This window comes from Vicinamibacterales bacterium, from assembly GCA_041659285.1.
GTDB lineage: Bacteria > Acidobacteriota > Vicinamibacteria > Vicinamibacterales > UBA2999 > 12-FULL-67-14b.
Genome location: JBAZYO010000001.1, coordinates 57,318 through 288,003 on the forward strand (window position 1 = coordinate 57,318; position 230,686 = coordinate 288,003).

General features: G+C 66.9%; 204 protein-coding genes, 4 tRNA genes and 1 pseudogene (2 of these 209 only partly in view). 111 read left to right on the forward strand and 98 right to left on the reverse strand.

Annotation, left to right across the window (positions count from 1 at the left end; translation table 11 throughout):
• The 5 genes from WC815_00270 to WC815_00290 form a co-directional block, all read right to left on the reverse strand.
• Window positions 1–292, reverse strand: the 5' portion of a protein-coding gene (locus WC815_00270; protein ID MFA5907189.1) for a DASS family sodium-coupled anion symporter. Its footprint begins 1,109 nt before the window's first position; 292 of the gene's 1,401 nt are visible here — the first part of the coding sequence; the start codon lies at window positions 290–292; its stop codon lies off the left edge, out of view.
• Window positions 293–370: 78 nt separating this feature from the next.
• A complete protein-coding gene (locus WC815_00275; protein MFA5907190.1) occupies window positions 371–1,735 on the reverse strand; it encodes an alkaline phosphatase PhoX in 1,365 nt (454 codons plus the stop codon).
• A gap of 311 nt (window positions 1,736–2,046) precedes the next feature.
• A complete protein-coding gene (locus WC815_00280) occupies window positions 2,047–2,361 on the reverse strand; it encodes an alkaline phosphatase D family protein (GenBank protein ID MFA5907191.1) in 315 nt (104 codons plus the stop codon).
• Between the two features lie 57 nt (window positions 2,362–2,418).
• Entirely contained in the window at window positions 2,419–2,817 is a 399-nt protein-coding gene (locus tag WC815_00285) for an arsenate reductase ArsC (GenBank protein ID MFA5907192.1), read from the reverse strand.
• On the reverse strand, window positions 2,814–3,197 hold the full coding sequence (locus WC815_00290) for a metalloregulator ArsR/SmtB family transcription factor (protein ID MFA5907193.1): 384 nt from the start codon (window positions 3,195–3,197) through the stop codon (window positions 2,814–2,816). Before WC815_00290 ends, WC815_00285 begins: the two co-directional genes overlap by 4 nt.
• Before the next feature lie 171 nt (window positions 3,198–3,368).
• On the opposite strand from WC815_00290, the gene WC815_00295 reads away from it, so the two are divergent.
• Together WC815_00295 and WC815_00300 are read left to right on the forward strand one after the other, a co-directional pair.
• Window positions 3,369–4,664 (forward strand): NAD(P)-binding domain-containing protein, encoded by a 1,296-nt coding sequence (locus WC815_00295; GenBank protein ID MFA5907194.1) that lies wholly within the window; start codon window positions 3,369–3,371, stop codon window positions 4,662–4,664.
• The gene (locus WC815_00300) at window positions 4,661–5,830 is read left to right on the forward strand and encodes an MFS transporter (GenBank protein ID MFA5907195.1); all 1,170 of its coding nucleotides are present in this window, start codon (window positions 4,661–4,663) and stop codon (window positions 5,828–5,830) included. Before WC815_00295 ends, WC815_00300 begins: the two co-directional genes overlap by 4 nt.
• A gap of 58 nt (window positions 5,831–5,888) precedes the next feature.
• Here WC815_00300 and WC815_00305 read toward each other — a convergent pair whose 3' ends face one another.
• Window positions 5,889–6,401 (reverse strand): superoxide dismutase family protein, encoded by a 513-nt coding sequence (locus WC815_00305; protein MFA5907196.1) that lies wholly within the window; start codon window positions 6,399–6,401, stop codon window positions 5,889–5,891.
• Window positions 6,402–6,668: 267 nt separating this feature from the next.
• On the opposite strand from WC815_00305, the gene WC815_00310 reads away from it, so the two are divergent.
• The 3 genes from WC815_00310 to WC815_00320 are packed head-to-tail and all read left to right on the forward strand — an operon-like array spanning window position 6,669 to window position 11,357.
• Window positions 6,669–9,464: a TonB-dependent receptor gene (locus WC815_00310; GenBank protein MFA5907197.1), complete on the forward strand. Its 2,796-nt coding sequence runs from the start codon at window positions 6,669–6,671 to the stop codon at window positions 9,462–9,464.
• 33 nt (window positions 9,465–9,497) lie between these two features.
• Window positions 9,498–10,820, forward strand: a complete 1,323-nt coding sequence (locus WC815_00315; GenBank protein MFA5907198.1) for a hypothetical protein — start codon at window positions 9,498–9,500, stop codon at window positions 10,818–10,820.
• A gap of 21 nt (window positions 10,821–10,841) precedes the next feature.
• Complete coding sequence (locus WC815_00320) at window positions 10,842–11,357, forward strand: hypothetical protein (protein MFA5907199.1); 516 nt, start codon at window positions 10,842–10,844, stop codon at window positions 11,355–11,357.
• 7 nt (window positions 11,358–11,364) lie between these two features.
• On the opposite strand, the gene arsB is transcribed toward WC815_00320, so the two are convergent.
• A complete protein-coding gene (gene arsB, locus WC815_00325; protein ID MFA5907200.1) occupies window positions 11,365–12,477 on the reverse strand; it encodes an ACR3 family arsenite efflux transporter in 1,113 nt (370 codons plus the stop codon).
• Between the two features lie 153 nt (window positions 12,478–12,630).
• Here arsB and WC815_00330 point away from each other — a divergent pair, with 153 nt between their 5' ends.
• Both WC815_00330 and WC815_00335 read left to right on the forward strand, forming a co-directional pair.
• A complete protein-coding gene (locus WC815_00330) occupies window positions 12,631–13,248 on the forward strand; it encodes a DUF47 family protein (GenBank protein MFA5907201.1) in 618 nt (205 codons plus the stop codon).
• Between the two features lie 6 nt (window positions 13,249–13,254).
• The gene (locus WC815_00335) at window positions 13,255–14,250 is read left to right on the forward strand and encodes an inorganic phosphate transporter (GenBank protein ID MFA5907202.1); all 996 of its coding nucleotides are present in this window, start codon (window positions 13,255–13,257) and stop codon (window positions 14,248–14,250) included.
• Window positions 14,251–14,260: 10 nt separating this feature from the next.
• Here the strand turns inward: WC815_00335 and WC815_00340 are convergent, their stop codons facing one another.
• From WC815_00340 to WC815_00355, 4 genes are all read right to left on the reverse strand, one after another.
• Window positions 14,261–15,799, reverse strand: coding sequence for a multicopper oxidase domain-containing protein (locus tag WC815_00340; GenBank protein MFA5907203.1), 1,539 nt, complete (start codon window positions 15,797–15,799; stop codon window positions 14,261–14,263).
• Window positions 15,800–15,803: 4 nt separating this feature from the next.
• Window positions 15,804–16,253: a hypothetical protein gene (locus tag WC815_00345; GenBank protein ID MFA5907204.1), complete on the reverse strand. Its 450-nt coding sequence runs from the start codon at window positions 16,251–16,253 to the stop codon at window positions 15,804–15,806.
• Between the two features lie 247 nt (window positions 16,254–16,500).
• Window positions 16,501–17,778 carry an ATP-binding protein gene (locus WC815_00350; GenBank protein ID MFA5907205.1) on the reverse strand — a complete coding sequence of 426 codons (1,278 nt, stop codon included), beginning with the start codon at window positions 17,776–17,778 and terminating at the stop codon, window positions 16,501–16,503.
• Window positions 17,778–18,482, reverse strand: a complete 705-nt coding sequence (locus WC815_00355; GenBank protein ID MFA5907206.1) for a response regulator transcription factor — start codon at window positions 18,480–18,482, stop codon at window positions 17,778–17,780. The genes WC815_00350 and WC815_00355 overlap by 1 nt, the downstream gene beginning before the upstream one ends.
• A 144-nt stretch (window positions 18,483–18,626) precedes the next feature.
• Between WC815_00355 and WC815_00360 the strand changes: the two genes are divergently transcribed.
• From WC815_00360 to WC815_00400, 9 genes are all read left to right on the forward strand, one after another.
• Complete coding sequence (locus WC815_00360; protein MFA5907207.1) at window positions 18,627–19,193, forward strand: protein-disulfide reductase DsbD domain-containing protein; 567 nt, start codon at window positions 18,627–18,629, stop codon at window positions 19,191–19,193.
• Window positions 19,194–19,253: 60 nt separating this feature from the next.
• Complete coding sequence (locus WC815_00365; protein ID MFA5907208.1) at window positions 19,254–20,144, forward strand: hypothetical protein; 891 nt, start codon at window positions 19,254–19,256, stop codon at window positions 20,142–20,144.
• Between the two features lie 76 nt (window positions 20,145–20,220).
• On the forward strand, window positions 20,221–21,402 hold the full coding sequence (locus tag WC815_00370) for a hypothetical protein (protein MFA5907209.1): 1,182 nt from the start codon (window positions 20,221–20,223) through the stop codon (window positions 21,400–21,402).
• Window positions 21,403–21,404: 2 nt separating this feature from the next.
• Window positions 21,405–21,779, forward strand: coding sequence for a hypothetical protein (locus WC815_00375; protein MFA5907210.1), 375 nt, complete (start codon window positions 21,405–21,407; stop codon window positions 21,777–21,779).
• The gene (locus WC815_00380; protein ID MFA5907211.1) at window positions 21,776–22,951 is read left to right on the forward strand and encodes a di-heme oxidoredictase family protein; all 1,176 of its coding nucleotides are present in this window, start codon (window positions 21,776–21,778) and stop codon (window positions 22,949–22,951) included. Before WC815_00375 ends, WC815_00380 begins: the two co-directional genes overlap by 4 nt.
• Before the next feature lie 115 nt (window positions 22,952–23,066).
• Window positions 23,067–25,673: a M14 metallopeptidase family protein gene (locus tag WC815_00385; GenBank protein ID MFA5907212.1), complete on the forward strand. Its 2,607-nt coding sequence runs from the start codon at window positions 23,067–23,069 to the stop codon at window positions 25,671–25,673.
• Between the two features lie 63 nt (window positions 25,674–25,736).
• Entirely contained in the window at window positions 25,737–26,267 is a 531-nt protein-coding gene (locus WC815_00390; protein MFA5907213.1) for a hypothetical protein, read from the forward strand.
• A gap of 139 nt (window positions 26,268–26,406) precedes the next feature.
• Window positions 26,407–26,736 carry a protein kinase gene (locus WC815_00395; GenBank protein ID MFA5907214.1) on the forward strand — a complete coding sequence of 110 codons (330 nt, stop codon included), beginning with the start codon at window positions 26,407–26,409 and terminating at the stop codon, window positions 26,734–26,736.
• Window positions 26,737–27,172: 436 nt separating this feature from the next.
• Window positions 27,173–28,843 carry a S8 family peptidase gene (locus WC815_00400; protein ID MFA5907215.1) on the forward strand — a complete coding sequence of 557 codons (1,671 nt, stop codon included), beginning with the start codon at window positions 27,173–27,175 and terminating at the stop codon, window positions 28,841–28,843.
• A 403-nt stretch (window positions 28,844–29,246) separates the two neighbouring features.
• Here the strand turns inward: WC815_00400 and WC815_00405 are convergent, their stop codons facing one another.
• Together WC815_00405 and WC815_00410 are read right to left on the reverse strand one after the other, a co-directional pair.
• Window positions 29,247–29,606: a DUF1330 domain-containing protein gene (locus tag WC815_00405; GenBank protein ID MFA5907216.1), complete on the reverse strand. Its 360-nt coding sequence runs from the start codon at window positions 29,604–29,606 to the stop codon at window positions 29,247–29,249.
• A gap of 108 nt (window positions 29,607–29,714) precedes the next feature.
• Entirely contained in the window at window positions 29,715–30,938 is a 1,224-nt protein-coding gene (locus WC815_00410) for an MFS transporter (GenBank protein MFA5907217.1), read from the reverse strand.
• A gap of 175 nt (window positions 30,939–31,113) precedes the next feature.
• Here WC815_00410 and WC815_00415 point away from each other — a divergent pair, with 175 nt between their 5' ends.
• Window positions 31,114–32,910 (forward strand): amidase, encoded by a 1,797-nt coding sequence (locus WC815_00415; GenBank protein ID MFA5907218.1) that lies wholly within the window; start codon window positions 31,114–31,116, stop codon window positions 32,908–32,910.
• 21 nt (window positions 32,911–32,931) lie between these two features.
• Here WC815_00415 and WC815_00420 read toward each other — a convergent pair whose 3' ends face one another.
• Window positions 32,932–33,774, reverse strand: a complete 843-nt coding sequence (locus tag WC815_00420) for an NmrA/HSCARG family protein (GenBank protein ID MFA5907219.1) — start codon at window positions 33,772–33,774, stop codon at window positions 32,932–32,934.
• A gap of 165 nt (window positions 33,775–33,939) precedes the next feature.
• Window positions 33,940–36,468, reverse strand: a complete 2,529-nt coding sequence (locus tag WC815_00425) for an ABC transporter permease (protein MFA5907220.1) — start codon at window positions 36,466–36,468, stop codon at window positions 33,940–33,942.
• A gap of 60 nt (window positions 36,469–36,528) precedes the next feature.
• On the opposite strand from WC815_00425, the gene WC815_00430 reads away from it, so the two are divergent.
• On the forward strand, window positions 36,529–38,229 hold the full coding sequence (locus WC815_00430) for an amidohydrolase (protein ID MFA5907221.1): 1,701 nt from the start codon (window positions 36,529–36,531) through the stop codon (window positions 38,227–38,229).
• 77 nt (window positions 38,230–38,306) lie between these two features.
• On the opposite strand, the gene WC815_00435 is transcribed toward WC815_00430, so the two are convergent.
• A complete protein-coding gene (locus WC815_00435; protein ID MFA5907222.1) occupies window positions 38,307–38,582 on the reverse strand; it encodes a hypothetical protein in 276 nt (91 codons plus the stop codon).
• Between the two features lie 88 nt (window positions 38,583–38,670).
• Between WC815_00435 and WC815_00440 the strand changes: the two genes are divergently transcribed.
• The 6 genes from WC815_00440 to WC815_00465 all read left to right on the forward strand — a co-directional run bounded on the left by WC815_00440 (window position 38,671) and on the right by WC815_00465 (window position 48,367).
• The gene (locus tag WC815_00440; GenBank protein ID MFA5907223.1) at window positions 38,671–39,504 is read left to right on the forward strand and encodes a hypothetical protein; all 834 of its coding nucleotides are present in this window, start codon (window positions 38,671–38,673) and stop codon (window positions 39,502–39,504) included.
• A 2-nt stretch (window positions 39,505–39,506) separates the two neighbouring features.
• Window positions 39,507–41,105, forward strand: a complete 1,599-nt coding sequence (locus tag WC815_00445) for a hypothetical protein (GenBank protein MFA5907224.1) — start codon at window positions 39,507–39,509, stop codon at window positions 41,103–41,105.
• Between the two features lie 61 nt (window positions 41,106–41,166).
• Entirely contained in the window at window positions 41,167–44,517 is a 3,351-nt protein-coding gene (locus WC815_00450; protein ID MFA5907225.1) for an error-prone DNA polymerase, read from the forward strand.
• Window positions 44,518–44,561: 44 nt separating this feature from the next.
• Window positions 44,562–44,897, forward strand: a complete 336-nt coding sequence (locus WC815_00455) for a hypothetical protein (GenBank protein MFA5907226.1) — start codon at window positions 44,562–44,564, stop codon at window positions 44,895–44,897.
• A 21-nt stretch (window positions 44,898–44,918) separates the two neighbouring features.
• The gene (locus tag WC815_00460; GenBank protein MFA5907227.1) at window positions 44,919–46,676 is read left to right on the forward strand and encodes a hypothetical protein; all 1,758 of its coding nucleotides are present in this window, start codon (window positions 44,919–44,921) and stop codon (window positions 46,674–46,676) included.
• Complete coding sequence (locus tag WC815_00465) at window positions 46,673–48,367, forward strand: SulP family inorganic anion transporter (GenBank protein MFA5907228.1); 1,695 nt, start codon at window positions 46,673–46,675, stop codon at window positions 48,365–48,367. Before WC815_00460 ends, WC815_00465 begins: the two co-directional genes overlap by 4 nt.
• A 36-nt stretch (window positions 48,368–48,403) precedes the next feature.
• Here the strand turns inward: WC815_00465 and WC815_00470 are convergent, their stop codons facing one another.
• Window positions 48,404–49,519: a RidA family protein gene (locus WC815_00470; GenBank protein MFA5907229.1), complete on the reverse strand. Its 1,116-nt coding sequence runs from the start codon at window positions 49,517–49,519 to the stop codon at window positions 48,404–48,406.
• 164 nt (window positions 49,520–49,683) lie between these two features.
• Here WC815_00470 and WC815_00475 point away from each other — a divergent pair, with 164 nt between their 5' ends.
• Window positions 49,684–50,106 (forward strand): SET domain-containing protein-lysine N-methyltransferase, encoded by a 423-nt coding sequence (locus WC815_00475; GenBank protein ID MFA5907230.1) that lies wholly within the window; start codon window positions 49,684–49,686, stop codon window positions 50,104–50,106.
• Window positions 50,103–52,487, forward strand: a complete 2,385-nt coding sequence (locus WC815_00480) for a SpoIID/LytB domain-containing protein (GenBank protein MFA5907231.1) — start codon at window positions 50,103–50,105, stop codon at window positions 52,485–52,487. Before WC815_00475 ends, WC815_00480 begins: the two co-directional genes overlap by 4 nt.
• A 49-nt stretch (window positions 52,488–52,536) precedes the next feature.
• Here WC815_00480 and WC815_00485 read toward each other — a convergent pair whose 3' ends face one another.
• From WC815_00485 to WC815_00515, 7 genes are read right to left on the reverse strand one after another with little or no spacing between them, the layout of a single operon-like run.
• Window positions 52,537–52,938 carry a type II toxin-antitoxin system VapC family toxin gene (locus WC815_00485; GenBank protein MFA5907232.1) on the reverse strand — a complete coding sequence of 134 codons (402 nt, stop codon included), beginning with the start codon at window positions 52,936–52,938 and terminating at the stop codon, window positions 52,537–52,539.
• The gene (locus WC815_00490) at window positions 52,935–53,168 is read right to left on the reverse strand and encodes a hypothetical protein (GenBank protein ID MFA5907233.1); all 234 of its coding nucleotides are present in this window, start codon (window positions 53,166–53,168) and stop codon (window positions 52,935–52,937) included. Before WC815_00490 ends, WC815_00485 begins: the two co-directional genes overlap by 4 nt.
• A 40-nt stretch (window positions 53,169–53,208) precedes the next feature.
• A complete protein-coding gene (locus WC815_00495; protein ID MFA5907234.1) occupies window positions 53,209–54,333 on the reverse strand; it encodes a PilT/PilU family type 4a pilus ATPase in 1,125 nt (374 codons plus the stop codon).
• Window positions 54,300–55,028, reverse strand: a complete 729-nt coding sequence (locus WC815_00500; GenBank protein ID MFA5907235.1) for a hypothetical protein — start codon at window positions 55,026–55,028, stop codon at window positions 54,300–54,302. The genes WC815_00495 and WC815_00500 overlap by 34 nt, the downstream gene beginning before the upstream one ends.
• Window positions 55,025–59,746 carry an MG2 domain-containing protein gene (locus WC815_00505; GenBank protein ID MFA5907236.1) on the reverse strand — a complete coding sequence of 1,574 codons (4,722 nt, stop codon included), beginning with the start codon at window positions 59,744–59,746 and terminating at the stop codon, window positions 55,025–55,027. The genes WC815_00500 and WC815_00505 overlap by 4 nt, the downstream gene beginning before the upstream one ends.
• Complete coding sequence (locus tag WC815_00510) at window positions 59,743–60,411, reverse strand: DUF1175 family protein (GenBank protein MFA5907237.1); 669 nt, start codon at window positions 60,409–60,411, stop codon at window positions 59,743–59,745. The genes WC815_00505 and WC815_00510 overlap by 4 nt, the downstream gene beginning before the upstream one ends.
• 15 nt (window positions 60,412–60,426) lie before the next feature.
• Window positions 60,427–61,065, reverse strand: a complete 639-nt coding sequence (locus WC815_00515) for a HAMP domain-containing sensor histidine kinase (protein ID MFA5907238.1) — start codon at window positions 61,063–61,065, stop codon at window positions 60,427–60,429.
• Window positions 61,066–61,189: 124 nt separating this feature from the next.
• Between WC815_00515 and msrP the strand changes: the two genes are divergently transcribed.
• The 4 genes from msrP to WC815_00535 all read left to right on the forward strand — a co-directional run bounded on the left by msrP (window position 61,190) and on the right by WC815_00535 (window position 64,479).
• The gene (msrP, locus tag WC815_00520) at window positions 61,190–62,161 is read left to right on the forward strand and encodes a protein-methionine-sulfoxide reductase catalytic subunit MsrP (GenBank protein MFA5907239.1); all 972 of its coding nucleotides are present in this window, start codon (window positions 61,190–61,192) and stop codon (window positions 62,159–62,161) included.
• Between the two features lie 43 nt (window positions 62,162–62,204).
• Window positions 62,205–62,810, forward strand: a complete 606-nt coding sequence (locus tag WC815_00525) for a protein-methionine-sulfoxide reductase heme-binding subunit MsrQ (GenBank protein MFA5907240.1) — start codon at window positions 62,205–62,207, stop codon at window positions 62,808–62,810.
• Window positions 62,811–63,116: 306 nt separating this feature from the next.
• A complete protein-coding gene (locus WC815_00530) occupies window positions 63,117–64,346 on the forward strand; it encodes a TlpA disulfide reductase family protein (protein ID MFA5907241.1) in 1,230 nt (409 codons plus the stop codon).
• A gap of 56 nt (window positions 64,347–64,402) precedes the next feature.
• Window positions 64,403–64,479, forward strand: a tRNA-Met gene (locus WC815_00535).
• A gap of 92 nt (window positions 64,480–64,571) precedes the next feature.
• On the opposite strand, the gene WC815_00540 is transcribed toward WC815_00535, so the two are convergent.
• A complete protein-coding gene (locus WC815_00540) occupies window positions 64,572–65,969 on the reverse strand; it encodes a permease prefix domain 1-containing protein (GenBank protein ID MFA5907242.1) in 1,398 nt (465 codons plus the stop codon).
• 242 nt (window positions 65,970–66,211) lie between these two features.
• On the opposite strand from WC815_00540, the gene WC815_00545 reads away from it, so the two are divergent.
• Both WC815_00545 and WC815_00550 read left to right on the forward strand, forming a co-directional pair.
• Window positions 66,212–67,774, forward strand: a complete 1,563-nt coding sequence (locus WC815_00545; GenBank protein ID MFA5907243.1) for a hypothetical protein — start codon at window positions 66,212–66,214, stop codon at window positions 67,772–67,774.
• Window positions 67,775–67,923: 149 nt separating this feature from the next.
• The gene (locus WC815_00550) at window positions 67,924–69,078 is read left to right on the forward strand and encodes a carboxypeptidase-like regulatory domain-containing protein (GenBank protein MFA5907244.1); all 1,155 of its coding nucleotides are present in this window, start codon (window positions 67,924–67,926) and stop codon (window positions 69,076–69,078) included.
• A 37-nt stretch (window positions 69,079–69,115) separates the two neighbouring features.
• Here the strand turns inward: WC815_00550 and WC815_00555 are convergent, their stop codons facing one another.
• Entirely contained in the window at window positions 69,116–69,253 is a 138-nt protein-coding gene (locus WC815_00555; protein ID MFA5907245.1) for a hypothetical protein, read from the reverse strand.
• 8 nt (window positions 69,254–69,261) lie between these two features.
• Window positions 69,262–69,393, reverse strand: a complete 132-nt coding sequence (locus WC815_00560) for a hypothetical protein (protein MFA5907246.1) — start codon at window positions 69,391–69,393, stop codon at window positions 69,262–69,264.
• Window positions 69,394–69,554: 161 nt separating this feature from the next.
• Here WC815_00560 and WC815_00565 point away from each other — a divergent pair, with 161 nt between their 5' ends.
• Window positions 69,555–69,992: a hypothetical protein gene (locus WC815_00565; protein MFA5907247.1), complete on the forward strand. Its 438-nt coding sequence runs from the start codon at window positions 69,555–69,557 to the stop codon at window positions 69,990–69,992.
• A complete protein-coding gene (locus WC815_00570) occupies window positions 69,977–70,351 on the forward strand; it encodes a DUF952 domain-containing protein (protein ID MFA5907248.1) in 375 nt (124 codons plus the stop codon). Before WC815_00565 ends, WC815_00570 begins: the two co-directional genes overlap by 16 nt.
• A 7-nt stretch (window positions 70,352–70,358) precedes the next feature.
• On the opposite strand, the gene WC815_00575 is transcribed toward WC815_00570, so the two are convergent.
• The 6 genes from WC815_00575 to speD all read right to left on the reverse strand — a co-directional run bounded on the left by WC815_00575 (window position 70,359) and on the right by speD (window position 76,467).
• Window positions 70,359–71,522, reverse strand: a complete 1,164-nt coding sequence (locus WC815_00575) for a hypothetical protein (GenBank protein ID MFA5907249.1) — start codon at window positions 71,520–71,522, stop codon at window positions 70,359–70,361.
• A gap of 145 nt (window positions 71,523–71,667) precedes the next feature.
• A complete protein-coding gene (locus tag WC815_00580; GenBank protein MFA5907250.1) occupies window positions 71,668–71,904 on the reverse strand; it encodes an SEC-C metal-binding domain-containing protein in 237 nt (78 codons plus the stop codon).
• Window positions 71,905–71,990: 86 nt separating this feature from the next.
• Entirely contained in the window at window positions 71,991–72,815 is an 825-nt protein-coding gene (locus tag WC815_00585; GenBank protein MFA5907251.1) for a class I SAM-dependent methyltransferase, read from the reverse strand.
• The gene (locus tag WC815_00590; protein MFA5907252.1) at window positions 72,812–74,779 is read right to left on the reverse strand and encodes a hypothetical protein; all 1,968 of its coding nucleotides are present in this window, start codon (window positions 74,777–74,779) and stop codon (window positions 72,812–72,814) included. Before WC815_00590 ends, WC815_00585 begins: the two co-directional genes overlap by 4 nt.
• A complete protein-coding gene (locus tag WC815_00595) occupies window positions 74,760–76,127 on the reverse strand; it encodes a hypothetical protein (GenBank protein ID MFA5907253.1) in 1,368 nt (455 codons plus the stop codon). The genes WC815_00590 and WC815_00595 overlap by 20 nt, the downstream gene beginning before the upstream one ends.
• Window positions 76,087–76,467, reverse strand: coding sequence for an adenosylmethionine decarboxylase (speD, locus tag WC815_00600; protein ID MFA5907254.1), 381 nt, complete (start codon window positions 76,465–76,467; stop codon window positions 76,087–76,089). Before speD ends, WC815_00595 begins: the two co-directional genes overlap by 41 nt.
• Before the next feature lie 110 nt (window positions 76,468–76,577).
• Between speD and WC815_00605 the strand changes: the two genes are divergently transcribed.
• Window positions 76,578–77,702 (forward strand): ice-binding family protein, encoded by a 1,125-nt coding sequence (locus WC815_00605; GenBank protein MFA5907255.1) that lies wholly within the window; start codon window positions 76,578–76,580, stop codon window positions 77,700–77,702.
• A 23-nt stretch (window positions 77,703–77,725) separates the two neighbouring features.
• On the opposite strand, the gene WC815_00610 is transcribed toward WC815_00605, so the two are convergent.
• Window positions 77,726–78,142 carry a PAS domain-containing protein gene (locus WC815_00610; protein ID MFA5907256.1) on the reverse strand — a complete coding sequence of 139 codons (417 nt, stop codon included), beginning with the start codon at window positions 78,140–78,142 and terminating at the stop codon, window positions 77,726–77,728.
• 290 nt (window positions 78,143–78,432) lie between these two features.
• On the opposite strand from WC815_00610, the gene WC815_00615 reads away from it, so the two are divergent.
• Complete coding sequence (locus WC815_00615; protein MFA5907257.1) at window positions 78,433–78,630, forward strand: cold shock domain-containing protein; 198 nt, start codon at window positions 78,433–78,435, stop codon at window positions 78,628–78,630.
• 153 nt (window positions 78,631–78,783) lie between these two features.
• Here the strand turns inward: WC815_00615 and WC815_00620 are convergent, their stop codons facing one another.
• From WC815_00620 to WC815_00635, 4 genes are read right to left on the reverse strand one after another with little or no spacing between them, the layout of a single operon-like run.
• The gene (locus WC815_00620; protein MFA5907258.1) at window positions 78,784–78,954 is read right to left on the reverse strand and encodes a hypothetical protein; all 171 of its coding nucleotides are present in this window, start codon (window positions 78,952–78,954) and stop codon (window positions 78,784–78,786) included.
• 19 nt (window positions 78,955–78,973) lie between these two features.
• Window positions 78,974–79,399 carry an OsmC family peroxiredoxin gene (locus WC815_00625; protein ID MFA5907259.1) on the reverse strand — a complete coding sequence of 142 codons (426 nt, stop codon included), beginning with the start codon at window positions 79,397–79,399 and terminating at the stop codon, window positions 78,974–78,976.
• A 46-nt stretch (window positions 79,400–79,445) separates the two neighbouring features.
• The gene (locus tag WC815_00630) at window positions 79,446–79,805 is read right to left on the reverse strand and encodes a septum formation initiator family protein (GenBank protein ID MFA5907260.1); all 360 of its coding nucleotides are present in this window, start codon (window positions 79,803–79,805) and stop codon (window positions 79,446–79,448) included.
• Window positions 79,802–79,966 carry a hypothetical protein gene (locus WC815_00635; GenBank protein ID MFA5907261.1) on the reverse strand — a complete coding sequence of 55 codons (165 nt, stop codon included), beginning with the start codon at window positions 79,964–79,966 and terminating at the stop codon, window positions 79,802–79,804. Before WC815_00635 ends, WC815_00630 begins: the two co-directional genes overlap by 4 nt.
• A gap of 327 nt (window positions 79,967–80,293) precedes the next feature.
• On the opposite strand from WC815_00635, the gene cutA reads away from it, so the two are divergent.
• On the forward strand, window positions 80,294–80,611 hold the full coding sequence (cutA, locus tag WC815_00640; protein ID MFA5907262.1) for a divalent-cation tolerance protein CutA: 318 nt from the start codon (window positions 80,294–80,296) through the stop codon (window positions 80,609–80,611).
• On the opposite strand, the gene WC815_00645 is transcribed toward cutA, so the two are convergent.
• Entirely contained in the window at window positions 80,603–81,757 is a 1,155-nt protein-coding gene (locus tag WC815_00645; protein MFA5907263.1) for a cystathionine gamma-synthase, read from the reverse strand. The two genes, cutA and WC815_00645, sit on opposite strands and share 9 nt — an antisense overlap.
• Window positions 81,758–81,925: 168 nt before the next feature.
• Between WC815_00645 and WC815_00650 the strand changes: the two genes are divergently transcribed.
• Genes WC815_00650 through WC815_00660 form a run of 3 tightly spaced genes read left to right on the forward strand, consistent with a single transcriptional unit; the run spans window position 81,926 to window position 85,413 of the window.
• A complete protein-coding gene (locus WC815_00650; protein ID MFA5907264.1) occupies window positions 81,926–84,154 on the forward strand; it encodes a SpoIIE family protein phosphatase in 2,229 nt (742 codons plus the stop codon).
• On the forward strand, window positions 84,154–85,113 hold the full coding sequence (gene rnc, locus WC815_00655) for a ribonuclease III (GenBank protein ID MFA5907265.1): 960 nt from the start codon (window positions 84,154–84,156) through the stop codon (window positions 85,111–85,113). Before WC815_00650 ends, rnc begins: the two co-directional genes overlap by 1 nt.
• 24 nt (window positions 85,114–85,137) lie before the next feature.
• Window positions 85,138–85,413, forward strand: coding sequence for a DUF2277 domain-containing protein (locus WC815_00660; GenBank protein ID MFA5907266.1), 276 nt, complete (start codon window positions 85,138–85,140; stop codon window positions 85,411–85,413).
• Between the two features lie 34 nt (window positions 85,414–85,447).
• Here the strand turns inward: WC815_00660 and WC815_00665 are convergent, their stop codons facing one another.
• From WC815_00665 to hutH, 3 genes are all read right to left on the reverse strand, one after another.
• The gene (locus tag WC815_00665) at window positions 85,448–86,593 is read right to left on the reverse strand and encodes a winged helix-turn-helix domain-containing protein (GenBank protein MFA5907267.1); all 1,146 of its coding nucleotides are present in this window, start codon (window positions 86,591–86,593) and stop codon (window positions 85,448–85,450) included.
• Window positions 86,590–88,257, reverse strand: coding sequence for a urocanate hydratase (gene hutU, locus WC815_00670; protein ID MFA5907268.1), 1,668 nt, complete (start codon window positions 88,255–88,257; stop codon window positions 86,590–86,592). Before hutU ends, WC815_00665 begins: the two co-directional genes overlap by 4 nt.
• A gap of 90 nt (window positions 88,258–88,347) precedes the next feature.
• Window positions 88,348–89,862 (reverse strand): histidine ammonia-lyase, encoded by a 1,515-nt coding sequence (gene hutH, locus WC815_00675; GenBank protein MFA5907269.1) that lies wholly within the window; start codon window positions 89,860–89,862, stop codon window positions 88,348–88,350.
• Between the two features lie 104 nt (window positions 89,863–89,966).
• Here hutH and WC815_00680 point away from each other — a divergent pair, with 104 nt between their 5' ends.
• Window positions 89,967–91,265 (forward strand): adenylosuccinate synthase, encoded by a 1,299-nt coding sequence (locus WC815_00680; protein ID MFA5907270.1) that lies wholly within the window; start codon window positions 89,967–89,969, stop codon window positions 91,263–91,265.
• 4 nt (window positions 91,266–91,269) lie between these two features.
• On the opposite strand, the gene WC815_00685 is transcribed toward WC815_00680, so the two are convergent.
• Window positions 91,270–91,932, reverse strand: coding sequence for a PilZ domain-containing protein (locus tag WC815_00685; GenBank protein MFA5907271.1), 663 nt, complete (start codon window positions 91,930–91,932; stop codon window positions 91,270–91,272).
• 34 nt (window positions 91,933–91,966) lie between these two features.
• On the opposite strand from WC815_00685, the gene WC815_00690 reads away from it, so the two are divergent.
• Together WC815_00690 and WC815_00695 are read left to right on the forward strand one after the other, a co-directional pair.
• Window positions 91,967–92,899 carry an ABC transporter ATP-binding protein gene (locus tag WC815_00690; GenBank protein ID MFA5907272.1) on the forward strand — a complete coding sequence of 311 codons (933 nt, stop codon included), beginning with the start codon at window positions 91,967–91,969 and terminating at the stop codon, window positions 92,897–92,899.
• Complete coding sequence (locus WC815_00695) at window positions 92,896–93,951, forward strand: ABC transporter permease (protein ID MFA5907273.1); 1,056 nt, start codon at window positions 92,896–92,898, stop codon at window positions 93,949–93,951. The genes WC815_00690 and WC815_00695 overlap by 4 nt, the downstream gene beginning before the upstream one ends.
• Window positions 93,952–93,994: 43 nt before the next feature.
• On the opposite strand, the gene WC815_00700 is transcribed toward WC815_00695, so the two are convergent.
• From WC815_00700 to WC815_00730, 7 genes are read right to left on the reverse strand one after another with little or no spacing between them, the layout of a single operon-like run.
• Window positions 93,995–96,568: a response regulator gene (locus WC815_00700; protein ID MFA5907274.1), complete on the reverse strand. Its 2,574-nt coding sequence runs from the start codon at window positions 96,566–96,568 to the stop codon at window positions 93,995–93,997.
• 44 nt (window positions 96,569–96,612) lie between these two features.
• Window positions 96,613–97,710 carry a chemotaxis-specific protein-glutamate methyltransferase CheB gene (gene cheB, locus WC815_00705; protein ID MFA5907275.1) on the reverse strand — a complete coding sequence of 366 codons (1,098 nt, stop codon included), beginning with the start codon at window positions 97,708–97,710 and terminating at the stop codon, window positions 96,613–96,615.
• 2 nt (window positions 97,711–97,712) lie between these two features.
• Window positions 97,713–99,959, reverse strand: coding sequence for a response regulator (locus WC815_00710; GenBank protein ID MFA5907276.1), 2,247 nt, complete (start codon window positions 99,957–99,959; stop codon window positions 97,713–97,715).
• Window positions 99,960–99,972: 13 nt separating this feature from the next.
• Window positions 99,973–101,706 (reverse strand): CHASE3 domain-containing protein, encoded by a 1,734-nt coding sequence (locus WC815_00715; GenBank protein MFA5907277.1) that lies wholly within the window; start codon window positions 101,704–101,706, stop codon window positions 99,973–99,975.
• A gap of 24 nt (window positions 101,707–101,730) precedes the next feature.
• On the reverse strand, window positions 101,731–102,279 hold the full coding sequence (locus tag WC815_00720; protein ID MFA5907278.1) for a chemotaxis protein CheW: 549 nt from the start codon (window positions 102,277–102,279) through the stop codon (window positions 101,731–101,733).
• On the reverse strand, window positions 102,276–103,742 hold the full coding sequence (locus WC815_00725; protein ID MFA5907279.1) for a CheR family methyltransferase: 1,467 nt from the start codon (window positions 103,740–103,742) through the stop codon (window positions 102,276–102,278). Before WC815_00725 ends, WC815_00720 begins: the two co-directional genes overlap by 4 nt.
• A gap of 3 nt (window positions 103,743–103,745) precedes the next feature.
• Entirely contained in the window at window positions 103,746–104,213 is a 468-nt protein-coding gene (locus WC815_00730) for a chemotaxis protein CheW (GenBank protein MFA5907280.1), read from the reverse strand.
• Window positions 104,214–104,411: 198 nt separating this feature from the next.
• On the opposite strand from WC815_00730, the gene WC815_00735 reads away from it, so the two are divergent.
• From WC815_00735 to WC815_00750, 4 genes are all read left to right on the forward strand, one after another.
• Entirely contained in the window at window positions 104,412–105,668 is a 1,257-nt protein-coding gene (locus WC815_00735) for a GGDEF domain-containing protein (GenBank protein ID MFA5907281.1), read from the forward strand.
• A 4-nt stretch (window positions 105,669–105,672) separates the two neighbouring features.
• Window positions 105,673–106,908, forward strand: coding sequence for a response regulator (locus WC815_00740; GenBank protein MFA5907282.1), 1,236 nt, complete (start codon window positions 105,673–105,675; stop codon window positions 106,906–106,908).
• A gap of 107 nt (window positions 106,909–107,015) precedes the next feature.
• On the forward strand, window positions 107,016–107,966 hold the full coding sequence (locus WC815_00745) for an HD domain-containing phosphohydrolase (protein MFA5907283.1): 951 nt from the start codon (window positions 107,016–107,018) through the stop codon (window positions 107,964–107,966).
• Window positions 107,963–108,226, forward strand: coding sequence for a hypothetical protein (locus WC815_00750; protein ID MFA5907284.1), 264 nt, complete (start codon window positions 107,963–107,965; stop codon window positions 108,224–108,226). The genes WC815_00745 and WC815_00750 overlap by 4 nt, the downstream gene beginning before the upstream one ends.
• Before the next feature lie 41 nt (window positions 108,227–108,267).
• Here the strand turns inward: WC815_00750 and WC815_00755 are convergent, their stop codons facing one another.
• The 4 genes from WC815_00755 to WC815_00770 all read right to left on the reverse strand — a co-directional run bounded on the left by WC815_00755 (window position 108,268) and on the right by WC815_00770 (window position 114,241).
• Window positions 108,268–110,085, reverse strand: a complete 1,818-nt coding sequence (locus WC815_00755) for an ATP-binding protein (protein ID MFA5907285.1) — start codon at window positions 110,083–110,085, stop codon at window positions 108,268–108,270.
• On the reverse strand, window positions 110,085–111,209 hold the full coding sequence (locus WC815_00760; GenBank protein MFA5907286.1) for an FIST N-terminal domain-containing protein: 1,125 nt from the start codon (window positions 111,207–111,209) through the stop codon (window positions 110,085–110,087). Before WC815_00760 ends, WC815_00755 begins: the two co-directional genes overlap by 1 nt.
• Before the next feature lie 69 nt (window positions 111,210–111,278).
• Complete coding sequence (gene ppk1 / locus WC815_00765) at window positions 111,279–113,447, reverse strand: polyphosphate kinase 1 (GenBank protein MFA5907287.1); 2,169 nt, start codon at window positions 113,445–113,447, stop codon at window positions 111,279–111,281.
• A 47-nt stretch (window positions 113,448–113,494) separates the two neighbouring features.
• On the reverse strand, window positions 113,495–114,241 hold the full coding sequence (locus tag WC815_00770; GenBank protein MFA5907288.1) for a sulfite exporter TauE/SafE family protein: 747 nt from the start codon (window positions 114,239–114,241) through the stop codon (window positions 113,495–113,497).
• Window positions 114,242–114,332: 91 nt separating this feature from the next.
• On the opposite strand from WC815_00770, the gene WC815_00775 reads away from it, so the two are divergent.
• From WC815_00775 to WC815_00785, 3 genes are all read left to right on the forward strand, one after another.
• On the forward strand, window positions 114,333–115,628 hold the full coding sequence (locus WC815_00775; protein ID MFA5907289.1) for an amino acid permease: 1,296 nt from the start codon (window positions 114,333–114,335) through the stop codon (window positions 115,626–115,628).
• Complete coding sequence (locus WC815_00780) at window positions 115,625–116,599, forward strand: amidohydrolase family protein (protein ID MFA5907290.1); 975 nt, start codon at window positions 115,625–115,627, stop codon at window positions 116,597–116,599. The genes WC815_00775 and WC815_00780 overlap by 4 nt, the downstream gene beginning before the upstream one ends.
• 73 nt (window positions 116,600–116,672) lie before the next feature.
• Window positions 116,673–117,059 (forward strand): hypothetical protein, encoded by a 387-nt coding sequence (locus tag WC815_00785; GenBank protein MFA5907291.1) that lies wholly within the window; start codon window positions 116,673–116,675, stop codon window positions 117,057–117,059.
• Here the strand turns inward: WC815_00785 and alr are convergent, their stop codons facing one another.
• On the reverse strand, window positions 117,060–118,256 hold the full coding sequence (alr, locus tag WC815_00790) for an alanine racemase (protein MFA5907292.1): 1,197 nt from the start codon (window positions 118,254–118,256) through the stop codon (window positions 117,060–117,062). It lies immediately after the preceding gene.
• 20 nt (window positions 118,257–118,276) lie between these two features.
• Here alr and WC815_00795 point away from each other — a divergent pair, with 20 nt between their 5' ends.
• Genes WC815_00795 through WC815_00805 form a run of 3 tightly spaced genes read left to right on the forward strand, consistent with a single transcriptional unit; the run spans window position 118,277 to window position 121,190 of the window.
• Window positions 118,277–119,185, forward strand: a complete 909-nt coding sequence (locus WC815_00795; GenBank protein MFA5907293.1) for a hypothetical protein — start codon at window positions 118,277–118,279, stop codon at window positions 119,183–119,185.
• A 5-nt stretch (window positions 119,186–119,190) separates the two neighbouring features.
• Window positions 119,191–119,661: a hypothetical protein gene (locus tag WC815_00800; GenBank protein MFA5907294.1), complete on the forward strand. Its 471-nt coding sequence runs from the start codon at window positions 119,191–119,193 to the stop codon at window positions 119,659–119,661.
• On the forward strand, window positions 119,661–121,190 hold the full coding sequence (locus tag WC815_00805; GenBank protein MFA5907295.1) for a type IV pilus twitching motility protein PilT: 1,530 nt from the start codon (window positions 119,661–119,663) through the stop codon (window positions 121,188–121,190). Before WC815_00800 ends, WC815_00805 begins: the two co-directional genes overlap by 1 nt.
• A gap of 21 nt (window positions 121,191–121,211) precedes the next feature.
• On the opposite strand, the gene greB is transcribed toward WC815_00805, so the two are convergent.
• From greB to WC815_00825, 4 genes are all read right to left on the reverse strand, one after another.
• The gene (gene greB, locus WC815_00810; GenBank protein ID MFA5907296.1) at window positions 121,212–121,817 is read right to left on the reverse strand and encodes a transcription elongation factor GreB; all 606 of its coding nucleotides are present in this window, start codon (window positions 121,815–121,817) and stop codon (window positions 121,212–121,214) included.
• A 1,489-nt stretch (window positions 121,818–123,306) separates the two neighbouring features.
• Entirely contained in the window at window positions 123,307–123,597 is a 291-nt protein-coding gene (locus WC815_00815; GenBank protein MFA5907297.1) for a hypothetical protein, read from the reverse strand.
• A gap of 87 nt (window positions 123,598–123,684) precedes the next feature.
• On the reverse strand, window positions 123,685–123,927 hold the full coding sequence (locus tag WC815_00820) for a DUF3656 domain-containing protein (protein ID MFA5907298.1): 243 nt from the start codon (window positions 123,925–123,927) through the stop codon (window positions 123,685–123,687).
• A 216-nt stretch (window positions 123,928–124,143) separates the two neighbouring features.
• A complete protein-coding gene (locus WC815_00825) occupies window positions 124,144–124,680 on the reverse strand; it encodes a hypothetical protein (protein MFA5907299.1) in 537 nt (178 codons plus the stop codon).
• 428 nt (window positions 124,681–125,108) lie between these two features.
• Between WC815_00825 and WC815_00830 the strand changes: the two genes are divergently transcribed.
• The 6 genes from WC815_00830 to WC815_00855 all read left to right on the forward strand — a co-directional run bounded on the left by WC815_00830 (window position 125,109) and on the right by WC815_00855 (window position 131,906).
• Window positions 125,109–125,333, forward strand: coding sequence for a hypothetical protein (locus WC815_00830; protein ID MFA5907300.1), 225 nt, complete (start codon window positions 125,109–125,111; stop codon window positions 125,331–125,333).
• Entirely contained in the window at window positions 125,324–127,726 is a 2,403-nt protein-coding gene (locus WC815_00835) for a hypothetical protein (GenBank protein MFA5907301.1), read from the forward strand. Before WC815_00830 ends, WC815_00835 begins: the two co-directional genes overlap by 10 nt.
• Before the next feature lie 1,125 nt (window positions 127,727–128,851).
• Window positions 128,852–129,127 (forward strand): hypothetical protein, encoded by a 276-nt coding sequence (locus WC815_00840; protein MFA5907302.1) that lies wholly within the window; start codon window positions 128,852–128,854, stop codon window positions 129,125–129,127.
• Entirely contained in the window at window positions 129,127–129,645 is a 519-nt protein-coding gene (locus WC815_00845) for a hypothetical protein (GenBank protein ID MFA5907303.1), read from the forward strand. The genes WC815_00840 and WC815_00845 overlap by 1 nt, the downstream gene beginning before the upstream one ends.
• 360 nt (window positions 129,646–130,005) lie before the next feature.
• A complete protein-coding gene (locus tag WC815_00850) occupies window positions 130,006–130,179 on the forward strand; it encodes a hypothetical protein (GenBank protein ID MFA5907304.1) in 174 nt (57 codons plus the stop codon).
• Window positions 130,176–131,906 (forward strand): recombinase family protein, encoded by a 1,731-nt coding sequence (locus WC815_00855; GenBank protein ID MFA5907305.1) that lies wholly within the window; start codon window positions 130,176–130,178, stop codon window positions 131,904–131,906. Before WC815_00850 ends, WC815_00855 begins: the two co-directional genes overlap by 4 nt.
• Here WC815_00855 and WC815_00860 read toward each other — a convergent pair.
• Window positions 131,872–131,947: transfer RNA gene (locus WC815_00860), tRNA-Glu, on the reverse strand. The two genes, WC815_00855 and WC815_00860, sit on opposite strands and share 35 nt — an antisense overlap.
• Before the next feature lie 242 nt (window positions 131,948–132,189).
• On the opposite strand from WC815_00860, the gene WC815_00865 reads away from it, so the two are divergent.
• Window positions 132,190–133,671: an ABC transporter substrate-binding protein/permease gene (locus WC815_00865; protein MFA5907306.1), complete on the forward strand. Its 1,482-nt coding sequence runs from the start codon at window positions 132,190–132,192 to the stop codon at window positions 133,669–133,671.
• Window positions 133,668–134,363 carry an ATP-binding cassette domain-containing protein gene (locus tag WC815_00870; protein MFA5907307.1) on the forward strand — a complete coding sequence of 232 codons (696 nt, stop codon included), beginning with the start codon at window positions 133,668–133,670 and terminating at the stop codon, window positions 134,361–134,363. Before WC815_00865 ends, WC815_00870 begins: the two co-directional genes overlap by 4 nt.
• A gap of 67 nt (window positions 134,364–134,430) precedes the next feature.
• On the opposite strand, the gene WC815_00875 is transcribed toward WC815_00870, so the two are convergent.
• Window positions 134,431–134,505 (reverse strand) — tRNA-Lys (locus WC815_00875).
• Between the two features lie 29 nt (window positions 134,506–134,534).
• Between WC815_00875 and WC815_00880 the strand changes: the two genes are divergently transcribed.
• Both WC815_00880 and WC815_00885 read left to right on the forward strand, forming a co-directional pair.
• A complete protein-coding gene (locus WC815_00880; protein MFA5907308.1) occupies window positions 134,535–135,029 on the forward strand; it encodes a DUF1569 domain-containing protein in 495 nt (164 codons plus the stop codon).
• 106 nt (window positions 135,030–135,135) lie between these two features.
• Window positions 135,136–135,540 (forward strand): response regulator, encoded by a 405-nt coding sequence (locus WC815_00885; GenBank protein ID MFA5907309.1) that lies wholly within the window; start codon window positions 135,136–135,138, stop codon window positions 135,538–135,540.
• Between the two features lie 55 nt (window positions 135,541–135,595).
• Here the strand turns inward: WC815_00885 and rocF are convergent.
• Together rocF and WC815_00895 are read right to left on the reverse strand one after the other, a co-directional pair.
• Window positions 135,596–136,504: pseudogene (gene rocF, locus WC815_00890) on the reverse strand (arginase).
• Window positions 136,505–136,525: 21 nt separating this feature from the next.
• Window positions 136,526–137,188, reverse strand: coding sequence for an O-methyltransferase (locus WC815_00895; protein ID MFA5907310.1), 663 nt, complete (start codon window positions 137,186–137,188; stop codon window positions 136,526–136,528).
• A 199-nt stretch (window positions 137,189–137,387) separates the two neighbouring features.
• Here WC815_00895 and WC815_00900 point away from each other — a divergent pair, with 199 nt between their 5' ends.
• A complete protein-coding gene (locus WC815_00900) occupies window positions 137,388–138,074 on the forward strand; it encodes a hypothetical protein (GenBank protein ID MFA5907311.1) in 687 nt (228 codons plus the stop codon).
• Window positions 138,075–138,083: 9 nt separating this feature from the next.
• Entirely contained in the window at window positions 138,084–138,803 is a 720-nt protein-coding gene (locus tag WC815_00905; protein MFA5907312.1) for a hypothetical protein, read from the forward strand.
• Here the strand turns inward: WC815_00905 and rpiB are convergent.
• Window positions 138,800–139,258: a ribose 5-phosphate isomerase B gene (rpiB, locus tag WC815_00910; GenBank protein ID MFA5907313.1), complete on the reverse strand. Its 459-nt coding sequence runs from the start codon at window positions 139,256–139,258 to the stop codon at window positions 138,800–138,802. The genes WC815_00905 and rpiB overlap by 4 nt on opposite strands.
• A gap of 78 nt (window positions 139,259–139,336) precedes the next feature.
• Here rpiB and WC815_00915 point away from each other — a divergent pair, with 78 nt between their 5' ends.
• Window positions 139,337–140,599, forward strand: a complete 1,263-nt coding sequence (locus WC815_00915) for a VWA domain-containing protein (GenBank protein MFA5907314.1) — start codon at window positions 139,337–139,339, stop codon at window positions 140,597–140,599.
• A gap of 229 nt (window positions 140,600–140,828) precedes the next feature.
• On the opposite strand, the gene WC815_00920 is transcribed toward WC815_00915, so the two are convergent.
• The 6 genes from WC815_00920 to WC815_00945 all read right to left on the reverse strand — a co-directional run bounded on the left by WC815_00920 (window position 140,829) and on the right by WC815_00945 (window position 151,633).
• Window positions 140,829–141,731 carry a LysR family transcriptional regulator gene (locus WC815_00920; protein MFA5907315.1) on the reverse strand — a complete coding sequence of 301 codons (903 nt, stop codon included), beginning with the start codon at window positions 141,729–141,731 and terminating at the stop codon, window positions 140,829–140,831.
• Window positions 141,732–141,790: 59 nt separating this feature from the next.
• Window positions 141,791–142,666, reverse strand: a complete 876-nt coding sequence (locus WC815_00925) for a site-specific DNA-methyltransferase (GenBank protein MFA5907316.1) — start codon at window positions 142,664–142,666, stop codon at window positions 141,791–141,793.
• Window positions 142,667–142,709: 43 nt separating this feature from the next.
• Window positions 142,710–142,925, reverse strand: a complete 216-nt coding sequence (locus WC815_00930; protein ID MFA5907317.1) for a hypothetical protein — start codon at window positions 142,923–142,925, stop codon at window positions 142,710–142,712.
• A gap of 217 nt (window positions 142,926–143,142) precedes the next feature.
• Window positions 143,143–146,316 carry a fused MFS/spermidine synthase gene (locus tag WC815_00935; GenBank protein MFA5907318.1) on the reverse strand — a complete coding sequence of 1,058 codons (3,174 nt, stop codon included), beginning with the start codon at window positions 146,314–146,316 and terminating at the stop codon, window positions 143,143–143,145.
• Window positions 146,317–146,495: 179 nt separating this feature from the next.
• Window positions 146,496–148,457: a DUF2079 domain-containing protein gene (locus WC815_00940; GenBank protein MFA5907319.1), complete on the reverse strand. Its 1,962-nt coding sequence runs from the start codon at window positions 148,455–148,457 to the stop codon at window positions 146,496–146,498.
• 245 nt (window positions 148,458–148,702) lie between these two features.
• The gene (locus tag WC815_00945) at window positions 148,703–151,633 is read right to left on the reverse strand and encodes a carboxypeptidase regulatory-like domain-containing protein (GenBank protein MFA5907320.1); all 2,931 of its coding nucleotides are present in this window, start codon (window positions 151,631–151,633) and stop codon (window positions 148,703–148,705) included.
• A gap of 211 nt (window positions 151,634–151,844) precedes the next feature.
• Here WC815_00945 and WC815_00950 point away from each other — a divergent pair, with 211 nt between their 5' ends.
• Window positions 151,845–153,116, forward strand: coding sequence for a M20/M25/M40 family metallo-hydrolase (locus WC815_00950; protein MFA5907321.1), 1,272 nt, complete (start codon window positions 151,845–151,847; stop codon window positions 153,114–153,116).
• Window positions 153,117–153,122: 6 nt separating this feature from the next.
• On the opposite strand, the gene WC815_00955 is transcribed toward WC815_00950, so the two are convergent.
• Window positions 153,123–153,671: a hypothetical protein gene (locus WC815_00955; GenBank protein MFA5907322.1), complete on the reverse strand. Its 549-nt coding sequence runs from the start codon at window positions 153,669–153,671 to the stop codon at window positions 153,123–153,125.
• 80 nt (window positions 153,672–153,751) lie between these two features.
• On the opposite strand from WC815_00955, the gene WC815_00960 reads away from it, so the two are divergent.
• The gene (locus WC815_00960) at window positions 153,752–154,837 is read left to right on the forward strand and encodes a serine hydrolase (GenBank protein ID MFA5907323.1); all 1,086 of its coding nucleotides are present in this window, start codon (window positions 153,752–153,754) and stop codon (window positions 154,835–154,837) included.
• A gap of 22 nt (window positions 154,838–154,859) precedes the next feature.
• Here the strand turns inward: WC815_00960 and WC815_00965 are convergent, their stop codons facing one another.
• A complete protein-coding gene (locus WC815_00965) occupies window positions 154,860–155,681 on the reverse strand; it encodes a formate dehydrogenase accessory protein FdhE (protein MFA5907324.1) in 822 nt (273 codons plus the stop codon).
• 96 nt (window positions 155,682–155,777) lie between these two features.
• On the opposite strand from WC815_00965, the gene glgA reads away from it, so the two are divergent.
• From glgA to WC815_00985, 4 genes are all read left to right on the forward strand, one after another.
• Window positions 155,778–157,292 carry a glycogen synthase GlgA gene (glgA, locus tag WC815_00970; GenBank protein ID MFA5907325.1) on the forward strand — a complete coding sequence of 505 codons (1,515 nt, stop codon included), beginning with the start codon at window positions 155,778–155,780 and terminating at the stop codon, window positions 157,290–157,292.
• An 11-nt stretch (window positions 157,293–157,303) separates the two neighbouring features.
• Window positions 157,304–157,627: a thioredoxin gene (trxA, locus tag WC815_00975; protein MFA5907326.1), complete on the forward strand. Its 324-nt coding sequence runs from the start codon at window positions 157,304–157,306 to the stop codon at window positions 157,625–157,627.
• Window positions 157,624–158,580: a thioredoxin-disulfide reductase gene (gene trxB, locus WC815_00980; GenBank protein MFA5907327.1), complete on the forward strand. Its 957-nt coding sequence runs from the start codon at window positions 157,624–157,626 to the stop codon at window positions 158,578–158,580. The genes trxA and trxB overlap by 4 nt, the downstream gene beginning before the upstream one ends.
• 147 nt (window positions 158,581–158,727) lie before the next feature.
• Window positions 158,728–161,874 carry a carboxypeptidase regulatory-like domain-containing protein gene (locus WC815_00985; GenBank protein MFA5907328.1) on the forward strand — a complete coding sequence of 1,049 codons (3,147 nt, stop codon included), beginning with the start codon at window positions 158,728–158,730 and terminating at the stop codon, window positions 161,872–161,874.
• Here WC815_00985 and mnmA read toward each other — a convergent pair.
• Window positions 161,871–162,968 (reverse strand): tRNA 2-thiouridine(34) synthase MnmA, encoded by a 1,098-nt coding sequence (gene mnmA / locus WC815_00990; GenBank protein MFA5907329.1) that lies wholly within the window; start codon window positions 162,966–162,968, stop codon window positions 161,871–161,873. The two genes, WC815_00985 and mnmA, sit on opposite strands and share 4 nt — an antisense overlap.
• A 148-nt stretch (window positions 162,969–163,116) precedes the next feature.
• Window positions 163,117–164,280, reverse strand: coding sequence for an IscS subfamily cysteine desulfurase (locus WC815_00995; protein ID MFA5907330.1), 1,164 nt, complete (start codon window positions 164,278–164,280; stop codon window positions 163,117–163,119).
• A 304-nt stretch (window positions 164,281–164,584) separates the two neighbouring features.
• On the opposite strand from WC815_00995, the gene WC815_01000 reads away from it, so the two are divergent.
• The 5 genes from WC815_01000 to WC815_01020 all read left to right on the forward strand — a co-directional run bounded on the left by WC815_01000 (window position 164,585) and on the right by WC815_01020 (window position 168,778).
• Window positions 164,585–164,974 carry a polymer-forming cytoskeletal protein gene (locus tag WC815_01000; protein ID MFA5907331.1) on the forward strand — a complete coding sequence of 130 codons (390 nt, stop codon included), beginning with the start codon at window positions 164,585–164,587 and terminating at the stop codon, window positions 164,972–164,974.
• Between the two features lie 144 nt (window positions 164,975–165,118).
• Entirely contained in the window at window positions 165,119–165,712 is a 594-nt protein-coding gene (locus WC815_01005; GenBank protein MFA5907332.1) for a class I SAM-dependent methyltransferase, read from the forward strand.
• 13 nt (window positions 165,713–165,725) lie between these two features.
• Complete coding sequence (locus WC815_01010; GenBank protein MFA5907333.1) at window positions 165,726–166,526, forward strand: SAM-dependent chlorinase/fluorinase; 801 nt, start codon at window positions 165,726–165,728, stop codon at window positions 166,524–166,526.
• A gap of 38 nt (window positions 166,527–166,564) precedes the next feature.
• Window positions 166,565–167,554, forward strand: a complete 990-nt coding sequence (gene glpX, locus WC815_01015) for a class II fructose-bisphosphatase (protein MFA5907334.1) — start codon at window positions 166,565–166,567, stop codon at window positions 167,552–167,554.
• On the forward strand, window positions 167,555–168,778 hold the full coding sequence (locus WC815_01020; protein MFA5907335.1) for an MFS transporter: 1,224 nt from the start codon (window positions 167,555–167,557) through the stop codon (window positions 168,776–168,778).
• Between the two features lie 4 nt (window positions 168,779–168,782).
• Here WC815_01020 and WC815_01025 read toward each other — a convergent pair whose 3' ends face one another.
• Complete coding sequence (locus WC815_01025) at window positions 168,783–170,015, reverse strand: hypothetical protein (protein ID MFA5907336.1); 1,233 nt, start codon at window positions 170,013–170,015, stop codon at window positions 168,783–168,785.
• Between the two features lie 63 nt (window positions 170,016–170,078).
• Between WC815_01025 and hflX the strand changes: the two genes are divergently transcribed.
• From hflX to WC815_01045, 4 genes are all read left to right on the forward strand, one after another.
• Window positions 170,079–171,380: a GTPase HflX gene (gene hflX / locus WC815_01030; GenBank protein ID MFA5907337.1), complete on the forward strand. Its 1,302-nt coding sequence runs from the start codon at window positions 170,079–170,081 to the stop codon at window positions 171,378–171,380.
• A gap of 79 nt (window positions 171,381–171,459) precedes the next feature.
• Window positions 171,460–172,782: a tetratricopeptide repeat protein gene (locus WC815_01035; GenBank protein MFA5907338.1), complete on the forward strand. Its 1,323-nt coding sequence runs from the start codon at window positions 171,460–171,462 to the stop codon at window positions 172,780–172,782.
• Entirely contained in the window at window positions 172,779–173,336 is a 558-nt protein-coding gene (locus WC815_01040; GenBank protein MFA5907339.1) for a CDP-alcohol phosphatidyltransferase family protein, read from the forward strand. Before WC815_01035 ends, WC815_01040 begins: the two co-directional genes overlap by 4 nt.
• Window positions 173,337–173,544: 208 nt before the next feature.
• On the forward strand, window positions 173,545–173,946 hold the full coding sequence (locus WC815_01045; protein ID MFA5907340.1) for a hypothetical protein: 402 nt from the start codon (window positions 173,545–173,547) through the stop codon (window positions 173,944–173,946).
• A gap of 110 nt (window positions 173,947–174,056) precedes the next feature.
• Here WC815_01045 and WC815_01050 read toward each other — a convergent pair whose 3' ends face one another.
• From WC815_01050 to WC815_01065, 4 genes are read right to left on the reverse strand one after another with little or no spacing between them, the layout of a single operon-like run.
• Entirely contained in the window at window positions 174,057–175,367 is a 1,311-nt protein-coding gene (locus WC815_01050) for a DEAD/DEAH box helicase (GenBank protein MFA5907341.1), read from the reverse strand.
• A complete protein-coding gene (locus WC815_01055) occupies window positions 175,368–176,306 on the reverse strand; it encodes a UDP-glucuronic acid decarboxylase family protein (GenBank protein ID MFA5907342.1) in 939 nt (312 codons plus the stop codon).
• Window position 176,307: 1 nt separating this feature from the next.
• The gene (locus tag WC815_01060; GenBank protein ID MFA5907343.1) at window positions 176,308–177,747 is read right to left on the reverse strand and encodes an undecaprenyl-phosphate glucose phosphotransferase; all 1,440 of its coding nucleotides are present in this window, start codon (window positions 177,745–177,747) and stop codon (window positions 176,308–176,310) included.
• Window positions 177,741–178,898: a glycosyltransferase gene (locus tag WC815_01065; protein ID MFA5907344.1), complete on the reverse strand. Its 1,158-nt coding sequence runs from the start codon at window positions 178,896–178,898 to the stop codon at window positions 177,741–177,743. The genes WC815_01060 and WC815_01065 overlap by 7 nt, the downstream gene beginning before the upstream one ends.
• A gap of 185 nt (window positions 178,899–179,083) precedes the next feature.
• On the opposite strand from WC815_01065, the gene WC815_01070 reads away from it, so the two are divergent.
• Together WC815_01070 and WC815_01075 are read left to right on the forward strand one after the other, a co-directional pair.
• Window positions 179,084–179,317: a hypothetical protein gene (locus tag WC815_01070; protein ID MFA5907345.1), complete on the forward strand. Its 234-nt coding sequence runs from the start codon at window positions 179,084–179,086 to the stop codon at window positions 179,315–179,317.
• Window positions 179,314–179,721 (forward strand): type II toxin-antitoxin system VapC family toxin, encoded by a 408-nt coding sequence (locus tag WC815_01075; GenBank protein ID MFA5907346.1) that lies wholly within the window; start codon window positions 179,314–179,316, stop codon window positions 179,719–179,721. Before WC815_01070 ends, WC815_01075 begins: the two co-directional genes overlap by 4 nt.
• Window positions 179,722–179,924: 203 nt before the next feature.
• Here the strand turns inward: WC815_01075 and WC815_01080 are convergent, their stop codons facing one another.
• From WC815_01080 to WC815_01095, 4 genes are read right to left on the reverse strand one after another with little or no spacing between them, the layout of a single operon-like run.
• Window positions 179,925–181,037: a glycosyltransferase family 1 protein gene (locus WC815_01080; GenBank protein ID MFA5907347.1), complete on the reverse strand. Its 1,113-nt coding sequence runs from the start codon at window positions 181,035–181,037 to the stop codon at window positions 179,925–179,927.
• A gap of 1 nt (window position 181,038) precedes the next feature.
• Window positions 181,039–181,869 carry a glycosyltransferase family 2 protein gene (locus WC815_01085; protein MFA5907348.1) on the reverse strand — a complete coding sequence of 277 codons (831 nt, stop codon included), beginning with the start codon at window positions 181,867–181,869 and terminating at the stop codon, window positions 181,039–181,041.
• Window positions 181,859–182,977 carry a glycosyltransferase family 1 protein gene (locus tag WC815_01090; protein ID MFA5907349.1) on the reverse strand — a complete coding sequence of 373 codons (1,119 nt, stop codon included), beginning with the start codon at window positions 182,975–182,977 and terminating at the stop codon, window positions 181,859–181,861. The genes WC815_01085 and WC815_01090 overlap by 11 nt, the downstream gene beginning before the upstream one ends.
• A complete protein-coding gene (locus tag WC815_01095) occupies window positions 182,961–184,088 on the reverse strand; it encodes a glycosyltransferase family 1 protein (GenBank protein MFA5907350.1) in 1,128 nt (375 codons plus the stop codon). Before WC815_01095 ends, WC815_01090 begins: the two co-directional genes overlap by 17 nt.
• Before the next feature lie 95 nt (window positions 184,089–184,183).
• Between WC815_01095 and WC815_01100 the strand changes: the two genes are divergently transcribed.
• The 9 genes from WC815_01100 to WC815_01140 all read left to right on the forward strand — a co-directional run bounded on the left by WC815_01100 (window position 184,184) and on the right by WC815_01140 (window position 196,388).
• Window positions 184,184–185,482: a UDP-glucose/GDP-mannose dehydrogenase family protein gene (locus WC815_01100; GenBank protein ID MFA5907351.1), complete on the forward strand. Its 1,299-nt coding sequence runs from the start codon at window positions 184,184–184,186 to the stop codon at window positions 185,480–185,482.
• Between the two features lie 2 nt (window positions 185,483–185,484).
• Entirely contained in the window at window positions 185,485–186,486 is a 1,002-nt protein-coding gene (gene galE / locus WC815_01105) for a UDP-glucose 4-epimerase GalE (protein ID MFA5907352.1), read from the forward strand.
• Complete coding sequence (gene msbA / locus WC815_01110) at window positions 186,486–188,267, forward strand: lipid A export permease/ATP-binding protein MsbA (GenBank protein ID MFA5907353.1); 1,782 nt, start codon at window positions 186,486–186,488, stop codon at window positions 188,265–188,267. The genes galE and msbA overlap by 1 nt, the downstream gene beginning before the upstream one ends.
• Before the next feature lie 8 nt (window positions 188,268–188,275).
• Window positions 188,276–189,154, forward strand: coding sequence for a YicC/YloC family endoribonuclease (locus tag WC815_01115; protein MFA5907354.1), 879 nt, complete (start codon window positions 188,276–188,278; stop codon window positions 189,152–189,154).
• Window positions 189,144–189,767, forward strand: coding sequence for a guanylate kinase (gene gmk / locus WC815_01120; GenBank protein ID MFA5907355.1), 624 nt, complete (start codon window positions 189,144–189,146; stop codon window positions 189,765–189,767). Before WC815_01115 ends, gmk begins: the two co-directional genes overlap by 11 nt.
• A gap of 9 nt (window positions 189,768–189,776) precedes the next feature.
• Window positions 189,777–191,042 carry a bifunctional phosphopantothenoylcysteine decarboxylase/phosphopantothenate--cysteine ligase CoaBC gene (gene coaBC / locus WC815_01125; GenBank protein MFA5907356.1) on the forward strand — a complete coding sequence of 422 codons (1,266 nt, stop codon included), beginning with the start codon at window positions 189,777–189,779 and terminating at the stop codon, window positions 191,040–191,042.
• 3 nt (window positions 191,043–191,045) lie between these two features.
• On the forward strand, window positions 191,046–191,765 hold the full coding sequence (locus WC815_01130) for a uracil-DNA glycosylase (protein ID MFA5907357.1): 720 nt from the start codon (window positions 191,046–191,048) through the stop codon (window positions 191,763–191,765).
• A gap of 7 nt (window positions 191,766–191,772) precedes the next feature.
• A complete protein-coding gene (gene priA / locus WC815_01135) occupies window positions 191,773–194,121 on the forward strand; it encodes a primosomal protein N' (protein ID MFA5907358.1) in 2,349 nt (782 codons plus the stop codon).
• A gap of 326 nt (window positions 194,122–194,447) precedes the next feature.
• Window positions 194,448–196,388, forward strand: a complete 1,941-nt coding sequence (locus tag WC815_01140; GenBank protein MFA5907359.1) for a response regulator — start codon at window positions 194,448–194,450, stop codon at window positions 196,386–196,388.
• Here WC815_01140 and WC815_01145 read toward each other — a convergent pair.
• A complete protein-coding gene (locus WC815_01145; protein ID MFA5907360.1) occupies window positions 196,385–197,311 on the reverse strand; it encodes a site-2 protease family protein in 927 nt (308 codons plus the stop codon). The genes WC815_01140 and WC815_01145 overlap by 4 nt on opposite strands.
• Before the next feature lie 103 nt (window positions 197,312–197,414).
• The gene (locus tag WC815_01150; protein MFA5907361.1) at window positions 197,415–197,684 is read right to left on the reverse strand and encodes an HU family DNA-binding protein; all 270 of its coding nucleotides are present in this window, start codon (window positions 197,682–197,684) and stop codon (window positions 197,415–197,417) included.
• A 164-nt stretch (window positions 197,685–197,848) separates the two neighbouring features.
• Here WC815_01150 and der point away from each other — a divergent pair, with 164 nt between their 5' ends.
• The 4 genes from der (at window position 197,849) to WC815_01170 (ending at window position 201,893) form a co-directional block, all read left to right on the forward strand.
• Complete coding sequence (gene der / locus WC815_01155; GenBank protein MFA5907362.1) at window positions 197,849–199,579, forward strand: ribosome biogenesis GTPase Der; 1,731 nt, start codon at window positions 197,849–197,851, stop codon at window positions 199,577–199,579.
• 37 nt (window positions 199,580–199,616) lie between these two features.
• A complete protein-coding gene (locus tag WC815_01160; GenBank protein MFA5907363.1) occupies window positions 199,617–200,063 on the forward strand; it encodes a MerR family transcriptional regulator in 447 nt (148 codons plus the stop codon).
• A gap of 79 nt (window positions 200,064–200,142) precedes the next feature.
• Window positions 200,143–200,219, forward strand: a tRNA-Pro gene (locus WC815_01165).
• 81 nt (window positions 200,220–200,300) lie between these two features.
• A complete protein-coding gene (locus WC815_01170) occupies window positions 200,301–201,893 on the forward strand; it encodes a hypothetical protein (protein MFA5907364.1) in 1,593 nt (530 codons plus the stop codon).
• A gap of 18 nt (window positions 201,894–201,911) precedes the next feature.
• Here WC815_01170 and WC815_01175 read toward each other — a convergent pair whose 3' ends face one another.
• Entirely contained in the window at window positions 201,912–202,655 is a 744-nt protein-coding gene (locus tag WC815_01175; GenBank protein ID MFA5907365.1) for a hypothetical protein, read from the reverse strand.
• A gap of 49 nt (window positions 202,656–202,704) precedes the next feature.
• Between WC815_01175 and WC815_01180 the strand changes: the two genes are divergently transcribed.
• The 11 genes from WC815_01180 (at window position 202,705) to WC815_01230 (ending at window position 212,838) form a co-directional block, all read left to right on the forward strand.
• A complete protein-coding gene (locus WC815_01180) occupies window positions 202,705–202,887 on the forward strand; it encodes a hypothetical protein (GenBank protein ID MFA5907366.1) in 183 nt (60 codons plus the stop codon).
• A gap of 363 nt (window positions 202,888–203,250) precedes the next feature.
• Complete coding sequence (locus tag WC815_01185) at window positions 203,251–203,799, forward strand: hypothetical protein (GenBank protein ID MFA5907367.1); 549 nt, start codon at window positions 203,251–203,253, stop codon at window positions 203,797–203,799.
• Between the two features lie 318 nt (window positions 203,800–204,117).
• The gene (locus tag WC815_01190) at window positions 204,118–204,780 is read left to right on the forward strand and encodes a hypothetical protein (GenBank protein ID MFA5907368.1); all 663 of its coding nucleotides are present in this window, start codon (window positions 204,118–204,120) and stop codon (window positions 204,778–204,780) included.
• A gap of 2 nt (window positions 204,781–204,782) precedes the next feature.
• The gene (locus tag WC815_01195; protein ID MFA5907369.1) at window positions 204,783–204,998 is read left to right on the forward strand and encodes a hypothetical protein; all 216 of its coding nucleotides are present in this window, start codon (window positions 204,783–204,785) and stop codon (window positions 204,996–204,998) included.
• Between the two features lie 39 nt (window positions 204,999–205,037).
• Entirely contained in the window at window positions 205,038–206,105 is a 1,068-nt protein-coding gene (locus WC815_01200) for a DUF3810 family protein (protein MFA5907370.1), read from the forward strand.
• On the forward strand, window positions 206,102–207,178 hold the full coding sequence (locus WC815_01205; protein MFA5907371.1) for an L-threonylcarbamoyladenylate synthase: 1,077 nt from the start codon (window positions 206,102–206,104) through the stop codon (window positions 207,176–207,178). The genes WC815_01200 and WC815_01205 overlap by 4 nt, the downstream gene beginning before the upstream one ends.
• 116 nt (window positions 207,179–207,294) lie before the next feature.
• The gene (locus WC815_01210; protein MFA5907372.1) at window positions 207,295–207,918 is read left to right on the forward strand and encodes a (2Fe-2S)-binding protein; all 624 of its coding nucleotides are present in this window, start codon (window positions 207,295–207,297) and stop codon (window positions 207,916–207,918) included.
• Window positions 207,919–207,921: 3 nt separating this feature from the next.
• Window positions 207,922–210,564: a xanthine dehydrogenase family protein gene (locus WC815_01215; GenBank protein ID MFA5907373.1), complete on the forward strand. Its 2,643-nt coding sequence runs from the start codon at window positions 207,922–207,924 to the stop codon at window positions 210,562–210,564.
• Window positions 210,565–210,578: 14 nt separating this feature from the next.
• Window positions 210,579–211,592 (forward strand): xanthine dehydrogenase family protein subunit M, encoded by a 1,014-nt coding sequence (locus WC815_01220; protein MFA5907374.1) that lies wholly within the window; start codon window positions 210,579–210,581, stop codon window positions 211,590–211,592.
• Entirely contained in the window at window positions 211,577–212,410 is an 834-nt protein-coding gene (locus tag WC815_01225; protein ID MFA5907375.1) for a cytochrome b/b6 domain-containing protein, read from the forward strand. The genes WC815_01220 and WC815_01225 overlap by 16 nt, the downstream gene beginning before the upstream one ends.
• On the forward strand, window positions 212,407–212,838 hold the full coding sequence (locus WC815_01230; GenBank protein MFA5907376.1) for a hypothetical protein: 432 nt from the start codon (window positions 212,407–212,409) through the stop codon (window positions 212,836–212,838). The genes WC815_01225 and WC815_01230 overlap by 4 nt, the downstream gene beginning before the upstream one ends.
• A gap of 77 nt (window positions 212,839–212,915) precedes the next feature.
• On the opposite strand, the gene WC815_01235 is transcribed toward WC815_01230, so the two are convergent.
• The 9 genes from WC815_01235 to WC815_01275 form a co-directional block, all read right to left on the reverse strand.
• On the reverse strand, window positions 212,916–213,581 hold the full coding sequence (locus WC815_01235) for a phosphonatase-like hydrolase (protein MFA5907377.1): 666 nt from the start codon (window positions 213,579–213,581) through the stop codon (window positions 212,916–212,918).
• Window positions 213,578–214,018: a hypothetical protein gene (locus WC815_01240; protein MFA5907378.1), complete on the reverse strand. Its 441-nt coding sequence runs from the start codon at window positions 214,016–214,018 to the stop codon at window positions 213,578–213,580. Before WC815_01240 ends, WC815_01235 begins: the two co-directional genes overlap by 4 nt.
• A gap of 28 nt (window positions 214,019–214,046) precedes the next feature.
• Window positions 214,047–215,372 (reverse strand): ATP-binding protein, encoded by a 1,326-nt coding sequence (locus WC815_01245; GenBank protein ID MFA5907379.1) that lies wholly within the window; start codon window positions 215,370–215,372, stop codon window positions 214,047–214,049.
• 52 nt (window positions 215,373–215,424) lie between these two features.
• Window positions 215,425–216,786: a sigma-54 dependent transcriptional regulator gene (locus tag WC815_01250; protein ID MFA5907380.1), complete on the reverse strand. Its 1,362-nt coding sequence runs from the start codon at window positions 216,784–216,786 to the stop codon at window positions 215,425–215,427.
• Window positions 216,776–217,444 carry an ABC transporter ATP-binding protein gene (locus tag WC815_01255; protein MFA5907381.1) on the reverse strand — a complete coding sequence of 223 codons (669 nt, stop codon included), beginning with the start codon at window positions 217,442–217,444 and terminating at the stop codon, window positions 216,776–216,778. Before WC815_01255 ends, WC815_01250 begins: the two co-directional genes overlap by 11 nt.
• 104 nt (window positions 217,445–217,548) lie before the next feature.
• A complete protein-coding gene (locus WC815_01260; GenBank protein ID MFA5907382.1) occupies window positions 217,549–219,957 on the reverse strand; it encodes an ABC transporter permease in 2,409 nt (802 codons plus the stop codon).
• A gap of 15 nt (window positions 219,958–219,972) precedes the next feature.
• Complete coding sequence (locus WC815_01265) at window positions 219,973–220,677, reverse strand: ABC transporter ATP-binding protein (GenBank protein MFA5907383.1); 705 nt, start codon at window positions 220,675–220,677, stop codon at window positions 219,973–219,975.
• Window positions 220,678–220,706: 29 nt separating this feature from the next.
• Window positions 220,707–221,969, reverse strand: coding sequence for an HlyD family efflux transporter periplasmic adaptor subunit (locus WC815_01270; GenBank protein MFA5907384.1), 1,263 nt, complete (start codon window positions 221,967–221,969; stop codon window positions 220,707–220,709).
• A gap of 273 nt (window positions 221,970–222,242) precedes the next feature.
• Complete coding sequence (locus WC815_01275) at window positions 222,243–223,295, reverse strand: diaminopropionate ammonia-lyase (GenBank protein ID MFA5907385.1); 1,053 nt, start codon at window positions 223,293–223,295, stop codon at window positions 222,243–222,245.
• Between the two features lie 184 nt (window positions 223,296–223,479).
• On the opposite strand from WC815_01275, the gene WC815_01280 reads away from it, so the two are divergent.
• Window positions 223,480–225,165, forward strand: coding sequence for a D-aminoacylase (locus WC815_01280; GenBank protein MFA5907386.1), 1,686 nt, complete (start codon window positions 223,480–223,482; stop codon window positions 225,163–225,165).
• Between the two features lie 159 nt (window positions 225,166–225,324).
• Here the strand turns inward: WC815_01280 and WC815_01285 are convergent, their stop codons facing one another.
• Window positions 225,325–226,608 carry an amidohydrolase family protein gene (locus tag WC815_01285; protein ID MFA5907387.1) on the reverse strand — a complete coding sequence of 428 codons (1,284 nt, stop codon included), beginning with the start codon at window positions 226,606–226,608 and terminating at the stop codon, window positions 225,325–225,327.
• A gap of 39 nt (window positions 226,609–226,647) precedes the next feature.
• Between WC815_01285 and WC815_01290 the strand changes: the two genes are divergently transcribed.
• The 3 genes from WC815_01290 (at window position 226,648) to WC815_01300 (ending at window position 228,224) form a co-directional block, all read left to right on the forward strand.
• Window positions 226,648–227,298, forward strand: coding sequence for a response regulator (locus WC815_01290; GenBank protein MFA5907388.1), 651 nt, complete (start codon window positions 226,648–226,650; stop codon window positions 227,296–227,298).
• A complete protein-coding gene (locus WC815_01295) occupies window positions 227,298–227,651 on the forward strand; it encodes an Hpt domain-containing protein (protein ID MFA5907389.1) in 354 nt (117 codons plus the stop codon). The genes WC815_01290 and WC815_01295 overlap by 1 nt, the downstream gene beginning before the upstream one ends.
• Before the next feature lie 150 nt (window positions 227,652–227,801).
• Window positions 227,802–228,224, forward strand: coding sequence for a BrxA/BrxB family bacilliredoxin (locus tag WC815_01300; protein MFA5907390.1), 423 nt, complete (start codon window positions 227,802–227,804; stop codon window positions 228,222–228,224).
• Between the two features lie 41 nt (window positions 228,225–228,265).
• Here WC815_01300 and moaA read toward each other — a convergent pair whose 3' ends face one another.
• Together moaA and WC815_01310 are read right to left on the reverse strand one after the other, a co-directional pair.
• The gene (gene moaA, locus WC815_01305) at window positions 228,266–229,282 is read right to left on the reverse strand and encodes a GTP 3',8-cyclase MoaA (protein MFA5907391.1); all 1,017 of its coding nucleotides are present in this window, start codon (window positions 229,280–229,282) and stop codon (window positions 228,266–228,268) included.
• 44 nt (window positions 229,283–229,326) lie between these two features.
• Window positions 229,327–230,686 carry the 3' portion of a UPF0182 family protein gene (locus tag WC815_01310; protein MFA5907392.1) on the reverse strand. It continues 1,355 nt past the right edge of the window, so the window shows 1,360 of its 2,715 coding nt (coding positions 1,356–2,715); its start codon lies off the right edge, out of view — the gene reads right to left on this strand; the stop codon is at window positions 229,327–229,329.

Genomic DNA, 230,686 nt, shown 5'->3' on the forward strand with positions numbered 1-230,686 from the left:
AGTCGAGCATCACCTTGGCGATCAGCATGGCGATGATGACCAGCCACACCGAGGGCGCGGCGAACCCGCCCAGCACCTGCGGCATCGGCGTGCCGTTGGCGACCATGGCCGTGAGGCCCATCAGCACCAGCGCCGACGCCGGCAGCGGCTCGGTCACCATCCCGGCGATCACGCAGATGAAGATCGCCGTCTGCCGCCACCCCTGTGGCGTGATGGTGGCGGGGGCCGGAATCAGGTGGGCGAGGACGAGATAGAGGACAACGAGCGCGGCCAGGCCGCGAGTGCGCGACATTTGGGCTGAATTCTATACGCAGATGCCATCACCAGGGCCGCAGATGACACTGATGACGCGGATCAGTTCAACGCCGAATCACAGGGAGCCACGCTCCCATGGACCGGTGATCGCGACCGTGAACCCGGGCGTCTGGATGTTGAGGAACAGCCACCGGCCATCGGGACTGAACGTGGCGCCGGCGAACTCGCCGCTTCGGAAGTCGCCCGCGATGCCGTTCCGCTCACCGCCGAGGACGATGTTGTTCCGCACAAAGCGGACGATCTTGCCGTCGCGCGTGAGGCCGTGCACGCACGGATTGGCCGTGCCGTCCTCGCACAGTACCAGCCCGCCGCGCGGACTGACCACGAGGTTGTCAGGCATGTTCAGCACCTCGGCACCGGGTGACTCGTAGACCAGGCGGATGGCCTGGTTGCGAATGTCGAGTTCCCACACCTGCCCCATCTTGGCGTCGCCGCCCTCGGTACTGGTCACGAACACGCGGCCGCTGCCGTACCACGCCCCCTCGAGGCGGCCGAAGATGGCGCCGCCCTTCTCCAGTCCCTGTGCGAACACGCCGCCCGTGTCGAAGGCGGCGGGGTCGACGTGCGCCTTGTCTGGCTGCTCGATCAGCACCCAGTGGATGCCTAGCGTCTGGCCGGCTCGCTGGCCTTGTCGGAGATCCGCGCGGGGCCGGCCATCGACGGCCAACATCTCCAGGCGCCCACCGTCGGCGAGGCGCCGCGGTGACCGCGGTGTGAAGCGATACAGGCCCGCACGCCGCCGGTCTTCCGTTTGGTAGACGATGCTGGTTTCCGGATCGACGGCGACGGCTTCGTGGAAGAAACGCCCCATTGCGACCAGCGGCTCCAAGGTCGGTGTGCCGTCGACGGGCACTTCGAAGACATAGCCGTGCGGTCGCCGCAGCGAGGGATCCTCGGCTGGCCCGAGCGTCGTCTCTTCGCAGCTCAGCCAGCTGTTCCACGGCGTCATGCCGCCGGCGCAGTTGCGCAAGGTGCCGGCGAGGCTGGTGCGCGAACTGGTCAAGAGGCCCGTGACGGGATTGAAGATGAGGGTGGTCGTGCCGCCGCCCGCCCGCTCGTCGTAGGCGATCGACGAATCGAACGCCGGGCCGGGGTCCAGTTCGTGATTGCGTATCAGGACGACGGTGCCGTTGGCGCCGGCAAACGCGGCCATGCCGTCGTGCCTGCCGGGCGTGCGCCTGCCGGAATCGAGCGGATCGCCGATCCAGCCCAACGAGCGGTAACGAAACCCGTCCGGCAACTGGAGCAGCGGGAGCCCGGTGGTCTCATCGTTCACCGGGCGCAGCGGCCCGTATCCGATGTCGTCGGGCGCGAGCCGGCCGGCCGCGGCGGGGCGCCACAGCGCCTCGAGCGGAACGGTGACGGCGGCGCCGCCGATGAGCGCCGCGTGCCTCAAGAATTCGCGTCGGGGCGTCGTCATGGCGCCCGAGTGTAGCCAGCGGGCGTTGCGACTGCAAGACGGTTCAGCGACGCGGTGTTGTCGAAAGCACCTGCGCGAACTCCTCGTAATGATCCGTGGCGATGAAGTCGACGCCGGCGCTGAAGGCCGCCGCCAGCGTGCGCGCGCCCACGTCCGGATCCTTCGTGTCGTGGGAGACGACGCTCCGCCCGACACCGATTCGTCAGCCGGCCGTCAACGAAACGTCAAGAGCGCCCGGTAGTCTTGACCCACCTCCGTTGTCCTGCTGCAGACCGGCGACGATCGGCAGCAGGACGTTTTTTCCATCAGGCTTACGACACCAGGCTGCCGGGCGTGCCGGCCTGCACGACGCGCGTCGCGGCCGTTCGCGCGGCGCCGCCGCGGATGGTCACCTTGTCAATCACGCGGAAGTCCGCCTGCATCGTCTTGGGCGTGGCCGTGCACGCGATGTAGCCGCGCTTGTTGCTGTGATAGGTGAGATGCGGATTGTCTCTTGCGCCGGCATTGCAGGCTTGTTTCGATCGGTATTGCCGCGTATCCAACACGTGCAGGTCGATCAGGTTCCCGAAGCGCAGGCGCCGATGCAGCGGCAAATGCGGTCCGTTCGGACGAATTCCGTTGGACATGCGCGCACGATAACGCTGTTCGATGACAAGTCCGCGACGTGGCGGACGGTGGCGGGGCTAGCGCCAGCCGTTGTCGGAGATCAACGCGCGAACGCGTCGATCGATGTCATCGACGATGCCGCGGACCACGGCTGCGGGTTGCCCCTTCGGATCGGCAAGCGGCCAGTCGTCTCGCCTGGCGCCGGGCACGACCGGACACTCGTCGCCGCAGCCCATCGTGATCAGCCACTGCGCCTGGTTCGCGAGGTCGTCGGTGAGCTTCTGTGGTTTCTGGCCGGACAGGTCGATGCCCATCTCACGCAACAGCGCGACAACTTCCGGGTGCACATGATCAGCGGGCTGGGTGCCGGCCGAGATGGCGCGCGCCTTGAGCGGATCCGCGAGGCGATTGAAGAGGGCAGCGGCGATCTGCGACCGGCCCGCGTTGTGCACGCAGGCGAACAGGACGGTGGTCACGACGCCTTGCGGGCGACCTGCAGCCGCCGTTCGTCCTTGGCGCTGACCTCGGCATGCGAGAGCGCGTGCAGGGCAGCGGCAACGACGGCGGCGATCACGGGGTTCTCGATGGGGGTCAGCCGATAGTGCATCCAGATGCCGGCGCGCCGTGCGTCCACCAGGCCCGCCTTGCGCAAGTAGGCGAGATGGCGTGACGCGGTGGGCTGCGGCACGTCGAGGCTGGCGTGAATGTCGCAGACGCAGACTTCACCGTCCCGCAGCAGCGCCAGAATCCGGAGGCGGGTCGCGTCCGCCAGCGCCGAGTACACCTGCGTGAGCGCGTCCAGGTTCTTCACCTTGGGCGCCGGTGTGGCGGAGCAGCACGAAGCCTTCTGTGTCATCTGCGGCCCTGGTGTAATTCCATCGGCGGAATCATATTCGTGTTGACAAATATATCACGGGTCAATATATTCGCTAAACCGTATATGACGGGACTGTGTTTCCGGACGGGAGGGCCCCGCCTTCTCATGAGAAAGCGAGCGTAAGGAATGTCGGCGAGCGATTCACGACCGGTGGCCATCATCGGGGGAGGCCCCGTGGGCCTCACCGCCGCGGCCCAGTTGGTGGCGCGGCGGCAGCCATTCATCGTGCTCGAGGCCGGCGCGGAAGTCGGTGCCGCCGTCCGCGAATGGGGCCACGTGACGATGTTCTCGCCGTGGCGATATACCGTGGACAAGACGGCGCGGCAGTTGCTCGAGGCCCATGGCTGGCAGGCCCCTCCAGACGAGGTGCTGCCCACCGGGAACGACTTGGTCGATCGCTACGTCGCGCCGCTGGGCGGGCTGCCCGGGATTGCGCCGCATGTCCGGCTGAACGCCCGTGTCACGGCCATTGGCCGCAAAGACTTCGACAAGGTGCGGACCAAGGGGCGTGACGCGCAGCCGTTCGAGGTCCACCTCGACACCGGCGAGGTCATCGAGGCCCGGGCGGTCATCGATGCCAGCGGCACGTGGAGCCGGCCGAACCCGGCCGGCTCGAGCGGCCTGGCGGTGCCAGGCGAGCGCGAGAATGCCGATCGCATCTCGTACGGCATCCCTGACGTGTCGGGGATTGCCCGGGCGCGGTTCGCGGGCAAGCGCGTCGTCGTCGTCGGCAGCGGCCATTCGGCCTTCAACGTGATCCTCGACCTGTTGAAACTCGCTGAGCAGGCCCCCGGGACCGGGATCGTGTGGGTGATGCGCCGCGAGAACCTCGACACGGTGTGGGGCGGCGGCTCGGCGGACGCGCTCGAGGCCCGCGGGGAACTGGGCGCGCGCGCGAAGCGGGCGGTGGAATCCGGCCGCCTCACCGTGTTGAGCCCTTACCGCATCCGGGCCATCGCGCGGTCCGGTGGCGGGCTCGAGATCACGGGCGCGCTGCGCGGTGTCGAATCCAGGGTGGCCGCCGACGAGATGATCGTCTGCGCCGGCTTCCGCCCGGATCTCCAGATGTTGAACGAAGTCCGCATCAACATGGACCCCTGGCTGGAGTGCACGTCGGCCCTCGGCCCGCTCATCGATCCCAACGAACACAGTTGCGGCACCGTCCGGCCTCACGGCGCAAAAGAGCTGGCGCACCCGGAAAAAGACTTCTTCGTGATCGGCATGAAGAGCTACGGCCGCGCGCCGACGTTCCTGCTGGCGACCGGCTATGAGCAGGCGCGGTCGGTGGTCGCGTACCTGTCCGGTGACCTGGCGGCCGCGGCGCGCGTCGAGCTGGAACTGCCCGAGACGGGTGTCTGCAACTCCACCACCACCGACGGCGCGTCCGGGTGCTGCACCACGGTGCCGCCACCGCTCCTGCAAATCGGGTCGCTCGCGCACAAATGACGCGCCGCGCGGTCTGGGTCGTTGGCCTCGGCCAGTGCGTGAGCTGGGGCGTGCTGTATTACGCCTTCAGCGTGCTCATCGTTCCCGTGGAGCGCCACCTCGGCGTCGCCCGCTGGGTCGTGGTCGGCGCGTTCTCCGTGGCGCTGCTGGTCTCGGCCGCGGTGGCGCCGCGAGTGGGCAGTCTCGTCGATCGCGGACATGGTCCGTCCGTGGTGCAGGCCGGTGGCCTGGCCGCGGCGGGCCTGCTCGCGTCGTGGGCGCTGGTGCCAAACGTCTACCTCACGTACCTGATCTGGGCCGCGCTCGGCCTGTGCATGTCGGCCGTTCTCTACGAACCGGTCTTCGCCATCGTCGGCAAGGCGGTGAGCCACGCCGGCGACCGCCTGCGGGCGATTGCGACCATCACCATCTTCGGCGGCGTCGCCAGCACAGTATTCCTTCCATTGACGGGCGCGCTGGTCGAGCGCCTGGGGTGGCGCGAGGCCGTCGGCGTGCTCGCCGCGGGACTGGCCGTGACGACGCTCGCCGTCCAGCGTTTTGCATTGGCGACATTGAGCCGGCCACGCGGTGTGCCGGCGGATCCAGATCTTGACGATGGCGTCCCATCCGGTGACGTCGGCAAGCGCCCGGGACTGGCCCAGATGATTGCCGTGTTCACCGGCTCGAGCTTCGTTGGTGCCGCCCTGGCCACCAACCTGGTTCCGGCGCTGATCGAGCGAGGGCTGTCACCGACGACCGCCGCCGCGTTCGGGGGATTGTTTGGCGTGATGCAGCTCCCGGGCCGGCTCCTCTTCATGCACCACAACCGCTCCGTGAACCCCATGATGCTGCTGGCCGGCAGTGTCGGCCTCCAGATCACCGGGCTGCTGGTGCTGATGGCATCGCGATCGTTCGCCGCCATTGCGGTGGGCGTGGCGTTGTTCGCGTTCGGTTCCGGGCTCGCCGTTCTCGCGCGGCCGTACTTCGTGCTGGTGTTCTACGGATCCGGCCGGGCCGGAGAAATGAACGGTGTGTTCGCGCGGCCGCAGCAACTGGCGCGCGCGGCCGGCCCGGTGTGCGCCGCGGCCCTGGCCGGTGCGACCGGTTACGGTGTGGTGTTCGGACTGCTGGCGGCGGGATTGTTGATGGTCGCGATGTCACTGACGACGACGCGGACTTCAGGGTGAGGGAGCCGGGAGAAGATCCCGACGAGGATCCTCTCCCGTCCGTCAGGGAGCGCAGCGACTACTTGATGATGACGGCGCACGCGATGCGGTCGCCGGCGGCGCCGCCCGGGTCGGTCTTCATGTCGTCGGCCGCGGCGTGAACCATCAGCGCCGTGCCGCCGTTGGCGTAAATCGAGTTGGCGCCTTCACCCATCGTCACGGCCTTGTTGGTGACGGTGGCCTTGGCGGTGCCGTCGGCGGCCACGGTGAAGTTCATCATGTCGCCGGCGTGCGGGCCTTCGGGGCTCTGCAGGCCGTGCTTCTTGCCGGCGGGGTTGAAGTGCGGACCGGCGCTGGTAAACGCGGGGCCTTCGCACTTGGCGACCGAGTGAATGTGAATCGCGTGTTCGCCGGGCGTGAGGCCCTTCAGGTCGAGGGCGATCGAGATACCGCCGCCGCTCGCGGCCGAAATCATGGCCATGCCGACCGATGCGCCCTTGGCGTCCTTCAGGTCAACGTGCTTCATGCCTTGCGCCGACAGGCCGAGCGTCACAACGAACGAGAGCGCGATAGTCGAAAGTATCCGGGTCATGGTGCTCCTCGAGAAACGTGTTCAGCTGGGTCGCGGATGCCCGGTCCGGGCGGGCGCCCATCCCGGTCATGATCGCACATTATCGGCCCAGGCTCGACCTCCGGGGCGCCGGGCGTATCGTTAACGCGGTTGTAACATCCCCGTCGCAGGCGATTCATACCGTCTCACTAACCTGAACACGTTGCTTCTGCGTCCCCGGGCGGGCCGGAAGCGTGTTCCTGTTTTCATGTTGAGGGGTGTATGAGCCTTCGAACGATAAGCGTGGCAATGCTCTCGAGCTGGCTGCTCCTGGGCACCGCTGAGCCGGTGCTGGCCGGGCAGGCCTCGCAAACCGCCGCGGTGCGCAAGGTCCGGGTGACCGGCGTCGTCCGCGACGATTCCAACAACATCACGCTCCCCGGCGTGCCGGTCGAGGTGATCGGCAACGGCACGGTCTATACGGACGTCGATGGCCGCTACGTGCTCGACCTGGCGCCGGGCAGCCATGACCTGCGCGTCACCCTCGAGGGCTACGAGCCGCGGACGATCCACGTCACCGTGCCGGCCGGTTCGCGCGCGATCGACGCCAATGTCGGCCTCGCGATGTCGCGCTTCGCCGAAACCGTCACGGTGCGGGGCGACGCGTCCGTGGACGCGGTGACCTCATCGGCTGAAGCGCAGATCGTCGAGCGCAAGAACTCGGCGGTCATCACCGACAACCTGGGCTCGCAGGAGATGAAGAAGAACGCCGACTCCGACGCCGCCGCGGCGATGCAGCGGGTGACGGGCCTCTCGGTGGTGGACAACCAGTATGTGTTCGTCCGCGGCCTCGGCGAGCGCTACAGCAACACCACGCTGGCCGGCTCGACGCTGCCGACGACCGAACCGGACAAGAAGGTCGTGCCGCTGGATCTGTTCCCGGCCGGGCTGCTGGACAGCGTCCAGGTCAGCAAGTCGTACTCGCCGGACCGCTCCGCGGAGTTCGCCGGCGGCCTGGTGCAGATCAACCCGCTGAAGTTCCCGAACCGTCCTGTCCTTGACTTCTCCTACGGCCTGAATTTCTACTCCAACGCCACGGGCAAGTCGCTGCCGCTCAGCCCGCTGGGCCGGCGCGACTGGCTGGGCTTTGACGATGGCGCGCGGGCGCTGCCGGCGGGCATGCCGTCGAACAAGATCGTCCGCCGCGGCGTCTATACGCCGGATGTCGGCTACTTACCCGAACAGACCGCGACCTTCGGCCGCCTGCTGGACAACCAGTGGCGTCCGGTGGCGGCCGATGGCGCGCCCGGCCAGAACTGGGGCGCGGTGTTCGGCAACCGCTTCGGCAAGTTCGGCCTGGTCGCGAGCGCCATGCATTCCTACAAGGAACAGTATGTCGAGGAGGATCGCGCGTTCTACCGCGTTGGCGACAGCGCCACCGAGCTCGAGGCGGTCAGCGACTACCACATGAAGACCGGCACCCAGCGCGCCCAGCTCGGTGCGGTGGCCAACCTGTCGTACCAGTTCAGCACCAACCACCGCGTCTCGCTCGAGAACTTCTACAGCCACAGCGGCCGCGACGAGGGCCGGACCTTCGAGGGGCCGAACACCGAGAACAACTTCTACTACTACAACAGCCGGCTGCAGTTCATCGAAGAGGGCCTGATGTCGAACGCCCTCACCGGCGAGCACTTCCTCCGCGGCCTCGGCGGCAGCCGCATCGACTGGCGCGTGAACTACGCCAACGCCAATCGCGACGAACCGGACCTGCGGGAAACGCTCTACCAGCAGCCGTTCCGCTCGGGCACGTCGCAGCCCAATCTCAGCATCGCGCCGGTGCTGGCCGACGAGTCGCAGAGCGGCTTCCGCCTGTTCAACAACCTCGACGACAAGACGCTCGACGTCGCCGCCAACTGGAGCGTGTTCAAGACCTCCGGCAACCGGCCGACGCAGTTCAAGTTCGGCGTGAATTACGTTGATCGCACCCGGGACTTCGAATCCCGCCGCTTCCGCTACATCCCGGTCGTCCTGTCGAAGTCGGATCCGCCCGCGCTGCTCTTCAACGCGACGCTGCAGCCCGAGGCGCTGTTCACGCAGCAGAACATCGGCACCGCCTTCCGCTTCAACGAGGAGACCCGTCCGGTGGACGCCTACAGCGGGGATCAGACCACCGCGGCGGCGTATGGCATGGTTGACATCGCGCTGACCGGGCAGACCCGGATCAACGGCGGCGTGCGCGTCGAGCAGTTCGACCAGACCGTCGAGACCTTCGACCCGTTCGGCCTGTTCGTCCGCACCATCTCCGCCAACCTCAAGAACACGGACGTGTTCCCGGCCATCAACCTGGTGCAGTCGTTCGGCGGCCGCCAGAACCTTCGCCTGAGCTACAGCTCGACGGTGAACCGGCCCGAGTTCCGCGAGCTGGCCGCCTTCGAGTTCACCGACGTCGTCGGCAGCCGGGCCACGCGCGGCAATCCCGACCTCCAGCGCGCGCTGATCCAGAACGTCGATGCCCGCTGGGAGTTCTTCCCCGGTGGCCGCAGCATCCTGTCGACCAGCGTGTTCTACAAGCGCTTCGACAAGCCAATCGAGCGCGTGGTGATCGCCGGCGCGCAGCCGATCGCGACGTTCCAGAACTCCGACAAGGCCAGCAACGTCGGCGTCGAGCTCGAAGGCGCGTATGACTTCGGCCACGGCCTGTTCTTGAACGCGAACTACACGTTCGTCAACTCGAAGATCACGCTGCTGCCTGAACAGCGCTCGGTGCAGACGTCGCTCGAGCGCCCGCTGGCGGGGCAGTCGAAGAACCTGTTCAACCTGACGGCGGAGTACGCCACCCGCGGCTTCTCGGCGCGCGTGCTGGTGAACTACTTCGGCGACCGCATTTCCGATGTCGGCTCCAACCAGGCGCCGGACATCCTCGAGCAGGGCCGCGAGACCGTCGACTTCGTGGTGCAGCAGCGGCTGGGGTCGCGCCTGAACCTGCGGCTCAGCGCCGAGAACCTGACCGACGCCGACTACCGGTTTACCCAGGGCTCCGAGAGCCAGCGCGCCTTCAAGCTGGGCCGCGTGTTCGGCTTCTCGCTCGGCCTCAACATGTTCTAGCAGCGGATTAATACAGGAGCGGATGAGGACATCATGAATCAGGTTTCACGCACTCTGGCCGCGGTCGTAGTGGGCGCGGCGCTCACGGTGGGCCAACTGGCCTCGCTGCGGGCCGACCAGGCGCCGCCGGTAACCGTCGCCGGCATCGACAAGCCGGTCATCGTGGTGACCGGCGAGATCGCCGGTACCGAGAACTGGACCAGCAACTACTACTACGTCTTGCGCGGCGCGGTCTTCGTCCGCTCCGGCGGCACGCTCAATATCGCCGCGGGCACCACGATTATCGGCGAGTCGGGCAGCGTCGGCACGTTGGTCGTGCTGAAGGGCGGCCGCATCAACGCCATCGGCACCCGCACGGCGCCGATCGTGTTCACCAGCGACCAGCCGGTCGGCAGCCGCGACCGCGGCGACTGGGGCGGCCTGATCATCAACGGCTCGGCCCCCCTCAACCTCGAGGGCGGCGAGGGCCAGGGCGAGGCCGACACCGGCATCTACGGCGGCACCAACCCGAACGACAACAGCGGCACGCTGCGCTACGTCCGCGTCGAGTTCGCCGGCGTCGAGTTCAGCCCCGACAACGAGCTGAACGGCATCGCCTTCCAGGGTGTCGGCAACGGCGGCTCGTTCGACTACATGCAGATTCACATGAACCGCGACGACGCCATCGAGTTCTTCGGCGGCACCGTGGACGTGAAGCACGTCGTCGCCTCGAACGCGGCCGACGACAGCTTCGACTGGACCTTCGGCTGGACCGGCCGGGCGCAGTTTGTCGCCATTCACCAGCGCGGCGACGACGCCGACAACGGCATCGAGGCCGACAACAACGAGTTCAACAACAACCTGCTGCCGCGGTCGAACCCGCAGATCTACAACATCACGCTGTGCGGCGATCCCGACCGCAACGAGGGCAGCGAGTCGGCTCGTGCCGCCAACCTCCGGCGCGGCACCGCGTTCACGATTCGCAACTTCCTGGTGACCGGATTCAAGTCGGTGGGCTTCCAGATTTCCGATGCGTCAACAGCGGCGCAAGTGGCGAACGGAACGTCGGAGATGGGCGCCGGCGTGGCGTGGGGCATGACCTCGAACATGCACTCCAGCGTGACGCCGTACATCACCAGCGGCCGCTTCCCGAGCGTCAGGCTGGGCACCGACCCGGGCCTGTCAACGACCGGCTGCGCGAACCACGAGAATCCCAACTTCCAGCCGAGCGGCGTCGCGACGCTGGCCGGTGGTCAGCTCGCGCCGATTCAGCCGCCCAACGACGGCTTCTTCGAGCCGGTCACCTTCATTGGCGCGGTGCCGCCGGCCCCGGCCGACAACTGGATGACTGGCTGGACGTCGTTTCCACAGCGATAGTCGGCGGAGTACCATAGTTTCGTGACAGTCATCAAGGGGCTGGGTGGGGTGGTCATCGCGCTGGCGATGACCGCCTGCACCCCGCCGACCTCTCCCTCCAACAAGACGCCGCTGTCCAACACGTTCGACACACCGGAGGCGCTGGCCCAGGCCGTGCTCAGCCGGCTGGCGAGCCGCGACGTGGCTGGCCTGAAAGCCCTGGCCTTGTCCGAATCGGAATTCAGGGACCACGTGTGGCCGGAGCTCCCGGCCAGCCGTCCCGAGCGAAATGTGCCGTTCGACTACGCGTGGCAGCAGATGAAGCAGCGGAGCGACGGCGCGCTCGAGGGGACCCTCGGGCGTTACGGCGGGCGTCCGCTCACCTTCGTCAGGACCCGATACACCGGCGAGACCACCAGCTACCAGTCGTTCGCGGTCATGCGTGAGAGCGAAGTGGTGGCCGTCGACGAAACCGGGCGTGAGCTGGTGCTCCAATTGTTCGGTTCGGCGATGGTGAAAGACGGCCGCTACAAGCTCTTCTCGTTCGTCGTTGATTAGCCCCGTCTCATTGCGCTGCCGGCACGGCGTCGTCGCTGACCCGGCCGCCGTAGATCCGTCGCAGGAAATACAGACTCACGTGGACCAGTCCGACCAGGACCGGCACCTCCACCAGCGGGCCAACCACGGTGGTGAACGCGATCGGGGAGGCGATGCCGAACACGCCAATCGCCACCGCGATCGCCAACTCGAAGTTGTTGCCCGCGGCGGTAAAGGCCAGGGTCGCGGCCCGCGAGTAGTCCGCCCCGAACCTCCAGGCCATGAAGAAGCTGACCAGGAACATGACGCCGAAGTAGGTACTGAGCGGCACCGCAATCCACAGCACATCCAGCGGCTGGGACACGATCCGCTGGCCCTGCATCGAGAACATCACCACGATGGTGAACAGGAGGGCGACCAGCGTGATCGGCGAGATGGCCGGCACGAACACGCGGTCGTACCAGCCATGACCTTTCAGCGGCACCAGGATTACGCGGCTGAGAATGCCCGCCGCGAACGGAATCCCGAGGTAGATCATCACGCTGCTGAAGATCTCGGTGATGCTGACCTCGACGGTCATGCCCTGCATCCCGAACAGCGGCGGCAGCACCGTGACGAACACCCACGCGTACAAGCCAAACGTGACGATCTGGAACACGCTATTGAGTGCCACCAGCCCGGCGGCGTACTCGCTGTTGCCCCGGGCCAGCTGGTTCCACACCAGCACCATGGCGATGCATCGGGCGATGCCCACCAGGATGAGTCCCACCATGTAGGAGCCCCAGCGGGGATCGGGCCCAAGCAGCGCCGGCGCGATCATTCCGAAGAACACGAGGGCCAGCGCGAACATGAGGATCGGGCCAACGATCCAGTTCTGGACGAGTGACAGCCCCAGGATCCGGAGGTCGGCAAAGACCTTGGGCATCAGCTCGTACTTCACCTTCGCCAGCGGCGGGTACATCATCAGGATCAGCCCGACGGCGATCAGGAGGTTGGTGTTCTCGCCGACGGTGAGGGCGCCGTTGAACCGCTCGACGGCCGTTTGAAACAGGTAGCCGGCCGTCACCCCCACGGCCATGGCGGCAAATATCCAGACCGTGAGGTAGCGGTCGAGGAATGACAGATCCTTGGCAATGCTCATGATTGGCCGGCCGCCGACCCTGCGAAAATGCGTGAGTAATCAGCCAAGCGGCCCGAATCTGGCGGGGGAATGGCAGCCATATCCGTAGTGTTGATTGACGATATCCATGCGCAATGTAACATCCGCGTAACATTCGCGTGCCATACTTCCGCCGTGCGATTCCGCCTCATCCCCAGAGAAGAGAAGTTTTTCGCTGATTTCATCGCCCTGGCCGACCGCATCGTGTCGGGTGCCACCCTGCTCGAGCGCATGCTCGCGTCGGACCCGCCCGCCTGGGACACCGCGCTGCAGATCAAGCAGGTCGAAAGCGAGTGCGACACCCTGACCCACGGCATCATCCAGCGGTTGAACTCCACGTTCGTCACGCCGATCGATCGCGAAGACATCCACGCGCTCGCCAAGTCGCTGGACGATGTGATGGATGCCATCGACGCGGCGGCCACCGTCACGCGCCGCTACCGCATGGCGTCGCTGCGCTACGGCGCGCGGGAACTGGCGTCGCTGACGTGGCAGTCGGCCATGCAGGTCAAGGTCGCCGTCGAAGCCCTCGAGCGCAAGGTCGGCGTGCACGACCTCGCCGTGGAAGTGAACCGGCTCGAGAACGCCGCCGACGACATTCATGACGAGGCCCTGCGCCGGCTGTTCGAGGAAGAGAAGGACGCGATCACGGTGATCAAGTGGAAGGAAGTGCTCGACCTGCTCGAAGAGGCGACCGACCGTTGCGAGGACTGCGCCAACGTCCTCGAGAGCGTTGTGGTCAAGCACGGGTAGCGGTCCGTGGAACTTGCCCTCGTCATCTTCGTCATCGCCGTTGCGCTGATCTTCGACTACATCAACGGCTTTCACGACGCCGCCAACTCCATTGCCACCGTGGTCTCGACCCGGGTCCTGAAGCCGGGCCAGGCCGTGGTGTGGGCCGCGTTCTTCAACTTCGTCGCCGCCTTCGTCTTCGGCACGGCCGTCGCCAAGACCGTCGGCTCCGGGATGGTGGACATCTCCATCGTCACACCCTCGGTGATCCTGGCGGGCCTGTTCGGCGCGATCGTCTGGGACCTGATTACCTGGTACTACGGCCTGCCGACGAGCTCGTCGCACGCGTTGATCGGCGGCTACGCCGGCGCGGCGGTCGCCAAGGTCGGGATGGTCGCGCTGATTCCTGGCGGCTGGACCAAGACGCTGATCTTCATTGTGCTCGCGCCCGGATTCGGGTTCATCCTGGGCTACGTGTTCATGGTCGCCATCTATTGGGCCTGCCGGAACATCGCGCCGTCGCGCGTGGATCGGTATTTCCGCAAGCTGCAATTGCTGTCGGCGGCGGCTTACAGCCTTGGCCACGGCGGCAACGACGCGCAGAAGACCATGGGCATCATCGCCGGTGTGCTGTATGCCGGCGGCTACCTGTCGGAGTTCAGGATTCCGTTCTGGGTCGTGATGGCGGCGCACGCGGCGATCTCGGCCGGCACGCTGGCCGGCGGCTGGCGCATCATCCACACCATGGGCTCGAAGATCACGCGGCTGCAACCGGTTAGCGGCTTTGCCGCCGAAACCGCGGGCGCGGTGTCGCTCTTCACCGCCACCGCGCTCGGCGTGCCCGTCAGCACCACGCACACGATTACCGGCGCGATCGTCGGCGTCGGCTCGACGCGACGGTTGTCGGCCGTGCGGTGGGGGATTGCGAGACAGATCGTGTGGGCCTGGATCCTGACGATTCCGATGTCGGCCGCCATCGCCGCGATCGCGTTCTACCTGCTCGCCGCCTTCGGCATGCGCTAGCGGCTCCTCGCTAGGTCACCTGGAAATTCCGCATCATCCCCATGTCTTCGTGTTCGAGGATGTGGCAGTGGTAGAGATACCGGCCGGGGTGGCTGGTAAACGTCAGCTGGATGCGGACCGTCTCGCCCGGTAAAACCAATACCGTATCCCTCCAGCCGGCATCGACGATGCCCTCGCGCAGGGCGTTGGCCGTCCGGCCGCCGGTGCGATCGAGCACGCGGAACTGTCGACCGTGGACGTGAATCGGGTGCGCCATCTCCATGCCCATTCCATTCGACTGGTTCACGATGTCCCACATCTGTGTGGAGGCGGCCGCCACCGTCTCGTCCGCCGTCACCTCGTTCATGGCGAACGTCCGGCCCGCGAGCATCCACTGCATCTGCTGGAAGAGCAGCGGCACGCGCCGGACTCTGGCGTCGGGGCGTGGCGACCATGACGGGTCGAACGTGGGCAGGCGATCCGGGAGCTGGAACGCCGGCCCCATGCGTGCCCGCGTGCGCAGCGTCATCATCCGCAGGGGCGCGCCGTTGGGGACGGGTGCGGTGTTTCCCGCCATCCCCATCATGCCGACCGCGCCCGCATCTGCCGCGGGAAATGCCAGGCTTTCGAGGTGGACCTCCGTGCCGGCGCCGAACCCGGTGAGGTCCAGCAGCAGATCGGCGCGCTGACCTGGCGCGAGCGTCAGCGTGCGCTGATGCAGCGGGCGCTCCAGCAGCCCGCCGTCGCCGCCGATCACCGTCATCGGCAAGTCGTGGCTCCACGCCAGTTTGTAGATGCGGGCGTTCGATCCGTTCAGCAGCCGCACGCGGTGCCACGCGGCGTCCACCTCGCGCGTTGGTTGCACCCGGCCGCTCACCAGTACGCGATCGCCAAGGAAGCCGTTCATCATGTCGGCCTGGCCGCCGCCCAGATAGACGAGCTGATTGCGCGCGTCGAAGCGACGATCCTGCAGCACGCACAGCCACTCGGCTTCGCCTGACGGCAGCGCGAGCGCATCCTCGTCATCGTCGCTCACCAACAGCAGCCCGGCCAGGCCCTGATACACCTGCGGGCCCGTCCGCATGTGCGGGTGAGGGTGGTACCAGTAGGTCCCCGCGCGATTGGTGACGGCGAAGTCGTAGACGTACTCCTGAGCGTGACCGATGGCCAGGCGTGGATGACCGTCGGCACTCGCGGGCACGTCGAGGCCGTGCCAATGGACGATCGAGTCCTCGCCGAGTTGGTTTACGAACCGGACGCGGACCTGCTGGCCGCGGCGCAGGCGGATCACCGGGCCCAGGTATGAATCGGGAAGTTCCTGGAGGGTGTCGGCCGGGCCTGTGACGAGCCGGCCCGTGAAGCGCCACACCCGCGTTGCCGCACCGGGAAGCAGCGGCACTTCGCCGGGGGCGGCGGTCAAGGTGAATTCGACATCGGGCGCGAACCCCGCGGTGGGTGTGATCTGTCGCGCAAACGCGGCCGGCCGGGCGGCCGCGGGCTGTCCGCCACAGCCGGCGCCGCCGGCGAGGGCTGACAAGCTCAACAGGCGCAGCAGGTCGCGGCGATGCATCTCGCTAGTTTCTCACCGGCGCGGGCTTCATGTCGCCCATGGGTTTCATCATCGGGCACATCGCCATCGAGTCTTTCCCGTCCTGCATGTGCTCCATCATGTGGGACATCATGCCCTGCTGCATCTTCATCATGCCCTCGTGCATCGTCCGGCTCTGCGCCACCATCTCGGTCACGACCGCTGCGGTCGCCGTGGTCTTCTCCATGCCCGACGCGGTGTTCATCCTGGTGACAAGCTCCGTGAGCCGCTGATCGGCGGCCTTCATGTCGGCCATCATCTTTTCGCGCTCGGCCATCATGGCGTGGTCCTTGGCCGCCATGCCCACGGCCGGCTTCGCCTTGTCGGCGGCGTGCTGGTGCTCCTGAGGCGTCTGCGCGGCGAACCCGGGAACTGCCGAAATCACGATCGCCGCACACCCTGTCACCATCGCCGCCACAATTGTCTTCATTCTCATGCTTGACCCCTTCCGAATGGTTTACCGGACTGTCGAGGCCCCCCGGGGGCACGTGACAGAGGGCGCCGGCCGAGACTGGACAAGACATTTCCCAAAACAGGCAAATGTCATGATGACAGGCGGCGCGCGGCGCTCTCGGAGCGTTCTTATGCAAACCGGCATCCACCGTGGCATGACGGTGTCGCTGGAGAACTGACGATGAAGAGCTGGCTCTGGCCCTACCGCCGCTCGCCGCCCAAGCCGTGCATCAACGGAGCGGAAGGCTGACCGTGAACAGCGCCCCGCCCGAGGACTGGTTCTCGACGACCACTTCGCCTTCCAGCACCTGCACCAGGTGTTTCACGATCGACAGGCCGAGTCCGGTTCCGCCGGGGCGCGCCCGCGACTTGTCGACCCGATAGAAGCGCTCGAACACGCGCCCGAGATCATCAGGGGCAATGCCATGGCCGGTGTCGGCCACGCTCAACTGCAAGCGTCCCCCCGCGATGGTGGCGCCGACGTCGATGGCGCCGCCCTCGGGCGTGTAGTTCACCGCGTTCTCCACCAGGTTGCGGATGATGTCGTGCAGCTTGGCGGCGTCGGTGCTCAGCATGGCCGCCTCGGGCGCGACGTGGACGCCGATGGCCTGCTGTTTGTCGGCCGCGAGGGGTTCGAAGTCGCTGACGATGCCGCGCACCAGCGACTCGATGTCGCACGGGGCGAGGTCCACTGCTTCCTGGCCGGCGTCGAGCCGGGCGAGCCGGAGCAGGTCCTGCACCAGCCGTTCCATGCGCGTCGCGTGGCGATGGATGATTTCCACGAACCGCTCGTGCGCATCCGCATCGTCCGGATCGTCCATCAGCGCTTCGGCGTAGCCCTTGATCGCGGTGAGCGGCGTGCGCAGCTCGTGCGAGACGTTGGCCACGAAATCGCGGCGGATGAGGTCGGCCTTTCGCAGGTCGGTGATGTCGTGCATCACCAGCACCGCGCCGCGGCCGGCGGCGACCACCGGCGCGACCTGGGCGACCAGCGTCCGCGTGGTGTCGCGCGTGACCGAGAGTTCCAGGGCGCTGGTCTCGGCGCCGGCCAGCGCGCGGCCGATGTGCTCGACGATGCCGGGGTGGCGAATGGCCTCGACGTAGGAATGATCGATCGAGCCCTTCTCGAGCTTCAGGATGCGCCGCGCCGCGTCGTTCACCAGTTGCAGCCGCCCCTGTTCATCGACGACCAGCACGCCTTCGATCATGCTCGAGAGGATCGCCTCCATGCGCGCGCGATCGCGCGCCAGGCTGTCGACGCGGCGGCCCAGTTCCTGGACGGCCTGGTCCATGGCCCGCGCCACGCTTCCCAGGTCATCGTCGCCATAATCCGGCGTCGGGCGGCTGAGGTCGCCGAGCGCGTATCGGCGGGCCACCGCGAGGATGGTGCCGACGCGCTGGCTTTCGATGGCCGCTCTTGAGGAGCGCCGGAGGGCGACGGCGGCGAGCGCCAGCGCCGCACCGGCGGCGACGCCCAGCAACAACAGGGTGGTGGTGGTCAGCGGCATCAGGCCGGCGCCGGGTCGAGCAGCTTGTAGCCGAACTGCTTGACGGTGACGATGGTGTCGGCCAGCATCGGCACCTTCTCGCGCAGGCGCCGCACGTGCACGTCCACGGTGCGGGTGCCGCCCGTGTACGAATAGCCCCACACATCCGACAGCAACAGGTCCCGCGACAGCACGCGGCCGCGGTGCAGCATCAGGTATTGCAGCAGCAGGAATTCCTTGGCGGTGAGCTTGACCTCGTCGCCGTCGATCTTCACGACATGGCGATCGACGTCCACCAACAGCCCGCCGTAGGTGAGACGGCTGTTGGCCGGCGCCGCGCGATTGGCGCGCCGCAACAGCGCCCGCACGCGCGCCACCACTTCGTTCGGGCTGAACGGCTTGGTGATGTAGTCGTCGGCGCCCAGCTCGAGGCCGACAATCCGATCGGACTCTTCGGCTTTCGCCGTCAGCATGATGATCGGGATGGCTGCGGTGTGGGCGTCGGCGCGGATGGCGCGGCAGAGCTGCAGGCCGTCGAGGCCGGGCAGCATCAGATCGAGCACCACCAGGTCCGGCGGCTCGCGCTTGAGTTGCGGCATGACGTCGCGCCCGGAGGCGACGAGGGTGGCGACAAAGCCGGCCTTGCGGAGGTAGTGCTCGAGCAGGCTGCCGATGTCGGGATCGTCCTCGGCGACGAGAATCCGGGTAGGGGGGCGGACGGACATGGGAACTACGGGATCTTAGCAGGTGCCTAAGGTGCCTAAGGTGTCTAAGGTGCCTAGGGTGCCTAAGGTGCGGTATCGTTGGGGCTGTTCGTGCATCCAACCGGAAAAACCATGCGCTATCAGCGTTTAACCGTATTCGCCGTCATGCTGGCGGCCGCCCTCCTCGGCGGGGCGCCCCTGGCCGGTCAACAGCCCGCGAAAGTGGACTTCACCAGGTTGCCGCAGTCGTCCGGGGCGCCGGCGGCGATGCGCGCCGACACCATGCACCTCACGGTGCTGACCTCGATCAGCGACGCCGAGGTCGCGCCCGGCCAGCGCGTGTCGATGGTGTTCGACATCACGCCGAAGAAGCTGATGCACGTCTACGCGCCGGGCAAGCACGACTACCAGGTGATTGCGGTGAAGCTCGACCCGCAGCCGTGGATGCGCGTGCAGCCCACGCGGTATCCGCCGTCGGAGATCTACCACTTCAAGGAACTGAACGAGAAGGTCGAGACCTACGGCAAGCCGTTCAAGCTCGTGCAGGACGTCACCCTTCTCTCGACGCCAGAGGCACGGAAGCTGCTGGCGGCGTCGCCCACGGTGAAGCTTTCGGGCCGCCTCGAATACCAGGCGTGCGACGACAAGGTCTGCTACGCGCCCACCCGAGTGCCAGTGAGCTTCACGCTCAACATCAAGGACCTCGACCGTAAGGGCCCCGCCGCGCGCTGACGCGGGCGCCGCGTTTTCAACTGCAGTTACGGCACGCGCGGCGGGTATAATTCCCCCCGCGTGGCTCTTCGTCCCAGCCCCACCGCGCTCGTGCTTCCCGCGCTGGTTCTGCTTGCCGGCTCGGTCACCGCTGGGCAGGCCGCCAACACCCCTGGACTCGCGGATGTCCTGCAGCGCGTCGGCGAGCGCGTCGAGCAGTACTTCACCCGCGCGCAAAGCATTGTCTGCCTCGAGATCGTCGGGCTCATGCCGATGGAGTCCGGTCTCACCGCGCGCGGCCGCACCGTCGAATCCGAATTGCGCCTGTCGTGGGAACCGTCCGACGAGAACCCGGTGCCGATTGAAGCGCGCACGCTGCGCCAGGTGCTCAAGGTCAACGGGCACGCGCCGCGCAAGAACGACCACGACAACTGCACCGCGCCGGAACAGAACACCTCCGAGGTCCAGCCGCTGTCGCTGCTGCTGCCGCAGCAGCGCCACGAGTACAGCTTCAAGCTGGCCGGTGCCGGCCGCGTCGATAATCGCGCCGCCATCCTCATGGACTACCGCATGGTGGACAAGCCATCGGTGAAAGCGGAGCTGGTCAACGGCAAGGAAGACTGTGTCAGCTTCGCGATCGACGGCGGCATGCGCGGGCGTATCTGGATTGATGCCGAGACCTTCGACGTGCTGCGCCTGGACCAGGGCCTGATTGGCCTCATCGACATCCCGTTGCCGCGTAAGGTCGCGTCTCGCGATCGGTGGAGCAGTTGGACGATGGAGCGGTGGGACACGTCGATCCGGTTCAAGCCGGTCACGTTCCTGGATCCCGAGGAAACGCTGGTCCTGCCGGCCTCCGCGACCTCGCTGCGCATTACCCGCGGCTCCGGCACTCCCCAGCTGCGCACCAGCACGCGGTATTCGAGTTATCGCCGCTTCATCACCGGCGCCCGCATCGTCCCTCCGCAATAGGCTGTCCGCCGTTCACTCTTGACAGCCCGCGCCTGTTTGAGTACTTTGATTACTCAAAATAATGATTTAGATGAATATGCTCAATAAGTTAGTCGGCTGGAAACTCCGCCTTCGCGCCGCGCGCGTTGGGGGTCGCTCGGCAGCCTTGGCGGCGTTGTTGTGGGCCGGTGGTCCCGCCGCCGCGTACGCGCAGCCGGCGGCCCCGCCGCGTGAAGGCATCCCCACGTTGTCCGGCTACATGGAGATGCACCTGAACAAGGTGGAAGACCAGCCGACGGCCGTGGACCTCCACCGCTTCGTGCTGATGGTCGGCCACAGCTTCTCGGACCGCCTGAAGTTCTGGTCGGAAGTGGAGGTCGAGCACGCCTTCGTCGAGGGTGGGGAAGAGACCGGCGAGGTCGCGGTCGAGCAGGCCTACATCGACCTGCTGATCAACCGCCGGCTGAACGTGCGCGCCGGCATGGTGCTGGTTCCAGTCGGCATACAGAACGAACGACACGAACCGCCGACCTTCAACGGCGTCGAACGGACCTTCGTCGACAGCGTGATCGTGCCAACGACCTGGCGCGACACCGGCGTCGGCCTGTTCGGGGATCTGGGCCGTGGGTTTTCATATCGAGCGTACGTGTTACCCGGATTGAACGCCGCGGAGTTCTCCGCGGACGAAGGCATTGCCGGTGGACGGCAGCAAGGGGCGCGGGCCGATGCCAGCGATCCGGCGGTCGCGGGACGGCTCGAGTTTCGCCGCGCCGGACTGACCGCGGGGGCGAGCATGTGGCGCGGGGGCAGCGGCTTCGGGTTGATCAGGCTCGACATCGAGCCCCCCACCGTCGGCGTGTCGTCCCTCGATGCGCGCTACCGGCACGGGCGCCACGAACTGCGCGGCCAGTGGTCGATGGTCAACATTGGCGGCGCCGCCGGCCTCAACCGCGCCTTGCAGTTGCAGTCCGGCAACAGTCCCAACATAGCGAGCCGGCTGATGGGCGCCTATGCCGAAGTGGCGACGCGAGTGAGCCCGGACGCGTGGGCGCACGAGGTGGTGGTGTTTGGCCGCTACGAGCTGTTCGACACGCAGAACCAGATGCCGGAAGGATATCTGCCGCTGCAGCAATTCCAGCGGTCGGCCTGGGTGGCTGGCGCGACCTACTACCCGGATCCGGATGTGGCGTTCAAGTTCGATGTGGTGCGCGAACGCAACAAGAGCACCGTCGTGCGCGCGCCGTGGCAGATTAATGTCGGTGTGGGTTGGTGGTTTTAGTCATGCGCGAAGCGAGCATTGCCGGCGTCATCTGTCTGTCATTGGCTTTGGCTCTGCCGGCAACGGCAGCAAATCGCCAAATCACCAAATCACCAAATCACAAGATCATCAAGGTGTCGGCTGAGCGGTTCGCTTTTACCCCCTCAGAGATCACGGTCGAGAGGGGCACCATCGTCGAGTTCCACCTGACGAGTGAAGACACCGACCACGGCTTTCGCATCATCGGCACGGAGGTGGACGTCCAGATTCCGAAGCGGCGTCGTGGTGAGACCGTGGTGCGGTACACCGCTGACCAGGCCGGCCGCTTCATCATCGAATGCTCGCGCCCGTGTGGCGCGGGCCACACCGCCATGCGCGCCACGCTGATCGTGAAATGAGGGGCACCCTTGCGCTCGCTGGCGCGGCGACGTTGCTGGTGCTCACGGCACTGCGCGTGTCGGCGCAGTTCCAGGCCGTCGCCGGCGATCCGCTCCCTGCCATCACACCGCGCGAGTTCCAGGAGTTCCGGCTCGGCCTCGAAGACTTCCGGGAGGTCGAGGAGGCCAGTGACGGTCTTGGCCCGCTCTTCAATGGCACCGGCTGCGCCGTGTGCCACAACGTGCCGTCGATTGGCGGCAGCAGCCCGATGACGGAGCTCCGCGGCGGGTTTCGCGATGCCGACGGCAAGTTCCACGTCGTCGGCGGGACCACGCTGTTTCAGATGTTTTCACTGCCAGATCATCGTTGCCAGGCAACGATTCCCGCCGAAGCCAATGTCGTGGCCAGGCGTGCCCCGATCCCGTTGTTCGGCGGCGGATTGGTCGAAGGGGTGCCGGACGAGACGCTGCTGGCGCTGGAAGACCCGTTCGACCGCGATCGCGATGGGATCAGCGGCCGGGCCGCCGTCATTGTCGACAAGGCCACTGGCCAGCGGCGCGTGGGCCGGTTCGGATGGAAGGCGCAGATCGCGACGCTGCTGACCTTCTCAGGCGACGCCTATACCAACGAGATGGGGATCACCAACGACGTGTTTCCCGGCGAGCCGCACGGCGGCATTTCCGAGGCGAAAATGCGCGAGTGCGATCGCGTGAAGGACCCGGAAGACCGCGTGGACCCGCGCACCGGCAAGCGCGCCATCGACAACTTCGAGGCGTTCATGAAGTTCCTGGCGCCTCCACCCAGGGGAACGATCACGGAAGCAGCGCGGATCGGCGAACAGGTGTTCGCCGAGGTCGGCTGCACGTCGTGTCACGTGCCGGCGCTGACGACCGGCGCGCATGCTTCGGCGGCCCTCAATCGCAGGACGCTGGCGGCCTTCTCCGACTTCCTGCTGCACGAGCTTGGCACCGGCGACGGCATTGAGCAGGGCGCCGCTGAACCGGATGAGATCCGGACGCCCGCGCTCTGGGGGCTTCGCCTGCGGCGGCCGCTCCTACACGACGGCAGCGCCGCCACGCCGGCCGAGGCGATTCGCCGGCACGGCGGAGAAGCGTCAGGGGTGATGGACCGCTACCGCGCGATGAGCGAGCCGATACGGCGCGCCCTGCTCGCGTTTCTCGATTCCCTGTAGGGTCTGACCCCGAGCCAGAAGTGCCGAGGGGTCTGACCCTCTCGCGGCCGCATCGACCTGCGTGTTAGCATCGCGTCGCCGAGGTGCCGTGATGATCCGCTTGCTGAAATTGTCTGTGGTTGTCGTCGCTACCATGTGCCTGGCGGGTGAAAGCCCGTTGTGGGCCCAGGCGCGTGCCGCCGCGCCGGCCGCTGCCGTCAACGTGCCATCACCGGAAGATGTGTTCGGTTTCCAGGTGGGTGCCGACTACAAGCTCGCCAGTCACGAACAGCTGGTCGAGTATTTCACCAGGCTCGACGCCGCCTCCGACCGCATTGTCGTCGAGAACATCGGCAAGAGCTCCGAAGGCCGCCCGATGATCATGGCGGTGATCTCGAGCGAGGCCAACATCAGGAACCGCGCCCGCTACCAGGAGATTGCCCGGCGGCTGGCGATCACGCGCGGCGTGGACGAGGCCCAGGCGCGGGCGCTCGCCAAGGAGGGCAAGGCCATCGTCTGGATCGATGGCGGCCTGCACGCCACCGAAGTGGCCGGCGCCCAGCACACGCCGGAGCTGGCGTGGTGGCTGGTGACGTCGGATTCGGATGAGGCGAAGCGTGTGCGGGAGAACACCATCCTGCTGCTGATGCCGTCGATGAACCCCGATGGCCTCGACATCGTCCGCGACTGGTACTACAAGAACCTCGGTACGCCCTTCGAGACGACCAGCCCGCCCGACATCTACCATCACTACGTCGGCCACGACAACAATCGCGACTGGACCATGTTCACGCAGGTGGAGACGCAGGCGGTGGCGCGTCAGTTGTACAAGGAGTGGTTCCCGCAGATCGTTTACAACCATCACCAGTCGGGCCCGTTTCCCAGCCGCATCTGGGGACCGCCGATGAAGGATCCGGTGAATCCGAACCTGGATCCGCTGATTGTCAGCACCATCAACCAGATCGGCGAGGCCATGCGCAAGCGCTTCGACGAGGAAGAGAAGCCCGGCTACAGCTCGCACATGCTCTACGACATCTGGTGGAACGGCAGCATGCGCGGCGGGCCGGACTTCCACAACATGGCGGGGTTTCTCACCGAGACCTCGCTCTACCGGCTGGCGACGCCGCACTGTTATGCGCCGGAGGAGATTCCCGAGACCTTCGGCGAGCGGCACAAGAACCTGCCGGCGAAGATTCCGAGCGTGAACTACACCCGGCCGTGGCTGGGAGGGTGCTGGCCGCTGCGCAAACCGGTCGAGTACATGATCACCGCGTCGCGCGCCACCCTTGATCTCGCGGCGAAGATGAAAGAGGACTACCTCTACAACATCTGGCGCATGGGCACGCGGCAGATCGCGAGAGGCGAGCGCGCCGAGGGCGGGCCGTTTGCGTACGTGATCGATCCGGCGGCTCAGCACGACCAGACGCGGATGGTCGAGTTCCTGCGCGCGTTCCGGATCGCCAACATCGAGGTGCGCCAGGCCGACGCGCCGTTCACGGCCGGCGGCAGGTCGTACCCCGCCGGCACCTATGTGCTCGGCCCGCAGGCCTTTCGTCCGTACGTGGTGGATCTGATCGACGAGAAGAAATTTCCGGAACGCCGCCTCTATCCCGGCGGCCCTCCCGATCCGCCGTACGACATGACCGGTTACGAACTCAGTTACCAGATGGGTGTGACGATCGATCGCGTGAAGGAACCATTCGCCTTGCCGGCGAAGATGGTGGACGCGATTCCGGCGCCCGCCGGTGGCGTCTCGGGAACCGCAACGACGGCGTTCACGCTCTCGCCGTCGCCGAACTGGGGCGTGAAGGCCGTCAACCGCTTGCTGAAGGCAGGCGCGAAGGTCTCGTGGGCGCCCGACAACACCATCGTGGTGCAGAACGTAGCGCGCGATGTCGTGGCGAGGATGGGCGTGGAGCTTGGCGTGTGGTTCGCGGGCGTCGATGCGGTCCCGGCCGGCGCCAAAGCGATTCGCGCCCCGCGCATCGGCCTCTATCGCAGCCATCGCGCCAACATGGACGAAGGCTGGACGCGGTGGATGCTCGAGCAGTACGAGTTCCCGTACCAGACGCTGAAGAACGCCGACATCCGGGGCGACCTGTCGCAATTTGATGTGCTGCTGTTCGCCGACGAGGCCGAGACGACGATCTTGAACGGCGCCGCCGTGGGGACGATGCCGGCGGACTTCGTCGGTGGTATCGGCTTCGAAGGCGCGGCCAACGTCCGGCGCTTCGTCGAGCGGGGCGGCTGGCTGGTCGCCTGGGATCGCGCGGCCGACTTCGCGATTCTCACGCTCGATCTGCCCCTTCGCAACACCGTGAAGGACACGCGCTCCGACGAGTTCTTCATCCCCGGATCGCTGCTGCGGATTACGACCAAACCCGCGAATCCTCTTGCCGCTGGCATGGAAGCGAGCGCGGTGGCGATGTTCGCCGACTCGCAGGCGTTCCAGATCGTGGCGCCCGCCGCCGAAGGCAAGATGCGGGCGGCGCGCGATGTCGACGTGTTTGCTGAGTATCCGCGGCAGAACTTCCTGGTCAGCGGCTGGGAACTGGGCGGGTCGCGTTACCTGGCCGGCCGCGTCGCTGCCGCCCGCGTCGCGGTGGGCAAGGGCCAGGCCGTGATCATGGGCTTCCGCCCGCACTGGCGCGGCCAGCCGCACAACACGTTCAAGATGCTGTTCAACCCGCTGTTTCTCTCCACTGTGGAGGGAGGCCTGCCGGTGGGAACTGCGGCGCAGTGATCCTCCAACAATGAGGAGACGAACGATGTCTGCGCCGGACCGTGTCGCGAAGGGCGGAAGAGCGTGACCGACGTCCCGTCCTGTGGCTGCGTGTGTCACGTCGACCCCGACTCACCGGGCTGCCCCGAGTGTTACCAGAGCCACGAGCCCGAGCCCGATACCGAGGTCGAGGCCGCCAAGCGGCAATCGCCGCTCGAAGAGTTGCGCGCGATGCCGCGGCCGCAGAAACTGATTCTCGCCGCCAAGGCCGATCGCGCGACGCGCGTCTTGCTGATTCGCGATGTCGACCCGCAGGTGTTGTTTTACGTGTGCAAGAACCCGAGGATCACGCTGGATGAAATCCTCGAGATCACCAAGCTCGGTACCCTGAGCGGTCCGGTCGCCGACCTGATTGCGACCTCAGCTCAGTGGGTGCAGAGCGAGCAGGTGCGGCTCAACCTCGTGCAAAACCCCAGGACGCCCACGCCCACGGCGCTCAAGCTGATTTGCGGACTCAACATCCGGCATCTCCAGACGATGGCCAAGAGCTGGACCATCAAGCCGCAGATCAAGCAGGCGGCGCTCAAGCTCGTGATCGAGCGCGGCGGCCGCTAGCTCCTGATTCTTGCCGGGAGGGCACTTCTCGTCGGGATGGTGCGTCGCGTCGGACTGGTGTCCCCGAGGGGATTCAACCAGATGGACAGGGTTGGCGGACGCTTGCGCCGGGCGGCCTAATCGACCGGGATTCGCCTCAGTGGGCCCCCGACCTCCTATAGTCACGCCGCTGACCCCCGGCACCCGGCTCGGCCCGTACGAAGTCCTGTCGCTCCTGGGCGCCGGTGGCATGGGCGAGGTCTATCGGGCCAAGGACTCGAAGCTGAAACGCGATGTCGCCCTCAAGGTCTTGCCCGTCGACGTGGCGAAGCAAATCGCGGAGGCGCTCGAAGCCGCCCACGACCATGGCATCATCCATCGCGACTTGAAGCCGGCGAACATCAAGCTGCGGCCGGATGGCACCGTGAAGGTGCTCGACTTTGGTCTGGCCAAGGCGCTGGCGCCATCCTCGGCACGGCGGCCTACATGAGTCCTGAACAGGCGCGCGGAAGTGCTGTGGACAAACGCGCTGACATCTGGGCGTTCGGCTGTGTGCTCTATGAGATGCTCTCCGGCGCCCGCGCCTTCGGTGGCGATCATGCGGCCGACACCAGGATCCCAGGTCGCGTCTTCGTGACATCGGAGATGCGCGAATTGAGATCGGCGAGGCGGTCAGCGCCGCAACACCCGACGATGCGGCGACCCCGACACCTTGGATGCTCCGCGCACAGGACGGCCGCGGCTTTCTTTGCCCGAGACGGCCAAGTACCGCTCCAGTTGCTGCTACGACGCCTCGTCGACGTCGCCGAAAGCTAGACTCTCTCCATTGGTGCCACCGCTCGCATCTGCCGTACCAGGGAATGCTCGACTTGACACAATCGTGCCCCCCAGCTACCCTTGAAAGACCTCCGGTCAGAGTTCCATTCATGACGATTCGGCCGTGGCGGCCGCTACGCCGCCTCGCTGTACTGCTGCTGGCTTTAACGGCCGCGGTGTCTTCCGACCTGTCGGGACAGGGCCGGCGCGCTCGCGCGTCGGTCATGGTCGACGGCCGCGAGGCCGTTGACGGCGAAGTACTCGTCCGCTTTCGCAGCGCCGCTGCCGCGTTCGAACAATCCCGCGCCGCCGAGGAGGTCGAGGCCGATGAAGTCGAGCCGGTCGGCCGCCGCGGCACGCGCCGCATGCGCGCCCGGCGCCTGGGCACGCACGAACTACTCGCTCGGCTCCGAGCCAATCCGGACGTCGAGTTCGTCGAGCCGAACTACATCATCCGACTGGTGGCGGCGCCGAACGATCCTTCCTTTGGCGATCTCTGGGGACTGTTCAACTTCGGGCAGAACTACGGAGGCGTCGGCATTGCCGGAGCCGACATCGACGCGACGCTTGCCTGGGACGTTACTACCGGCACGCGCGCCAACGTCGTCGGCATCGTCGACACCGGCATCGATTACAACCATCCGGACCTTGCGGCGAACATCTGGACGGCTCCCTCGGCGTTTTCCGTCACCATCGGTGGTGTTGTGATCAACTGTGCGGCCGGAACGCATGGCTTCAACGCGATCGCCAACACGTGCGATCCGATGGACGACAATAACCACGGCACGCACGTGGCCGGCACCATTGGCGCCGTCGGCAACAACGGCGTGGGCGTGGCCGGGGTGAACTGGACGGCCAGCATGATGGGGCTGAAGTTCCTGAGCGCCAGTGGCAGCGGCACCACGGCGAATGCCATCAAGGCCATCGAGTTTGCGGTGCAGGCCAAGGCGGTTCTCGGTACCGCCGCGGCCAACCTTCGCGTCCTTTCGAACAGTTGGGGCGGCGGCGGCTATTCGCAATCGCTCCTCGACGAAATCAATCGCGCCAACACGTACGACATGTTGTTTGTGGCGGCAGCCGGTAATTCCGGTTTGAACGCCGACGTGTCGCCGGTCTATCCCGCCGCGTATTCGGCGCCGAACATCATCTCGGTGGCGGCCACCGATAACCGCGACCAGCGCGCGTGGTTCTCGAACTACGGCGCGGCGACGGTGCACTTGGGGGCCCCCGGCGTCGCCGTGTTGTCGACGACTCGCAACAACAGCTACTCGTCGTTCAGCGGGACGTCGATGGCGACACCGCACGTGGCCGGCGCGGCTGCACTGCTTCTCGCGGCGTGCCCCATGACGACGGCGGCGCTCAAGGCGACGGTGCTCAACACGGTCGATCCGATCGCCGCAATGTCGGGTATCAGCATCACCGGCGGACGCCTGAATATCGATGCGGCGGTTCGGGCCTGCACGCCGCCGCCCCAACTGACGGTGAACGGGCAAGCCGGCCCCGTGACGGTGGCCGCTGGATCGACGATTACGGTGGGCGTGAGCAACGGACCGGGCAACCGCGCCGATTTCGTGATGCTCGTGCCGGCCGGCTCGGTGGCCGAATACTGGTCGGGCAACTACCAGTACTTGAGCGGCAGTACGACTCGGCCAGCGACAGGGCTCACGACCGCCACGCTGACATTTACCGCGCCCGCGGCCGGCGCTTTCGAGTTCCGGTTTTTTAGAGACGACAGGTGGGCGCGCCTCGCCACCAGTCGTGTCGTGACGGTCGCGCCGTAGCTGCCCGCCTCAATGAGGCAACCCGTTGATGAGGGACGGTACCATTGTTCTGACCTACCGAGGACACGGGGTAACGCTCCATACACAGACATGGCGTGTCTATCTTTTCGTTGCTCGATTAAGGTGAACGACCATGTCTGGCTCGTCACCTTCATGCATTGATCTCGGATACTTCGAGATGAGACCTGCCGACTCGAACCGATCGATAATCCTTCGGCCCGAAACTGTTACCCATGTCTCCGGAATGAACCCTACAAACTAAGGCGTCCCCGAGGGAATTCGAACCCGTGTTTCTGCGACGTTCCAACTCCCGACAAGAGTCATCCTCCCGTCAAGGAGTGCCGTCCCGACAAGAGGCGCCTTCCCGGCACGCCCCGCTGCACGCCCACACGAGCGGGGCCGATTAGAAGCCTTCAACCAGCACGAACTGCGCCGTCGCGGCCCCGGCGCGGATCTTCCTGGCGGCCACGTAGTCTGGCGAGTTGTAGAACTCCTGCGCGCGTTCGAAGCTCGGGAACTCGATAATCACAACGCGGCCTTTCGCCGCTGGGCCTTCGAGCGTCGCCATGCGACCACCGCGCGCGACGAAGCGCCCACCGGCCTTCTCGATCAGCCCTGGCGTCAGCTTCGTGTACTCCGCGTACTGCTGCGGATTGGTGACATCCACCTGGGCGATGATGTAACCCTTCTTGGCGGTTCCCTGGAAAGCGGCTGCGCTGGCGAAAGCCACGATGGCGAACACGACGGCAAGTGCGAACTTCATCTTCATCACAATCCTCCTGAGCTCGGGGTTCGTCCTGCTCCGTGTATCGCCCCTGATTCGACAAGGACTGCCCTCCCGACACGGGATGCCCTCCCGTCAGCGAAGCCGCTAGACCTCTTTGAAGCCGTGGCCGCGGACCAGGAAGAAGGTCGCGACCGCGATGAGCAGGATGCCATTGACCATCAGCACCGCGGGCGCTGAGCCGACCTGCGTCACCAGCCAGCCGCTCGCCAGCCCGCCCAGCGGCGAGCCGCCGCGAAACGCCACCATGTAGATGCTGACGACGCGGCCGCGCAGTTCGGGCGGGGCCAGCAGTTGCGCGAGCGACGTGGTAAGCGAGAAGCACATCACCAGCAGCGCGCCGGCCACGAACAGGATGCCGGCGCTCAGCAGCGGCGTCCGCGACAGCGAGAACGCCGCCATGGCGGCGCCGAACAGTCCCAGGAACACCAACAGCAGCTTGCCGATGTGGCGATGCTTGCCGATCCAGGCCACGATCAGCGCCCCGGTCACCGCGCCCGCGCCCGAACACGTCATCAGCTTCGTATAGAACCCGACGTCCTGCTGGAACACGTCCTTGGTGATCACCGGCAGGAACGTCAGCAGCGGCAGGCCCAGGAACGCGCCGAAGAACCCGAGCACGGTCACCGAGATCAGGTTGCGCGAGTGCCGCACGTAGCGCAGGCCGTCTTTCATCTGCTCGAACATGTTGGTGGTGGCGGCGGGCGGCACGTGGATGTTGCGCAGCGCCAGGATGGCCGCGATCACGAACAGGAACGAGATGCCGTTGACGCCGAAGCACGCGACCATGCCGAAGGAGGCGAGCGTGACGCCGGCGACGATCGGGCCGATCACGCGGGCGAGGTTGAACTGGATCGAGTTGAGCGCCACGGCGTTGGGCAGATGGTCCTTGCCGACCAGCGTGGGGATGAGGGACTGATACGCCGGTCCGCCGAAGGCCTGCGCGCAGCCCGAGAGGAACGACAGCGACAGGATCATCGAGATCTGGATGGCCTCGGTGTAGACCAGCGTGGCCAGCGTGATCGCCACGCCCATCTGGATGACGTTCGAGATCAGCATCATGTGCCGGCGATCCCGCCGGTCGGCCACCACGCCGCCGATCAGCGTGAACAGCAGGATGGGCACCTCGCCGACGAAGCTGTCGAGGCCGAGGTAGAACGCCGACGCCGAGCCGGTCATGGTCACGATCAGCCAGGCCTGCGCCACCTTCTGCATCCAGGTGCCGATGCTCGACGTGAGCGCGCCGAACCACAGGAGCCGGAAGTTGCGGTGGGTGAGGGCAACCGCGATGCGTACCGCAGCTAGATTCAATCTGCTTTGCAAGAGCTTCAATGTTATGCGATTTGGCTACACTAGGTCCGGCTAAAGCCGGACGCTACATCGGCTAGAGCCGGGACCAATCCGGCTGAAGCCGGGACCAATCCGGCTAAAGCCGGATGCTACATGTGGAATGTAGCGTCCGCCTTTAGGCGGACCAGGAGACCGAATGAAGAACATCGACCAGACGAGACGACGATTCATGGCGCATTTCGCCGGCGCCGGCCTCGGCGCGACCCTGGCCCCCGGCATCGTGTGGGCGCGCATGCAGGACGCCGGCACTCAGCGGGTGACGCTGGCCATGGTCACCGACGCCCTCAAGCTGTCGGGCATCGACCTCACGGAAGAGGAGCGCACGGCGCTCGTCGAGGGCGCCAACCGCAACCTCGCGGGCTACGACGAGATCCGCAAGCTCCACATTCCGCCCGACATCTCGCCGCCGTTCCACTTCAGCCCCGTGGTGCCGGGCCTCGCCGTCAACAAGGCGAAGCAGCCGTTCCGCCTGAGCGCGGCGCCCGCCGTCAAGCGGCCGGCGAACCTCGAAGACGCGGCGTTCTGGCCGGTTCGCCACCTGGCCGAACTGGTTCGCACGCGCCAGGTGACGTCGCTCGAGCTCACCGACATGTACCTCGCGCGGCTGCACCGCTACAACCCGCTGCTCAACAACGTGGTCACCTTCCTCGACGATCACGGCCGCGCCGAAGCGAAACGCGCCGACGCCGAGATTGCCGCCGGCAAGTACAAGGGCCCGCTGCACGGCATCCCGTGGGGCGCGAAAGACATCATCTCGCTCAAGGGCCACAAGACCACCTGGGGATCGGCGCCGTTCAAGGACCAGGTGCTCGACTACGACGCGAGCGTGATCGAAATGCTGCGCGATGCCGGTGCGGTGCTGATCGCGAAGGTGGCGACCGGAGAGCTGGCGGGCGGCGACAACTGGTTCGGCGGGCAGACCAAGAACCCGTGGGATCCGACGCAGGGCTCCAGCGGATCCTCGGCCGGTCCCTCGTCCGCCACGGCGGCCGGCTGCATCGCGTTCGGCATCGGCACCGAGACCAGCGGATCGATCCTCAGCCCCTCGGCCCGTTGCGGCCTGGCCGGGCTGCGCCCGACCTTCGGGCGCGTCAGCCGCTACGGCGTGATGGCGCTGTCGTGGACGCTCGATCGGCTGGGGCCGATCTGCCGCTACGCCGAAGACACCGCGATCGTGATGCAGGCCATTGCCAAACCCGATGGCCGCGACATGAGCGTGACCGACGTGCCGTTCAACTGGAACGCGCAGTTCGATGTCAGGAAGCTGAAGGTCGGCATCATCCAGGACTCGTTCGACGACATCAGCAACGCCTCGGCGAAGGCCAACGCGCAGAACACGCTCGAGACGTTGCGGTCGCTCGGCGTGACGCAGTTCATTCCGGTGGTCGTGCCGGAGTTTTCGGCCAACATCAGCGGCTTCAACGTCGAGCGCACGGCGTATTTCGACGAGCACATCCGCGCCGGCCGCATGAAGGGGACGCGGGGCGGGAATCAGGCTGGCGGGCGCCTGATCCCGGCGCCCGACTACCTGCAGCAGCAGCGCGCGCGCATGATGATGATGATCGAGCTGGCCAAGGCCACCTCCCACGTCGACGTCTACATCGTCGGGTCGAACAACACCGGTGTGGGCGGTCCCGGGCCGCGCCCGGCCGGCGCGCCCGATGCCGCGCCGCCACCGCCGCAGCAACAACAGCGCCCGCAGTCGCCGACCCAGCGCCACTTCACCATGGCGAACGCGGCGGGCTACCCGGCCATCAACCTGCCGAATGGGTTTGCCGACACCGGCAGCCCGACCAATGCGGTGATCTACGGGCAGCCGTACCGCGAGCTGGAGATTATCGCGCTGGCAAAGGCGTATCAGGATGCGGCCGGCTTCCACCTGCGGAAGCCCGCCAGGCTCGATGCGCCACCGACGCCGACGCAACAGCAGTAGTGGTGCCAGAAGGGCGGGACTTCAGTCCCGCCCTCTTGCCCACTCCTTGAGCGACGTGGGCTTCACGCCGTACTTCGCCGCGTTGCCCGCGATGTCGGCGTCGTAGCCGACCGCTTCGAACCATTCCAGCATCAGCGCGAAGTCTTCGCTGTTCTTGCGGACCGCGCTCATCGGGATTTGCATGTACTCGATCTTGCGCCCGAGCCCCGCGCTGAGTGCCGCGGCTGCCTGCGGCAGGGTGACCGCATCCCCAGCGATATCGAGCTCGAGGTTCTTGAACCGCGCCTGGTCGGTAAACGCCAAGGCGCCGTACTGCCCGATGTCGGCGACCGCAATCATCTGCAGCACCGTTGTCGGATCGAGCGCGCTCACCAGCTTGTCGCCGTTCAGGAACGACGGGCTCGCCAGGTTCTCCATGAAGAACACCGGGCGGATGATCGCGTACGACGGGAAGCCGAGGCCGCGGATGGTGCCTTCCACGCGCCACTTGTTCTCGAAGTGGGGAATGCCGGTCTGGCGATCGGCCGACGCCACCGACGCGTAAACGTAGTGTTGGACGCCGGCCGCGCGCGCGAGTTTCGCAAACCGGTGGCCCTGGGCCTCTTCGCCCTCGACACCGGCGGTCCAGGTGTTCTGCACGGCGTAGGCGCCCCAGGCGCCGGCCAGCGCCGCCTTCACCGACGCCTCATCGTCCAGGTCGCCCCTGACGAGCTCGGCGCCGATGGCGGCCAGCGCCTTGGCGGCGTCGCTGCTGGGATTGCGCGTCAGCGCGCGAAGCTTGAAGCCCTTGCCGGCAAGGGCCCGCGCCGTGGCGCCGCCCTGCTGTCCCGTGGCGCCTGAGATGAGAATGATTCGTTCGCTCATGGTTCCTACTCCTCGTTATTCAGACGCCGGCGGCGAGCCAAAGATTCAGCCGCAGAAGAACACAGCCGCAGATTTGACGCAGATCAGGCACAGATCCTGGGCTTGGGGACCCAAGAATGAATCTGTGGCGCCGCTGATTACCGACAGGGGTGGTAGGGTGCTTGTTCAGTCGTTTCGAAGCGCCGTCATCGGCAAGACGTGAGCCGCGCGCCGCGCGGGGATGACCGACGCGATGATCGACGCCACCGCCAGCAGGCCCGCGGCGCCGCCGAGCGTGACCGGATCCAACGGGCTCACCCGGTAGATCACGGCGCTCATGCCCCAGCCCAGCAGGATGCCGAGCAGCAGCCCAATCGCCACGCCGGCGGCCGTGGTCCACGCCGTCTCGCGGATCACCAGGCGCATCACGTCCATCGGCGAGGCGCCAATCGCCATCCGCACGCCGAATTCGCGCGTCCGCCGCGACACCAGGTAGCTGCGCACGCCGTAAAGGCCCACCACCGCCACGAAGGCCGCCGCCAGGCCCAGCGTGAGGAACAGGCGCGCCGCCGCGCGCAGGGCCCAGACTTGCGCGCTGCGCTCGTGCTGTGTCCGGAAGCTGGTGACGAACATCACCGGCATGTCGGCATCCACCGCTCGCAATTCCTCGCGGACCGAGCCGATCAGCGCCTCGGCGTTCTGCGGCGCCGCGGCCCGTGTGTAGACGAACATGCGCGTCGAGCCGCTGTTGCCGGTCGGCAGGTAGATGTGCGGCTCCGGCCTGGCGGCGAACAGATCGTGCTTCACCCCTGGGGCCACGCCGACGATGAGCATCGGCCGGGAGTCGGTATTGCCGGAATCGGCGCCGAACTGCAACAACTGCCCGACCGGGTCCTCATTGGCGAAGAGCCGTTCGGCCAGTGCCACATCGATGATCACCGACGGCGTGCCGCCGGCGCCGATTTCCTCGGCGGCGTTGAACTCGCGCCCGCGCAGCATCGGCAGGCCCAGCGTGCGGAAGTAGTCGGCCCCGACCACGTACTCGATCACCTGCACGATCTTGCCCTTGGCGTCGGGGTCTTCGTTCTTCAAGCGGCGGCCCTCGCGCTGCACCACGGCGCCCATCGTGTAGTCGCCGAAGGGCAGGACCGTGGCGACCGCGGCGCTGTCGACCCAGGGCGTGCCGCGCAGCCGCTCGAGCACCGCGCGCCGCACCTCCTTGCTCTTCACCTCGTCATAGCCGCCCAGCCGCGGATCGACCTGCGACACCACCAGCGGCTCGAGCGCGAAGCCGGGATCCGCCGACGCGCCGGCGGTGGCGCCGCGCACGAACAGGCCGCTCAGCACGAGCAGCGCCAGCGACAGCGCGAGCTGGGTGGTGACGAGGGCGCCGCGCACGGTGATGCGGCCGGCCAGGCGGCCGCTGATCTCGCCGGCCTGGTCCTTGAGCGACGACAGCAGGTCGGGGCGCGACAGCCGCAGCGCCGGCCACAGGCCGAAGCCCATCGTCGCCAGCGTGCAGAACACGAACGTGGCCATCACCACGCGCAGATCGGGCGTGACGTCGAGCGCGATGGCGATGGGCAGCACCGTCGAGAGCGATGACACCAGCAGCTGCGCCGCCCACGACGCCACGAGCAGGCCCAGCGCGCCGCCGGTCAGCGACAGCAGCAACCCTTGCACCAGCAGTTGGCGGACGATGCGCGCGCGCGAGCCGCCCACCGCGAGCCGGATCGCGATCTCCTTCTGGCGTGTCGACCCGAACGCCAGCATCATGTTGGCGAGGTTGAGGCACGAGATCAGCAGCACGGCCGCGGCGAGGCCCTGCAGCAATGCCACCGGCGCCCACAGCTCGGTGTCGTCCTGCGGGCTGGTGCTGATGCTCAAGCGGCTGAGTGGCCGCACGATCAGGTCGCGGTTCTTGTTGTCGTCCGGGAACGCCTGCTCGTGCGCGGCGGCGATCACCTTCAGCTGCTCGTCGGCCTGTGCGCGCGTGACGGCCGGTTTCAGGCGGCCGAGGACGATCAGCGAGTGATTGCGGCGATCCGCGAGCGGGAACTTGTCCCGCGAGTCGAAGTCGCTTTCGATCGCGTCGTGCACGCCGAGCGGCAGCCAGAACTCCGTGGCGATGAGCGCGGTGGTGCCGCCGAACCGCTCCGGCGCGACGCCGACGACGCCGTAGTCGTCGCCGTTGATGCGGACGGTGCGCTTCAGGATGTCGCGATCGAAGCCGGTCCGCTGCCAGTGCAGGTAGCTGACGATGACGGAGCGGGCGGGGGTGCCGGGGCGTTCTTCGTCGCGCGTGAAGTCGCGGCCGTAGGTCGGCTTCACGCCCAGAGCGTCGAAGTAGCCGGCGCTGATGATGTCGACGAACGACTGGCGGGTGGCGCCGCCTTCGGTGATGCCGGCCATGGCCACGTTGTGCGCGGCGAGGTGCGCGAACGGCCCGCCCGCCTCCCGCACATCGTCAAAGCCCGGATACGAGAAGGCGCGGTAGCCGCGAGTGGTGCCGCGCTCGTGGCTGAAGAGCCCGACCACCTCGCCCGGCGCCCCGGCGCCGGCCAGGGGGCGGAGCAGCAGGCCGTTGATGATGCCGAAAATGCCGGCGTTGACGCCGATGCCGAGCGTCAGGACGCCAATCGCGGTGAGGGTGAAGCCCGGGTGCTTCGCGAGAAGGCGCACGCTATAACGGAGGTCCTGCCAGAGTGTCCACATAGGCCTTGGAATGTAGACGGGCCGCAGGGGCGGATTGTTTCCGATATTATTCGGAGCGTCATGAGATATCTCTCCACGCTGCTTGTCCTGTTCACCGTCGCCTGCACCGCGACCACACCCATCGAACCCGCCACGATGGTGCTGCGCAACGGCAAGATCGTGACCGTGGACGAGGCGATGCCTGAGGCGCAGGCCATCGCTATCCGCGGCGATCGCATTGCCGCGGTCGGCACCAACGAGGCCATCCAGGCCTATGTCGGGCCGGCAACCCAAGTCATCGACCTCGCCGGCCAGACCGCCATTCCGGGGCTGATCGAGAGTCACGGCCACTTCATGGGGCTCGGGCAGTCGAAGATGAATCTCGACCTGATGGACGTGAAGGACTGGAACGAGATCGTCGCCATGGTCGCGGTGGCGGCGAAGCAGGCCAAGCCCGGCGAGTGGATCCTCGGCCGCGGGTGGCACCAGGAGAAGTGGAGCAGCGTGCCGCAGCCCAACGTCGAGGGTTTCCCGTTCCACGACGAGTTGAGCAAGGTCTCGCCCGACAACCCGGTGATGCTCACGCACGCGAGCGGCCACGCGAGCTTCGTCAACGCGAAGGCGATGGAGGCGGCCGGCCTGACCGCGAAGACGCCCGACCCGGCGGGTGGGGAGATTCTCAAGGACCGCGCGGGGCGGCCGATCGGCCTGCTGCGCGAAACCGCGTCCCGGATCGCCGGCGGCGCGCTCGACGAGTGGCGCTCGAAGAAGACGCCCGAAGAACGCCAGGCCGACTTGCGGCGGCAGATCGAGCTGGCGGTGAAGGCGAGCCTCGAGAAAGGCGTCACCAGCTTCCACGACGCCGGCGCGAATTTCGCGACGGTGGATCTCTACAAGCAGGTGGCCGCGGAAGGCGGCCTCGGCATCCGGCTGTGGGTGATGGTGCGTGACAGCAACGACAACCTGCGCGCGAAGCTGGCGCAATACAAGGCCGTCGGCCTCAACGACAATCACCTGACCATTGCCGCGATCAAGGTCACCGCCGACGGCGCGCTCGGCTCGCGCGGCGCGCTGATGCTCGAGCCGTATACCGATTCACCGTCGAGCACGGGCTTGCCGACGACGCCGCTCGAGAGCATCGCCGCCACCGCGAAGATCGCCATCGACAACGGCGTGCAGCTCTGCGTGCACTGCATCGGCGATCGCGCCAACCAGGAAGTGCTGAACGTCTACGAGCGCGCGTTCAAGTCGAATCCGGAGGCGAAGGACCTGCGGTGGCGCATCGAGCACGCGCAGCACCTCGCGGCCGCCGACATCCCGCGCTTCGGACAGCTCGGCGTGATCGCGTCGATGCAGGGGATCCACGCCACGTCGGATGCGCCGTACGTGCCGGCGCGCCTCGGCCCGGCGCGCGCCGAGACCGGCGCCTACGTGTGGCAGAAGCTGATGAAGACGGGCGCGATCATCGCCAACGGGACTGATGTGCCGGTGGAGCGCATCGACCCGATGGCGAATTTCTACGCCACCGTCACGCGCAAGACGAAGGACGGCTCGGTGTTCTACGGCGAGCAGAAGATGACGCGCGCCGAGGCGCTCAAGTCCTATACCTGGAACGGCGCCTTTGCGGCGAAAGAGGAATCGCTCAAGGGCTCGCTTGCCGCCGGCAAGCTCGCCGACATCACGGTGCTGTCGAAAGACATCATGACCGTGCCCGAGGACGAGATCGCGGCGACCACCGTCGTTTACACCATCGTCGGCGGCAAGGTGGCTTACACCCGATAGGCCGCAGATGAAGACAGCCGCAGATGAGACAGCCGCAGATGAAGACAGCCGCAGATTAATCCGCAGATTCTGGTTTTTTAATCTGTGCTTAATCTGTGGCTGATGAGCCGTTGCTCAATATCCGCGGCCCCGCGGCGCCAGAAGTACGCAGCGATTGGCACCAGGACGATTCCGACGCCGACTTGCCACCAGATCACCGACTCGGACCAAGCTGAGCCGGCGAAGAACCGTTCGCGTTTATCGAGGAAGTAACCGATGCTGCCGGCGATGAGGAATACGACCGACAGGGCGGTTGTCATGAACGCCAGCCAGGGCGGACTCCACCGACCATAGAGTCGTCCGTATTTGCTCATTGGGCCAATTCTACGCCCGCTCGACATTCGCTTGACTTTCGCTATGGTCGGATTACAATGGCGAAAGTTAAGCGAATAGAGGTGAAATATGGCCGTCCGCGCCACCGTAGAAGCCCTGCTCCGAGAGCGAAAACTCGACCGCACCCTCACCTCTGCCATTCCTGAACGTCTCGGCGAAGACGCGGTCTCGCCACTGGACGTCGCCGCCCTCGATCGCGGACTCGCCGGTGGCTTGCCGCGAGGGCAGGTGTCTGAAGTGGTGGGACCCGCTTCGTCGGGCCGCACGGCCCTGGTCTGGGCCGCGCTGGCCGCGGCCACGCGCCGGGGCGAATCGGTGGCGCTCATCGACACCTTCGATCGGTTCGATCCGCCCACGGCGGCAGCCTGCGGCTTCGTGCTGCCGCGCCTGCTCTGGGTGCGCGGCCAGGCGGTGTCGAAGACCGCGGTCGCCGTGGACCCGGCGTGGCTTCCGGGCGTGCGCGCGGTGAACGGGCCCGGCACGTTCGTGGAGCGCGTGATCGATCGCGCGCTCAAGTCGCTCAACCTGGTCGTGCAGTCGGGCGTGTGCACGCTGGTGGCCATCGATCTGATCGACGTGCCGGCCACGGCGCTGCGCCGGTTACCGGCGGCCACCTGGTTCCGCATCGAGCGCGCCATCGAGGGCAGCGATACGGCGGTCGTCATTCTGGCGGCCCAGCCGGTGGCTCGGAGCACCGGAGGGCGTTCGATCGTGATGGGCGCCGCGATCCCGACGAGCAGCCCCTCCCGACAAGAGGTGCCCTCCCGCCAGGTTCTGTGGAAAGGTGACCACGATCGCACGCGCCGCCTCGGCGGCGTGCGCACGGGCGCCGCGGTCACTGCCGCGCGTTGGTCGCACGCGCAGCACGTCGGCGTGGACACCCGCTTCGTTCACGCGGTGTAATCGTGTTTGCCGCGCTGTACGCCCCGTCGCTCCCGGCGGCGGCCCTTGTTGATGTGGCGCGCGCGTTCACGCCGCGTTTCGAGCAGGTCGGTCCGCTCGTGTTGCTCGATGCCGGTGGCCTGTCGCGCCTGTTCGGCAGCGCGCAGGAGCTGGGCGCGCACTTGCGGGAGGCATTGTCCTCCCGACCCGGAGTGTCCTCCCGACCCGAGGTGCCCTCCCGACCCGAGGTGCCCTCCCGACCCGAGGTGCCCTCCCGACCCGAGGTGCCCTCCCGTCAAGAGGTGTCCTCCCGTCCCGAAGTGTCGCCCCGTCAGTTTCCGCAGCCGCGGGTAGCAATCGCGTTTACGCAGACAGCCGCGGCTCTCCTCGCCCTGGGTCGCCCCGGCCTCACGGTAGTTGAGCCCGGGAATGAGGCGAAGGCACTCGCCCCGCTCAGCGTGAGCGTGCTGGAGCGATACGAGAAGCTCCAGGATGCGTCCGCCTCCGCTCGCGAACAATCGGGCGAGCTACGGCGAGACCCCGCCATAGCGGCCTCCGGCCGCGAAGGCGGGGGTTGGCATCACCCCCGCCACACGCACCAGGCAAGCCGCCCGAAGCGGCGCGCGGAAGAAGATCGCCACCTCGAAATCCTGTCCAAGTGGGGCATCCGCACGCTGGGTGCGTTTGCCGCCCTCGATGGACCTGACGTGTCCGCGCGTCTCGGCGATCGCGGCCTGCAGTGGCAGGCGCTGGCGCGCGGCGTGGATGCGCGGCCGCTGGTGCCGTGGGTGGACGAGGTGCCCTTCGAGGCGGCGCTGGAATTGGAATGGCCCATCGAAGGCCTCGAGCCGTTGTCGTTCGTGCTGGCGCGGCTGTTCGAGCCGTTGGCGGAGCGGTTGGAGCGCGCCGATCGCGGCGCCGCCGTGATCCACACCTCGCTCCGCCTCACCACCAGGACGGTGCATGCGCGGACCTTGCCGTTGCCGGCGCCCATGCGCGATGCCAAGACGCTGCGCACGCTGGTCCTGCTCGATCTGGAAACGCATCCGCCCGACGCGCCCATCGACACGGTGCGCGTGTGCATCGAGCCGACGCCGGGGCGCGTGCTGCAGTGGACGCTGCTCGAACGCGCGCAACCGGCGCCCGAGCAGGTGTCCACGCTGATTGCGCGCCTGAGCGCGCTGATGGGCGACACACATGTGGGGTCGCCGGCGCTGCTCGACACCTGGAAGCCGGGGGCGTTCGCAATGGCCCGCTTCGGGATTGCGGCGTCGGGTGCCCCGATCGCGTCGCCACCGCCGGCGCCTGATCCGTCAATCGGATCGGCGCTGCGCCGATTCAGGTTTCCGGTTCCCACGCGTGTTCACGTCCAGGAAGGGCGTCCCGTTCGGATCGTCACGGATCGGAATGGCTTCACCAGTGGAGCAGTCGTCCAGGCCGCGGGACCATGGCGGACCTCTGGAGAATGGTGGTCGACGCCGGGTCCTGAGCCTGCGTCTTCCGCGTCATCGGCGCCGTGGGATCGCGATGAGTGGGACGTGGCCATGGCCGATGGCACCATCTACCGCCTGGTCGTCGAACGCGGTGTCGGGCAGTGGTTCCTCGAGGGGATCGTGGATTAGCGCGTGTAAGAAGCCTTGAAGGAATTAGTTGTTCTGCGTCATCTGTGTCATCTGCGGCCCCGTGTATATCGAACTCCACACCTCATCGGCGTTCAGCTTCTTGCGCGCAGCGTCGGTGCCCGAAACGATCGTCGAGCGCGCGGCGACGCTCGGCTACCCGGCGGTCGCGTTACTCGACCGCGACGGTGTCTCGGGCGCGCCGCGCTTCCACAAGGCGGCGCTCGCCGCCGGCATTCGTCCGCTGATCGGCGCCGAACTCACGGTCGAAACCGTCGCCAGAAATCACCAGATAAATCACAAAATCACAAAATCCCGCACCCAAATCTCCAAATCACCAACTCACGAGATCACCAAATTTCATCTTCCGGTTTTGGTGTCATCGCAGGAAGGCTGGCGCAACCTCTGCCGCCTGCTGTCGCGCATGAAGTTGCGGGCGCCGAAGGGCGAGGGCGCGCTGGCGATTGATGAACTCGACGGCTTCACCACCGGGCTGATTGCGATGCCGGGCCGGGCGCTGTTGCGCGCCGAGCGCTACGGCGTGGGCGGGCTGCTCGACCGCATTGTCGGCGTGTTCGGGCGGGCCAACACCTACGTGGAACTGCAGCGGCATTTGCACCGCGACCAGGAAGACGACAACGACGCGCTGGTGTGCCTGGCCGAGGCGTTTCGCGTGCCGCTGGTGGCCACCGGCGGCGTGAGCTTTGCCACGCCGGAGGAACGGCCGCTGTTCGACGTGCTGACGTCGATTCGCGAACACCTGCCGCTGCATCGCGCCGGCCGGCGCCTGGCGGCGAATGCCGAGCGCTACTTGAAGCCCCCGGCGCAAATGGCGCGCCTGTTCGCGGATCGGCCCGATGCCGTTCACGCCACGCTCGACCTGGCGGATCGCCTGCAGTTCCGGATGACGGACCTGGGCTATCGCTTCCCGCGCTACCCGGTGCCCGCGGGCGAGACCGAGGCGTCGTTCCTGCGGAAGATCACCGAAGTCGGCGCGCGCGATCGCTACCGGCCCTACTACGACAAGGCCCGCGCGCAGGTGGCGCGCGAGCTGGATCTGATCGAGAAGCTGCAGCTGGCCGGCTACTTCCTGATCGTGTGGGACATCGTCAACTTCTGCCGGCAGCAGGACATCCTGGTGCAGGGCCGCGGCTCGGCGGCCAACAGCGCCGTGTGCTACAGCCTGGGCATCACCGCGGTCGATCCCGTGGCGATGGAGTTGCTGTTCGAGCGCTTCCTGTCGGAAGAACGCGGCGAGTGGCCCGACATCGATCTCGACCTGCCGAGCGGCGACCGCCGCGAGCGCGTGATCCAGCACGTTTACCAGAAGTACGGGCAGCACGGCGCCGCCATGACCGCCAACGTCATCACCTATCGCGGCAAGAGCGCGGCGCGCGAAGTGGGGAAGGCGCTGGACCTGGATGAGGGGCAGATCGATCGCCTGGCCAAGGTGATGCACCAGTTCGAGTTCATCGATCCCGCCGACACCTTGTCGAAACGCCTGGCCGAAGTCGGCATGGCCGGCGACGAGCCGCGCGTGCGTCACTTCGCGGAGCTGTGGCGGCAAATGCAGGACCTGCCGCGCCATCTGGGTCAGCACTCCGGCGGCATGGTGGTGTGCCAGGGCGACCTGTCGTCGGTGGTGCCGCTCGAAAACGCCAGCATGCCCGGCCGCGTGGTGGTGCAGTGGGACAAGGAAGACTGCGCCGACATGGGGATCGTCAAGGTGGATCTGCTGGGGCTCGGCATGATGGCGGTGCTGCAGGACACGATCCATCTGGTGAATCGCGAACACCCCGACACCATCAGCCTCGCCTCGATACCACCTGATGATCCCGAGGTCTACCGCATGCTGCGCGCCGCCGACACCATCGGCGTGTTCCAGGTCGAGTCGCGCGCGCAAATGGCGACGCTGCCGCGGCTCAAGCCCGAGAAGTTCTACGACCTGGTCGTCGAAGTCGCCATCATCCGCCCCGGCCCCATCGTCGGGCAGATGGTGCATCCCTACCTGAATCGCCGCGCTGGACGCGAAGCGGTGATTTACGATCACCCGCTGCTCGAGCCCATCCTCAAGCGCACGCTGGGCGTGCCGCTGTTCCAGGAGCAGTTGCTGCGGATGGCGATGGTGGTGGCGGGCTTCACCGGCGGGCAGGCCGAGGACCTGCGCCGCGCCATGGGCTTCAAGCGATCCGAGAAGCGCATGCTGCAGCTCGAAGGCCTGTTGCGCGACGGGATGGCGAAGCACGGCATCACCGGCGAGGCCGCCGACCGCATCGTGCTGGCCATCACCTCGTTTGCCCTGTATGGCTTTCCGGAATCGCACGCCGCCAGCTTCGCGCTGCTCGCGTATGCGAGCGCCTACTTCAAGGCGCATTACCCGGCGGCGTTCTACACCGCGCTGCTGAACAACCAGCCGATGGGCTTCTACCACCCGGCCACGCTGGTGAAAGATGCGCAGCGCAGGGGCGTGCGCTTCAATCCGATCGATGTCCAGGTCTCGGACTGGGATTGCACGGTCGAGGCCGATGGCTCGATCCGGCTGGGCCTGCGCTACGTCCGCGGATTGCGCGCGGAGGCGGGCAGGGCGGTTGCTAACGCGAAGTTGGAAGCGAGCAGTCAGAAGTTGGAAGGCAGGAGCGACGTCTGCCCGAAGTGCGGGTGTGATGATCCGACCATGCTGGAGGCGACGCCGCAGAGCTCGCGTTTCTGCAACGTCTGCTCGCATGAGTGGGCGGCCACACCGGTGCACACCGGCCGCTTCCGCAGCGTTGACGAACTGGTCCGCCGCACCGGCCTTCGCCGGGATGAAATGGTGGTGCTCGCGGAAGTCGGCGCGCTCAATTCACTGGGCCACGACCGCCGGTCGGCCTTGTGGCAAGTGGAGCGAGCGGTTCGCCCAGCCGGCGAGCTGTTCGAAGAAGGACGTTCGGAGGGACGTTCGGAGGGCGGGGACTTTAGTCCCCGCCACACTGTCGAATCACCGCTCCCCGACATGGACATCTCCGAGCGCCTCGTCGCCGACTACTCGGGCACCGGCCTGACCGTGGGGCCGCATCCGCTGACGTTCCGCCGGCATGAACTGTCGATGCGCGGCGTGCTGCCGGCCAGCGAGTTGCCGAAGGCACGGCCTGGCCGCCGCGTGCGCACCGCCGGCATGGTCATCACGCGCCAGCGCCCGGGCACCGCCAAGGGCTTCGTCTTCCTCACCCTCGAAGACGAAACCGGTATCTCGAACATCATCGTCCGGCCGGACCTCTACGCCACCGATCGCCTGACCATCGTCGAATCGTCGTTCCTGCTGGTGGACGGCGTGCTGCAGAACCAGGACGGCGTCACCTCGATCAAGGCCGAGCGCGTGTCGAAGCTCGATGGCCTGGCGGACGAGGCCGCGATCGACTCGCACGATTTCCATTGATGCTATAACTGGGAGGATCCTCGAAGTTCGCAAGGAGGCGTCCCATGTCTCTCACGGACCGCTGGCCGCACGCGCTGGTCGTCGTTGGATTCCTCGGCATGTTAGTCGGCGCCCTCGACCCCCTGGAGGGCTCACTCATCATCCTGCCCGGCATCGCCTTGGTCGCGCTCGGCGCCCGGCTGGGGCACAGCCGGCATCGCGTGCTCCTTTACTGGTCCCTCGCCCTGGTTGCCGCCGGCGTCGGCGCGTTGTGGGCGCTGAGCGCGGTCGGAGGGTTCGGCGGCCAGACGGGCCGGTCGAATTGGTGGGCCCTCGTGCTGCTGCCCTATCCCGCCGGCTGGATCATGGGCCTGCTGGGCGCGGCCAGGACGTTGCGCTGAACCGCCATAGAATAGGGGCGCATGCGCGCGCTTGTCCTGTTCGGTGTCGTCGTCGGCGCTCTGGTCGCCCTGTTGTGGGCCCGGCCGGCGCCGGTGGCCGGTGGGGAAGCGCCCCGGCTCGCTTACATCACCACCGCCAGGCAACTCGGCGTCGTCGGGTATCGGGATCCCGTCGGCGTGATCTCGCCCGATGCCACGCGCCTGGCCTACACCGAGGGCCGTCACGTCCGCGTGCTGCCCATTGGCGGCGGTGTGGCGCAGACGCTCCCTCCCGGAGAGGGGCAAGTTCGCCACCTGGCCTGGGCTGGCAACGACACCCTGATCGCCGAAGACACCGGCGCGGCCACCCGGTGGTGGCGCTACGACCTCGCCGCCGACGTCGTCTTGCGTAAGCCGCTCTGGGACGGCACCGACGTGGACCATCTGCGCCAACTTGCCTGGAGCGACGACGGCCAGTGGGTGGCGGCGCTGGCCACCGGCAAGGAAGGCCCGGAGTTGTGGCGCATTTCAGCGGACGGCTCGAAGCGGGCCCGCACGCCCCTGGGCGGCCGCCCCTCGTCGCCGGCGTGGACGCGGTCCGGTGAGATCGCGTGCGTGTCGAACGAAGGCGGCCGGCCGCGGTTGTCGATGCCCTGCGGCGCGCCGGCGCTGCGCCTCGATCCCGATCTCGACGTGATTGGCCCGCTCGCGTTTTCCGCCGACGGCACGGAGGTCTACTTCGCCTCGCCGAATCAGGAGGGCATGGCGGACCTGTGGGCGGCCGACCCCGCCAAGAGCCGGGCCCGGCGGCTGTCGTCCTTCACCCGCGATGCCTACGCGCCATCGGCCGCCGCCGACGGCACCACCATCTTCAAGGTCCAGTCGTACCGCACGTTCCTGGCCGACGCGCCCGCCTCGGGCGGCGCCACGCGACAGCTCACCACGTTCCAGTCGGAGACGCCTTCGTACCACCCGTCGCGCCGGCGCCTGGCCTTTACCTATGGCACCTGGCGTCGCCTCGTGGACGATGCCCGGTACCCCGACATCGCGCAGGAGATCGGCGTGATCGATCTGTCGCAGCCGGTCCCCGCCGACAAGCCGCTGGACGTGATCGCGAAGTCCGATTCCGAAGATCAGGCCATGACCTGGTCTCCCAACGGCAAGTGGATCGCGTTCCACACGCACCGCGAGATGTCAGACGACGTGTGGCTGCGTCCGGCGGATGGCAAGGCACCCGATCGCCGGATCACGTTCCTGGGCCGGGGCGCCGAAGTGGGCTGGCCGCGCTGGTCGCCCGATGGCCAGACCGTGTTGCTCGATGGCGCCCGCAAGGGCGACGGCCGGTCGGTCGTGTATGCCATCGGCGTGGACCAGAACAGCGGCACGGTCACGTCCGGCCTGCGCGAGGTCACGGCAGAGGGCTTCGCGGGTGAGATTACGCATGCCGAGTGGCTGCCGAGCGGCGCCACGGTGATTGCCATCGCGAAAGACGCGCCCGGCCGGCACGCCATCATCACGCTCCCGATCACCGGCGGCCGCCCGCGCGTGGTGCACCAGTTCGCCACCGAGCACGACTTCCCGGGCCTGGCGGCGTCGCCCGACGGGCGCTCGGTCGCTTTCGCGGCGCCCGCCGCCGACGGCTACTTCCAGATTTTCAGGATGCCGATTGTCGGCAGCGGGTCCCCGGTGCAGGTGACGAGCGACCCTTCGAACAAGACCCAGCCGGCATGGTCCCCCGATGGCGCCAGAGTGGCGTTCACGGTGTGGAGTTACGAAGCGGTATTCTTAAAGATGCAATGAAACGCCCGCTACCGGACTGGCTTCCACGGTTCGTCCTCACATTCTCCGAGGGCTACACCCGCACCGCACTCACCGCCGACCTCATCGCCGGCGTCACCGTCGGCCTGGTGGCCCTGCCGCTGGCCATGGCCTTCGCCATCGCCTCGGGCCTCACCCCGCAGGCCGGCATCTACTGCGCCATCGTCACCGGCTTCCTCATCTCCGCGTTGGGCGGGTCGCGCTTCCAGATTGGCGGCCCCACGGGCGCCTTCGTCGTGGTGGTGTCGGGGATTGTCGCCAAGTACGGCGTGGACGGCCTGTTCATGTGCACGCTCATGGCGGGCGTGATCCTGGTGGTGATGGGCCTCACCGGGACCGGCACGGCGGTGAAGTACATCCCCAAGCCGGTCATCATCGGCTTCACCAACGGCATTGCGCTCGTCATCGCCAGCACGCAGTTCAAGGACTTCCTGGGCCTGACGGTGGACGTGCCCGGCGAGTTCATCGCGCGGCTTCGCACGATCTCCGCCAACATCGCATCGGTGTCGCCCGACAGCCTGGCGCTCGGCGCCGGCACGCTGTTGCTGCTGATGCTGTGGAGCCGCTACATCAAGCGCATCCCCGCCTACATCGTCGCGCTGTTCGTGGGCACGGGCGCGGCGGTGGTCCTGCAACTGGACGTGGCCACGGTGGGATCGCGGTTCGGCGGCATCCCGTCGGGATTGCCGGAGTTCCATATTCCGGTGTTCCGGCCCGAGTTGGTCCTGACCCTGATCTCGCCGGCGTTGACCGTGGCAATGCTCGGCGCCATCGAGTCGCTGCTGTCGGCCGTGGTCGCCGACCGCATGGGCGGCGATCGTCACAACCCGAACACCGAGTTGTTTGCCCAGGGCGTGGCCAACATCTTCTCGCCCATGTTTGGCGGACTGCCCGCAACCGGCGCGCTGGCCCGCACCGCGACCAACATCCGATCGGGCGCCAAGTCGCCCGTATCGGGCATCGTGCACGCCTTCACGCTGCTCGCGGTGCTGCTCTACGGCGCCAGTCTCGCCGCCTACGTCCCCCTGCCGGTGCTGGCCGCCATCCTGTTCGTGGTGGCGTGGAACATGGGCGAGTGGCTGGAGATCGGCGAGGTCTTCAAACAGTCGTACGCCGACATCCTGGTGTGGACGGCGACGTTTTCGCTGACCGTGCTGGCCGACCTGACGGTGGCGGTGGAAGTGGGCATGGTGCTGGCCGCGCTGCTGTTCATTCGCCGGGTGTCGCGCACCACCACGGTGAGCCGCGTGACCGACGATTACATCGAAGCCGGGCGGGCCCACATCCTGCAGGACAAGATCATCCCGCACTACGTGGCGATCTTCCGCATCCACGGACCGTTCCTGTTCGGCGCCACCGACAAGCTGCACGAGATCGCGGAACACGCCGACCTGCCGCCGGTGGTCGTGCTGCGGTTGCGGAACATGACCGCCGTGGATGCGACCGGGTTGAGCGCCATCGAAGAACTGGCCGAGGAGCTGCGGGCGAAGGGCCACACGCTGGTGTTGTGCGGCGCGCCGTCGCAACCGTTGGCCGCCATGCGGAAGGCGGAATTTCACGAGCGGCTGGGCGAGGAGAACATTTGCGTCAGCGTGCAGGACGCGTTGGATCGCGCCACCGCCATCGTCGAGTCGCAAAAGAAAGAGGCCGAGGCAGTCAGCCTCGGCCCCTGATGCCGGTCCGCCTGTCTATCCGGCTAAAGCCGGATGCTACTTGGACGCGACGAACATGATCTCGACGAGGCCGTCGGCGCCGACCAGGCCGGTCTTCACCGTGGCCCGGGCCGGGAAGTCCTTCGCGATCACCGAGCGGTAGCCGGTGTTCATCGCGTTGAAGTTCGCGAGGTCGGTGAGATACACCACCGCATCGACCACGTCAGTCCAGCTGAATCCACCCGCCGTCAGCGTGCGTTCCACGCGCGCCAGCGCTTCCTTGGTCTGCGCTTCGGCATTGCCCTTGTTGTCGGCGTTGTTGCCGAGCAGGCCCGACAGGTAGAGGCGATTGCCGACTTTGATCGCGCTACTGAGCGTCGCGCTCGGCCGGCCGGGCGTGCCGTCGGCCGCCGGCGTGGTGATGGCCGTCTTGGCGCCGCGGACGGCGGTCATGGTGATCTCCACCTGGTACTGCGGTCCGGGCAGGCCGACGATCACGGTCGCGCGCGCGGGTGGGTCCTTGGGGAACATCGGCACGTAGGCCTTGTTCATCTCCTGGAACTTGGTGCCGTCGGTGATGTAGACGCGGTTGGCGACGACGTGCTCGAAGCCGAAGCCGGCGGCCTTGAGGAGCTCGCCGGCGTTGGCCCTGATCGTGCCCATCTGCGTGGTCATGTCGCCCTCGACGGGCTGGTTGTCTTTGACGCCGCGCGACACGAGCCCGGCCATGAACAGGGTGTCGCGAGAGCGGATCGCGTAGCTGTAGGGATTGGCGGTGGACCAGCCGGCCGGCGTGATCACCACGCGCTCGCCGCCGGTGGGCACGGCCACCATCGACATTTCGACCAGCGCGCCCGGCTGGACCAGGTCGGCGACCACCGTGGTGCGGGCCGGTGCGTCTTTCGGCCAGTAATGGCGCCACACTTCGGTCATGCCGGCCACGTCGGCGCCGTTCTTGACATAGACGTTGACGCTGGCCACCATCGCCAGGCTCGAGCCGGCCTTGGTCAGGGTCTGGCTGACGTTGTCGAGCACGGTCTTGGTCTGGGCCTTGATGTCGCCCTCGATGGCGAGCGTGCCGGCCACATAGATCAACCCGTCAGCCTTGGTGGCCGCGCTGAACGGCAGCTGCCCGGTTCCCGGGAACACTTGTCGCTGGCCTTGCACGGTCACCCCCAAACACAACACGGTCAGTAGGAATACGGTCGTTAAATAGCCTCGCACGGTGCACCTCTCGCGCGACAATGTATCATCCTCTTGCTACACTGTGCACTTACCTGCGGCCCAGCTTACGAGGCCGTTAAATCATCATGCCAGCGCGTTAATCACAGCTACAGATGCCCAAAGCGACGACCCTCCCGAAGATCCTCCGCAAACGTTCCAAGCTCCACGGCTACGGCGTGTTCGCGATGGAACCCATCAACAAGAACAAGCGCATCATCGATTACGCCGGTGAGCTGATCACCAACAAGCAGAGCGAGAACCGGGAAGATCGCTACCTGAAAAAGGGCTGCATCTGGGTGTTCCGGGTCAACCGCAACTGGAGCCGCGACGCGCACGTCGGCGGCAACAACGCCCGCTTCGTTAACCACTCCTGCAAGGGCAACTGCTGGATTGACGTGGACGGCAAGACCAAGACCATCTGGATTCGCGCCTCGAAGCCCATCGCCAAGGGCGAAGAGTTGACCTACGACTACAACACGGAAGGGGACAAGATCATCCCCTGCCTGTGCCGGCCGGGCTGCAAAACCAAGCTATGACCTGGCGGCGCGGCGCGATTGCCGTGGCCCTCGTCGCCCTGGTCGGCGCCACCCACGCGCCCGCCTTCGCCAAGGCTTCCGCCTCCGCTGAAGCTACGGCGGACAAGTCGGTGGACAGGCAGTCGCCCCGCCTCCGCGAAGACCAGCCGGCGGGCAAGCCGCCCGCCGGCGTCGCGTTTTTCGTCCGCAGCCTCGACAACCCCCGCGACCGGCGCGAAGCCCGCGCCGACATCCTCGACACGCCGGTCCTGCCCGGCTCGATCGTCAAGGCCGTGGCCCTGGTGGCGGCGCTCGAAGACGGCGTCATTCGCGCCGGCTCGAATCACCGGTGCCGCCGCACGGTCACTGCCGACGGGCAGACGTTCGTGTGCGCGCATCCCGACCTGAAGCGGCCGCTGTCTCCCGCGGAAGCGCTCGCCTATTCGTGCAACGACTTTTTCGTGTCGCTGGCGCCGCGGCTGTCACGCGACAGCCTGAACAAGGCGAGGCTGGCCGCCGGCCTGCCACCGATTGCGAGGGGCACGCCGATGGCGCCGGCGCTGGTCGGCCTGGCCGGCCCGCGCACCAGCCCGCGCGCGCTGATCGACGTGATGGCGCGATTGGCCGGCGCCGGCACTGACAAGCCGGTGCCGATGCGGGCGGAGACGCGCTCCGTGTTGCTCGAAGGGCTGCGCGGCGCCGCCGAGTACGGCACGGCGTCATCGCTGAAAGGCGCCGGCATTTCCGCGCTCGCCAAGACCGGCACCATCCTGATGCCGAGCGGCGCCGCGCTGGGCCTCGTGGTGGCGCTGACGCCGGCAGACCGCCCCACGCGCGGTATCGTGGTCGCGGCGCCTGGCGGCGCCGGCGTCGATGCCGCCGCAATCGCGTCGGATGTGCTCACCCAGCGCACCGCAGCATCCGCCTCCGCTCGCGTTCAATCAGGCGAGCTTCGGCGCGACCTCGCCGTAGCGGCCTCCGGCCGCGAAGGCGGGCCCCTGGCACCGATCAGGTTGGGCCGCACATTGGCCAGCGGCCGAACCCGCGTGGAGACCGTTCCCGTGGATGACTACATCGCCCAGGTGCTCGCGGGCGAAGGTCAGCCGCGCGCCGGTGATGCCGCGCAGCAGGCCCTGGCGATTACCGCGCGGACGTTCGCCATGGCGAATCGCAATCGCCATCGCCGAGAGGGCTTTGACCTGTGCGACACCACGCACTGCCAGGTCGTGCGGCCGGCCACCGCGACGACCCGCCGTGCCGCCGTGTCCACGTCAGGGCGGATGCTCCTCAACCAGGGCCTGCCGGCGTTCGTCTTCTACTCGGCGTGGTGCGGCGGGCGCTCGGAGCTGGCGTCGGCGGTGTGGCCCGGCGCGGTGGACTACCCGTACGAGCCGTCCGTGCATGACGACGCGTGCGAGGGCGAGCCCGGGTGGGCGAGCGACGTGCGGGTGGGCGACATCGAACGTGCGCTGCGGGTGGCGGGGCTGCGGGGCGATCGCCTGCGCGACATTCGCGTGCTGGCGCGCAACACGTCGAACCGGGTGTCGCGGGTCCGCGTCGAGGGCTTCACGCCGCCGGAGATGAGCGGCCACGAGTTCCGGATGGCGGTGGGCCGCGTCGCCGGCTGGCAGTCGATCAAGAGCACGGCCTTCGACATCAAGCGCACCGGCAGCGGCTATCACTTTCGCGGCCAGGGCTTCGGCCACGGCGTCGGCCTGTGCGTGATTGGCGCCGGCAACCGCGCCGCGAGAGGCGCGACGGCCGACGAGATTCTCCGATTCTATTTCCCGGGCTTGACCGTCGGCGCCGGCTCCGATCGGACCCTGACCACCGCGGCGGCACCCGCCGCCGCGGCCTCCGGCCGCGAAGGCGGACGGGCCTCGACCGACATCGCCCTTGCGCTGCCCGGCTCCGAGGAGGCCGATCGCAACACCGTGCTCGCGCTGATCCGCGAGAGCCGTGACGACGTCGCCCGTGCGACCGGCGCGATTCCGCCGGCGCGCTTGCGCGTGACCGTGCATCCGTCCGTAGACAGCTTCGGGCGCGCCACCGGCCAGCCGTGGTGGGTCTCCGGTGCGACCGACGGATCGTCGATCGACGTGCTGCCGCTGACGGTGCTCAGGCAGCAGGGGCAACTCGAGCGCACGCTGCGCCACGAGGTGGCGCACGCGCTGCTCGACGGCGCGCTGTCGAAACGGCCGATGTGGGTGAGGGAAGGGGCGGCGGCGTACTTCGCGAGCCCATCGGCATCGCGCGCAGCCGGGTCGCGCGTCACGTGCCCCAGCGACGCGGAATTGCTGCGGCCGATCTCAGCCGGCGCCCAACGTGACGCCTACGCGAGGGCCGAGACCTGCTTCGCCCGCGCGATTGCGGACGGCAAACGTTGGGACCAGGTGCGCTGACCGCGCACCCAGATGCCGCAGTGTTGGCGAACTCGAGCGCCTCACCAGGTCAATCGGCGACGACGAGCGCCACCCGGTTGGCGACCCTGGGCGCGCGTGCCAGCCGGCTATCGCACGTCAACACCACGGTGTCGAGCACCTCGGCCAGCGCCACGTAGACCGCGTCGTATGCACTCAGGTTCTGTCGGAGTTCCCACACCCGTTCGAGCAGCGGTTCGTGCGCATGGCGCTGCAGATCCAGGGCCCGCAAGTCTTCGATGGCGGTCGATGCCTCCGAGGCCTTCAGCTCACCCGTGCCGGCCAATCGTCGAAGCACCTGTGCGACCTCGATGTCCGCGAGGTGAGGCACATGCACGCCGAGGCCAGGGTCGGCAATCCGCCTGGCGACGGCCTGTCCAGAACGGGTATTGAGGAGCAGTTCTACCAACGCGGAGGCATCGAGCACGATCACCGCCCGTCGCGCTCCTCACGAATGATCTCCGCGGCGCTGATCCTGAGCTTGCGGACCGGGCGGGCGCGGAGCCGCTCGATCACTTCGAGGCGCGTGGGCCGATCCAGCGCTTTGCCCACTTCACGGAGGATGTAATCAGACATCGACATGCCCTCCATCGCCGCCCGGGCCTTGAGCCGGCGATGAAATACCGAGGGCACGTTACGGATCTGGACCATCGTGCGTGACATGTGACAACGATATGTTCATCGCTTTATCATGTCAACGGAGCTAGCGCAGCAGGCCTTCCAGTTCTTCGGGATGTCCCGAGCGGACCATGGCGTCGGCGCGCGTGATGGCGCCGGCCCTAACGAGACGCGCCAGCGATTCCTCGCGCGTCATCGACCCCGCCTTCCGGGTCATGGTGATCTCCTGATGCAGGTGCTGCAGCGCGTCCTTGCGGATGTGTTGGCGGGCGCCGTAGCTGACCATCAGCAGCTCCACCGCGGGGATGCGTCCGCCCGCGGTGCGCGGAATCAGCGTCTGGATCAACACCGCCGACAGCGCCAGCGACAACTCCTGGCGAATCGTGTTCTGGCGTTCGTTCGGGAACGAGTCGCAGATGCGGCCGATCGACGCCGCGACGTCGGTGGTGTGCAGGCTGCTGAACACCAGGTGGCCGGTTTCGGCGGCGCTGAGCGCAATCCGCATGGATTCGTGATCGCGCATCTCACCAATCACCAGGATGTCCGGCGCCTGGCGCACGGCCGCGCGCAGGGCGGTGGGAAAGTCCGGTGCATCGACGCCGACCTCGACCTGCTCAACCAGGCCCGCCTGATGCGCATGCTCGTACTCAATCGGGTCTTCGACCGTGATGATGTGCCTGGCCTCGCGCCGGTTGATGGCGTCCACCAACGCGGCCATCGTAGTGGTCTTGCCGGAGCCGGTGGCGCCGCCGATCAGCACCAAGCCGCGGCCGAGCCGCGAGAGCTGCTCGACCTCCGGTGGCAGGTTGAGCTCCGACAGTGACGGCACGCGCGACGGCAGCACGCGAATGGCGGCGGCGGGCCGGCCCCGCTCGTGATGCAGGTTGACGCGGAACCGTCCGAGCGACGGCAACCGAAGCGAGGCGTCGGCGATGCCGGTGTCGCGGAATTGCCTGGCGGCATGTGGCGGCAGCAGCGGCGTGATGGCGCCGGCGATGTCGTCGCCGTCGAGCATCACGTCGGCGACCGGCGACAGGAATCCGTCAACGCGGACGGACGGGGCACTGCCGGCCACGAGCAGGAGGTCGCTGCCTTTGCGCCGGACGACCTCGGCCAGCCAGTCTTCGACCCGGCTCGAGCTTTCGAGCAACGGGGCGGTTGCCGAGGCCGAGGCGTTCAGCTCGCCGATGAGGGCGTCGAGGTCGTCCATGTGGCTTGCCGGATGATAAGCGCGACGCCGATCGCCATCAACAACGCGGTGACCGACAGTTTCGCGGCGATGAACATCAACTCGACCGACGTCGCCGGCAACCCCTGCGGCCGCCATGGGGCCAGGTAGATCCACGGCGCCGCCACGAACAGTGCGAACCAGAGCGTCGCCAACGCGAGGCGGAGCGGCGACACCGCGTGCTTCAACCAGGTCGCACGCGCGAGGCTGGGCCAGCCGGCCAGCGTAATGGCGGCCATCAGCGAGAGCGCCAGCATCGGCGCGGCCACGCCTTTCATCCAGATTGCGGCCCAGTCAATCGCCCGGAACAGGCCGGACAGATCGCTCCATCCGAACCGGGCGATGAACCATGCGTTGATCTGACCGCTGTAGAGCGTCACCCGGTCGGTGACGCTCCCGACCAGCCACCACACCGCGGCGAACACCAGCACCGCCGGCACGATCGCGGCAGCACCGGTGATGGCGGACCGCAGCACCGGCACCGACAGGCCGCGCGCCCATCCCTGGATGGCGCCGTTGACGGTCACCGCCAGCAGGAAGAACGCGACGGCCAACAGCAGCGCCGAGACCGCGAGGCTGCCGACAGTGGATTCCGGCGTGATCAGGAACGTCCAGTAGGCGCCGCCGGTCAGGGCGGCGCCGGCCAGGATCCAGAGCGTGATGGCCGCGAGCTTCATCGCGCGCCTCCCGTGGGCGCGGTCACCACGAACGTCTGCGGTTCACTGGACGCATGCACGCCCGGCACATACATCGGCGACACCTGCGCGGGAATGGCGCGGAATTGTCCCGGCGCGATCACTTTCACCAGGTAACTGTATTCGTAACGGCCGCGCTCGAACGTCTCCTGGAAGAACACGGTCCGCGAATCGCGGTATTCGACGCGCGAGCCGAACCACCAGCCGTCCGCGGTCTCGCGTTCGAGCGGATACGCCGTGGTGTCCTGGATCGCCTCCACGCCGGCCGGCAGCGGATCGTCAATCGCCAGGTATCGCCACTCCGGCGAACCCGCCACGGTGAGGCGCACCGTGAGGACGTCGCCCGGCTTGGCCGTGCCGGTGAACGGCTGCTCGCGATAGACGATGCGGCCCTTGACGGTGACCGGGGCGAGGATCGCGTACTTCCGCGTGATCGCCAGTTCGCGCGACCCCTGACGCGCATCCGCCGTGGCCGTGTCGTAATACTCCGCTGCCGCGGACCAATACAGCGCCGCTTGTCCCGCCGAAGCCGACGGCGAAGGCGGATCGCGCTTGACCAGCCGCACCTGGTTGGCGCCGGCGTTGGCCGGCACCGACAGCACGAGCGGGTCAGGCGCGGTCATCGCCGCCGCGGTGAACGAGCGCCGGCCCACGTTGTTGCCGTTCACGAACACGTCCACCGAGAACGGCTGCGCCGATTCGTTGCGGGCCTGCATGAACGACAGCAGGCCGTAGATGGCCGTCGCGGTCTGCTTGGTCGTGGACCAGTAGCCGGCGGTGCGGTTCAGCATCATCCAGCGCACGGCGCGCTCGACGAGCGGATTCCTGGGGTCGCGGCGGGCGAGGGCCTGCACCGCGAAGGCGGTCGCCTCGATGCTGGTCTCCGCGGCGTCGAACAGGAGCGGATCGTTCGCCACCGCCCACCACGACACGTCGCCGCGCGTCTGCGCCTCGCCGGCCAGCGCCAGTGCCAGCTCGTTGCCGCGCGCGTCCTTGACCTCGTCCAGCAACAGCAGCAGCAGCGCGCGTCCGTACGCGCTCATGCGGCCGCGCCCGCTCCACGCTTCATCAAGCGCCGCCGCGTGCGAATACTTGTGTTCGACGCCGTCGGCGTACCACGAGATCACCGGCTCGCTGGCGGCGGTGCGCTGCAGCACGTAGGCCTCGTAGACCTTGAGGTCGGGTTCCACCCGCGGGTAGGTCTCGTAGAGCTGGGCCAGGGCGCGGGCGCCGTTGCCGATGCGGTGTTCGGCGACCTTGATTCCCGCGCGCCGCGCTTCATCCAATCCCCACAACGCATAGGCGGTCATGAAGGGATGGTTGCCGTCGGACTTCCACCATCCCCAGCCGCCATCGTCGTGTTGATAGTCGTAGAGCCGCTGGATGCCGGACGAGACCTGGCGGTCGAGCGCCGACAGCCGTTCGGTCGGCGCCAGCTTGAGCTCGGTCAGCGCGCGCGTGACCAGCAGGTTCGGCAGGAAGCTCGACAGCGTCTGCTCGGTGCAGCCGTAGGGATAGGTGGTGAGGAAGTCGAGAGCGCCGAGCATCGAGCCGGCCAGCGACGGCGCCAGCGCGATGGAGATGGTGCGCGCGGCGGGATTCGACGCGTCCGGCACCGTGACCACGGTGGTGGCTTCGCCGGCGCCGACAATCGACCCGGATGAGCCGAGTTCGCGCCGGATGCCAAACGGCAGCACCGGCAGGGGCAGTTCAACCGCGTCGCTGTCGTGCTCGGTCTTCGCGGTGGCGGTGATGGTCGCCGCGCCGACGGTGCGCGCGTTGAAGCGCCAGTCGTCGCGGCGCTCACCGCCGCTCGGCAACGCGGACGAGGTGGCCGCCGAGGAGGAGGCGGCCTCGAGTCCGGACGCCTGCACGGCGACGGAGGCGGTCTGCGTATCCGGCCGGTAGTTGTGGACCATCGTCGGTACCACGACCTCATCCCCTTCGGTGAGGAAGCGCGGCGTGATCACGCGAACGATCAGATCCTTGGTGGTGGTCGTGCGCGCCACCGCGACGCCGGCCCTGGTGTCGTCGGTGATGGCCCGCGCCGTCAGGCGCCACGTGGTGAGGGCGTCCGGGTAGTTCACGGCAATGCGGCCGCGGCCTTGCGCATCGGTGACGAGGTCGCCCACCCAGTAGATGGCGTCGGGGAAGTCCTTGCGCACCTCCGGCTGCACTTCCTTGTCGCCCTTGAAGTCGGCCAGCGTGAAGGGACGCCGGCCGCGCCGGGCCAGCTGCAGGCGGTCGCGGCCGGAGTAGCCGGTGAAGTAGTACTCGCGCGAGAACGTCGTGGCCACGCGTGAGTACTCGCGCCGGTAAAAGAAGCGAATCGGGTCGGGCGTGTCGTCGGCCTTCACGCCGTAGACCGCCTCGTCAATCACGGCGAGGCTCACCTGCGCGCGCACCGGCAGACCCGCCTGGTCGGTCACCAGCACGGAGAAGGCGCCCGGTTGGCGCGGCTTCGACACCGCCTGGTCGGCGGTCACCGACACCTGCAGCGTCCGCGCTGTCGCCGGCACGCCGATGCGGCGCTCGGCCCGGCTCAACCGCCCGTCGCGCAGGTAGGCGATGCTGACGAACACGTCGCCGACATCGCCCTCGTCGATCGGGATCTCGAGCGCTTCGGTGGCGGTGGGCCGCATCAGGCGGAACCACGACACGTGTTGCCCTTCCTTGGTCACCAGCACCGGGCCGGTGATGGTCTCGCCCCGCACGATCAGCCGCGCCGATTCACCCGGCTGATACGACTTGCGATCCGCGAGCAGTTCCAGATAACGGTCGCCCTCGTCGGTGCTCGTCTCGCTCGGCCCCGGCACCCACAGCCACACGTCGTCCTGGACGGTGCGATCCCCGCTGGGCGCGGTGGCACGGATGCGGAAACTGCCGGTCTGGTTCGGCAGCGTCAGGCGAGCCACGGCGCGGCCGTCGGCGTCGGTGGTGACGCCCGACTCGCTGATCTGATCCACTTCGGGCTGGTTGTAGTAGCCCTCCTTGTAGGTCAGGCGTTCCAGGGCCAGCATGACGGGCACGTTCGCCTGCGCCGCGCCGGTGTAGTCGACCGCGCGGACGGCCACGTCAACGGGACTGCCGGCGCGGAACACCGAGTTGGTGGTCTGCGCGGAAATCAGGAACGAGCCGAACGTGGCGTGCACGACCGTGTTGCCCGACACTTCCCGATTGGCGGCGTCGGTGACCTGCGCCTCGATGCGGGCGCTGAAGTCGCGGCCGTTCTCATCCACCGCGAGCGGGATGCGGACCTGCGCCTTGCCCTCGGCATCCAGCCGCGCCGTGCCCTGCGCCGCCTGGTTGTCGCCGTACCAGTAGCTGCTTTCTCCGCCGTCGAGGCCATCGTCCCACCGCAGGGGCGAGTAGTACGGCTGCTGATTCACGACCCACCGCAGCTGGCCGTTCGCCACCGGCTGGCCGAAGTAGTAGCGCGCCTGGATCGAGACGACCGCGTCGCGTCCCTGGCGCTCGAATCGTGATGCCGGTGTCACGATCACTTCGAATTCCGGCTTCCGGTATTCCTGCACTTCGAAGCCGCTCGTGGTCTGGAAGTCGCCGCTTTGGACGCGCAGCGTGTAATTGCCGAGGGCCGCGGTCGGCGGCACCGGGAAGCTCACCAGGACGGCGCCGAACGGATCCACCTTGACCTGGCGGCGGAACACCACCTTGTCGTTCGGGTCCGACGCCACCACCTCGACCTCGGCGCGATCGAACTTCGCCAATGCATCGAGATGCCGCCAGCGGAGCACGGCCTTGGTGTGCACGGTGTGACCGGGCCGATAGATCGGCTTGTCGGTGTAGATGTAGCCGGCCAGTTCCCGCGCCGGCTCCTGGAGCGACCACGCGCCGGGATCGGTGGCGGCCATTTGGTCGCCGCACTGGGCAACGCCGACCACGTCTTCCATCCGCTGTTCGGGAAGGGCCGCTTCAAAGAGCCCGTCGGGCGAGGTGCGTCCTTCGGCGACGGTCTTCTGCGACACGATCACGCGCACGGCGCAATCGGCCGACGGCTCGCCGGTGAAGCGGTTGGCGGCGAAGAACAGCATCTGGCCGGGCGAGGTTTTCGTGACCAGGCCGACGTCGGAGACGATCACGATCGTGTAGGCGCGCAGCAAATCGTTCACGGCCTCGACCAGGTAGATGCCGGGCTGGCGGAGGTCCACCGGCACGCGCCGGACTTCCGCGTCGCGCCGGTTGGGCAGCAGTTCGCGCCAGGTCGTCACCACCTGGTCGGGGTTGAGCAGCGGGACCTGGGCGAAGGTGTTCGCGTTGAGCACCACGCGCTGCGAGACCTCGGCCTGGTCGGTGGCGGCGCGCCGGGCCGCGCGGTAGGTGTGGCTGGCCTGCGCCCGCGCGAAGCGCCGCGCGTATTGCCGCTGGCCGCGCTTCCAGTCAGCCAGCCGTTCGAGCCAGGTTCGTTCCTGCTGCACGTCCACGTCGTCGCTGCCCAGTTGATGCGGATCGCGCAGGTTGGCGAAGAAGGTGAAAGGGTCGCGCACCTTGTAGATTCGGAAGTCCAGGTGCTGGATGCGGCGGAACGTCAGGTAGAAGTTCGGCGCGTCCCTGGTCGTGAAGACTTCGCTCGTGGACAGCGAGAACGCCGGCCGTTCCTCGGCGTCTGACTGCGCGAGCGCAGGCAGGGACGTGAACAGCAGAAGGAACGAGGTGAGAAGCAGCGAGGTGATTGTCTTCATAAGACCGCCAGGCGATACACGCCGACGAATCGCGGGTTTGAGGTCTGCGGCCGCCAGCGCGCGGCCGGATGCTGTTGCAGCGTGGTGAGCCGGACCTTGCGGACTTCGCCGGGGCCTTGGTCCGAGGGGCCCGTGTGGTACACGACCCAATCCTCGCCTTCGGCCTCGAACAGCGAACGCCCGACGAACACCATCAGGTGGTCGGGTTCGTTCTGTCCGGGCTGGCGGAAATACAGGAGGTCGCCGGCGCGCAGCGCCCTGGTGTCGCGGCCCAGGTGCCGGGCGTTGAGTCCGATCAGGGTGCGGGCGTCGGCGAACTCGGCGAACCGGGCCCGGGGACCGGCGCTGACCTGGAAGAGCGGCCACCCGTTGGCGCCGGCTTTCGGCGCCGATCGGACGTCGGCGAACTGCGGCGCGAACGGCAACGCGGCGCCGCGGACCCACTCGGGGGTGTGCGCGCGCATGGCTTCGCGGAACGCATGGCGAATGAGCGCCGCGCAGTCGGTCACGTCGGCCGTCGGGCGCTCGAACTGCGCGTCGGCCAGCAACACGAACCACGACCGGAAGGCCGCCCGGTCCGATTCGTCGGCCAGGCGCGTCTGCGCCACCGGCTGCGCAATGCTCGCCAGCACCATGAACAGCCCCGCACCCAAGCACTTCAGCACTTCAGCGCTCCAGGCTCACAGTTTAACGACGAACCCGGCCCAGCGTCCGGCCACCCAGCGCTCGCGCAGCCGGCCGCCGTGGGCCTGGACCACGGCATCCGCAATCGGCAGCAGCAAGCCGGTGCCGCCGCGCGAGAAGTCCACGGCTTGCTCGACCACCGTCCCGCGCCCGAGCGACCGTGGTTGCACGATCACCTTCGCCGCCGACCGGCCCTTGGTCAGCCGGAGATCGAAACTGGTGGAACCGGCCTGTGCCCTGGCCAGGGTGACGATCAAGGTGCAGAACACCCCGCGCAGCCGCGCCTCATCGACGCGCATCCGCACGTCCACCGGCGCCACCACGTCGAGGTTGACGTCCACATCCTCCGGCATCTCGACTGCCTGCACGGCCTGGTTGAGCACCGATCGCAACGACATGCTGCGCAGCGTCAACTTGAGGCGGCCGTCTTTCAGGTGCGCCAGCTCGCTCAGCTCGTTGAGCAGTGCCACGAGACGGTCGGTCGCCCGGGTGAGTTCGGTGATGACGTGGCGGGGCCGCTCGCCAAGCGTCGGGTCCTGCTCGAGCAGCCGAAGGTAGCCGCGGACGACGCCTGTGGGCCCCCTCAGCTCGTGCGACGCCAGCGACAGCAGGGTAGGGAGTGCGGTGTCGGGCATGTCATGGCTAATATCCCACATGACGCCGCTGCCCCCTGCGCGGCGTCTCAAGGGGGGACCGGTGCGGTATCATCGGCGGGGAGCAGGGGCGCTATGCAGTGCGTCCGGGGCCTGAGGGATTTCTATGCTGATCAAGAAAGCCGCCGACTTGCGCGAATCCGACGTCACGCCGAAAGAGACCTACCTGCGGCGACGGGAGTTCCTCGCGGTGGCCGGCAGCACCGCGGTGGCGGTGGCCACCAACGGCCTCGGCCCGGTGTTCACGGGCCCGCCGACGGCGGCGGCGCAGAATCCAGCGGCGCAGAAGCTCGCCAACCTCAAGCACAGCCCGTTCAGCACCGACGAGAAGCTGAACTCCTACAAGGACATCACCACTTACAACAACTTCTACGAGTTCGGCCTCGACAAGGCCGATCCGGGGAAGTACGCGCACACCCTCAAGCCACGCCCGTGGAGCGTCGTGGTGGAAGGGCAGTGCGCCAAGCCCGGTACCTACAACATCGAAGACATCATGAAGTACGCGCCGCTCGAAGAGCGCATCTATCGCCTGCGCTGCGTCGAGGCGTGGTCGATGGTGGTGCCGTGGGTGGGCTATCCGCTGAGTGAGTTCCTCAAGCGCTTCGAGCCCACGTCGAAGGCGAAGTACGTCGAGTTCAAGACGCTGGTTGACACGCGACAGATGCCCGGGCAGACCGAGCCGGCCCTGAACTGGCCCTACGTCGAGGGCCTGCGCATGGACGAGGCGATGCACCCGCTGACGTTGCTGGGGCTCGGCCTCTACGGCGAAGTGCTGCCGAACCAGAACGGCGCCCCCATTCGCCTGGTGGTGCCGTGGAAGTACGGCTTCAAGAGCATCAAGTCGATCGTCCGCGTGCGCTTCGTCGAGAGCGAGCCGGTCAACACGTGGAAGCAGCAGCAGTCGTCCGAGTACGGCTTCTTCGCCAACGTCAACCCGCAGGTGGATCACCCGCGCTGGACGCAGGGTAGCGAGCGGCGCCTCGGCGAGTTCTTCCGCCGCAAGACGCTGATGTTCAACGGCTACGGCGACCAGGTAGCGTCCCTCTATTCGGGGATGGACCTCCGCAAATTCTATTGATCCTCCCTGTAGGGCGCCCCTTTATGGGGCGCCGTGATCCCGCGTGACTCAAACACAATGGCGACGGCGGGTCTTCAAGCCCGTCGTCTATCTGGCCTGCCTGGCGCCGCTCTCGCTGCTGCTCTACGATTTCTATCGCGACGAGCTGGGCGCCAACCCGGTTGAGACCATCACCAACACCACCGGCATCTGGACCCTGCGGTTCATCGTGATCACCATCGCGATCACGCCGCTGCGATGGGCCACCGGCGTCAATCAACTGATCCACTACCGCCGCGCGCTCGGGTTGTTCGCGTTCTTCTACGGGTCGTTGCACTTCCTCACGTATTTCATCCTTGACCATCAACTGCAGTTCGAAGGCCTCTGGGACGATGTGGTGAAGCGGCCGTACATCACGGCGGGGTTTACGGCGTTCGTGTTGATGATCCCGCTGGCGATCACCTCCACCACGGGCTGGATCCGGCGGATGGGCGGGAAGCGGTGGAACCTGCTGCACCGGCTGGTCTACATCACCGCGCTCGCGGCCGTGTTGCACTACTTCTGGAAGGTGAAGCTGGACGCCACCTACCCCATCTACTACGGCATCGGCGTCGCGAGTCTGCTGGGAATCCGGCTATGGCGTAACTATGGCCCCAAGCCGGCATCCTAGATGTTGTAGTCGTAGGGCACCCCTTTACGGGGTGCCGGTGCCGAGGCCGGCCTTGACAGAACACGACCGTTTCAGGGATAACACTCAAGTCATGAAGAACGCGTGGGCATGCTCGTGTTGTTGCGTCGGGGGTTCCTCCGACGCCTGTCGCGCTGTGTCCACATAAGCCCTGGTCTTTCCTGAAGCCAGACGGCTTCAAAGTTCTCAGCCGATTCGAGGCCCGGAGGTGAAAACCTTCGGGCCTTTTTGCGTTTGCAGGTCGTGGTTTTGTAGGGCGCCCCTTTACGGGGCGCCGGGGAGAAGTAGATGAAGGTATTCCGTTCCGCTTTCGCCGCGTTGCTCATCGCGACAGCTTTCGCGGCCTCGCCCGCCGCGCAGGCGCCGTCGCCCTCCGGCCTCTGGGACGCCGCCGTCGTCGTCGGCGGCTTGGAGATCCCGTTCCGCTTCGAGATCAGCGGCACCGGGCCGTCGGTCAGCGGATGGTTCTTCAATGGCGACGAGAAGGTGGCCTCCACGGGAGGGAAGTTCGAGAACGGGTCGCTCGTCCTCAACTTCGATCACTACGCCACGTCGCTCGAGGCGACGCTGGTCAACGGCCGGTTCGCCGGGACCTACACCCGCACCAATGGCTTCTATCCGTTCTATGCCAAGCGCTTTGCGCCGTCGCCCGCGTTCCCGAATGAGGTGCCGGCCATCGACGGCGTCTGGCAAATCGGCGGCGTGAAGAGCAACAAGGGCGAGGCCGCGTGGCGCCTCATCGTGCGGCAGTCGGGCGCGGAAGTGACGGCGGCGATCCTGCGTGTGGATGGTGACACCGGCGCGCTGGCCGGGACGTTTCGCGACGGCAAGTTCGTGGTGAGCCACTTCTCGGGTGCGCGTCCGCTGGTGCTGGAGCTGACCCCGGCCAGGGACGGCAGCCTCGAGATCGTGCGGAACCGCCAGGAGCGCATGGTGGCGGTGCGTGCCAGCGAGGCCAGGCTGAAAGACGTGCCGGAGCCCACCGACCCCTCGCGCCACTCGAGCGTGAAGGACCCGACCGAGCCGTTCAAGTTCAGCTTCCCCGACGTGACCGGGAAGATGGTGTCGAGCACCGATGAGCGCTTCCGCGGCAAGGTCGTGATTGTGAGCATCAGCGGCAGCTGGTGCCCGAACTGCCATGACGAGGCGCCGTTCCTGGCGGCGCTCTATCGCAAGTACCAGTCGAAGGGACTGGAGATCGTGTCGCTGTCGTTTGAAGAGGACGCCCAGCGCGACAAGGGCTATCCGCGGCTGCTGGCGTTCAACAAGCGCTACGGCGTCGAGTACACGGTTGCGCTGGCAGGCGAGCAGGCGGACGTGGCGGAGAAGGTGCCGCAGATCCACAACCTCAACTCGTTCCCGACCACGATCTTCCTGGGCCGTGATGGCCTGGTCCGCGGCGTCCACGCCGGCTTTGCCGGCGCGGCCAGCGGGGCTTTCCACGAGAGTGCGAAGGAAGAGATCACCGCCACGGTGGAGCGGCTGCTCGCGGAAACCACCTCATCGCGCGCGAAATAACGTGGACGAGGTTTGGCGGATGAGGATTGGTGTGTTAGTATCAGTCTCTTCCGTGTCGCGGGGTGGAGCAGTCCGGTAGCTCGTTGGGCTCATAACCCAAAGGTCGGGGGTTCAAATCCCCCCCCCGCAACCAAACATTTCGAAGGGCTTACAGCAGGTCGCTGTAAGCCCTTTTTCGTTGCACCGGCAGTCATCCAACATCGCGCCCCTGCCCCGCGGGGGGCACTAACGGTAGCCGAACACGGGCGGGAACACGACCACCACCAGTGCCGCCCATACGGAGTACACGGGCAGATAGGCGATTTGCCATCGCTCCAGGGCGGCAAACGAGCCCCGGTGACGCAGAAAGCCCGCATAGAGCCACGCCGACCACGCCAGGTTGACGAGCAGAATGAGATTCTCGCCAAGTGCCGCGACCCGGTTGGGAGTGAAGCCAAACTCGGAGATACGGGCTGCAATCGCCCACAGCGCCACCCCATCGACCACGAGCGCGCTGACCACGAGCAGCAGTTGCAGGCCGTCGAAGAAGCCGGGCGGTGCCTCCGGGTCGCGCGCGGAGGCGGCGTAGAGCACCAGCCCAACGACCAGCGCCAGCAGCAGGTCGAAGCCGATCAGTACCTCCCGCTCCACGTTGATGGGGTTGCCGGTCCACGCCATCGTCGCCAGGAACATCAGCAACAGCACGGTGAACAGCGGCGTGAACAGCCTGGTCAGCACCGGTGCCATGTTCTCGATGACACTTTGCTTCGCCTCCACCAACCAGGATCCGATGATGACGGCCCCCGCCGCCCCGCACGGGATGAGCCAGCCGCCGACGAACCAGTCAGCCTTCATGTCGATGGCGGAGAACATCATGAAGGTAAAGCCGGTGAGGACGCCCCCACCGAGCGCGATCAGCACGTAGTAAATGGCCAGCTCGCCCGAGAACCGGACGAAGTTCATGCGCTCACCGCCGGCGAACCAGCGGCCTCGGACATAGGCGAAGCCGACGGCCAACCATAGGGCGATTGGCAGGTGCAGAATGGTCAGCACCTGGGTGTCGCTGCCCTTGGGTGCGTTGTCGACGACAACAGTCTCCCATGGGAAGGCGTTGGCGAAGACGGCCGCGGCCGCGAAGGGCAGCACGAGCCAGAGCCCGCTGAGCGCATTCCACCCACGTTTCCACATGAAGTAGACGGCAAGCAGAGGGAAGACGAACAGGCTGGCGTTGCGGAAGTAGAAAGGTGGCACTTCTTCGTCAGGGCTGAGCTGAAGCCCGAACAGCGCCGGCACCTTGACGGCCACCCCCGCAGCGACGGCAAGGCCCAGGGCGACGATCGTCTCGGTGTACGCGGCGTTCGCCGGCCGATCAGCGTCGGGGGCGATAACCAGCTGCTGCCACAGCCGCTCGGAATGCGCGCGCGCGAACTCACGTGACGGCGCATCGCGGCTGCCCATGCGCGTGACCGCGACCAGGAAAGCCTCATCCTCTGACAGGCCGGCCCCGGTGAGCGCCACCAGCTGGTCGCGGAGATGTCCCTCGAGCTCTTCCACGTCGGGACCGTGAAGGGCCTGCCGGCGGCGCAGGTGCGCCCGCCACTGCGCGATGTGCTTCTCGAGCGATCGATCGGCGAAGTTCGTCATGCCGCGCACGCCTCCAGGCTTCGACCCATTGTTCCCATCGAGAGCACGATAAAGGACTTTGTATTACGAAGTCAAGTGGTAGGCAGCCCGCGGAGGTGAACTATGGGGATATCGCGCCGGACTGCTGGGGACTTTCCCTCGACGACGCGAATTACCCCGCACCGCCAATCGCCCTTCCTCTGATGCACTGAAGGCGAAATTCCGGCCCGGAATATGCTGTCGAAGGCACTGGGGAGGTTCCCGTGCCTTTTGCATTCCTGTTGATCCTCACGTTGTTGACGGTTCCGCTGGCCATGCCGGCGGGCCACTTGGGCCGTTCCGAGGGGAAGACGACGCCGTATTCGCTGGCGCCCGCGCCGTTCTCCGGCCAGATGCCGGACGGGTGGGTCTCCAAGAAGCAATCAGCCCAGACCACGATTTTCAGCGCACCGGCCGGCACGGCCGAGGCGGAAGCGTCGATTTGGATTCGTCTCGCCCCGCTGGTGTCGCAACCCGACTGGGGCATCGACGACTACGTCGCCGACGTGCAGCGCGCCAACGCGAAGCTGGCCGGCATCGAATGGGGCGCCGTCGATCGGAAGCAGACCGATGACGGCCGCGCCATCCGGGTGCTGACCGGCGGTTGGTCGAGCACGACCACCGCCGGCGCGACCACGCGGGCACGGGCGTTGTTCATCTTCGCCGAGTTCCCCGACTACATGGCCGTTGGCCAGTACTCCGCGCCGCAGGCGTTCTTCGACAGACTGTCTTCCGGATTCGACGTCATCTGGAACAGCCTCACTTACGGCGGCACGTCGGTGGCTGCGGCCCCGCCTGCCTCGGGAAGGCGCACCGCGTTCACGATCGAGTCTCCAGCTTACGCAGGCGAGATGCCCGAAGGTTGGGTCACACGACGGTCCGACAACGTCACGGTCATCGAGGGGGCGAAGGGCACCGAGGCCTACGAGATGACCATCCGCCTGTCGTTCTTCGACAAGGCGCAGAACACGCTCGAGGGCATGGCGTCGAGTGTCCGCGCGACGCTGTTGGAACTCCCCGGCTCCACCGTTCACCCCGCCGATCTCAAGGCCACGTCGGAAGGGCGCCCGGCGCGGGCGCTGGTCGCGGACTATACAGGTAAAGACTCGTCGAACCGATCGGGCCCGTTCCGCCAGGTCCTCGCCATCGTCCAATACGACGACCACCTGGTCGTGCTCGGTTATTCGGGTCCTGCATCGCTGCACGATAAGTACGCCGCGGCGTACGAAATGGTGGGATCAACGCTTCAGGCGCGGCGGTCGTCCACTGCCTCTCGGACCGCGGGGCAGCCGAAGGCCCAGGCGCCTACGGTGACCGCGGGGACGACCAAGCAGTTCAGCGACGCTACATTCGGCATCGCCTTCGAACTCCCGGCGACCTGGACCTATCGCGTCAACGCGGCCAAGGACTACGTCATCGAAGGACCGAAGGGCACCGAGGCCTACGAACTGTCGGTCGTGCTCCAGTTCGTGACCAAGGCGGCGAATCCCAAGTCATCGGCGACGGCCCAGGCGCAAAAGCTCGTGGATCAGATCAAGGGCGCGCCCAACGGCGTAATCAAGACGAGCGAGATGCTCACCATCGGCGGGCAGGAGGCCCCGTACTTCGTCGCGACCTACACGGCCGCGGACTCCACCGGCGCCAAGACGCCGTTCGCCCACACCCAGATCGTGATCGACCACGGCGCCTACTACTATCTGGTGAGCTATTCCGGTCCCGCGAAGATCTACGAGAAGTACACGAGCGCATTTGAGGGGATGGTTGGCACGTTCCGGTTCACGCGGTGAGCGGCCCGGAAGCAAATATGAGCATCGCCGTGGTCTAAGCAGGTAACGCAGTCGCCGTTCCGGACCGATTCTTCGCCTGACGTCGCTTCCAGGGACGGTATCGGGCTTGCAGTTGTCGTGGCATGCGTTCCATGTGCTTGTCATTGACAATGGCCGTGCTGGTTATCGTCGCGGGGTGCGGCAAGGACACGCCCACCGCGCCAACGCCGACACCCGGAGCCGCGATCGGGCTGAGCGGGAATCTTGCCTTCGGCAATGTCACGGTCGGGACCACGGCGACGGCGGCCTTGACGATCACGAACACCGGCTCGGCTGAGCTCACCGTCACCAGCATCGGCTACCCGGCAGGGTTCAGCGGCAGCTGGGCCGGTGGCTCGATTGCCGCCGCGGCGTCGCAAATCGTCAACGTGACGTTTGCGCCAACGGCCGGCTCCGCCTACACGGGAACCATCACCGTGAATGCCAATCAGACGAGCGGGACCAATACCATTTCGGTATCAGGAACGGGGACGGTATCGCCCACGTTTACGCTTTCGGGTCTCGTCACCGAGTCGGCTCCGACGACCAGCACCGTATTGGCAGGCGTCACCGTGACTTTCGTTGACGGCGTCAACCAGGGCAAGTCGGCCGCCACGGGCGCCGATGGCCGTTACCAGATCACGGGCGTGTCGAACGGCGGCTACACCGTGAGCGCGACGCGGGCCGGGTATGTGAGCGCGGCGCTGCCGGTGGGCATCGACGGGAACACCACGCTGAACATCCGGCTCGATCCGGTCGGCCCGCGGACCAGTTTTGGCCCAGGGCAATACCGCGTCAACACCGACATCCCGGCCGGGCTCTATTACAGCGACCCCGGACACGGTTGTCGCTTCCAGCGTCTGCGCGGCTTTGGCGGCACGTCGAGCGAGGTGATCACCACCACGCAGGTCAACTTTGACGCCGGCCAGTGGATCGTGCAGTTGCTGACTGCCGACGCCGGCTTCGAAACCGAGTCCTCGTGCGGAGCCTGGTTCACGACGCCACGGCGCGGTCTTCAGACCGTCATCTCAGCCGGGTCGTGGGTCGTCGGGATTCAAGTCACGGCAGGCACCTATCGCGCCGAGAACAGCGGGCTGGGCTGCGAATGGCAGCGCCTCGGCAACTTCACCGGGAGCTTCGACGCCATCATTGCGAGTGGGTTCGCGAGCAGCGCCGGCCCGCAGTTGGTCACCATCGCGGCCACCGACACCGGGTTCAGCACCACGGCCGATTGCGGGTCGTGGCTGCGAACGACCGCCGCCACCGCGGCCGTGCCCGTGAAATGACCGGCCGGCCTGCCAGGGAGGCTTCGCGGCGCTCTTGTCAGGGATGCGACTGGTTGTATTCAGCCAGCCACTGCCGGCTCATGGTGCCCATGTCGCGGGTGTTGGACTCGACCCAGTACCGCCCGGTCATGATCATGATGACCACGCCGCCGAAGCCGATTGCCAGGAACAGCATCGCGTCTCCTACAGTCCGCTGAAGACCATCCGCCCGAGGCGGAGGGCAAGGGCGACCACGAGCGCGATGGGGACGCCGACAATCAGCACGCCCAGGGCGACGCCCCAGACGGCGGCAAACACGCCGAGCGCATCGGTCACGCCGGTGGTCCAGGACTCAAAACGACTGACAGAAGTGGTGTTGATCACAAGCCCTCCAATGACGTGCCTTGGTGAGGGCTGGGGGCCAGGCGCGGCCGCAGTGCTCAGGAAAGCGGAAGTAAGGTAATTAGTATACCCCGCCCCGGGAGTAAGCTGAAATCATGAGGTTGCTGCTGCTGACCGTTGCGGTCGCCCTGTGCGGCGGACTGGTGTCCGCGCAGGAGAAGCCGGTCCCGAAAGACTCCACGCGACTCTCGATCCCGGGCTGCGCCTACGACCGGCTGTTCATCGTCGACATCAGTCCCGACAACGAAATGCCGCGGACCGACATGAAGCCGGGCCGGCGCCTCCGCCTGTCGGGCCCGAAGAAGCTGCTCGAGGAAATCAAGGCGCGCGGGCGCGACATGGTCGAGATCACCGGGCTGGTGCGCAAGACAGATCTCATCGAGCAGGGTGTCGGCCTGGCCGGCGGCCGCATCCGCATCATGCCGGGCCGATCGCCGGTCGGCAGCACCGCCGGCCGCGACTCCGGTGTGAGCCAGGCCGTGATCGACGTGGAGTCGTGGCGCCTGCTGAACGCCACGTGTCCGTCGCGGTGATCGGCACCATCTACAAGATCGCGCCGGCGGGCCTGTGGCGCGAGGCGGTGGAGAAGGGCCGCTTCACCGGCTCGCCGGTGGATGTGAAGGACGGCTTCATCCATTTCTCGACGGCGGCGCAAGTCCGCGACACGGCCGCGAAGCATTTTGCCGGCGCCGCCGACCTGGTGCTGGTTGCGGTCGCAACGACCGGTCTCGACCTTCGGTGGGAGCCGTCGCGCGGCGGCGACCTGTTTCCTCACCTCTACGACGAACTGCCGTTGAGCGCGGTGCGGTGGGTGACGCCGCTGCCGCTCGACGCCGATGGGCACCATCGGTTTCCGGAGCCGCTCCCATCGACAGCGCCCGCTCGCGGGTGACTGCGGATCAGTGACGTGCGTGCCTCTCCGTGTCAGTGGCCATGTCCAGCGGACTCCACGGGATCCGCGCGGCGGCGGCGAGCAACGGCAACACCGAGATCAGGAAGCGCGCCTCTTCCGAGGCATCGCCGACGGCCATCACGATGATGGAGTACGCGGTGACGGCGATCAGGAGGTTGTACGGCGCCGCCAACAGCCGCAGCGCGGAGCCCGGCGCGCGAACCAGCGCCGTCCCGAGCGCGATCACGTTCGCCAGCAGCAATCCCGACAGGATCCAGACGGTGGGCCGATAGAAGCGAAAGACGGGGTGGTTTGGATCATGCGAGTAGATGCCGGTGCGGACCTGGATCACCAGCGCCTGCACGCGCCGGATCGCGTGCTTGATCGCGGTCACCGGATTGTGCCGCACGAACTGCACGACCGCGCGGGTCAGCCGCTGGCTGTTGTCGAAGTGTTCCCCGGTGTTGATGTTCGGATCCCGGCCCGGCGCGAGCGGGGCGTTGCCCGGTTCGGGCGCGAGGGGCACCGCGCCCACCATGGGCCAGGCCCGGATCAAGTTGAACCCGACGTGGTTGCTCCACGTGAGCTGTCCGAACCGCCACGCCTGGTGCACGTGCCAGCCACCGGTAAAGACCATCAACGGGATCAGGAACGCAATGACCTGGCGGCGCGACCGTGTCCACAACATCGCGCCGGCGCAGGCGGCCACGTAGATCACGATGGGGAAGAGAAACGGCCGGGTGAGCTCAGCCATCGTCAGGCACAATCCCGCGCCGGCGGCCAGCGGGACCCGGAGACCCGGCGAGCCCGTGCACAGGATGGTCCGCTGCAGGCACGCGACGAACAGCAGGATGAACAGCGGAAAGTAGGCGTCGGCCACCATCGGGTTGCCGGGATGGATGGCGGCGGCGCTGGTCAACAGGATCACGGCCGTGGCGAACGAGGCCAGCAGTGCGACCGGCGAGCGGCGGTTAAGCAGGATGGGAAGCAGGAAGGCGAGAGCCAGCGCGGCGGGATACGCGGTCTCGGTCATGAAGAGCGCGTCGCCGGTCCACCACACGTTCGCGATCTCGAGCAGCGAGATCACCGGGGGAATGGCCATGCGGAGGTCGCGCAGATACACCGCCACGCTCGACCACGTGGGGAAGTCCTCCGGCGCGAAGACGAACATCCACGTAGTGGCCGCGTCCGCCTGGGCATCGCGGAGGATCCACGCGGCGAAGGCCAGGTACGCAGCGATGACGGCCGCTGCCAGGTAGGGCTGCGAGGCCGGCGTCCACGGCCGCTGCCAGGACCACCGGCTCGTCAGGGGCCGCTCAGTGATAGTGTCCGTGCTCCGCCGACCAGACGCCGCCGGGCCTGGCCACGTCGGTGTCGCCGGTCAGCGACGAGATGCCGACCGCCAGGCCGGCCGCCATCAGCAGGCCCACCACCACGAGCATCACCATGTTGCCGCGGCTCTTCTGTTCCTTGAGCTCGCAGCATTTCTTGAACTTCTTGCCGCTGCCGCACGGGCACGCATCGTTTCGTCCTGCTTTGGTGGTCTGCGCCATGGTGGTCCCTTTCAACGGTCTCGGTGCCTATCCTGACCCTCCCGCGGGCCGCGGTCAAGCGGCGCGAATCGACCAGGACGACGGGGTTACGTGTGCGTGACCGAGGTCGAGGCCCGGGGCGCCGCCGGCTTTCGCACCACCGTGGCCAGCAGGTAGCCGTGCCTGCGCACCGCGGGCACGTGACGATCGAGGAACACGAATGGGGACACCAGCGCGCCGGTCACGCTGGCGAGCGGCCGGAACCAGGAGTGGCAGGCCAGGTCGAGCATCCGCAACCAGCCGGGGATGAAGAGAATGGCCGTCTCGGCGACCACTTCCAGTCCGGCCCGCTCGAGCATCTGCCGCAACGCCCGCCGCGTGTACGACTTCTCGTAGCCGTACCCGTAGATCCCCACGGCCTGCATCACCGTGGCCAGCAGCGGCCGCAGGAACGGGTCGAGACGATTGGGCACGCCGATGATGGCGCGCCCCCCGGGCTTGAGCACCCGCGTCATTTCCGCGACCGCGCGCTCCGTTTCGGCAAAGTGTTCGATCGTGCCCATCGAGTAGACGGCGTCGAAGCTGCCGTCCGCGAAGGGGAGATCGCGGACGTCGCCGACCGCGCTCGACAGGCCATCCGCAAACCCCGCCGCGGCGAACGCGTCCTGAGCCATCATCAGCGTGGGCCTGGAAATGTCCACGCCGAATGCGCGCGCCCCACGCGCATGCGCCCACACGAGGATGCGCGTGTTGCGGGCTTCGTCCCACAAGTCGGTCTTGAGGATCGAGAGTCCGTCGAGCGCGCCGAAGTGCTCGGTGAACAGGCGCTGTTCGTTGTCCGCGTAGTACCGGGTCGAGGCCGCGCCTGACAGGTCTGGAAATCGTTCACCCACGCCCGCCCAGAAACGGCGGTAGCTGGACGGCGTCATCATGGATCTTCACCTTCGACAGCCCAGGTCCACGTGCCGATGGCGATCGACAGCGGCCGGCGATCGCGGTTGTGGATCACCTCGTCGGCGACGGTAGGCGGTTCGTCGGGACGGAACTTCAGCTCGTGCGCGCCTCTGGGAAAGGTGAAGGGCGCGGTGACGTACGAGCGGCGCCCGGGCGCCACGACCAGGGTCTGCACCGGGCGACCGTCCACCAGAAGCGACACGCGCCGATCATAATGGAACGCCGCCGCTTCCAAATGAAGCGTCGCCACGATGGGGCGGGGCGTGGTGTTTTCGATGACCCATGCCGCCTCGGCGCCCATCCATCGCCACGACCACTCGACATCGTGCTCGCGCGGTGAGAATCCCGTGATCGTGCCGGTGTAGAGCGCCGGCGGCCTGGCCACGACCGCGAACACCCGCCCATCATCAAAGCTCGCGGTGACGCGCAAGCCGTCCCCCTCGGCCGGCCGGGCGATCGCTGGTGTGCGCTGCCCATCGCGCCGGAAGAGCACGTGCGTGTAGCCGTTCGCTGCGAGCTTCTTCGCCAGGTTCGGTTCGGCGCAGTCGGCAATCGCCTCGCTCAGCAGCAGGATTCGGTCGCTGGTCAGCCAGGGGATCGACGCCGCGTCCGGCGTGCGAGGCGCGCAGTCAAGAATCCGCATGGCTTCCGGCTGCTGCATGACCCACCGGTGTGCCGTCGTCGGCAGCACGTCACGCCAGAGCGCCGATGGCGGGACCGCATACTCGGCGGCGACGAGCGCCAGGAGGGCGGCGGCGGCAATCCGCGCGCGCCAGGTCGCCGACCGAAGCAGCCAATCGACGCCGATGCCGGCCAGCAACGCCGCCATGAGCTGCACCACGACACCGAATCGCGCGTAGGACCGGAACCACGGCATCACGTCGTACAGCAGCGCCGACGGCCGCACGAAGGTGAACGTCCCGATGGTCCGCTCCGGCGACAGCGAGCAGAGCAGCGCCGCGCTGGCGACAATGACGAGGACGGGAACGTGCGCGAGGGGCGCGGGCGGCCGCACGCGCACGAGCCACCGGAAGATCGCGATGAGCCCGAGCGCGACAATGCCCCAGCCAAGGCTTACCTGTTGTTCGAGCAGCCCTTGGTGGACGCCGGCGCCATCCCACACGCGCCGCGCCGTTGCCCCGAGCAGTGGATTCGAAACCGGCGGCACGAGATAGCTCCACCATTTCGCGCTGTAGCGGAACAGGTCGGCACGTGAAAATGCGAACGCAGCAGGGTCCATCTCCACGGCACTGGTAGCGAACCACGCGTAAGCCAGTCCCGCGGCCGCCACGAGCAGGAGAGTCCCGGCGGTCACGCCCAGCCGGCGTAGCGGCTGCGTTCCGGCCCGGCGAGTGCCAACCCAGTAAGCGGCTACGGCCACCGGCGTGATGGCGGCGGCGATGAAGCCCCCGTAGAAATTCGACAGCGTGACGGCCACCGTCGCGGCGCCCAGGGCCGCGACCGCGCCGGGCGTGGCGGCGTCGAGACACCGCCACAGCGCGAGGAGGTAGAGCGGTATCCATTGGGTCTGCGCGATGTGCGGGTGATAGGCGGCCTGTGCCAGGTGGAACGGGGAGAACGCGTAGGCCATGGCCACGACGGTTGCGCCCGCCGGCGAGAGCGCCAGATGCCGTGCCAGCAGGTACGATGCCGCGGCGGCCAGGGGAAAGCTGATCAGAACCAGCCAGTTGTAGGCGGCCACTGCGCCCAACGCGCGCGCGATCAGCGCGCCGGTCAGATCGGTGAGCGGCTGCGCATACTCGCCGCGAGCGAGCGGGCGCTCGAACCGCTGCATGACGGTGAAGGGATCGTGGTGGCGGCCGACTGTCTCGGCTCCGAACACGCGCTCCGACGGGGCGCGAAGAACGGGTGCGCCCAGCAGCACGGTGACGATTACCGCCAGTGCCGTGACCGCGCCGAGTTCAGCGAGCCGCCCGGACACGGGTGACCACCGTCGCGAAGATCAACACCGGGCCGGCCACCGCCCAACCGCGCACGTCACGCACGTGCGCCGCCATGCCGGCGACGGCCAGTGCGTGGAGCGCGAGCAGGCCGGTCACCTGTGTGAGCGCAAGAATGCCGAGTCCGGCGATGAAGCGCGTCCAACCGGCGGCAGCGAAGGCCGCGACCCACAGCGCCAGGTAGAGGCCGACCTGGAACGCCGGCAGGAACGCGATGGCGCCCTGCGGGTCGTCGAGCACCGCGCCGGCCTGCGGGGTGACGAGGCGCGTGTAGACGGGACCGAGCAGGAACACAAACAGCACGCCCGCCAGCATCCCCGCCGCCGCGTAGGCGGGCGCGGCCTTGCCGCCGTGGCGCCACATCGCGGCGAGGAACACGATCACCGCGCCAAGGAGCAGCTGATAGAACGCGTGGACGAGGAAGATCGGCGACGCCATCACGGCATCCGGCAGCGCCACCACCAGCAACCGCGCGATCCCGAGCGCAGTAAAGAGCGGTAGCGTGGCCAACACGCCCAGCGCCATCCGCCGCCACGTCGTCGAGTAGGCGCACACGGCGGCCAGGTACACAGGAATCAGCGGCGTGGAGATGCACTCCTGGGTCACGATAAAGGCGCCGCGCGGCGTCGAGAGCACGTTCGACGCCGCCTGGGCGCTGACCCCGATGCCGCCGAGGATCGCCGCGGCGGCGCTGGCGATGACGCCGCCGAGCGCCAGCACCTGCGGACTCTCGAGATAGAGCGGCGAGGTGGCGGCAAACGCGATCAGGAAGATCGCCGTCAGTACGATGAACCGGTGTGATGGTTGCAGCGCGGGCCGGGCCGTCGCCAACGGCGATTGGAATCGCGAGATGACCAGGTGCTTGCCGGAAGAGCCTTCGGCGAGCCGCATCCAGGTGAACACGTAGCCGGCAATGGCCAGCGTGAGTACGGCGGGCCAGATGTAGACATGCAGTGCGTCGAACCAACCAGGTGACGCGACGACGAGGCCGAGTGTGCCGATTCGCAGCGTGTTGAGGAACAGGATCAGCGCGATGCCGCCGGCCGCGCCCGCCAGCCGCGCGCGCCACCGTACCGGATAGGCGAGCACGGCGCCCACGCAAAGGGCCAACGCGTCAGCCCCGCTGCACGCCAGCGTGACCACCACCGGGAGCGCCGGTGTCCCGAATAGTCCCACCGCAAGCGCACCTTGAACGCGCGTGAGCGGCAACACGACATGCGCTTCGGTCCAGCCCAGGCGGAGCACACCGAACAGACCAAGGCTACCGGCCACCGCCCACAGGACGAACCTAAGGGCGTCCGGCGGGCGACGGGGCGTGTCCGTCTGCACGAGGAATCTCCTGGACCGACGTGGAGGTGGCACCGAGTGAGCGGCCGAGCTCCGCGATCGCCGCAAGGCTCTTGAGCCTGGTCGAGCACGAAAAGATGTCGAGGTTAACCGTGCCGGTCTCTGGCCAAGTGTGCAGAATCGCATGCGATTCTGCCAGGATCAGGACTGATGTCAGGCCCGCGCCTGGAAAGTCGTGGGAAAGCGCCTGCACGACCGTCGCGCCTGCATTCGTCAGCGCATCGACAAAGGCCGCGGTGATCGCCTCCGGTGCCAAGGCTGCGATGGCGCTACATCCCAACAGATCAACGGAATACAGCACCGGCTGGTCATGGGAACCCATCTGTAGTAATCAGACCGTATCAGGGTAAGGGCAAACTGTGCAAAAAAGCACAGCCCAACATAACTCGCAAGCTGTAGTGTGCCAGCATGGTCCTTGGGGAGACTTCACATATGAGACGCATACGCAGGCATTACCCGGTTTACGGTGCAATCCTCGCGCTGTCCTTCGGCTTCTTTGGCGCATCCCCGGCTCTGGCGCAGACGGCTCCGTCGCTCGGCAACGCATCGACCTTTGCCGTGCTGGCCGGATCGACGGTCACGAATACGGGCTCGAGTGTCATCGCCGGAAACGTCGGCGTCAGCCCGGGCGCCGCCATCACCGGGTTTCCTCCGGGGACCGTTTCGTCCGGTGGCACGACCCACGGCGGCAATGCCACCGCGGCCGCGGCTCAGGTCTCCCTCACCGCCGCCTACACCAACTTGGCTGGCCAGGCCACCACCGCGAACTTGACAGGGCAGGACTTGGGAACGGTGGGGGCGCTCAGTCCGGGTGTGTTTAACTTCGACACCTCGGCTCAGCTCACCGGCACCCTCACGCTCAACGCCGGGGGGAATGCCGACGCGGTCTGGATTTTCAAGATTGGAAGCACGCTTACGACGGCCTCCAATTCGGTGGTCTCCGTGATCGGCGGCGGTTCCGTGTGCAACATCTACTGGCAGGTCGGCAGTTCGGCCACCCTCGGGACCACGACGAAGTTTGCCGGGAACATTCTCGCGCTGACGAGCATCACGATGAACACCGGCGCCACCAATTCGGGTCGGGTGCTGGCGCGCAACGGCGCTGTGACGCTGGATACCAACACGGCCAGCGCCGCGGTGTGCAACGTCGTGGCGCCGCCCGGAACGCCGGGAGTGACGCCGCCGGTGGGCTGCCCGGTCATTGGATTCACCCCGGCAACGTTGCCCAACGGCGACGTCGGATCGCCCTATACCGTGCAATTCGCCGGGAATAGCGGAACGGCGCCCTACGTTTTCACCGCGGTTGCCAGCACGCTGCCCGCGGGCCTGACCTTCTCGTCGACGGGCCTGCTGACGGGGACGCCGACCTCGTCCACCACCCAGACATTCGTCATACGGGCAACCGACACCGTCGGGTGTTTCACCGATCGCCCGTACACCATGGCCTTCGGCACCGCGGTGCCGACGCTCCCGCAGGTCGTCTTCGTCCTGCTCGGCTTGGGTCTGACGTTGCTCGGTTACTTCCGGCTGCGGCGGCCAACATCACTTCGCGGATGACGGCATAGCTGACCCGGGCCGGTTCAACTGGCCCGGGAAAGCTGCTCCACATCGAAGTCCCACACTTGGCGCGCCACGACCGGGCGCCATTCCCACCAGCGCTTGGGCGCCTCCGCCAGCTGCGCGACATGGGGTTGGATGGTGGCGCGATACCCTGCCAACATTCCGTCTTCGATGAGCGGCTCGAGCTGGTGCCTGAACCAGTGCTGTTCGCCGCACGGGGCCACGAGCGGCACCGTCGCGTCGAGGTCACCCACGCCGACGAGCGCCCGCGCCACGTAGCTCCTGAAGGCGAGGCGCCAGTCATCGCGCAGCAGTTCGCGCACATCGCGGCCGACCAGGCTCGACTCGGTGCAGCGGAGTGCGCGGCAGAAGCCGTTGTTGGCGCTCACGATCCGCCAGCGCTCATCAATTTGATAGACGGGAAGGGTCTTCTCCATGCCCCGGAAACAGCACCGGTTGTGCCAGCTTGAATAGCGATAATTGCTGGGAAATCAATCGATTTGGCCCGTCCGCCCAGTGTGCGCGGTGGGCGCTGCACAACATCGCACAGCCTTAACAACGTCGCACAGCCTTAATTGCCCGGAGACCTTGACAAAGTGGTATCCTAGGGTTTCGTTCTCTACGCCTGCCAGCGTCTATCCAGCGCCGACGGCCTCAGGGCAGCGCTGGGGAATTTCCCAAACCTGCCACAATCACTCGATGGATGACGGAGTCTCACGTGGCACCAATGAACGGTACGATCAAGCGGCTCGTTAGCGACAAGGGTTTCGGTTTTATCCTTGCCAGCGACGGCAACGAATACTTCTTCCACAACAGCGCCTGCACTGACACTCGTTTCGACGAGCTGCGTGAAGGCCAGAACGTGACGTTCGAAAAGGGCCAGGGCCCCAAGGGTCCCCGCGGCGAAAACGTCAAGGTCGTCTAGTCGGCCGGGCGCAAGCCCGACGGCCTAGCGTCCTCACTGCTACCATCCGAGCGGCCGGTTATCTAGCGATGTTCCGGCTGCTCTCGTTGGACTTCTGTCCGGCGCGCTCAGGGTTTCGATCCTGAGCGGCTGATTTCTCCTCTAAATTCCCCCTCATTCCTCCCGTAACGCCACCATCGGATCGATGCGCGCGGCGCGTCTCGCGCGCAGCACCCTCGTCGCGTCACCGCGGTCGAAGGTGGTGTCAAAGCCAAGGGCCTCGAGCTGCTGTTGCCGCGCGAGGCCCTCGTCTTCGTTCCAGTGAATCAGTCGAACGGTCGCCACCGTGGTGAACCGTGGATGTTTATTTGAGCGTGGCCTTCACGGTGATCGTCGGGACGGCGGCAAGGGCGCGTTTGATGATGCAGCCCACATTGGTCTTCTCGACGTGCTGTTGGAATACGGCGTTGTCGACGTTCGGAACCACCGCAGTCACATTGAGCTCGATCAGATTGACCAGGAAGCCCGTGTCGTCCTTGCCCAGGTGGACGTCGGCGCTGCTGTGCACGCTGGTGGCGGTGAAGCCGGCCTGGGCGAGCGAGTTGGCCAGGGCCATTGAGTAGCAGCCGGCCAGCGCTGCGCCGATCAGTTCCTCGGGATTGGCGCCGCTCCCGTTTTCAAAACGTGTCGCGAATGAGTAGTTGCCCTCGTAGGCGCCGCTGCCCAGCTTGACGCGGCCGCCGCCGCCCTTGAGATCGCCCTTCCACTCTGCTTCTGCCTGACGTGCCATGAGTCCTCCTCAACAGTGATTCTGAGAGAGGCAAGCGTATCAGAAGCTACTTCTTCTCGACGTCCTTGATGATGAAGAGCATTTCGCCGGGCTTGATCAGTCCGAGCTCGCGGCGGGCTTGCTCTTCGACGGCGCCGGGGTCTTCGCGCAAGCGGCGGGCCTGTTCACGCAAGTCGGCGTTCTCGGCGCGGGCGCGTTCGAGCGACCGTTCGAGCGCGGCGTATTCAGTCCGTGCCTGGAGCAGGGCGAGCAGGCCCTTCTCGCCGGCGATCGCGTCGACGACGATGACGAGGGTGAAGAAGACGAGGGCGTGGCGGAGGAGGCGGCGTCCCCGGCTGGCGAGTGTCGCCTTGACTGCCACGACCGGTGGCGTTGGCGGCGGTTGGGTAGTTTCGCTCTCGGTCATCGGCTCGGCGTACTGTCGCGCGCGGTCCGCTCCGGTTTGCTGTCGCGCAAGTAGTCCTCGAGTGCGCGAATCAGCACCGTTCGAAGATCGGCCCGCTCGTCCATGGCCCGAATCTTCGCGGCCCGCCAGAGCTCCCCAGGGAGCTCGACGGTTGTTTTCACCGTGTCGCTGTCAGTCCGTCGTGCCGCCACTACGGGATGCAGTGTATCTACCAGCGCGGCAGAACGGCAAGATGTAAACACGGTGATGTTCCTGCACGTTTTTACACGAAGCTGGTTTCACATGCAAGCATAAATACGTTTATACGGTTATACGGGTCTAAATGAGTCCGCACACCCAGGGATAATCGGGGTCAGGTCAAGAAAATCACTGCTGGGGATGGCCGGGGACAGGGCTCGCCTGGGGAAGATTCGGGAGAACCTGACGATTTGCCGCCATTGACCTGTCCCTATTCATCCCGAAGTGTGATTTTCTTGACCTGACCCCAAATGGAGAGACTGGTGCTGGTGTGGACGACGTGGCCGGCGGATGGCGACGCGGATGGGTTCGCGCGGACCCTGGTGGACGAGCGGCTGGCGGCGTGCGTAAGCGTGCTGCCGCCCATGCGGTCCACTTACCGCTGGCAGGGAGCCGTGGAAACCGCGGCCGAACGGCAGGTGCTGATCAAGACAAGGGCCGCCAACCTGGCGGCCCTCGAGAAGCGAGTGCGGGAACTACACCCGTACGAGGTGCCCGAGTTTCTCGTGCTCAACATCGACGCGGGGAGCCCCGCCTATCTGTCCTGGCTGAACGACAGCCTAGCCTAGCGCCTGCGCCAGGTCGGCCTGCAGATCCTCAACGTCTTCGATGCCCACGGAGATGCGGATCAACCCGTCGGTGATGCCTAGCATCGCCCGGCGCTCGGGCGGAACCGACGCGTGCGTCATGATCGCCGGGTGTGAGATCAGCGTCTCGACGCCGCCGAGGCTCTCGGCCAGCGCCATCAGCTTCAGGTTATTGAGCACGCTCTTGGCGGCATCGAGCGAACCGACGTCAAACGAGATGAGGCCGCCGAAGCCGCGCATTTGCCGCTGGGCCAGGGCATGGTGCGGATGCGAGGCCAGTCCGGGATAGATCGTCCGCTGGACCTTCTTGTGGCCGGCCAGGAACTCGGCGATCACCTGGGCGTTCGCATTGGTCTTCTCCATGCGCACGGTCAGCGTCTTGGTGCCGCGCAGGATCAGCCACGAATCCATCGGCCCGAGGATGGCCCCCGCCGCGTTCTGCACGAACTTCATCCAGTCGACGTCGTCCTGGTGCTTGAGAATGACGACGCCGCCGACGCTGTCGCTGTGGCCATTGAGGAACTTCGTGGTGCTGTGCAGCACGAGGTCGGCACCGAGCGTCAGCGGGCGCTGGATGTAGGGGCTCGCGAACGTGTTGTCGACGACCACGCGCACCTGTTTCGCGTGCGCGATCTCGCTCACCGCGGCGATGTCGGTGATGTGGAGCATCGGATTGGTTGGGGTCTCGATAAACAGGTACTTCGTGTTCGGCTTGATCGCCGGTCCGACCAGTTCGGGCTTCGAGGTATCCACGTAGGTGAAGTCGAGGCCGAACTTCCGGCGGACCCGCTCGAACAGGCGGAAGGTGCCGCCATAGGTGTTGTCGCTGACCAGCACGTGGTCGCCCGACTCGAGGCGGGTGAGCACCGCGTCGATGGCGGCCATGCCCGAGGCGAAGGCAAACGCCGCCGAGCCGGCCTCGATGGCCGCGATGTTCCGCTCGAGCGCCATCCGCGTCGGGTTCTGGGTGCGACCGTACTCGAAGCCGGCGTGCGGCTGGCCGAGGCCGTCCTGCACGTAAGTGGACGTCTGGTAAATCGGCGTGATGATGGCGCCAGTGGCCGGGTCGGGTTCCTGACCGGCATGAATGCAGATGGTGCTGAAGCGAGCGGTGTCGTTGAGTTTCATGGAGTGCGTTCGCTGACTGTGGGTCTGCCGTATGACTTGATTGAAGTCTGTGTGTAAATTCGTGCCTGGTCTGTGGCGGTTCCGTACCTGTGGCCTTAACGATACTCTGGTATGATTTTCGCGCGCAATTGCCGCCCGCCGTCCGGCGTCGCGGCGCCGACGCGCCCCATGAGTGCTCCTGTCCGTCCTGCCGCATTGCTGCCCGGCGACGCGCCGTCGCGGTGGCGCGTGTGGCGCGCGTGGCTGTTCCGCACGTTCCCCGGCCGCGCGCTGGTCCTCGGCCTGGCGATCAAGGCCGTCACCTGGCCGCTCGGCGTCGCGATGGCCCTGCCGTACGCCCTCGACGCCGTCGACATGGTCGGCAGCCTGGCCCTGCTGTTCGCCATTGCCTACGGCATTACCCGCCTCGCGGTGTGGGCCAAGCGGCGGCTGCTGTGGCGGGTCCGGCGCAAGCTGATCCTGTCGTACGTGTTCGTGGGCGTGGTGCCGGCCCTCCTGGTGATCACGTTCTTCCTGCTGGCGGGCTTGATCCTGCTGTTCAACGTCAGCTCGTACCTGGTGCAGTCGCGCGTGCGCTCGCTGACCGACCAGGCCCGGTTCCTGGCCCAGACCGCGCAACTCGAGGTGCAACGCAGCGCCACCGCCGCAGCCGTGGCGGAGGCCCTGGAGCGGCGGCAATCGAGCACCGAGACGCGCTATCCATTTCTCTCGCTGGCCGTGGTGCCAGTGGACGGCCTGACCTGCAAGGTGGAAGCGTCCCGCGCCGCGCGCATCCCGCGCACGCTGCCCGCCGCCCTGCCGATCAAGGCGGGGCCGTGGACGCACCTCGCGGTGCCGACAACGCTCCCCACGTGGGTCCCGTGCGACGGCTTCGCCGGCATCATCGCCTTTGACGTGCCGCCCAGTGTCGACACGCCACCGAAGGAAGGCGGCACCCGCCTGGTCATGCGCGCCGTGGCCCTGCCGGAGGTCAGCAACCCGAACTGGGCCGTGATTCTCGACATGCCGCTGTCGTTGACCATCGAGCAGCGCATTCTCGACGAAACCGGGATCCGCATGGGCGAGGTCACCGCCTTCCTGACGGAAGGGCGCAAGCCGAGCCTCGGACGGTACTTCGAGGACCGGCCACCCGATCCCCAGAACACGCCGATCTTTTCGCCCTCGACCCAGCGCTGGGTCGCGTTCCTGGACTTCTCCGACTGGACCACCGGCCGGACCGAAAGCGCCTCGGTCGCGATCCTGATCAACGTCTGGGAGATCTACAAGCGCATCTCGGTGGTCTCGCAGGCCGGGCTCGGCAACATGAACTTCGGCCAGCTGCTGCTTACGGTGCTGGCGGTGATCGGCACGTTGTTCCTGATCATCCAGTTCGTCGCGCTGGTGATCGGCTTCGTGCTGGCGCGGCAGATCACCGGCGCCGTGCACGACCTGTTCACCGGCACGCAGCACGTGCGCGCCGGTGACTTCGGCCACCAGATCCCCGTGCGCGCCCGCGACCAGCTGGGGGAGCTCGCCGAGTCGTTCAACCTGATGACCGGCGAAGTGACGACCCTGCTCGGCGAGATGGCCGAGAAGGGGCGCATGGAGCAGGAGATGTTCGCGGCGCGCGAGATTCAGCAGAAGCTGCTGCCCGCCGGCCCGCTGCGCGTCACCGGCCTCGCCATGTCGGCGTTTTGTGAACCGGCGCGCGAAGTGGCCGGGGACTACTACGACTTCCTGCCGATTACGGACACGATGACCGGCGTCCTGATCGCGGACGTCGCCGGCAAGGGCCTGGCCGCCGGCCTCTACATGGCGCAGCTCAAGGTGATCGTGCAATCGCTCGCGCGTCTGCATCACGAGCCGAAGGAGTTCCTCTCAGCCGTGAACAAGGTGGTGTCCGCCAATCTCGACGGCAAGAGCTTCATCACCATGCTCTATGGGGTCATCGACGTCGAGCGGCACGAGATGACGTTCGCGCGGGCCGGCCATTGCCCGCTGATCCACGTGCCAGCGGACCAGCCGCCCGGCCGCCGCAAGGCGAGGATGCTGGTACCGGACGGCCTGGTGGTCGGCCTGCAGATCGACGACGGCACGATGTTCGACTCGCTGCTGCAGGAGCAGACCATCAGCCTGGCGCCGGGCGACCTGGTGGTGTGGTTCACCGACGGCATCTCCGAAACCATGAACGAGGCGTTCGACTGCTTCGGTGAGCACCGGCTGGCGCAGGTGGTCGAGCAGTACGCGCACCTGCCGTTCGACCAGCTGCGCTCGTACATCCTCGCCGAACTGCGCGCCTTTGCCAGCGGCGCCGACCAGCACGACGACATGACCATGATCCTGATGAAGATCGAGCCGGCGACGCCGCTGCCGCCCGACGGCGCGGCAGCGTCGCTCACCCCAGGGGAGCCGGTCTGATGGAGAACGGCCTGACCGTCATCTTCCGGACCCAGTCCGACATCGAGGCCAACGTCGTCGAGGCCTTGCTCGACAGCCACGGCGTCGAAACCATGCGCACGGCCGGCCCGGCCCCGGGCCTGTTTCCGTTCTCGGTCAATCCGCTGGGCGAGACGCAGATCGCGGTGCGCGACATGGACGCCGCCGAAGCGGTGCGGATTATCGAGAGCCATCGCGAGCAAGTCGGCGGCGGCATCGTCGTGCCGTTGCCGCAGGAGCTCGACGCGCTCGAGGCGCGGGTCGCCTATCGCTTCCGCGATCGCGGGCTGCTCGAACACGCGCTGACCCACAAGTCCAAGGCCCACGAGGATCCGAGCGGCGGCGTCGCCGACAACGAATCGCTCGAGTTCCTGGGGGACGCGGTGCTCGGCCTGGTCGTCTCGGACGCGTTGTTCCGCGCCTTCCCGTCCTACTCGGAAGGGCAGAAGTCGAAGATCAAGGCGAACCTGGTGTCAACGGCGTCGCTCGCGGAGATGGCCGAGTTGATGGGCCTTGGCGATCACATGATCCTCGGGCGCGGCGAGGAGAAGACCGGCGGCCGCCGCAAGCAGGCGCTGCTGGCCGACACCTGCGAGGCGGTGATCGCGGCGATCTACCTGGACGGCGGACTCGAGCCCGCCCGGCAGTTCCTGATGCGCGAGCTGTCCAGCCAGATCGAGGAGGCGCGGCAGCCCGAGTATTTCGGCCGCGACCACAAGTCGCGCCTGCAGGAACGGCTCCAGGGGCTGGGCCGGCCGCTGCCGTCGTACCGCGTGTCCGGCGAGATTGGCCCCGACCACCACAAGCTGTTCCACGTCGAAGTGATTGTCGGCGACGAGGTACTGGCGCACGGCGCCGGACGCACCAAGAAGGACGCGGAGCAGGAAGGAGCCCGGCTCGCGCTCGAGACGATCACCAGGGGTGTCACTGGACAAGCCTGAAGGTTTGTCCCCACAATTGGCGTCATGTGCAGGAACATCAAGACCCTCTTCAACTTCGATCCGCCGGCCACCGATGACGAGGTGCGCGCCGCGTCGCTGCAGTTCGTCCGCAAGCTGAGCGGCTTCAACGCCCCGTCGAAGGCGAACGAGGCGGTGTTCAACCAGGCCATCGACGACGTGGCCGCGATCGCGCGGCAGCTGGTCGATCAACTGGCAACCAACGCGCCGCCGAAGAATCGGGACGAGGAAGCGCTGAAAGCGAAAGCGCGCTCCGCCGAACGGTTCGGCGTGCGCGCGTAAAATCATCCAATCACCAAATCACGAGATCATCAAATCAGTCGATCTCGATAATGCCCCAGTCCTTGCGATCGCCGGACACCGCGGCCAGCGCGTGCGCCGGCTCCGCCTGCGGCAGCCGCGCCATCGCATAGGCCTGCACTTCGCGCGCGACTTCGTCCACCGACGGCGGCACCGGCCGGCAGTGCAGCCGCACCCACAACCGCATCAGCGGGTCCCCGAAGCTGTAGCGCTTCTGCCGCGACACGATCAGGTCGACGTCTTCCAGCCACGACAGGTAGTCCTTGGTCGAGCCCGGCGTGCGGTGCAGCCGGTGGGCGACCTCGGTCAGCGTCAGCGGTTCTTCTTCCGCCAGGATCTCGAGGATGGCCTTCAGGGCGCCGTAGCCGCGGGCCTTGTGGAGCCGCAGTTCGTAGCGATGGCTGCACCAGGCGGCCAGCGCGCCCTCGCCGGTGAGCAGCGCGGTCAGCGCGCTGATCGGATCGCCGCCGCGCCCGCTCATCGATGACGCCGCTTCGCCGAGCGCGCGGACGTAGGCGGCGCGGCCGTCGGCCAGCGCGCCGATGGTGCGGCCCAGGTACTCGCGGTCTTCCGCCGACGTCTCACCGGTGGGCGGCAGCATCGCCGTGACCTCGGCGGCGGTGAGCGCCGGCAGGTGGATCACTTCGAAGCGCGGATGGCCGTCGCGCAGCAGCCGCAAGGCGCGGGCGACGTAGCGGCTGGTGAGCACGAAGCGGTTGTTGCTCTCCGCCATCGCGTGCAGCATCTCGCGCAGGACGTGGCGCAACCCGGGGAAGCTCTCGAAGGTGCGGAACTCCAGCACTTCGTCGAACAGGAACGTGGCGGGCGTCTCGGTGCGCGCTCGCGCGCGGCCGATCAGGCCGAGCGTGCGATCGAACGCGGCGCGCGCGGAGGCGGCGGTGTCCTGCGGCGCCGCGGCACTCTGGCCGTTGACGCTGAACGGCGAGGCGGCGGCGAACGCCTGGTGGAAGCGCTCGGGCGTGCTGGCGGCGCGTTCGACGTCCACGTACTGGCACTGGTCGCGGCCCAAGCGATCGTTGAGCACGTGCAAGAGCGTGGTCCGGCCGGCGCCGCAGCCTCCGATCACGACGGGAATGCGTGGCGGCGTCGCGTCGAGCGCGGCGAGCACGCGGCGTTCGAGGCCGGCGTGGGGAGCCATCATCGGCTCGTCTCCTGCATGGGGATGCGTACTCCGTGTTGTCGCGCGGTCTCGATCGCTTCGGGATAACCCGCGTCGGCGTGCCGCACCACGCCCATGCCGGGATCGCACGTCAGCACGCGGGCCAGGCGGTCGTCCGCCTCGCGCGTGCCGTCGGCGACGATCACCATGCCCGCATGAATGGAATAGCCGATGCCGACGCCGCCGCCGTGGTGCAGCGACACCCAGGTGGCGCCGGCCGCGGCGTTGAGCAGCGCGTTGAGGATCGGCCAGTCGGCGATGGCATCACTGCCGTCGCGCATGCCTTCGGTCTCGCGATTGGGCGAGGCGACCGAGCCGGTGTCGAGATGGTCGCGGCCGATCACGATCGGCGCCGTCACCGCGCCGCTGCGCACCAGTTCGTTCAGCTTGAGGCCGAACCGGGCGCGGTCGCCGTAGCCCAGCCAGCAGATCCGCGCCGGCAGGCCCTGGAATTGCACGCGCTCGCCGGCCAGCCGGATCCACCGGCACAAGCCCTCGTCTTCGTGGAACATCTCGAGCGCGGCGCGGTCGGTGACACGGATGTCTTCCGGGTCGCCGGAGAGCGCCACCCAGCGGAACGGCCCCTTGCCCTGGCAGAACAGGGGGCGGATGTATGCCGGCACGAAGCCGGGAATCGCGAAGGCATCGCTGACGCCGGCCTTCACCGCCTGGGCGCGGATGTTGTTGCCGTAGTCGAAGACGATGGCGCCGCGTTGCTGCCACACGCGCATCGCGGTGACGTGCTTGCCCATGGCGGCGATGGCACGCCGTTGGTACTCCGCCGGATCACTAGCGCGCAAGCGCGCGGCGTCGTCGAGCGACAGGCCGTCGGGCACGTATCCCACCAGCGGGTCGTGCGCGGAGGTCTGGTCAGTCACCACGTCGGGCAGGAAGCCGCGGGCGACCAGCGCCGGCAGGAGCTCGGCGGCATTGCCCAGCACGCCGATCGAGCGCGCGAGGCCGTCGCGCGCGTACTGCTGCGCGCGCCGCACGGCATCGTCGAGGTCCGCGGTGCTGTCGTCCAGGTACTTCGAGGCCAGGCGCTTCTCGATGCGGGCCGGATCCACCTCGATGACCAGCGCGACGCCGCCATTCATGGTCACGGCCAGCGGCTGGGCGCCGCCCATGCCGCCCAGGCCGGCGGTGACCACGATGCGGCCGCTCAGCGTGCCACCGAAATGGCGGCGGGCCACTTCCGCCAGGGTTTCGTAGGTGCCCTGGAGGATGCCCTGGCTGCCGATGTAGATCCAGCTGCCGGCCGTCATCTGGCCGTACATGGTCAGGCCGCGATCCTCGAGATCGCGGAACGTGTCCCAGTCGGCCCACTTCGGGACCAGGTTGGCGTTGGCGATCAGCACGCGCGGCGCGCCGGGGTGGGTCTTGAAGATGCCGACGGGCTTGCCGGACTGGACGATGAGGGTTTCGTCGTGCGCCAGCGATCGGAGTGATCGGACGATCGCGTCAAAGGCCTCCCAGTTCCGCGCCGCCTTGCCGGTGCCGCCGTAGACAATCAGGTCCTCGGGCCGTTCGGCGACTTCGGGATCGAGATTGTTCATCAGCATCCGCAGCGCGGCTTCCTGTGGCCATCCCTGGCACGTCAGCGACGTGCCGCGCGGCGCGCGGTGTGAGTGAGCAATCGTTGTCATCTACGGTAAGGCGTATCGAAGGGGACGAACGCGAAGATAAGAAACTAAGCAGTGGTGCTTCGCTTGTCAAACTGAAAGTGCAAATTGAAATCAGTTGACAACGATGCCGGTCGCGTACTCAAGTCCGCCGTGGCGGATCAATTTGGTGATCGCATCGATGTCGGGCGCCGGCGAACGGTCATCAGTCAGCGTTGGCACCAGGTTGCGGACCGCGGCGTGCGCGCGCATCAACGGTTCGGAACTGCGCAGCGGCGCGTGAAGGTCAACGGCCTGGCATCCACACAGTACTTCGATACCGATCACGGTGGAAACCAGCTGCAAAGCGCGTTCCGCTTTCAGCGCGGCGTGCATGCTCATGCTGACGTGATCTTCTTTATTTGCCGATGTCGGAATTGTATCGACGGATGCGGGATGCGCGAGTGTCTTGATTTCGGACGTGAGCGCCGCCGCGGTGACTTGCGCGATCATCAAGCCCGATTGCAACCCTCCATGACGGGTGAGGAAGGCAGGCAAGCCGCTCAAGGCCGGATTCACGAGGCGTTCCGACCGCCGCTCGCTGATCGTGGCCAGCTGCGCCACCGCCATCACCAGCAAGTCTGCGGCCAGCGCGAGCGGCGCGCCGTGAAAATTTCCGCCAGACACCATGTCGCCGTCGGCCGCGAACACCATGGGATTGTCAGTAGCCGCATTCATTTCGATTTGTACGATGTGACGAATCCACGTCAGCGCTTCGCGGGCCGCGCCATGCACTTGTGGCGTACACCGCATGGAGTAGGCATCCTGCACGCGACCGCAATTGACGTGCGAGGCGTTGATCGCGCTCCCGTCCATCAACCGCCGCAGGTTGGCCGCTGCGGCGCCCTGTCCGGCGAACGGACGCGCGTCGTGAATGCGGGCATCGAACGGATGCATGGACCCCATCAACGCGTCGATCGACAGCGCCGCGGCCACGTCGGCGGCGCGGGCCAGTCGCTCGGCCCCGGCCAGCGCCAGGGCCAGCACCGCGGTGGACACCTGCGTGCCGTTGATGAGCGCCAGTCCTTCTTTCGGGCCCAGCACCACCGGTGCCAGCCCGGCCGCCGCGAGGGCATCGGCGCCGGCCCGTCGCGATTCGTGATCCCAGCTCTCGCCCTCGCCGACGAGAACCAGGGCGAGGTGGGCGAGGGGCGCCAGGTCGCCGCTCGCCCCGACCGAGCCGCGCGACGGCACCCGCGGATGCACCCGGTGATTGAGCAGCGCCAGCAACGCCTCGAGCGTTTCGACGCGAATGCCCGAATAACCCTTGGCCAGCACGTTCGCGCGCAGCGCCATCGCCGCGCGCACGGCGCGCACCGGCAGCGGCTCGTCGACGCCCGCGGCGTGGCTGCGCAGGAGGTTCAACTGCAGGGCGGCCAGGTCGGCTCTCTCGATCCGCGTTTCCGCGAAGTTGCCGAAGCCGGTGTTCACACCGTAGACCGGCGCATCGCCCGCGGCCTTGGCGTCCACCACGGCGCGCGATGCGGCGACCCGCGCGCGGGCCTCGGGCGCCAGCCCCACCTGTGCGCCGTCATCGGCAATCGCGAGCAAGTCGGTGAGGGAAAGTGTTGCGCCGTCCAGCAGGATCATCGGGATTATTCTGTGTCTAATCGGTGTCTAATCGGTGGCTGTTTCTGCGGCTGTTTCTGCGGCCAGTCGGTGTCGAACCCGTGGCCCTAGGATACAGTAGAGGCATGAACATCGTGGTCCTGGGCGCGCAGTTTGGCGACGAAGGCAAGGGCAAGATCGTCGACCTGATGACGCCGCATTTCTCGCTGGTGGCGCGGTATCAGGGCGGGCACAACGCCGGCCATACCGTGTACGTGAATGGCAAGAAGTTCGTGCTGCACCTGATCCCCTCCGGCATCCTCCACGAGGGTGTCAAGTGCGTGATCGGCAACGGCGTGGTGGTCGATCCCCAGGCGCTGTTCAAGGAGATCGAGGAACTGTCGCAGCTCGGCATCGAGGTCGGCGACCGGCTGCTGATCAGCGACAAGGCGCACCTGATCCTCCCGTATCACCGCGAGCTCGACGTGCTGAGCGAGGCGCGGCGGGGCGAGCGCAAGATCGGGACGACCTCGCGCGGCATCGGACCGGCCTACGAAGACAAGATCGGGCGCCGCGGCATCCGCGTCTGCGACCTCGTTGACACGCAGGCGTTGGCCGACGAAGTGCGCGAGAACGTCAGCGCGCGCAATCGGATGATCAAGGACTCCACGCTCGACTGGAAGCCGGTCTACGACCAGCTGCTGGCCTACGGTGCGCGGATGCGGCGGTGGACCGGCGACGTATCGCTGGCCCTCGACCAGGCGCGCAAGGACGGGCAGCGGATCCTGATCGAGGGCGCCCAGGGCGCCATGCTCGACATCGATCACGGCACCTATCCCTTCGTGACCTCGTCCAACGCCACCATCGGCGGCGCCTGCACGGGGCTCGGCATCCCGCCCAAGGCCATTCACGGCGTGCTCGGCGTCGCCAAGGCCTACCTGACGCGCGTCGGTGAAGGGCCGTTCCCGACCGAACTGTTCAGCGGGATGGGTGACCGGCTGCGCGAAACCGGACAGGAGTACGGCGCGTCGACCGGTCGGCCGCGCCGCTGCGGCTGGTACGACGCGGTCGCGGTGCGCTACGCGGTGCGCGTCAACGGCATCGACAGCATCGCGCTGACCAAGCTCGACGTGCTCGACGGTTTCGACGCCATCGAGATTTGCACGGGCTACCAGATCGGCGATCGCACGGTGACCGAGTTCCCCTCGGACCTCAACACCGCCGGCCCGATCACGCCGATCTACGAGTCGTGGCCGGGATGGACGACGCCCACCAAGGGTGCGCGCGACTACGCGCAGTTGCCGGTGGAGGCACAGCGCTACGTCCGGCGGCTGGAAGAGGTGAGCGGCGTACCGGTCGGGATGATCTCGACCGGTTCGGATCGTAATGAAACGATTGTGCGTGACGGCAGCATCGTCGCGGAGTGGCTGCCGGCGAAGCCGTAACGCGCTACGCTTTCCGGTGCTTCTGCGCGAAGCCCTCGACCGACTGGGCCTCGTTGGTGAGGCCCCAGTCGATGCCGGCGCGATACCGTGTCGGCAAGCCCTTCGGCATTTCGAACGCTGCCCACGCCACCGCCCCGCTGCAGCGGATGGCGGTCTTGCCGTCACCCATGATTACGCGCACGCGCTGGTTGGGCTTGAGCACGGTCGGCGAGACGACTTGCGCGCCGACCGCCGAGAGGTCGACGAGCGCCGCCAGGTTGCCGTCCACCGCGACCTCGACGCCGTCCTTGATGCGGACCCGCGCCGCCCGGCGGGTGCCGCGCTGGTCGAGGGCCGGCTTCGGTGCGTCCACTGCCACCGCGGCGCCACCGCCGTGGCCGCGCTTCACGGCAACGCGGCTCTTCTCATGGTCGCGCGCCAGCACGCGCACTTCGCAGGCGGTGAGCGAGGGGTCGTCCTTGATGCGATTGATCAGCGCGGTGCCGCGCGAGGTGGCGGAAAACTCGTCCTGCATCGCCACCACCGCCGGCTTCGTGCGGATGATGTGGTCGAGAGCCTCGAGCGCATCGGCGTCGGTGAACGTCTGAACCTCGGCGCCCGGGTCGAGCCGCCCCTGCAGGGCGGGCAACGCGTCCGCGGGTCCGATCAACACAATGCGCGACGACACAGATCGCGAAGTGTACCACGGCTACAATGAGGCCGTGCCTCCGGAATCCGTGGCCTTGCAGTGCACCGGCTTGATCAAGCGCTACGGCGAGGTCACCGCCGTCAACGGATTGGACCTGACGGTGATGCGCGGTGAGTGCTTCGGCCTGCTCGGGCCGAACGGCGCCGGCAAGACGACCACCATCGAGATCCTCGAAGGCCTCCTGCACGCCGACGCCGGTGAGCTGTCGGTGCTCGGCCGGCAGTGGTCCCGCGACGCGGCGTCATTGCGGCCTCGCCTCGGCATCCAGCTGCAGGAAACGCAGCTCGCCGACAAGCTGACCGTCGGCGAAACGTTGCGGCTGTTCCGCTCGTTCTATCCCAACGGCCCGACGGTGGACGAGTTGCTCGACACCGTGGAACTGGGCGCCAAGCGTGATGCCTGGGTGTCGAAGCTGTCGGGCGGCCAGAAACAGCGCCTGTCGGTCGCTTGCGCGCTCGCCGGGCAGCCCGAGCTGCTGTTCCTGGATGAGCCGACGACCGGCCTCGACCCGCAATCGCGCCGCCAGCTGTGGGAACTGCTCGGGCGCTTTCGCGCCGGCGGCGGCACCATCCTGATCACGACACACTACATGGACGAGGCCCACGCCCTGTGCGACCGCGTCGGCATCATGGACCAGGGCCGGCTGATCGCGCTTGGCACGCCGCGCGAGCTGGTCGCGTCGCTCGGCGCCGAGCACGTGGTCGAGTTCGCGCTCGCCAGCGGCGCCACGCCGGCCGACGCCGCCCTGCGGCAACTGCCCGGCGTGCGCGACGTGCGCACACACGACACGCACCTGGCGCTGGCGACCTCCGAACTCCACTTGACCGTGCCGGCGTTGCTCGACCTGCTGCGCGCGCACGACGCGACGCTGAGCCAGTTGGGCACGCACAGCGCCACGCTCGAAGATGTCTTCGTGGCCTTGACCGGAAGGCAGTTGCGCGAATGACCCATCCGCCCTCGTCTCAGGCCAGGCCCCATCCGCTCCTCGAACTGACCCTCGCGCGGTTCCGCGAATTCCTGCGCGAGCCCGAAGCGATGTTCTGGGTGTTCGGGTTTCCGCTGATCATGACCTGCGCCCTCGGCATCGCGTTCCGCTCGCGCGGCCAGGAGCCGATCATCGCCGGCGTCGTCGAGCGGGCGGGGGCCGATCAGGTGGTGGCGGCGCTGGCACAGGCGGGCGGGTTCACCGTGCGCCGAATGGCGGAGGCCGAGATCGCCCAGGCCGTGCGCGACGGCCGCGCCTCCGTCGTCGTGGTGCCGGGCACGCCGCCGACCTACCGGTTCGACGAGGCTCGCGCCGAAAGCCAGGTCGCGCGTCTCGCGGTCGATCGCGCCCTGCAGCGCGCCGCGGGGCGCGCCGACGCGTTCACGCCGGTCGAGGCGCCGGTGCAGGCGGTCGGGTCACGCTACATCGACTGGCTGGTGCCCGGCTTGCTCGGCATGAACATCATGAGCACCGGTTTGTGGGGCGTCGCCTTCTCGATCGTGCAGGCTCGCAGCAAGAAGCTGCTGAAGCGGCTGGCGGCGACACCGATGTCGAAGACGCATTACCTGGCGTCGCACATCATCAGCCGGCTGCTCTTCCTGGCCCTGGAAACCGTCGTCATCGTCGGGTTCGCGAGGATCGCGTTCGAGGTCGAGGTGCACGGCGCGCTATGGGCGCTGGCCGTGCTGGCCCTGCTCGGCGCGCTGGCCTTCGGCGCCATCGGGCTGCTGGTGGCGAGCCGGGTCCGGACCATCGAAGCGGTGTCGGGACTGATGAACCTGGTGATGCTGCCGATGTGGGTGCTGTCGGGCGTGTTCTTCGCCTCGACCAATTTTCCCGAGGTGATGCAGCCCGTCATCCGGGCCTTGCCGCTCACGGCGTTGATCGATGCGCTGCGGGCGGTGATCAACGACGGCCGGCCGCTGACCGCGCTGATCCCGGAAATGGCCGTGCTCGCCGCCTGGGGCAGCGCCTCGTTCGCGCTGACGCTCAGGCTGTTTCGCTGGCAATAGCAGCAGACACCGCTCCGCGGCGCATCGGTCGATCGGTCATGCCTCACGGTGTCTCTGGTGCCGCGTCCAGCACCTCTCGCACTTTTCGCGTCAACGCGGCCGCCGTATAGGGCTTGCTGATGAAGTGGACACCTTCGTCGAGCACCCCATGGTGCACGATGGCGTCGTCGGTGTAGCCCGACGTGTAGAGGATCTTTATCGCGCGATGGCTGGCCCCAATCCGGTCGACGAGTTCTCGTCCGCTCATGCCTGGCATGACCACGTCGGTGAGAACCAGATCGACGGGTGCGTCGTCGCGCTCGAGGAGCCGCAGGGCTTCCTGGCCGGTTCCGGCGAGGAGCACCTTGTAGCCGGCCTTGCCGAGCACACGCTGGACGATCTGGCGAATCCCGCCGTCGTCGTCGACGACGAGAATGGTCTCCGTCCCGCCGACGCCCGGCGCGGAACGCGCGATTGCGCCCGCCCGGGGCGTGCCCGAGGCCTTGGGCAGGTAAATCTTGATCGTCGTGCCTTGTCCGGGCTCGCTATAGACCCAGATGTCCCCGCCGCTCTGCTTGACGATCCCGTAGGAGGTAGACATGCCGAGGCCGGTGCCTTTGCCAGGCCCCTTGGTCGTGAAGAACGGCTCGAAAATCCGTTTCCGTGTGGCATCGTCCATGCCGATGCCCGTGTCGCTGATCGCCAGCAGAACATGTGAGCCGGGCCGAACGCCAGTGTGGGTGCGCGCGTACGACTCGTCGAGCACGACGTTGGCGGTCTCGATGGTCAGCGTGCCGCCCCTGGGCATCGCGTCACGGCTGTTGATGGCGAGATTCATGACCACCTGCTCGATTTGCCCGGGGTCTGCGTTGACGCTCGCCAGGTCCGCGTCCTGGCGTACGAGCAGCGTGACGTGCTCTCCGAGGACACGCCGCAGCATGGCCTCGGCGTCCGCCACCACCGTGTTCAGGTTGACGATGGCCGGCTGGACGATCTGCTTTCGGCTGAAGGCCAGCAATTGCCGCGTCAAGGCGGCGGCCTTGGCGCCGGCGTCGCGAATCGTGGCCAGGTCCTCGCGCAAGGGGTCGCCTTCCGCCAGGTTCTCCGCCGCGAACTCCGTGGTCCCATTGATGACCGTCAGCAGGTTGTTGAAGTCGTGGGCGATGCCGCCGGCGAGCTGCCCGACGCTCTCCATCTTTTGCGACTGGAGAAACTGGGCTTCGAGATCCTTGCGCTCGGTGATATCGCGGGCCACGCCGCTGAGGCGGATGATGTCGCCCCGCTCGTCGCGTATCGGCGCGCCGCTGTCCAATACCCAATGGGCAGACCCATCGGGCCGCACGATCTGGTATTCCTCCTCGAAACGCGGTGCTTGGCCGCGAGCACAGGCCTCGAACGCGGCCTGCACCCGCGACCGGTCCTCGGGATGGATGGCTGCCGCCCATGTGCCCGCGTCCGCATAGAAGCGGTCGGCAGGCAGTCCCCACACCTTCTCCACGGCCGGGCTGACGTAGAGAGTACGCTCCGGATTCAGCGAGATGAACCAGACGACTTCGCTACTGTGCTGGGCGAGTTGGCGGAAGCGCTCCTCGCTCTCGCGCAAGGCGCCCGTGCGCTCCGTGACGAGGCGCTCCAGGTTGTCATTCAGATCGCGAATGTCCTTCTCGATTTGTTTCCGCTCGCTGATGTCGACGGCGGACGGAATCAGCCGGATGATCTGGCCCTCGTGGTCGCGGATTGGGGCGAGCATGAAATCGATGGTGAGGTGGGCCCCGCCGGCGGCGCGTACTTCCACATCGTGGCGCACCGCCTCGCCGCGCAGCGCCCGTTCGATGTCCACGCGAATCTCGGCCTGCACCGCCGGGGAATGGGAGAACCACCACGCCTGGTCGAGCCGCTGCCCGACCATATCCTCGCGGCGTACGCCGCCGACATCGAGGGCGCTCTGGTTGATGTCCACCAGGACGCCGTCTGGGGTCATCTCGCCGACGAAGGCGGCCATGTTGTCGACGACGCGTCGGAGGCGCTGCTCGCTCTCGCGGAGGGCCCGCTCCGCCTGCTCTCGCTCCAGGATCTGGTGCAGGAGCTGACGATTGGCCTCCGCCAACGATGAGTTGATGTCGCGCAGTTTCACCTGTGCCTGGCTCAGTTCGTTGTTCCGCTGGATGGCGGCGTCGTAGGTGGAGAGCAGCAGGTTGAGGATCTGCAGGCGATCGGCGGTGATCAGGTGGCGCTGGCCGTTGAAGAAAATCTCGACCGCGAGGCCGCCCGGTTCCGCCTTTCGCATCTCGCGATTCATCAGCACGAACTGCACACGGCTCACCAGGTACCGCTCGTCGTAGGGCTTGAGGATGAAATTGTCCGCGCGGCATTCCAGCCCGCGGATGACGTCCGCCGGATCCGACAACCTGGTCACGAGGATGACCGGGACGTCACTGAGGCCGGGGTCGGCCTTGATCTCGCGACAGAGCTCATACCCGTCCATCTCTGGCATGACGACGTCGCTGATCACTACGGCGGGTCGGTGTTGCCGCGCCGACTCGAGCGCCAGCCGGCCGTTGGCAGCGTGCGCCACGCGGTATCCGCGCTGCTCGAGGATGTGTTGGAGTTGCTGGGCCTGGGTGGGACTGTCCTCCACGATCAGGATATCGACGGTCCCGTTTGGCGCTAGTGGCTCGCTGCTCACAACTCACGCTCCGCGCTGTTCTTGCGGACGATAGACACCAGTCCATCCGCGATCTTATCGGCCGGCAGTACATGACTGGCGCCGCCAAGCCTGATCGCTTCGCCGGGCATGCCGTGCACGACGGAGCTGCCGTGGTCCTGCGCAATGGTGATGGCGCCACCGTCCCGCATCGATTTCAGTTCCGCCGCCCCGTCCTTGCCCATGCCCGTGAGCAGGACGCCCACCGATCGCAGGCCGCAGACCTCGGCCAGCGATCGGAACAGGTACGAGACGGCCGGCCGCAGGCCATTCTCCGGGCCCTCTTTGGTCAAGACAATGCGGCCGCCCGCACTGAGACCCATCTGGAAATCATCGGGCGCGAGATACACATGGCCCGCCAGCGGCTGGGTCCCATACGACGCAATGTGCACCTGAAACCCGGTGGTGTGACCCAACCACTCGGCCAACCCTGGCAGAAAGCCGTGCGCGATGTGTTGCACCACCAGGATCGGCGCGGGGAAGTCCTTGGGCAGGCCAGCGAGGACGGTCTGCAATACCGGCGGCCCGCCCGTGGACGCGCCGATGCCGACCACCGTGATCTCGGCTCGCGCGGGCCTCTCTCCACCCGGGCGCGGCACAGGCGGTGTCGGGGCGAGCGGCCGCGGCCAGCGCCGGACGACCTTGACCTCAGACATCAGCTTCACTGTCTGCAGAAGCATCGCGACCCGCTCCTCGAACTGGGGATGCTCCGGACCGGTCGGCTTGGCGATGCACGCCACGGCCCCGGCCTCCATCATCTTGAACGTCGTGGCCACCTCTTGAGGATTCGAGGTGGCGGAGCAGATGACGATGGGCACCGGATAGGTTTCCATCAGGCGCCGCGTCGTCTCGAAGCCATCCAGGCCCGGCATATGGATGTCCATCACGACCACATCGGGCTTCTGCTTCGACACGAAGTCGAGTGCGGCCTGACCGTCGTCGACCGTGCCAATGACCCGGATCTGGGGGTCCGATTCCAGAAGGTGCAGGAGCAGCATCCGCAGCACCTTCGAATCGTCCACTACCAGCACCGTGATGGCGCCGTGAGACCCGTGGCGTGATGGAGGCAGTCCCATGGTCAGACCAGCCGCCGCACGGCGTCGAGCAGGTTGCCCTGATCGAAGCTGCTCTTGATGATGTAGGCGTTGGCGCCGACGTCGATGCCACGCTCGAGGTCCTCGCGCGTCTCGAGTGCCGTCACGAGCACGACCGGCAGGTCCGACAGGGTCTTGTCGGCTCGAATCCGCGCGGTCAAGTCGAAGCCGTTCAGACGCGGCATTTCCACATCAGAGACCAGCAGGTCGAAGCGTTCCGCACGCAACAGCGTGTACGCCTCCATGCCGTCCACCGCCGTTCGAACTTCGTAGCCGGCGGACTCGAGGATGCTCTTGATCAGCATCCGGGACGTGATCGAATCCTCGGCGACGAGCACGGACGGCGCGGCCGGCGGCTTGGCTTCGGAAGCCCTCGGCGCCGCCGCAACTCTCGTGGTCCGGGCCGACGCCAGCAGGTCGGCGACATGGAGAATGGGCGCCACCTGGCCGGATCCAAGCACCGTGGCGCCGGCGACATTGCGCACGCGCACGAGCGGGGGAGCCAGATGCTTGGCCAGCACTTCCTGCTCCTCCAAGACCGCATCGACCGCGAGCGCGATGCGCTCATCGCCGGAGCCGAGAACGACGATCGGGATCGGTGCGTCCGCGGCAGTGTCGCGGGCGGCAAGGGCCGGGAGCCCCAGAATGTCGGCCAACCACACGAGCGACACGGCGCGACCCCCCACCGCAATGGTGGGGCGGCCGCCTTCCACGGTCTGTATCGTTCCCGCCCGGATGCGCGCGACACGCTCGACCTGGAGCGTGGGGACGACAAATAGTCGCCCCGCCGCTTCGACCTGAATGCCTCGAAAGGTGGCGAGCGTGGTGGGCAGGACGATGCGGATGCTGGTGCCCTCGTCCAGCCGGCTCTCGACCGAGACGGATCCACCCAACCGGTCGGCCCTTTCACGCACGATGGCCAGGCCGAGTCCGCGGCCCGACAGTCGCGTGATGATCGGGCTGGTCGACACGTCAGCCTGGAAAACCAGCGCACGCGCCTCGGCGTCGCTTAAGTGGTTCGCCTCGTCGGCCTGGAGAAGGCCGCGGGCGATCGCCGATGCCTTGACCTTGTCAACGTCGATGCCGGACCCATCGTCCGACACGAGGATTTCCACTTTAGTGCTGTTCACCCGAGAGGCGGCGAGCGAGATCGTGCCGCGCGCCGGCTTGCCGCATCGGCTTCGCACGTCGGCTGTCTCGATCCCGTGATCCACCGCATTGCGGAGCAGGTGGACCAAGGGGTCTTTCATCTCTTCGAGGATGCGCTTGTCAATCTCGATCTCTTCGCCGCGGACCACGAGGTCGGCCTCCTTCCCCTGGTCGCGACAGAGGTCGCGCACCAGCTTGGGGAACTGCGAGGCGAGTGTCGCAAACGGCAGCAGGAGCAGTTTCTTGGAGTCCTCGACCAGGTCGTCCACGAGCTTGCCGATTGCATGGTGGTCCTGTTGTGCGGTTCGTGCCAGGGCCGCCGTCTGGCCTTCGATCGACTTGAGGTGCTCGGTGCTCCGGTCGAGGAAGTCGAGCAGCCTGGTGAGGCTCACCTTGGCTGCCTGCTCCGCGGGGCTGTGTGCCGGCCGATCCGCCGTCTGGCGGAGGGCACGGGTGTGCGGCTCCACTGTGGCCGATTCCCGTCGCCACGCCTCGAAGCGGCGCCCAAGCTCATGCAGGTCCACCGCCCGCTGAGCCGTGGTCAGCTTTGCGGTCAGCATCTCTTCCGCCTCGACCAACCGCGCGTCGAGCTTCGCCACGCTGATGCGGACGGTGCCGTCGCTCGGCACAGCCACTGGATCGGCGGAAGGCTCGGACGGGAACACGGCCGCTGACTCGGGCGCCGAGAGAGACGGTCCGGACCGATGGGGAGGCCACCCGGTGACCGGGGCTTCGCGGGGTGGGGCATCAAGACCGCCCAGTGCGGCGGCGATTGCGTCCACGGCGTGGTGCATCTCGTCCAGCCCCTGGGGGGTTGGCGCGGCCGCGTGCCGCCACGCGGCAAAGACGTCTTCAAGCGACTGGCAGATCGACTCGACTTCGGTAAAATCCACGGCCCGTGCCGCGCCCTTCAGGCTGTGCGCGGCGCGGTACACGGTGTCGACCACGTGCTGTCGCTCATCGGCTGAAGGCGACCGTTCCAATTCGAGCAGGCCCGACGCGATGGCCTGCATGTGCTCTTGCGCTTCGACCCTGAAGGTCGCCCGCAGCTTCCTGAGAAAGTCGTCGTCTTGGGGGGCCATGGCGTGGGTATCGTTACACCTGGTAGCGCTCGACCACCTGTGTGAGCCGCTGGCCGAGCGCGTTGAGGTTGCGGGCGGCGGTTTCCAGTTGCGTGGCGCTCGCCACGTTCTGCGTGCTGGCCTGCTTGATGCTGTCCATCGCCGCCGCTACCTGGTCCACCCCCACCAACTGCTGCTGGCTCGAGGCGGCGATCTGCGTCGCCGCCTGCGCGGCTTCGGAGACGCTGCCCGCCAGCGTCTGGATGGCCTCACCGGCCACCTCGGTGTGCCGGGTGCCCGCGTCGACGGCTTTGCTGCCTTGCTCAGTGGCGAGCACTGCAGTGGCCGTCGCCTTCTGAATGTCGCCGAGAATCGTCCGCACCTGCGTGGTGGCCTGCCGCGATTGCTCGGCCAGGCTCTTGACCTCTTGCGCGACCACCCCGAAGCCCTTGCCGTGCTCACCGGCCTTGGCCGCCTCGATCGCCGCGTTGACGGCCAGCAGGTTCGACTGCGCGGCCAGGTCCTCCACCGTGGCGATGATCTGGCCGATGGCCTGGCCCTGCTCGCTGAGCCGCCCCATGCTGGCCGCGATGGCGTCCATCTGCTGGCGAATGCGCTGCATGCCGGCACCGACGTCCTCGGTCGATTTGCGGCCGTTTTGCGAAATCTGCGCGGCCTTCTGCGCGCTGTCGGCCACGTGCTTGGCCTTCTGATTGGCCACCTGCGCGGTCTGGCGGACCTCTTCCACGGTGGTGGTGGTCTCGCTGACCGCCGCGGCCGACTCGTTGGCACTGGCCGCCAGTTGCGTCGTCGACGCGACGATCTCGCTGGCCGCCGACCCCAGCACGGACGCGCCTTCCACCAGTGCCCGGATCTGGCCGCGCAGGTTCTCGACCATGCGCGCAAAGGCGTTGCCCAGCACATCATCGGGAGAGTGTGGCGTGATGGTGGACCGCAGGTCACCAGCCGCGATGCGTTCGGCCGCCACGGCCATGGCGCGCAGAGACTCGGTCATGACGCTGAATGCCCGCGCCAGCATGCCGAGTTCGTCGTTCCGCGAGTCCGGCGCCACATTCGTGCGCAGGTCGCCCATGGTGATCCGTTCCGCGACGCCCGTCAGGTCCCGGAGCGGCCCGGCGATGTTGCGCGTTATCGCGAAGGCGGCCACCATTGCGACGATCAGGGCGGAGAGCGTACCCAGCAGGATGGTCCATTTCGCATTGCTCGCATCGGCTTGCGCCTGCGCGACCCGTGTTTCGAGCAATGCATCCTCATCGCCCTGCATGTCGCCAAGCAGGTTGCGGATTTCGTCCATGTTGGCCTCGCCCTTGCCAGCCTTCGTGGCCTGGGCAGCGGCGTCCAGGCCGCTCGCCCGGCGGACCGTGATCGCTTCCCGAGCGATCGCCAGCCGGGACTGGATGAGGGGTTCCAGCGTCGCCAGCCGGCGTTGTTGGGCTGCAGAGTCCGCCGTGAGCGAACGGAGATCCCGTACCGCCTGATCGAGCCGGCCCAACGCGTCCTGATACGGATCCAGGTAGGCATCGTCGCCGGTGATCACGTACCCACGTTGGCTTGTCTGGGCGGTCGTCAGAAGCATCAGCACTTCCGCGAGTTGTTTCAGCACGTCGTAGGTGTGTCGGCGCGCGTTTGACGCCTCGATCAATTGCGTTGTGCTCCGGTAGGACACACCTCCGACGAACAGAAAAATGACCAGCGTGAAGCCAAACCCGGCGCCGATTTTCGTTCCAACGTTCCATCGCAGCGTCATGCGGTCTCCCTCGCAGGTTGTCGATCAGATGTCCACGGTGTCGCGTACGACGATCTTCGGGTCGGCCAGGATGCGGGCCAGATCGAGGACCACCAGTCCGTCGGCCGTCACACCCTTCAGGTAGTCACTGCGGATTCCGGTGAGGGTGGGGAGGGAAGACTGCAGGCTGTCGACTGGAATTGATCGTACGCCCACGATCTCGTCGGCCAGGAGGCCGAGCTCGAGTCCGTGGCCGCGGACGATGATGATGCGGTGCAGGTCGCTCAGTCCCTTCTGGGGTAGTTCGAAGAACTGCTTGATGTCGAAGACAGGCAGGATCTGCCCCCGCACATTGACAATCCCGACAACGAACGCCGGCGTGCACGGCAGAGGCGTCAGGTGCTTCAACGGATACACCTCACGTACGTGCGGCGTCTCGACGGCGTAGCGTTCTTGGGCAAGGCGGAACTCCAGCACGTCGAGCAACGACTCCGCGACTGGAGGCGTCTCCAGTGGGCGGGCCAACGCGTGTGCGCGCGCGCGAAGGATCTGCGCCGCATCAGACATGACGGGCGGGCGGGTCTCGGGCGTCATAGCATGTGCTCCAGAGCCGTGATGGTGTCGGTGAGGCGGCCGACCGTCAGGCCGTCCGATTCCGGCAACAGCGTGTCCGGTTGTTCGCGCGCCAGGAGCCGCAGCGCCGTACTGAAATACCTGCGGGCCTCGTCAGGCTTGCCGCTGCCGCGTGCGAGGTTGCCCAACGCGAAGTGCGCCAGCACGAAGTCTGGGTCCAGATAGAGGACGCGCTCGAGCGATCGTCGAGCCTCATCCTTCGGGCCCTGCTCGAGCAGCACCGCCGCCCGCACGTAGTGCGCGGCCGCGTCCACCTTGTCGGCGGCGATCCAGCGATCGCACCACACGACCGCCTCCGCTAATCGGCCCTGATTGGCGAGCGCGCGCGCGAGCAAGGAACACGCCGCCAGATCGGGGGAGCGCCCCGCCGCCCACGCCATCAACGTGTCGGCCGCCTCATCGTAGCGGCCCTGTTGATACAGCGAACTGGCCAGCGCATGCGGCGGAGGACTCGGCTTCACCTGAGGCGGATCCGCCGGTAGTGGAGCCGGCGGTGCCGCCAGAACCGAGGCCGTGGGAATCTCGGGCACCCCAACGCGTCCCGCGCCTGGGGCCACGACGGCATTCCGTTGGTAGAGGATCACGCCCGGGAAGTTCTGAATGGCGAACTGAGGAAAGAGGGCGTGGGACGCCTCACTCGGACTGACCACGAGCCAGCCGCCGTCAACCAGCGCGTGGTGCAGGCCGTCAATCGCCTTGCGGACCTGTGCCGGTCCGAAGTACATGAGGACGTTGCGGCAGAGGATGAGGTCCATGGCGTTGGTATCGGTTGCCAGCGATGGATAAACCCCCTCCGCGAGGTTCAGGTACCCAAAGGTAACGAGCCTCTTGATCTCCGGCAGGATGGTGTGCGGCCCGCCTCCGGACTGGCGGAAGTAGCGCGCCTTCGTACTGGCGGGCGTGTTGCGGAACGACCACTCGCCGTAGGCACCGGCGGCGGCCTTTCGGAGAAAATGCGGATTGATGTCGGTGGCCAGGATCGAGACGTGCCAGTCCGGGAGATCGGGCAGCAGCTGATGGATCAGAATCGCCAGCGAATAGGGTTCCTCGCCCGTGCAACATGCCGCGCTCCAGATCCGCAGCCGCCGCTCGCGGCCTCGCCGCGCGCGGATCAAGTCGGGGAGCACGCGACTCGAGAGGACATCAAACAGGGCGTCGTCCCTGAAAAAATAGGTCTCACCAACCGTCAGGTGGCTGGCGAGCACCTGAAGCTGCGCCTTGGTTGGGGGCGCCGATAACAGCCACCTGGCGCACTCAGAGAGATCTGTGAATCCGAATTCCGCCGCTGCGGCGGCCAGGCCGCGTTGCAGATCCGCGAGCCGCTCGGGCGGGAAGTGCAGCCCCAGGTGCCTGCCGATGAACTCGCTCCAGCGTGTCCACTGGGGACCTGATGGACCGTTCGGCGAGCAAGAGGTCGGCATCATCCGCTAGGCCCCCTTGAAGCCGTCAATGGCATCGTCCAAGGTGCGCGCCTCGTCCAGTGACAAAAACTGGTCGAGGTCGTGGATCAGGACCAGGCCATCGTCCAAGCGAACCACGCCGGGGAAGGCATCGAGGCCCGGAGCGACCTGCGATGAGGGGATGACCTCGGTCTGTGGACGTTCCACCAGGCCATCCGACTGATCGACCACGAGGACCACCGTGCGGCGCTCGGTGTGTGCAACCAAGAACCAGTCAGTCGGGACCACCTCGCGCTCCGGCAACAGGAACCGCCGCCGAACATTGAGGACTGGGAGCACCCGGCCGTGCACGTTGATCGCGCCGAGAACGATTGCCGGAGCATGGGGTAGCGGCGTCACTTCAACGGACTGCACCACACGTTCAATCGCCGCGAGCGGTAAGGCGTAGCGCTGCTGATCCAGGCAAAACGAGATGAGCTGTGCGGTGTCACCCATGCTGCCAACCTTGCCGTACCGTTGCCGCCGTTTGTTGCGGTTTGGCTCTCAACACCCATCGGAGCATTTGCACGATGAGGGGCGCACTGTGCGAGTCGCTACAATACACGAATTCAGGCCTTGGCGCAGAGGGTGCTCACCCTTGAACAGAAGGGCGTAGACTGGGCCGGTTACGCGCTTTTCAGGCCCAAGACCCCTATGCGCCTCATCACCAGAAACGACGCGTCGCTTGTCGTGGGCCTCATTGCCGGCACCGTTGTGATTTTTCAACGGCCGCTCCGCTTTGTCTGGGAGGCGGCGTGGGACGTGCAGGAGCGCTACCACGTCGACCTGCTCCCGGCGCTGGCGATTTTCGCGGGGGTCTTTGTCTTCCACGAGGCCCGCAAGCGGCAGCAGGCGAAGGCTGAGGCGCTCGCTGCCGCCGCGGAGGCAGCCCAGGCCCGGATGCGCTCGGCGGAACTCGAGCGGCTGATGACCTTCAGCCAAGCGCTCGCCAACGCGCTGGAACCCACGACGCTCCAGCAGGCCTTGTGGCGGCACCTGCCCGCATTTGCGGGCGAGCGCGAGTTCTGGGTCCTGGCGCGACGACCCGATCGCTGGGAGGCGCTGCTGCAGGAGGCGGGCGTCACCCGCAGAAAATCGTTGGAAGAGCTCGAAGCGATTGCGGATCGCGCGGTGTCGCCGGAGACCCTCTCGGCGGCCCGGCTCGCGGGCATCGTCGAGGGGGACGTCCTCTGTTTTCCGATGGTCGCCGGCGTGGCCGTTGGCGTCCTCGGGATCCACGACGGCGCCACGATCACCGGCGATCAACGGAAGGCGCTCGGGGTCGCCACCGGACTGATCGCGATTGCAGTGAGAAACGTGCAGTTGTTTCTGGAGACCAAGGAATTCAGCCTGCGCGACAGCCTCACGAACTGTTTCAGCCGCGGCCATGGCCTCGAAACGCTGGCTCGGGAAATGGACCGGGCGCGCCGTTCCCGACAGCCACTGTCGATCCTGATGTTCGACATCGACCATTTCAAGACGATCAACGACGAGCTGGGGCACCTGCGCGGCGACGATTTGCTGCGCGCCGTCGGCGCGCAGCTCACGCGCGTGCTGCGGAGCACGGACGTGCGATGCCGGTACGGCGGCGACGAGTTCCTAATCATTCTTCCCGACACGCCGTTGATCGGAGCGCAGCAGGCCGCCGAATCGGTGCGGCGGATGATGGCGACCCTCGCGATGGTCGCGGGCGGCAAGACCATTCCGGTCACGGTGAGCATCGGCGTCGCCGAGGCCGGGCCCGCGGAAACCGGGATCACCGCGTTGATCGGGCGGGCCGACGACGCGTTGTATCAGGCCAAGCGGGGGGGACGAAATCGATGCAGCGCCGCCGGCGCCCCCGAGGTGCCGGTCGCCCCGCCCGACCCTCCCGCCATCGGACCGCCAGCGGCCGGCTTCGGAGAGCCGTGAGTGCATGTTGACCGCTTCAGTCGCAATCGCCTTACTCGGTGCCGTCGCGTTCATCGCGATCGCCGCGGCGTGCGTGGCGACACTCCGGGCTCGCGCCGCACGGGCCGCGCTCCGCGCCGGCGACCGGGATCACGGCGAGAGGGACGCGCTGGCCAGGACCATGGACGCCGACAGCCGGCTGGCCGGTGACGTCGCGCACGACCTCAACGATTTGTTGACGGCGATCACCGGACGCGCCGAGCTGTTGATCGCGAACCTGGACCCGTCCGGCACGAGCATCCAGGACGCCCACGAGATTCGACGCGCCGCCTTGAGTGCCGCGCGTCTCACCAGGCCGCTGCGCACCTTGAGTGGCGGCCACCGCGCGCCGGCCGACGTGATCGACGTCAACGCCGTGGCCGCTCGTACGACGAGAGCCCTCCAGCAGATGCTCGGTCCGAACATCGAGGTCACGCTGGCGCTCGACCACGACATCACGCGGGTCAAGATCGCGGCGTATCACCTGGAAGAGATCGTGCTCAAGCTCGGCATTCGTGCGCGTGACGCCATGCCGCACGGCGGTCGTCTGACCGTGGCCACCGCCATGCACACGTCCGGCACCCGGGACGCGGCGAGCGGGGCGCCAGCCGAGTACGTCCGGATGGTCATCACCGACACCAGCGGCGGAATGTCCGCGGCGGCGCGGGCTAGGCTGTTCGAGCCGTTCTTCGTCAGTGAGGATGCCGCTGGAAACGCGATCGATCTCGCCAACGTGGACGCGATCGTCACACAGGCGGGTGGGCGGATCCAGGTCAACTCGGCGGCCGGCGTCGGCACCACGTTCACGATCGACTTGCCGGCCACGTCGGAACCGGCCGCGCTGCCCGACCCGGCCCGGACTGGGACGCGGCTGGCGGCGCCCGTGCTGGTCGTCGAGGACGAGCCGGGCATGCGCGAACTCATCAAGGCCGTCCTGATGCGAAGCGGCCACGAGGTCGTGACCGTCGCCGGCCCGCACGCCGCGCTCGCCGTGCTGAACCGTCAACCGGCGATCGCGCTCATGCTCGTGGATGTCGTCATGCCCGAGATGGACGGCTACGACCTGATGGCCGAAGCGCGGAAGATCTCGCCCGGCGTCCGCGCCGTGTTCATCTCGGCGTTCGCGCCCGATCCGACGCGGCTCCCGCGCGGCGACGGCTTCCTCGCGAAGCCGTTTACCAGCGAGTCGCTCACCGACATCGTCGAAAGAGCCTCGCATTGAGCTGCGGTCACGGACGCCGCGGCGGCGCGGACGGGCTTGACGGATGGACCGAACCCGTAGTCAAGTGCCAGCGGAGTTCAGCTGTCCGAGGTCTGGAGTGACCGCCGATGGGTCTCGTGCTCGTTGTTGACGATATCGAAGGGAATACCCGGTTGCTGTCGTCTTTGCTGACGGCGGATGGTCACTCCGTGCGTACGGCCGCCGGTGGAGCCGAGGCGGTCCGCATGGTGCTCGACGACCATCCAGACCTCGTGCTCATGGACGTGATGATGCCCGAGGTCGACGGCTTCGAGGCGTGCCGCCAGATCAAGCGACAGGCGGCGACGCGGCTGACGCCCGTGGTCCTGGTCACGTCGCTCAACGACATGGATAGTCGCATCCGGGGAATCGATGCGGGCGCCGACGATTTTCTGAGCAAGCCCTTCAACCGGCATGAGCTCCTGGCGCGGGTCCGCTCGTTGCTCCGCCTCAAGCGCTACACCGACGATCTGGACACGGCCGATGCCGTCATCGTCAGCCTCGCGCTGACCATCGAAGCCCGTGACAGCAACACGGAGGGGCACTGCCAACGCCTCGGCGCGTACGCCGTCTCGCTGGGGCGGATACTGGGGCTCGACGAGGACGACAGTGCCGCGCTGGAGCGCGGGGGCTACTTGCACGATGTTGGCAAGGTTGGCATTCCCGATGCGGTACTGCTAAAGCCCGGGCCGCTCACGCCCGATGAATTCCAGATAATGAAGCAGCACACGCTGATCGGTGATCGACTCTGTGGCGAACTGCGCTCGCTGCGAAAGGTGCGGCCGATCGTTCGATCCCACCACGAACGTCTGGACGGCACTGGCTATCCGGATGGCTTGCGCGGGGATGCGATTCCACTGCTGGCGCACGTGATGGGCATCGTCGACGTGTTCGACGCGCTCACGACCGCGCGCCCCTACAGGGCCGCCTTGCCGCGGGCGCAGGCCGCTCAAGAACTGAGGGCGGAGGTCGCCTGCGGCTGGCGGCGCGCTGACCTGGTCGGCACGTTTCTCAGCCTCGTCGAAGGGGATTTGCCATGATGCCGGACGACGAAAAGCACCGTCACGACTTCAAGAATCAGCTCGGCATCATCCTGGGATTTGCCGACGTGTTGCTGACGGACATATCGCCGGACGATGCGCGGCGCGCTGATGTCGAAGAGATTCAGAAGGCGGCGAGCGCGGCGCTTGCGCTGCTTGCCTTGGTGTTCCCCGAGCTCCCCGTCGCGGAGCGTGAAGGTGACGCGACCCAGGGCCGGTCCTCACATGGGCAATCAGGAATAGGACGTGACCGAGGTTGACAGCCCGCGGCGGCCGCGAGGCGCCTCGTTCGCGCTGACGCTCAGGCTGTTTCGCTGGCAATAGCCGAGGCCACCGCCTTGAGCAGCGCGTCGGGCGAGAACGGCTTGAGCAGCACCGGCGCGCCCTGATCGCCCAGGGCCTCGCTCTGGTCCACGTAGCCGGTCACGAACAGCATCGGCAGGCCGGGCCGCACCTTCCGCAGGCGCTTGGCCAGTTCGATGCCGCCCATCCGCGGCATGACGACGTCGGTGACCACCATCACGATGCTCTGCCCGTGCACGGTGAACAGGTCGAGCGCCTGCTGGCCGTCAGACGCCTCAATGGTCTGGTAGCCGGCCGTCCGCAGGACCGTGGCCCCCAGCCGCCGCAGCGCCCGCTCGTCCTCGGCAATCAGGATGGTGCCGCTGCCGGTCTTCGCCGCCGTCAGGGTGCGCGGCGTCGGCGGCGGGACGGTGGTGTCGTCGGTGCGGGGCAGCAGGAGCGAGAAGGCGCTGCCGTCACCGGGCGCGCTGGCCACCGAGATGGCGCCGCCGCTCTGGCGCACGAAGCCGTAAACCATCGACAGGCCGAGGCCGGTGCCCGCCCCCTTGGGCTTGGTCGTGAAGAAGGGCTCGAAGATGCGGCCCTGCACGTCGGCCGGGATGCCGACGCCGGTGTCGCGCACCAGCAGCTCCACGAACAACCCGGGCGAGATGTCGAGTAACCGCGCCTGGTTCGCGGTGATTTCGCGGTTGGCCGTCTCGATCGAGAGGCGGCCGCCTTCGGGCATGGCGTCGCGGGCGTTGAGCGCGAGGTTGACCAGCACCTGCTCCAGCTGCGCGGCGTCGGCGCGGACCGACCACAGGTCCGTCGCCAGGTGCAGGTCGATGGCGATGTGCTCGCCGATCAGCCGGTTGAGCATGCGGCTCATGTCCATCACCCGCTGGTTGAGCCCGACGATCTCCGGCGACAGGATCTGGCGGCGGCTGAACGCCAGCAGCTGGCCGGTGAGCGTGGCGGCGCGCTCGGCGGCGTTGAAGATCTCCTCGACGTCGGTGCGCAGCGGCGATCCGGCCAGCGACGTCATCAGCAATTCGGAATAGCCGCGGATGGCGGTCAGCAGGTTGTTGAAGTCGTGCGCGATGCCGCCCGACAGGCGGCCGATCGCCTCCATCTTCTGCGCGTGGCGCAGTTGTTCCTCGAGCTGGCTGCGGGCCGACTCGGCGGCCTGGCGGTCGGCCATCTCGCGGCGCAGTTCGTCGTTGACACGGGCCAGCGCGGCGGTGCGCTCGTCAACGCGGCGCTCGAGATCCCGGTGCACCTCGTGCAGGGCCAGCTGGCTGGCGCGCAACTGCTTCTCCGCGTAGTAGCGCTCGGTGACGTCGCGCAGGATCAGCATGACCTGCGCCTGTTCCATCGGCAGCAGGCGCGCCTCGTAGAGCCGCGGCGTCGGCGTGTCGGCGCCGAGCTCCAGCTCCAGGTTCACCGGGGCGTGGTCCCGGGCGATGCGGGCGAGGGCGTTGGCGACCGGCCCGCGGGCCGCGGCGTCCAGCACATCGGCAATGGCGCGCCCGGTCACCCAGCCGCGCGTCGGCTCCGCGTGCGCCGGGCCCTTCACGTCCAGGATCACGCCCTGCTTGTCGAGCCGGAGAATCTGGTCGGGAAACGCGCCGACCAGCGCCCGCAGCTCGGCGTTGGCCTGCAGCAATTCCTGCGAGCTCAACTCGAGCGATCGCTCGAGCATGGCGCGATCGTTGTCGAACTCCCGGTAGGCCTGGTCCACCGCCTCGAGCATCGGCGTGAGCTCGGCGGGAACCGGTGCTTCCGGAAAGAAGCGCTTCAACTGGCGGCGCAGCAGACTGTGGAAATCGCCCATCATCAGCGTTCAGACAGGGTGGTGACCGTCATCGTCTGGTTGTGGAGCTCGCACCGGGCCTTGGGCGTGAATGGCGAGATCTCGCCGTAGGAATAGAACCCCGCGATGGTGGCGGCCGGCCCGACGATGTCGCGGACGCCCTCGACTTCTTCTTCCACGCGCTGCCGCAGTACCATGCGCCGGCCCACGCAACTGATCAGGAGCGCGAGATCCGCCGGCGTGCCCAGCGCCTCGGCGCTGATGCGCCCGGCGCCGACCGCGCCGTCGATCAGGCGGTCGACGTTGGCCTTCATCAGCCGGACGTAGCCGCCGACCGGGACGTCGCCGGCAAAGGTGAGGCTCTGGTCGGCCTCATGCACCGACAGAATCGTGCGCACCACCGGGGCGCTGACCTCGCGCGTGCGCAACGACAACGGGAAGAGCAGGCCCGAGGCCGGCAGGTCAGACGCATGATCGCCGAGGTAGCGCTTGTAGAGTGCCAGGGCGGATTGCCCGTCCAGCTCGTAGAGCACGTTGCCCGCGGACTTGGTGATTTGACGTTCCGGCCCGAACGGATCCCATCCGCCGAGGGAGCCGTAGCCGACTTTCAGGCGCGATCCGTACAGCCCGACGGCCGCCACGGTGTTGGTCACGGCCCGGCCGCCGCACAGCACCACCGTTTCCTGGAACTGTTCGCCGTCGGCCGAGAGGCCGCCGGTCACCGACACGCCGGGCGGGAGTCGCTCACCCAATCCCCGCACCAGGGCTTCACCGTTGATGTCGAGTCCTTCGGAGATCACGAGCACGTGCACGAGACCCGGGCCGGCGAGCGTCGCCGCCAGGGCGGCGCCGGCGGCGGCGCTGTCGATGGCCGTAACCGGCGCGGTGGCCAGGCGGACCTCGGTGTACTCGAACTGGATGGCGGTGGCGACCACGCCGGCGTCGAAGACGTCGGTCCCGCTGATCTGCCCGGCCGTCGAGCAGCCGATGATCGCGGCGGCGGGCCATCGCGCCGCCAGATCGGATCCCAGCCGCGGGCTGCCGATGCTGGCGCGGTCCCCGAACACGAGAACCAGCTGGGCGGCCGGCAGGGCGGGGGACTCGTGCCACCCCTGCGTGTCGTCCCAGCGATCCTGATGCACCTTCACAGCGAATACCCTAGCGCAAATGTCCGGAAGGTGAACAGCGTCACGGCGCGGCAACGAGGGAACACCCGGCTAGGATTCATGTTGCGCCGCGTACCACTCCAGCAGGAACCGCTGGGAATTGAAGGGCGGGACGCCTTCGGGCGGCGTGGCGCGCACGTAGGCGCCGTCGGTCTGCAGCGTCCACGCCCGGTCGGTGTCGCTCAACAGCACTTCGAGCACCGTGTCGCGCAGCAACTGCTTGAGGCCGGGATCGGTGACGGGGCAGAGCACCTCGACGCGCCGGTCCAGGTTGCGTTCCATCAGGTCGGCGCTGCCGATGTAGACCTCGGGCGCGCCGCCGTTCTCGAAATAGTAGATGCGCGAATGCTCGAGGAACTGGCCGACGATCGATCGGACGCGGATGTGATCGCTGATGCCGGGGATGCCCGGCCGCAGGCAGCACAAGCCGCGCACGATCATGTCGATGGTGACGCCGGCCTGCGAGGCGCGGTAGAGCGTCTTGATCATGCCCTGGTCGGCCACCGCGTTGTTCTTCAGGATCATGCGGGCCGGCCGTCCGGCCTTGGCGTGTTCCATCTCGCGCTCGACCAGCGCCCGGAACCCTTGCCGCAGCCCGACCGGGGCCACCAGCAAGGCGTTGTACGACCGCTTGTTCGAATAACCGGTCAGCGAGTTGAACACCTCGGTGACGTCGTCGAGGATGCCCTCGTCGGCGGTGAACAGGCCGAGGTCGGTGTAGACCTGCGAGGTGACGCGGTTGTAGTTGCCGGTGGCGACGTGGGCATAGCGGTGAATGCCGTCCGCTTCATGGCGCACGACCAGGCACAGCTTGCAGTGCACCTTCAGGTTCATCAGGCCGTAGACGACGTGGATGCCGGCGGCTTCCAGGCGGGTCGCCCACGCGATGTTGTTCCGTTCGTCGAAGCGCGCCTTCAACTCCACCAGCACCGCGACCTGCTTGCCCTGTTCGGCGGCCTCGATCAGCAGGTCCACCAGTGGCGAGTTGGCGCCGATGCGATACAGCGTGATCTTGATCGCGATCACCTGCGGGTCTTCCACCGCCGCCCGCAGGAAGGTCTCGACCGACGTGAACGAGTCGAACGGATGGTGGAGCAGGAAGTCCTGGTCGGCGATCTGTTCGAAGACCTTGTCGGTTTCGTCGGGCGCCCACAGCGTGCGCGGCGTGATCGCCGGGTATTTCAGGGCCGGGCGGTGCAGCTTGACCAGCGAGTGCCAGTCGCCGAAGCCGAGGCGATCGGTGGCCCGCGCCACCACGTCTTCCTCGATCTCGAAGTTCTCGATCAGGATGCTCAACACCCGCTTGGGCGTGTCGGCCTCGACGTGCAGCAGCGACAGCGCGCCGTGGCGCAACTGCTTGAGGCCGCGGTCCACGGTCTCGAGCAGGTCGTCGGCCTCGTCTTCCTGGATGACCATGTCGGTGTCGCGGATGATCCGGAACAGGTGCGTGCCCTCGACCTGGGTGCCGGGGAACAGCGTCTGGATGTTCCGGCGGATGACGTCTTCCAGGAACACGTGCGCCATCCCGGGCTGCGGCGACAGGTGCTCCGGCAGGGCGATGAAGCGCGACAGCATCCCCGGGACCTTGACGCGCGCGAACTTGGTGCGGCCGGCGTGGCGGACACGGACGGCGAGGTTCATGCTCAGGTTCGAGATGTACGGGAACGGATGCCCGGGGTCGAACGCCAGCGGGGTCAGGACCGGGAAGATGTGCTCCTTGAAGTACTGCGCCAGCCACGCCTCGATCGCCGGCGTGTAGTCAGCCGGATCGAGAAAGTGGATGCCCTCGGCGGCGAGCAGCGGGCGGATCGACTGCGACCAGCACGCGATCTGCGCGTCGATCTGCGCCAGCGCGTGCCCGCGAATCGTCGCCAGCTCGAGGTCCGTCGTCATGCCGTCGATCGAGACCTCCTCGATGCCGGCGCGGAACTTCTTCAGGATGGTGGCGACCCGCACCATGAAGAACTCGTCGAGGTTGGTGCCGGAAATGGCGAGGAACTTCACCCGCTCGAGCAGCGGATGCGAGGTGTCCTGGGCCTGCGCGAGCACGCGCTGGTTGAACGCCAGCCAGCTCAGCTCACGGTTGATGTAGAGCGCGGGCGAGGTGAGGTCATTCGGGTCGAGCTTGGACCAGTCGCGCTGCGGCGTGGTGACCGCGGGCGCGCTCTCGGCGGTACGGCGCTTGCGCGGGCGTCTGGTCACGGCAGTCGTGGTGGGCATGAGTCATTCTACCGCCGAGCGCATCGGGTGAGCCGAAGTGGGAAGGTCTATTGGAACCAGAGCAGGATGGCGAACAGGACGACCGTCACGGTGACGACCTGCTGGAGCCAGGCGTGCCCTCGAAGCACGGCCAGGCGCACGCCGATTATGGCGCCCACCCAGTTGCCGGCGCCCAACGCCAACCCGCGCGGCCAGTCCACCTGGCCGGCGCCGGCGAAGACGGCCAGCGAGAGCAGCGTCAGCAGCATCACGCTGAGCAGCTTCACCGCGTTGCCGCGTACGAGGTCCATGCCGGCGGCCGAGGTAATCGCCAGCACCAGAAAGCCGACGCCCGCCTGGATGAACCCGCCGTAGAGGCCGACCACGAAGAAGCCGGCGATCACGAACCAGTGGGTGGGCGGCTTGAGTTCCGCCTGCGCGATCGGCTGGCGCCGTTGGTTCACGAGCGACCACACGGTGACGGCGACCATCGCCACCGACAGGATCCGGCGGAAGGCGAAGTCGGGCACGTTGAGCGCGGCCCACACGCCGATCGCCGCGCCGGCCAGGGCGGGCACGCTGGCCTTGAGTGCCCACGGCCAGTCCACGGCGCCGTGGCGATGGAACCCGAGAATGCCGCCGAGGTTCTGGGACAGCACGCCGACGCGGTTGGTGCCGTTGGCGAGCGAAGCGGGCAGCCCAAAGAACAGCAGGGCAGGGAGGGTCAGGAACGACCCGCCGCCAGCCACGACATTGAGGGCGCCCGACACCACCCCGACGGTGGCCAGCGCGATCAGTTCAAGCCAGAAAGGCACGTTTGATAATCGTACACGCTGTCATGCGCGGTCCGCCGCCTAAATGTGTAGAATCCACGTTCACCAGCCCAACAAGTCACGAGATCACCAGATGAGCACACTACGTCGGGCAATCGGTCTGCCCTCGGCTACCGCCCTGGTCGTCGGCACGATCATCGGTTCGTCCATCTTCGTGCAGGCCTCCGAGATCACGGCCCTGGTGCCGTCGGCGTGGGCCGTCGTGCTCGCCTGGGCTGCCGCCGGCGTCTTGACGCTGATCGGCGCGCTGGTCTGCGCCGAGCTGGCGTCCGCGTACCCGAAAACCGGCGGGGTCTACGTGTTCCTCAAGGAGATCTACGCGCCGTCGCTCGGCTTCCTGTGGGGCTGGGCGATGTTGTGGACCATGCACAGTGGCATCCTGGCCGCCATCGCCACCGTGTTCGCGCGCTACGCCGGCTACTTCGTGCCGATGGGCGATACCGCGACGCGGCTGGTCGCGATCGGCGCCATCTTCGTGCTGTCGGGCATTAACTACTTCGGCGTGAGATTGGGCGGCGGCGTGCAATCGGCCTTCACGCTGGTCAAGGTGGCGGCGGTGGTCGCGATCATCGCCATCGGCTGGGCCTTGAGCGATCCGTCGGCGGCGGTGGTGGCGGCGCCGGCGGCGCCGATCGGCGCCGGCAACTTTCTGCTGGCGGTGGGCGCCGGCCTGTTCGCGTTCGGCGGCTGGCACATGGTGACCTACACCGCTGAAGAAACGGTGGACCCGACGCGCACCATCCCGCGGTCGCTGCTGATCGGCGTGGTCGTGGTCACGCTGTGCTACATCGGCTTGAACGCGGTCTACCTGCGCGTGCTGTCGATCGACAAGGTGATTGCCTCGTCCCGGGTCGCGGCCGACACCTTCGACGTGCTGGTCGGCGCCGGCGGGGCCTCGATCATTTCAGCCCTGGTCATGTTCAGCGCGTTCGGCGCGCTCAACGGCATCGTCCTGGTGGGCCCGCGCGTGTACTACCAGATGGCGCAGGACGGACTCTGGTTCAAGTGGGCCGGCCACCTCCACCCCAGGTTCCAGACGCCGGGCCGCGCCATCCTGCTGCAAGGCGTGTGGTCGTCGGTGCTGGTGCTGACCGGAACCTACCGCGCGCTGTTCACCCGCGTGATCTACACGGAGTGGATCTTCTTCGCCCTGCTCGCCCTCGGCGTCGTGCTGCTGCGCCGGCGGCCCGGCTACCAGCCGGCCTGGCGCATGCCGCTCGTCCCGATTGCGCCGCTGGTGTTCGTGATCGCCTCGGCGGCGATCGTGTTAAATCAGATCCGCGCCGACCTCACCGAAAGCGCCATCGGCTTGCTGATTGTGGCCTCCGGGCTTCCCGCGTATTATTTTTGGAATCGAAAGGCTTCATGAAAATCGACTTTCACAATCACTACTACCCGCCGGAATACCTTGCGGCGGTCAAGAAGGGCCCCACCAAAGTCCGCATGGACTACGACGCGGAAGGCAACCCGCGGCTGCACTATCCCGGCGACTACAACATCCTGGTGCCCGGTCATCGTGACCTCGACTTCCGCGAGGGCGTGCTGAAGAAGCACGGCGTCGACAAGCAGGTCATCACCTTCACCACGCCCGGCACGCACTTCGAAGAGCCGGCCACCGCGGTCGAGATGGCCCGCCACGTCAACGACGCGTTCGCCACGGCGGTGACGCAGCGGCAGCACTTCCTGTCGCTGGCGACGCTGCCGCTGAACGATCCGGCGGCGTCGGTCGTGGAACTCGAGCGCGCCATGACGACGCTCGGGCTGCCCGGCGCCATGGTGTTCAGCAACGTTAACGGCGTGGCGCTGGCCGACGCCGCTTACGAGCCGCTCTGGACCAAGGCAAACCAGCTGGGCGCCGTCATCTACATTCACCCCGCCCATCCCCTCGGCGTGGAAGCCATGGAGCAGTACTGGCTGATGCCGCTGGTGGGGTTCCTGATGGACACGACGCTGGCCGCCGCGCATCTGGTGTTCGCCGGCGTGCCGGAGCGCTACCCGAGAATCAAGTGGGTGCTCTGCCACATGGGTGGCGCCGTGCCGTACCTGGCGGAGCGGTTCGATCGCGGCTACGAAGCCTTCGCCGAGTGCCGCACGAACATCAGCCGCGCCCCGAGCACGTACTTGAAGCAGTTCTACTACGACACCGTGAATTTCGACGTCAACGCGATCGAGCTGGCGATCAAGTTCGCCGGCGCCGACCACATCCTGGCCGGCAGCGACTATCCCCACCAGATCGGCAGCATCCCGAAAATGCTGGATGCGATCAGCCGGCTGCCGGTGTCGCCGGCCGAGCGCGAGGGGATCTACGGCCGCAACGCGGCGAACTTGTTAGGGGTCTGACTCCTCGAGACGAATGGGGTCTGACCCCGAGCAAGAATTGCCGAGGGGTCTGACCCCCTCGCAGGAGGACCGGATGAAGATCAAGGTGATGGCAGGTGTGGCAGTGATCGGCGCGGTGTTCGCCGCCGGGGTGGCAGTGGGGCAGCAGTCCGGCGCGAGCCGGCGTGAGCCGCAGTTCGAGAACAGCGAACTGAAGGTGTGGAAGTCGATCATCATGCCGAACCAGCCGCTGGCGCTGCACCGGCACGAGCACGGGCGTGCCGCCGTGGTGCTGAAGGGCGGAAACCTCGACGTCGTCGACGCCAAGGGCGCCACCCAGCAGACCTACAAGTGGGAAACCGGCAAGGCCTATTGGCTCGACGCCGATGCGGCGGGCACCCAGCATGGCGACATGAACCGCGGCAAGGAGCCCATCGAGGTGGTGATCGTCGAATTGAAGAACGACAAGCCCAAGATGTAGCTAAACGACGCGCCGCGGCAGCAGCGGGCTGAGGTGCATCGTCAGGTCGTAGACCGAGGCGCCGCAGGCGGCGGCGACGTCCTCGGGACGTGAGCCGTCCTGCCCGTCGAACAGCGTGGCGACGTCGCCGGCGGCGACGGCCGGGTCGTCGCCGATCTCCACCAGCGTGTGGCTCGCCGACACCGAGGCAATCACGGGGAACAGACGCCCGTTGATCCGGACGCGCGCGCCCTTGGCCGCCTCGCGCGGCCAGCCGTCGGCGTGGCCGACCGGCAAGGTCGCGATCCAGGTGGGCTTGCTGGCCACGTACGCGCGCTCGTAGCCGGCACTGGTGCCGGCGGCGAGTTGCTTCACGAAGGCCACGCGCACACGGAAGGCCAGCGCCGTGCGCAGCTCGACGCGCCGGGCCGCCTTGAAACGCGCGTCGGGGTAGATCCCCAGCAGCGCCATGCCCGGCCGCACCATGTCGAAATGCGTCTCGTCGCCGTGCTGGAACAGTGTGTAGGTGGAGGCGGCGTGAAGGCGGCCGAGGTCAACGCCGTTCGCCTTCAACGCCGCGGTCAGCGTCGAGAAGCGCTGGCGTTGCTCGCGATCGAACTCCAGATCCTCGGTGAACGTCATCATCGTCCCGTCGATCCGGATCCCCTTGCGGCGGGCGAGGTCGGTGATCAGCGGCGCCGCGCTGGTGTGCGGCACGCCGACGCGGCCGATGCCGGTATCCACGCACACGTGAATCGGGATGGCGCGGCCCAAGCGGTCGGCCTCACGCTGGAGCACGTCGCCGACGGGCGTGTAGACCATCGGCATGATGTCGCGCGCTGCTACCGTCCTGATGTCGGCGTCGTCTACCGGCGCCAGCAGGAGGATCGGCTTGGTGATGCCCTGGTCGCGCAGCGTGACGGCTTCCTGCAACTTGACCACGGCGAACCCGGCGACGGCCGGATGGTGGTCGAGACTGCGGGCGACGTTGACGACGCCAAGGCCGTAGCCGTTGTTCTTGATCACGGCCATGACGGGGCGCCTGGTGTAACGGTTGAGCTCGGACGCGTTGTGCGCGAGGCTGGCGGCGTGCACTTCAACCCAGGGGTCGAAGGACGACCGGGTGGCGGTATCGACCGCGGTTGGCGCGGCTTGTCCGGTGGCGGCCGCGGGAACGAGAGCGGCGAGAGGCGTGGCGAGGAACGTCCGCCGAGTCACGCGCGCAGTATACTCCTGCGATGCGAGCGCTGATTCTTTTGCTGGCGGGCCTCGGGTTGGTCCAGGCACAGCCGGCTCCGGCGCCGCCGCCTGGCACCGACATCTACCTGGTGCCGCTCGCGGCGGGACTCGGCAGCATGAAGACGGCGAAGCCGGCGCCGATCGCGGTGGAGCCCGGCTACGACAACCAGCCCATGTTCAGCTCCGACGGCTCGCGGATCCTGTTTGCCGCGAACCACGACGGCAAGCAGACCGACGTGTTCGTGTTCGAGCGCGCGACTGGGCGAACCGTGCAACTCACACAAACGCCGGAGAACGAGAACTCGCCGACGTTCCTGCCGGCCGGGATCGGCGAGTCCGGCGGCTTCAGCGTCGTGCAGACCGAACCGGATCGCAGCCAGCGGCTGTGGCGTTTCGACGCCGCGGGCCGGAACCCGCAGCTCGTGCTGGCCGACGTCAAGCCGGTGGGCTATCACGCCTGGGTCGAGCCGGATCACCTGGCCATGTTCATCCTCGGCCAGCCGGCGACATTGCAGGTGGGCCGGGTCTCCACCGGCAAGGCGGAGGTGGTCGCGCGCGACATCGGCCGTTCGCTGCATCGCATTCCGGGCACGCGCAAGGTCAGCTTCGTGCAGCGCGAGTCGGCGGCGGAATTCTGGATCAAGCAGATCGACATCGACTCCCGGCAGATCGAGCCGCTCGTGCGCGCCGTCGAGGGCAGCAGCGATCGCGATTACGCCTGGATGCCCGATGGCAAGACGGTGTTGATGCCGGCCGGTACCAAGGTGTTCTCGTGGACGCGCGGCGCCACCGGCTGGACCGAGGTGTTCGACGGTGCCGCGGTCCGGTTGGGCGCGATCAGCCGGTTGAACGTGTCACCGAAAGGCGATGCCGTGGCCATGGTGGTCGCCGAGCCCAAGAGGCCATGACGGACGTGTCTGAGTTTCGAGTCGAAAAACGCCGCGAGGCCGCCGAGATTACGCTGTCAACCGGCGGCACCATCACCGGGCACTTCTTCCTGTCCGGCTCCAGCCAGGGGCATTCCGGCCCGGAGCGCGTGGGCGACCTGCTCAACCTGGAGCCCGGGTTCTTCCCGTTCCAGGCCCCGAGCGGAGAAACCTCGCTGATCAATCGCGCCCACGTGGTGAAGGTGGTGTTGCCGGAGCACGTGATCGAAGCGCAGCTCGACGACGGCTACGACGTGGCGACGCGGCGTCACGTCTCGGTGTTGCTTTCCAGCGGCGAGAAGATCACCGGTCACGTTGCCGTCTACCGGCCGCCCGGCCGCGATCGGCTGAGCGACTACGCGCACATCGATGATCGGTTCCGCTACGTGGAGCTGTCGGATCGCACGGTGTTGATCAACTCCCTGCACATTGTCTCGCTGCTCGAGGTGAGCGACTGATGGCCGCAGCCGTAGACGGCTTGTTGAAGACGATGGCCGAGACCGGGGCGCGCGGGTTGCGCCTGGCGGTGGGCAGCCCGGCGCGCATGCTCGACGCGTCGGGGACCGCGCAAGACGCCAGCAGCACGCCGCTGACGCGCCAGGAGATTCTCACGCTGCTCAGCCCGATCATTCCGGAGCACGCGCGGCGGCGCCTGCCGCAGGAATCCACGGTGGAGTTCGACTATGTGTCCCCGGAGTCCGGCACCTTCAAGGTGACCGTGCTGCGCAATGGCACCGAGCTGGCCGTGAGCTTCGTGCCCGATCAGTCGGCGGCGTCCGCCTCAACCAGGGCCGCGGCGCAGCAGCCGGCGGCCATCGCCTCCGCCCAGGCTGCCGCGGGCAAGCCGGTGACCCGCCCGGTCGTGACCACGGCTCCGGCCGGCGGCGGCCACGCCATCGACGTGTTGTTCCGGCAGATGGTGGACGCGAAGGCGTCGGACCTGCACCTGTCGTCCGACATGCCGCCGCTGATCCGCAAGGACGGCCACATGCAGGCGCTCGATGCCGGCATGGGCGCGCTGACGCCCGAAGGCATTGCCGCGCTGCTGCAGCCGATCATGCCGCCGCCCAACCGCGACGAGTTCGAGCGGCGCCACGACACCGACTTTGCCTATGAGATCAGCGGCCTGGCGCGGTTTCGCGCCAACGTCTTCCTCGATCGCAAGGGGCCTGGCGCCGTGTTCCGCGTGATCCCGGCCAACATCCTGACCGCGGAGCAGCTCGGGTTGTCGCCGCACATCCTGCAGCTGTGCCGGCTGACCAAGGGCCTGGTGCTGGTGACCGGCCCGACCGGCTCGGGCAAGTCCACCACGCTGTGCGCGATGATCGACTACATCAACAAGAACCGGTCGGACCACATCATCACCATCGAGGACCCGATCGAGTTCGTGCACGAGAACAAGAGCTGCCTGATCAACCAGCGCGAAGTGGGCACCCACACCTCGGGGTTCAAGGACGCGCTGCGGGCGGCGATGCGCGAAGACCCCGACATCATCCTGGTGGGCGAGTTGCGCGATCTCGAGACCGTGGCGATTGCGATTGAAACCGCTGAAACCGGCCACCTCGTGTTCGGCACGCTGCACACCACCACCGCCGCGTCCACCGTGGACCGCGTCATCGACCAGTTCCCGACCGATCAGCAGTCGCAGATCCGCATCATGCTGTCGGAGTCGTTGAAGGGCGTGATCGCGCAGAACCTGTGCCGCAAGATTGGCGGCGGCCGCGTCGCGGCGCTCGAAATCCTGTTGATCAACAGTGCGATCAGCAACCTGATCCGCGAGGCGAAGACGTTCCAGATTCCCTCGATGATGCAGGTGGGCCGCTCGCAGGGCATGGTCGCCCTCAACGACGCGTTGATGGACCTGGTGGCGAAGAAGGTGGTCGAACCGCAAGAGGCCTACCTCAAGGCGGTGGACAAGCCGGGGTTCGAAGGCCTGCTGAAGCGCGCCGGCATCGACACGCGCTTCGTCCAGTCGGCGGCGAGCTAGGAGCGGTCGCCGCTCGGCGTCCTAGCCGTCGATGCCAGGACGTTCCTTGGTCGTGGCCTCGGCCCCAGGTGGCACGCGGAACGGTTCCACGGGAATGCGCTCGTAACGCACCTCGATGATCAGCAGCCGCTCCGTGCTGCCTGGCGCGTGAAGGACCACGCGATCACCTGGCCCGGACTTCATCAACGCCCGCGCCAGTGGCGACACCCAGCTGATGTGGTTGCGATCGAGGTCGACCTCGTCGCTGCCGACGACGCTCACCACGCGCTCCATTCCAGCGGCATTGGCGTAGCGCACGGTCGCCCCGAAGAAGACCCGCGCCGCCGCCCGCGCCGGTCTCGGGGTTTCCGGGTCGACCACTTCCGCGGCATCTATGCGCTTCGTGAGAAAGCGAATCCGCCGATCGATCTGGCGCAGCCGCCGCTTGCCGTACTGATAGTCGGCGTTTTCGCTGCGATCGCCGTTGCTCGCGGCCCACGCCACCACCTGTGTCACTGCCGGTCGTTCCCTGGTGAGGAGAAACTTGTGCTCGTCCTTGAGCCGCTGCAGACCGCTCGGTGTGATGTAGTTCTTGACTCGCGCGACCGGCGCATTGTCGTCGGATTCGTTCTTGGGCAACCTGCTCATGCGGCTCCACCGATTCAACCACGACTGGCGCTGGAAACGGGAAACGTTCTCGCGCCCTCGGCGTGACAGGTACAGCCGGTTCCGGGTCCGCGGTTCGATCGGAAATCCTCCGCGCGTGAGAGAAAGGATCAACGCTGAGCGACGCCGAGGGCTACGGAGCACGCGATGACCCTTCCGCAACCAGCCACGTGTAACCAATCCGACGCCCCACGATGCCCGTGGAGCAATTCGCCAAAGGGTCGCACGGCCCGAATGATTGCCCTACACGAAGTGTCTCTTCGCGAATGCTCTGCCAGATCCTGTCTTGAGGTACGTCTCGAACGCGGCGGCGCTGGCTTCCGACGCGAACTCGATTGAAGTGACCAACTCCCATGGACGAAGTGCGGCGGTGTGCTGTGAGCCGCCACTGTTGTGGGTCTCAAGCCTGCGCTTGAGGTCCGATGTGAGGCCAACATAGTAGCGGGCTGGCGCGGGAGTGCTTCGAAGTACGTACACGGTCGTCAGAGGAGCTCTCATGAGCACACCCCGCTGCAATTCCAGGCCCTTCAGAATATCGCGCGATTTCGATGGAAGCCGGCTGCGACGTCGCAGTTTGTACAATGCCGATGGCTACGGGATGTCGAAGGAATTGCCAGCGGCTCGCCCAGACGAAGCTCTCATTTTGGTCGGGGACGGTCCGCCTTCGCAAAGCACACTTCTTGGCTTTGCTACGGCGGGACAGCCTCCGCCTGAATCAGAGCGGAGGCTGGCGTCCCCGAAGCGAAGCTGTAAGCGGGTCGGAGGCCTGCTACGAGCGGCGTAAACCACCGGCCCGACATTGCTATCGGCGGACCTGCAAAGATGAGGGCATGTCAGAATGGACGATAGCCATATGCCGCTTAACCTGCTGCTTCTAATTGCGCTCTCGTCGCCGCTCCTACAGGAGCCACACCGAGGCCTTCGCGACAACGAATGCGGCAGGGACGAACTTCTTGTTGGCTTCCTCGAAGGAGTATCGGTCTACGTTCGTTGCGAGTCTGCCAACGCTAGTCGCGTAATGCAGGTGACAGTGAAAAACGACGGCTCGACGGGACCTCTGAGGAGTTTTGCGATTGGCTTCTGCGGTCTGCCAGTAGTCGACGTCAGCGCACCCAACGGCTGGCACGGTGAGGCTGCAGGGGCGGACGCTACGGTTAGATGGTCAATAGGTAGCGGAACCGACGTCGGTGCCCTACCGCGAGGAGAACGACTGTCTGGTTTCTCGGTGACGCTTCGGCCAGGCTGGAGAATGTCGTTTTCGATGGACATACAATGGCTGGATCTGGCGGGTGCGGGGACAGCGACGACGCACGATTGCATGTAGGACTTCTCCGAGCGGCGTAGACCGCCGGTGGACCCTAACCTGGGGCCACCGGCAATCGTGTTGCTACGGTGTGCGGGCACAGCCTCTCGACTGACCCGCACGCCGTCCTTCCTGTGATTCCCGCCGCGCCTCCCGCAGTTCCGGTTCCTAAGACTTCTCCGGGCGGCCCTTGATGTAGTCCGCGAGGTCGGGCACCGGCGGAATGTCCGGTGGATTATCGTGCCCCAAGACAGCGACGGTGTGATGGTAAGGCTTGCCGTCGTTACCATTTGAGGACTGCTGGCCGACGTGGAGCAGCGAGTATCCGTGCTGCTCGATATAGTGATTGATACTCGGCGCGAGGTCGCCGCTGTCGTTGAACCCGACCGATTCGCCGCAATGTTCGCAACCGCGACCAACGTCGGTGGACAGCATCGTTGTTCGTTTCGTGTTCTGCATTCTTAGCTCCTGATTGACGCCGACACCGAGAACGCACGACCGTGGCGAGGGCCAGGTAAGGTCCCGCCCTCGCCGCTGGTCGTCTTGCTACGGTGTGCGGACCAGTTCCTTCTGGTAGTTCTCCCGCGCCTGCAGCAAGACCCGCTCGATGTCGAACTCCGTGCCGCCCGCCTTTGCCAGTTGCTCGCGCAGTTGCGCTTCGGTGAGCGGCTGCGTTGTCGAGAAGATGTAACCCGGCGTGGTGGTGTTGTCGTCGAAGCGGATGATGAAGCGTTCTTCGTCCTTGAGGACCACTTTCGCTATGGCCCACTGATTTCCCAGATATCCCATGCGACCTCCAATAAGGCCGCATAGGGCCGGGACGCCCGGCCCTACTTGGCTACGTGTTACGATTCGATAGTTGGGTTGGTAACGGCCCACCCGGACCCGCTTCCCGCTGCTGCTAGGCGATTGGGAGGCGGGTCTTTCTGTTTAGGCCGTCGCGCCGGTGGGCGTGGGCTGCGACGGCTACTTGTAACAACTTGAGTTGCATCGTGCTCTCCTCGTCTATTGGGGCGGCAGCATAGCCTCGACCGCCTGCTTGCCCGCCAGCGTGAGCTTGTAGGTCTTACGCGCCTGCTTGCTGGTGCCGGCCTTCTTGAGCTGAATGACCGGCGCGGGCTTCCGGGCCTTGAGGTTGTCGAACGCCGTGGTGACATTGGCCACGCCGTGGCCAAGGTTCTTGAGTTCCTTGTTCACGTCGAATGACGCGAGGTCGCTTCTGCCCTCGATGAATTGCAACCAGTAGCCGACCACGAGCACGCGGTCGGTATCGGCGGCGGGAGACGCGGCAGCGAACAGTTCGCCCAAGTCTGTGTACTTCGGGGGCGGTGCGTCGGCCGAAACGATTGGCGCGGGCATCTTGGCTGTGCTCGGGATACTCGCGCCGGTGATGACCTGCGGCGTCGGCACACTCCAATGGTTGGCCGCCCACTGGAGCACGCGGCCAATCGCGGCGGTGTCGAGCGACTTGAGCGCCTCGGCCACCTTCTGCATGGCCGTTATCTCTGCGAAGGGGTCGCCGGGCTTTGGGGCTTCGTCCATAAGCCAATAGTGGCAGAGTAACCAGCCAATGTCAACCTAGTGGAATTTAGTGGAATGGACCCGTGTTGGGAGAGTGGCCTGAACCGAGGTCGGCTTTGTAACGCAAAGCTTCCCCACGGCCCTATGGCAGCGCCCCACGGAGAACGCCGCGCCGTCGCCGCGCCCCACGCCGTTATGGCAGATTCCCATAGAGCGCGAACGCGACGAACGCTCTATGGGAGCGCCCCACGGCGGCAGGAAACACTTGAATCTTCCGCGAGACGGCGCGATAATTATCTCGGCTAACGGAAGCCCTCGCCTACGAAGCTCGATGAGCTGAGTTACCGCGTAGTAGTGCAAACCCAACCCACTCCCAGATGAGTGGCGGTTTCGTATTACGCCGGACTCGGCTCTTTTGCTGTACGGGTCCGGCCAGGAGATGACTGGCGATGGCTCCCAAGCGGCTACTGAATCCTGAATTTGTCGAAGCGGTGCGCAACGCACCGATGACGCGCTGCACGATTGCGCAGCTAGTCGGCTACGGTCCCCACCACTCGAATCTCGGACGCGACCTGACGCGCCGTGACGGCACGCCCCAGACGTTGATGGTGCGTGAGCGCATGGCGAAGCTGGCGCGGTTGGTTTGCTTTCCCGAGGAGCGCGTGTGGCTGTAGACCTGCTGCGCGACCTCGTTGAGCGGCGCGGCGTGTCGCTGGTTATCTGGCCACGCGGCGCGGACCGCAAGGATTGGAAAGGCCCAAGGGACACCGCTTGGACAAGTAAAGATTACCCGCTGACGGACAACCGCGAGGGCATGAACTTCGGCGCAAAGCTCGGCACCGAGGTCCAGCCCGGTCGCTACCTCGCTGACGTTGATTTCGACAACGTGACCGGCGGGATTCGCGCTGACCGTTTTCTGCCTGCTAACGGGTTCGTGTTCGGACGCGCCAGTAAGCCGATGGCGCACGTTTTCTACACGACACCCACGCCCGTCGTGTTGCGGCAATACAAAGACCCGATTAAGCGCACAGAGGTTGTCGTTGAACTGCGCGGCCTGACGAAGAAGGGCACGCCCTGCCAGACGATGATTCCGCCGTCGCTACACCCGAGCAATGAAACGCTCTGCGTGGTATCGGAAGGCGAATTTGAACACGTTGACAATCTTGAACGTCGCGTGGCGTTGTTCGCCGTTACTGACCGGCTCTACAAGTATCTCGGGCACCGAGGCTTCGGCCACGATGCGCGTATGGCCGTCGCAGGGTTACTGCTCCAATCCGGTGCCACTAATGAGGAAGCCCTCGATGTCTGCCAGACGTTGGCCGAGGCCACCGGCAACGATGCCAAGGATGCCGCCGTCGTAATCGAGACCACCGCGAAAGCGATTGCCGCCGGTGAGCCGGTAAAGGGCCAGACGGCGCTGGCCGAGATGATTGACCCCAAGGTCGTTAAGCGGTTGTCGGAATGGCTCGGCGCTGGGGAGACTGACGACGAAAACACAATCGTCGTGGCCGGCGGCAAGCTAACTGAAATTGTTGACCGCGTTGAGGCGAAGCTACTCGAAAGCGACCAGCCAATCTACCAACGCGGCGGCAAGCTGGTAATGCCCGTCCGCCAAGAACTAGAGCAAGACCACGGCGGCGTGAAACGTGAGCGCGGGTCGTTAGTCCTATCGCAGTTGCGCGAGGCGCGGCTGACCGAACTGATGGGCGGCGTGATGCGGTGGAAGTCCAACCATAAGCCCATTGACCCGCCGTCGATTTACCCCCGAACCCTACTGGCGCGTGACGACTGGAAATTCCCCTCGCTCCGCGCCGTGGTGACCGCGCCGCTGCTGCGACGCGATGGCAGCGTGTTGGACACGCCGGGTTACGACGCGCAGACGCGCCTCCTGCTCGACTTCGACCTGAATGCGTTCCCGCGAGTGCCAACGGCACCCACGAAGGACGACGCCGCCGCCGCACTCGACAGGTTGAACTGCCTGCTGCGTGGTTTTCCCTTCGACGGGGACTCGGCTAGGTCCGTCGCGCTGGCGGCGATGCTGACCGCGTTGGTGCGGCCGGTGATGCGGACCGCACCGCTGTTTGCCTTCGATGCACCCACGGCTGGCACGGGCAAGTCGATGCTCGTGGAACTGGCCGGTTTGATTGCAACCGGCGTAAAGCCCCCAGCGCTGAGTCAAGGCAAGACGCCTGAGGAGAATGAAAAGCGCCTGGTCGCCGTCCTTCGAGCGGGTGACCCAATTATCCACCTCGATAACTGCGAGCGTCCGGTGGAGGGCGATTTTCTCTGCTCGATGCTGACGCAGGAGGTTGTGCAGTCGCGCATTCTCGGTCTGAGCGAAGTTGTAGTGCTGCCGGCCACGGCGCTGGTGATGGCGAGTGGGAACAACCTGACCCTCCCGGGCGATGTGACGCGCCGCGCTGTGATCTGTCGGTTGGATGCGAAAGTCGAGCGACCCGCCGACCGTGAGTTTGATTTCGACTGCCACGCCGAAGCCCTTGTCCAGCGACCTGAGCTAGTGGTCGCCGGGCTGACGGTGCTTCGCGCCTACACCCTCGCTGGTCCGGTGAAGTTGAAGAAGCCGATGGGGTCGTTTGCCGACTTCGCTTTGATTCGCGGGGCGCTCGTTTGGCTTGGCCACGCTGACCCAGCTGAGACCCAAGAGGCAATCTTTGACGCTGACCCGCGCCGCGATGAATTGCAGGACGTGATGGCGCTGTGGGCTGCGGCGCTCGGGGACGCCAGTATCGAGGTCGCTGAGATTGACAAGGCAGCCAGCGCCTTCGCTACGAGCTACGCGCAGATAAAGGCGCGGCCTGCCATCGTGGAACTGCACGACAAGTTGATTGAGGCCGGCTGTCAAGGTCGCGGATGGAGCGGCAGGAGCGTGGGCTGGTGGCTGCGCCGCCACAAGGACCGCGTGAGTAATGGCCGCGCCTTCCGCTGCGAGCCCTCGCGCAACGGCCAGAAGTGGACCCTGAGCAACGGCGAGCCGAGGCAGAAGGACCTGTCCGACAGCGATTGGACAGACGAAGTGCCTGACCTCGTGACCGAGGAGGGCCGATGAGCGCGGGTTTCTCGGGTTTCGCGGGTTTCTTTTATAGCAAGGATGCTGAGAAAGATTCGATTCGGTCGAATACGCCTCGCGGGGAGAGGTTGCGGGCAAACCCGCGAAACCCGAGAAACCCGCGTGCGGCCGTTTCGCTCGGCATTTCGCCGGACAGTCGGACCTCGACTAGCTGGACAAGTGCCTCCCGCGCAATCGAGCCACGTGCGTCGTCGGCCCCGCGTTCCTATTGTGACGAGGCAACGCTATGTGGATAACCACCGAAGTGTTCTTGGCCACGCTGGTCGAGAAGCGTATGTGGCTGGCCCTCGGCCGCAGGGGCAACCTCGTGCTGCACCCTAAGGGCAGCTACAAGATGCTCTCCGCAGAGGAGCGGAACTTCTACCAGACGCGCAACGCAAAGCTGAAGGCCCTTGCCGCAGCCGCGCCTGACCAAATCCTCGGCTGGACCCAGGTTAGGCCCCAGCCGCCACTCCAATCGCAGCCCGTAGCTGTTCCCGCACAGCCGCAGCGTGTGTCGGGCGCACCCGAGGTCTACGCCCGAGGCGTGCTGATAACCGAAGCCCACGTGCGAGGCGATGGAGATGGCCGGCGACCTGCACGACTACGAAGCTGGCCGCATATCGAAGGTCGAGGCCTACGACCGTGCGCGTGTGCGCCTTCGCCAACTACAGGACCTCTATGGCGTCCGCTAATGCGAGGCCAGAATCCCCGGCGGGATTCGTGGCCGATGGAGAAGGTTATGGAATCCGTTAGTGAACTTGCCCACGAGTATTGCTACCGACGCAACGCGCAACCTGATTGGTCTGCGGTTCGCGTCTGTTGGTACCGCCCCACCGCCGAAGTAATGCGCGAATGGCGGCGCGATGTGCTTGACCTCTGCGACTTGATGGAGACCTCGCGGCCCGGATTGGTCGCGACGGTGCGCGAAGCGTTGGCCACGCGAAGCGATGCCGAACTGCTTGAACTACTGGCTACGGCCCCAGGTCTGGCACCGATGCCAGCGTGGGCTTATGAAGAAGGAGACCCCAAATGAGTGAAGCAACGCTGAAGATTGTTCGGGCGCAGTGTAAGTGCGCCAAGTGCGCGCCAACGGACCGCAACGCGGAGGCGCGGCTGGCATCCTTGACGCGGCTGGTTGCTCTGGCCAAAGCCGAGAAGCCTGCGAAGCCGGTGGCCAAGGTCGTCGGCACGATGGCCGATTACGCCAAGGCAATCGTGGCCCTCGTCTCCCAAGGCAAGCTGGAACTGCCGTGGGCACCGGACCCACCGGACCTGAATGCCCTGATTCGGGAGAAGGCACCCAAGGTGTCGCCGGTGCCGCCGACGCAGGCAAACGGCGTCCCCAACCCACCGGACCTGAACGCCGCGATTGTCCGTGCACGACAGGAGGTGAAGTGATGTTGGTCGAAACCCTGACGCAATTGTCGAATACGGGGCGAGCGATTGACCTGCGCGACACCCTTGTCAAGGACCGCCAGAGCAAGCTTGAGGCCCTACCCAAGACTCGCGCCGAGGTAATGCGCTCCGGTCTATCTCGCACCGAGGTAGACCGCAAACGCGCCGACCTTGAACACGAACTGTGGCAGTTGGAGAACGGCGCGACGGCGGAACAAGGTATCTCGTCCCCTGAGTTGGAACTACTGGTCGGCAAGCCCGGGCTGCGGTGGCTGCGCGTCCAGAAGGGCCGACTGGAGCGCGAAGTCGAGCAACTGCGCGACCTCGAAGCCAAGTGGCCCACGCCCGAGACCAAGTGCAAGTTCCGCTACACCGGCAAGCCAAACAAGTTTCGCTGGCCAACGGATGAGGACCCGTATCGCCATCTGGAACGTGGCGACGTTGTCGAACTGACCAAGGCGCGTGCGATGGCGCTGCGCGACTTGTTTGAAGCGGTCGATGAGACCGTGACGGTTGGGTAAGCGGTAGAGGTGCTCCGGGTGTCTTGAGAGGGACACCCCAACGTGCGCGGTCCTCTACCCTCGGCGCTATGCGCCGGCCATCTGACCGCGTATGAACCCTCTCTCTGGGAGCGTGGCGTCCCCAGCTTCGGTCGGCTCTTTCACCGACACGCCAAGCACCCGGGCACGTAGCGAATGCTGCGGCCCGGGTGTTCGTATGGGTGATCACGGACAGGTGTGACACAGGTGACGGGTCCCTCCGGGCTGGCCCCGTAAGGCGCAAGCAGATTGCCGAGGCCACACACCCCCACACACCCACCCCACGAAGTTTGCCCCGCTGTGTAGCGACCTCGTAAAGTTCGCGCCGCACAGGAGGCTTCGATGTTTGAGATTGGCGATGTAGTGCGGGTGATGAGTATGGCGCGCACCGATGCGATAGGTCGGATTGTCGCGATAGGCGATGGGCGCTACGTGGTGCGCTTACTGAACTGGCAGGCCGACGGTTACCACCTCGATGTGGCGTGCCGTATTGAGGAACTGAGGAGCGAACGATGAGAGCCGCAATTTACGCCCGAGTATCGAAGGACCACGACAAGAACAAACGCGAGGAGCACGCCGACACTGAATCGGTGAAGCGCCAGGTCGAGGGTGGCCGCGCCTTTATCGAGAAGCAGGGGTGGACCCTCGATGAGGCGCAGGTCTACCGCGACAACGGCGTGAGCGGTGCGCTGTTTGAAGGCCGTGCTGCCTTCCAACGGATGATGAGCGATGCCCGCGCCGGTGCATTCGATGCGTTGGTGTTCTTCGACCTTGACCGCTTTACCCGCCTTGCCCACAAGGGTATGGACGCGCTGTCCGAGTTGGCTGACCTCGGCGTGTCCGTCTGGGACTTCTCGAACGGCCAACAAGTGGACCTCGATTCGCTTGAGGGCGAGATGAGCTTGTCGATGAGGCTGCAGTTGGTGCAGTTCTCTCGCCGCGAGAAGCGGAAGCATTCGACTGGTGCCTCCCACGCATATGCACGAGACGGATATTGGGTTGGTGGTGCGCCCTTCGGCTATGAAATCGTTGGACCGAAGAAGCAGAAGACCCTGAAGCCCAAGCCCGATGAGGAAGCGGTGGTAGTCGAGATTTACACCCGCGCCGCCAACGGCGAGGGCTACCGCTCGATTGCCGAGGCGCTGAACCTTCGGAAGGTCCCGGCCCCACGCGCCCAGTTGGGCCGTCCCTCGGGCTGGTCGATGATGACCGTGATGGACATTCTGAAGCGTGAGGTCTATCGCGGCGTGATGGTGTTCGGCAAGACCAAGAAGGCGTGGGGCCGCGAGCTAGGAAAGCGCCAGTTCCGCCCCGACGGCACGAAGCGGGAGAAGGGGCAGATACCTGTGCCACCGGACCAGTGGACGCGTGTTGAGAAGCCCGAGTGGCAGATTGTCGAACCAGACCTTGCAGAGCGCGTGGCTACGATTCGTGGTGAGAAGCGTGAGCGTTACTTCGCCTCTGTCGCCAAAGGCGGCAGAGTCCCCGAGCGTGCCCACGGCAAGTTCCTGCTCTCGGGCGGGATGTTGGTCTGCTCGGAGTGTGGTGCGAATTTCGAGGCCCGGGTGGCACCGTGGAAGGGCCTGAGCAACGTGTATATCTGCTCGACCCGCCGCCGGAAACCCGGCGTGTGTTCGAGCACGCTGGCGCTGCCGATTGTCGAGACCGACAACGCCGTGTTGCAGGAGGTGATCGACGAGGCGCTGGGCACCCGGTATGTGGATGAACTGCTGATGATGGTCGAGACTGTGCCGGACGAGACCGGGCGGCTGACCTCGGACCGGGACCGGCTGCGGAAGGAACTGAACAATCTGGGCGAGGTGGTTGCGCAACTCGGAAGTGGCGACGGCCTAGTGCCGAAGATTAAGGAGCGCCAAGCGGAACTGGCGAAGGTGGAGGCCGCTTTGCGGCGTCCGCGTCCCGAGCGACCAAACGCTGACAAGGTCCGCGCTGCGCTACTGCAACGCGCCGGTGAGTGGCGTGAGACCCTTCGCGCCGAGCCGAAGGTTGCGCGGCTGGTGTTGCGCCGGATGCTCGGACCGTTGACGTTGAGCGGTGCCGAACGTCCCCCGTTTGAGAAGTGGGACGCGGATGTGAAACCCGGAACAACGGGGGTCTCAATCGATATCACTACTTCAGGATGGTTTGTGAAGTGGGACGCGGATGTGAAACCTGGAATTTTGGCCGGAATTCTGCCGACCGACTTATTGGCGTCCCCGACGGGATTCGAACCCGTGTTTTAGCCTTGAAAGGGCCACGTCCTAGGCCTCTGGACGACGGGGACGCTTGGTGAGAAACAACGAATTATAGCACAGGGCATTTCGACGTCTCCCGCTCTCGCCGGGCGCGCTCCAAACTTGACACGCTGCGGTCCGGCCGCGAGTATGGGGAACCTCTCCCGGGAGGATCTATGCCCATCACGGCCACGACACATGAGGCACCGGCGTTCCTCACGCTCACGATGATCGGCAAGTGGCCGGAACTGTTCGACGACGAAGCCGCCGCTCGAGACTGGCTTACGCAGCAATGAAGCGAGTGGCCGCGTGGCTGGGCGCCGTGCTGCTGGCGGCGTCGGCCCATGCCCAGACGCCGCCACCGCTGCGCTGGGGCGGCGACGCCGAGGGCGGCGCGCCGTACGTCGAGGCGGACCCGGCCGATCCCAACAAGGTCGCGGGCTTCGATGTTGAGGTCGCTGAACTAATCGCCGCCCGACTGGGCCGCACGGCGCGGTTCATCCAGGTCGCCTTCCAGTCCCTCGATCAATCCGCGAAGCGCGGCGACTTCGACATTGGCCTGAGCGGCATCGAAGACATCCCGGCCCGGCGGCAGTCGCTGGGCGCCAGCGTCCCGTACTACGAGTTCCGCGAAGTGCTCACGGTTCGCGATGGCGACCGCGAACGGTACCGCAGCCTCGCTGACCTCCGGGGCCGGAAGGTGGCCACGCTCGGTGGCACCATGGCCTACGACCTGCTGCTGGAGGCCGAGCGCACGCATGGCATCACCGCCGTGTCGTACGACGAAGACGTGCATCCCTATTCCGACCTGCTCAATGGGCGCGTCGACGCCGTCGTGCTCGACAACGTGCTGGCCAACCGCGCCATGCGCCGCGCCACCGGCCTCTACACCCATCCCGGCGCGCTCGCCATCGGCCACTACATCGTCATCACCGCGCCGGAGAACACGGCGCTACGCGACCAGATGGACGACGCCCTCCGCGCCGCCATGCGCGACGGCACGCTCGAGCGCATCTTCCGCAAGTGGCGAGTGTGGAATGACGATCAACCGGCGCTGTTCCAGCGAGTCCTAGGCACCCCTAGCACCCCTAGCACCCCAGGCACCCCAGGCACCCCAGGCACCCTAGGTACCGGCGCCACCTCGCTGTATTTCCCGTCGCTCGTGCGCGCCGCCTTGATTACTCTGGCGTTGTCTTGCCTGGCCATGGCATTGGCCGTCGCGTCTGGGTCGCTCATTGCCATTGGCCGCGTCTACGGCGATCCCGTCACGCGGGTGGTGCTGACGGCCTACGTCGAAGTGATGCGCGGCACGCCGGTGTTGCTGCAACTGTTCGTGATCTACTACGGCCTCGCGGCGGTGATTCGCCTGCCCGCCTTCATGGCGGCGCTAGTGGGCCTTGGGCTGAATTACGCCGCCTACGAGAGCGAGATCTACCGCAGCGCGCTCGAGGCCGTGCCGCGCGGGCAACTGGATGCCGCGCGCATCCTCGGGTTCTCGAACCTCCAGGCCTTGCGCCTGATCCGCGCGCCGCAGGCGTTCCGGCTCGCGCTGGCGCCCATGACCAACGACTTCGTCGCGCTGCTCAAGGACTCCTCACTGGTTTCGGTGATTACCGTCGTCGAGCTGACCAAGCAGACGCAGATCTTTGCGACCAACATCGGCAGCTGGGTAGTGCCCGGTCTGCTGTGCGCGGCGATGTACCTGGTGATGTCGCTGCCGCTTGGCTACCTCGCGCGCCGGCTGGAAGAGCGGTGGAGGATGCCCACGCCATGACCACCACCCTGACCGTGCGCGGACTGCGATTGACCCGCGGCCCCCGCGAGATTCTGCGCGGCGTCGATCTCCAGGCCGCGGCCGGCGAGGTCGTGGCGCTGATGGGCCTTTCCGGATCCGGCAAGACCACGATCCTGCGCGTGATTGCGGGCCTCGAGCCGCCGGACGCGGGCGACATCACGGCGGCCAAGGTGGGGATGGTGTTCCAGTTTCACTACCTGTTCGAGCACCTGTCGGCGATCGACAACGTGACGCTCGCGCCGATTCACGTCGTGGGGCAGTCCCTCGCGGATGCCCGCGTGCGCGCGCAGGCCCTGCTCGATCAACTCGGCGTCGGCCATCGTGCCGGCGCGCTGCCGCGCGAGCTGTCGGGCGGGGAAGCGCAGCGCGTCGCCATTGCCCGCGCCCTGGCGGTGGACCCACCGCTGCTGTTGCTGGACGAACCGACGGCGTCCCTCGACCCGGCCCGCAGGCACGACCTCGGGGACGCCTTGCGCGCGCTGGCGGCGACGGGCCGCGCCCTGGTGATGACCTCGCATGACGACGACTTCGTGCGGGAGCACGCCACACGCGTGGTGGTGCTGGCCGACGGCGCGGTGGTGGAGGAGGGGGACCCGAGGGAGGTGCTGAGCCGCCCGCAGCATGCGGCGACGCGAGAACTATTGCAGGTGGAGCGCGCGACGAGGAGGTGACTGCCGTTCATGGCCCGCCATGAGCGAGCCTATCGACCCGCCCAGGTGGGTCGATAGGCGAGTCGAATGGTGAGCCGGGTGGGGATCGAACCCACGACCACCTGATTAAAAGTCAGATGCTCTACCACTGAGCTACCGGCCCGAATCTCCCATTGTACACTGCGAGGAATCATGAACCCTCACCTGCAGTCGTGCCTCGACGTCATTCTCGACGCCACCTCCGGCATCACGCCCGAATCCGCCACCAGGCGCACGGGCGACCGCTGGTCAGTCGTGGAGATCGTGGAGCACCTCCAGCGCACGTACTCAGGTACGGCCAAGGGGTTCGAACGCTGCCTGGAGAAGAACGCGCCGCTGGCGACCGGCGCCACGTTCAAGCAGACGCTGCAGGCCTTTGTCATCATCAACCTCGGTTACTTTCCGGGAGGCCGCAAGGCGCCCAGGCATGTCGTGCCGACCGGCACCATCGCCTTGCCTGACGTGATCGAGGGCGTGAAGAAGGACCTGGCCTGGCTGGATGAGGCGACCGGGCGTGTGCGGAAGGCGTTTGGGCCGGTGAAGGTGCTGAATCACCCCGTGATCGGCGCCTTGACGGTGGACCAGTGGGCCCGGTTTCACCTGGTCCATACCAGGCACCACGAGAAGCAGATACGGGCCCGGCGCTGAATGATTCGGCCGGATGTCGCCTCAGTCCGCTAAACGCACATGGCGGACTGCGGTGTCCTACCAGTCAGCCCTAGCGTTCCCGGTGTTCTGGGACGATAATTTCACCGTGGTTAGAGAAGTGTCCCCCGTCGTCCTGGTTGTAGAAGACGACAGCGCCGTGCGCCAGCCGCTGGTGAAGTTCCTGCAAATGCGGCAGTACACCGTCGTCACGGCCGAAACCGCCGACGAAGGCCTGGACGCCATCAAGACCCATCGCCCGGCCGCCGCCATCATCGACCTGCGGCTGCGGCGCGGCTCCGGCCGCGAAGTGGTGGTCTCGATTCCGCCCGGCGTGCCGGTGATCATCTTCTCCGGACTCCGCTCCGAATCCGCCGACCTCGAAACGCTCCGCCCGAACACGCGGCTGGTCGAAAAGCCGTACTCGCTGGTAATGCTGATGGACACGCTCGAGGACATGCTCGAGGAGTCGCGCGGCAATCAGAGCGGCTTCGGCCGCATCGCCGCGTCGTAGTCCGGCTCGGACGCTTGTCGCCAGAAGGGCGGCACTTTAGTGCCGCCTTTTTCAGTTACAGGATATTCTTGCCCAGTGCGGAGAGCGCGAGCTCCGTACCGAACTCCGCCGTCGTATTTCTGATGTCCAGCGCCGGGTTCACCTCGACCAGGTCGAGCGACGTCATCTTGCCGGACTAGGCAATCATCTCCATCACCATGTGCGCCTCGCGGTAGCTGAGGCCTCCCTTGACCGGCGTTCCCACGCCGGGCGCCACCGTGGGATCGCACGCGTCGAGGTCGTAGGAGACGTGGAACCCACCGGTACCGCTGGTGGCGAGCGCGATCGCGCGATCCATCACCTCCGCGATGCCGAGGCGATCGATCTCCTTCATGGTGAAGACGTGCACGTTCGAGGCGCGCACGATTTCCTTTTCGCGATCGTCGAGATTGCGGATGCCCACGAGCACGGTGTGCTTCGCCTGCACCACCGGCGTGTCGCCGGCGAAGTGCCCGAGCTCCGACGGCTCGCTGCCGAGCAGCGCGGCGAGCGGCATGCCGTGCACGTTGCCCGAGCCGGTGGAGTCGGGGCTGTTCATGTCGCCGTGTGCATCCACCCAGATCAGGCCGAGCGGCTTGCCCTGCTTGCGCATCTGCGCGGATGCGGCGGCCGCCGATCCGGTCGCCAGGCTGTGATCACCGCCGAGCGCGATGGGCGTGGCGCCCTCGTCCATCGATGCCATCGTCGCCTGGAACAAGCGCTGGCACACCTTGGCGATCTCTTTCACGTAGCGCTTGCGCGGATCGCCGGCGCCCTTGGCCTCGGGAATGGGGGAGGGCACGTCGCCCTTGTCGGTGACCGACAGGCCGAGCGCCGCGAGCTGTTCGCCGATGCCGGCAATGCGGAACGCCGACGGCCCCATGTCGGTGCCGCGGCGATTGCCGCCAAGGTCCAGCGGCACGCCGATGATGTGAACAGCCCTCATCTCAAGCCTCGAGCCCGCAGCCTATCGCTTCTTGTACGTCATCGAAATCCCCTCGAAGCCGGGCGACACCGTGATGGTGAGCGCCTGCGGATGGGTCTCGATGGCCGTCAGAAAATCGAGCATGTCGTTCTTCTTGTTGATCACGTTGTGCGCCAGGAACAGCCCGCCCGGCGTCACCCGCGGAAACACCATTTCGAAGTACTTCTTGTAGTCCGGCTTCCAGGCGTCCAGGAACACCAGGTCGAACTGGCCCGTCACCTTGGGGATCTCCTTGAACGCATCCCCCGAAATCACCTGGACGATGTCGGACAGGCCGGCACGCCGGATGTTGGCGGTGGCTTCCTTGGCCCGGACCGGGTCGTACTCGATCGTCACCAGCTTTCCGCCGGTCTGGCGCAGGCCGAGGCCTATCCAGATGGCGCTGTAGCCGCTGGCGGCGCCGATTTCCAGGACCTGCCTGGCCCCGATCGCGCCGACCAGCACCCTCAGGAAGCGCCCGTCCTCTTCCGACACGGCCAGTTGGCCCTTGTCGGCGGCGCGGATGCCGGCCAGCAGCTTGGCCAGGGCGGGGTCAACGGCCGGGGCGGCGGGCCTGGGGGCTTGTTTGCCTGCCGGCCTGTCCGGTGAAGCCTGGGCGAAGGCGGCCGCCTGGCCGGTCAACATAAAGGCTAAGAGAATGGTCATTCCACGAAGAAACATCCCTCCATTCTAGCCGGGCGCCCCGGGGGCGCGTGTTATAGTGCCGTGACTTTTACGAACCCCTTCCGGAGGTTCTAATGGAGCGTATGAGCGATTGTCCAGGGATCGGCCACCAAGCTCGTCGACGCTTTCTGGGCCGTTCCGTAGGAACGGCCCCTTTGCATAACGAACGGACGGTTCAGTAGTGAGCCCGATTCTCACCCGCCCGGTCCGCGAGCAACTCGAACATGATCGAGTGATTCGCCTGCTGCAGGCCCGTTACAAGCGCAAGAACGAAGTCATCATGAATCCCGGCGCCGAGCAGAACCAGTCGGTGACGGTCGAGAACCTCGTCGTGTTTCCGGATCTGCTCCTCTTCGCGGAGGGCGGCAAGAAGCTGCTGGGGACCATCGAGGTGGAAACCGGCGAATCCGTCAATGCCCTCGAGGCGCGGGCGGAATGGGGTGTCTTCTGTAAGTTGAAGGTACCAATGCACTTGTACGTCCCGCCCACGTCGGTGGACGCGGCCCGCCGACTCTGCACCGAATACAACATCCCGGTGGCCGAGATCTGGACCTTCCACGCCACGTTCGACCAGGTGCGGTTCACGATGATCCATCGCTCGCCGGACGCGCCGGTCGTCAAGGTCAGCGCACCCACGAAACAAGCCGCCAAGGCCAAACCGGCAGCCGTCAAACCGGCAGCCGTCAAACCGGTGGCCGCCAAGGTGGCCAAGCCGGTGGCGAAGGCCAAACCCGCCGTCAAGGCGAAGTCCAAGCCCGTGGCGAAGGCCAAGGCCAAGCCCGTAGCCAAGCCCGTCAAGGTCTCGAAACCTGCGCAGAAGGCGGCAAAGCCGGCCAAGTCCGCCAAGCCCGCGAAGAAGCGGCGTTAGGGCGGGTCCGTGCCATTCCTGCGCCTCACCCGCGACCGCCGCGGAACCGAGAACACCTTCCTGCTCCACGCCGATCGCCCCGGCGATCGGCCGAGGCTCTTGTACTGGTATCGCACCGCGCCCGGCATCGTGCTGGGCCGCGCCGCGCTGGACGAAGACGCCATTCGCACCATTGAAGAGCAGCATCCCGAGATCGACTTCGACTGGCCCGCCATCCTCGCGCTGAGCGAGGCGATGATGCACGAAGACGAGGCGGCCGCCCGGCCGTCGCCAGCCGGCCGCAGGCAGCCGCGGCGCGACCAGCCGCGCGAGGCGCAGCCGCGGCGGCGCCAGGACGCGCCCCCCGAGTCGCCGGCCCCCGATACGGCGGCCTACGCGCCCGACGACGCCACGAGTGAGCCCGCGCTCGAGGCGCAGGCCGAGCAGATGGTCGAGGAAATGGCGGCTGGTGCCGGCGCTCAGGACGAAGCGCCGCCCGCGCCGCGTCACACGTATGGGCTGCTCGAGGAGCTGGTGGGCCGGGAGATCGCTACCCGGTTGCGGGCCCGCCATTCCGAGATCGCGGCGCGCATTCACGAGCGTCACGCCGACCCGCTGGAACGCGAGCGCTGGATGGCGCGCGCCGCGGCGCTCGACCCCGACACGTGGCTCACGCCGGAAGCCATTCTCGACGGGGTGCGCCAGACCGACGCGCACTTTGAAAAGCTCCGCCAGGAGCTGTTGGCCTAGCGCTCCCGCGAAAACCGGGATTCGATGGCGTCGATTTTAGCGAGGCGCGCCAGGTGCCGCTCTTCACTCGAGAAGCTGGCCGCCAGGAACGTATCGGCCAGCAGGCGGGCCAGCGCCGGCCCAATCACCCGCGACCCCAGGCACAAGACGTTCAGATCATCGTGCTCGACGGCCTGGCGCGCGGTGTAGGCGTCGTGGCACACCGCGGCGCGCACGCCGGGGAACTTGCACGCCGCCACCGCCGCGCCGGCGCCGCTGCCGCAAATCAACAGGCCGCGATCGGCCTGCCCGTTGCGGATGGCCTGCGCCACGGCTTCGGCGATATCGGGGTAGTCCACGGGCGCAGTCGAGTGCGTGCCCAGGTCGGTAATCTCATGGCCGCCCTGGGCCAGGTAACCGGCGAGGTCCCGCTTCATCTCGAAACCGGCGTGATCGGCTCCAATGGCAATGCGCATCGTCGTTCTAGCTTATTCGAACCTGGTCCGTTGGCCTGACCGGCTAATCCGGCGCCCAACCCGTCTTATACTGTCAGGATGACGACGGCAAGCCTTCGCTTCGCAGGAGTGGCCGTGCTGGCCTTGACGACGGGCCTCGGCGCGCAGTCGCCGGCACCACAGAAGCCGGCGGCGCCGCCACCGGCCCCGGCCGGACAGCCCCAGTTCCGCGTGGCCATCGACTACGTCAGCACGGACGCGATCGTGCGCAATGCGCAGGATCAGTTCGTGGCGGATCTCACGAAGGGCGACTTCGAGATCTACGAAGACGGCGTCAAGCAGGAGATTACCGGCCTCACGCTCGTGCATGGCGGCCGTGTGCACAACCTGGCGGCGCCGCCCGCGCCGGTGGCGCAGGAAGGCATCATCCTGCCGCCGTCGCGTCCCAAGAACGACACCGCCGGCCGCATCTTCCTGATCATCGTCGACGACCTGCACCTGGACTTCCGCAACACGGGGCGGATTCGCGACTTGTTCAAGAAGATCTCGAAGACCCTCGTCCACGAAGGCGACATGTTCTCCATCGTCTCGACGGGCCCCTCGTCGCTGGCGATCGACCCGACCTACGACCGCAAGATCCTGGACGAGGCGATCAAGAAGATCACCGGCAGCGGCCTCAAGCCGTCCGACATCATCCAGGGCGCGGAAGGGTCGGATGGCCCGAGCGAAGTCCGCTATCGCGCGCACGTCGCGTTCTCGACCGCCTACGACATGCTGTCGCAGATGGAGAAGATCAACAACCGCCGCAAGGCGGTGATCTGGGTGAGCAACGGCTACGACTTCAACCCGTTCTCGGAATCGCGGCTTGGTGAAGACCCGGTGTTTGGCGGCCGCTTCGGGCAGACGCGGGAAGAAGGCCGGGAGCAGCAGGGGCAGTTCAGCGGGCAGCAGTTTGCCGATGCCGACCTGGCGCGCGAGCTGGCCGAAGTGACGCGCACGGCCAACCGCGCCAACGCGACGCTCTACACCATCGACCCACGCGGCCTGGTGGCCGGCGCCGACCTCGACGAGCAACTGGATCCGGTGGAGTACGGGGAGTACGTGCGCAAGTCGCAAGACAGCCTGCGCGTACTGGCGGAAGAAACCGGCGGCATCGCCGTGGTGAACCAGAACAACTTCGACAAGGCGCTCAAGCGCATCGACGCCGAGACCAGCGACTACTACGTGCTCGGGTATTCATCCACCAACCCCGACCCGCTCAAGCGCACGCGCAAGATCGAGCTCAAGCTGGTGAACAAGCCGGGGCTTAACGTGTGGTCGCGGACGTCGTATTCGCTCCGCCAGCAGCCGAAAGCGAAGTAACCGGCGCGACCGCGATCGATTCCTGGATGCGCTCCCGCAGCCACACCACCGGCTGGGGATGCAGGCGAACGAAGGCCTGCCACTCTTTTTCGTTCAGGACGATGGAGATGACACGTTCGCGGCTGATTTCCATTGCGGGCCTCACTTCAGGGACGGAGAATGGACCCATCCTAGCGACCGCTCTCACACCACGAAAATAGAATGATCGAATCGGAATCATCCAATTCGATCATGGTGCCAGTTTCAACTTCGGCCGGACCCGCTCGAAGGCCTTGATGACTTCCTGCACGGCGCGGGGCGTCCGGCTCATCTTCGGGTAGATCCAGCCGGTTTCGCGGACCAGCGACCGGCCCTCAATGCGGGCGCAGAACAGCTGGCCGCTGGTCACGTCACGCGCCACCGCCTGGTAGGGGATGATCGTGATGCCGATGCCGTTGCGGACCAGCGCCTTGATGATCTCGACGTTTTCCGTCTCCATGACAATCTGCGGCTCGACCTTGGCGGCCATGAAGAATTCGTCGATGGCGCGGCGGGTATTCGAGCCCGACTCGAACAGCACGAACGGCTGGCGGTAGAGGTCCTGCGGCAGCACCTTGCGCTTCTTCGCCAGCGGGTGCTTGGGCCCGGTCACCACCAGCAATTCTTCCTGCAGGACGGGCACCGTGACCAGGTCGGGCTGATCGACCGGCAGGGTGAGCAGGGCCAGGTCGCCGGCGCCGGAACGCAGCCGCGCCAGGCACTGCTCGGAACTGCCCGACATCAGCTTCAGCTCGATCTCCGGGTGCTGCCGCCTGAGCTCGGTCAGCAGGGGCGGGAACACGTACAGGCACACCGTCATGCCGCCGAGCAGCCGGACGGTGCCGCGCAGCGACTCCTGGCTGTCGGTGATGCCGGCAGTCGTGTCCTTGAGATCCTGGAACACGCGATGGCTCAGCTGCAGCAGCGACTCGCCGGCCGGCGTGATGCGAATGCGGCGTCCCACGCGGAGGAACACCGGCTCTTTCAGTTCGTCTTCGAGCAGCAGAATCTGCCGGCTGATGGCCGACTGCGAGACGTGCAGCTTATGCCCCGCGGCCGTGAAGGAACCAGTTTCCGCAATGGCTCGTATGATTTCTAGTTGTCGAAGGTCCACTAATCACTCCCGGACTGCATGTGAGCATATATCTCCGGCAGAGATGGATTCAAGGGGAACTATGGGGCGCGCTTGTTGAGAGCGGCCTCCGCCCGAGCTACCGCCTCGGCGAGGTAGTGCTCGTCGAGCTCGATCCCGACGAAGTTCACCCCAAGCTGCGCGCATGCAACGGCGCTGCTCCCCAGTCCCAGGAATGGATCGACCGCGAGGCCGACCCGCGACAGGCCGTGGAGCTTCAGGCAGTAAGCCGGCAGCCGCCAGGGGAACGTGGCCGGGTGCGGCCGTTCCTTGTCGCGGCTCTGGATGGTGTCGTAGGGCAGGAACCAGGTGTTGCCGCGGCAGCGCAGCCCCGAACCCGCCCCTTGCCACCGCGTCACGTTCGAGGCGTCCTGGTACTTGACGCCCACCGCCCGCCGATCGAGCGGCGTGCGGCCGGTGGGGCTGAAGTGGAAGACGAACTCGTGACAGTCGTTGAGGAAGCGCTCGCTGTTGATCGGCTTGTAGTGGCCCACGGCGAGGTCGTCGGCCAGGCCGGAGCGCGCCCCGGCGAGGGACTTCTCGATGGCGATGGACTTCACCCAATGCAGGATGTTCTGGAGTTCCAGGTGTGGGCGAACCGCCTGCGCGACATCAAGGGCCGTCCACGGGTCCTTGGGTTTGGCGCCCACATTCAGAAAGAGGGAGCCGTGCTGGGCCAGCACCCGCTTCACGGCCTGGATCCACGCGCCCGTCCACGCCAGATATTCCGACCGCGGCTGCCCATCGTCGTAGGAGCGATACCGGATGCCGAGGTTATAGGGCGGGGAGGTCACGACCGCGCCGACGGAGGCGGGCGGGAGCCGGCCGAGGAGGTCGAGGGAGTCGCCGTGGTAAAAGCGCAGCCGCTGGCGTCCGCGGCGCAGGTCGGCAAAGGGTTTTGGCAGGCGAGGGGGCACGTCGGTACGATTGTACCGTGGCCGTACGGCCGGTTGCCGGACCTTACGACGCTCGTGCTGTCAGCGCGGTCCCGACGACGGCCGCGAAGCGCTCGCGTTCGGCCGACACGGTGTGGTTCCGACGGTGCGCATGGCTTTCACACCCCACGCCCTTTTCTTCCACGTAAGTGACCTCGCGCGTGCTTGCCACGTCCCGGTATCGACCGACTACGCAGCCACACGACAGCGTCGAGAATCCCAGAATACGAACGACGCTCATCGAATTGCTCCCCCCGAATCAATCTCTTAGCAAAGCGCGTGCCGGAGCCTGATCTGCGGATCTACCGAGTGAAAAGCCGATGGCGCTGCGGTACCGCTGCTCCGGTTCGTGGCACTTCTTACACAGTCGGTGGCTGCTTACACACACGCACGCACGCCAACACTACCCAAAAGGTATTCGGCGAACTTGGATCAAACTTCAGTGAATTGGATAGCGGTTATGGTTTGGATCGAACGGCGGCGAGGCCTTCGCGCGCGGTCTGCGACGTCGGATCGACCGTGAGCGCTTCGGCGAAGTAATGGAGGGCGCGCGCGCGGTTGCCGGCCTGGAACTCGAGAGTGGCGAGGTTGGTGTAGGTGCCGGACTCGCGCGGGTCGGCCTTGATCGACGCTTCGAAGGCGGTCCGGGCCGCGTCCCGCTGGCCCATGCTGGCCAGGCAGGCGCCCATCAGGTTGTGCGCCTTGGCGTGGGTCGGGTCCAGGGCCACCGCGTTGCGGGCCGCTTGAAGCGCCAGATCGAGACGGTCCTGCATGAAGAACAGCGAGCCGGCGTAGTAGTGCGACCACACGTTTTTCGGGGCTTGCGCGACCAGGCGGGCGGCGACCGGCTCGAGCCGCTGGGCATCGCCGATATCCGAGAGTATCGAGGCCAGTTGCTCGAGTGCCGGGACATCGCCCGGGTTCGACTGGAGGATGCTGAAGGGGATTCGCGCTGCCTCATCGACGGCGCCCTGAGACGCCAGCACGCGCGACAGGGCGAGCCTGGCCGCCGTGTGGGCGGGATCCGACGCCAGGTTGGTCAGCAGCGCCCGGGCCTCGTCGATCCGGGTCAGGGCCGCCGCCGACCGGATGAGCCCATCAAGGGCGACCGCATCGTTGGGGTCGGCTTCGATCGCCTTCTTGAAATCGTCGTAAGCCGGCCGGTACGCATCTGACTTGAGGAACATCGATCCGCGATTGCGCCAATCTGCCCCCGCGGCGCCGGTCATGGCGGCGGTCACGGCGGCCGGTTTCGGACTGCGGCCCGCAAGCTCGCGCAAGGTCACGGCATTGTCGTCGCGTGACAGGCCAAAAATGTTCCGCGGGCCCGAAAACTCCAGCCGCGACTGGTCGTCGGTCTGCAGCGGCGCGCCGTTCGCCCAGGCCCTCAACGTATCGCCCTGGGCCACGAAGAGGGAGGTGACCGCAAACGGCTCCAACGCGCCGACCGAGGCGAGGTCCGCCGCGACGCCCGGCCGCTGCCAGGCGGCCGCGATGCCGGCCACCCGGTCATCCAGGGGACCGGTCGAGCCGACCAGCAGGACGTCGGCGTCGCCGACCAGCCACAGGGTGCCGTCGGGAAACACCGTCAGGAACGTGGCCACGATCGATTGCAGATCGTCGCGGCTGATGTCATAGGTATGCGCCCACTGGCACAGGATGCCGCCCGGCGCCAGCCGCGCCTTGGCCCCCTCGAAGAACTCCCGCGTGAACAGCGACGCGATGCCGGCCATCCACGGATTCGACGGCTCCGACACGATCACGTCGTAGCTTTCCCGTCCGAGCATCAAGTGCGTGCGGCCGTCGCCGACGATGACCCGGGTCCGCGGGTCCGCCAGGGCGCGGTGATTCTCAGTTTCAAAGAACCGGGAGGCGTCCACCACTTCAGGTGAAATCTCGAGGACGGTTGCCGATTCGAGCGGATGCGTGAGCGCCGAGCCGAGCGTGACGCCGCTGCCCAGGCCGAGAATGGCCGCGCGCTTCGGCGCCGGGTGAAGCAGCAGCGGGACATGGGCGAGCAGCCGCTGCGTCAGCATGTCGCCGGCATTCGACGCATCGACCTTGCCGTCGATGGCGAGCGACACGGTTCCGGCGAGGCGGCGCACCGCCACGGTGCCGGTCGCGCCTTCACGGTATGAGAGCAGCTCACCGGCGGCGAGCGCGGTCTCGAGGCTGGGTCCCCGCATGGCCGCGGCGTACTTGTAGGCGCCGCTCGACAGGAGGAGCTGATCCCATTGGGGCAACGCGAACCCGGCCGCCAACACGACCGCGGCGAGCCCGAAGCCGACCATGCGGCCGCGGACGCGTCCGGCGGTCAGGAGGATGGCCAGCGCGCTCAGGCCGACCACCGCGGCCACGGCGCGGATGGTCAGGTGCAACCCGATTTGCGGCACCAGCACGAACCCGGACAGCAGCGCGCCGGCGATGGCACCCACGGTGTTGACCGCGTAGATGCGTCCGAGATTCTCCGTGATCGATTCATCGCGACCCGCGGCCAGGGCCACGGCAAACGGGAACGCCGCGCCGAATGCGATCGTCATGGGCAGCAGCAGGCCGGTGACCAGCAGAATTTCGCGCGCCAGCACGTCGCCAAACTGGAACTCCGGCGTCGCGACGACCTGGGCGATGGCGAGCAGCGCCCAATCCACCAGTGAGGCCGCGGCCAGGGCGAGGCCAACGCTCACCAGCATGCACACCGCGAGGCCGACGGCCGCGCTGCGCACGCGCGACACCAGCCGCGCGCCAACCGCGGCTCCCGCCGCCAGGCCGACGATGAAGATCGCGACCACGATGCTGAAGGCGTAAGTGGTGGGGCCCAGGATCTGGACGAGCAGGCGCGTCCACACCACTTGCAGCGTGAGTGACGCGAAGCCCGAGGCGCCCAGGGCCAACGCCGCCATCCACGGGCTGCCGTCGAGGGACGTGCGGAGAGCGGACGCTTTGGCGTCCGCTTTCATGCCAGACGCCGTGAGGCGGGGACTCAAGTCCCCGCCCTCCGAACGATCGCGTGACGGCGCTGCGCTCCGCGCAATGGCGAATGCGCCAACGGCCGCGGTGATGTTCAGGATGACGGCCACGTACGTCGAGCCGCTGAGGCCGAGCCAGGGGACGAGGACGAACCCTGCCAGCACCGCGCCCGCGGCGGCGCCCAGCGTGTTGGCGGCGTAGAGGCCGCCGGCGTCCTGCGCGGCGCTGGCCGCCGCCCGTACCATCCACCGCGAGGCAATGGGAAAGGTTGCGCCCATCGCTGCGGCCGGGATCGCCAGCAGCAGGACGCTGGTGCCGAGCCGCAGCAGGGCGAAGGCGGCTCCGCCGTCGCCATCCGCATACGCCGTGACCAGCAGTGGACGAACCGCGCTGAGCGCAAATGGCAGGAGGAGCGCCAGCACACCGATGGCCAGCTCGAGTCCGGCGTATACCGTCAGGGCGCGTTCCGGCGCGAGGCGTCCACCCTTGCGGCCCGCCACGGCGGCGCCCACGGCCAGGCCGCCCATGAATGCCGCCAGGACGGTGCTGGCCGCGGCAATGCCGTGGCCCATCTGCAGTGTGAGCAGCCGCGTCCAGACGACTTCGTAAATGAGGGCCGCGGCGCCGGACACCGCGAACAAGATCAGGAACGGGCCACGCCGCATTGCAGACAGAGTATCAGAAGGGCGCGCGCCTCACGGGCGCGCGTGGGGCGCGCCGCTCCGCGCCTCGTAGGGCTCGGTGCTTCGCACCTCGTGGGGCTCGGCCTCTTCGAGGCCTCGTGGGGTGAGCCCCAGGAGCGCGCATGAGCGCGCGACCCCCACGAGCGGCGAAGCCGCGAGCCCTACCGGCCGCTTGCGGCCGGCCTATACAGCGTCAAGTGCTGATCGCGCTGCACCTCCTCGAGGTCCCATGCGTCGATCACGGCGTCGGCTGATTTCTCGGACACGAATCGCCGATCGATGACGACGTAGCCCAGGCGGGTGCCGGAAACGAACCGCGTGCCGCGCGCGAAGAGGGTGGACAGATCCTCCGTCGTGAGCGGAGTCGGTTGGCTCATCTTCATCAGGATGGCCAGCGTCGGATGATCGGCGCTCAGCCGTTCGACGCGACGCGGGGAAATGCGGGAGAGGTAGCCGCCGATCAGCCGCTTCTCGTGGCGCGTCTGGTTGAACTGCGACCGCGGCCGGAAGTTGCCGATCGACGAAACGCCGTCGCGAATGCCGAAGGGGAGCGTCAGCACGCGCACGTCGCGCGGGTCTTCGGCGATGGTGTCGTAGATCGGAGAAATCGTCGCGGAGTACAGCGTGCGCGGCGCCGGAAACAGCTCGACGGCGAGCAGCAAGGCGACCACCGCGGTGATGGTTCGCCGCCGCTGCGGCCACCGCGTGCCGAGTGCCGCCAGGCCTCCGGCCATCAGCACGGCCAGGCCCAGGGCGGCGACGATCGCGAAACGGGTGGGCATGCGGGCCAGGCCGATCGGCGTCACATAGCGGAGCAAGGCCCAGGGCCCGGGCACGTGCGTGTTGGCGCCGGCAATGTAGACGAACGGCCCGAGCGCGAGCAGCGTGAAGCCAACCGTGATCCACACCCACCCCGCCTTGGGGCGGTACCTCGCCAGCCAGATCGCGGCGACGACCACGACGAGCGCCACCAGGCTGAACGCGGCGGTGTACTCCACGAACCGTGTCGGCGCGGTGATTTGTTCATCGCCCATCAGCGCGCGCACGACCGGATGGTTGGGGTTGGGGGTGATGAACGACAGCAGGTCGACGCCGCGCGGGCTGCTGCGCCAGAAGATCTTCGGGCTGACGAAACGCCCGTCGGCGATGCGTTCGACCGTGCCGTAAAGCACCGGCGACAGTGGGCCGACGCACGCGATGGCCGCCACCAGCACGGCCTTGATCGGCAGCGGGCCGAGATTCGGCATGCGGATGAACCGTGGCCGCCACCAGGCGGCCAGCCGCGCCGCCACCAGCACGGTGAGGATGAGCACCGGCGTATAGAGGCTGCGCATGTGGATGTCGATGCCCAGCACTTCGAAGTCGCCGCCACGGCCGACCGCCAGTCCGGCGACGAGGCCGCCAAAGCAGACGATGAGGACGTCGAGCAGCCACACCCAGGGCCGCCGCGGCGCCGGCGGGGCGGCGCGCGTCACGCGGACGACGGTGGCGGCCACGTAGAGCCCGGCGATCATCAGGCAATACACGCCGAAGTAGGCGTCACAGAGTGCGGCCCACGCCATGCACAGGCCGACCAGCGCCGCGTTGCCCACGGTGCGATTGCGCTCGGCGTTTGCCAGCGCCCAGATGAACGCCGGCAGCGGCGCCGCCGCGGCCAGGCTGAAGTGGCCGGTACTCCGCGCCACCAGCACCGGCGACCACGCGAACACCAGGCCCGCCAGGAACGCCTCGACGCGCGTGGCCGCGGTCGTGCTCCGTGCCAGGCCGTAGGTCATGAGCGCGGTCAGCACGGTCATGATCAGGTAGACCAGGTTGAACGACGCCACCACGCCGAACAGCGAGATCAGCGGCAGCGCCAGGATGTTGAGGAAGACGGTGTAGTTGTGCTGCGACAGGTCGACGCGGTCGGTCAGCGAGAGGATCTGCTCGGTGCCGAACGGGTTGTTGCCCTTGAGCGCCTCGTTGTGGAACACCCACTGGTTCCACACGTACACACCGGTATCGCCGCCGGGCTCACCCGTGAGGTGAGTCCCCAGATGGACAGGCAAAGGCCACATGAAGGCGCTGGCGACCAACACGTAACCGAGCACGACGGCGAGCTGGGAGGCGCGCTCTCGTCGCATGGCAGGTACAGTGGAGTTGTATCACAGAAGGGCGCGGGCTTCGCCCGCGTAGGGCTCGCGGCTTCGCCGCTCGTGGGGCTCACTGCGTTCGTGGGGCCCCAGGAGGCCGCAGGCCGACCCGCACGAGGCGGCGAAGCCGCCGCGCCCTACGAGCGCCCGCAGGGCGCGAGCCCCACGGGTGGGCGTACAAGCGAAGGGCGGGTGGTGACCCACCCGCCCTTCAGCGTTTCGCGTCCGGCCCGGTGCTAGAAGTTGAACCGGAAGCCGAAGCGGATGACGCGCGGGTTGAGAATCGCGGTCACTTCGTTGAACGGCGCGGTCGCCGTGTTGGTCGTGCGCACCGACGTCGGCACGCCCGAGTTCAGGATGTTGAAGACGTCCAGCATCGGCGTGACCTTGCCGAACTTGCCGAAGTTGACCGTCTTGTCGAGGCGCAGGTCGAGGATCGCGACCGCGGGATAGCGGTTGGAATCGATCGGCTGGACGCGGATGGTGCGTGCGCCTTCCACCGGCATCGTCACGCTGATGGTCCGTGCGTAGTTGAAGCCGCTCTGCACCTTCCACGAGCCCGAGAAGCCAATTTCATACGGCAGCACGTAGCGGCCGACGACCTTGTAGTTCCACAGGGTGTCGGTTTCCTTGCCGCCGTCGCCGAACATCAGGTCGGCGGGACGATACACGAACGAGCGGGCGCCGGACTGCGAGTGGATCATGCTCGACCAGGTATAGCCGAACGACGTGAGCAGCATCCACTTGTTGGCGAAGCGGCGGTTCAAGGCGAACTCCGCGGTGTGGAAGTCGGCGTCGTTCCGCGCGTCGTTGGTGTAGACGCGATCGGTGCCGGTGCCGGCGGCCAGGGCCATGGTCTGGAAGGTCTGGTCGTCGGTCGTGCCGAGGACGCGATCGACGCCCGGGTCCCTGATGGTGAACGGCACCGTGTAACCGGCGGCGCGCACGACGTCAATCTCGCCCCACACGTTGCGCATGTTCTTGTAGACCCACGAGGCACGGGCTGAGAGCCCGGTGGCGACTTCGCGTTCGAGGTTCATCGAGATCTCGTTGCTGGTCGGACGCACGAGGTCGCGATCGACACGCACGAAACCGGCACCGCCCTGCGTCGACTGGAACGCGCCCAGTTCTGCGGGCGAGTCGACGAGGCGATTGCCATTCAGGTCGCAGTTGGTCGTGACCGTGGCCGAGCACGATACAAACGCATAACGCAACTGCGCCAGACCCACCGGGTTTTCCTGGTTGGCCAGCGTGTCAGCCGAGTTCCACCGCGACTGGCCGACGAAGCCCTTGAGCACGGTACGGTTGTCGCCGGTCAGGTCGTAGGCGAAGCCGATCTTCGGCGCCAGGGTCGTGGTGTTGGCGACCGTGGTCGCCTTGACGTCGCGTGCCGTCACGAACGTCTGGTAACGGGCGTCGCTCCAGCTCGCCAGCGCGGGAATGCCGTTCGGCGCGAATTCCTGGTCGGGCCACTGGTCCTTGTAGTTCTCGACGCGCACGCCGAGGTTCAACGTCAGCCGGTCGGTGAGCTTCCAGGTGTCGTTGATCCAGCCGGCGGTGTAGACCACGTCATTGGTGCCGGTGACCGCCGAGTTGAAGATGTCGACGGCGCTCAGGTTGCCGTTGTTGTCACGGTAGTTGATGTCGAACGGCTGATCGTTGAACAGGTGCCGGCGATCGCGCTTCCAGTCGAAGCCGGTCCGGATGTCGTGGCTGCCCTTCCAGCCATCCTTGAAGTACGACAGGGTGGCGTAGACCTGCGGCTTGTAGCGCTTCTGGTCCTGGTAGCCGCTGTTGCCGCCGCGCGGCGAGATCACGCTGGTGGCGGTGTCGACCCGCGGCGCTTCCCACGGCCCGTCATACAGGCCGAAGTCGCGGACCGGGCGCAACGGGAAGAAGTTGTACCAGTTGCCATAGAGCACGTCGAGGAAGGCGCGGCTGCCGAGCACGCTGGTCCACTCCACCTTCCATGGGTAGTTCCGCGAGCTCTGGTAGTAGGCGGCCGAGAGCGGCGTTGTCAGGCTGATACCGCGCAAGTCCTGCAGCTTCTCGCGCTTGTTCAGGAAGCCGATGATCTGGTTGCTCTTGCCCACCTGAAAGGTGCCCTTGAACGTGTATTTGTTGCTCAGCTTCGACCGCTGGGTCTGGTCGCCGAGGCCGGTGATGTACTCGTACTTGTCGTTCAGGCGCCAGCTGGTGAAGAACCAGGCCTTCTGCTTCCACAGCGGGCCGCCGAGGTCGCCGTTGAGGTCGTACTGCTTCTTGGTGGCGTTGCCGCGGCAGATGGTTTCGCCGCTGCGCTCGAAGCAGAGGCCGTTGCGCGAGAACATGCCGTTATCGTCCGGCGTGTTCGCCGTCCGCAGATTGTCCGGCACGTTGTCGGTCAGCTGGCTCTCGCTGATGTAGTCGCTGTACCACGTGCCGGTGAAGCGATCGCCGCCCGACTTGACGCTGATGGCGAGCACCGCGCCGCCGGCGAAGTTGCCCGAGTCCGCGCCGGCGCCGCCGACCTGGAACTCTTCGAAGCTGCCGAAGTCGAAGTAGCCGGCGTTGGCCGCCGTGCCTTCGGTGGTGTCGATGCCTTCGACGCGCGTCTGGTTCTGCGTGTCGAACCCATACGAACGGAAGCCCGACTGGTTGCCGGTGTTCGAGCCGCCGACGTCGAACGAGGTCATCTGGATGCCGGGCGCCTGCGCCATGGCCGCCCAGACGTCGCGGGCGTTCGGGATTTCCGTCAGCAGTTCCTTGGTGAAGTTGGTGCCCATCGCCGTCGTCGAGGTGTCAACGACCGGAGAGGCGCCGGTCACCGTCACGGTTTCCTGCAGCGTCGCGACGTTCAACTGCTGGTCTACGGTCAGGGTCTGGTTGATGACGACGCGCACGTCCTTGCGGTCAACCTTCTGGAACCCGGCCAGGTCAAACTCGAGCTGATAGAGGCCGGGGTTCAACGCGAGGAAGCGGAAGCTGCCATCCGCGCCCGTGACCTGAACCTGCGGCTGAATCATCGCCGGGCTTGTTGCGGTGACCGTCACGCCGGGCAGGATTGCGCCGGTGTTGTCGGTGACCGTGCCGTTAATTCGGCCTCGAAATTCCTGTGCGAAAGTGGGAGCTGCTATCGCAAGCAGCGTCACGCACAGGCAGAACACTGTCAGCCTGTTCAGCCTCATCTTCGTTCCTCCAACGACATACAACGCGAGTTAATCGCCAACCTGAGCCCGAAGGGTCGCCGTAATCTCGGGCGCCTACAGCCTGCTCGTGACGAATTGTCACGGAAGGGCAGTATGCGGTGGGCATCGTAGCCCTGCGCCAACGCCATTGCAAGTTTCTGCAATCCGTACTTTTGGATCAAAAAAAGGAGGCCGGGATATAATTTTCGCCATGACGCGACGCTCCACTTGCCTCCGACCACTGCTCGCCCTGGTGATGACCGCCGGATTTTCCGGGGCGGCCGCCGCGCAGCAAGACGCCACGAACGTCGGCACCACGCTCATGGCCGACACGGCCGTGAAGGCTGCGGTCGAGGCGATCCGCGCGGCCGAGCCGCAGACCATCGAAGACCAGGTCCGGCTATGCGAGGTCGAGGCGCCGCCGTTCAAGGAACAGAAGCGCGCGGAAGTGTACGCGCGCATGTTCCGCGACGCCGGGCTGCAGAACGTGCGCATCGACAAGGAAGGCAACGTGCTCGGCGACCGGCCGGGCGCCCAGCCGCGGCCGCGCCTCGTGTTCAGCGCGCACCTCGACACAGTGTTCCCCGAAGGCACCGACGTCAAGGTCAAGCGCGACGGCAACATCCTGCGCGGGCCCGGCATCGGCGACGACTGCCGCGGCCTCGCTGTCGTGCTCGCCGTCGTCCGCGCAATGAACCAGGCCAAGGTGCAGACGCCCGGATCGATTACCTTCGTCGCCACGGTGGGCGAGGAGGGCCTGGGCGACCTGCGCGGCGTGAAGTACCTGTTCAACGAAGGCATGAAGGGACAGATCGATCGCTTCGTCTCGATCGACGGCACCGGCCTCGGCATCACGCACATCGCCGTGGGCAGCCTCCGCTACCGCGTGACGTTCAAGGGCCCCGGCGGCCACAGCTACGGCGCGTTCGGCCTCTCGAACCCGCTGCACGCGCTGGGACGCGCCGTGGAAACCATCTCGCAGTTCGAGGTGCCGAGCGATCCCAAGACCACGTTCAATGTCGGGCGGGTTGGCGGCGGCACGTCGGTCAATTCCATTCCGTTCGAAGCATGGTTTGAGATGGACATGCGGTCGGCGAGCCCCTCGTCGCTGCAGGCCATCGACGCCAAGTTTCATCGCGCCGTGGATGACGCGGTCAAGGCGGAAGACGCGCGTTGGAAGAAGAACGTCCTGACCGTTGACAAGGCACTGGTGGGGAACCGCCCGGCGGGACAGACGCCGGCGACCTCGCCGATCGTTCAGGCGGCGGTCTCGGTAACCCGCGCGCTCGGCTTCACGGTGAGCCTGGATGAAGGGTCAACCGACTCGAACATCCCGATGAGCCTCGGCATCCCCGCGATCACGATCGATGGCGGCGGCCGCGGTTCAGGGGCGCACGCCCTCGACGAGGCCTTCGACCCGACAAATTCATGGATGGGATCGCAGCGCGCGCTGTTGCTGGCGATTGCGCTCGCGCAGCAGTGAACGGCGTTACTTCCTAAGTGCCCTGAACTGCTCGAGCTCGGCGACGCGCTGCGACCGCATCGCGCGGTCGGCGTTGACGAGCCAGACGATCAGGGCGAGATGGGGAATACCGAGGGCCGCCAGCTCGATGGGCGTCGCTTGCGGCTGCGCGAGCAACACCGGCAGGGTGTTGGCGATGGTCGCGAGAAAAAATATCGGGATAAATAACGGGTGCCCGCCCGTGCCGGGGATCGCGCTCAACCTCATCACCGTGCGTTCCCACGAGGGAGCGTCGGTCAGCGGACGCTCGGGCTGGCCGTCTTCCTCGTAAAACACCTGCAAATACCGCCCGATCCGCTCCGCGCCGAAGTGCAAAGGCCTGATGACCTCGAAGGTCGCGAGCAGGACGAGTAGCGGAATAATGGCCGCGACGGGGTAAGGAAGCCAGACGAGCACGGCTGTCAGCAGGAGGGCCCACAGGCCCAGGCCGGCCAGGGCAAGGATGGGGCGGAGGCTCCCGCGGGCGGCAATGGTCTCCCTAAGGACGCGGTACTCGGTCGGAGCCGGTCGTTCCATTAGGGGACCAAGCTTACCCCAAGACCCATAAACCCTATTGATTCTTGGGGATAGTGTGACTACAATCCCCCCAATTGCTGATGGCGAAGCCAACCCGCTTCACAAAACTTGCAGTGTGCCTGGCGGCAGTCGTCACGGTGATGATTTCCGTACCCGCTTCGTACGCCGCGCAGGCGAAGGCGCCTACGAAGATTGCCGCGGCAAAGAAGGCGACCGCGGCGAAGACGCCAGCCCGCGCTACTGCCAAGAAGAAGGCCTACTCGCCGACCAATGCCCGCGCCCGTCGCGCGCAATTGGCCCGCGCCCGCGCCGCGGCCGCCGCCCGTGCGTTGCGCGACGTGCAGACCCCGCGCTTCCGCGTGGACGAGTTCGGCCGCGAAGTGCCCGACGTGCGGGCCGAAGCCGCCATCATCTACAACCCGACCACCGGCGAAGTGCTGTGGGAAGACCACGCGCAGGACCAGCGCTCGATGGCGAGCATCACCAAGGTCATGACGGCGCTGGTGTTCCTCGAGAGCGGCGCGCCGCTCAGCACGCCGGTCACCGTGCAGCGCAGCGACGTGTCGCGCGCGTCCACCACCTACCTTCGCAACGGCTTCAAGCTCACCGCCGACGACCTGTTGAATCTGCTGCTGGTGGGGTCCGACAACGCCGCCGCCCGGGCGCTGGCGCGCATCTCGCCGTACGGCGCCGATGGCTTCATTGCCCGGATGAACGAGAAGGCGACCGAACTCGGACTGCTCAACACGCACTACGCGGATCCGTCGGGGTTGCTCGCCGAGAACGTCTCGTCCGCCTACGACCTGGCCCGCCTGATTGCGCACGCCGCCGCCGACGAACGCGTGGGCGGCATCATGCGCAAGACGTCGTACACGACGCAGGCCGGTCGCCAGACGATTACAGCCAGGAGCACGAACCAGATTGTCCGCAGCGGCGACATCGACGTGGTCGGCGGCAAGACCGGATTCATCAGCCGTTCGGGCTACTGCCTGGCCACCCTCCTGCGCCTGCCGCAGTCGGGCCAGGAAGTGGCGTTCGTGGTGCTCGGCGCCAAGTCGAACGCCAGCCGGTTCTGGGAAACGCGCCACCTCTTCAACTGGATGAGCACCCGCACCAAGGCCCTGCTCGACGGCGACGCCCAGCACCAGCAGCAAGATCACGAATAACAGGGGTCTGACCCCGCCGCAGCTATTTCCCGCGCTGCATCACCGCCGCGTCCAGCGGCAGCGTCACAATCGGATCCGCATACGGTAACAACGCGCGCGAGGCCTTTCGCGAATCAAGCGCCTTGATGTAGCGGCCGCACGGCTGGCAGATCATCACGCGATACAGGCCATCAGGCGTGGCCATCGAGGTAATGGTCGAGCGGTCGTCGTTACCGCAGTACGGGCAAGTGATACCGCTGAAGGCCCACCGCACCAGGCACCGGCCGCACACCAGCTGCCGCTCGCCGCCTGGCGTGATCACCGCGAAGTCGGGCTCCGCCGCGCACACCGGGCACACCCGCCGGCCCCAGCCGTCGAAATTCACGCGCTGCTGCAGCACCTCCGCGACCCGCTGCAGGTACGGGCGCGCCGCCCAGACCAGCACCTCGTCGAGCATCTCCACGTCCGGCGAGGGCGTGCCGTTGAACCAGGCGCGCACCCGCTCCGGCAGGTCGGCGGCGCGGCCGACGTTGTGGAGCGCGATCACCGCGTCGGCGTCGATGGCGTCGTAGCGGCGGAGGATGTCGGCAATCTGGCGGATCAACAGCCGCACGTCGTTCCACTCGAAGAGGATCTGATCGAAGTCGAGCAGCGGCTGTCCGTTGGCCAGGCGGGCCGACAGCTCTTCGGGCGTGGCCTCGATCCACGGCGTGGTGAGCCGGCCTTGCACGCGGCGCACGGCCTCGATCAAGGCCACCTGCATCTGGGCGGCCTGCGCCAGCTCGGGCTGGCGCTCGGCCAGGGCCTTGAGCTCGGCGATGTCGCGGGGCAGGACCCGCGCGCTGCTCGGGGAGGAGCCGGACACGGGGGGATCATACAGGGATCTGGTGATCTGGTGATTTGGGGATTTGGGGATTTGGTGAACTGGGGATTCCTGTGCTCTGAAATACACTTGGAGAAGATGGCGAAGAAAGCCGCGAAGCCGAAAGCGGTGGCGAGTCCTCCCCGTCGCCTGCGCATTTTGATGATCGCCTCGGAGGCGCAGCCTTTCTCGAAGACCGGCGGGCTGGCGGATGTGGCGGGGGCGCTGCCCAAGGCGCTTGGCCGCCTCGGCCACGACGTGACGTTGGTGACGCCTCGCTACCGCGGCGCCCCGGACGGCCCGGTGGCCGGCACCGTGTCGGTGGAGGTCGCCGCCCACCGGTTCCGCGCGCGACTCCTCGAACAGCCGATCGGCCCCGGTGCGCGCGCGCTGCTGCTCGATTGCCCCGATCTCTACGATCGCGCCGGCATCTACTACGAAGGCGGCGTGGACTATCCGGACAACGCGATCCGCTACGCGTTCCTCTCCGCCGCGGCCATCGACTTCGCGGCGCAACAGGCGGAGCCCTTCGATGTCATCCACACGCACGACTGGCAGGGCGGCCTGGCGCCAATCCACGCCCGCACTCTAGGCACCTTAGGCACCCCAGGCACCGTCCTGACTATTCACAACCTGGCCTACCAGGGGACCTTCGAGAAGACGTGGGTCCCTCGATTGGGTCTGCGCTGGGAAGACTTCACCATCGACGGCTTCGAGTTCTTCGATCGTCTCAGCTTCTTGAAGGCCGGGATCAACTTCGCGGACGCGATCACCACCGTGAGTCCCACCTACGCCGAGGAGATTCAACGGCCCGAGTCGGGCGACGGTCTCGATGGCGTGATCCGCGCGCGGGTCGATCGGCTCACCGGCATCCTCAACGGCATCGACACCGACGAGTGGAACCCGGCGGCCGACGCGCACCTGCCGGAGCCCTTCGACGCCGACCGGCTGTACGCCAAGGCGGCATCCAAGCGCGCCCTGCTGACGCGCTTCGGGTTCGCCGTCACCGACGACACCATGTCGCGGCCCATCGTCGGGATGGTGTCGCGGATGGTCGATCAGAAAGGCCTCGATCTCATCGCCGCCGTGGCCGGGCAACTGGCCGCGCTCGACGCGACGTTCATCATTGTCGGCACCGGTGAGCCGCGCTACCAGGACATGTGGCGGTTGCTGTCGCAGTGGCGCCCGGATCGCGTTGGCGCGTTTGTGGGCTTCGACGAGCAGCGCGCGCATTTGGTCGAAGCCGGCGCCGACATGTTCCTGATGCCTTCCCGCTTCGAGCCCTGCGGGCTGAACCAGATGTACAGCCTTCGCTATGGCACCGTCCCCATTGTCCGGGCCGTTGGCGGGCTGGTCGACACCGTGTGCCCGTACAACCCGAGAAACGGGCAGGGCACGGGGTTCCTGTTCTCGGATTATGAGCCGGACGTGATGCTGCGCACGCTGGAAGCCGCGCTCGCGACGTTCCCCAACAAAAAGATCTGGACCCGGCTGCAAAAGAACGGGATGCGCGCGGACTTCTCGTGGGACCGCTCGGCAGCCGAGTATGTCAAAATATACACACGACTGCGGCCCGCGCGTACCAAGCGCCGGACACCGGCATCCAAAGGATAGAGGGACTCTTAATGGCATCCGAGAATGTGAAGACGCTGACCGACGCCGACTTTGGTGAGTCAGTGAAAAAGGGCGTGGTGCTGGTGGATTTCTGGGCAGCCTGGTGCGCGCCGTGCCGGCGCCTGGCGCCAACGGTGGATCAGCTGGCCGTGGAATACAACGGCCGCATCACGGTGGCCAAGGTCGATATCGACGAGAACCCGATGACGCCGAGCAAGTTCATGGTGCGCGGCATTCCGACGCTGCTCCTGTTCAAGGACGGCGACCTCAAGGAAACGATTGTCGGACTGGCGGCCAAGGACGACCTGGCCAAAATGATTGACAAGCATCTGTGAGCGAACGACAGGTCATCATCATCGGGTCCGGTCCCGCCGGCCTCACCGCGGCGCTCTATGCCGCGCGCGCCAACCTGAAGCCGCTCGTGATCGAGGGCATCGAGGCCGGTGGTCAGCTGATGCTGACCACCATGGTCGAGAACTGGCCGGGCTACCGTGACGGCATCATGGGGCCCGACCTGATGGCGGAGTTGCGCGCGCAGGCCGAGCGCTTCGGCGCCGACATCATTCAGGGCGACGTGTCGTCGGTGGATCTCGCCAAGCGGCCGTTCACCGTGTCGCTCGGCAAGACCCAGTACACCGCGCAGACGCTGATCGTCGCCACCGGCGCTTCCGCCAAATGGCTCGACCTCGGCGTTGACAAGAAGCTCTCGGGCCGCGGTGTGTCCACGTGCGCGACCTGCGACGGCTTCTTCTTCAAGGGCCGTCCCGTCGCCGTGATCGGCGGCGGCGACACCGCGATGGAAGAGGCGATCTACCTCGCCAAGCTCGCCACCTCGGTCACCGTGATCCACCGCCGCGACAGCCTGCGCGCCTCCAAGGCGATGCAGGACAAGGCGATGTCGATGCCGAACATCTCGTTCATCTGGAACACCGAGGTGGTGGACATCAAGGACGTGGAGAAGGGCGAGGTCACCTCGCTGGTGCTCAAGAACACCCAGACCGGCGCCACCAGCGAGCTGGCGGTGGACGGCGTGTTCATCGGGATTGGCCACGTGCCGAACACCGCGCTGTTCACGGGCCAGCTGGCGCTGCACGACAACGGCTACCTGAAGACCCACGACGGATCGCGCACCAGCGTCCACGGCGTGTTCGCCGCGGGAGACGTCCAGGATCACGTCTATCGCCAGGCGGTCACGGCGGCCGGCTCCGGCTGCATGGCCGCGATCGATGCCGAGCGCTTCCTCTCAGGAACCCTTCACGAAGCGACCGATCTGGTTCACAAGTCGTAGCACGGCGGAGATGACCAGACCGCTCACTGAGGTCGTGCCTCCGGCAGGAGACACTTCGTTGCACGACCGAGGCTCTGAAGGCGCAGACTGCACCTTGTACACGGTGGCCGGGTCATTTGCCCTTCCCGTGGACAGAGGAGGGATGAGATGCGTCTTGCAATGCGCTCAATCCAGGCGGTCGTGGCGATCACTTTTCTGCTGGTGGCGGTCGCGGCCGATGCTCAGACGTTTCGCGGCGGTATTTCGGGACGCGTGGTGGACGAGAGCGGCGGTGTCCTTCCCGGCGTGACCGTGACCGCGACCAACGTCGCCACCGGCCTCAGCCGCACCACCGTCAGCTCGAGTTCCGGTGTGTTCACGTTGCCGGACCTCCCCCTCGGTAGCTACACGGTGGAGGCCGCGATCGAAGGCTTCCAGCCGCAGCGCGCCACCGTGGCGGTCTCGGTCTCGAAAATCTCGACGGCTGATTTCAAGCTGGGCATCTCCACCTTGACCGAAGTGGTCAACGTTTCGGCCGCGGCCGTCACTCTCGACCTGCAATCCACCGCCCTGGCCAACGTCGTGCAGCCCAAGCAGGTGCAGGACCTGCCGTTGAACGGACGCGACTTCCGCCGCATGCTGCAGCTCGCGCCGGGCGTGACCCAGGCCAATTCCGTGAATGGCGTGCGTAACCGCGGCAACAACTACCAGATCGACGGCGCCGACAACAACGACGCGTTCCAGAACGCGTCGGCCGTCAACCAGGGCGGCGTCTCTGGTATCTCTGGAACCCTGCTGCCCGTTGAGGCGATTGACCAGTTCTCGGTGCAGTCGTCCGGCAGCGCGGAGACCGGCCGCAATGCCGGGTCCTCGGTCAACCTGGTGATCAAGTCGGGCACCAACAACTTCAAGGGCAGCGTCTTCTACTACAACCGCCATGAGAAGCTGGCGGCCAACTCGTTCGTGGTGGCGCCGGGCACGCCGAAGCGGCCGATTCGCAACAACCAGTTCGGGTTCTCGCTGGGCGGGCCAATCGCGAAGAACAAGACCTTCTTCTTCGCGACGTTTGAAGGGCAGGAGCTCACCGCCGGCAACACGCTGGTGACGACCGCACCCTCGAACGCGTGGATCGCGCAAACCAGGACCGTGCTCGAGCAGTTCGGCGTGCCGGTGAACCCCGTGTCGCTCAAGCTGCTGTCGCTCTATCCGGCGGCTGCGCTGACGGGGCCGGCGACGGCGCAGAACTTCGTCAGCACCGACAAGAACACCTACGACAGCTACAACGGGATTGCGAAGATCGATCACCAGTTCAACGACAAGTTCAGCGTCTCGGCCCGCTACTTCGGCGGCACCGGCCACCAGACGGCGTATGACGGCGGGTCGCCCTATCTCCCGTACTACCAGGCGGTGCCGAGCCGGATGCACAACGTCTCGGTCGTGCCGTCGATGATCCTGACATCGAAACTGGTGAACCAGATCGTCATCGGCTACAACTACTTCTACCAGACGTTCGATACCTCCAGCACCGACCAGGACCCCCTCTCGCTCGGCCTCAACACCGGCGTCACCGAGGCGTCCTTGCAGGGCTCGCCGGTGATTGCGATCAGCGGCTTCGGCCAGGCCGGCGGCATCTCGCCGTTGGGGCGCATCGACGCGACCTGGCACGTCACCGACACGCTGTCGTACGCGACCAACGCGCACCAGTTGAAGATCGGCGGCGAGGTCCGGCGCGCCAAGCTCGACGTGTTCTACGACACGCTCAAGCGCGGCACTTTCAGCTTCGACGGCACCGTCGGCCCGTGGCGGACGACGGGCACCTCGGCGCAGCGGGCGCTGGCGGATTTTCTGGCCGGGTACGCGTCGGTCGCGACCATCGTCCGCGGGCCGACCCGCCACGATTACTACCAGAACTCGTTCGACTTCTTCGTCCACGACACGTGGACGGCCAATCCGAACCTGACGCTCAATTTCGGCGTGCGCTACACCTACCAGGGCGTGCTCGGCGCGGCGGATCAGAAACTGACGACGTTCCTGCCCGACCAGGGCCTGGTGTCGGTGGACCAGCTCTATCCCAAAGACACCAACAACTTCGCACCCCGCGTGGGGGTGGCGTGGACGCCGTTCGCCGACCGCAAGACGGTCGTCCGCGGCGGCTACGGCCTGTTCTACGACGTCATCGCGGTCGCCTTCTTTGCCGCGAACACCGGCTGGCCATCCGGCAACGGCGGCTCGGCGGGCGTCGGCCACAATCCCGGCGGCGCCTCGCCCGTCTACACCATCACCCAGCGCGGCGTCACGATTCAGGACGGCGTCCCGGTGTTCGGGACCTCGCCGTCGCCGCCGTACGGCGCGTTCTCGGTCAGCCAGGACCTGGAACTGCCGTCGGTGCAGAGCTTCAACGCCAACGTTGAACGCCAGATCGGCCCATCGACCATCGTCCAGGTCGGATATGTGGGAACGCGCGGCAAGAACCTGCCGATCTCGCGCGACATCAACGCCGCCATCGCGGGCACCACGGGCACGCTGCAGTCGCGGCGGCCCTATAACGCCGCCTATCCGAATCTGGCGGCGATCAACCAGCTCGAGACCGTCGGCAAGTCACGCTACAACGCGTTGCAGGTGTCGATGATCCAGGGCGCGTGGCACGGGCTGTCCGGGCGCGCCAACTACACGTTCGGGCACGCCAGGGACAACGGTTCGGAGGCCCGGAACACGCTGGTGATGAACGCGCTAAACATCGAAGCCGACTGGGGCGATTCCGACTTCGACGTGCGGCACATCTTCACCGCCGGCTTCAGCTACGAGATTCCGGCGTTCGTGGAGTCGCGGCTCGGCGAGGGGTGGCAGGTCAACGCCATCGTCACGATGGAGAGCGGGATTCCGTTCAATATCCGGTCCGGCACGAACGTGAGCGGCGTCGGCGATTTCGTTGATCGCCCCGTGCAGGTCGGCGATCCGTTCGCCGGGATCACGCAGAGCGGCCAGTTCGTCCGCTTCTTCAACGCCTCGGCGTTTGCCAATGCGGCACCCGGCACCTTCAGCACGCTGCCGCGGAACGCGTTTCACGGGCCGTCGTTCCGGACCCTGGATGTGTCGGTGTTCAAGACGACGAAGCTGGCCCGCGGCGCCTCGCTGCAGCTCCGCGCGGAGGTCTTCAACATCCTCAACATCAAGAACTGGGCGAACCCGGGCAACACGCTGTCGAATTCAACGACCTTCGGGGTCAGTACGAATACCCGCAACGGCAGCGGCGCGCCGGGCATCGGCTCGGGCGAGCCGCGCAACGTCCAGCTAGCGGTGAAGCTGTTGTTCTAGTCGATCCAGCCGCCGCCGAGCACTTCGTCGCCGTCGTAGAAGACCACGGCCTGGCCCGGCGTCACCGCCGTTTGGGGCGTGTCGAACTCGAGTTCGGCACGCCCTTCGTCCGTGGCGCGCACGCGCGCCGGCGCGGCGGCATGGCGATGGCGGATTTGGGCGGAGATCGAGCGCCAGTGCGATTCGGGGACGCCGCTGACCCAGTTCACCGTGGATGCGCTCAGGGCGGTGCGGCCCAGTGCTTCGCGCGGCCCGACCACCACCTGCGCGTCGTCCGGCTTGATCGCCAGCACGTACAACGGCTCGTTTGACGACAGCCCCAGGCCCTTTCGCTGTCCGATGGTGAAGCGATGCACGCCACCGTGGGTGCCGAGCACCCGGCCAGCGCCGTCCACCACGGTGCCTTCGCGCAGCGCCTCCGGCGCCTTGCGCTCAACGAACGCGGCGTAGTCGCCGTCGGGCACGAAGCAAATCTCCTGGCTGTCGGGCTTCGAGGCGACCCGGAGCTTCAGCCGGTGTGCATGTGCGCGCACGGTCTCCTTATCCAGGTGTCCCACCGGGAACGCCGCCCGCGACAGCTGCTGCTGCGTCAGCGAAAACAGGAAGTAGGTCTGGTCCTTCGAGTTGTCGGCGCCCCGATACAGGTGATGGCCGCCGGCGGCGTCCTGCTCGATGCGGGCGTAGTGGCCGGTGGCGAGCCGATCGGCGTCGTAGGCCTTGGCGCGGTCGAGCAACTCCGCGAACTTCAGCGCGCTGTTGCAGTGCGAGCAGGGGATGGGCGTGCGGCCCGACACGTACTCGCGAACGAAGTTCGCCACCACGTGCTCGCCGAACTGCGACTCGAAGTTGACGATGTAGTGGGGGATGCCGATGGCGGCGGCGACCCGGCGCGCGTCGTAGAGGTCGTCGATCGTGCAGCAGGTGCCGAAGGCGCGCTGGCCGGAGGCCGTGGCCTGCCCTGAGCCTGTCGAATGGGTCTGCCCCTGGTCGTAGAGCTGCATCGACACACCGATGACGTCATGACCCTGCTCGGCGAGCAGGGCCGCGGCGACGGATGAATCCACGCCGCCCGACATGGCTACGACAATTCGCAATGCTTCCCTAGGAGAACAACGGTACGGCCACAGAGACGCGAAGACTCGGAGCAACAACTTGGGGTGTCAGCCGCCAGCAGTCTCCAACCCAAAGTCTTCTCACTGTCTCTGTGCCTTTGTGGCTAATCGTGGCTCCGTGGCCATTGACTTATTTCCGCCCGCCCACGGTGGTCAGGCTGCGCAGCTTCTCGACGAGCGGCGGCAGGACCTCGATGACCCGATCGATATCGGCGTCGGTATTCGAGGCGCCGAGGCTGAAGCGGATCGATCCAAGCGTGCGCCCGTGCGGCAGGCCCATGGCCTTGAGGACGTGCGACGGCTCGAGCGTGCCGGATGAGCACGCGGATCCCGACGACACCGCGATGCCGGCCAGGTCGAGGCCGATCAGCAACGACTCCGATTCGACGCCGTTGATGCTCACGTTGGCGGTGTTGGGGACGCGCGGGCTGATGGCGCCGTTGCGCGCGCTGCCGGTCACCGAGGCGAGGATGCCGGCTTCGAGGCGGTCGCGCAGCACGCTCAGCCGCTCGGCCTCGCTTGCCAGTTTCTGTTTCGCCACCTCGGCCGCCACGCCCAGGCCGACCAGCGCCGGGACGTTCTCGGTGCCGGCGCGGCGATTGCGTTCCTGCCGGCCGCCGGTCATCGGCGGGATCAGCCGGACGCCGCGCTTCAGCCACAAGGCGCCGGTGCCTTTCGGGCCGTAGAACTTGTGCCCCGCGATCGACAGCAGGTCCACGCCGAGGGCGCGAACGTCGACCGGGATCTTGCCCGACGACTGCACGGCGTCGGTGTGGAACAGCGCGCCACGTTCGTGTGCAATCGCCGCCAGCTCCGCGATGGGCTGGATGGTGCCGATCTCGTTGTTGGCGTGCATCACCGAGACCAGCGCGGTGTCGTCGGTAATCGCGTCACGCAGGCGATCGGGCGAGACCAGGCCCGAGTCGTCAACGGCGAGGGTGGTGACGCGCCAGCCGCGCTTAGCGAGCGCCTTCATGGTGTTGAGCACCGCTTCGTGCTCAATCGCGCTCGTGATCAGGTGCCGGCGCCCGCCCGGCTCGAGGGCCTCGGCGGCGCCCCGAATGGCGATGTTGTCGCTCTCGGTTCCGCCGGCGGTAAAGACGATTTCCGAGGCTTCAGCGCCCAGCAGCGTCGCCACGGCGCCTCGGGCGTCGTCCAGGGCCGCTTTGGCCTGTTGACCGAAATGGTGCACGCTGGACGGGTTGCCCCAGACCTCACGCAAGGCCCGGGTCATCCGGTCGGCGACCAGCGGGTCGAGCGGGGTGGTCGCGTTATGGTCCAGATAGATGCGCATGGGTGGGAAATCTGATCGTAGCATTCCTGCTAACTCTCAGCAATAAAAGGACTAGACAACGGTTTGCGGGGGCTTCTATACTGGCGAGACTTCAACACCGAAGCCCACTTCCCCGGGTTTCAAAAATAATTGGCACCCTCGAGCGGGATTTCCAGCAGAGGGGGAGGTTTCAGCGATGTGGAAGCGGGATGAGTCGGTCAAACCGGCCACGCCACCGGCCCAAACGCCGGCGGCTACACCCTCGGCGCCTGTGGCCGCTGCGCCGGCTGCTAGCGAGCCGCGTACCCAACTTGGGAGAGACAACGTGAATATCGGAAAGTCCGTCATCATCAAAGGCGAGTTGAGCGGGAGTGAAGACCTCACGATTGAAGGCCACGTTGAGGGTCGGATCGATCTGAAGGATAACGTTCTCACGATTGGTCCCAACGGCAAGATCAAGGCGGAAGTCTTCGCCAAGGCCGTGGTCGTGCTGGGTGAAGTCACCGGCAACGTCACCGCTTCGGAGAAGGTGGACATCCGCGACAACGGATCCGTGGACGGCGACATTGCCTCGCCGCGCGTCGCCATTGCCGAAGGCGCGCACTTCCGCGGCGCCGTTGACATGCAGCGCGCCGGCACCAAGCAGGCGGCCAAGCCGAATGCGCCCGCGGCGCCCGGACAGGCGCAGCCCCAGTCCCAGAAGGTCGGGGCCTAAAGCGTTCTTACGAAGGCGGAAGGCCCCGCGCCTTCCGCCTTTCAGTCTCAAGGAGCCATGGCCGACGCCCGATCGCTAACCGACTTGTTTGGCATCCTTGGCTCTCGCCGGGGTGGCGAGGCTGAGGCTGCGGCGGACTCGTCCGTGACGCAGGTGGCGGAAGCGGCGTATCCGACCAAGGCCCTCCAGAAGTTTCTCGCGACGCTCCAGCCCGCCGACAATCCCCTCATCCTCGATCTCGGCCCCGTCGTCGGCAGCAACGTCACGTTTTTCGGCGAGCACCTGGGGTGCCGCATTCGCGTGGAAGACGTCGCCGCCGACATCGATCGCCACGTCAAGGACGGCACGCTGGAGCAACTGCCGGAATTTTTCGCCGGCCGTTTCACGCAGGCGCCCGGGTCGGTGGACGGCATCCTGTGCTGGGACATCCTCGACTATCTCGATCGCCCGGCGGCGCAGGCCCTGGCCACGGCGTTGTGCCGGTTGCTCAAGGCCGATGGATGCCTGCTCGGCCTGTTCAGCACCGCCGAGGCCCGCGACCAGATCTACACGAAATACGTGGTCGTCGATGAATTGACGCTGCGGTATCGCACCTACCCGGCGCTGCGCGCCCGCCAGCGGAGCCTGCTGAACGGCGACATCATCAAGCTGTTCAAGGACCTTCGCGTCACCGACTCCTTCCTGATGAAGAGCAAGCTCCGCGAGATGCTCTTCCGCAAGCCCGCGCCACGCGGTTGAGGGCCGGGCATTCATGGCCCGACCGGTCGTTGCCTTCCTGAGTGACTTCGGCACCCGAGATCATTACGCCGGCACCCTGAAAGGGGTGGTGCTTGGCGTCTGTCCCGACGTGACGCTCGTCGACATTGGCCACGACATCCCGGCGCACGACGTGATGGCCGGCGCGCTGGAACTCGCCGCCTGCTATCGCTACTTCCCGCACGGCACCATCTTTCTCGTCGTGGTGGATCCGGGCGTGGGCTCGTCCCGTCGCGGCCTGGCGGCCGACACCGGGGACTACAAGTTCGTGGCCCCCGACAACGGCGTGCTGTCGGCGGTGTTTCGCGAGTCGCCGCCCCGGAAGGTCGTGGAGTTGACGGAGCGCAAGTACGCGCTGCCGACCATCAGCCGCACGTTCGAGGGCCGCGATCGCTTCGCCCCGGCGGCCGGATGGCTGGCCAAGGGGATCGCGATCGCCTCGCTGGGCCGGGGCGTCACCGACTTCCAGTTGCTCGACCTGCCGCGCGCCGGGGCCGACGGCGCCCACATCAGCGGTGAGGTCATCCGCGTCGACCGGTTCGGCAACCTGATCACCAACATCGACCGCCGGGTGTTCGAGCAGTTCGCCAGCGGAGGCGCCATCGCGATTCGCGCCGGCACGCACGAAGTGGACCGCGTGGTCGCGACCTATGCCGAGGCGCCGGCCGGCGAGGTGTGCGCGCTGTTCGGGAGCACCGATCACCTCGAGATTGCCGTCAACGCCGGGGACGCGGCCACGCTGCTGCGGCTGTCGCGCGGCGCCACGGTTACGGTGCGCCGGGTGCGGCAAATTTGATACGATTTGCTGTTTGCCTTTAGCTGCAGGACACAACCATGGAATCTGATCTCTCGCTCGAGTTCCTCCGCGTCACCGAACAGGCCGCCATCGCCTGCGCGCACACCATGGGCCAGGGCGATCGCCACGGGTCCGACCAGGTCGCGGTGGAAGCCATGCGCCGGGAAATGGACACGGTGCCGATCGACGGCACCATCGTGATTGGCGAAGGCGAGCGTGACGAAGCGCCGATGCTCTACATCGGCGAAAAGGTCGGCCTCGCGCAGAAGAAGGTCAACGGCGGCCGCACCTGGGACGAGGTTGACATCGCCGTCGATCCGCTGGAGGGCACCAACCTCTGCGCCACTGGCGCCGCCAACGCCATCGCCGTGCTGGCCGCGTCCGAGAAGGGCGGCCTGCTGCACGCGCCCGACCTCTACATGGAGAAGCTGGTCGTCGGGCCGACCTCGAAGCACCTGGTCGATCTGGACGCGCCGGTGCGCGAGAACCTCCGCGCCATTGCCAGGAGCCTCGGTCGCCAGGTCGACGAACTGACGGTGGTGGTCCTTGATCGGCCGCGTCACGAGAAGCTGATCGAGGATATCCGGGCGACCGGCGCGCGCATCCGGTTGATTGGCGACGGCGACCTGTCGGCCGGTATCGCGGCGGCGGTGTCCGGCACCGGCGTGCATGCGGTGATGGGCACGGGTGGCGCGCCCGAGGGCGTGCTGACGGCGGCGGCCATGCGCTGCCTGAACGGCGAGATCTTCGCCCGCCTGGTCGTGGCCAAGCCGGAAGACGAAGAGCGCTGCCGGGCCATGGGCATCAAGGACTTCAAGAAGATCTACAAGTCCGAGGACCTCGCCTGCGGCAAGGACATCGTGTTTGCCGCGACCGGCGTCACCGACGGGTCGTTGATGAAGGGCGTGCAGTTCTTCGGCAGCGGTATTCGCACCAGTTCGATGGTGATGCAGACCAACCCGCATCGCATCCGCTTCATCGACAGCATCCAGGTCTACCCGGGCCCGTCGGTCAAGATCCGATTCTGATTGGACGAACGCCAGCAACGCCGGAACGTGTTTGCCGCCGCGGCGGCAGGCTGCATCGGCTTCACCGGCTTCACGCTGGTCATGCCATTCCTCCCGCTCTACATCGCGGAGCTGGGCACGACCGACGTCGGTGAGATCGCGATGTGGACGGGCCTGACGCTGGGCGCCACGCCCACGGTCACGGCCATCAGCGCGCCCCTGTGGGGCCGGGTCGGCGATCGCTACGGCAGCAAGGTCCTGGTCATCCGGTCGCTGACCGCATTTATCCTCACCATGGCAAGCATGGCGTTCGTGACAGCGCCGTGGCAGTTGTTCGCGCTCCGCGCCCTGCTCGGGGTGTTCGCCGGCTATGGCGCGCTCACCATTTCCATGGCGGCCCAGTCGGTGCCTCGCGATCGAATGGCGCGTGCCATCGGCGCGGTGCAGACCGGGCATCGCCTGGGGCCCGCCGTTGGTCCCGTCGTTGGTGGCCTGCTGGCGCCGCTGGTGGGACTGCGGAACTCGTTCCTGTTCGCGGCGGCATTTTATGCGGCGGCGATGGTGCTGGTGCTGGTCGCCTACAAGGAGCCGCCCCGCAAGGTCGCGGCCAAGAACGCCAGGGGCGGCATGGAAGTGTTCTCGCACCTGATGCGCCTGCCGGGGTTTGTGCTGGCCTTGTTCGTCATCTTCGGGTTGCAGACCGTGGACCGCAGCTTCGGTCCGGTGCTGCCGTTGTTTGTCGCCCAGGTCGGGGTCGAGGCGCAGCGCGTGCCGCTGGTCTCGGGCATCCTCTTTTCACTCGGGGCCGTGGCGGCGGCGTTCGGGTCGCAGCTGGCGCCCAGGCTCATGAAGGACCGCCCCGCCAGGCGAGTGATCGTGGCCGGCGCCGCGACCGCGGCGGTGGCCATGGCCACGATCGTGATCGCGCCGACGTTGTGGATCGTCGGGGCCGCGATGGTGGCGGTGGGGGTGGCCATCGGCGTGGCGACGACCACCATCTATTCGGTGGCCGGATCGCTGCTGCCGGCTGATGCGCATGCGACCGGCTTCGGCGTGATGACCACGGCATCCCTCATCGGCCTGGCGGTGAGTCCCGTGGTCGCCGGCTTCATCGGCGGATCGGGACTGCGCATCGTGTTCGTGGCCGACGTCGTCCTGCTCGTGGTGCTGGCGGTCATGGTCGCTCGTCGCCTGCGGTCGGAGCCGACCTCGGTCTCCCACGAAGCTCCGCTCGCCGACAGTTGAGGCGTTAGTGCGCCGGCGCTGACGCCGGCGGGCGCGCTACGGGCTTGTGCGGTTCGTGCGGGTGCCAGCCGAGCAGCGCGATCATCACCAGGAACCCCACGACGTACGCCACGGCGACGTGCCAGCCCTGGCGGATCCAGGTGCCAACCGAGCGCGCGTCCGGGTACAGGTTCGTGATCGCCACACCAGCCGACGAGCCGAACCAGATCATCGACCCACCATAACCCACCGCAAACGCCAGCACGCCCCAGTCGTACCCGCCTTGTTCAAGTGCAAGCTTGGTCAAGGGGATGTTGTCGAACACCGACGACACGAATCCGAGCCCGAACGCCGTTACCCACGATGCCGCCGGCAACCGATCAACCGGCATCATCGAGGCGGCCAGCACCAGGGCGAGCAGGAACACGGCACCGCGGCCCGCTTCACCGAGCAGCTCCCAGTCCGGACGACGGATGGGAGCGGTGGCGATAATGACCATCCAGACCGCGACGCCGATGAACGGAAACAGGTCGGCGAGGCCGGTGAAGTACAGGTTCACGACCACGTTCGCCGCAATGGCCGCGGCGAGCATAGCGATGACAATCGCAACGCGTGTCCAGTCGATGTGCGGCTGGTGCCGGACGTCCCTCATGATCGGCGAATAGCGATGCTGCTGCACGGCGCCGACCAGCCCCGAGATGAACAGGGCCACCACGGATGCCGCATAGGCATGCAGCACGTCGATGGGCGACACGCCGTCGATCCACATCATCGTGGTGGTGGTGTCGCCGACCACGCTCCCTGCGCCTCCCGCGTTGGACGCCGCCACGATCGCCGCCAGGTAGCCGATGTGCACCTTCTTGAACAGCGTGTGCGCCATGGCGCCGCCGATGAGGGCGGCGGCAATGTTGTCGAGAAACGACGAGAGCACAAACACGATGCCCAGGAGCGCGAAACAGCCTTTCCAGTCATCTGGCAGCAGCCGCGGTAACGCCAGCGGCACGTGGCTCTTCTCGAAGTGCCGCGACAGGATCGCAAAGCCCGTCAGCAGGCACGCCAGGTTGACGACGATTACCCATTCGTGGCCGAGGTGGGTCAGCAACCCATCAATGCCCGGACCGGCCGGGAAGGTCCCGAGCGCCAGCTTGTAGAGCACGATGACGGCGAGGCCCGAGAGGGCCACTTCCAGCGTGCGGTGATGGAAGATGGCGACGCCCGCCAGCGTCAACGCGAACAAGACAAAATCGATCGGCACCACGGACTCGATTATAGGGGGCACGTCCGCGGCCCAGGGAAGCCGCGTGCTAAAATCGCGGTGAAGATGAGTACACGGCGTCCCGTGCTGGTGGAACGAGCGGCGCTTGTCGGCTTGGTGACCGGCGGCGCGCGGCGGGTCGACGCGGAACATTCCCTCGAAGAGCTCGGCGGCCTCGCGGAGGCCGCCGGCGCGCGCACGGTCCTGCGCGTGCTCCAGGAGCGCCCCAGGCCGGATTCGGCGACCTTTCTCGGCAGCGGCAAGGTGGCCGTGCTGGCGGCCGCGGCGGCGGAAGCTGACGCCGACGTCGTGATCTTCGACAACGAGCTGTCGCCCGCGCAGTTGCGCGAGCTGACCAAGCGCCTGGACCGCAAGGTCGTTGACCGTACCCAACTCATTCTCGACATCTTTGCCAGGCGCGCGAAGACGCGCGAAGGCAAGCTGCAGGTCGAGCTGGCCCAGTTGAAGTACCTGCTGCCGCGGCTGGTCGGATCCAGCGCGGGATTGTCGCAGCAGGGCGGCGGCATCGGCACGCGCGGGCCGGGTGAAACCAAGCTCGAAGCGGACCGCCGGCGCATTCGCGTGCGGATGAAGGTGCTCACCGACGAAATCGACGTCGTCCGCCGCCGGCGCACGCAGTTGCGGGAGCGCCGGCAGAAGATGGATGCACCGACGGTGGCCCTGGTCGGCTACACCAACGCCGGCAAGACCACGCTCTTCAACCGGCTGACCCGGTCCGAGGCGGAAGCGTCGAACGCGCTGTTTGTCACGCTCGACCCGCTGGTCCGCCGCGTGGCCCTGCCGGACCGCCGCGAGTTGCTGTTGAGCGACACCGTCGGCTTCATCGATCGACTGCCGCACACGCTGGTGGCGGCGTTCCGCGCGACCCTCGAGGAAACCGCGGATGCCGACCTCGTCCTGCACGTCATCGACGCCTCGAATCCCGAACGCGAGCGGCACATGGCCGCGGTCACGCGCGTGCTCGAAGAGGTCGGCGCGCTCACGGTGCCGCGCGTCGAGGTCTTTAACAAGGTGGACATGCTGTCGCCAGACGAGCGGCGGCGGCTCCAGGAGAGCGATCCGTCAGCCCTGCTGATTTCGGCAGCCACCGGAATCGGCTGCGACGAATTACTGGAAAGCGTCGCCTCACGGCTGGCCCTCGATCAGCAGCGCGTGACGCTCGAACTCGACCTGTCGGATGCGGCGCAGGCCGAGCGCCTGGCGTGGGTCTATCGCCATGCCACGGTCCACAGTCACGCCACCATGGGTGATCGGGCCACGCTCGAGCTCGACGTCCCCCGGCGCCTGCTGGCGATGATTGGCCTGGCCACGCCCGCGGCCCCGAAAGTGCGAGGGCGTCGTGGTTAAGCGAATGTTTGCCACCAAGATACCGAGGCACAAAGAAGACAGTCTTGTTTTGGCATACCCCAAAGTCCTGGTCTTCTCCGTGGCTCTGTGTCTCTGTGGCATCTTTCTCGCGTCGTGCGCGCCGAAGGCGCCGCCGGCGGTGGTCGGGGCGCCCAAGCATCCGGAGTTCATGTTCCCCACGGCGCCCGACGGCTCCCTCGCGGAGCAGACCGCTCGCCTCGATCGCGGCTGGCAGTTCCTGCAGCTCGACGACCTGCGCAGCGCCGAGCGTGAGTTCTCGTCGGCCCTGAAGCAGCAACCCGCGTTCCATCCGGCCGACGCGGCCCTCGGCTACGTGGCGCTGGCGCGCGGCAATGAGGCCGATGCCGTCAGCCGATTCGACCGCGCCCTGGTTGCGGACCCGGCCTACGTGCCGGCGCTCGTCGGGCGCGGACAGGCGCTGCTCGAGATGGATCGCCTCGGCGACGCGCTGGCCAGCTTCGAGGCGGCGCTGGCGAAAGACGCGTCGCTGTCGGACCTGAAGTCCCGGGTGGACGTACTGCGGTTCCGCGCGACGCAGGACATGCTGGCGCGGGCCAAGGCCGCGGCCGATGCCCAGCGATGGGACGAAGCGAGGGCGGCGTATCAACAGGCCATTGCCGCGTCTCCCGATTCCGCGTTCCTGTATCGCGAGCTGGCGGCGGTGGAGCAGAAGGCCGGCGATGCGACGGGGGCGATCGGACACTATCGCCGTGCCGTGGAGCTCGACACGAGCGATTCGCGGTCGTGGGCCGCCATCGGCGGGCTGCTGGAGGCCGACGGCGACATGGTCGGCGCCCTGTCGGCCTACGAACGGGCGCGGGCCATCGACCTCGGCGAGGTGCCCGACAGCGTGGTGGCACGCGTGCGCGCGCGGGCGGCGCTGATGAAGCTGCCGGCCGAGTATCGCGCCATTCCGTCGAATCCAGGCGTGACCCGGGCCGAGATCGCCGCGCTGATTGGCATCCGGCTCGAAGCCCTGGTCGCGCGCGCGCGTCCGCGGCAGTTGATCATCACGGATGTGCGCGGGCACTGGGCGCAGCAGTGGATCACCGCCGTGGCCCGGGCGGGCATCATGGATCCGCTGCCCAACTACGAGTTCCAGCCCGGCACGCGCGTGCGCCGCGGCGAATTGGCGCTGACGGTGTCGCGGCTCCTGGGGCTGGTGGCAGCCGCGAAGCCAGACCTGCTGAAGAAGTGGCAGGCGACGATGGTGACGGTGAACGACGTGCCGTCCGGGCACCTCAGCTACCCGTACGTCTCGCAGGCTGTCGCCGCCGGCATCATGCCGCTCGCCGGCGGCAATTTTGAACTGCTGCGCGGCGTCAGCGGTGCCGACGCCATGGAAATCATCAGCCGCATCGAAGCGCTCGCCCGGCCATGACCGCCCAGGTCTTCACGCTGGCCAATCAGCTGACGCTGCTGCGGATGCTGCTGGTGCCGGCGTTCGTCCTGCTCACGTTGTATGGGCGGTTCGGCTGGGCGCTGCTGACCTTCATGTTCGCCGGCCTCACCGACCTGCTCGACGGCCTGGCGGCGCGCAAGACCAGCGGCAAGAGCGACCTCGGGGCCTGGCTCGATCCGGCCGCCGACAAGCTGCTGATCGCCACGACGTTCGTGGTCCTGACGCTGCCCAACATCGGCCTCGTCAACCGGTTGCCGTTGTGGCTCACGATCATCGTGATCAGCCGGGACCTGGGCATCGTGCTGACCGTCGCGATCGTCAACCTCGCGATGGGCCCGCGCACGTTCCGTCCGTCGCCGCTCGGGAAGCTGGCGACGGCGGTCTTCCTCGTCTCGTGCGTGGTGGTGATGTTCTTCAACTACCTCGGGCACACCTCGCTGTGGGTTGATGCCGCGATCTGGCTGTCACTGGTCATCACCCTGGCGTCGTGGGTGGACTACGTGTGGCGCCTGGCGCGGATCATCAACGAGTAGGCGCGCGCCTGCGGCGCGCGTGGGCGCCTCTCGCCTTCGGCGCTCGGCGTAGGGCGCGGTCCTCGCCCCGCTCGGCCCGCGTAGGCTCGGCCGCTACGCGGCCTCGTAGGACTTGCGGCTTGCGCCGCTCGTGGGAAAACAAATGCCATCGGGGGGTAAACTCCCTCATGCGGATGCTCGGACTGGTCGCTGTAGCCCTGCTCGCCGGGTGCGGCGCCGCTTCGATGTCACGTCGCCGTTGTTTGCCGACGACGGCAGCGTGCTACGGACGCTGGGCGGTGAACCAGCTGTCCGGTGGACGGCGCGGAACTCGCTGGTGAAGTCTGCCGGCCAATTCGGTGATGCGGTGGCCACGGTTCATTACCGAACACGGTTGCCCGCGGATTACGTGTTTGGCCAGAGCACCGAGTCTGACTACTGGATGAACCTGCATTCGCTCAATCGTCACAAGTTGGTGAGTGACATCAAGCTGCCGGGCATGCCCATAGGCCGCGACGACACGCATGTCTACGTGACCGACTATGGTCCTGATGGGCGCCATAGTGCGCCTGGGAGACTGAAGATTCTAAGAATCCCGGTGAGGGCTGGAACTGAGGGCTTCGTGCACTAACCCCAGGAGGCCGACGACAGTCGGCCGACCCCCACGAGGCGGCAAAGCCGCCGAGCCCACCGAAGGAACGAAGTGAGTAAGGCCCTACGAGCGCGAAGCGCTCGCCCCGGCTAGGTCCGTCCGCGCCGGCCTGACGGCCCGCTGCGCTGGCCGCCCGGACCCCGTGGCCGCCACGACCCGCCGCCACCACCACCGCCCGGCCGCCGGCTGGCGCCCGGCCGCGCATGCGTGCGCCCCGCGCCCGGTGCGGAGGCGGGCCTGCCCACCGACGCCGACGACGACGGTGGGTGTGGCGTGTTGGCGACGAACCCCTCGAGCTTGCGGCGCGGGATGCCGCGGCCGAGGAACTTCTCCAGGCGGCGCAGGTCGTCCATCTCGTCGTGCGAGACAAAGCTGATCGCGTCGCCGATGGCCTGCGCGCGGCCGGTGCGGCCGATGCGGTGCACGTAGTCTTCCGGCTGCGGCGGGAAGTCGTAGTTGATGACGTGCGAGATGCCGTCAACGTCGATGCCGCGTGCCGCGATATCGGTGGCGACGAGGCAGCGGACGTCACCGGACTTGAAGCGCTTGAGGGCGAGAATCCGCTGGCCCTGGGTGCGGTTCGAATGCAGCGTCGCGCAGCGGATGCCGGCGTCCTCCAGCTTGCGGGCAATGCGATCGGCGCCGTGCTTGGTGCGCGAGAAGACCAGCACCGATTCGAGCGCGGCGTCCTTGAGCAGGTGGACCAGCGCCGGCACCTTGGCGGCCTGTGAGACCTCGACGATCCATTGCGCGACGGCTTCGACCGGCGTCGAGCGCGCGCCGATCTCCACGTGCGCCGGGGACTTCAGGACCTCGCGCGTCACCGCCTCGATCTCTTTCGACATCGTCGCCGAGAACAGCAGCGTCTGGCGGGTCTTCGGCGTCGCCGCCACGATCTTGCGGATCGGCGGCAGGAACCCCATGTCCAGCATGCGGTCGGCCTCGTCCAGCACCAGCACCTGCAGGTCGGCGAAGTTCACGTGCCGCTGCTGCATCAGGTCGAGCAGGCGCCCGGGCGTGGCCACGGCGATGTCAACGCCGCGGCGCAGGGCCTGGATCTGCGGGCCCTCGCCGACGCCGCCGAAGATGGTGGCGTAGCGCAGGTTGAGGTGGCGGCCATAGGCGCGGATGTTCTCCTCGATCTGCGCCACCAGCTCGCGCGTGGGGGCGACGATCAGGGCGCGCATGTGCCGGGTTGGCTCCGAGCCGCTCAGGCGCTCGAGCAAGGGCAGCACGAAGGCCGCGGTCTTGCCGGTGCCGGTCTGCGCCACGCCGATGATGTCGCGGCCTTCGAGGATGATCGGGATGGCCTTTGCCTGGATCGGCGTCGGCTCGACGTAACCCTGTTCCGTGAGCGCGCTGGTGATCTTCGAGCCGAGGCCGAGCGTCGTGAATGGCAACTAGGAACCTAGAACCTTTTTCCTGAAGTAATCGATGGTGCGCACGAGCCCCTGCTCGAGCGGCACTTTCGGCTCCCAGCCGAGCAGGGTGCGCGCCCGGGTGATGTCCGGCTGCCGCACCTTCGGGTCGTCGGTGGGCAGCGGCCCGTAGACGATCCGGCTCTTCGACCCCGTCATCTCGATGATCAGGCGCGCGATCTGCTCGATCGTCATCTCCTGCGGGTTGCCGATGTTGATCGGATCGTTTTCCTTCGAGTGCATCAGGCGGATGATGCCGTCCACCAGGTCGCTGATGTAACAGAAGCTCCGCGTCTGCGTGCCGTCGCCGAACACCGTGACGTCCTGGTTCAGCAGCGCCTGCGAGATGAACGCCGGCACGGCGCGGCCGTCACGGATGCGCATGCGCGGGCCGTAGGTATTGAAGATGCGGACGATCTTGGTGTCGAGGTTGTGGTACCGGCGGTAGGCCACCGTCATCGCTTCGGCAAAGCGCTTGGCTTCATCGTAGACGCCGCGCGGTCCGATCGGGTTGACGTTGCCCCAGTAGCTTTCTTTCTGCGGATGTTCGAGCGGATCGCCGTAGACCTCGGAGGTGGAGGCGATCAGGAACGTGGCCCCCTTCGCCTTGGCCAGGCCCAGCGCCTTATGGGTGCCGAGCGCGCCGACCTTGAGCGTCGGGATGGGCAGCTCCAGGTAGTCGATCGGGCTGGCCGGGCTGGCCCAGTGCAGCACGTAGTCCACCGGGCCGTCGACGTCGATGTAGTTGGTGACGTCGTGGCGGATGAACTGGAAGTCGCGGTCGCGCAGGTGCGCGATGTTGGCCAGGTCACCGGTCAGCAGGTTGTCGATGCCGACCACCGAGAAGCCGCGATCGAGCAGCGCCTCCGACAGGTGGGAGCCGATGAAGCCGGCGGCGCCGGTGATGACCGCGCGCGGCACCTTAGGCGGCCCCGCGGTTCGGGGTAAGCACGCGGATCAGGGTCAGCCACATGATTTTGATGTCCAGGGTTACCGACCAGTTTTCGATGTAGTACAGGTCGTACTCGATGCGCTTCTCGAGCGAGGTGTTGCCGCGCCAGCCGTTGACCTGGGCCCAGCCGGTGATGCCGGCCTTCACCTTGTGGCGGAGCATGTACTGCGGAATGCGGTGCTTGAACTGCTCGACGAAGAAGGGCCGTTCCGGCCGCGGGCCGACAATCGACATCTCGCCGACCAGCACGTTCCAGAACTGCGGCCATTCGTCGAGGTCGTGGGCGCGCAGCCACGTGCCAATGCCGGTCGCGCGCGGGTCGTTCTCGTCGCCCCACACCGGGCCTTCCGGCTCGGCGTCGAGCGGCATCGTCCGGAACTTGTAGACGTTGAACTGCTTGCCGTCGAGGCCCATGCGCTCCTGCGTGTAGAACACCGGTCCGGGCGAGCTCTGCTTGATCAGCCACGAGATCAGCAGACCGGGCAGCGCCATCACCGTCAGCGCGCCGGCGGAGATCAGGATGTCGAGCGTGCGCTTGAAGAACGCGCTCACGCCCTGGTGGGGCACGTCGTTCAGGTTGATGACCGGCACGCCGTCGAGGTCTTCGAGCCGCGCCCGCAGTGCGATGAACTGCAGCAGGTCGGGCACCACCTTGACGTCGACGCCCTCGCGGCTGGTCGATTCGACCAGGTCGAGCAGCTTCATGTGCTCTTCGAGCGGCAGCGCCACGTAGAGGTCGTCGATCTTCTCGTTGGCGACGATCTCCGCGGCTTGCTTGAGCGAGCCGAGGAGCGGCAGCCCCCGGTAGCCGAGGTGATCGCCGCCGGCCTTGTCGTCGACGAAGCCGACCAGCTGATAGCCGAGCTCGCGATGCTCGAGCATCCGGTCCGCCACCACGCGGCCCAGCTCGCCGGCGCCGGCGATCAGGATGCGCCGCAGGCCGACCCCCGCCAGCCAGCGCCGCTCGAGCGCTTCGCGGATGAACTTGCGCGACAGGTAGCCGGCGACGATGTTGCAGAGCAGGAACAGCGCCCACACCAGCCGCGACACTTCGAAGGCGCCGATGTCGCGCTGCACGTCCGACGCGTAGTAGGCCTGGAAATACAGCGTGCTGACGATGCCGAGCACGACGGCGAAGATGCTGCCGACCAGCACGTTGAAGAAGTCGTCGATGCGCGAGCGGCCGCGCCGCAGGCGATACAGGCCCTGGAAGTGGAAGCCGATCGGCACCACCAGCGCCACGAACGGCAGCACGCTGAAGTACTGCTCAATGGGCGGCTGGCCGCGGGTGATGGTGAAGAGGCCGGATTCGAAGCGGAGGACGTAGGCGAGCAGGAACGCCACCATGGCCATCACCGCGTCGGTGGCCACGTGGAAGGCGACGAGCAGGCGGTTGTGGCGCCTTACCATCGGTGCCCCGCGGGCGCGCGCATGGTGTCGTCCACGACCTGTTCGATGGCGGCGACAAACCGCCGCCGCGAGAAGGTATCGGCGTGGGCGCGGATGCGGGCGGGGTCCCACGTCGTCGCCGCCGCGCGCCGCAAGCCGGCTTCGAGCGATTCCACCGTGGTGTCGCCCACCAGCACGCCGGTCTCGCCGTCGATCACGGTGTCGAGCGCGCCGCCGCGGCCCAGGGCCACGACCGGCCGGCCGCAGGCCTGCGCCTCGACCGGCACGATGCCGAAGTCTTCTTCACCGGGGAGGATGGCCGCCGTGCAGGTTCGGTACAAGTCGCGAATCTCTTCATCCGATCGCCAGCCGGCCAGCTCGATGCCGTCGCCCGCCAGGCGCTCGAGGTTGTGCCGTTCGGGTCCGCTCCCGACGACGGTCAGGCGCATGCCGGCGCGTCGCGCGGCCATCATGGCCAGATCGACACGTTTATAGGGAACCAGGGCAGACACCACGAGAAAATTTGGTGATCTGGTGATTTGGGGATTTGGGGATTTGGTTGGAGGCACGGCTATCGCCGCCTCGTCCGAGGCGGGTGTGTAGAAGTCAGTGTCGACCGGTGGATACACAAGGGTCGACTGACGATTATAGTACAGCGCGATCCTCCGCGCAACATATTGAGAGATAGCGAGATAGCGGTGTACCCGGCCTTCCGTGGCGCGGTCCCACCGGGCCAGTCCCGCCAGCACCGGGCGGAGCAGGGCGCTCGGCACTTTCCCGACCCGATCCGGGCCGAAATAGGCGTCGAACTGGTCCCACGCGTACCGCATGGGGGTCAGGCAGTAGCAGAGGTGCTTGGCCCGCCCCGTCACGACCACCGACTTGGCGGCGCAGTGGCTGGTGCTGATCACCAGGTCGTAGCCATCCAGGTCGAACTGTTCCACGGCCATGGGGAAGAGCGGCAGGTACTGGCGATACAGCCTGCCGGCGAAGGGCAGCCAATGGATGGGGGACTTCTTCACCAGCCGCCGCTCGATGATCGGCGTGACGGTGCCCTTCAGGTAGACCAGCGTGAACAGATCCGCGGCGGGGAAGAGCTCGCAGAAGACCTCGAGCGCCTTTTCCCCCCCGCGCATTCCGGTGATCCAGTCGTGGATGAGGGCGACGCGCACCTCGCGATCATACAGGGCGCACGCCTCCGGCGCTCGTGGGGCGCGGGGCTGAGCCCCGCGTAGGGCTCGGCGCTTCGCGCCTCGTGGGGCTCGCGGCTTCCACCTTCGCGCCTTCGGCGCTACGGCGGACAAGTCGCCGCTCGTGGGGATTGACCGTCCATCCAGTATAAGTGCACTATAAGTGCATGGCCGTCAAAACCATCACAATCGACATGGAGGCGTACGGCCTGCTCTCTCGCCACAAGGCGAGCGGTCAGTCGTTCTCGCAGGTGATCAAGGCGCATTTCGGGCCGCAGCCTACGGTTGGCCGGTTTGTGGCGCGGATTCGTTCGAGCCACCTCAGCCCGGCGGCCATCGACGCGATCGAGAAGCAGGTGCAGGCCCGCAAGCTCTCGCCAGTCCGGGCCGTCAAGCTGTGATCCATCTCGACTCCTCGTTCCTGATCGATTTGCATCGCGAAACGGTGAGTGGGCGACCCGGTGGCGCGCTGGACCTGATCGAGTCGCTTGATCCAAACGAGCTGCTCGGTGTGTCAGTGCACGTGGCGTGTGAACTGCGCGCCGGGGCGGAACTCTCGCGCCACGCGCTACGTGAGCATGAGGCCTTGGATGAACTGATGTCGGGTCTTCAAGTGGTGTACCCGGACGACCGGTTCGCGTCACACTACGCGCGATTACTGGCCGCGACGACACGCGGCAGCAAGCCGGTGGCCACCATGGATCTGCTGATTGCCACGGCGGCGACTCTTGATGATGCGCCGCTCGTGACGCGGAACGTAAAGGACTTTTCGCGCGTGCCAGGCCTGCGGGTTCTCAAATATTGAGCGGCCGATGCAGGATTCGGGCACTGTGCTGTCGATGGCGCAACTCGTGCTCGTGATGGTGGTGGCGCTGCTCGTATTCGGCCCGCGCTATCGTTCTCGTTGACCCACGAGGCCGCGGAGCGGCCGAGCCTCAGGAAGGCCGCCGCAGGCGGCCGACCCCTACGAGGCGCGTCAGCGCCGAGCCCTACGCGCCGAAGGCGCGCCTACCGGTTCACCACTTCCATGTAGATCTGGTGAATCTTCGCGACGCTCTGCTTCCACGAAAAGTCGCGGGCGCGGGCGAGGCCCTTTGTGATCAGCTCGGCGCGCAGCGTCTCGTCCGTCACCGCGCGGACGATGCCGTCGGCGATGGCCGCGGCTTCGTGCGGGTCCACCAGCAGCGCGGCGCCGCCCGCCACTTCCGGCAGCGATGAGACGTTCGATGTCACCACCGGCGTGCCGCAGGCCATGGCCTCCAGCGGCGGCAGGCCGAAGCCTTCATACAGCGACGGAAACACGAACGCGCGGGCGAGGCGGTAGAACGCCGCCAGCGTTTCCTGCGGCTGGAATCCCAGGAACCGCACGTGCTTGTCCAGCTTGTGCCGGTGCACCGCCTGCCGCAGCGCCGGGTACTTCGACAGCTCGTCGCCGATGATGATCAGCTTGAGGTGGTCGGGACCGCTGAGCCGGGCGAGGGCGAACGCCTCGACCAGGCGTTCGACGTTCTTGTGCGGCTTGATGTTGCCGACGTAGAGCACGAACGGGTGATCGAGCTGGTAGCGCTGCCGCGTCAGGTCCATGCGCGTGGTGTCGGCTTCGCCGAGAAACCGCTCGTCGATGGCGTTGTAGATCACCACCACCTTCTCCGGCGGGATGTCGAAGAAGCGCAGGATGTCGCGCTTCGACGCCTCCGACACCGTCAGCACCTTGTCGGCCTTGCGCGTGGCGCTCCACATCGACCCCTTGGCGTAGACGTGGGCGAGCTTGCCCGGCAGGTACTGCGGGAACATCAGGTGGATGCAGTCGTGGATGGTCACCACCGACCGGCAGCGGATGGCCGGCGGCAGCACGTAGTGCGGCTCGTGGACCATCTTGACGCGCTCGCGCGCGAGCGCGAGCGGGATGCGGAACTGCTCGGCAATCGAATACGGCGGCGCGGTTTCCGGCACCATCCGGAAGTTCCGCCCCAGCACGTCCCCGGAATCCATGTCGTCCGGCTTGCACAGCACCACGTACTCGGTCTGCTGATCGAGGCGTGACAGCTCGATCAGGATGTTGCGAATGTAGGTGCCGATGCCGAAGTCGCGCAGCTTCCGCGCGTCGATCGCGATACGCATGTCAGTCCGTGAAGGGCTTGCCGGTGATTTTCAGGTAGGACCGGAGCAGCCCGGCCCACCGGGGCAGGTGCTTGTCGTAGTACGCGACCTGGCTCTTCCGGCGCATGCGCGCGGTGTCCGGGTTGCGGCCCGCGGACCGCCCGCGGTAGTGCAGGACCTCGGCGCCGGCCACATACAGTACCGTGCGGCCGCGCTTGGTCATCTGCACGCACAGGTCGACGTCTTCCGTGTACATGAAGAACCGCTCGTCGAGCAGGCCCACAGCCTCGAGATCGGGGCGCCGGATCACCATGCAGGCGCCGCTGACCCACGCCACTTCGCGCGCCTGGCGGCTCAACTTGTCCACCCGGCGGACGATGCGCCGGATTTTGCGGTGGTAGAGGGTCGAGAACACCTTCCGCTTGAACTCGCTCCAGGGGCTGATCGGCTCGCCCCACGACAATTCCGGGAACCCGCGCTCGCTCAGCAGGCGGGCGCCCGCCACCGCCGCGTCGCGGTGCGATGCCAGCCCGCGCACCAGCGTCTGGATGGCGCCCGGCGGCGCCACGGTGTCGGGGTTCATGAGCAGGACGTAGTCGCCACCCGTGGCGCGAATGCCCAGGTTGTTCGCGCGCGAGAACCCGACGTTGGTGGGCGACTCGATCACCCGCACGCTCGGGAACCGTTGCCTGACCAGGCCGGCGGTGCCGTCGCTGGACGCGTTGTCAACCACGGTGATGGTGGTCGGGAACGGATCGGTGTGTCCCACCAGCGAGTCGAGGCACGCGACGATCTCGTCCGCCGAGTTGTAGGTGACGATGATGATGGCGAGGGAGAAGAGATTATCGGGCACCGGCACCCTCTTCGATGGCGGCCAGCGTGCGGGCGGCGGTGGCCGCCCAGTTGTACTGGCCCAGCACGGCGGGCGCCTGCTGCAGGATGTCGCGGCGCGCGCCGGCGTTGGTCAGGCACGTAACCAGCGCCGCCGCGATCGCCTCGCGCCCGGCCGCCGGCGGCACGTAGCGCGCGGCCGCGCCGGCCGTTTCACGCGCCACCGGCGTGTCGAGCAACACCGGCGGCACGCCTGCCGCCAGCGCTTCGAGGGGCGTCAGGCCGAAGCCTTCGTATTCCGAGAGGAAGGCAAACACCGAGGCGCGCGCGTACAAGCTCGCCAGCGTGGCGTCGTCAACATAGGACCTGATGTGGATGCGATCCCGATGGCGCGATTGCCCGCGCAGGGCGTCGAGGTCGAGGCGCGGCCGCCGCGTCCGGTTTTCCCCGACGATCTCGAGTTGTGCCGCCGGCACCTGGTCCGCCACGGTATCAAAGGCCCCAATCAACTGATCAACCCGTCGTCGCTCAAACACCGAGCCCACGTATAACACGATTGGCTCGCGCACAGGTTCCGGTGGGGCGGCCATCAGTGACGTGGCGTCCGGCTTCAGCCGGACCACAGCCCGCATGCCGAGGGGAATCACGCGGACACGGGACGCGGGCAGCCCGATGTGCCGCGCGATCTCGCCCTGCGAGAAGGCGGTGTCGGTCAGCACCACCTTGGCGCGCCGCGCCGACCAGGCGGTGAGGAGGCGCCGCCGCAGGCCCTCGCGGGACGCGAACCACTCCGGGTGCGCGAAGAACGACACGTCGTGAATGGTCAGCACCACCGGCGCGGGCGCCGTGAGCGGCGCGGAATACGCCGGCGCGAACACCACGTCGGGACGCCGCGACGCGAGCGCGCGGGGGAAGGCCCATTGTTCCCATGAGGACCCGCCGCTGCCGGCAATGACCCGGACGTTGGACTTCCAGCCCTCGGGAAGCCGTGGCGGCGCGTGCGCGTAGAGCGTCCACTCATGGCGAGCCGCGTCGGGCGCCGTCGCCCACTCGGTGAGCAACTCGCTGAGATACCGTCCCACGCCCGTGGTGTGGCCGCAGAGCTCGCGCGCGTCAACGGCGATGCGCATGGACCTCCATGGCCGAGGCGTAGGCCTTGCGGGCGGCGGCCGCGCACGCGGTCCAGCTGTAGAGCGACGCCTGCAGGAGGCTGCGGTGCGCCGCCGCCTCGACCTCACCATCGTCCAGGAGGGCGCGCATGCGGGCGGTCAGCGCCTCCGCATCGTCAGGATCGATCGGATCGGCGGCGGGGCCGGCCACTTCCGGGAGCGAGCCGCGCGCCGACACCACCACCGGGATCCCGCACGCCATCGCCTCGAGGACCGGCAGGCCGAAGCCTTCCTCGTACGAGGGCAGCACGAGCATCCGCGCGCGGGCGAACAGCTCGATGCGGGTCGCGGTGTCCACGTAGCCCGTGATCTCGACGTGCCCGGCGAGTGGCGCCTCCTTGGCGCGGGCCTCCCAGCGGGCCGAGTCCGGCGTGGTGTGGCCCGCCAGCACGAGGCGCGGCGCATCCGGCACCTGGGCGCGAAGGCGGGCGTAGGCCTCGAGCAGGGTGCCGACGTTCTTGCGCAGGTTCAGCGTGCCCAGGAACAGGATCGTGGTGCCTCGCTGTTTCGCCTGTCGCGCCGCGACCGCGGCGGACCAGTCCGGGCGCCCCGGCGGGCACACGTGGACGCGCGACGGGGTGATGCCCAGCTCACGGGTCACCTCACCGGCCGCGTACTGCGACGACACGACAATGGCGTCGGCGCGCGCCGCGTGCGAGCGCGCCAGCCGCGGGTAGTCGCGGCGGATTTCGGCAGACATTTGTTCCGGGTGGCGCAGAAAATCCAGGTCGTGGATGGTGACCACCCGCGCGCCGTTGGTGGTGGGAATCAGCATCGGGCTCTGGCTGTGGACCACGTCGTGCTCGCCCGCGAACCACTCGATGGGCGGCCATTCCATGCGATTCCAGTCCCAGACCAGGGTGCGTACCGGGATCTTGACGTCCGCGATCCGGGCCGATGGCATCTCGGATGCAAGTGCTGCCGAGGCCCGGTCCTTCCAGGAACTGGTAAACAGCGTGACGGGGTCCTGCGGATGGCTCCCGTCGCACAGGGCCCTGGCGAGTTCATGAACGAATTCGCCGACGCCCGTCCGCTCGCGTAGCGCCGGGCGGTAGTCGACCAGGATCCGCACGCACAAGAGAGTACCACAAGACCGGCAAGTCCTTGTGGTTCAGTATGTTGACAGCATAAACCTCGAATGGTAGTCTTTCATGTTTTGGGGGCGGAATGAAGATCGCGGTGGTGGGGACTGGGTATGTGGGGCTCGTGCTTGGCGCCTGCCTCGCCGAGTCGGGTAACGACGTGACCTGTGTGGACAAGGACGACGCCAAAGTCCGCATGCTCAGGCGCGGCAAGGTGCCCATCTACGAACCCGGCCTCGAAGAGATGGTCAAGCGGAACAAGACCGAGGGCCGGCTGGTGTTCACCACCGAGCTGCCCAAGGCCGTGCGGACGGCCGAGGTGGTCTTCATCGCGGTCGGCACGCCGCAGGGCGAAGACGGCTCCGCCGACCTCCGGCACGTGATGGGTGTGGCGCGCGAGATTGCCCGCGCCATGAACGGCTACAAGGTCATCGTCAACAAGAGCACGGTGCCGGTCGGCACGGCGGAGAAGGTCCGCGAGGTCGTACGGCGCGAAACCACGCATCCGTTCAGCGTGGTCAGCAACCCCGAGTTCCTCAAGCAGGGCGCGGCGGTTGACGACTTCATGAAGCCCGACCGCGTCGTGATTGGCGCCGAAGACCCGCGCGCCGCGGAGCTGATGGTGAAGCTCCATAAGCCGTTCACCCGTACCGGCGCGCCGATCATGGTGATGGACTGCGCGAGCGCCGAGCTGTCGAAGTACGCCTCGAACGCGTTCCTGGCCACCAAGATCTCGTTCATGAACGAGATTGCGAACGTGTGCGACCTGTTCGGCGCCGACGTCGATCGCGTGCGCCAGGCGGTGGGCGCCGATCGCCGCATCGGCACGTCGTTCCTGTTTCCCGGCGTCGGCTACGGCGGCAGCTGCTTTCCGAAAGACGTCAAAGCGGTCACCAAGTTCTCGGCCGACAAGAAGTACGACTTCAAGATCCTGAAGGCCGTGGACGCGGTCAACGAGAGTCAGAAGCGCGTGCTGGTCAAAAAGATCGACGCGCACTTTGGCGGCAACCTCAAGGGCAAGACCATCGCGGTGTGGGGACTGGCCTTCAAGCCCAAGACCGACGACATGCGCGAGGCGCCGTCGGTGCCGATCATCGAGGCGCTGCTGGCCAAGGGCGCCAAGATCCAGGCCTACGATCCCGAGGCCATGACGGTCGCCAAGGGTATCTTCGGCGCCAGGATCACCTACGCCGCCAAGAATTACGAGGCGCTCAAGGGCGCCGACGCGCTGGCGGTGATCACCGAGTGGCAGGAGTTCCGCGAGCCCGACTTCGCGCGCATCAAGAAGCTGATGCGGACGCCGGTCGTGTTCGACGGTCGCAACATCTACCAGCCGGACCAGATGAAGGCGCAAGGCTTCACCTACTTCTCGATCGGACGGTAGCCATGTCTCGCGTAGTCGTCACCGGGGGCGCGGGGTACATCGGCAGCCACGCGGTCCGCGCCCTCGTGGACGCGGGCCATGCGGTCGCCGTGCTCGACGACCTGTCGGCCGGCCACGAACAGTCGATCCCCGCGGGCGTGCCCCTCGTGCGCGCCGCCATCCACGATGTCGAGGCCGTCCGCCGGCTGCTGGTGGAGCATCGCGCCGACGCGGTCATGCACTTCGCGGCCTGGCTCGCGGTCGGCGAGTCGGTGCAGAAGCCGATCGACTACTACCGGAACAACGTGGTCGGCACGCTGGGCGTGCTCGAGGCGATGCGCCAGGCGGGCGTGCGGCGGTTCGTGTTCTCGTCCACCTGCGCGGTCTACGGCGAGCCGTCACGCGTGCCGATTGTCGAAACCCTCGAGACGCGGCCGATCAACGCCTACGGCGAAACCAAGCTGGCGATCGAGCGCGCGCTGCCGCACCTCGAACGTGCCTATGGCCTCAAGTGGATGGCGCTGCGGTATTTCAACGCCGCCGGCGCGCATCCCGACGGCAGCATCGGCGAGGATCACGCGGACGAGATCCACCTGATCCCGCTGGCGATCCGCGCCGCCACCGGCGGCACGCCGCTGAAGGTGTTCGGCGAGGATTACCCGACGCCGGACGGCACCTGCCAGCGCGACTACATCCACGTCTGCGACCTGGCCGAGGCGCATTTGTGCGCGCTGGCCGCGCTCGAAGCCGGGGCCTCGTCATCCGCCTATAACATCGGCACCGGCACGCCGCAGTCGGTGCGCGCCGTGATCGACACGGTGAGCCGCGTCGTCGGGTCGGCGGTGGCCTGGGAGAAGGCGCCGCGGCGCCCGGGCGACCCGGCGGCGCTGTACGCCGCGAGCGACCGCGCCCAGCACGAGCTGAAATGGACGCCGCGCTTCGCCGACCTCGAGGTCATCGTCCGCCACGCATGGCAGTGGCATTCGACCCATCCAAGAGGGTATACGGTGTCTAGCACCCGCTGATGGACGCCTTTCTCCGCCTCCTCCGCTACGCGACGCCCCATAAGGCGGTCATTGCCGGCGCGGCTGTGGCCATGGTCGTGTACGGGGCCGCGTCAGCAGCGCTGGTCTACCTGATCAAGCCGATCATCGACGACGTGCTGACGGCGCAGGGCGACCTGGCGTACATCACCGCGGCGATCCTGGGGGTCTACCTGCTCAAGGGCCTCGGGTCGTATTTCTCCAGCTACCTGATGGAGGGCCTCGGCCACCGCGTGGTGATGGTCGTGCGCAACCAGTTGTTCCGCCACCTGCTGGACCAGTCGGCGGCGTTCTTCGCGCGGCGCACGGCCGGGCAGTTGCTGTCGCGCATCAACAACGACGTCGGCATGGTGCAGCGCGCCGTGTCCGAGACCATCGGCGACCTGTCCCGCGAGTCGCTGACGCTGTTGGGCTCGGCGGCCCTGCTGTTCTATTACGACGCCAAGCTCGCGCTGGTGTGCATGACCGCGGCGCCGCTGGTGGTCTATCCGGTCGTCCGCCTCGGCAAGCGGGTGCGCACCGTCTCGCGGTGGAGCCAGGAGGCGCAGGAACACATGTCGCACGTGGCCGGCGAGGCGTTCACCGGCCACCGCATCGTCAAGGCGTTTGGCGCCGAGGGCCGCGAGGCCGCCAAGTTCGAGCGCTCCTCGTCCACCTTGTTCCGGACCAACCTGAAGGTGACGCGCGTGCTGGCGACGCTGCCGCCGCTCATGGAATTCCTGGGCGGCATCGCCATCGTCGGCGCGCTCTGGTACGGCAGCCGGGAAATTGCCCAGGGGCGGCTGACCGCGGGGGAGTTCACCTCGTTCGTGGCGGCGTTGCTGCTGATGTACGGGCCGATCAAGAAGCTGTCGCGGGTGAACGCCAACCTGCAGCAGGCGATGGCGGCGTCGGAGCGCATCTTCGAGCTGCTCGACACCCACACCGAGGTCCGCGAGCGCGAGGGCGCCGCGCCGATGCCGCCGTTCACCGGCGCCATCGAGTTCAACGACGTCAGCTTCGGCTACGAGGACGGCCACGGCCGCAGCACCCTGCGCGGCGTCTCGTTCACCGTGCGCGCCGGCCAGATGGTGGCGATCGTCGGGCGCAGCGGCGCCGGCAAGACCACGCTGGTCAACCTGCTGCCGCGCTTCTACGACGTGACGGCCGGCGCCATCCTGGTGGATGGGCGGGACATCCGCGACGTCACGCTCGCCTCGCTGCGTGCGCAGATCGGCATGGTGACCCAGGAGACGGTGCTGTTCGACGACACCATCGCCGCCAACATCGCCTACGGCACGCCCGGCGCGCCGATGGCGGCGATCGAGGCGGCGGCGCGGGCGGCCAACGCGCACGACTTCATCGCCGCCCAGCCCCACGGCTACAAGACGACGATCGGCGAGCGCGGCCAGCGGCTGTCGGGCGGGCAGCGGCAGCGGCTGGCGATTGCGCGCGCCCTGCTCAAGAACTCGCCGTTGCTGATCCTGGACGAGGCCACCTCGGCGCTCGACTCCGAATCCGAGCGCCTGGTACAGGAGGCGCTGGCCACGCTGATGATGAACCGCACGTCGTTCGTAATCGCGCATCGCCTCTCGACCGTGCAGAAGGCTGATGCCATCATTGTGCTGGAGCGCGGCCGCCTGGTGGAAATTGGCAAGCACGACGAACTGGTGACGCGGCCCAACGGCAGCTATGCCCGGCTTCACCAGATGCAGTTGCTCGAAACCCGGCCCGAGACCAAAGAGTTGAAGGGCGAACGCTTGAAGGCTGAGTCCGCCCTATGATCAAGAGCATGACCGGTTTTGCCTCCCTCACGCGAGACGATGAGCGCGGTACGATCGGGGTGACCATTCGCGCCGTGAACCACCGCTTCCTGGATCTGCAGTTGCGGCTGCCGGCGTCGCTGGCCTCGCTCGAACCGCAGGTGCGGGCGCTGGTGCAGAAGCGGCTCGCCCGCGGGCGCGTCGAGATCGCGGTCTCGCTGCAACTGCGGCAGGCCACCGCGCCGCGAATCGAGCTCAACGCCGAGTTCGCGCAGGCGCTGTCGGCCGCCATGGAGCAGGCCCGGTCGCGGGGCCTGATCACCGGCACGCTGACGCCCGGCGACCTGCTGCGCCTGCCGCAGGCCCTGACCATCCAGGAACAGATGCCCGAGTCGGGCGGCCTGGCCGAAGCGCTGGGCGCGCCGGTGGATGCGGCCCTCGACGGCGCCATCGAGCAACTCGAGACCATGCGCGTCAAGGAAGGGCAGCACCTGCGCGCCGATCTCGATGCGCGCAAGGCATTGCTGGCGGACCTGATCGTCCGGATTGCGGCGGCCGCCAACACCGGGCGCGAGGCGCTCGAGGCGCGGCTGCTCGAGCGGGCCCGCGAGCTGGCCGGGGCGCTGCCGATCGACCAGGCGGCGCTGGCCCAGGAAGTGGTGCGCGTGGCGCAGCGCTCCGACATCAGCGAGGAGGTGACGCGCTTCCACGGCCACCTCGCGCATTGGGACGCGTTGTCCGACAGCCCTGAGCCGTGTGGCCGCAAGCTCGACTTCCTGCTGCAGGAGATGAACCGCGAGGTCAACACGATCGGGTCGAAGGCCGACGGGCTACAGGTGTCGGAGGTGGTGATCCAGGCCAAGGCCGAACTGGAGAAGATGCGCGAGCAGGTGCAGAATGTCGAGTAGGACCCGCGGGCTGCTGTTCATCGTCTCGGCGGCCTCGGGCACCGGCAAGACGACGCTGGCCGAGCGCCTGGTGCAGATTCTCCCCAACCTGCGGATGTCGCGCTCCTACACGTCGCGGGCGGCGCGGGCCGGCGAGCGCGACGGCGTGGACTACAACTTCGTCAGCCGCGAAACCTTCGAGGCGATGATCCTCCGCCAGGAATTTCTGGAGTGGGCGGACGTGTTCGGCAACCTCTACGGGACCTCTCGCCTCGACACCGAGGGCTACCTGGCCTCCGGCCAGGACGTCGTGCTGACCATCGACGTGCAGGGCGCGGAGCAGGTCAAGGCCCAGGACATCGACCACACGCGCATCTTCGTCCTGCCGCCGTCGTTCGAGATTCTCGAGCGGCGGCTGCGCGGCCGCAGCCTCGACAGCGAGGACGCCATCCAGCGGCGGCTGTCGACGGCGCGCGCCGAGGTGTTTCATTGCACCGCCTACGACTACGTCGTGATCAATGATGAACTGGAACCCACGGTGGTGCGGATGCAGGAAATCATTGCCGCCGAGCGGTCGCGGACGCACCGCATGAAGCCGATTGCGGAAGAGATCATTCGGACGTTTCGTCCCTGAAGGTTGACCATGGCATTCATCGCACTCGGCGTGACCGGCGGCATCGGCGCCTACAAGGCGGTGGAGATCGCGCGCGGGCTCCAGAAAAACGGTCACGAGGTGGTGGCGGTGATGACCCGGTCGGCGACGCAGTTCGTCGGCCCGCTGACGTTCGAGGCCATCACCCACCGCGAAGTGATTACCGATCAGTGGAAGGCGGGCGCCAACGCCGACATCGAGCACATCTCGATCGCCTCGACCATCGACCTGCTGCTGGTGGCCCCGGCCACCGCCAACACCATCGGTAAGTTCGCGAACGGCCTCGCCGACGATTTCCTGTCGTCGCTCTACGTCGCCACCCGCGCGCCGGTGCTGATCGCACCGGCGATGAACACCAACATGTTCGAGCACCCGGCCGTGGTGAAGAACCTCGAGACGCTGATGGCGCGCGGCGTGCACGTGGTGGACCCGGGCGCCGGCTACCTGGCCTGCGGATGGATTGGCAAGGGCCGCCTGGCGGAACCGGACGACGTGGTCGCGGCGGCGGAACAGCTCTTGGGTGCGAAGACCTCGGCCGTTGGCGCGCCGAAGCCGTTAGGCGAAGGCGGCACCCTGGCCGGCCGGCGTCTGCTCGTCACCGCCGGCCCGACCTTCGAAGACATTGATCCCGTTCGCTATCTCGGCAATCGATCCAGCGGGCGCATGGGCTACGCCCTGGCCGCCGAGGCCCTGCGCCGCGGCGCCGCGGTCACGCTGGTCAGCGGGCCCACGCACCTGCCGGCGCCTCACGGCGCCGACGTGATCGCGGTGCGCAGCGCCGCCGAGATGCACACCGCGGTGATGGCGCGGGCCGCCGAACAGGATGCGGTGATCATGGCGGCGGCGGTGGCCGACTACACGCCGGCCGAGCCCGCGTCCCACAAGGTCAAGAAGAGCGACGGCGCGCTGACCATTACGCTCAACCGGACCAAGGACATTCTCGGTGACCTCGGCCGGCTGCCGTCGCGCGCCCAGGGCGTGCCGGTGCTGATTGGGTTTGCCGCCGAGACCGACGACGTGGTCGCCTACGCCCAGGGCAAGCTCGCGAAGAAGGCGGTGGACCTGGTCGTGGCCAACGACGTCTCGCGGGCCGGCGCCGGGTTCGACGTTGACACCAACGCCGTGTCGATCGTGTCGAAGGCCGGCGTCGAAGACGTGCCCCTGCAGAGCAAGAGCGCGGTGGCCGGCCGCATTCTCGATCGCGTCGAGCAGTTGCTGATCGCCGTTCCCGCGCGCAACGCCGCCGCCAAGGCCTAGCCCATGTCACGCGAAATTGCCGATCACCTGCGTTACTACGCAGACATGGGAGTCACCGGCCTGAGCCGCGACCCCGCCTGGCGAGAGCGGGCCGAAGCGGCTGCCACTGAGGTCCGCCTAAAGGCGGACGCCACATTGGTGGACACCACATCGCAAGCGGTCAGCGAATCGCTGGACGACATCAAGACCGAGATCGGCCCGGCCTGCATGCGCTGCAAGCTGTGCACGCTCGGACGTTCGCAGACTGTGTTCGGCGTCGGCAACCCGAAGGCGCGCCTGATGTTCGTGGGTGAGGCGCCGGGCGAAGAAGAAGACAAGCGCGGCGAGCCGTTCGTGGGCCGCGCCGGGCAACTGCTGACCAAGATCATCGAAGCCATCGGCCTCTCGCGCGAGCAGGTCTACATTGCCAACGTGATCAAGTGCCGGCCGCCCGAGAACCGCAATCCCGAATCGGACGAAGTGGCGGCGTGCGAGCCGTACCTGTTCCGGCAGATCGACGTCGTCAACCCCGCCGTGATCGTGCCGCTCGGCAAGTTCGCGGCGCAGTGCCTGCTGAAGACGACTGACCCGATCACACGGCTGCGCGGGCGGACCTTCGACTATCGCGGCACCACCTTGATCCCGACCTTTCATCCCGCCTACCTGCTGCGCAACCCGTCGGCGAAGCGCGAAGTGTGGGAAGACATGAAGAAGGTCCGCGCCATCCTCCAGGGCGACCTGTAGGTACCCCGTGAGCGATCGTCTCGTGTCCGTCGCGGTGCCGGTGCCCGCGCTCGGCCTGCTCACCTATCGCGTCCCTCCCGATCAGCCCATGCCCGTGCCCGGCGCGCGCGTGGTGGTGCCGCTTGGCCCGCGCCAGATCACCGGCGTCGCCGTCGGGCAGGTCAGCGCCGCCGACACCAGGTTCGCGCTGAAGGACATCGTCCAGGTGATGGACGCGGACGCGTTCGTGCCGGCGGATGTGGTCAAGCTCACGCAGTGGGTGGCCGACTATTACCTGGCCGGCCCCGGCGCGGCGCTCGCCGCGGCGCTGCCGCCGCACGGGTTGACCGCGCGGGCGGACCGATTCAAGACCGTGCGGGTGGTGGCGCTCACCGCGGCGGGCATGGTCCGCCTAAAGGCGGACGCTACGGCAGGCGAGGTGGCGTCCGGCTTCTCGACCGACGACGCCTCGGCGAAGGCGGTTAGCCGGACCTTGGGCAAGAAACAGCAAGAGGCGCTGGAGTTGCTCAAGGGCTCGCCCGACGGCATGGCGGCGCCCGACCTCGCCGCTCGCGGCATCGCCTCCGCCACCATCACCCGGCTGAAGGGGTTCGGCTACGTCGCGGTCCGCAACGACCGCGTCGATCGCGATCCGTTCGAGCATGCGGTCGGTGCCGGCAAGGCTTCCACCTTCGCGCCGGGCGCTACGGTGGACAAGGACGGTGCGTCGGCACGGCGAGCGCTGACGGACGAGCAACAGGCCGCGATGGCCCACCTCGCGCCGTTGGCCGCAGCGAAGGCCTTTCACGTCGCGCTCGTGCACGGCGTGACCGGCAGCGGCAAGACCGAGGTCTACCTGCAGCTGGCCGACGCGGTGCGGCAGAGCGGGCGCGGCGTGCTGATGCTGGTGCCCGAGATTGCGTTGACGCCGCAGGTGGCGGCGCTGTTTCGCGCCCGCTTCGGCGCCGCGGTGGCGATCCAGCACAGCGGCCTGTCGGACGGCGAGCGGCACGACCAGTGGCATCGCATCCGCCGCGGCGACGTCAACGTCGTGATCGGCACGCGCTCGGCGGTGTTCGCGCCGCTGGCCAACCCCGGCCTGATCATCGTCGACGAAGAGCACGACACCTCGTACAAGCAGGACGAGACGCCGCGCTACAACGGCCGCGACGTCGCCATCATGCGCGGCAAGTTCGCCGGCGCGCTGGTCGTCATCGGCTCGGCGACGCCGACGCTCGAGTCCTACGCCAACGCGCTGGCCGGGCGCTACTCGCTGGTCACCCTCAACCGCCGCGTGCTCGACCGGCCGATGGCGCAGGTGCAGGTGATCAACATGCGCGACGAGATCGCGGCCGCGGGCACCGAGGTGGTGTTGAGCCGGGCGCTGCACGAGGCGATCCAGGCGCGGCTGGACCAGGGGCAGCAGTCGCTGATTCTGCTCAACCGGCGGGGATTTGCCAATTCGGTGCTGTGCCGGCAATGCGGCGCGAGCCTGGAGTGCCCCAACTGCAGCGTGACGCTGACCGTGCACACGAGTCAGGGCCTGCCGAGCCGAAGCGCGGAGCGCGAAGGCTGGCGGGCGCGTTGCCACTACTGCAACTTCACCCGGATGGTGCCGAAGGCGTGCGAGAAATGCGCCGCCCCCTACATGGAACGCATCGGCTTCGGCACCGAGCGCGTCGAGGCCGAGGTTCGCGCCGCGTTCCCGAAGGCGAGGGTGGCGCGCGTCGATCGCGACACCGTGCGCCGGAAGGGCAGTCTCGTCGAGATCCTGGACCGCGTGGCGAGCCGCGATGTGGACGTGCTGATCGGCACGCAGATGATCGCGAAGGGCCACGACTTTCCGGAGGTCACGCTGGTCGGCGTGATCTCCGCCGACGTCGGCCTCGGGCTCGCCGACTTCCGCTCGGCCGAACGCACGTTCCAGCTGCTCACGCAGGTGGCCGGCCGCGCCGGCCGCGGCGAGCGGCCCGGGCAGGCCATCATCCAGTCGCTGGTGCCCGAGCATTACAGCGTGCGGCTGGCCTGCGACCAGGACTACCGCGCCTTCTACGAGAAGGAAGTCGAGTTCCGCCGGGCCATGCGCTACCCGCCGCAAGTGGCGATGGTCAACGTCGTGGTGCGCGGCAAGACGTTCGAAGAGGCGATGGCCGGCGCGCACGACCTGGCCGAGGCGACCAAGGGCGGGCGCGGCTTCGTGGTGCTCGGCCCGGCGCCGGCGCCGCTGACGAAGTTGCGCGGCGAACACCGCGCCCAGTTCTTCCTGAAGGGGACGAGCCGCAAGGCGATGCGCGAGGCGCTGCAACTGGCCCTGTCGCGGAAGCCGGAACTGGGCAAGCGCCTCTCGGTGGACGTCGACCCGCTATCGATGTTGTGACAGTGTCGACACTCGAATACCAATCTTGCACACTGTCTGCGCACGAGTCATTGACTGCAGCAGGGTTCCGCATAGAATCGCGACAGCTTGCGGCGGATGCATTCGGCGTTGCGCTGTGAGATTCGGACTTATGGATCGTTCGGCGTTTCGTAACCAGCACTCCATGTGCTCTTGGCGGCCTCCTCGGCAGCCGGGATGATGGCCGTTGCCCCCAACGGGATCGGGTGATCGATCGCAACACTCACTCTCCAGGCGCCACATGGCGCGGGTTCCTTCATCCGGGCCGGAGGTGTGAGTGACACATCGAGTTGAGGGGACGCGGCGCAATGCTGTTGACGGGTCGCACGCTTACGGGACGAATCCTCGTTGTGGAAGACGAAGCCATGGTCGCGGCGGAACTGCACGCGCACCTGCGGAAGCTTCGCCTGGAGGTCATCGGGACTGAACGGACCTGGCCGATGGCGGTGGAGACGGCCCGGCGCGCGAGGCCCGACCTCGTGCTGATGAACACCAGCCTCGAAGGGCAATTCGACGGCATCGAGGCCGCCAAGGTGATCCAGGGGACGCTCGGCATCCCGGTGGTGCTGCTCACGACGCGCACCGACGCGCAGGCGATTGCACTGGCCAAGGCGTGCAGTCCCGTGGGCTGCCTGGTCCGCCCGTACCGCTCCGGCGACCTCGCGATCAGCATTGAGATGGCGCTGCACCGCCATGCGATCGAGCGCCAGCTGCGCCAGCGTGAGCTCCAATATGCCGCCGCGCTGGCCACCGTCGGCGATGGCGTGCTCGCCACCGATCGCGACGGGCGCGTGACGTTCATGAACCCCGAAGCCGAGGCCCTGACCGGGTGGCGGGCCGCGGCGGCGATTAGCCAGCCGGCGGACCACGTGTTTCAGCTGGTGGACGAGGCGACGCGGCAACCCCTGCACAGCGCCATCCTGGCGGCGATCGGGGAGGGCCATCCGCTGGATGCGACGCAGAATCTGTTGGCCGGGCACGACGGGCTCATTCCCATCGACAGGCAGATCGCCGTCCTCAGGGGACCGGATGGTCTCGTCTCCGGCGCGGTCGTGGCCTTTCGAGATTTGCGGGCCCGCCGCCTTGCCGAATCCGCCGCTCGCCGCGCCGAAGATCAACTGCGCGAGGGCCAGCGCGTGCAGGCCATCGGGCACCTGGCCGGCGGCGTGGCCCACGACTTCAACAACCTGCTCACGGTGATTAATGGCTACGCCGAGGCGTTGGTGGAAATGGGGGGGTGGGAGCCGCGTGTCGCCAAGATGCTGAACGGTATTCACCAGGCGGGCAGGCGATCGGCGGCCCTCACCTCGCAGTTGTTGTCGTTTTCCCGCAAGGACGCGCCGAGCGCGCAGACGGTCGCTCCCAATGACCTGATCGCCGGCATCATCGACATGCTGCAGCGGCTGATTGGCGAAGACATCACGGTCGTGACCACGCTGCGCCCGAACATCGGGTGCGTCAATGTGGAGCCCAGCCAACTCGAACAGATCGTCATGAACCTCGTCCTCAATGCCCGCGACGCCATGCCCGCAGGCGGCCGCGTGGTCATCGAGACGGCGGCGGTCACGTTTAACGAGCCCACCGCGAACCCCGACAGCATTCCGGCGGGCCGATACCTGGTGCTGTCGGTGAGCGACCCGGGCGTGGGCATGAAGCCAGACGTGCAGAGGCGGATTTTCGAGCCGTTGTTCACGACCAAGCCGGCCGGCAAGGGCACCGGGCTGGGGCTGGCGACGGTCTATGGGATTGTGCGGAATGCCGGCGGACGGGTCGTCGTCTTCAGCGCCGTGGACAAGGGCACGGTGTTCAAGGTGTTCCTCCCCTTGAGCGAACTGGAACCGGCGGGTGCGACCTCGCCGGTGGCGGCCGCGCCGGAACCGGCGGGGTGGGAGACCGTGTTGCTCGTGGAGGACGACGGGGACGTCCGCGAGTTCGCCGCCGTCGCCATCAGCCGCTTTGGCTTCCGGGTGATCACCGCGCCGACCGGGATCGAGGCGCTCGCGTTGTGTGAAGCAGATCCGTCGCTGATCAGCCTGCTGGTCACCGACGTGGTCATGCCGTCGATGAGCGGACCGGAACTGGCGGCGCGCGTCCGCGCCCTGGTGCCGGGCCTCCGCGTCTTGTACCTGTCCGGCTATCCCGAAGATGCATTGGGGCAGGCCGGCCCGGGCGCGGCGACGGCATTCCTGCAGAAGCCGTTCACCAGCGCGGAACTGGCGGGTGCCATCCGCGGCCTGCTTGACGGTTAAGGCGCGCCGATGAACGGGCCGATCGGCGCGGGCGTAAAGCACACGATCAGCACGATGAGCGCCACCGCCGCGAGGATCAGGCGGCCGCGATCCAGCGGCTCGGCTTCATCGAGCGTCGGCGGGTGCCGCGGCCCCATCATCACGATCATCGCGACCAGCAGCACCGTCCACGCGATCCAGCTGGACGACACGAAAGTCAGTCCGATCGCGACGCCAATCATCACGATGGTGATGGCGGTGGAGCGGCGGCCGAACACGGCGTACGCGATGTGGCCGCCGTCGAGCTGCGCGATCGGGAACAGGTTGAGCGCCGTCGCCAGCAGCCCGAACCACGCCGCGAACGCCATCGGATGCATGTTGATCGAGTAGCCGTCCGCCACCTCGCCCCACACGATCCACGCTGCGAAGCGGAAGAGCAGCGGCTCACCCAGTTCCATCAGCTGCGAGGCGTCGTCGGGGAGCCGGTCAACCCGCGACATCCATAATCCGAGGAAGAGTGCCGGCACGGCCACCACGAACCCGGCGAGCGGGCCGGCAATGCCGATGTCGAAGAGCGCGACCTTGCCGGGGATGCGCGATCGGATCCGGATGAAGGCGCCGAGGGTGCCGGTCAGTGGCAGCGGCGCCGGCAGGAAGTAGGGGCGCGTCGCCTCGACGCCGTAGCGGAGGCACGCGAGGTAGTGCCCCATCTCGTGGCAGCCGAGAATCGCCAGGATGGTCAGGCTGTACCAGAGCCCGCGCACGTAGAACATCGGATCCGCGAAGATTCCCTGCACCGATTGGGAGTCCGGCGGCGCCTGGTTCAGCGACGCGAGGTCGAACGTGAAGCTGTAGTAGTGGCAGCCGCCCACGACCGTCGTCGAGACCAGCGTGAGGCCGAGGAGGACCAGCTGCACCCACAGCCGCCCGTGGTTCGGAGGCATGGGAGGCGGCACGTAAACCGGTACGAAGTCATCGTACCGATCGATCGGATCTGGAATGGGCAGGGACGAGGGGCCGTCTGGCCCCTGAGGAGGGTACACGGGCTTAACCGATGTTCTGCAGTTCCTTGCCGGGCTTGAAGCGAATGGTCCGGCCGGGAGGAATGCGTACTTCCTTGCCCGTACGGGGATTGCGGCCAATCCCGCGCTTTCGGGGCTTTACCTGGAACACGCCAAACCCCCGCAGCTCAATGCGTTCCCCGCGCTGCATCGAGTGACGCATTGCTTCGAATACCGCATCAACTGCCAGCTCGGCCTTCACCTTGGTGACGTCTGCCACCCGAGAGACCTCGTTCACGATGTCGACCTTGATCATGCGCTCTGGTCGCTCCTCGATCAGTGTAAATAGCTTAAATCAGAGGACTTACGCTGTCAAACGGATAAGTGCTTTGTCTGGATGTATTTATCGGTAGTTCCGTGCAGGTGCTGTAGGGGAGTTCCCACCGCAAGCCCTTTTATACCTGTAAGATAGGGGAAATAGTGTCGCAGAAACATTTGCCCCAGGTCGTGTTGGTCGGCCGGCCCAACGTCGGTAAGTCAACGCTGTTCAACCGGCTGAGCGGCGCCCGCCGATCGATCGTGACCGCGATTCCCGGGACGACCCGCGACGTGATCACCCATCCGGTGGTTTGGGGAGATGCCCGGTTTGATCTGACCGACACCGGGGGCCTGTTCGGTGCCAGCGAGGATCCGCTCCATGAGCTGGTGGTCGAGCGCGGGCAGCGGGCTCTCAAGACCGCCGACCTGATCGTGTTCGTGGTGGATGGCCGGGAGGGCTTGATCCCCGGCGACCAGGAAATTGCCGCCGCCACGCGCGAAGCCGGCGTACCCGTGATCCTGGCGATCAACAAGATGGACGATCGCCGCGCCCGTGATGGCGCGCTCGAGCTCTATCGAATGGGCTTTGATTCGGTGGTCGAGATCAGCGCGGAACACGGACAGGCCGTGGGCGATCTGCTGGACGCGATTCTCGCCATGATCCCGCAAGCCCGCCTGCCCGGCGCCGCGCCGGGTGATGGCGACGAGGACGAGGAGGAGCCGGAGCCGGTCGACGGCGCGAAAGACGAGACCGCCATCGCGATTGTGGGGCGTCCAAACGCGGGCAAGTCGTCGCTCGTCAATCGCCTGCTGCGCGAAGAGCGAATGATCGTCTCCGAGGTGCCGGGCACCACGCGCGATTCCGTGGACTCCTTGCTGATGTGGCATCGCCGCCAGTTCCGCATCGTCGACACCGCCGGCATCCGCAAGCCCGGCAAGGTCTCGAAGTCCGGGCAGGTTGAGACGGTGAGCGTGATGCTGGCGCGCCGCGCCATTGAACGCGCCGACGTCGTCGTGCTCGTGATCGACGCCACGCTGGGCCCGACCGATCAGGACGGCGCCATTGCCGGCGCGGCGAAGGACGCCGGCCGCGGCGTCATCGTCGCCGCCAACAAGTGGGACTTGATGAAAGATCAGGGGCAGGACGCCGCGAAGAAGTGGGACGAGAACCTGCGGTACCAGTTGAAGTTCCTCGACTTCGCGCCCATCCTGCACATCTCCGCCGCGACCGGCGAGCGCACGCCGAAGTTGCTCGAGATGGTTGACAAGGTCTATGCCGCCACGCGCAAGCGCGTGCCGACCGGAGAGCTCAACCGCTTCATCCACAAGATCACGACGGCGTCGCCGCCGGTCGCGGCTGGCAACCGCAACGTCCGCGTCATGTATGCGGCACAGGCCGCGGTCGCGCCGCCGACGTTCGTGCTGTTCACGAACACCGTCACCAAACTTCACTTCTCGTACGAGCGCTTTCTCGAGAACCGGCTGCGCGAAGCCTTCGGCTTTGACGGCACGCCGATCCGCATCCAGATCCGCGGTCGCGCCGATCAGCGCGGCGAGAAGCGCAAGACGGCGAGCGAGCGCGCCCCGGAGCGGCGCAGCCCGGTCAGGAAGGGGCCGGGGTCGAAGCGGACGACGCACCAGCGCGAGAAGGTAGCGGCCCACCAGCGAAAGGCCGCGGCCAACAAGTCCGCCTGGGACAAGTCCCCCTCCGCGCAAGGCGCTTCCGCCTCCACTAAAGCTTCGGCGGGCAAGGCGGGGCACAAGTCCGGTAAGGGACGCGTGAAGGGGAAGGGCAAGCCTGGCTCGTCCAAGGCGAAGTCGCACGCCAAGAAACCGCCCGTCCTGTCCAACAAGGCGCGCGCGAAGCGCGGCCCGAAGCGGTCGGGACGCTAAAGTCCGCGTGCTATACTCCGCGGTGGAAACTGCCTCGATGGCTGCACCCAAGCGCGAGCTATTCAAGGCTGCGGAAGTCTGCGAAGTGGTGCAGGTTCAGCCCTACGTTTTGCGATCCTGGGAAGCCGAGTTTCCGCAAATCGGCCAGGCACCTGCCGGCGGCGGCCCGCGCCTATATCGCCGATCGGACGTCGAGCTGGTGCTGCGCATCAAGCAGCTCGTCTTCGATGAAGGCCTGACGTTGTCGGGCGCCCGGAGGCGGCTGGGCGAGGACAACGAGACGCCGGGCAACGGCGCGGCCGTGCTGGTGGTGGAAGATGTGCTCGGCGACCGCGTGAGGGATCGGCTGCGGCACGTGAAGACCGGACTGCAATCGATCCTGCAGATGCTCGCGAAAGACGGCGTGGAGGCCGCGGAACTGGAACTGGTGCCGCCTCCCCCCGCCAAGAAGAAGGCGCTGGCGAAAGCCGCCAAGAGAAAATAGAATCGTAGGATTCGTCGGGCGCCCCTTTTGTGGGGCGCCAATTGTCTCAACCCCGCAAGTCCGTCGGCGCAAGTCTGGACGGGATGTAGCGTAGCCTGGTAGCGCGCCTGCTTGGGGTGCAGGAGGTCCCGAGTTCGAATCTCGGCATCCCGACCAACAATTTCAACAAGTTACGGGCGCGGCCTTCGGGTCGCGCCCGTTCTGTTTGCAACGAACTTGCAACGGGGCCTTCATTTCATGCGAATCAGCTCACAGCTGACGGCGTTCGTGGCTAACTTGACCGGAAGATTCGCCAACTCCACGGCGGAACCGGTGCCTGATCACATCGCAAAGAGCATGGAGTTCTGTCGCGATGTCCAGGACCCCAAAGAGAACAGCAAGGGCTACCCGCCCGCGAACGAGCAACTCAGAACCCACGCGATCTGGATAGTCGAAGCGTATCCGCCTTCCGAAGTCGCCCGGCTTGTTGCGGCGCTGGACGCATTGGGCGGCGATTCGTGGCGCGCCAATGGAGGCGAGCGGCCGGCGGAATGGGTCCTGAAAGCGCGTAACCAAGTACGCGGCTGGGGCGGCGGCTTAAACCTTGGCTATTTCGTGCCCACGGGCGCCACGGGCTACGTGGGCGTCGAGTACCGGGTCAATCTGCCGGCCGGTATCAAGTACGTCCGGGCGGGCCTGCACCAACTTCTGCCGAGTGTCACGATGGGGGTCTTCTGCTTCGTCCTGGAAGAGGGTTCCCAGTTGGAGCGCGCAGTTGAAGATTCCCTTCGACAAACCTACGCGACCGTTCCGGAAAAAATTGGGGCGACGCGCTGGAGATTTCATACCCCCTCAAACTTGCGGGTTGCGGCCGCGGTGAAAACCCGGGGAGAACTGCGCGCCGTATGTGAGACATGGGTCGGTGCCACGCTCCCGGGTTTCTTTGCTCCGAGCCGCGGGCGCAGCGGCTTCACATGCGAGTACATCACGACCGTTGCGCAACCCCTCTTTGAGCGTGTCGTCGACGATGACGGTAAGCCAGCCCACGAGGTCCCATCGTGCGAGTGGCTCTGGAGCCTTCATCTCGACAGCCCTATCGACGCGTGGACTTCCGTGCACCTTGAGGGACTGCGGCTCGGTTACTCGTACGTCAATGAGACAGCGCCATATGCCTGGGTGATCGGCGGGAAGGTCGATGACATCCTAGCGAACGACGAGCTCACAAAAATGACGCGGGAGAGAACCCGTGGCGCCATCGTCGGGCGGATAGTTCTAGGTCTCGACAACGATCTGGCGATTCTTGGGCTTGCCACGTTCATTCGCGAAATCAGCGCGCAGCTCGCGCAGCTTCGAGACCAAACGGGGCGAATCTCGATCAATAACGGGCAGCAATCAGCTGCCGACCTAATGAAGCTGCAGACCCGATTCACGGCGCTCAGCACGGATCTCTTACCAATCATCGACGAAGTGGAACTGTTCACGGAGCAGGGACCTCGCTGGCCCAGGTCGCCCGACGATGACTTCATTCGTTTACACGAAGACCTGCGAAAACACGGAGGCCTGCTCGCGAACGTAAGACAGGATCTTCGAGAGCACTCGAAGCGCCTACGGCTCCTGTCGACGTCATTGCGCGAATCGCTCGCCGTTGCTGCGTCAGCGCTTCACGCAAACATCCAGGCGGAGTCTGCTGCGCAGAATCTATCGCTTCAGAAGGCGATGCGGCGACTGACTGTTGTCGCCCTCGGCATAGCGGCGCTGACTATCTTCATCGCCTTGCCGGACGCGATCGATGACTGGAAGGCGTTTCTGCCTAGGTTGATTCGTCGGTTGGCCGCGTGGGGCGGTGGGTAGTATTCCGTGAGCAGGGCGTTACCGTATCGGGGCCGTGGACATGTCATCAGCCGGGACCATTTTCGGAAGGCGCCCGCTCTCAATGAGCCCACGCAGCCTGACAACATGCGTCTCGACCGCTTCGAATGGGATCCGATTGAGTAAATCCCCGCGCAGCAGCCGCTCTAGCTCCTGCAGCGCCGCCAAGCGGTCTGGGGTCTCGAGAACGCGCTTCACCTTGGCCGCGTCGACGTCTCGCTGCGGAGGCTGATTCGGGTTTTCGCCTGGCAGCAGTTTCCATGCGGCCCGCGCGTCGACGAGGATCCTGGTTCTTAGGTCCCAGTCGGCCATCAATTCGATTGGCCGTACGATTGCAGCGGAGCTTTGTGAGGCGACATCGTCGCCACTCAAGAAGCGCACCAAGTCGTCGCGCCTTCTAAGCATCTGCTCCACCTCATCTTCACCGGTAAATCTATTCTCTCTGGCCACGCCCTCGGCGACCATCGAGGCCACGCCCTCGGCAATTCGGCGCAGCGCTTCCACACGGGCATAGACGTTCCTCTCCAACTGCTGCAACCCGACACGCAGCTCGTTGTCGCCCTGCTTGAAGAGCAACTGTTCAAGTCGGTCTGTATTGGCCAGCAGGATCACGGCGGCCGCGGAAGCGACGATGCATAGCGCAAAGGCCGGTCCGTTGATCGTACGGTTGTAGAGGAGCGAGGCGCAGATCAGAACCAGCCCAACGAAAAGCACAACGGAGAATCCCCGTGGGTCGTGAGTCATGGCCGAATGCTACCGCATCGCCGCGCTGTAGTTGGGTGTCGGTTGCAAGGTGCACGCACCCGGAGATCGATTCCCGCCAGTCTTCGGCGGCCTTCACCTGCCACCCTGGCAGTGGCGTGCCTTCGACGTCCTCGGCCGCGTCACCTCGGAGGTGATCCTGCTGCGCCCTTTCGACTACACCTACACCGGCGTCACGAGTCGGCTCGCGACGGTCACCTATGCGAGGCTCTAGTCGGGACGAAATTCGTTCTAGTCTCGCAGCCACATGGCGAACCTAACCCCGGCGTCACTCAGATTCAGGAACCCTTGCAAGCGGAGGTGCTCGTCGGGGAACTTCCTGTAGGAACCCATCGTCGGCGCCATTCTGCCATGCCTTGTCCGGATCTATCAGGGCCGTTTAGATCTGTGTGGCGGTATCGAGCTCGCCAACGTAAATGAGACCTGAATTGAATCGCGAGCGTTACAGACGGCCGACTCGAGAATTTGGGCGAGCCAGTGAGCCCCGGCATTGTGTCGGTGCCTGTGGGCTGTAATACTCTCCCAACTAGGCTTACTGGCCCCGCATCGGATGAGGCTCCCGGGTATGGATGAACCTATGAGCAGACTGGAGAGAGAAGTGCAGGCGATCGAATACGAGCGCTGGATGCTGCACGAAACAGGCCTCGTGCTTCGAACGCGATGGAACCAGCTCCGTCTTGTCGACGCCAACACCTACATCGAATCTCACGCCATTCATTTGCGGAACCTGATTGAGTTCTTGTTCGATCCGTCCGACAAGAACCACATGTGCGCATCTGATGCTGCGTTCGGCGCGGTGTCGTGGAACGAACCGTGGCCTGACGGTTTCGGCAAGCTGTTTGGGCGCGCGTCGGCCGAAATTGCGCACCTAAGCCGCGGGCGGGTCGTTGACGAGAAGACGAATTGGCTGCCTGAACACGCCGCCCGCGTCGAAGAGCGCTTTCAAAGATGGCTCTCCCAGACGTCGGATGAGGTGCAGCGCTTCTTCTATGAGGCTCAGTCGCGTCATGTCGCACTGTTTGAAATCGCGCCAGATGGGAACGAGGCCGAGACGGGCGCCGCCGGCCGTTCGGCAGCGATGTTTAACACACTCACAGTTGGCCACCGTATCGGCCCAGACGAGTGACAGTCTCGTTTAGACCTGACGAATGGCTTGCGTATTGGGTCTCCGCGCTGGGGACGCATCCTCTTGGCGGTCGGCGTCCTGCTCGCGCTCGGCGTTTAGGCTCTGTCCTCCGTGGCTGGCGATCAGCGCTTGGTCGCCTTCAAGGCACAACGGGACGCGTGGCATCAGCGGTGCGATCTGTGCATCGACAAGGCGGTGACTTCTCCAGAAGCGCGCGTATGCGCACAGGAACTTCAGGAAATGACGGCCCACGCCAAACGGCAAGGAATGGTAAGCCCGGTCAGCCCAATCTGTCTGTGTTTGCGGTAATCTCGGCGTATGTACCGCCTGGCTCCGAACCTGATCCAGCAGATGCTCGGCGAGCCCGAGTCCGGCATGGGGTACCAGGTCGTTCGGGTCGAGCTTCGGGACGACTCGACTGAATTCGGCGTTGTCTACAATGCACAGCTTCTCTTGTTTGCCGACGAGTCGACCGATATTCTGACGAAGGTGCCCTACGACCGGTTGATTGAACGAGCAAAGGAATCGGTCGGTGAGATCCGCGCGCTGAAGGTCATCTCGCGATTGTTTTCGGATTCGTTTGTGCGCGAAGCGGGGTTGAGCGAATCAGGCAGTGAAGGCCCCGCCGTTGCCGCGCCGACCACGAGGACGGAGGCCGACGAGGTCTTCAAGCGCTTCTCGGCGTACGCCAACGACAATCGCCTCACGGCAGACTTCAGGTGGCTGCCGGGCACGTATGCGACCACTGAAGCGGACGCGATACGCGTCAGGTCAGGACGCGAGGCCGTGTCGCGATATGCCCTTCCCAACCCTGCGCCTGCGTCGAATGTGTTTACCGGGAAGCCTTGGAGGGACACCGATATTCAGCGCGGGACTGTGATGCCGGCCTTCAGCCAACCCGGAGGAGGTGCCGAGGTGATCTTCCCTGCGGGTACGCAGCCGCGTACGGTCAGTGGCCCTGCCAGAATTCCGGACGCCTAGTCATGCGCAAGAAACTCGAGCGGATTTGGACTCAGCAGCTTCAGGCCCTGCCCGAATCGGGAATGGGGTACCAACGCGTGGACCTCGTCATGGCGGACGGGCGCGAGTTGAAGGACGCCCTTGTGTTCAACGCCGAGGAAGTTGAATTGCCGGAGGAGTTTCTGCAGGTCGATATCTCTGATATTCGACTCCACCCGTCGCCCTCGTGGCCCGATTGATCTGTGGTTCTGCGTAATCTGCGCAATCTGCGGCCGAACGTGTCTGCGAAATCCATTCTTCAAACCTGCGTCATCGGTGTTGCCGCGACCGTGGCGATGTTCCCGCCCGCGGCGCCCACTGTTGAGCGCTTCTACGCGCGCGGGCTTTATCCGATCGTGCAGTCCAACCTCACCTCGGCGTCGAATCGCGCCGGCCTCGCCCTGTTCGACCTCACGCTGGTCGGCGTTGGGCTGATCGCGCTGGGCGGATGGATCTACTGGTTTCGCCGCGCCCGCAAGGAGCGATCGATCAGGCCGATTGGCCGCGGCCTGTTCGCCACGGTCACCGCCGTGTCGGTCGTGTACTTGTGGTTCCTGATCGCGTGGGGATTCAACTACGCGCGCACGCCGATCGAGTCGGTGGTGCCGTACGACGCGTCGCGCGTCACCCCGCTGGCGGTACGCCTGCTGGCGGAGCACGCCGTGCGCGAGGCCAATCGCACCCACGCCGCCGCGCACGCCGCGGGCTTCCCGTCCGTCCACGACACGCCGCGGGCGTTGATCGACGCCGTGCACCAGGTCGAACGCGAGTTGGGCCGTCCGCGGCCGACCCGCGTCGCCTCGCCCAAGACCTCGTGGCTCTCGCCGTTCTTCCGCGCCTCTGGCGTGAGCGGCATGCTGGCGCCCTTCTACCTCGAGACGCTGCTCAATCCGGATCTCACCGGGCCGGAGCGGCCGGTCGTGCTCGCGCACGAGTGGGCGCACCTGTCGGGCTACGCGCCGGAGTCGGAGGCGAGCTTCGTCGGCTATCTCGCCGCCTTGCGGGCGGGGCCCGCCGCCGAATACAGCGCGTGGCTCGAGTTGGTGTCAGCGGCGGCCGGTCAATTGCAGCCGGTGACGCAGCGCCTGGTGCTGCAGAAGCTCGAGGCGGGGCCGCGCCGGGATCAGGCGGCGATCCGCGAGCGGTTGAAGGCGCTGGTGCAACCTGTGGAACGGGCGGCGTGGTCCACCTACGATCAGTTGCTGAAGTCGCAAGGCGTCGAGGAAGGTGTGCAAAGCTACAGTCGCGTGATCCAATTGCTGCTCGGCGCCAACGCGATCAACATCGACCCGGCACCCGCACCATGATCGCCACCCGCGTGATCACCGTGAACGCGAACCAGCCGGATCCGGCCGCCATCGAGCTGGCGGCGCAGGCGATTCGTGACGGCAAGCTCGTGGCCTTTCCCACGGAGACCGTCTACGGCCTGGGCGCCAACGCGCTCGATCCCGCGGCGGTGGCGAGAATCTTCGAGGCCAAGGGCCGCCCGGCCACCGATCCCCTGATTGTCCACATCGCGCACATCGGACAACTCTCCACCTGCGCGTCGCAGATTCCGCCCGCCGCCCGGAAGCTCGGGCTCGCGTTCTGGGCCGGCCCGCTGACGATCATCCTGCCGAAGAAACCCGTGGTCCCCGACAGCGTGACCGCCGGCCTGCCCAGCGTGGCGCTCAGGGTGCCGTCGCATCGGGTGGCGCGGGCGCTGCTGGAGATGGCCGGCGTGCCGGTGGCGGCGCCGAGCGCGAATCGGTTCTCGCGGCCGAGTCCGACCACCGCGCAACACGTGCTGGCCGATCTCGACGGCCGCGTCGATGTGATCCTCGATGCCGGGCCCACCGACATCGGCCTCGAGTCCACCATCGTGGACTTCACCGTGGACCCGCCGGTGATGCGCCGGCCAGGGGGACTGACGCTCGAACAGATCCGGGCCGTGGTGCCGGAGGTCGTCGCGATCGAACAGCGGGGGAGCGCGGAGGCGGCCCAACTGGCGCCGGGCCAACTGACCCGGCACTACGCGCCGCGTGCCGCCCTCACCTTGTTCGAAGGGCTTTCAGATGCGGTGATCGCGGGCGTCGGCGCGGAGGTTCGCTCCCTGACGGCTCAGGGCCATCGCGTGGGAATTCTGGCGCCCGAAGAAGATCTGTTGGCGCTGGCGCCAGTACTGGCGCCGGTGGCCGCCGCCGGCCGCGTGGACGTGCGCCCCTATGGATCGCGGTCCGATCCCGCCCGGGCGGCCCGCGAATTGTTCGCCGCCCTGCGGGATCTGGACGGCACGGGCGTTGACGTCATCCTGGCCACCTCCATAGGCACGGCCGGACTCGGATTGGCCGTCCGCGACCGCTTGATCAGGGCCGCCGACGGCCGGATTCGAAAGTGCTAATCGGATTGAACAGTTGTTCAGATGCAACGAATCGGCAGTAACACCGTATTACAGCGCGACAGTTGGTGCTATCATGCGCAGCTATTCGGGGGGATGGCTCAATGAGTCAAGAAGGCATGACGACAGACGAACCGGGTCTTCAACCCGGTCATTCGCGACGTAATTTCATCAAAGGTGTCATCGCAGCGGGCGCGACCGTTTCTGCGTCGGCATACCTCTTCCGCACCACCATCCAGGGCCAGAACGATGGCATGGCCGGTGCGGTCGAACGTCTCATCACACTCGACGTCAATGGCCAGCAGCGCCGTGTCGACGTGCTGAAGAACGAGACGCTCGCCATGACGTTGCGCTACAAGCTCGGTCTCACCGGCACCAAGCTGGGTTGCGACCGCGCTGAATGTGGCGCCTGCACCGTCACGGTCGACGATGTCCCACGGTACGCGTGCTCGGTGCTGACGCACAGTGTGCGCGGCAAGAAGGTTGTGAGCATCGAGGGTCTCGCCAAGCCCGATGGCACCCTGCACCCGGTGCAGCAGGCCGTGGTCGAAGGCCAGGGCTTCCAGTGCGCCTTCTGCATGCCGGGCTTCGTCATGGCCACGGTGGGCTTCCTCAAGACCAATCCGAGCCCGACCCGCGAGCAGCTCGCGCACGGGATTTCCGGCAACCTCTGCCGCTGTGCTGACTACAACAAGATTCTCGACGTCATGATGGTGGCGGCCGAGAAATCGAGGGGGGCGTAAACCATGGCTGAACAGCAGAAGCCAGTCGCGCCGGCACAACCGGTCGAGCCACCCAAGAAGATGGAGTTCAAGCTCCTCGGCCACAACTACGTCACGCCAGACCTGGTTGCCAAGGTCACCGGCAAGGCGCGCTACGCCGAAGACTACCGTGCCGAAGGCATGGTCTTCATCAAGCTGATGCCGAGCCCGCGTCCGCACGCGAGGATTCTGAACATTGACGCCTCCGCGGCGCTCGCGATGCCCGGCGTGCACGGCATTCTGACGGCCAAGGATCTGCCGGCAGCGCCGGCGCCGCCCGGACCGCCGCCAGCTGCCGCGCGGCCCGCCGGAGCGCCGGCTGCTGGCGCGGCTCCCGCAGCGGGAGCGCCCGCCGCGGGCGCGGCCGCTCCCGCCGCTGGTGCGGCAGGCGCCGCAGCCCCGGCTGCGCCGCCCGCTCCGCCGATGCCGCAGGAGTTCGCGCTCACCGACGAGCCCGTCTACGAAGGTGAGCCGATTCTCGCCATCGCCGCCGACAGCGAAGAGCTCGCCGCCGAAGCCATCGACAAGATCGTCGTGGAGTTCGAGCCGCTGCCGTTCGTGATCGATCCGCTCGAGGGCATGCGCCCCGGAACGCCCAACGGACGCACGCAGGGCAACGTGTTCGTCGGCCCCAGCATGAAGACGGTGAAGTGGACCGCCGCCGACATGGCGATGGTCGACGCCGGCAAGTTCCCGTCCGGCGCCGAGGCCACCGAGACCGCGGTCTTCGGCGATGTCGAGAAGGGCTTCCAGGAAGCCGATCTCATCGTCGAGCGCGACATGTACCAACAGACCACGACGCACCAGCCGCTCGAATCGCGGTCGGCCATGGCGTACTGGCAGAACGGCAAGTGCTACATGCACGTGTCGACGCAGAGCTTGGCGCGCACGGTCGCGTCAGTGGCCGGCTGGGTCGGCATCAAGCCGGACGAGCTCGTGCTGATCAGCGAGTACACGGGCGGCGGTTTCGGCAGCAAGATTCCGGGCGCGCAGTCCATGGCGATCCCGGCGCTGATGTCGAAGAAGCTCAACGGCCGCCCGGTGATGATGCGCATCTCGCGCGCGGAAGAGACCTACATCGGCCGTGTCCGCCCCGGTTATCAGGGCTGGATCAAGATGGGCTTCAAGAAGGACGGCCGCGTCACCGCGATCGATACCTTCATCGTCGAAGCCGCCGGTCCGTACCGCCGTCAGGGCGACCACTCGACCACCGCGAACCTCGGTTCGTTGTTGTTCCAAGCGCCGAACATGCGCTTCCGCGGCCTTTCGGTGGCGACCAATACGCCCCCGCCCACCTCGCAGCGCGCGCCCGGCGGGCTGCAGGCATCGGTCTGGTTCGAGCCGCTGGTGCATGAAGCCGCGAAGAAGCTCGGCATCGACCAGGTCGCGATTCGAAAGCTGAACGCGCCCGAAGGACAGGCCTTGTTCGGACTGGTTCCGCCGAACACGCCGCCGGGACGTCCGCGCAACAAGCTGACCAGCTGCTTCGTCAAAGAGTGCCTCGATCAGGGCGCCGAGCTATTCGGCTGGGAAGCGCGCAAGGCCAACAGCGGCAAGCGCACGGGCAGCAAGGTGCGGGGAATCGGCGTCGGCACTGGTGCCTATACCGCCGGCTCAATCGGTGTCGATGGCCTCTGCGTCCTGCGGCCTGACGGCAAGCTCGAAATTCACCAGGGCATCGGCAACCTCGGCACGCACTCGGTGATCGACACGGCGCGCGTCATCGCCGAAGTGGCGAATGTGCCGTGGGAGAACTGCGAAGTGGTCTGGGGCAACACCTCGAAGGGCCTGCCGTGGTCGTCCATCCAGGCCGGCAGCCAGACGACGTATGCGCACACCCGCGCCAACTTCGCCACGGGCACCGACCTCAAGAAGAAGCTGACCGAGATTGCCGCGAAGGACTTCGGCGGCACCGCGGATCAGTACGACACCAACGCGCAGGGCGTCATCCGCAAGGGCGGCGGCTTGCGGCTGACGTGGGCCAAGGCGGCCGAACGGGCGATTGCGCTCGGCGGGATCTACGACGGCTCGGAAGTGCCGAAGGAACTGAATGCCATGACCAAGGCCGCAGCGGCGGCGCACAAGGGTCGCGGCCTCATGGGCGTCGCACGCGACAATCTGCCGCGCGACGGCCAGACCTACGGCTTCATGTCGGCGTTTGCCGAAGTCGAGGTCGACGTTGAAACCGGCGTCTGGACCATCGTTGATTTCGTGGGCGTCGCCGACGTCGGAACGGTGATTCACCCGAACTCGCTGGGCGGCCAGATCAATGGCGGCAGTCTCCAGGGCATTGGTCACATTCGCAGCCAGAAGCTGGTCTACGATCCGCACTACGGCGCCGGCCTCTCGACGCGGTTGCATCACAACAAGCCGCCGACGATCCTCGATGTCCCAATCAACGCCAAGTGGGGCGCCGTTGGGTTGCCGGATCCGACCAACCCGACCGGTGCCAAAGGCATCGGCGAGCCTTCGACCGTCGCGGCAGCCGGCGCGGTGCTGGCGGCGCTGGCCGACGCGGTCGGTGACGACATCATCCGGCGCACACCGGTGCAGCCGGAACATATTGCCGCGGCGCTGGCCAACGGCCGCAAGCCGATGATGGCCAACCCGCTTCAGGCGTTCATCTAAAGGGGATAACGAAGATGCCACCGATTCGCGACGTAATGCCGGCATTCGAGCTCTTCCAACCCGCAAGTGTTGGAGATGCGCTCGGAATCCTCGACCGCCATGGCGCCGATGCCTGGGTCATGGCCGGCGGAATGGACACCTTCGACTGGTTGAAGGACCGCATCAAGAAGCCGAAAGTGGTCGTTGACCTCGGCATGGTCGACGAGCTGCGCGGGATCAAGGACGCCTCCGGCGGCCTCGAGATCGGCGCGATGACCACCCTCACAACCGTCGCCAACAACCCGCTCGTCAAGGAGCGCTTCCCGCTCCTCGCCGCGGCGGCGTTGATTGTGGCCTCGCCGCAGATTCGCAACCAGGGCACCGTCGGCGGCAACGTGTCGCAGGACGCGCGCTGCTGGTACTACCGCGCGGGCTGGCCCTGCTACCGCGCCGGCGGTAACATCTGCTACGCCGACACGCCGACCTCAGTGAACCGCGAGCACGCGATCTTCAACGCCGATCGCTGCGTCGCGGTGAACCCGTCCGACACGGCGCCGGCGCTGATCGCGCTCGACGCCGAGTTCGTGATCAAACGCGGCTCCGCCGAGCGCGTCGTGCCGGCCCGCGAGTTCTTCGTCGGCCCCGGCATCGACATCACCAGGCTCACGGTGCTGCAGCCGGGCGACCTGCTCACGGCGATTCGCATCCCGGCCACGTGGGCGGGGAAGGCGCACTACTTCGAGAAGGTGCGCGATCGCCAGGTGTGGGACTTCGCGCTGGTCAACATCGCCGCCTCGCTGAACATGTCGGGTTCGACGATCAGTGACGCGCGCATGGTGGTAAACGGCGTCGCCGCCGAGCCGTACCGGCTCGACGCGGTGGAAGCCGCCATCAAGGGTAAGCCACGCGACAAGGCCACCGCCGACCTGGCGGCCGACCTCGCCGTGCAGGGTGCGGTGCCGCTGCGTCACAACGCCTACAAGATTCCGCTGGTCAAGGCGTTGGTCAAGCGCGCCATTCGTGGAGAGGCTGAATGGGCAACCTCGTAAGTTGGGCGCGCAGCCCATGGGGTGATTCAGTTCTCACCCATATCTCATGGGATCTGTTCTGGGCGGCGCTCGTTGGCGGCCTGTTGTTTCTGCTCGCGCACGGTGGCTACATGCTGTTCTCGCAGCACCGCAAGCGCGAATCGTCGGAAGTGGACCGCATGGAGGCCGAGTACAAGGGCCTCCCTGCGAACATCATGCGCCACAGCTTCGTGTCGCGGGTGTTCCACTGGGTGATGGCGTTCAGCATGCTGACACTGCTGTTCACGGCGTTCCTGCCGATCGTCGGCGTGAGGTTCGCCTGGGTGTATTGGCACTGGATGGCCGGCATCCTGCTCACCGCCTCGGTCATGTTCCACATCGTCCACGCCACGTTGGTCCTCGACTTCTGGTCGATCTGGGTGGGGCCGAAAGACATCCCGGAATTCAAGGCCGAGATGCTGCGTGAAGTGGGCATCGACGCGCCGGGGCCGAAGTCGGGCAAGTACCCGCTCGGTAACCGGCTGTATCACCTGGCCGTGCTCGTGGCCGGCCTCTCGGTGATTGCCTCCGGCATCCTGATGATGTGGCGCGTGCGCACCGGTATTGTCGAGCGCAATCCTTACATCCTGACCGACGCGACGTGGGGCCTCACCTACGTCGTGCACGGCCTGATGGGCGTCGGCTTTGTCGGCCTCGTCATTGCCCACATCTACTTCGCGCTGCGCCCCGAGAAGCTGTGGATCACCAAGGCGATGATCTTCGGCACCATCACGCGCCGCCAGTATCTCGAACACCACGATCCCGATCGCTGGGTCGCCGACAAGTCCGGTTCCAATTGAGTTCGGGGAACCTGACGCCTGAGGCGGCACGCGAAGAGCTGGCGCGGCGCGCCGACGCCATCGAGGGCGGCTACGAACTGATGTTGGGCTACGCCGCCCAGGGACTGCCAACCGATCAAGGGGCTGCCAATAGCGGGCAGCTCCGCGATCACCTGACCCGCTTTGCCGATGCGCTGGCGGGCTTGCCCGACACTTACCGCGACTGCGCGAAGGCGCTTGGCGTGGGCCCGAAAGACGCGCTCGACGCCTTCCTGGAAGTGCTGTCACGCGACGCGGCGGCCACTCAGGCTGCCCTTCGCCTGCTGCTCGGCCAGCCCGGCATCAGCTCGCAGATGGTTGACAACGTGAATGCGTCCATTCACGTGCGCGCGCTCCTCACCGACGTGTTCGTCATTGATGAGATTCTCAAGGCGTCGAAAGGGGTCTGACCCCGAGTAGGTCGTGCCGAGGGGTCTGACCCCTTCGCATCAACACCCAAAGGCCGGCACCTTAGTGCCGGCCTTTTCTATTTCCAGACGTCGAGAAGATCCGCCACCGAATCAATCAGGTGCGTATGCGGCGCGCGCTCCAGGGCATCCCGCCGATGCGCGCCTGAGAGCACGCCGATGTTCCACCCGACACCGGCGCGCGAGCCGGCCTCCAGGTCCAGCGTCGTGTCGCCGATGGCGGCCACGGTCGCGGCATCGGCCACGCCCAGCATCGACATGGCACGATGGATCAGATCAGGCGCCGGCCGCCCGTGCTCCACGTCATCGCCGCAAACGATGGCGTCGGCGACGCCCGAGGACCACTGCAGCTTCGAGAGGAGCAAGGTGGTGACGTCGCGGTCGAACCCCGTGGTCAGCGCCACCTTGATGCCCCGCGCGCGCAGCTCGCCCAACACCTCGCCGGCGCCGGCAATCGGCCGCACGCCATTCGCCTCGTATCGGGCCGCGAGCGCGGCGCGGAAGGCCGCATAGACCCGCGCGGCCTGGTCGGCCTGATGCACACCGTCCGGGACCAAATGCCGGATCGCCTGCCGCTTCGACGCACCGCGCACGGCGTTGATTTGTTCGGGTGTGACACTGATGCCATGGGCGGCGAGCGCCGCCGCAAAGGCCGCCGGAACCTGGCCGCGGTCTTCGATCGTGGTACCGGCCATGTCGAACACGACGAGGACGGGTCGGCTCACGATGTGGCGTCCGCCTTCTTGACCGCCGAAGCCTCGGCGAAGGCGGTTAGGCGGACCAAATCCGGCATCACGAACGAGCGCCGCGCCAGCTCCGACATCAACAGCTCCGTCGAGTAGTAGCGCTCCAGGACCGATGGCTTCCACGCGAGAAGATCCGGGTTGGCGGCGGCGAAGCCGGGCCAGGTCGGTTCCGGCTGGCGGGCTTGCCGTTCGCCGATGATCAGCAGGAAGGCCCACGTGATGGTCTCGTGATACAGGCCGTGCGCGCCCTTTGCCGCCGCGAAACGCTTGATGGCAGCGGTGAACTCACCGAGGGCGTCCGGCAGGCCATGGCGGCACACGAACATCCAGGCCACGCGGACATGTTGTTCGTGATGGAACTGATCCGCCGGCAGGGCGGTGCTGGCAAACGCGTCGAACAGCTCGTCGTCGGTCATGAGGGGCAGGGACTATCGTACCACCGCGTCACGTCTCGAGCGGCAGTGTCAGTCGCGCGCGGCAGCCCCTCGTGTCTTTGCGATTCTCCAGCGTCAACGACCCGCCGTGTCCCTCGGCGATCTGACGGCACAGCACGAGGCCGATGCCAGAGCCGCCGGGCTTCGTGGTGAAGAAGGGCACGAACAGGTTGGCGGTATTCGACAGGCCGGGGCCTTCGTCTTCCACGAAGATCTCGAGACCGGCGCGGGTGCGCCGCCAGCCGGTGGTCACCGTGGAGCCGCCGACTTCGAGGCAGGCATCGGCGGCGTTTCGCAGCAGGTTGATCAGCAGTTGTTCGAGCTGATCGGCATCGGCGTCCACCGTCACATCCGGCCCGGGCTTGAGCACCACCGGCACGCGGGTGTCGAAGCCGGCGACCCTCTGCAGCAACGGCTTGAGCACGAGCGGCGCCAGCCGCGGTGCCGGGAGGCGGGCGAGCCTGGCGGAGGCGCCGGTGAAGCGGCTCAACGACTCGGTGCGCGATGCGATCACCTGCAGCCCGCGCGTCATGTCTTCGCGCCAGTCGCTGGGCGGTGGGTCGCGGTGCAGCAGGGTTTCGAGCGTGCCGGCGATCGACTTGATGGGGCCGAGCGAGTTGCCGAGCTCGTGGCCAATCACGCGGATCAGCCGCTGCCACGCCTGGCGCTCCTGCTCGCGCAGCGGGCGGCTCACGTCCGAGAGCACCAGCAGGTCGTGCGGCAGACCGCCCAGGCGGAACGTGGTCTTACGGACCTCCCAGCGCCCGGGGCCGCCACCCGGCGGCGAGATGTCAACGACGCGCGGGGCGTCGCCGAACCATTCGGTGAGCTGGAGTTCGTCGGCGGTGCGGCCGAGCATGTGCTCCATGCTCTTGCCCATCAGGCGCTCGCCGGTGCGGTTGACCATCCGCAGGCGGTGCTCAGGGTCGAAGGCAAACACGGCGACGTCGATCTGCTCCATCACCGTCCGCAGCAGGGCGGTCGCCTCGACGGCGCCGAGTCGCTGCTCGTGCAGGGTTTCGGCGAGGGCGTTGACCTCGATCAGCGCCGCGCCCATGGGATCGTCAGGGTTGTTGGTGCGACCGCGAATCGAGAAGTCGTCTTCGCGCAGGGCGGCGAGCAGGTTGGCGAGCGTCTGCAGCGGGACCACGACCCGCGTTCGCACCGACGCCGCCAGGCCGAACAGCGCCGTCAGGATGAAGACGGTGAGCGTCCATTGCACCTTCGGCGTGTACGGCTCGGTCCAGAGGATCCAAAGGGCGGTGACGGCGCCGGGCAGGCCGGCGCCGAAGGCGAGGAGGAAGATCTGCTGATCGAGGCGAACGCGCCGCCACACGGTAGCCATTGTATGTGGGGCACCCTCGTAGGGCACCCCTTTAAGGGGTGCCCTACAGTTTGTACCGCTCGAGGCGGCGGTACAGTGCGCTGCGCGACAGGCCCAGCGCCCGGGCGGCGTGGCTGACGTTGCCGAATCGCGCCATCGCCTTCTTGATCAGGAACGCTTCCACTTCCTCGAGGCTCATGTCTTCGAGGCGCGCGGTGGAACCGCCGTCGGCGCGCAGGCCGAGGTCACCGGCGCGAATGGTCGGTCCCGGCGACATCAGCACCGCGCGCTCCACCGAGTGATCCATTTCGCGCACGTTGCCGGGCCAGCGATGGTCCATCAGCACCTGCATGGCGGCGGGGTCGAATCCCGACAGCACCTTGCGGTAGCGCTGCGCGTGCTGGCGCAGGAAGTGCCGGGCCAGCAGCGGAATGTCCTCGCGCCGATCGCGCAGCGGCGGCAGGTGGATCTCGATGGTGTTGAGGCGGAAATACAAATCCTGCCGGAACCGGCCGGCGGCCACTTCGGCGTTGAGGTCGGCGTTGGTCGCCGAGATCAGGCGGACGCTGACCTTGCGCGTCTTCGATGAACCCAGGCGTTCGAACTCGCCGGTCTCGATCACGCGCAGCAGCTTTTGCTGCTGCGTCATCGGGACGTTGGCGATTTCGTCGAGGAACAGCGTGCTGCCGTCGGCCAGCTCGAACCGGCCGACGCGGTCGGCCTTGGCGTCGGTGAACGCGCCCTTCAGGTGGCCGAAGAGCTCCGACTCGAACACGCCCTCGGCCATGCCGCCGGCGTTGACGGTGACCATCGGGCGGGTGGCCCGCGGCGACACGGCGTGGAGGGCCTGCGCCACCAGGCTCTTGCCGGTGCCGTTCTCGCCGCTGATCAGCACGTTGGCATCTGACGGCCCGACCCGCGCGATCATCTCGAGCACGGGCCGCATGGCGGCGGATTCCGCCAGGATCGGCGAGCGGCCATCCGACTGCAGCGCCTGGTTGGCGGCTTCGAGCTGGCGTCCGCGGCGGATGGCGCGCCCGAGTTCGGTTTGCGTGCGCACGATCGACAGCAGCCGCTCGTTGTCCCACGGCTTCTGCACGAAGTCGCGGGCGCCGCGCCGCATGGCTTCCACCGCGATGTTCACCGAGCCCCAGGCCGTCATCACCACCACCGGCAGCGACTCGTCGGCGGTATGGATGCGCTGCAACAGATCGAGGCCTTCATCGCCGGACGTGGTGTCGCGGGTGTAGTTGAGGTCCATCAGGACCACGTCGTAGTCCTTGAGCTCGAGCGCGCGGAGGATCTGCTGCGGCGAGGCGGCGGTGTCGATCACGAAGCCTTCCGGCTTCAGCAGCAATCGCAGCGCTTCGAGGACGTCGGCCTGATCGTCGGCAATGAGGATCCGGGACGGCGGATCAGTTCTCATCGACAATCCAGCCGTCCTTGAGGTTGATCACGCGCTTGCCATAGGCCGCGTTGGCCTGCGAGTGCGTGACCTGCACGATGGTGGTGCCGGCCTCGTTCAGGCGCCGGAACAGCTCCATGATCTCCTTGCCCTGATCGGTATGGAGGTTGCCGGTCGGCTCGTCGGCGAGAATCAGCGTCGGCTTGGCCACCACCGCGCGGGCAATGGCCACCAGCTGCTGCTGGCCACCCGACAACTGGCTCGGGAACAGGTCCTTCTTGCCGACGATGTTGAAGCGGTCGAGGATGTCGGCGACCATGCCCTCGCGTTCGGCCTTCTTGACGTCGCGGTACGACAGCGGCAGGTCGATGTTCTCGTACACGGTCAGGTTGTCGAGCAGGTGGTAGCTCTGAAACACGAAGCCGATGTGCTGCTTCTGGACCCGCATGCGGTCCTTGGCCGAGAGCTGGTGGATGGGGTCGTCGTGCAGCCAGTACTCGCCGGTCCAGGCGCTGTCGTGCATGCCGAGGATGTGCAGCAGCGTGCTCTTGCCGGCACCGGAGGGCCCCATGATCGAGACGAAGTCGCCCTGGCGGATTTCCGCGCTGACGCGGCGCAGGACGAAGGTTTGCGACAGACCGTGGCGATAGGACTTTTCAATACTGGTTAGTTTGATCATGGGGGCGCAACGGATGATGTGGTGATCTGGCGGTCTGGCGATCTGGCGATCTGGTGATTGTGATTGTCTATCTTCGGATTTGGGTGATCGGGTGATTTGGCAACCTATTCGGAGCGCAAGGCGGTCATTGGGTCGACGCGCATGGCGCGCCTGGCCGGAACATAGCACGCGAGCGCCGCCATCGTCAGCAGCAACACCGACAGTGACACATAGATTACCGGGTCGGTGGTGCTGGTGTTGAACAGCAGGCCGCTGACCAGGCGGGTGGCGGCGAAGGCCGCCGCGAGTCCCAGAGCGACCCCGGTGCCGGCGAGGCGCAGGCCATTGCCAATCACCAGGCGGAAGACCTGCCAGGGGTTGGCGCCCAACGCCAGCCGCACACCGATTTCGGGCACGCGCTGGGCCACGGTGAAGCTGATTAGCCCATAGACCCCGACCGCGGCGAGCAACAGCGCCAGGACCGCGAAGCTCGCGATCAGGAAGGAGCGGAAGCGCGGCTGCCCGGTGGACTCGTCGATGACCTGCTCGATGGTCTTTGCGTCGCCGATCGGGAGATCGGGATCGAGTTGCCCGGCCGCTGCCTTGACTGCCGACAGGATCGCCGCCGGCCCCTGCGTGGTCTGTACCGCGACGCCCATGTAGGGCAGCACGAACTGCGTGTAGGGCAGGTAGACGGCCGGCCGCGGCGGCGTGTCGAGCGAGCTGCGGCGCGCATTGGACACGATGCCGATCACGGTGACACGGCCGCCCAGGTCGACCTCGGAGCCAATCGGATCCTTGTCGCCGAACTCCTTGAGGGCCGCCTCGTTGACGATCGCCACCGGCGGCGCGTCGGGGCCGTCGCTGACCGCGAATTCCCGGCCGCGCAACAGCCGCATCCCGGCGGTCTGGAAGTAACTGTCTGACACCATGTTGAGCTCGGCCGTGGTGCGATCCGCCGGGCTCCGCTGCGGCTGGCCGATCACCTGGAAGCCGGCCTGTGCGTTCGAGCCGCGCAGCGGGAAGGGGAACAGCAGCGCCGATTTCGCCGTCAGTGGGTTGGCGCGCAGCCGTTCGAGCATGCCGGTATAGAAATCACGTTGACGGGATTCGTTGTAGCGGGCCTGCGGCAACAGGAGTTCCACCGACACCAGCTCGGTGGTCCGGAAGCCAGGGTCGACCGCGCGCAGCTTCGACAAGCTGCTCAGCATCAGGCCGGCGCCAATGAGCAGCACCAGCGCGAGTGCGACCTGCGACACCACCAGGATGCTGCGGCCCGCGGTGCGCGGCGAGCCGCTGCGGCCGCCGTCCTTGAGATCGGTGTTGAGCTCGGGCTTCGACGCCGAGAGCGCGGGCGCGAGGCCGAAGGTGACGCCGACCACCAGCGTCGCGGCCAGGGTGAAGAGGGCGACGCGCCAGTCGAGTGACACTTCATCGAGGCGTGGCAGGTTCTCCGGCGCCAGGCGCACCAGCAGCGTCAGGATCCACGAGCCGGCCAGCAGTCCCGCGAGTCCCCCCGCGAGCGCCAGCACCAGGCTCTCGGTCAGCAGTTGGCCGATCAGGCGGCCTCGGCCCGCGCCAAGCGCGGTGCGCAGCGCCAACTCGCGTTTACGGGCCGCGCCGCGTGCCATCAACAGGCCGGCCACATTGGCGCAGGCGATGAGCAGGACGAAGCCAACCGCCCCGAATAGCACGAACAACGCCGAGCGGACGCCCGCGATCAGGTTCTCGGCGAGCGGCACCGCGTTGAACGTCTGCCCGGCATTCGTCTCCGGATACTCCTTCTCGAGCCGGGCCGCAATGGCCTTGATCTCGTCGCGCGCGTCGCCCAGCGTGGCTGTGGCCGCGATCCGGGCGATGCCGGTGAAGTAGTTCACGGCCCGCACGCTCAACGGATCCGTGCCAGGCTCTGCTGGAACCGGTGACACCGGCACGATCAGCGGCGACAGCGTCCACACGTCGGCCCGCTGCGGATGGCGCACGGCGGTGGCCACGACGCCGATGATCTCGGTGGGATTGCCGTTGAGGCGGATCTTCGTGCCGACGATGTTCGGGTCGGCCCCGAACTGCTGGCGCCAGATGGTTTCCCCGATCACCGCGACGGTGGCACCCGGCTGGTCGGTGTTCGCGTGATAGGTCCGGCCGAGCAGTGGCGTCGCGCCCAGCACGTCGAAAAACGCCGCCGTGGTCTGCATGCCGGCCACGCGGATCGGCTCGCCGCGGCCGGTCAGGTCGAGAATGTCCTGGCGATAGCCGGCAATGTGCGAAAACCTGGTCTGGCCGCGAACGAGGTCGAGGTAATCGGCGGCCGAGTAGGCGCCATCGAGCCGGTCGTCCTGTGCGCGAGTCAGCCTGACGATGCGATCGGAATCCGGGTAGGGAAGGGGACGGAGCACCACGCCGTCAACGACCGAGAAGATCGCCGTCGTGCCGCCGATGCCGAGGGCGAGGGTCAGCAGCGCGACGAGCGTGAAGCCCGGCGCGCGGATGAAGGAGCGGAGGGCGTACCGAATGTCCTGGCTCAGCACGCCCACCGTTGCCTCCGTTCGTTAGACCGCGGTCCCGACGTTCTCTTCGACGACGCGGCCGTCGAAGAGGTGAATGCCGCGGTCGGCGTGCGCCGCGTAGCGCGGATCGTGCGTCACCATGCAGATCGTGGCACCGCCACGGTGCAGCTCACGCAACAGATCCATGACCGCTTCGCCGTTCTTGGAATCGAGGTTGCCGGTCGGTTCGTCCGCCAGCAGGATGGACGGCTGCCCGCCGACGGCGCGGGCCACGGCGACGCGCTGCTGCTGACCGCCCGAGAGCTGCGAGGGCAGGTGCTTGGCGCGGTGGGCCATGCCGACGCGTTCGAGCGCGGCGTTGGCGCGCTCGCGGCGTTCGGCCGTCTTCATGCCGCGATAGATGAGCGGCAGTTCGACGTTCTCGAACACGGTGAGGTCGCCGATCAGGTTGAAGCTCTGGAAGATGAACCCGATCTCGCGGTTGCGCACGCGGGCGCGCTCCGACAACGAGAGGTTGGCCACTTCGTTGCCGTTCAGCGTGTAGGTGCCCTCGGTCGCGGTGTCGAGCAGGCCGAGAATGGCGAGCAGCGTTGACTTGCCGCAGCCCGAGGGGCCGGCGATGGCGACGTATTCCCCCTGCTGAATCTCCAGGTGGATGCCGGCCAGGGCGTGGGTCTCGACCTCGTCGGTGTAGAACACCTTCTTGATGCCGTTGAGGCGAATCAGGGGCTGCGCGGAAGCGTTCATCAGGAGACTCCTTAAAGTAGCGAAACCACTTACCTCAACCGAATGCGATCGAACTGATCCCAGGCCGACATGTCGGACAGGACGACTTCATCGCCTTCCGCCAGGCCGCCGAGGATTTCGATGGTGTTCACCGAGCTGCGGCCAAGCTGGACCTGCGAGCGGCTGGCTTCGCCGGTCGCCTTGTCGAGCCTGAACAGGCCCACCGTGCTCTGTTCCTGCCCGAACGCCGGGCGCCCAACATACAAGACGTTATCCAGGCGCTCCAGTTCAATCGTGCCGTCCACGCTCAGGTCCGGCCGCGCGCCGCGGGGCAGGGGCCCTTCGAGCGCCACGTCCACCGTGACCGTGCCGTTGGTGGCCGCCGGGTCGATGCGGATGACACGGCCGGGGATGATGCCGTTGCGCGTGTCGACCTGCGCCACCTGCCCGATGGTCAGATCCTTGGCCTGGGTCTCCGCAATGCGGAGTTCGGCCTTGAGGCGGGTGGGGTCGGCGACGCGCACCAGGTTGGTGCCCGGCGCGACCTGCTGGCCCACCTCCACCGGAACCTGCTCGAGCACGCCCGTCATGCCGGCGCGCACGCGCAGCTGGTCCACCTGCTGGCGCCGCAGGGCATAGAGGGAGCGGAGCTGGTCGATGCGGGCCTGTTGCGCCTGCAGCCGGGCCATCACGCTGGCCGCGTTCACCTTCAACCGTTCCTTCTCGATCTTGTCGCGCGTCGCCAGCGACTCGGCGCGCACGGTGGACTGCTTGAGCAGCAGGTTCGACACCAGGCCGTCCTTGGCGAGGCCTTCGTTCACCTCTTTTTCGAGCCGGGCGTTTTCGTAGTCGGCTTCGACAATCGCGGCGGCCGAACGCTGGTTGAGGTTTTCGGTATCGAGCTGGGCCTTGAGGCTGCCGTAGTCGGCTTCGGTCGCCCGCAGCTGCTGCTCGGCGTCGCTCAGCGCCTGTTGCGCCTGCGGGTCGCTCAGTTCGAGCACGATGGTGTCGGGCGTCACCTGGACGCCGGGGCGCAAGACGATACGCTCGACGCGGCCCTGCGTGGAGGCGGGCACCCACCGGCGCGCTTCGTCCACCGGAACGAGCGTGCCGAGGCCGCGGACCTGCCGCAGCATGGGGCCGCGCTTGACGGTATCCACCCAGACCGTGGCCCGTTCAACGGTGGGCGCAGCCGGCTTGAGCCTGGCCAGCACCACCGAAACGAGGCCGATAACAAGAACGCCAACGACGCCAAACATGATCTGTTTGCGCTTCTTGGCTTGCGCGACGGATGCGGGACGCTGAATGTCCATGTTTCTGATTGCCCTGCTTAGACGGTGATCACCATCGAAAACGATGGCACCGGTTTTCACATTCCATACTCAAGGGTTGTGCCAGCCTGCCGGGCAGGCCCAACATATTGGAAAAACGAGAGTTAGAGCCTGAAGGTTCCATCCTGGGGCGATCGGGGTGTTCGCCAGTGGGACGCGCCGGGCCGTCGATGGGACTGGCCGCGGATGGCCGGCCCGGCCCCAGCCACAGAGATGGCCACAGCAGCCACAGATTAGGCGCAGATTAGACACAGACTAGACAGTTCCAGAACCTGATGCGGCTGTGTCCTGTCCTTTGGCCGGACCCGCTACGGTGGCCCAGAGCGCCGGGTCAGTGACCCCTTCACTCACCAGGACGAGCACCCGCGTGGCCTGGCCGATGCCGAGACGCTCGCGGACCGCCTGCAGTGCCGGTTCCCGGCACACGGCGAGGAGTCCACCGAGCGCGGCGGATCCCGAGGCGCCGGCGGCGACCGCCGGGTCACCGCCGGCCGGATGAGCAAGCGTTCGCATCGCCTCATGCGCCCAGATGTCGTCGATGGCGAGGTAGGCCGCTACCGTGTGAAGGACCGAAGCAAACGCGAGCGGCGACACTTCGCGGTTGCGAAGGCCCGCCATGGTGGTGGCGAGCGGGCCTGCCACCGCGGTGGGGCGGCCTGCCCGTGCCGACGCCAGGAGGCAAGCCGCCGTGGTGGGCTCCACCGACACGACCTTGCGCTCCGGGGCGTGGAACGCACACCAGCTCGCGATGCCACAGAGCAGCCCGCCGACGCCGCCCTGCACGAACACGACATCCGCCGGCTCGGCGATCTCATCCATCATGTGCGTGTAGCCGAGCATGATCAGGCGCGGGATACGTTCGTAGTCATCCCACGACGTGTCCGACACGATCGTCCAGCCGTTCGCGTCCGCATCCGCGCTCAGCATCCGCACCGCATCGTCATAGGAACCGTCCACGCGGATCACCGTGGCGCCCTCGCCGGCGATGGCATCCACGCGTGATTGCGCGGCATCCGCGGCCATGTACACGCGCGCGGCGCACCCGGCCTCGCGTGCGGCGCGGGCCACGGCGCGTCCGTGATTGCCCTCGCTGGCGCAGACCACGGTGTGACCGGGCTGGAGCGTGCCCTCCGCCCTCAAGGTCTCGATGGCAAAGCGCGCGCCGAGGAGCTTGAAGGCGTTCAGGCCGAAGCGGCCGGTTTCGTCCTTGACCAGGACCTGGCCGACGCCCAGCGCGCGGGCGAGCGCGGGCAGGTGGTGGAGCGGCGTCGGCGCCAGCTGGGGCCGCGCCTCGAAGAACGCGCGCACCTGGCGATACTCGTCGGCTGTGAAGAGCCCGCGAGCTTCGGGTCCGCCTAAAGGCGGACGCCACATGGCCGGTCCGGCTTCTGGCGGAGGCCAGATGTGGTGTCCGGCTTTAGCCGGACCATTAGGGAGATATGCGGAGGCGGTCGCTTGGGTAGAAATGGTGAAGCGATTATAGTTGCGCGCCATGAGGTTCATTCGCGCGCTGCTCATTCCGCTGGCGGCCGGTGTCTGCCTGACGTTGCCTCCCGGCTGCGCTCAGCCCGCGCGCTACGACCTGATCATCCGGGGCGGCGACGTGCTGGCCGGGGATGGCGGGCCGGCGCTTCGTGTGGACGTCGGCATCACCGGCGACCGCATCGCCAGGATTGGCGACCTGTCGGCGGCGACGGCCGGCCGGGCGATTGACGCCACCGGCCTGGTCGTGGCGCCGGGGTTCATCGACGTGCAAGGACAGTCCGGGACGACGCTGCTGGCCGACGGCAACGGCGAGAGCCACCTGCGCCAGGGCATCACCACCGAGATCATCGGAGAAGGCGGATCGCCGGCGTTCTGGACCCAGGACACGGCCGACACCGATGCGCTCACCCCGTTCGGGGCGGCGTTCGACTGGACCGGGTTCGCCGGCTACTTCGAGCGCCTGCGTGAACGTGGCACCACGATCAACCTCGGCACCTTCGTGCCCGCCACCACCGTGCGGCGCACCATCATCGGGATGGACAACCGCCCACCGACGCCGGACGAGTTGTCGCGAATGGAGGCGATGGTCGATCAGGCCATGCGCGATGGCGCGCTGGGCCTTTCGAGCGCGCTGATCTACGTGCCGGGCTCCTTTGCCAAGACCGACGAGTTGGTCGCCCTGGCCAAGGTGGCCGCCAAGTACGGCGGCATCTACATCTCCCACGTTCGCGGCGAGAGCTTCAATCTGTTCAACGCGCTCGACGAAGCGATTGGCATTGGCCGCGATGCCGGACTGCCGGTGGTGATCTACCACTTGAAGGTGGGCGCCAAGGCCAACTGGGGGCGCATGCCCGAGGCGCTCGACAAGATCGACAAGGCCAACCGCGCCGGGGTCAAGGTCAGCGCCACCATGTATCCCTACACCGCGGGCGGCACCAGCCTGGCGGCGACCCTGCCGTTGTGGGTGCAGGAAGGCGGACGCGAGAAGATGCTCGCGCGTCTGGCCGATGCGGACGTCCGCAAGCGTGCCCGGGCCGAGATCGAAACGAAAATTGACGGCTGGGAAAACCTGCTGCAGGCGACGACCTTCGACGGCATCCAGGTGGCGTCGGCGCCGAAGGAGGTGGATCAGTCCATCATCGGCAAGCGCATCAGCCAGATCGCGACGGAGCGGAAGGCTGACCCGTGGGAGGTCTACTTCCGGCTGCTCATCGACAGCGGCGGCCGCATCGGCGCGCTGTACCACATGATGAGCGAGGAGGATGTGACGACCGGATTGCGGTCGTCGTTCGTGACGATTGGAACCGATTCGTCGGCGCTGCGCGCCACCGGCGCCCTGGCGCAGGGGGCGCCGCACCCGCGCGCCTACGGCTCCTTCCCGAGGATGCTGTCGAAGTACGTCAGGGACGACCGTGTGTTGACGCTGCCCGACGCGGTGCACCGCATGACCGGCGCGGCCGCCCGGCAGATGGGCATCACCGATCGCGGGTTGATCCAGCCGCAGATGCTGGCGGACGTGGTCATCTTCAATCCGGCCACGGTCAAAGACAACGCCACCTACGAGCGGCCCCACCAATACCCGACCGGCATCGCGCACGTCATCGTGAATGGCGTGCCGGTACTCGATCCGAGAGGGCTGACCGGCGCGCGGCCCGGCCGGCCGGTGTATGGGCCGGCGCGCCGGCCTAAATAGGCCGCAGATTAAGGCGCGAAGTACAGCCGCAGATTAAACACAGATCTAGAAGACACAGATCCGGAAAACACAATTCTGGAAATCACAGATCTGGATAGGCCTCAAAAGGTAACCTGGGAAATCGGCGTCTAATCTGCGGCTGTGTTTCCCCTCGGCGGCCTAGAAGATCTTGCGGCCGTTGATCCACACCTGCTCGATGCTCCGCGTGTTGCGGATGTTGTCGAGCGGGTTGGCGCCAAGGATCACGATGTCCGCCGCGGCGCCGGCGGCGAGCGTGCCGAACTGGCCGGTTCGCTGGTGGCAGCGCGCCGCATCACCGGTGGCTGAGACCAGCGCCTGCATCGGCGTGAGGCCGGCTTCGACCATCATCTCCAGCTCGAGGTGCTCGAAGAAACCCTGGAAGCGCGCGGGCGGTCCGGTGTCGGTGCCGAACGCGATGCGCACGCCGCGGTCCGCCAGCATCTTGAGGTTGCGCTTGGCGACTTCGAGTCCGGCCTTGTATTGCTGACCGGCCTTCCACGCCGGGCTGATCCGGATCTGCTGCTGCCGTTTCGGGTCCTTGAGCTGCGCCACGATGTCGGCGGTCACGCCCTTGACGAAGAACGGGTCGTCCACCCACGGCGGGGTGCTGTCGTAGATGAAGGTGGAGATCTCGCGCGTCAGGGTGGGGCTGTAACAGGCGTCGCGGCTCTTGAGCGCGTTGGCGAACGCGTCATCCACCGGCACGTCGCGCACGCTGTGCGCAATGAAGTCGGCGCCGCCGGCGAGCGTGGCCTTGGCGTCGGCCAGCGAGTAGATGTGCACGGCGACCTTGAGGTTGCGCTGGTGCGCCTCGTCGAGGACGGCGCGCCAGGCCGCCTCCGGCATCTTGCGCCCGGTCCCCAGGTTGTCGTCAACGCGGATCTTCAGCAGGTCGGGCTTCATCTCGGCGACCTTGCCGGCCATGGCGCGTGCGGCCTCAGCGGTGTCGCCGGTGATCACCGCCCCAGCCACGAACAGCCTGGCCCGATCGAGCGGGCCGGACGTCTGTTCGTTCCGCAGGTCGAAGCCGGCGGCCTGATCGTCGCCGAGGCTGAACACCGTGGTCACGCCGTACTGCGCGTAGGTCCGCAATTGGCGCGTGAGATTCTCGCGCGTGTACGACGCGGGGTCGGCACGCAGCCCGGCGGTCGCGGCGAGATGTCCGTGCGCATTGACCAGGCCCGGCATGAGCGTCTTGCCCTTGACCTCGACGCGGGTGGCGCCCGCCGGCACGGTGGTCGAGGCGGCGGGCCCCATCGAGACGATGCGCCCACCGTCGATGACGAGGGTGCCGTTGTCGATGACGCGGCCCGTCCCGTCGATGAGCCGTCCCCCCACAAATGCGGTGACTTGGGCGCTGGCCGGCGCCGCGCTCGCGAGCGTGAGGGCGACGACTGCAAATAGGGCGTGTGCGTTGCGCATGGCGCGGAAGCTTATCACCGGCAGTGTTAACATCGTCACATGCCCTTACAGGTCCTGGTCGCCGACGACGAACCCGTGTCGCGCACGGTGGTGGGGGCGATGTTGAAGAAGGCCGGCTACGACGTGGTGTTCGCGACGGATGGCGAACAGGCCTGGCGCCTGCTCGATGTGCTGAATCCGCCGGCGATTGCGCTGCTCGACTGGGAAATGCCGGGACTCAAGGGGCCGGAAGTCGTCCAGCGCATCCGGGCGCGCGGCGATCAGGCCCCGACCTACGTGATCCTGCTGACCTCGCGCGACTCATCCGCCGACATCGTCGCCGGCCTCAAGGGCGGCGCCAACGACTACGTCACCAAGCCCGCGAACGAAGACGAGTTGATCGCGCGCGTCAACGTCGGCGCGCGCGTCGTTGACCTGCAGGCGGCCCTGGCCGAGCGCGTGCGGAGCCTCGAGGAGGCCCTCGCCAACGTCAAGGCCCTGCAGACCCTGCTGCCGATGTGCGCGTACTGCAAGTCGATCCGCAACGACCAGAACTACTGGGAGAAGGTGGAGACCTACTTCCAGCAGCATTCCGGCGTCTCGTTCTCACACAGCTATTGCCCGACCTGCTATGAGCGCTTCGTGAAACCGCAGCTCGATGCACTGGAAGACGTGACGGAAGCCCAGCGGCGGCAGAAGAAGGAACGCTGATGGCGGCCCCGGTGCTGGACCCGCTCGTCATCGAGAGCCTCCGGCAGCTCACGCCGCCGGGCGAACCCGACGTGCTCAAGGAAGTACTGGAACTGTTCCTCAATGATGTGCCGGGCCGGCTCGCCCGGCTGCGAGCGGCCTGCGAGGCGGGGAATGCCGTCGAGCTGCAGCGGGTTGCCCATTCGTTGAAGGGCAGCTCCGGGAACATCGGCGCGAACGCCATGTTGGCCGTCTGCCGGCTGCTGGACGAGTTGGGCAGGTCCGGTGACGTGTCGAGTGGTTCCGGCCTGGTCGAATCCCTTGACGCCGAATTCGCTCGCGTCAAGGCCGAGATTCACCGGCTGACGGCTTAGAACGCCTGATCGAGGAACGCCTCGGCGTTGGCGCCGATCCCCCGCTGACACCCACGCGCGGTTGACCGGGGAAATACGCTCGGTGGGAACCATTCCAGCTACAATGATGAAAGGTAAGACGCCGGATTTCTCGAAGGGGATTCAATTCACATGATCGTGCAACGCTATCCAGAACCGTTCATCGCGCCCATGCGCGCGGAGTTGGCTCGCCTGGGCTTCGAAGACCTCAAGACCCCCGACGCCGTCGAGGCCGCCGTCAAGCAGTCCGGGACGACGATGATCGTGGTCAATTCGGTGTGCGGCTGCGCGGCCGGCAAGGCCCGGCCCGGCATTGCGCTCGCGCTGCGACAGGGGAAGCGTCCGGATCATCTCGCCACGGTGTTCGCCGGCGCCGACGTCGAGGCGACCGAGACCGCCCGCACGCACTTCGCGCCGTACCCGCCGTCATCGCCGTCGATCGGCCTGATGAAGGACGGCAAGCTGGTGTACTTGATGGAGCGGAAAGACATCGAGACGCGGTCGTCGGACATGATCGCCGCGGAACTGCAGAAGGCCTTCGAACAGCACTGCTAGGGGGTCAGACCCCTCGGCACTCCTTGCTCGGGGTCAGACCCCTAGCCGCCTCTTGTATGCATCTCCAGATGCGGATCCCGGCGCAGCGTGTTCACCGGAATCAGTGAGCGCTCGCGCAGGGACAGCCGTGCTTCGGCGCCGCGGTCGGTGCGCGCGTGCCACACGCTGGTCAGCAGATCCCGCAACGCCTCATCGCTCACCCCGCCGCGGAGCGGCCCGCGCAGGTCCACGCCCCGTGGCCCGTAAAGGCAGAGATACCAGAGCCCGTCCGCCGTCAGCCGGCTGCGGTCGCACGACTTGCAGAACGGTTCGGTGGTCGAGGCGATGATGCCGAACACGGTGCCGTCAGGCAGCCGAAAGCGTTCGGCCGGCGCCGCCGACGACTCGTCCAGCGCTGCGACCATGCCGTAGTGGGCCGCGATCGTCGTCAGCATGTCCTGACGCGAGACCACCTGGTTCATCGACCACGACGTGGCGCCGCCGACGTCCATGTACTCGATGAACCGGACTTCCGCGCCGCGCTCACGCGCGAACTCCAGCATCGGAATCAACTCGTCGTCATTCACGCCGCGGATGACGACGGAGTCGATCTTGAATCCCGGGAACGTGTCCACGGCGGCGTCGATGCCGGCGAGCACCCGCGGGAGCTCGTCGAACCGTGCCAGCTTGATGAAGCGATCCCGCTGGAGCGTGTCGAGGCTGACGGTCAGGCGATGCAGCCCGGCGGCCTTGAGGTCCGCGGCCGCGCCGGCAAGGAGCACCGCATTGGTGGTCATGGCGAAGTCGCGAATCGCCGGCTTCGCCGCCAGCCGTTCGACCAGCGCCGGGAGGTCGCGGCGCAGCAGCGGCTCGCCGCCAGTGAGCCGCACCTTGTCCACGCCCAGCAGCAGGAACTGATCGACCAGCCGGTCGATTTCCTCGAATTGCAGGATGTCTTCGCGCGGCAGCCACAGGTAGTCGGCTTCCGGCATGCAGTACTGGCAGCGCAGGTTGCAGCGGTCGGTGACCGACAAGCGCAGGTTGCGAAGCGGACGTTGGTGGACGTCGAGGACGGGCACGGCTTGATCATAGTGCCTAAGGTGCCTGAGGCACCCCAGGCGCCTTATCGAGGCTGCTTCATCCGTTCCAGTAACTCGCCGAGGCGCTTGATCTCTTCTCCGTACTTCGCCCAATCGCCGGCACGTTGCGCGTCGAGCGCGCGCTGGTAGGTGGAACGGGCCTCGCTGGCCATCCGCTCCCACTCGGCGGCGCCGGTCGCGGCCGGGACGGGCGGCGCACCAGCCATGGCCACCGGCGTGGCGGCCGGCGTCGCCGCCGCGCGGGGGGCGCGGTCGGCATCGCCGAACAGTCTCGCAATCGCCTCGTCGAGCGTCCGCTCCATGACGATGCGGTTCTGGTAGGCGACGATCACGCGGGTCAGTTCAGGAATGCGGCCGGCTTGCGCGCGCAGGTAGAGGGGACGCACGTAGATCAGTGATTGCTCGATCGGAATCACCATGAGCGTGCCCTGGATCACCTGCGAGCCCTGCTGGCTCCACAGCGTGATCTGCGGCGAGATCACCTGGTCCTGGTTGATGCGCGCCACCACCTGTTGCGGGCCGAAGACCAGCGTCTGCTTGGGGAACTGGAACACCTGCAGCTTGCCGTAGTGCTCGCCGTCGCTGCGCGCCACCATCCACGAGGCGAGGTTGTCGCGCCGCCGCGGCGTGAACGGCAGCATCTGGATGAACTCGGCGTCGTTCTCGCCCGGCAGCTTCATCATCGCGTAGTACGGCTCCATCCGCCGGGTCTCGCCGCTGCTGTCCACCGCGGGTACTTCCCACTGGTCTTCCTTGTTGTAGAAGACCGCCGGATTGGTCATGTGGTAGGTCGCATACACGGACGACTGCATCTGGAAGATGCCCTCCGGGTAGCGCACGTGGTGGCGCAGGTCTTCCGGCATTTCGCTGAGCGGGCGCAGCAGCGTCGGGAAGATCCGCGCGATGGTCTGCACGATCGGGTCGTTGGGTTCGGACAGGTAGAACTGCACCGTGCCCTGGTAGGCGTCCACCACCACCTTGACCGAATTGCGGATGTAGTTCACGCCGCCGGCCGCGGTCGCGTACGGGTAACGATCGGTCGTGGTGTAGGCGTCCTGGATCCAGAAGATGCGGCCGCCGCTGACCACCGGGTAGGGGTCGTCGTCGAACACCAGGAACGGCGCGATCTTGGCGACGCGCCGCCGGATTTGGCGATCGAACATCAGCCGGCTCTCGCTGGTGATGTCGTCGCTCAGCAGAATCTGGTACGACCGGAACCGCGCGGCGAACAACAGCTTCGTCCACAGCGAGCTGATCGGAATCCCGCCGGTGCCGGCGTACTGGTTGTAGACGTTGTCTTCGCCCTTCGGGTAATGGAACTCCTGCGCGCGGGTGCGGACGATGATGTAGTCGCCGGCGAGCTCGCCGAAGTAGATGCTCGGC

Bases quoted from the DNA above. Each gene is read 5' to 3' on its own strand.
- WC815_00780 (MFA5907290.1), top strand. From the start codon at position 115,625: ATGAAAATCGACTTTCACAATCACTACTACCCGCCGGAATACCTTGCG.
- WC815_00680 (MFA5907270.1), top strand. From the start codon at position 89,967: ATGAACATCGTGGTCCTGGGCGCGCAGTTTGGCGACGAAGGCAAGGGC.
- rpiB (MFA5907313.1), bottom strand. From the start codon at position 139,258: ATGCGCATTGCCATTGGAGCCGATCACGCCGGTTTCGAGATGAAGCGG.
- WC815_00540 (MFA5907242.1), bottom strand. From the start codon at position 65,969: ATGACGAACTTCGCCGATCGATCGCTCGAGAAGCACATCGCGCAGTGG.
- WC815_00495 (MFA5907234.1), bottom strand. From the start codon at position 54,333: ATGGACGACCTCGACGCCCTCATCGGCGAGCTGAACGCCTCGGCCTCG.
- WC815_01255 (MFA5907381.1), bottom strand. From the start codon at position 217,444: ATGATCAAACTAACCAGTATTGAAAAGTCCTATCGCCACGGTCTGTCG.
- WC815_00555 (MFA5907245.1), bottom strand. From the start codon at position 69,253: ATGCTGTTCCTGGCAATCGGCTTCGGCGGCGTGGTCATCATGATCATG.
- WC815_01100 (MFA5907351.1), top strand. From the start codon at position 184,184: ATGAAGATCGCGGTGGTGGGGACTGGGTATGTGGGGCTCGTGCTTGGC.
- WC815_01270 (MFA5907384.1), bottom strand. From the start codon at position 221,969: ATGGACATTCAGCGTCCCGCATCCGTCGCGCAAGCCAAGAAGCGCAAA.
- WC815_01280 (MFA5907386.1), top strand. From the start codon at position 223,480: ATGAGGTTCATTCGCGCGCTGCTCATTCCGCTGGCGGCCGGTGTCTGC.
- WC815_01170 (MFA5907364.1), top strand. From the start codon at position 200,301: ATGCGAATCAGCTCACAGCTGACGGCGTTCGTGGCTAACTTGACCGGA.
- arsB (MFA5907200.1), bottom strand. From the start codon at position 12,477: ATGAGCATTGCCAAGGATCTGTCATTCCTCGACCGCTACCTCACGGTC.
- WC815_00400 (MFA5907215.1), top strand. From the start codon at position 27,173: ATGACGATTCGGCCGTGGCGGCCGCTACGCCGCCTCGCTGTACTGCTG.
- WC815_00615 (MFA5907257.1), top strand. From the start codon at position 78,433: ATGAACGGTACGATCAAGCGGCTCGTTAGCGACAAGGGTTTCGGTTTT.
- WC815_00720 (MFA5907278.1), bottom strand. From the start codon at position 102,279: ATGACGCCCGAGACCCGCCCGCCCGTCATGTCTGATGCGGCGCAGATC.
- WC815_00695 (MFA5907273.1), top strand. From the start codon at position 92,896: ATGACCCATCCGCCCTCGTCTCAGGCCAGGCCCCATCCGCTCCTCGAA.
- galE (MFA5907352.1), top strand. From the start codon at position 185,485: ATGTCTCGCGTAGTCGTCACCGGGGGCGCGGGGTACATCGGCAGCCAC.
- WC815_00440 (MFA5907223.1), top strand. From the start codon at position 38,671: ATGGCCGTCCGCGCCACCGTAGAAGCCCTGCTCCGAGAGCGAAAACTC.
- WC815_00610 (MFA5907256.1), bottom strand. From the start codon at position 78,142: ATGGAGAAGACCCTTCCCGTCTATCAAATTGATGAGCGCTGGCGGATC.
- WC815_01090 (MFA5907349.1), bottom strand. From the start codon at position 182,977: ATGCGCATCGCCGTTGACGCGCGCGAGCTCTGCGGCCACACCACGGGC.
- WC815_00665 (MFA5907267.1), bottom strand. From the start codon at position 86,593: ATGATGGCTCCCCACGCCGGCCTCGAACGCCGCGTGCTCGCCGCGCTC.
- WC815_01185 (MFA5907367.1), top strand. From the start codon at position 203,251: ATGAGCAGACTGGAGAGAGAAGTGCAGGCGATCGAATACGAGCGCTGG.
- WC815_00425 (MFA5907220.1), bottom strand. From the start codon at position 36,468: ATGTGGACACTCTGGCAGGACCTCCGTTATAGCGTGCGCCTTCTCGCG.
- trxA (MFA5907326.1), top strand. From the start codon at position 157,304: ATGGCATCCGAGAATGTGAAGACGCTGACCGACGCCGACTTTGGTGAG.
- WC815_00645 (MFA5907263.1), bottom strand. From the start codon at position 81,757: ATGAAACTCAACGACACCGCTCGCTTCAGCACCATCTGCATTCATGCC.
- WC815_01220 (MFA5907374.1), top strand. From the start codon at position 210,579: ATGCCACCGATTCGCGACGTAATGCCGGCATTCGAGCTCTTCCAACCC.
- WC815_00940 (MFA5907319.1), bottom strand. From the start codon at position 148,457: ATGCGACGAGAGCGCGCCTCCCAGCTCGCCGTCGTGCTCGGTTACGTG.
- WC815_00750 (MFA5907284.1), top strand. From the start codon at position 107,963: ATGATGCCGGACGACGAAAAGCACCGTCACGACTTCAAGAATCAGCTC.
- WC815_01060 (MFA5907343.1), bottom strand. From the start codon at position 177,747: ATGGTAAGGCGCCACAACCGCCTGCTCGTCGCCTTCCACGTGGCCACC.
- WC815_00950 (MFA5907321.1), top strand. From the start codon at position 151,845: ATGACGCGACGCTCCACTTGCCTCCGACCACTGCTCGCCCTGGTGATG.
- WC815_01195 (MFA5907369.1), top strand. From the start codon at position 204,783: ATGCGCAAGAAACTCGAGCGGATTTGGACTCAGCAGCTTCAGGCCCTG.
- WC815_00550 (MFA5907244.1), top strand. From the start codon at position 67,924: ATGGCCGTGCTGGTTATCGTCGCGGGGTGCGGCAAGGACACGCCCACC.
- WC815_01205 (MFA5907371.1), top strand. From the start codon at position 206,102: ATGATCGCCACCCGCGTGATCACCGTGAACGCGAACCAGCCGGATCCG.
- glpX (MFA5907334.1), top strand. From the start codon at position 166,565: ATGGAATCTGATCTCTCGCTCGAGTTCCTCCGCGTCACCGAACAGGCC.
- WC815_00360 (MFA5907207.1), top strand. From the start codon at position 18,627: ATGCTGGCGGCCGCCCTCCTCGGCGGGGCGCCCCTGGCCGGTCAACAG.
- WC815_00935 (MFA5907318.1), bottom strand. From the start codon at position 146,316: ATGCGGCGTGGCCCGTTCCTGATCTTGTTCGCGGTGTCCGGCGCCGCG.
- WC815_01210 (MFA5907372.1), top strand. From the start codon at position 207,295: ATGACGACAGACGAACCGGGTCTTCAACCCGGTCATTCGCGACGTAAT.
- WC815_00820 (MFA5907298.1), bottom strand. From the start codon at position 123,927: ATGGGATATCTGGGAAATCAGTGGGCCATAGCGAAAGTGGTCCTCAAG.
- WC815_00785 (MFA5907291.1), top strand. From the start codon at position 116,673: ATGAAGATCAAGGTGATGGCAGGTGTGGCAGTGATCGGCGCGGTGTTC.
- WC815_00915 (MFA5907314.1), top strand. From the start codon at position 139,337: ATGACGACGGCAAGCCTTCGCTTCGCAGGAGTGGCCGTGCTGGCCTTG.
- WC815_00650 (MFA5907264.1), top strand. From the start codon at position 81,926: ATGAGTGCTCCTGTCCGTCCTGCCGCATTGCTGCCCGGCGACGCGCCG.
- WC815_00715 (MFA5907277.1), bottom strand. From the start codon at position 101,706: ATGACGCTGCGATGGAACGTTGGAACGAAAATCGGCGCCGGGTTTGGC.
- WC815_00580 (MFA5907250.1), bottom strand. From the start codon at position 71,904: ATGGCGCAGACCACCAAAGCAGGACGAAACGATGCGTGCCCGTGCGGC.
- WC815_00465 (MFA5907228.1), top strand. From the start codon at position 46,673: ATGAAACGCCCGCTACCGGACTGGCTTCCACGGTTCGTCCTCACATTC.
- hutH (MFA5907269.1), bottom strand. From the start codon at position 89,862: ATGATCCTGCTGGACGGCGCAACACTTTCCCTCACCGACTTGCTCGCG.
- WC815_01190 (MFA5907368.1), top strand. From the start codon at position 204,118: ATGTACCGCCTGGCTCCGAACCTGATCCAGCAGATGCTCGGCGAGCCC.
- WC815_01080 (MFA5907347.1), bottom strand. From the start codon at position 181,037: ATGCGTATCGCGATCGACGCGCGGAAGCTGCGCGACTTCGGCATCGGC.
- WC815_00575 (MFA5907249.1), bottom strand. From the start codon at position 71,522: ATGTTCGTCTTCGCGCCGGAGGACTTCCCCACGTGGTCGAGCGTGGCG.
- WC815_00455 (MFA5907226.1), top strand. From the start codon at position 44,562: ATGTCTCTCACGGACCGCTGGCCGCACGCGCTGGTCGTCGTTGGATTC.
- WC815_01115 (MFA5907354.1), top strand. From the start codon at position 188,276: ATGACCGGTTTTGCCTCCCTCACGCGAGACGATGAGCGCGGTACGATC.
- WC815_00430 (MFA5907221.1), top strand. From the start codon at position 36,529: ATGAGATATCTCTCCACGCTGCTTGTCCTGTTCACCGTCGCCTGCACC.
- WC815_00960 (MFA5907323.1), top strand. From the start codon at position 153,752: ATGGCGAAGCCAACCCGCTTCACAAAACTTGCAGTGTGCCTGGCGGCA.
- WC815_00350 (MFA5907205.1), bottom strand. From the start codon at position 17,778: ATGCCGCTGACCACCACCACCCTGTTGTTGCTGGGCGTCGCCGCCGGT.
- WC815_01285 (MFA5907387.1), bottom strand. From the start codon at position 226,608: ATGCGCAACGCACACGCCCTATTTGCAGTCGTCGCCCTCACGCTCGCG.
- WC815_00480 (MFA5907231.1), top strand. From the start codon at position 50,103: ATGACCTGGCGGCGCGGCGCGATTGCCGTGGCCCTCGTCGCCCTGGTC.
- WC815_01175 (MFA5907365.1), bottom strand. From the start codon at position 202,655: ATGACTCACGACCCACGGGGATTCTCCGTTGTGCTTTTCGTTGGGCTG.
- greB (MFA5907296.1), bottom strand. From the start codon at position 121,817: ATGAGCAGGTTGCCCAAGAACGAATCCGACGACAATGCGCCGGTCGCG.
- WC815_00930 (MFA5907317.1), bottom strand. From the start codon at position 142,925: ATGAGCGTCGTTCGTATTCTGGGATTCTCGACGCTGTCGTGTGGCTGC.
- WC815_00625 (MFA5907259.1), bottom strand. From the start codon at position 79,399: ATGGCACGTCAGGCAGAAGCAGAGTGGAAGGGCGATCTCAAGGGCGGC.
- WC815_00895 (MFA5907310.1), bottom strand. From the start codon at position 137,188: ATGACCATTCTCTTAGCCTTTATGTTGACCGGCCAGGCGGCCGCCTTC.
- WC815_00435 (MFA5907222.1), bottom strand. From the start codon at position 38,582: ATGAGCAAATACGGACGACTCTATGGTCGGTGGAGTCCGCCCTGGCTG.
- WC815_00880 (MFA5907308.1), top strand. From the start codon at position 134,535: ATGAACCCTCACCTGCAGTCGTGCCTCGACGTCATTCTCGACGCCACC.
- WC815_01290 (MFA5907388.1), top strand. From the start codon at position 226,648: ATGCCCTTACAGGTCCTGGTCGCCGACGACGAACCCGTGTCGCGCACG.
- WC815_00305 (MFA5907196.1), bottom strand. From the start codon at position 6,401: ATGACCCGGATACTTTCGACTATCGCGCTCTCGTTCGTTGTGACGCTC.
- rnc (MFA5907265.1), top strand. From the start codon at position 84,154: ATGGAGAACGGCCTGACCGTCATCTTCCGGACCCAGTCCGACATCGAG.
- WC815_01150 (MFA5907361.1), bottom strand. From the start codon at position 197,684: ATGATCAAGGTCGACATCGTGAACGAGGTCTCTCGGGTGGCAGACGTC.
- WC815_01225 (MFA5907375.1), top strand. From the start codon at position 211,577: ATGGGCAACCTCGTAAGTTGGGCGCGCAGCCCATGGGGTGATTCAGTT.
- WC815_00585 (MFA5907251.1), bottom strand. From the start codon at position 72,815: ATGATGACGCCGTCCAGCTACCGCCGTTTCTGGGCGGGCGTGGGTGAA.
- msrP (MFA5907239.1), top strand. From the start codon at position 61,190: ATGCTGATCAAGAAAGCCGCCGACTTGCGCGAATCCGACGTCACGCCG.
- gmk (MFA5907355.1), top strand. From the start codon at position 189,144: ATGTCGAGTAGGACCCGCGGGCTGCTGTTCATCGTCTCGGCGGCCTCG.
- WC815_00985 (MFA5907328.1), top strand. From the start codon at position 158,728: ATGCGTCTTGCAATGCGCTCAATCCAGGCGGTCGTGGCGATCACTTTT.
- WC815_01070 (MFA5907345.1), top strand. From the start codon at position 179,084: ATGGCCGTCAAAACCATCACAATCGACATGGAGGCGTACGGCCTGCTC.
- WC815_00310 (MFA5907197.1), top strand. From the start codon at position 6,669: ATGCTCTCGAGCTGGCTGCTCCTGGGCACCGCTGAGCCGGTGCTGGCC.
- WC815_00345 (MFA5907204.1), bottom strand. From the start codon at position 16,253: ATGAGAATGAAGACAATTGTGGCGGCGATGGTGACAGGGTGTGCGGCG.
- WC815_01240 (MFA5907378.1), bottom strand. From the start codon at position 214,018: ATGACCGACGACGAGCTGTTCGACGCGTTTGCCAGCACCGCCCTGCCG.
- WC815_00300 (MFA5907195.1), top strand. From the start codon at position 4,661: ATGACGCGCCGCGCGGTCTGGGTCGTTGGCCTCGGCCAGTGCGTGAGC.
- WC815_01265 (MFA5907383.1), bottom strand. From the start codon at position 220,677: ATGAACGCTTCCGCGCAGCCCCTGATTCGCCTCAACGGCATCAAGAAG.
- WC815_00870 (MFA5907307.1), top strand. From the start codon at position 133,668: ATGACCACCACCCTGACCGTGCGCGGACTGCGATTGACCCGCGGCCCC.
- WC815_00275 (MFA5907190.1), bottom strand. From the start codon at position 1,735: ATGACGACGCCCCGACGCGAATTCTTGAGGCACGCGGCGCTCATCGGC.
- msbA (MFA5907353.1), top strand. From the start codon at position 186,486: ATGGACGCCTTTCTCCGCCTCCTCCGCTACGCGACGCCCCATAAGGCG.
- WC815_00805 (MFA5907295.1), top strand. From the start codon at position 119,661: ATGGCCGCAGCCGTAGACGGCTTGTTGAAGACGATGGCCGAGACCGGG.
- WC815_01145 (MFA5907360.1), bottom strand. From the start codon at position 197,311: ATGCCTCCGAACCACGGGCGGCTGTGGGTGCAGCTGGTCCTCCTCGGC.
- WC815_01040 (MFA5907339.1), top strand. From the start codon at position 172,779: ATGACCGCCCAGGTCTTCACGCTGGCCAATCAGCTGACGCTGCTGCGG.
- WC815_00630 (MFA5907260.1), bottom strand. From the start codon at position 79,805: ATGACCGAGAGCGAAACTACCCAACCGCCGCCAACGCCACCGGTCGTG.
- WC815_01130 (MFA5907357.1), top strand. From the start codon at position 191,046: ATGTCACGCGAAATTGCCGATCACCTGCGTTACTACGCAGACATGGGA.
- WC815_00315 (MFA5907198.1), top strand. From the start codon at position 9,498: ATGAATCAGGTTTCACGCACTCTGGCCGCGGTCGTAGTGGGCGCGGCG.
- WC815_00290 (MFA5907193.1), bottom strand. From the start codon at position 3,197: ATGACACAGAAGGCTTCGTGCTGCTCCGCCACACCGGCGCCCAAGGTG.
- hutU (MFA5907268.1), bottom strand. From the start codon at position 88,257: ATGACAACGATTGCTCACTCACACCGCGCGCCGCGCGGCACGTCGCTG.
- glgA (MFA5907325.1), top strand. From the start codon at position 155,778: ATGGCGAAGAAAGCCGCGAAGCCGAAAGCGGTGGCGAGTCCTCCCCGT.
- WC815_00955 (MFA5907322.1), bottom strand. From the start codon at position 153,671: ATGGAACGACCGGCTCCGACCGAGTACCGCGTCCTTAGGGAGACCATT.
- WC815_00660 (MFA5907266.1), top strand. From the start codon at position 85,138: ATGTGCAGGAACATCAAGACCCTCTTCAACTTCGATCCGCCGGCCACC.
- WC815_00415 (MFA5907218.1), top strand. From the start codon at position 31,114: ATGAAGAACATCGACCAGACGAGACGACGATTCATGGCGCATTTCGCC.
- WC815_01295 (MFA5907389.1), top strand. From the start codon at position 227,298: ATGGCGGCCCCGGTGCTGGACCCGCTCGTCATCGAGAGCCTCCGGCAG.
- WC815_00460 (MFA5907227.1), top strand. From the start codon at position 44,919: ATGCGCGCGCTTGTCCTGTTCGGTGTCGTCGTCGGCGCTCTGGTCGCC.
- WC815_00735 (MFA5907281.1), top strand. From the start codon at position 104,412: ATGCGCCTCATCACCAGAAACGACGCGTCGCTTGTCGTGGGCCTCATT.
- WC815_00755 (MFA5907285.1), bottom strand. From the start codon at position 110,085: ATGATGGGCGATTTCCACAGTCTGCTGCGCCGCCAGTTGAAGCGCTTC.
- WC815_00505 (MFA5907236.1), bottom strand. From the start codon at position 59,746: ATGAAGACAATCACCTCGCTGCTTCTCACCTCGTTCCTTCTGCTGTTC.
- WC815_00730 (MFA5907280.1), bottom strand. From the start codon at position 104,213: ATGGGTGACACCGCACAGCTCATCTCGTTTTGCCTGGATCAGCAGCGC.
- WC815_00500 (MFA5907235.1), bottom strand. From the start codon at position 55,028: ATGAAGCTCGCGGCCATCACGCTCTGGATCCTGGCCGGCGCCGCCCTG.
- WC815_00355 (MFA5907206.1), bottom strand. From the start codon at position 18,482: ATGTCCGTCCGCCCCCCTACCCGGATTCTCGTCGCCGAGGACGATCCC.
- WC815_00565 (MFA5907247.1), top strand. From the start codon at position 69,555: ATGAGGTTGCTGCTGCTGACCGTTGCGGTCGCCCTGTGCGGCGGACTG.
- WC815_00420 (MFA5907219.1), bottom strand. From the start codon at position 33,774: ATGAGCGAACGAATCATTCTCATCTCAGGCGCCACGGGACAGCAGGGC.
- WC815_00530 (MFA5907241.1), top strand. From the start codon at position 63,117: ATGAAGGTATTCCGTTCCGCTTTCGCCGCGTTGCTCATCGCGACAGCT.
- WC815_00775 (MFA5907289.1), top strand. From the start codon at position 114,333: ATGAGCACACTACGTCGGGCAATCGGTCTGCCCTCGGCTACCGCCCTG.
- WC815_00995 (MFA5907330.1), bottom strand. From the start codon at position 164,280: ATGCGCATCTATCTGGACCATAACGCGACCACCCCGCTCGACCCGCTG.
- WC815_00490 (MFA5907233.1), bottom strand. From the start codon at position 53,168: ATGTCACGCACGATGGTCCAGATCCGTAACGTGCCCTCGGTATTTCAT.
- WC815_00945 (MFA5907320.1), bottom strand. From the start codon at position 151,633: ATGAGGCTGAACAGGCTGACAGTGTTCTGCCTGTGCGTGACGCTGCTT.
- WC815_00845 (MFA5907303.1), top strand. From the start codon at position 129,127: ATGTTGGTCGAAACCCTGACGCAATTGTCGAATACGGGGCGAGCGATT.
- WC815_00825 (MFA5907299.1), bottom strand. From the start codon at position 124,680: ATGGACGAAGCCCCAAAGCCCGGCGACCCCTTCGCAGAGATAACGGCC.
- WC815_00855 (MFA5907305.1), top strand. From the start codon at position 130,176: ATGAGAGCCGCAATTTACGCCCGAGTATCGAAGGACCACGACAAGAAC.
- WC815_00280 (MFA5907191.1), bottom strand. From the start codon at position 2,361: ATGTCCAACGGAATTCGTCCGAACGGACCGCATTTGCCGCTGCATCGG.
- WC815_00850 (MFA5907304.1), top strand. From the start codon at position 130,006: ATGTTTGAGATTGGCGATGTAGTGCGGGTGATGAGTATGGCGCGCACC.
- WC815_00340 (MFA5907203.1), bottom strand. From the start codon at position 15,799: ATGCATCGCCGCGACCTGCTGCGCCTGTTGAGCTTGTCAGCCCTCGCC.
- WC815_01160 (MFA5907363.1), top strand. From the start codon at position 199,617: ATGGCTGCACCCAAGCGCGAGCTATTCAAGGCTGCGGAAGTCTGCGAA.
- WC815_01215 (MFA5907373.1), top strand. From the start codon at position 207,922: ATGGCTGAACAGCAGAAGCCAGTCGCGCCGGCACAACCGGTCGAGCCA.
- WC815_01300 (MFA5907390.1), top strand. From the start codon at position 227,802: ATGATCGTGCAACGCTATCCAGAACCGTTCATCGCGCCCATGCGCGCG.
- WC815_01010 (MFA5907333.1), top strand. From the start codon at position 165,726: ATGGCCCGACCGGTCGTTGCCTTCCTGAGTGACTTCGGCACCCGAGAT.
- WC815_00605 (MFA5907255.1), top strand. From the start codon at position 76,578: ATGAGACGCATACGCAGGCATTACCCGGTTTACGGTGCAATCCTCGCG.
- hflX (MFA5907337.1), top strand. From the start codon at position 170,079: ATGAGTACACGGCGTCCCGTGCTGGTGGAACGAGCGGCGCTTGTCGGC.
- WC815_00370 (MFA5907209.1), top strand. From the start codon at position 20,221: ATGCTCAATAAGTTAGTCGGCTGGAAACTCCGCCTTCGCGCCGCGCGC.
- WC815_00745 (MFA5907283.1), top strand. From the start codon at position 107,016: ATGGGTCTCGTGCTCGTTGTTGACGATATCGAAGGGAATACCCGGTTG.
- WC815_00740 (MFA5907282.1), top strand. From the start codon at position 105,673: ATGTTGACCGCTTCAGTCGCAATCGCCTTACTCGGTGCCGTCGCGTTC.
- WC815_00515 (MFA5907238.1), bottom strand. From the start codon at position 61,065: ATGCCCGACACCGCACTCCCTACCCTGCTGTCGCTGGCGTCGCACGAG.
- WC815_00380 (MFA5907211.1), top strand. From the start codon at position 21,776: ATGAGGGGCACCCTTGCGCTCGCTGGCGCGGCGACGTTGCTGGTGCTC.
- WC815_00710 (MFA5907276.1), bottom strand. From the start codon at position 99,959: ATGGCCCCCCAAGACGACGACTTTCTCAGGAAGCTGCGGGCGACCTTC.
- WC815_00830 (MFA5907300.1), top strand. From the start codon at position 125,109: ATGGCTCCCAAGCGGCTACTGAATCCTGAATTTGTCGAAGCGGTGCGC.
- cutA (MFA5907262.1), top strand. From the start codon at position 80,294: ATGGAGAGACTGGTGCTGGTGTGGACGACGTGGCCGGCGGATGGCGAC.
- WC815_00405 (MFA5907216.1), bottom strand. From the start codon at position 29,606: ATGAAGTTCGCACTTGCCGTCGTGTTCGCCATCGTGGCTTTCGCCAGC.
- coaBC (MFA5907356.1), top strand. From the start codon at position 189,777: ATGGCATTCATCGCACTCGGCGTGACCGGCGGCATCGGCGCCTACAAG.
- WC815_00375 (MFA5907210.1), top strand. From the start codon at position 21,405: ATGCGCGAAGCGAGCATTGCCGGCGTCATCTGTCTGTCATTGGCTTTG.
- WC815_00725 (MFA5907279.1), bottom strand. From the start codon at position 103,742: ATGATGCCGACCTCTTGCTCGCCGAACGGTCCATCAGGTCCCCAGTGG.
- speD (MFA5907254.1), bottom strand. From the start codon at position 76,467: ATGGGTTCCCATGACCAGCCGGTGCTGTATTCCGTTGATCTGTTGGGA.
- cheB (MFA5907275.1), bottom strand. From the start codon at position 97,710: ATGGGACTGCCTCCATCACGCCACGGGTCTCACGGCGCCATCACGGTG.
- WC815_00865 (MFA5907306.1), top strand. From the start codon at position 132,190: ATGAAGCGAGTGGCCGCGTGGCTGGGCGCCGTGCTGCTGGCGGCGTCG.
- WC815_01140 (MFA5907359.1), top strand. From the start codon at position 194,448: ATGCTGTTGACGGGTCGCACGCTTACGGGACGAATCCTCGTTGTGGAA.
- WC815_00475 (MFA5907230.1), top strand. From the start codon at position 49,684: ATGCCCAAAGCGACGACCCTCCCGAAGATCCTCCGCAAACGTTCCAAG.
- WC815_00815 (MFA5907297.1), bottom strand. From the start codon at position 123,597: ATGCAGAACACGAAACGAACAACGATGCTGTCCACCGACGTTGGTCGC.
- ppk1 (MFA5907287.1), bottom strand. From the start codon at position 113,447: ATGCCCACCACGACTGCCGTGACCAGACGCCCGCGCAAGCGCCGTACC.
- WC815_00795 (MFA5907293.1), top strand. From the start codon at position 118,277: ATGCGAGCGCTGATTCTTTTGCTGGCGGGCCTCGGGTTGGTCCAGGCA.
- WC815_01250 (MFA5907380.1), bottom strand. From the start codon at position 216,786: ATGAGAACTGATCCGCCGTCCCGGATCCTCATTGCCGACGATCAGGCC.